Raw genomic sequence first — 223,599 nt, 5'->3', positions numbered from 1 at the left:
GTTCGGCCACGTGCCGGGCATCATGAGAAAGTACTGATGGCGGATTTTGTAGCAGTCATTCGACGGGCCGTGGACGGCTTGGCCGATAATACTCCCGAGATGCGGGTCAAGGTTTACGAGCGGGCTCGTGGTGCCGTTCAGCGGCAGCTTGAGAGCATGAAGCCGCGCCCGCCGGAGGAGATGCTGCGCCGTCAGCTCGACAAGCTTGAAGCTGCGATCGTCGAGGTGGAAGCCGAGCATGCCGAGGCGCTGCCGCTGGCTGAAGAGCCAGTCGCGGAAACGCCTTTGGTGCAGGAGGAGCCGCAGCAGGAGCCTGCTGAAGAGCATCATGTTGCGCAAGAACACCATGTCGAGGAACCGGAGCCGGCCCATCCGGAGGTCGCTGCGCACGAGGAGCCCGCCGCTCACGAGCCGGTGCACGAAGAGCCGACCCATGAAGAGCCGGCTTATGAAGAGCCGGCCCATGAAGAGCCAGTTTACCATGAGCCAGCTCACCAAGAGCCTGCTTACGAGGAGCCTGTCTATGAGGAGCCCGCGCATGCTCAGCATCAGTCCGCTGAGCACCATGAGCCGGTAGAGGAATGGGCCGAGGCGCCGCAGGAGCAGGCGCCCGCGGCTGTTCACCACGTCGAGGCCTATGCGGAGCCGGTCCAAGAGCAGGTGCATGAGGAAGCGCCGGAGCACTATGCGGAGGAGGTGCCGGCCGTTGCCGCCGAGCCCGCGCATGCCGCTCCGCAGACGCATACTGCTCATCAGGCGCCTGCCGATGATGTCATGAGCCAAGTCGAGGAAATTTGGGCCGAGGTGGATGCGCCTGCGAAGCGGGCCGAATCCGAGCCGGTGGCGGTACCCGTCATGCCCGCCGCCGCCTTTGCGCCTGCCGTCTTCGGCCATCCCGTGGAGCCGCCCGCCCCGACGAAAGCGCCGGCGAGCGACAAGGCTTTTGCCTGGGATGCGGATGTTTTCGAAGAGCTGCAGTCGGTGCCGGCGCCAGCCGCCAAGTCGGCACAGCCCGCCCGGCAGCAAATGCCGGATAATGCCTTTGACGATGTCGATCTCTTCGCCGATGTGCATTCTCCGTCCAAGTCAGCGCCGAAGAACGATGCAGGCGAGGATGGCTGGCGCGAGCTCAAGGAGCTTGCCGGCTTTGACAAAATCGCCGAGGGGGACCGCGGCGGCGGCTCTTCCATCCCGCCGGATCTCAACCGGGCCATGGCGGCGAAGCTGCAGGGCAAGAGCTTCCGTATGGAGCCGAAGCGCCGCCGCTTCAGCGTGACCAGTATTATCGTGGCCCTCGTTGGCCTCGCGATCGTCGCCGGCGGTGGCTATGCCGCCTGGCTGAACCGTGAAGCGCTCAACAAGATGGTCGCCGACCTCATCAGCTCGGCGCCGAAGACTGCGACCACTCCGACTACCGAGACGGCCAAGAATAACAATACGGCCGCTCCAGCCACAAATGCGCCTGCCGCTTCGACACCGGGCGCGACCGCTCCGGCGCAAAACAATAATGCCGCCACGCAGCCGCCGGCAGCGGGCAACACCAATGTCGCCTCGCTCGACAACGACGCCAACACGGTCAACAGCAAGTTCACGCAGCGCCTGTTGGCGAATGGCACGGAAGAGGATCAAGGTCCGGCAGCGGGCGCTCAGCCGGGTGTCGCTGAAGGCAAGTCCGTGGCCGAGCAGAATGTAGCCTCCGCTGCCCCGGCAAGAGCGGCAACGCCGCCCGCCAACAATGCGAATGGCGCGCAGGCGCCCGCCGCGACCGCGCCGACCACGACGCAGCCTTCAGCCGATCAGCAATCCTCCGCTCCCACCCAGCAATCGCCTGCCGCTCAGCAGCAGCCACAAGCTAATCAACAGCAGACGGCGCCGGCCACGGATGGGCAGAAGGTGTTCCTCTATGAGGAGCGTCTCGGCCAGACATCGCCCACGGCTTTCGAAGGCACCGTCACCTGGTCTCTGCAGGAGGGTAAGGGTGAGGATGGCCGTCCGGAACCTTCCGTCCAGGGCCTCATTAACGTGCCCGAGCGCGGCCTGACGGCGACGATCACCGTGTCGCGCAATACCGATGCCTCGTTGCCGGCAAGCCATCTGGTAGAGCTCGCCTTCCAGGTTCCGCCGAATTTCGAAGGCGGCGCCATCGACAACGTGCAGCGGATCGCGCTCAAGTCGACTGAACAGGATCGCGGCGACGCCCTGATCGCCGTACCGGCCAAGGTTACCGACGACGTCTACATGGTCGCGCTCAACGATTTTCCGGATGCGCGTAAGACCAATCTCGATCTCCTGAAAACCCGCAACTGGATGGACATTCCCGTGGTCTACCGCAATGGCCGTCGTGCATTGCTGACCATGGAGAAGGGGCCGGCCGGCACCGACGCCTTCAACAAGGCGATTACCGAGTGGCAGGCGCTTGGCGGTGTCGCTTCGAGCGGCCAATAAGCGGTCTCAAATCACTGCAATCAAAAAAGGCGGGCCTTGCGGTCCGCCTTTTTGTTTGAATTCAGTCGATGACGTCCAAAATCGGAAGCGTTAAGCGGTGGCTTCGACCACCCGCAGAGCCTTGGCGCGTTCCAGCGCATCCTTCTGCACGGCTTCCTGTACCTTCTCGAAGGCGCGGACTTCGATCTGGCGGACGCGTTCGCGGCTGATATCGAACTCGGCCGAGAGGTCCTCCAGCGTCACCGGCTCTTCCGCAAGGCGGCGAGCCTCGAAGATGCGGCGCTCGCGATCGTTCAAGACGCTCATGGCGCGAGCCAACATGCGGCGGCGCGTATCAAGTTCGTCCTGCTCGATCAGCACGTCTTCCTGGCTGTCATGATCGTCCACCAGCCAGTCCTGCCACTGACCCGAATCGCCCTCGGCAGCCTTGATCGGCGCGTTCAGCGAAGCGTCGCCCGAGAGGCGGCGGTTCATCGAAACGACCTCTTCCTCGGAGACGTTCAGCTTGGTGGCGATCTCGGTGACATGCTCCGGCTTCAGGTCGCCGTCATCGATGGCCTGGATGCGGCCCTTCAGACGACGCAGATTGAAGAACAGACGCTTCTGATTGGCGGTCGTGCCCATCTTCACCAGCGACCACGAGCGCAGAATATATTCCTGGATCGAGGCCTTGATCCACCACATGGCATAGGTTGCCAGGCGGAAGCCACGTTCCGGGTCAAACTTCTTGACGGCCTGCATCAGGCCGACATTGCCTTCCGACACCACTTCGCCGATCGGCAGGCCATAACCGCGATAGCCCATGGCAATCTTCGCCACGAGGCGCAGATGGCTGGTGACGAGCTTATGGGCAGCCTGACGGTCGGCATGTTCCGCGTAGCGCTTGGCGAGCATGTACTCTTCCTGCGGCTCCAACATCGGGAACTTGCGAATCTCGTCGAGATAGCGGTTGAGGCCGGCTTCACCGGCGGTAATGGACGGCAAGGTATTACGGGTCATGAATGCACCCTCCTATTCGAGATCTGGCCCCTTCTGGAGACGTATTGCGCGCCCTTTGCGAAGCAGACCAAGGCGTGCAGGTCGTGAAGACCCCGCACTAAACCAATGTGTAGATAAGTACGGCAAAACAGTGATTCAAGAACGTAGTCACGCAAGAGTTACCCCGGCGCGACAGCTATGCCCGCCGTAACGTTTGTCTCTGAGACTATCTTCCCGAATACTCCGGTCCTGTGAGATTTGGCGACTTCAGCATCAAAACGCTTCGCGTTTTGGATAACTGCGTGACGCACGCCGGAGATCGGTTCCCCCCAATTATAGGCGGCGAAGGGGCCGGCGTCCAGTCGCGCATTTGTGGAGCTCGGTAGCAGTCTTTTCTTTCGATCCATCAGGGCGAGCCATGCATATGAATAAAAATACTTGAATATAAGAGCATATGCTCCTATATCGACCTAATTAAGAGCATATGCTCTCATTTGACAACGGAGAAACGATCATGAGCGAAGCTGAGATACTTGTAAGCGGTGCGACGGGACGGACTGGAGGCGCCGCCATCGGCGAACTCTTGAAGATGGGCAAGAGCGTGCGTGCCTATATGCGCTCGTACGACGAGCGGGCAGCGGCGCTGAGGCAGCGCGGTGTCGATATAGCCGTCGGAGATTTCACCGACATCGATCACATTCGGGCGGCCATGGAAGGCATCCGGTCGGCGTATTTTCTTCACCCGATCGCACCAGGCATCCTTGGCGCTGCGACCTATTTCGCACAGGCTGCAAAGGAAGCGGGTGTTAGCGCGATCGTCAACATGTCGCAGATTTCGGCGCGCCGAGAGTCGGCAAGCCATGCGGCGCAGGACCATTGGATCTCGGAGCGGGTCTTCGACTGGTCAGGCGTTTCGACGACGCATCTTCGCCCTACGTTTTTTGCGGACTGGCTCGCTTATCCCCATTTCGCAAAGGAAATCTGGGCGACGAAGAAGATCTCGTTCCCCTTCGAGAACGGGCGGCATGCGCCTATCGCTTCCGATGATCAGGGCCGGGTGATCGCCCATGTCCTGGCTAATCCGAAGGGCCACGAAGGCAAGATCTATCCGCTCCATGGTCCAGTCGAGATGGACTACACAGAAATGGCTGCCGTGGTGAGCGACGTGCTTGGCGCGAAGATCGAATATGCGCCGTCCTCGATAGAGGCGTTCAAGGATAGGATGGAAAATCTCTACAAGTTCCCGCCGTTCCTTGTGCAGCACCTCGTCGAAGTCGCCCAGAACTATCGTGACGGCATCTTCTCGGGCACCAACGATTTGGTCGAGGCGATCACCGGAACGCCGGCGCTCTCGGTCCAGCAGTTCGTCTCCAACAATCGCGCCGCCTTCGCGTGAATGCCGCGAAGACAAATCGGGGATTTTAAAATGTCACATGCTCAAGAAGAACGTCATCCCTTTCTGGACGACCTGACCGCCGACGCGGAGCTTACCAGCTCCCTGTTGCGAGGTTCCGTCATCGGACGCGACGAAATCAGGCTCGCCGTGAACGCCGTCGGAACTTTCTATGCATCACAGACGCCGACGTTCCTTCAGACCGTCGGCTCCCGGCTCTTCCTTGAATATGAGGCCGTTCTGACGAACGGGGAGAAGCTGACCGCCGTCGTGGTCGTCGATCGCGCCTCCGACGGTTCGGTACCGCGGGTCAGCGTGCGGATGAGTCCGCTCGGCGCTGTTCTGTCGCTCGGCGCCCATTTGCGCGGGGCGCTCTGCGGGCAGTTGCCCGAAGAGCTTTTTCTTTGAACCCAACCGACCGCCGGGCCAGCGACAGAGATCGTTTGCCCCGAGCTGCTGCCCCAGAAAGGAAATTCGTTATGGACGTCGCCAACAACACAGTCTTCATCACCGGTGCCAATCGAGGTCTGGGCCTAGCATTCGCACGCGAGGCACTCCGCCGCGGAGCATCGAAGGTTTACGCAGGCATGCGCAACACGAGCGGCTTCGACGAGCCGGGCATCGTTCCGGTCAGGATCGATGTCACGGATAAGGCATCGATTGCCGCAGCCGCAGAACTGGCAGCGGATACACGCTATTGATCAACAATGCGGGATCGCCGCCCTGATCGACGGGCCTCTGGCAGACGATGTCGAAGCGCAGTCGCAACGTCTTTTCGATACCAACTATTATGGCGTGGTGCGCGTCTCGCAGGCCTTCGAGCAGATCCTTTCAGCCAAGCCTCATGCCGCCATCATCAACGTGCTGTCCGACATCGTCTGGCTTCCGCGGCCCTATCTGACACCTTATGCCGCTTCCAAGGCGGCGGCATGGAGCTATACGAACCAGCTTCGCTTCCATCTTCGCGATAGCGGCATCGAGGTCCTTGGCTTGCATGTCGGATTCGTGGATACCGATCTGACCAACGGCATCGACGTGCCGAAGGCGAGCCCAGAGGACGTGGTGCGCCAAACCTATGACGCGCTCGCCGCTGGCAAGAGCGAGATCATGGCCGATCAGGGCACTGCGTTACTGAAGAGCACGCTTGCGGCCGACGTGCCCGGCTATATCGCTCCGCCGGAAGGGGTATTCTAACTTCGGCGGTGGCGGAAGTTGCTGTGGAGCGCGGAGATTCTTCGGCTTCGCGCCTGCGGCGCTTTGGTTAGGAATGGGATTCGAAAGGAACATAGAATGCTGTCGGCCAACCAACCACTCGGAATCGATCAGTGCAACTGCTCCGCCATGAGAAAGGCGAGCCGACAGATCACGCGGTTTTATGATGATCATCTTGAGCCAGTCGGGCTGCGCATCACGCAGTTTCTGATTCTGGCGGCTCTCGGGGAGGCTGGCGGCGCCACGGTCAACGTTCTCGCCGAACGGCTCGATATCGAGCGGACGGCGATGGGGAAGATGGTCGGCTTCCTGGAGCGAGATGGGTTTGTTACCATCAAGCCGTCTCCGGCGGACGGAAGGGTTCGTGTCGTTGAACTCACCAAGGAGGGTCGCCTCCTGCACAAGAGGGCCGAGCCTCTCTGGGAGAGGGCCCAGCAAGAATTCGAGCAATTGAACGGGGCCGCAAACGTCGCAACTCTGCGCCGGGGACTGAGAGAAATCGCCGTCGGCGATTCTGCGAAGGTTTCACCCGAAGACTAAAGCTTCGGACTGATTGCTGGGCAGGGGCCAATCACCAATCCGCTGTTGGCCCCTTCAAGCAATTTGGAGACGCTTCTCAAGCACGCAACGCTGCCACCAGATCCTCCATATCATCCGGCAGCGGCGCTTCGAAGTGCATGACTTCGCCGGTGCGAGGGTGTTCGAATTGCAGGAGGTAGGCGTGGAGTGCCTGGCGGGGGAAGCGGTTGACCACCTGCTTGGCGGCATCCGGCAGCAGGTTGGCCTTGGTCTTGAAGCCGCCGCCATAGACGGCGTCGCCGAGCAGGGGATGGCCGATATGGGCCATGTGAACGCGGATCTGGTGGGTGCGGCCGGTTTCGAGGTGGCAGTCGACCAAGGAGGCGAGGGCGGTGGCGTCCGGAGCCTCGTGAAAACGTTCAATCACTTCATAATGCGTGATCGCCTCGTCGGCATCCTGATTGTTCGGGCGCTTGACAGCGCGGCGGGTACGGTCGCCGGTGGAGCGGCCAAGCGGCGCGTCGATGGTGCCGATCAGTTGCCGGGGGCGGCCCCAGACGATCGCCTGATAGGCGCGTTCCAGCGACCGCGTGCGGCCGTGGTCGGCGAATTGCAGCGACAGGTGGCGGTGGGCAATATCGTTCTTGGCGACGACCATGACGCCGGTGGTGTCCTTGTCCAGCCGATGGACGATGCCCGGCCGGCGCACACCGCCAATGCCGGAGAGGCTTTCGCCGCAATGATGGATCAGCGCGTTGACCAGCGTGCCCGTCCAGTTGCCGGCGGCGGGGTGAACGACGAGGCCGGCGGGCTTGGAGATGACAATGACGTCGTCATCCTCGTAAAGCACATCAAGCGGGATGTCTTCGCCGAGCGGCGTCGGGTCTTCGGGCTCGGGCAGGGTGATCTCGTAGGTATCGCCAGGGCGCACCTTGCGTTTGGCATCGGTAACCGGGGTCCCGTTGAGCAGGACGGCGCTATCCTTGATCAAGGCCTGGATGCGGCTGCGGGAAAATTCCTCGCCGACCTGCGCAGTCAGCCATGCATCGAGGCGGCCTTCGGCTGTTTCATCGGCGGTTAGGACTTTTCTAATGCCCGCGGCTTCTTTAAAGGGGTCGCTCAAACGCATTCTCCGGCGCACTGGGCGCTCTCTAGGAAATAGGACGCATCGATGACGAATCTCGAGCCAGACGATCAAGAGGAAAAGCCCCTCGATCCGGCCCTGGAAAATGTCCGACGCAAGATGGTTCGCCTGCAGATCGTCTCGGTCGCCATCATGGTGGTGAGCCTTATGGCGGTGTTCGGCGCCGTTGTCTACAAGACGATGCGGCCTGCACCGAAGGCAGCGGGTCAAGCCGCCTCGAATATTCCCGCCGACGCACCCGTTGCGGTGAGCGCAGCGCTGCCGCAGGGCTTTACCGTGCTGTCCACGGCACTCTCCGGAAACCAGGTGCTGTTTTATGGCACGCTCGCCAGCGGCCAGCGCCAGGCCGTTGTTTTCGACTACGGTATCGGCCGCATCGTCGCGACCATATCGCTTTCCAACTGACGGTTTCGCGATGACGGGCGACCGGTTGATCGAGATCACCCATCCCGACGATCCGCGCATCGCCGAATTCCGTAATATCCGCGAGCGTGATCTCGTGGGCCGCGAGAACCGCTTCATTGCCGAGGGCACGGTGGTGCTGCGGCTTCTTGTCGAGGCGCATGCGGCTCAAGAAGCCTTTGTCTGTGAAAAAGTGCTGCTGTTGCGCAACCGCGCCGCGGGATTGGAAGAAATCATCGCCGCCTTTCCGTCTAACGTGCCGGTCTATGTTGCGGAGGCCTCGGTGCTGGACGGCATTGTCGGTTTCCACCTGCATCGCGGCGTTCTGGCGCTCGGCCGGCGCAAGGCGGAGCCGGATATCGGCGCCTTTTTAGACCGCTTGCCGGAGCGGGCGCTCGTTCTTGCGGGCTGCGGCATTTCCAATCATGATAATGTCGGTTCAATGTTCCGCAATGCTGCCGCCTTCGGGGCCGATGCGGTGCTGCTCGACGAAACTTGCTGCGATCCGTTGTATCGCAAGGCGCTGCGCGTCTCGGTGGGCTCGGCGCTGAAGGTGCCCTATTGCCGTCAATTGAGCGATGTGGATCTGCTGACCGCGCTGGCGGAGCGCGGCTTTGCCATCTGGAGCCTTTCTCCGCGCGGCAACACCGATATCCGCGCCGTTCCGCCGGCCGATAGGATGGCGCTGGTGGTCGGCACCGAAGGGGCAGGGTTGCCGCAGAAGATTCTGTCGACCTTTGGCAGCCTGCGGATACCGCAGGCGCCGAGCCTCGACAGCCTGAACGTGGCAACGGCGAGCGGCATCGCACTCTTCGCCATGGCGTCGTTGACTAAACGCGTCTGAAATTTCCGTCTTTGTAGAGAGCACTTATTGCTGCTTGGGCAGCAGGGCCGCGGCGCGGTCGGCAAGGCTGATACGCGCGCTTTGCTCGGCGGCGCTCGTCTCCTTCGGCAGGAGATCGAAGATCGGCGATTTTTCGCCCTCTTTGAGGGCGGTCATTGCCACCATGTTGGCGGCGATGTTGGCGATCTCTTCCCGCATGGCCTGATCATGCGAGGGCGAGCGCGATTTGAGCAGGCGGTCGGAAAGGGCCGCAGCACGGTTGCGCACTTCCTCCGTCATTTGAGCGATATCGTCTTCCACGTTGCGCTCCGGTTCTGCTGCGTTGGTATCATGATCGGCAATATCCACGATCCTCGGTTTGGTCGAGGGCTTCGAGCCGTTCATCGGCTTGGCTTGAGGGGCAAGACCCGCGGCCTGCAGCGCGCGGCCGGCTTCCTCCGCCTCGGCATGGGCCGTTTCCAGTTTTTCCTTCAAGCGGGCCACGTCCTGAACGTGGCGTTCGATAGCGGTTTCCTTGTCGGCATTGCCCGCGATCTCGCGATCCAGCCGCTCCTCGAGGTGCTGGGCTTTGTCGCTTTCCTGACCCAGGCGCAATTCTGCATCCTTAGCGCGGAGGCTTGCAAGATTCAGATCCTGGCGCAGCGTGTCGCGCTCGTCCCGCAGCGTTTTGATGCGAAACTTCAGGCTCTCGATCTCGGTCTCGCGGGTTGCCAGATCGATCTTCAGATTGTCCGCGTCGGCGGCCATTTTCGTCATCCGCTTGCGCAAGCCGTCGATATCGGCATCCTTCTCCGCGCCGACTTGTTCAGCCGCATGAATACCGGATTTGAGCTGGCTGATATAGCTTTCCTCGCGGCGCAGGCGAGAGCGCAGTTCACCGGCTTCGACTTCGAGATCGTCGATTCGGGTTCGCAATTCGCTATTTTCAGAGGCGAAGCGGCCGGCCTCCTGCTGGAGCTTGCCGTTGTGAATCTGCAGGGCGACGCTCTTATCGCGCTCCTGCGTCAGCGCCTGCTCGGTCCTGGCGTTTTCGGCCGCGAAAAGGGCGCGCGCCATGTCCTTCTGCGCGCGTACTTCTTGCGGGCTCAGCGGCATGGTCGCTTTCAGCCGCTTTTCCGTGAACCAGACGATGCGGCGGTGCACTGCGGGCGCGATAAGGAAGACCAGAAAGGCGGCGGTCAGAAAGCCCAATCCAAACAGTAGAGCGAATTCAATCACGGCGCAGCCAGCATCTAAGAGGTGTTTTCAATCTCAATAAAGTGATTAAGCAAATGATTAAGCATGAGGCCGGCGCGCGGGCAAGCATTTAAATCGGATATGGTTTACCGGCGTATCGGGAGTTCGCGACAAGAAAAGGCCCGCGAACTGCGCGGGCCAGGCGGCGAAATATGGGGGAATATCGCCAAAAGATCAGAAGGGATTCCAGGTCGGGTTCGGCGTGACCTTGAGGTAGCCGAGGTTGACGCCGAGACGAGCGCCGAGGCCGGTGCGGATCGGCACCAGCACGATGTCGTTGTTCTTCAGCACGGTCATTCCGACGCCGGCGACAACGAAGGCCTGCCCGCTGACGCCGCCAAAGCGGGTGTAGACGCTGTTAATGTTCGGCAGGTCATAGACCAGCATCATGACGCGGGTGCCCTGGCCGCCGTAGTCGAGGCCAAGCGACGGGCCCTGCCAATAGAGCGGGTGCTCGCCGGCGTTCTTGGTGTTGAGCTGGCCTTCGCCATAGGTCAGCCCGGCGATGAAGGCGCCGGAGCCTTCCTGGCCGAGGATATAGCCGTTCGGCAGGCCGTATTGCTGAAAGGCCCGCTCGACTACCTTTGCGAGGCCGCCGCTGGTCGAGCCGAAGAAGGAATGGCCGGCGTCGACGATTTCCTGCATCGAATATTGGTTGTTGGCCGCAGCCGCCGCCTGACGAACCGGCAGCGCGAAGCTTACGAACGCAACGATGGCTAAGATCAAGCCGAGGCCGACCGTTCTCGAGCCGAGGCTGGGCATTCTCTTCAGGAGTTGATAGCGCATGACATTCATCCGTTCATCATGGTCGGTGCAATCGGGAACGGATGCGCCGCGCATTCGCACGAACGCGCCAAGTACACCTCGCTCCTCAGTCCAGACCGTTCCGCCCATGTTCGGCATCGCGAATCGCACGCGAAAGGGTCTGGTGGTGATGAATGCATTTTGCGGCGATCATCTTAACAATTGGTTTACCAAATATGGTGTCTTTATGGCGTGCGGTACGCCCGCCTGCGGCAATCCTCGGGCAATCTTGCCGTGGCAACGTAGAATCATACTGCGTTCCGCCTTGTCAGCATTCAGGAGACAATGAATGTCGAAGAATCCGAACCTCACCTTGACCGGACCGGATCTGGCCGCGCTGCTATGCAGCCGCGTTTGCCATGATGTGATCTCTCCGGTCGGTGCGATCAATAACGGCCTGGAGCTGCTCGATGAGGGCGGTGCCGATGCCGATGCGATGGAGTTGATCCGCACCAGCGCTCTCAACGCGTCTGTTCGCCTCAAATTCGCACGCCTCGCCTTCGGTGCGTCCGGCTCGGTCGGCGCCTCGATCGATACGGGCGAAGCCGAGCGTGCCGCCAAGGATTTCGCCGCTGCCGAAAAGAAGACAGAGGTCAGTTGGATCGGCCCGCGCGCCATTGTTGCCAAGAACCGCGTGAAGCTGCTGCTCAATCTCTTCCTGGTCGCTTACGGCTCGATTCCGCGCGGCGGCAATATCGAGGTGACGCTGGAAAATCCAGATCTCGACGCCAAGTTCACGATTACTGCCAAGGGCCGGATGATGCGCGTGTCGCCGAAATTCGCGGAGATTTGCTCGGGTGCATTGGAAGAAGCGGTCGATGCCCATTCCATCCAGCCCTACTACACCGTGCTTCTGGCGGACGAGAGCGGCATGGAACTCTCCTACAACGCCACGCCGGAGGAGCTTACTTTCAGCGCTTCCATGCGCAGCGAATAAACGCCGGTCGCACGATTTATACCGATAATCCCGCCACCGGACGTCCGGCGGCGGGATTATCTTTAGGTGTATCGCAGTTCCTGCGCATTCTTTTGGTTGTCGGCGCAATTATGAACACAACGGTAACGATTCCTTAGCCTCGTGCGCCTATCGTCCCAATTTGATGATGGCGCCAGACAGATGGCGACCGGGCGCGAAGGAGTTGGTGATGCAGCGATTCATGATTACGGACGCGTCGGATGTCGTGCGTAAGGTCGGCAAGCGGATTCTCTCCGAACTCGATTTTCTCGTCAGTGAAGCCGCCGATGCCCGTGAAGCGCTGACGCGGTGCCAGGCTGAACTCCCGGACTACCTGATCGTCGATGCCGGCATGGAAGGCGCTCTCGATCTCATCGCCAGTATCCGCGGCATGCCGAACGGCAAAGAGGTCAAGATCTATTACTGCGTCGTCGAGGCGGATTTGCGCAAGCTAATGGCCGGCAAACGCGCCGGCGCCACCGATTTCCTGCTGAAGCCCTTCGATCGCAAGATACTGACGGCGGTTTTCGGTAATCGAGCCATCGCAGCCTGATCACATCCGCCGACTGTTGAATGCGTCTGGGCCGCCTGTTTGGGCGGCCTTTGTTTTTGATGTTTGAAAATGCAACACAAAAAATCCCGCCTGAAGAGGCGGGATTTTATGTATCGGCGGTGATCGGGGAGGGCGTCTTAGGCGCTTTCGGCGAAATCGCTGCTGTCGGGCTCGCGCAGCACATAGCCACGGCCCCAGACGGTTTCGATATAGTTGGCGCCGCCGGCGGCGTTGGCGAGCTTTTTGCGCAGCTTGCAGATGAAGACGTCGATGATCTTCAGTTCCGGCTCGTCCATGCCGCCATAGAGGTGGTTGAGGAACATTTCCTTGGTCAGCGTGGTGCCCTTGCGGAGCGAAAGCAGCTCCAGCATCTGGTATTCCTTGCCGGTCAGATGCACGCGCTGGCCGCCGACTTCGACGGTCTTGGCGTCGAGATTGACGATCAGTTCGCCAGTCATGATCACCGACTGGGCGTGGCCCTTGGAACGGCGGACGATGGCGTGGATGCGGGCGACCAGCTCGTCCTTGTGGAAAGGCTTGGTCATGTAGTCGTCGGCACCGAAGCCGAGACCGCGAACCTTGTCTTCAATGCCGGCCATGCCGGAGAGGATAAGGATCGGTGTCTTGACCTTGGACAGTCGCAGCGTGCGAAGCACTTCGTAGCCGGACATGTCAGGAAGGTTAAGATCGAGAAGAATGATGTCGTAGTCGTAGAGCTTGCCGAGATCGACGCCTTCTTCACCGAGATCGGTGGTGTAAACGTTGAAACTTTCGGATTTGAGCATCAGTTCGATGCTCTGCGCTGTCGCGCTGTCGTCTTCAATAAGTAGAACCCGCATAATTATCCCCTTTACCGCCGCCGAAAGGTCGTCAGCCCCCTTACGCGATACCGATCAAATCACTGCCTGATTTGGAAGCTGCCACGGAATGGTTAACAAATTCTGATTCACTCTGGCAAGACGTATCGAATTTATTAAATAATTTTTCCATTGCACTGTTTTCCAATGACAATCAGCAAATATCTTTCCTAAAGTGTTGCATTAAGAAGACATGCCAAGTGATTCATTCGACTCGCCAATGTCAACATCTCGAATTCTGAGCGCGACATTTACTGACCCTTAAATGATCGTCCCTATCATTAACGATGCCCGTAAACGAAAGGTTACCAGCGGTAGGTTTTTATTAAGATCGCTGGAAATTTTTTTAACCAAGCCGTTTCAAAGCGGTGCGGCGGGTCAAAATATCGAGAGCCGGGGTCTCGCATCACGGGAGTAATGCGTATGAAGTCACGTGAGAGCCTAACGCGCCTGAAGGAGTTTCAGGTGAACGAAAAACGCCGTCAACTGCAGCAACTGCAGATGATGATGGCGGAATTCGACCGTATGACAAAGGATCTGGAGAGCCAGATCGTGCTGGAAGAGAAAAAGTCCGGCATTTCCGATCCGAACCACTTTGCCTACCCGACCTTTGCCAAAGCCGCACGGCAGCGCGCGGACAATCTGCAGGTGTCGATCCGGGAATTGCAGGTGCAGGAAGAGGCGCTGGAAACATCGCTGGAAGAAATGCAGGCCGAATATGCCAAGGCCGCAGCGCTGGAAGAGCGCGACGGTTCGGGGCCGGTGAGGGCACGCGCCTAATTAACTATTCCGTCGCCATTTCTTGATCTTCGCATCGGACCGATGTTCGGGATTATGCGAGAAGCGGCGGAAACGGCTCGAAAGCCGTGCATGACTGGCCATGGTGGGTGGCCGGCCATGCACGGATTTTGGTGTTTTGTCAGCAGTGTGGGGCGTTGGTCGATTGGCGCTACAATTCAAGCCGAATAATGCTGCGACTCGGAACGATAGCTTGAATGATCACGCCATCGTCCGTGCGTTCATAGAGAATAATATGACTCTTATGTTCATGGCGCCGTGCACTTGGCGCAATTTTTTCCGCCTTGCGACCCATAAAAGGATTGTCGGCCAATAACTCAAAGCAATGGATCAATTCGTCCAGATATCGATCAGCCTGCCGCAAGCCAAATTTCTCGATGCCATCCAAATATAGTTCTTTAATTTCTCTATTCGCGCGGGCGGACAGCTCGTATTTAGTCACGTATCAAACCCCGAGCGCGAGCAATCTGTAACGCTTCGGCGCGGATTTCCTCTATCGTCTGGGTACTGATGCCACTGGCTTTGGCGTCTGCAAAAATTTCTCGCAATTCTCCGATCGTATATTCCTCACCGCGACGTGCGCGGTCCTTGCGAACCAGATCGCGAACATAATCACTGGTACTTGCATATTCGCCCTTGCGAATTTGGGCCTCGATCCAATCCTTCATCTGATCGGGAAGGGATACGGTCATGGTCGCCATCTCGGGTCTCCTTTTACGGAGCCCATGTTAGCCGAGATAAGCAAAATTCACAAATTTTCTTATCCGCTGCCTACATATTCACCACATCGCGCCATTCCTCATGACGCTGGGCTTGCGCTTTGAAAAATGGGCAAAGTGGAATGATCTTCCAGCCGCCATTGCGGGCCTCGTCGACGGCATGAAGGGCGAGCGCCTGGCCGACGCCCTTGCCGCGAAGTGCATCCGGGACGGCGGTATGGTCGATGATGATCAGCTTGGGAGAGGCGCGGGAAAAGGTCATCTCGGCCTCATGGCCTTCGATCGTTGCAGCGTAGCGTCCACCCGATGCGTTGTCTTCGTTGCGGATGTCCATGATTGTCCTCGGATTTCCAATATTTTTGGATCGACGTCGGTTAACGTCTCTTGTCTCAGATCGATGCTAACAAACCTGTCGCCGGTGGCAAGCAGCGCTCGCGGACAGCGTCCACCGATCGAAAAACGGTTTGGATTTCCGATCTTCTGCGCTATGCGGCTGTGATAAGGGTGATGCAGCCATTTGGGAGGTTTCCGGCACCGATGCGCAATCTGCAAGCCGTGCTTCTGGTCACTGTCCCGTTCCTGCTGGCCTTTGGCCTCGTATTGCCGCTGGTTCGTTTCGAAAAGCTTTATTTCTTCAGCGACACGCCGTCCCTGCTCGGCATCATCGCTTCTCTTTGGGGAGCGGAAAACTATCTTCTCGCCACTATCGTGGCGCTCGTCTCGGTGGCGCTGCCAATCTTGAAGACCGTGAGCCTGGCAATTGAAGCGATGGGGACGCGAAGAAAAAGCAAACGCGGGTTTTTCTTTGAGCATATGGTGCCGCAACTGGCGCGCTGGTCGATGGCGGACGTGCTGCTGGTGGCGATCGTCATCGCCGCCGCCAAAACCAGCGGGCTTGCGACTGCATTTACGCAGCCGGGCCTCTGGTTCTATGCGGGTTCTACCATGATTTCGGGCCTTCTTCATATCCTGTTGAGGAAGGAAAAAGGCCCGAACTGAAGATCAAACGAATGTCGCGTCTGTATGGCAGCCGTCAGTGACGATACTGCTGTATGCGGGTCGTCCGGAGGCCGGCGAGGCCATGGGTATTGATGGACGACTGCCAGGAGAGGAATTCTTCCACAGTGAGCGTATAACGCTCGCAAGCTTCTTCCAAGCTCAGCAAACCACCACGGACCGCGGCGACAACCTCGGCCTTACGACGGATAACCCAGCGGCGCGTGTTCGGCGGCGGCAGGTCGGCAATCGTAAGCGGGCTGCCATCGGGGCCGATGACATACTTCACTCGGGGACGTATCATTTCGGTCATTGGACTCTCTACACATACTCAAGACCACGGGAGCCACTCTAACTTGCCACATTTAAAAATTGCCTAAGCGCTTGGTAACACTTTGATAATAATTTTAGGGAAAGCCGGAGCGAGCTGATTTGCGCGATGATGGCGACGCAGAAAATCCGGCAATCCGCTGTTATCGCAGCGGAAAAGCCGGTTGTTGTATGAGTTTTCGTCAGTGAAAACTTACGCTTTTGATATGATGTTAGGCGTGGGCGAGGCTTTTCCCGCCGCCCCAGCAGATGAAATTGGGGTTGGCGAAATCGCTGTCATCGCTCTGATCGGTCTTGCCGTAAGAAAGCGGGCGGCCATCGAGCGTAAGGGTTGAGCCGCCTGCGGCGCGCAATACTGCATCACCGGCCGCGGTGTCCCATTCCATCGTGCGCGTGAAGCGCGGATAGACGTCGGCCTTGCCTTCGGCGAGGAGGCAGAATTTCAGTGAAGAGCCGATCGACGTGCAGGCGGTGACGGCATTTTCTGCCAGGAAACTATCCGTCTTCGGGCTGCTGTTGCAGCGGCTGGCAAGCGCCAGCAAATGCTCGGGGCGTGCGCGCACCGCGATTGCGGAACGGTCGGCAACGGTGAACTGGTCGGTGATGGCGAGCTTGCGCGCCTTGCCGGCCTCGCCGGTGAAGGCTATGCCGAGCGCCGGCGCAAAGACGATACCGGTGACCGGGACGCCGTTCTGAATATAGGCGATATTGACGGTGAACTCGTCGCGATGCTCGATGAATTCGCGCGTGCCGTCCAGCGGATCGACCAGGAAGAAGGGGCGGCCGCGGACGTCGGGAATATTGCCGGCAGCGACCGATTCCTCGGCAATTGCGGGAATGTCCGGAAAGTCGCGCGTCAGATGTTCGAGAATAATGTGCTCGGCGCGTTCATCGGCAATCGTGACGGGACTCATATCCTGCTTCAAAGCGACGGCATAACCGGCACGGTAGACCTCCAATATGGCCTTACCCGCCTCAAGGGCCGCTTTTTCAAATGTCGCGAGCATTCGCCTGCCGTCTTTCCGCAGCTTGTCCGTGGTTCGAGCTTAGAGATACAATAATTAAGAAGCCTTCACCGTAAAGTTTAGACCCCGCGCCAATCACGTTTTCACCGCCTAGCGCTTGGATCGTTATTCCGCAACGGAACTTCGCATCCATGCGCCGTTGTCAGCAACATCTCCGCTACCCCCGTGTTCTTTGAGATACAGTGCCTCGCTTTGCTGCGCATTCGGGAAAGAACATGTTCTGTTTGCGAAGGTTTTCCGCCCTTTCCGGACTTGTCGTTTTTATTGCTTATGCGAATGTGTGGCCGCGTAGAGACCGGGATTCATACATGCGTTATTCGGCATATCAGGTTCTGAAGCAGGCGCTTTCAGGAAACCGTCATTGGAAGCCTGTCTGGCGAACTCCGGAGCCGAAACCGCATTATGACGTCATCATCGTCGGCGGTGGCGGGCATGGGCTGGCGACGGCCTACTATCTCGCCAAGGAGTTCGGCATCACCAATATCGCGGTGCTGGAAAAGAACTATCTCGGTTCCGGCAATGTGGGCCGCAACACCACGATCATCCGCTCCAATTATCTCCTGCCCGGCAACGAGCCGTTCTACGAATTCTCGATGCGGCTTTGGGAAGGGCTGGAGCAGGATTTCAATTACAATGCCATGGTATCCCAACGCGGCATCATCAATCTCTTCCACTCCGATGGGCAACGCGACGCCTATGCCCGGCGCGGAAATGCCATGCGCATGCACGGGGTCGATGCGGAACTGCTGAACCGCGATCAGGTCCGCAAGATGATGCCTTATCTCAATTTCGACCATGCGCGCTTTCCGATCCTTGGCGGGCTGCTGCAGGCGCGCGGCGGTACGGCGCGGCACGATGCCGTCGCCTGGGGTTATGCGCGTGGTGCCGACAGTCGTGGTGTCGATCTCATCCAGCAATGCGAGGTGATCGGCATCCGCCGCGAAGGTGGTGCCGTGACCGGTGTCGAAACGACGCGCGGCTTCATCGGCTGCAACAAGCTGGCGCTGGCGGCGGCCGGCCATACCTCGATCCTTGGGCGCATGGCGGATCTGGAACTGCCGATCGAAACCCATGTGCTGCAGGCGTTCGTCACGGAGGGGCTGAAGCCGGTGATCGATCACGTCATCACCTACGGCGCCGGCCATTTCTATATATCGCAGTCGGACAAGGGCGGTTTGGTCTTCGGAGCCGATCTCGATTATTACAGCTCCTATGCCCAGCGCGGCAATCTCGCCACCGTCGAACATACGATGGAGGAGGGGGTGTCGCTGATCCCAGGCCTGTCGCGTGTCCGTGTGCTGCGGAGCTGGGGTGGGGTGATGGATATGAGCATGGACGGCTCACCGATCATCGACCGCACGCCGATCGACAATCTCTATCTGAACTGCGGCTGGAACTATGGCGGCTTCAAAGCGACGCCGGCCTCCGGCTTCTGCTTCGCGCACCTGATCGCCAAGGGCGAAAGCCATGAGGTCAGCCGCCTCCTGCGCCTCGATCGCTTCGAGCGCGGTTTTGCGATCGACGAAGGCGGCAAGGGTCCGCAGCCGAATCTGCATTGAGGGCACGAAACCAATGGCAAGCTTGATCACCTGCCCGCATTGCGGCACGCGCCCGAAAGAAGAGTTCACCATTCGGGGGTCTGCATCCGCCACCCGTCCGGCTCCATCCGCGCCGGATGAAGATTGGAATCGCTATGTCTATATCCGCGACAACGAGCGCGGGCGCATTCTCGAATATTGGCACCATGCGGCCGGTTGCCGCCGCTGGCTAGTCGTCGACCGCAGCAATGTCACCCATGAGGTCTTCTCCGTCACCGATGCTGCGGACAAGGCGCGGGAGGCGGCGCAATGACGGCCTATCGTCTTTCCTCCGGCGGGCTCGTCAATCGCAGCCGACCGCTTTCGTTCAAGTTCGATGGCAGGGATATGAAAGGGATGGAGGGTGATACGCTCGCCGCCGCCCTGCTTGCCAATGACCAATTGCTTGTCGGCCGCAGCTTCAAATATCACCGTCCGCGCGGCATCCTGACGGCTGGCTCCGCCGAGCCAAACGCGCTGGTGACGATCGGCAGGGACGGACGCACGGAGCCGAATACGCGCGCCACCGTCGTCGAGCTCTATCAGGGCATGACCGCTGTCAGCCAGAACCGCTGGCCGTCGCTGAAATATGACATTGCCTCGATCAACCGCCTGTTCTCGCCTTTCCTCAGCGCGGGCTTCTACTACAAGACCTTCATGTGGCCGGCGGCTTTTTGGGAGAAGCTCTATGAGCCGCTGATCCGCCGCGCCGCCGGTCTCGGCAAGGCGGCGATGCGGGCCGATCCCGATCGCTATGAGAAGGCCTGGGCGCATTGTGATCTGCTGGTGATCGGCTCCGGCCCGGCCGGGCTGATGGCGGCGCTAACGGCGGCGCGCGCGGGGCTCCGCATCATTCTTGCAGACGAAGGATTTCGTCTGGGCGGATCGCTGCTGTCGGAGAGATTGTCGATCGGCGGCGCCTCCGCGGATGCCTTCGTGCATACGGCGCTCGACGAACTCCAGAGCTTCGAGAATGTCACTTTGATGCCGCGCACCACGGTGTTCGGCTGGTATGACGACAATGTCTTTGGCGCGGTCGAAAAAGTGCAGAAGCATGTGGCGATGCCTTCGCCCGATCTGCCGGCCGAGCGTCTTTGGCGTATCGCCGCCAAACGCGCCATCCTCGCCACCGGCGCGGAAGAGCGACCGCTGGTATTCGGCGGCAATGACAGGCCAGGCGTCATGATGGCTGGCGCGATGCGCAGCTATCTCAATCGATATGGCGTCGTGGCGGGGCAGAAGGTGGCGGTGTTCACCAGTGGTGGGTCCGGCTATCGCACGGCGCTGGATCTCGCGGCGGAAGGCGTCGAGATAGCGGCCATCATCGATACGCGCAGTACTTCTTCCGATCCTGCGCCTCTGGGCGTTCGCATCATTCACGCCGGCACCGTGCAGGCCACGAAGGGCCGGCATCGTATCAGCGGGGTGATTGCCGATCGTGGCGGCCTGGACGAGGTTATTGCGTGTGACGCGCTTGCCATGTCCGGCGGTTGGTCGCCGATCATTCATCTTGCCTGTCAGCGCGGCGCAAAGCCTGTGTGGTCGGAGGAAAAACAGGGCTTCATAGCGCCGACGGTCGGCGGCGAAATGGAGATTGCCGGATCGGCTGCAGGCATCGACAGTGTTTCGGGCTGTCTTGCCGATGGCGCGGAAAAGGCGCGGTTGATTATTGAAAGCCTGGGGCGCACCGCACATGAGGCGGAGATACCGGAGGTCGAAGGCGATTACGATCCGTCCTTTGCAGCCATCTGGCATGTGCCGGGCGCCAAGGACAAGGCCTTCGTCGACTTCCAGAACGACGTCCATGCGAAAGACCTGGGCCTGGCCCTGCGCGAAGGCTATGGTCATGCGGAGCATGCCAAGCGCTATACGACGAGCGGCATGGCGACGGATCAGGGTAAGCTCGGCAATGTCAACGCCGCCGGCCTCATCGCCGGAATGCGCGGCGTCAGCCCGGCTGCTGTCGGCACGACGACCTTCCGGCCTTTCTATACGCCCGTCTCCTTCGGCGCCCTGGCGGGTACGGCGCGCGACAAGCATGCGCAGCCGGTGCGGGAATCGCCGCTTCATGGCTGGGCGAAGAAGAATGGCGCGACATTCGTCGAAGCCGGCCTTTGGTTTCGCTCGGCCTGGTTTGCACGCGCGGGCGAGAAAACCTGGCGCGACAGCGTCGACCGGGAGGTGCTGAACGTCCGCAACAATGTCGGTCTTTGCGACGTCTCGACGCTCGGCAAGATCGAAGTGTTCGGCAAGGATGCGGCGGAGTTTCTCAACCGGATCTATTCCAACGCGTTCTTGAAACTGCCGATCGGCAAGGCACGCTATGGGCTGATGCTGCGCGAGGACGGCGTGGTGTTCGACGACGGGACGACGAGCCGACTGTCGCCGAATCATTTCTTCCTCACCACGACGACCGCGATGGCCGGCGAGGTGATGGCGCATATGGAATTCTGCGCCCAGACCCTATGGCCACAGCTCGACGTCCGTTTCGTCTCCTCGTCGGATCAATGGGCGCAGATGGCAATTGCCGGTCCGAGGGCGCGTGAGGTTCTGGAACAGATTGTCGAGGACGATATTTCCGACGCGTTCTTCCCATTCCTCGCCGCCGCAGAGGTGATGTTGAAAGGCGGTCTGAAGGCCAGACTGTTCCGCATCTCCTTTTCCGGCGAACTGGCCTATGAGCTCGCCGTTCCCGCCGGCTATGGCGAGGCGGTGGCGGATGCGATCATGGAGGCGGGCAAGGCGCACGGTATCTGCGCTTACGGGGTCGAGGCGCTGAATGTGCTCCGCATCGAGAAAGGACATGTCACCCATAACGAGCTGGATGGCCGCACCACGCCGGATGATGCCGGGCTCGGCCGGATGATGGCGACGCAGAAGCCGGATTTCATCGGCAAGCGGCTTTCGACCCGCTTCGGCCTGACCGCCGCCGATCGTGTTCAGCTTGTCGGGCTGAAGCCGGTCGATGCCACCAAGGAAATCCGGGCGGGTGCGCACCTGCTGAGGGAAGGTGCCAAGCCTTCGACGGCGAATGATCAGGGCCATGTTTCTTCCGCCTGCTTCTCCCCGGTTCTCGGCCATTTTATCGCATTGGCCTTCCTGAAATCCGGGCGCGAGCGGATCGGTGAACATGTGATCGTCTGGGATGGGTTGCGTGGCGAGGAAGTGGTTGCCGAGGTCTGCAATCCGGTCTTCGTCGATCCCGCCAACAAGAAACTTCTGGGGTGAGGGATCGATGAGCGTCGCATATCTAAACCGGCACGTGCTGGAAGATCACATCTCCGGCTTCGAGGCGGAGCCCAATCCGAACCATCTCGCCGTCATCCGCCGCCCCGCCATATTCTCTGTGCTCGCCCATGCCAGCCAGGAAGCCTGGACGTTGGCGGCGTTGAAGGCGATGTCGGATATTTCCGTGCGCCATGCGGGGCCGGGCGAGTGGCTGTTGGTATCGGAAGTGTTGGGGGCCGAGAGCCTGGCGCGTGACCTCGCCATGTTGGATGCCGGCCGCATCTCCTTCTTCGAACAGAGCGACGGCCGTGTAGTGCTGCGCCTTTCGGGGCCGAGTGTCCGGCGCATTCTGGCAAAATGCGTCGCCGTCGACTTGCATTCGCAGGTATTTGCCGAAGGGCAATCGGCCAACATGCTCATCTGCCACGTCAGCGCCAACCTCGCCCGCACCGGTCCTGACCATTTCGAGATCATCGTTCCCCGCTCCTATGCCGGGAGCGTGTTCGAGGAGTTGATGGAGATGGGACGGGAATTCGCGCTGACGGCGGGATTTGGCGATTGAGCACATGAGCCGGAAAAGCGCAAAGCGATTTCCGGTTTGTGCTAGGAAGAAATGGCGCGATCCGAACAATTGCGATGGCGCAAACAGACAGATCGGTTTCGCAGTTCGGGCTATTTGGCCTTCTGGATAGTCTCTAGGCTGCCCTGCAAATACGGCCGGTCGGCTGGGAAAATTCCCGCCGACTTCGCGCCGAACACAGGGGATTTTTAGATGAAAAGCCATGCCAGGGTCGTCGTCATCGGCGGCGGTGTCGTCGGATGTTCGGTGCTTTATCACCTGACGAAATTCGGCTGGACCGACGTCGTGCTGCTCGAGCGCTCGGAGCTGACATCGGGTTCGACCTGGCATGCAGCCGGCGGCATGCACACGATCAATGGCGACCCCAACGTTGCCAAGCTGCAGAAATACACGGTCGAGCTCTACAAGGAGATCCAGGATTATTCCGGCCAGGATATCGGCCTGCACATGACATCAGGCCTGATGCTGGCGGCAACGCCGCAGCGCTTCGACTGGCTGAAATCGATCCTCGCCAAGGGCCGGTATAACGGCCTGGAGGCGACGTTGCTGACGCCGAAGGAAGCGCATGCAATGATGCCGCTCCTCGATCCCGACCAATTCGTCGGCGCACTCTACGATCCTGTCGAAGGTCACCTCGACCCCTATGGCACCACCCATGCCTATGCCCGCTCGGCAAAGAAGAACGGTGCTGAGATTTACCTGCACACCAAGGTCGAGGAGCTGGTGCAGCGCGAGGACGGCTCGTGGCGGGTGATTACCAATCAGGGCGAGATCGTTGCCGAGCATGTCGTCAATGCCGCCGGTCTCTGGGCACGCGAGGTCGGACGCATGGTTGGGTTGGAGCTGCCGGTGCTCGCCATGGAGCACATGTACTTGATCACCGAAGACATGCCGGAAGTCGCGGACTTCAACAAGGCGACTGGCAAGGAGCTGATGCACTGCGTCGATTTCGACGGCGAGATCTATCTGCGCCAGGAGCGGCAGGGCATGCTGATGGGCACATACGAAAAGGCCTGCCGCCCCTGGTCGCCGGTGACGACGCCCTGGGATTTCGGCCATGAGTTGCTGGCCGAGGATATCGAGCGCATCACGCCGGAGCTGGAAGTCGGCTTCCGCCATTTCCCCGCCTTCAACAATGCCGGCATCAAGAAGATCATCAACGGCCCGTTCACCTTCTCGCCCGACGGAAATCCGCTGGTCGGACCGGTGCGGGGGCTGATGAACTACTGGTCGGCTTGCGCGGTCATGGCCGGTTTCAGCCAGGGCGGCGGCGTGGGGCTGGCACTCGCCAACTGGATGATCCATGGCGACCCCGGCTTCGACGTCTTCGCCATGGACGTCTCACGCTACGGCGACTACGCGACGCTTGCCTACACCAACGCCAAGGTGCGCGAGAACTACGCGCGGCGCTTCTCCATTCGCTATCCCAACGAGGAGCTGCCGGCGGCGCGGCCGCTGCTGACGACGCCGATCTATGACAAGCTCAAGGCTGCGGGTGGCGTCTTCGGCGCGTCCTACGGGCTGGAGCAGGCGCTGTGGTTCGCGCCCGCGGGCGAAGTGGACGAGTTCTCCTGGCGGCGCTCCAACGATTTCGATGTGGTGGCGAAGGAAGCGAAGGCGGTGCGCGACAGCGTCGGCCTGATGGAAACCTCCGGCTTTGCCAAATATTCGGTTAGGGGACCGGGCGCGGAAGCCTTTCTCGACGGGCTGCTCGCCTGCCGTATTCCAGCCGTCGGCCGCATGACGCTGGCGCCGATGCTGAAGCATGACGGCAAGCTGATCGGGGACTTCACACTCGCCAAACTGGGCGAGGGGGATTTCCTCGTCATAGGCTCCGGCGTTGCCGAAGCCTATCATATGCGCTGGTTCGAAAGCCATCTGCCGAAGGATGGATCGGTGGAGCTGAAAGCGCTCGGCCTGTCGCTGCTTGGACTTTCGATCGCCGGGCCGAATGCGCGCAAGCTCCTGGAAAAGCTGACGCATCAGGATGTTTCCGCCGCTGCTTTCCCCTTCATGTCCATTCGCCGCATGGATCTCGGCATGGCGCCTGCCATCGTCGGCCGCGTCTCCTACACCGGCGATCTCGGTTATGAGATCTGGATGAAGCCGGAATATCAGCGCTACCTCTTCGATCTCCTGATGGAGGCCGGCGCCGAATTCGGCATTACGCTTTTCGGCCTCAGGGCATTGAACGCCCTGCGCCTCGACAAGTCCTACGGCAGTTGGGCGCGCGAATACCGTCCGCTCTATGGGCCGCTGGAAGCCGGGCTCGGCCGGTTCGTTGCGCTCTTCAAGGAGGCTGATTTCATCGGCAAATCGGCGGCCGCCAAGGAGAAGGTGGAGGGCGGAGCCTTGCGGCTACGCACCTTTATTCTCGCGGCTGACGATGCCGATGTCATTGGTGATGAGCCGATCTATCACAACGGCGCCGTCTGTGGCTGGGTGACTTCGGGCGGTTATGCGCATGCCTCCGGTGTCTCGGTCGCCGTCGGTTATGTGCCGAAAGAGATTGCCGACGAAACGCAGGGATGGTCGATCGAACTGCTCGGCGACATATTGCCAGCGACATTGCAGCCGCAACCTTTGTTTGATGCCGATGGTGCGCGCATGCGCTCGTAAGCGTCGGGCTCGGAAGGAACGGAACGGGCTTTTCGGGAGCCCGTTTCTGAAGAGATTTTTTTGAGCGAACCAAGTATGCGGATTGTCTGGCTATTTTTGAGCCAGAGAATGCCGTTTTTCTATTTTTTGTGGCTCGAATTGCGTCATTGCGCGAAGATTTGAAAAGATTTTGTCAATTTCCTGCCTTTTTGGCTTCACATTTCCTTCGAAAACAGTATGGAATCGCCCTCACGGGCCCTCTCAAAGGAAAACCCTAACCAATAAGAGATGCGGTCGACGAACTGCGCATCCAGGGGAAATGACATATGGATTATTTTATCCAGCAGCTCCTTAACGGGCTGACTCTCGGGTCTATCTACGGCCTGATCGCCATTGGCTATACCATGGTTTACGGCATCATCGGCATGATCAACTTTGCCCATGGCGACGTGTTTATGCTTGGTGGCTTCGCCGCTCTTATCACCTACCTGGTTCTCGTATCGCTCGTCGCCGGCCTGCCGGTGGCGATCATGCTCCTGGTGATGCTCATCGTCGCCATGTTGATGACGAGCCTGTGGAATTGGGTGATCGAGCGTATCGCTTACCGGCCTCTGCGCGGTTCGTTCCGCCTAGCGCCGCTGATCACCGCAATCGGCATGTCGATCGTGCTGTCGAACTTCATCCAGGTTGCACAGGGCCCGCGCAATAAGCCGATCCCGACGCTGGTGGGTGATGTCTACAATATCGGTGGCGTATCGCTGTCGCTGAAGCAGATCATCATCTTCATCTGCACGGTCGTTCTCCTCGCCGCATTCTGGTATCTGGTCAACAAGACCGCGCTTGGCCGCGCCCAGCGCGCCACCGAGCAGGATCGCAAGATGGCGGCGCTGCTCGGTATCAATGTCGACCGCACCATTTCCGTCACCTTCATCATGGGCGCGGCGCTCGCCGCCGTCGCCGGCACGATGTACCTGATGTATTATGGCGTCGCCAACTTTACCGATGGCTTCGTCCCCGGTGTCAAGGCGTTCACCGCTGCCGTTCTCGGAGGCATCGGCTCGTTGCCGGGTGCCGTTCTCGGCGGACTGATGATTGGTTTCATCGAGTCGTTCTGGTCGGGCAATTTCGCTATCGCGTACAAGGATGTCGCGACCTACGGCATCTTGGCCTACGTGTTGATCTTCAAGCCGACGGGTATTCTCGGACGGCCGGAAGTCGAGAAGGTATAACGCCATGGCAAGTTCAAATTTCGTTCCAGGCAAGACCGCGCCCGGCCTTGTCCAGAAAGGCATTACCGACGCCCTTTGGACAGCGGTCATCGCATTCGGCATGTTCGTGCTCTATATCGGCCTTAAGACCGATCAGAACATCGACAACCAGCTCATCATCGTTCAACGCTGGGGCCTCTTGGCATCCATCGTCGCGATTGCCGCCGCAGGGCGGTTCGTCATGACGGTGTTCGTGCAGCCCAGGCTGGCGGCCATGAAGGCGGCCAAGGCGAAGGCTCCGCCCGTCGAAGCCGAACCCGGCTTCATTTCGAAGAATTTCAACGCGATAGCGCTGGGTTTCCTGCTCATCTATCCGCTATTGGCGCTGGCGATTTTCGGTGCTCAGGGATCGCTGACCTATGTCGACAATTTCGGCATCCAGATCCTGATCTACGTGATGCTTGCCTGGGGTCTGAACATCGTCGTCGGCCTGGCCGGCCTGCTCGACCTCGGTTACGTCGCCTTCTATGCCGTCGGAGCCTATTCCTACGCGCTGCTGTCGACGCATTTCGGCCTGTCCTTCTGGATCCTGCTGCCCTTGTCCGGCATCTTCGCCGGGTTGTGGGGCATGATCCTTGGCTTCCCGGTGCTGCGTCTGCGCGGCGACTATCTGGCCATCGTGACGCTGGCTTTCGGCGAAATCATCCGCATCGTCATCACCAACTGGACGGATGTCACACGCGGTAGTTTCGGCATTTCCAACATCACGAAGGCCTCGCTGTTCGGCCTTTATACGTTCGATATGAAGGATCCGCACAATTTCGTTCGGACCTTCGGCCTGTCGATCTCGTCGGCTTGGTACAAGATCTTCCTTTTCTACGTCATCCTGGCGCTCTGCATGCTGACCGCCTATGTGACGATCCGGTTGCGCCGGATGCCGATCGGCCGTGCGTGGGAAGCCTTGCGCGAAGATGAAATCGCCTGCCGCTCGCTCGGCATCAACACGGTGACGACCAAGCTGACGGCATTCGCGACCGGCGCGATGTTCGGCGGCTTCGCCGGCTCGTTCTTTGCAGCCCGTCAGGGCTTCGTCTCGCCGGAATCCTTCGTCTTCCTCGAGTCCGCGGTCATCCTCGCGATCGTCGTTCTCGGCGGCATGGGCTCGTTGAAGGGCATCGCCATTGCCGCGATCGCCATGGTCGGCGGCACGGAATTGCTGCGCGACATGGGCTTCCTGAAGATAATTTTCGGTGCCGATTTCACCCCAGAACTCTATCGCATGCTGATTTTCGGCCTGGCCATGGTCGTCGTCATGATCGTGAAACCGCGCGGCTTCGTCGGCACTCGTGAGCCCACCGCCTTCCTCAAGGAGCGGAAAGCGGTCTCCGGCAGCTTTACAAAGGAGGGCCACGGCTGATGAACGCTGTGACCGCAACCCCCGACGACATCCTGCTGAAAGTCGATCACCTGTCGATGAAGTTCGGCGGCCTGATGGCGATCAACGACTTCTCCTTCGAGGCCAAGCGCGGCGATATCACCGCGCTGATCGGCCCGAACGGCGCCGGCAAGACCACCGTCTTCAATTGCATCACCGGTTTCTATAAGCCGACGATGGGCATGATCACGCTCAACCAGAAAAGCGGCAAGCAATTCCTCCTGGAGCGGCTGCCGGATTTCCGGATCACGCGTGAAGCCAAGGTGGCGCGCACATTCCAGAACATCCGCCTGTTCTCGGGCCTGACCGTGCTTGAAAACCTGCTGGTTGCTCAACACAATAAGCTCATGCGCGCGTCTGGCTTTACCGTGCTTGGTCTGCTCGGCATCGGCAAATATCGCGCCGAGGCCAAGAATGCCATTGAGCTGGCGCGCTTCTGGCTGGAGAAGGCCGATCTCGTCGATCGCGCCGACGACCCGGCCGGCGATCTTCCTTACGGCGCGCAACGCCGTCTCGAAATCGCCCGCGCCATGTGCACCGGGCCTGAGCTTCTGTGCCTGGACGAGCCGGCCGCCGGTCTCAACCCGCGCGAGTCGCTGGTGCTCAACGAATTCCTGCGCAGCATCCGCAAGGATGCCGACACGTCGATCCTTCTGATCGAACACGACATGTCGGTGGTCATGGAAATCTCCGACCACGTCGTCGTGCTCGAATACGGGCAGAAGATTGCCGATGGTACGCCGGACGAGGTCAAGAACGATCCGAGGGTGATCGCGGCCTATCTGGGTGTGGAAGATGAAGAAGTGGAAGAGGTGATTGCCGAAGTCGAGCACCTCCAAGAGGGCGAACAGCGATGACGGGGCAACCGCTTCTGAAAGTTGAAGGCGTCGAAACCTATTACGGCAATATCCGCGCCCTTGCCGGCGTCAATGTCGAAGTCAACAGCGGCGAAATCGTCAGTCTGATCGGCGCCAACGGTGCCGGCAAGTCGACATTGATGATGACGATCTGCGGCAGCCCGCAGGCCCGCAATGGTTCGGTAACCTTCGATGGCCGCGACATTACCCATATGCCGACCCACGAGATCGCCCGGCTGCGTATTGCGCAGTCGCCCGAAGGGCGGCGCATCTTCCCGCGCATGACGGTCTACGAGAATCTGCAGATGGGCGCGAGCCTCGACAAACTCAAATATTTCAATGAGGACGTCGAGAAGATTTTCACCCTGTTTCCGCGCCTGAAGGAACGTCAGTCGCAGCGCGGCGGTACGCTGTCGGGCGGCGAACAGCAGATGCTGTCGATCGGCCGCGCGTTGATGGCGCGCCCGAAGCTGCTTCTGCTCGATGAGCCCTCGCTTGGCCTTGCGCCGCTGATCGTCAAGGGGATTTTCGAAGCCATCAAGGTTCTGAACAAGAGCCAGGGGCTCACCGTCTTCCTGGTCGAGCAGAACGCGTTTGCGGCCCTGAAGCTCTCCGACCGCGCCTATGTCATGGTCAACGGCCGGGTGACGATGAGCGGCTCCGGCAAGGAACTGCTTGCCAATCCGGAAGTGCGCTCCGCCTATCTCGAAGGCGGCCACCATTGAGCCTCGTTTTGCGGAGAATTTGATATGCAGGGACTTTTCTTCGAAAGCGATACCGGCGGGCGCCTCGTCATTCGTGTGGTTATCGTTCTTTTGGGTTTCTGGACGGCGTGGCGCGCCGGCCGCGCCGTGGCGAGCAACTGGAACTCCTACCCGCTGGCGGTCATCTATACTTTCCTGATCGGCCTCGGGCTGCAATTCCTGCATCACGCGCTGTTCAACGGCCCGGTATTCGACCTCGGCAACTATATTCTCGACGTGGTTCTTCTCCTCATCTTCTCGACGGCCAGCTATCGCTACCGCCGCACCTACCAGATGGTGAACAACTACTACTGGCTCTACGAAAAGACCTCGGCCTTTTCGTGGAAGAAGAAGAATTGACAGTGCGCCGAAACTAGGCTCAGTCTGAATACAAGGTGGGCTTGATCCTATCCGAAAACCGCTCGACATTTTTCGGGATCCTGTCCTCCCTACTTCGAAATACAAGCTTACCGGCGCGATGATTGGTGGGTATTGCGCAGGGCAACTCAAACGGAACCCGCTCAAAAAATTGGGAGTAACAATATGAAGAAGTATCTTCTGTCGGCCGTGGCTCTGTCGGCGATGATCGCGCTCAGCGGCGTTGCGAAGGCTGACATCATCGTTGGCGTTGCAGGCCCGCTGACGGGTGCAAATGCTGCGTTCGGCTCTCAGCTCCAAAAGGGTGCCGAGCAGGCCGTAGCGGACATCAACGCTGCCGGTGGCATCAACGGTGAAAAGATCAAGCTCGAACTCGGCGACGACGTTTCCGACGCCAAGCAGGGCGTTTCGGTCGCCAACAAGTTCGTCGCTGACGGCGTCAAGTTCGTTGTCGGCCACTTCAACTCGGGCGTTTCCATCCCGGCTTCGGAAGTTTATGCCGAAAACGGCATCCTTCAGATCACCCCGGCTTCCACCAACCCGGTATTCACCGAACGTGGCCTGTGGAACACCTTCCGTACCTGCGGTCGTGATGACCAGCAGGGTGCCGTTGCCGGCAAGTACATCGCCGACAACTTCAAGGGTGCCAAGGTTGCCGTCGTTCACGACAAGACCCCCTATGGCCAGGGCCTTGCCGACGAAACCAAGAAGAACCTCAACGCTGCCGGCGTGAAGGAAGTTCTCTACGAAGGCATCACCCCCGGCGACAAGGACTATTCGGCCCTCATCGCCAAGATGAAGCAAGCTGGTGTCGACTTCGTCTACTACGGCGGTCTGCACACCGAAGCCGGCCTGATCATGCGCCAGATGGCCGACCAGGGCGTCAAGGCTCACTTCATGTCCGGTGACGGTATCGTCTCGAACGAGCTGGCTTCGATCGCCGGCGACGCCGTTGACGGCACGCTGATGACCTTCGCGCCGGATCCGCGTAAGAACCCGGCTTCCAAGGATCTGGTCGCCAAGTTCCGCGCTGCAGGCTATGAGCCGGAAGGCTACACGCTCTATGCGTATGCCGCCATGCAGGTCATCGCCGACGCCGCAAAGGCTGCCGGCTCCAACGACCCGATGGCCGTTGCCGACGCGTTGAAGGCAAAGGGTCCGTACAAGACCGCCATCGGCGAACTCGGCTTCAACGAAAAGGGCGACATCACTCGTCCGGACTACGTGATGTACAAGTGGTCCAAGGGTTCCGACGGCAAGTACAACTACGCCGAAATGGAAAAGTAAGCATCTGCATCGCCGGCTTTCCGGTGATGCGTTCGATCTGGAAGCCCGGTCATTGGCCGGGCTTCTTTGCATTCAGGCTGTGATAACGGCATTTCCTTTGCGGCGATCGTGCTCTAAGTCTGAGCCCATCCTGGCAGGAGGAAGATGCAGCATGACCAGACCCCGTATTCTCGTCACCCGGCGCTGGCCGGCCGCGGTGGAGGCCGTACTTTCCGAGCGCTTCGAAGCGACGTTCAATTCGGATGATATAGCGCTCGATGCCCGGCAGTTGCGCGAGGCCCTGCTGTCTTATGATGCGGTGCTGCCGACCGTTTCCGATAGATTGCCGGCCGCGCTTTTCGAAGGCGATGCCATCAGGACAAAAATCCTCGGCAATTTCGGCGTGGGCTTCAATCATATCGACGTCGCTTCCGCCAAGGCCAAGGGCATCGTCGTCACCAACACGCCGGGGGTGCTGACCGATTGTACCGCCGATATCGCCATGCTGCTGCTGCTGTCCGTGGCGCGCCGCGCCGGGGAAGGGGAACGTGAGCTGCGTGCCGGCGAATGGAGCGGCTGGCGGCCGACGCATTTGATCGGCACGAAGGTCACCGGCAAAACCGTCGGCATCATCGGTTTCGGCCGTATCGGCAGGGCTTTCGCGCAGCGCTGTCATTTCGGTTTCGGCATGGAGGTCGTCTTCTATAATCGCTCTGCGGTCGATCCGATGGAAGCAACGCGGTACGGCGCGGTGCAATTGCCGACGATCGAGGATGTGCTTGCAGCCTCCGATTTCGTGTCGTTGCATTGCCCTGGCGGCGCCGAGAACCGTCACCTGATGAATGCTGCCCGTTTCGCCGCCATGAAGCCTGGCGCCTTCCTGATCAACACCGCCCGCGGCGATGTCGTCGACGAGGCAGCGCTGATTTCCGCCCTGGAGCAAGGCACCATCCGTGGCGCCGGCCTCGACGTCTATGAAGCGGAGCCGAATGTGCCGGAGAAATTGAAGGCGATGGAGAATGTCGTGCTGTTGCCGCATCTCGGCAGCGCGACCGAAGAGACGCGCACGGCCATGGGAATGAAGGTGGTGGACAATATCACCGCCTTTTTCGAAGGACGCGAGCCGCCGGATCGGGTGGCTTGATTCTGTCTGCGCTGCCTTTACTGCCGTAGAAGCGCAGCCACTGCCACTCTTTTCATCGTCTGGCGAAAAATGCAGCGGATGCCAGCCGCAGCAGACCGGTGTTCTAGGGCGTTGCATAAGGCACAGAAATTGCTTGCCTTTACTGCTTGACGGGTTTCAAAGACCGGCGATGGCATGATGTGAGGAGCGCAGAGGCAGGATGGCGATGGCAGCGGCGAGCACAAGACCGCAGAGGGCGCGCGGGCGCGGCCATCTGGCGGCCAAGGCGCTTGATGGGCGCACGCGCCTTGCCGAACTTTTCCAGGAGGGTGCGGCGAAGATTCGCCTGCCTGACACGTTCGACAATTCTATGGAAGCCGTCATCATCAACACCGCCGGCGGGCTGACCGGCGGCGACCGGATGGATTGGAGCATAGTCGCGGGACCCGGCACACGCATCGATGTGACCACCCAGGCCTGCGAGAAAATCTATAAAGCATCCGCAGGCACCGCTGAAGTCGTGACTTCGATCAAGGTCGATACTGACGCGCGTGTCGATTGGTTGCCGCAGGAAACCATTCTGTTCGATCGCGCCTCGCTGTCGCGCAGGCTCGATGTCGATCTTGACGAGACCGCCGAATTTCTGGCCGTCGAGGCAATTTTGCTGGGCCGCAAGGCGATGGGCGAGGCGATGGCGCGGGGGCTGTTTCGCGACCGCTGGCGCATCCGCCGCGCTGGGCAGTTGATCCATGCTGAGGAGCTGAGGCTCGATGGCGATGTCGCAGCGTTGACAGCCGAACATGCCGTTTTGAGCGGCCAGGTTGCCTTTGCGACTCTGCTCTATGCCGGGCCGCTGGCGGAAACCTATCTCGCCAAGGTGCGGCCGCTCGTTGGGGAGCATATGGGCGGTGCCAGCCAATGGCGCGACAAGCTGGTGGTACGGCTGGCGGCGTCCGACGGCTTTGCACTTAGAAAAATCCTGATCTCGGTCATTTCCGCCTTGCGTAACGGAACGCCAGTGCCGAAAGTCTGGAATCTGTAGTTCGAGCAAATAGCAATTACATAGGTAGGCGATGAACCTCACTCCGAGAGAAAAAGATAAGCTGTTGATTTCCATGGCGGCAATGGTGGCGCGGCGGCGGCTGGAGCGCGGCGTCAAGCTCAACCATCCGGAAGCCATCGCGCTGATCACCGACTTCGTCGTCGAAGGTGCCCGCGACGGCCGCCCGGTCGCCGAACTGATGGAAGCAGGCGCCCATGTCATCACCCGCGAGCAGGTGATGGAGGGAATTGCCGAGATGATCCATGACGTACAGGTCGAGGCGACGTTTCCGGATGGAACGAAGCTCGTGACCGTGCACGAGCCGATCCGCTGAACGACGGCAGAGGAAAAACCATGATTCCAGGTGAAATTCTTGCCGCAAGCGGCGACATCGAACTGAACGCTGGCGCGCCGACGATAACGCTGGAGGTCTCCAATACGGGCGACCGGCCGGTGCAGGTGGGCAGCCACTATCATTTTGCCGAAACGAACGGTGGTCTTGCCTTTGACCGCGATAAAGCTAAGGGCATGCGTCTCGATATCCCCGCAGGGACCGCAGTGCGTTTCGAGCCGGGCCAGACGCGCTCGGTGACGCTAATCCCCCTCTCCGGCAAGCGCGAGGTCTACGGCTTCCGCCAGCAGATAATGGGTAAACTCTGAGGCTTCTAGGGAGAGGTGGTATGTCTTTGAGAGTGCTTGCGTCCGGTGCATGTGTTGCGATGGTTTTGATGTGCGGCTCGGCCCATGCGCAAAACGATCCGGACCAGCCGAAGGTCGATTGCAATAATGCAGAGACGCAGATGGACATGAACATCTGCTCGCAGCGCGACTACGACAGGGCCGACAAGGCTTTGAATGAGCAATACAAAAAGACACGTGCGGCCATGGTTGCCACCGATGCCGATCTCGATGCCGACCAAAAGGGCGCCGAAAAGGCATTGGTCAAGGCGCAACGCGCCTGGGTCGACTATCGCGATGGCCAATGCGAAGCGGAGGGCTTCGAGGCGAGAGGCGGTTCGATGGAGCCCATGCTCGTTTCCGGATGCAAGGCGACCTTGACGAAGCAGCGGACCAAAGAGCTAAAGGCACTGGCCGATGGGCCGGAGGGTGCGCAGTGAGCGCAAAACGCAGGATCATGATCGTCGGCAACGGCGAGATTGCAGAAGCGGCGGCGAAAGAGATCGCCATCGCCGATCTGGTCGTGCGTTTCAACGATTGCCGTTCGGTTGCGGCCAGTGGCAGCCGCACGGATATCGTCGCGGTCTGCAATACCGGCCGGCCGGCACGCGCGATGCTCGGTTCCGCCGAATGGCGCAACAGTCCGCCGATCGCGGCCGCGTCGGAAATCTGGAGCGTCCGCGACCCCCGCAAGTTTGCTGCGCTGCGCGCGCCACTGGCGTTGTCGCATCCGGAACTCAACGATTTCTGCGATGACTACACGGATCAATTCACCGCTTTCTGCAATGCCACACGCAAACGTCATGTGGTCATCGACCAATCGGTTCATGAGAGCGTCGATGAAGCGCTCGCGGCGCACGAACCGGGTGCCTATATCGTGCCGAGCAGCGGCATGGTCGTCATTGCCGATCTGCTTTTGCGCTATCCAGATGATGACATCGCCATCACCGGCTTCAGCCATACCGGATGGGATGGTCATCCGTTTGCGGCGGAGAAACGGCTGGTCGACTTTTATATTTCCCTCGGTCGCCTGAGGCGCATCGCCAACAAGACTCCCATTCTTTCCTCCCAAGGAGCCTGATTTATGCCCTATAAGATTTCCCGCGCGGCCTATGCCAACATGTTCGGGCCGACCACCGGCGATAAGGTGCGGCTTGCCGATACGGAACTTTTCATCGAGGTGGAGAAGGATTTCACCACCTATGGCGAGGAGGTGAAGTTCGGCGGCGGCAAGGTCATTCGTGACGGCATGGGGCAGAGCCAGGTGACGCGGGCGAACGGTGCTGTCGACACCGTCATCACCAACGCGCTGATCGTCGATACCTGGGGGATCGTTAAGGCCGATATCGGCCTCAAGGATGGCCGTATCGTCGCGATCGGCAAGGCCGGCAATCCGGACATGCAGCCGGGCGTCAACATCATCGTGGGTCCGGGCACGGAGGCGATCGCAGGTGAGGGCAAGATCGTCACGGCTGGCGGTATGGACAGCCATATCCACTTCATCTGCCCGCAGCAGATCGAAGAGGCGCTGATGAGCGGGCTGACGACCATGCTGGGCGGCGGCACGGGACCGGCGCACGGAACGCTCGCCACCACCTGCACGCCCGGCCCATGGCATATTGCCCGCATGATCGAGGCTGCCGACGCCTTTCCGATGAACCTCGCCTTTGCCGGCAAGGGCAATGCCTCGCTGCCCGGCGCGCTCGAGGAGATGGTGCTTGCCGGCGCCACCTCGTTGAAGCTGCACGAGGATTGGGGGACGACGCCCGGCGCGATCGACTGCTGCCTCACGGTCGCCGATGCATATGATGTGCAGGTGATGATCCACACGGATACGTTGAACGAAAGTGGCTTCGTCGAAGACACGATCGGCGCCATCAAGGGCCGTACCATCCATGCCTTTCATACCGAAGGGGCAGGCGGCGGCCATGCGCCAGACATCATCAAAATCTGCGGCCAGTCGAATGTCATACCGTCGTCGACCAATCCGACGCGTCCCTATACGGTTAACACGATTGCCGAGCATCTCGACATGTTGATGGTCTGCCATCACCTGTCGCCGTCGATCCCGGAAGACATTGCTTTCGCCGAAAGCCGCATCCGCAAGGAGACGATTGCGGCGGAAGACATTCTTCACGATATCGGCGCCTTCTCGATCATTTCGTCCGACAGCCAGGCCATGGGCCGCGTCGGCGAAGTGGCGATCCGCACCTGGCAGACTGCCGACAAGATGAAGCGCCAGCGCGGCCGCCTTGCCCAGGAAACCGGCGACAACGACAATTTCCGCGTCAAACGCTATATCGCCAAATACACGATCAATCCGGCGATCGCCCATGGCCTCAGCCATGAGATCGGCTCGATCGAAGTCGGCAAACGCGCCGATCTGGTGATCTGGAACCCGGCTTTCTTCGGAGTGAAGCCGGATATGGTCCTGCTCGGCGGCTCGATTGCAGCCGCCCCCATGGGCGATCCGAACGCCTCCATCCCGACGCCGCAGCCGGTGCATTACCGCCCGATGTTTGCCTCTTTTGGCAAGAGCCTGACGAACTCCTCGGTTACTTTCGTGTCGCAGGCTTCGCTCGACGCCGGTCTTGCTGGAAGGCTCGGCGTCGCCAAGAGCCTTGTTGCCGTCAAGAATACCCGCGGCGGGATTTCCAAGGCGTCGATGGTTCACAACAGCCTGACCCCGCATATCGAAGTGGACCCGGAGACCTATGAGGTGCGCGCCGATGGCGAGCTTCTGACCTGCGAGCCGGCGACGGTGCTGCCGATGGCGCAACGTTATTTCCTGTTTTAACGGGAACTGCGACGTTTCATCGCCTGTGGATTACGAGAGCCCCTGGATTTCAGGGGTTTTTCGTGAAGACCCCAAACTATTGCAGCATAATCAGAGACTTGTATCGGCGCTCGTTCGCGTCGCAACCTCACGTAAGGGCACGCGTGATTTTGATGCCAAATCCCAGCAGTTCATAAGTTGAGAAATGCCTGGCATTTTAACGATCGCGTTAAAGACCTGGAAGAGCGTTCACCTCTATCTCAAATCATCGAATTGATGGGCTGAGGAAGGTGATTCGCATGAAACGGTGGATTTCGCTGCAGGCCGAACTCGGTAATTTCCAGCAGCGTCGCACGATATATATTTTCGCGCTAAAGATGAGTTTTCTAGCGGTCATCCTGTCCGTCGCCATCATTCTCGTGATGCTGCCAGTCGTCGAATGGCTTGGCCTGTTGCCGTTGCCGATGCTGGAGGCGATCCGCCTCTGCCTCCTGCTCGCCTGGCTCATCGGCGGAACGGTCTCCGGCGTATTGGCGCTGCTGGCCGGCTATGCCATTCACAAGCTCGCGGTCTCACGCGCCGAATTCGAACGGCTGAGCCGAACCGATATGTTGTCGGGATTGCTGAACCGTCGCGCCTTTACCGATGCGCTGGAGGAGGCGAAAGACGATGCCTCGCTGGTGATCTTCGATGTCGATCGATTCAAGACGATCAATGACCGCTACGGGCATGCTTCGGGGGATGCCGTCATCATCGCCGTGTCGCAAATCTTTTCCGGTATTTTCAAGGGCAGGGATGTGATTGCCCGCCTCGGCGGCGAGGAGTTTGGCGCCATCGTCCATGGCCGCGACATGGCCGAACGTATCGCCCGCATCGAGGGCGTGAAAACGCGGATTGCCGATCACGCCATCGCCGTCGAAGGCGGCGCAGTGAAGATCACTATTTCCGCAGGGATTGCGGATATGTGGGGCGAGCGCAAGAAGGAACTCGTCTATGCCGCCGCGGACAAGGCGCTGTATCTCGCCAAGGCGCTTGGCCGCAATCGTGTCGTTCATGAAAGCGAATGGCTGAACCATGTCTGGCAACGCCGGTCGGTCGAGGAGGGACAAGAAACGGCGCCCGACCATGTGGAGCCGCATCGATACGGCCATGGAATATAGATCTGCGAAACCGGCACTGGTCCTTGCGCGGAAAGCGGCTATTTTGCATGGTCTGATAAAGTTTTGAACTGGACAGGTCATGCTACGCGTCACTTCCTATCTGCCGGCCGGCACCCCATCCTCCAATCCGATCGATCGTGTCGTGCTGCCGCATGATCTCCGGCATCTGCGCCGCAAACTGCTGCATCTCGAAAATGGCGAGATGGTCATGCTCGATCTGAAGGAGCCGGTTCTGTTTGCCAACGGTGATCTTTTGGTGCGCGAAGACGGCGAATTGATCGAAATCGTCGCCGCGGCGGAAAAGCTGTTCGAGATCAAGCCGCGCGATCGCCGGCATCTGATCGAGCTCGCGTGGCATCTCGGCAATCGGCATCTTTCGGCACAGATCGAGGAAGACCGCATCCTCATCCTGCGCGATCATGTCATTCGCTCCATGCTCGAAGGCCTCGGCGCAACGGTGACGGAGGTCAGCGAAGCCTTCCAGCCGGCGCGTGGCGCCTATCATGCGCATGGCGGCCATTCGCACGGTCACGATCACGGGCATCATGATCATGCCCATAATCATGATCACGGGCATGACCATCACGATCATTCGCACGATTGAACGTGATGGGTGGGATTTCAGCGGCGGAGAATGGCGATCTGCAGGCGCTTTTGCGGCTGATGGCCTGGCTGTCGCCGGCTTTCCCCGTCGGCTCCTTTGCCTATTCGGGCGGGCTGGAACGCGCTGTGCATGATGGCCTCGTGCGGGACTCGGCGAGCCTTGGGGATTGGATCGCGGCGTTGATCCGCCATGGCTCGGTCTGGAACGATGCTGTCTTGCTTGCTGAGGCGCATGACGCGGCCGAGGATGCGGCGCGACTGGCCGAGGCGGCCGAGCTTGCCGAAGCGTTGGCCGGCTCGAAGGAGCGTCATCAGGAAACCATGCTGCTCGGCGAAGCCTTTCTCTCCGCCGCCAATGCCTGGCCGCATCCGGTCTTTTCCATGCTGCCCGCGAAGACGGCTTATCCGGTGGCGGTCGGTGCTGTGGCTGGCGCGCATGACATCGCAAGGGAAAAGGCACTCGCGGCTTTCCTGCATGCGCTGGCGTCGCAGATGCTGTCGGCCGGTATTCGCCTCGGGGTGACTGGACAGAAGGACGGCGTCGCGATCCTGGCGGCGCTGGAAGACATCATCGCCGAGGTGGCAAAGCGGGCCGCGCAATCGAGCCTCGACGATCTCGGTGCCGCGACCGTGCAGGCCGATATTGCCAGCCTTCGTCATGAGACGCAGGGCACCCGGCTCTTTCGATCCTGAGGGAAGCGCGCAGGCAAATGTTGCAGGCGAAGCAGAGCCTACGTCATTCGCCGCTGTGCGAGACGCGTTTGCCTCGCTATTCTATGTTTTTATCGGAGTTTCGAGCATGAAATCGAGAAATGGACCCTTGCGCGTCGGCATTGGCGGGCCTGTCGGCTCGGGCAAGACGGCGCTGACCGAAAAGCTTTGTAAGGCAATGCGCGACGATTATTCCGTCGCAGTGGTGACCAACGATATCTACACGACGGAGGATGCCGAGGCCCTGGTGCGCATGCAGGCGCTGACCTCGGATCGGATCGTCGGCGTCGAAACCGGCGGTTGCCCGCACACCGCCATTCGCGAAGACGCGACGATCAACCTGCAGGCCATCGCCGGCCTCAACGAGCGGCTTCCCGATCTCGACGTCGTCTTCATCGAATCCGGCGGCGATAATCTGGCGGCGACCTTTTCGCCGGATCTCGCCGATATCACCATTTATGTGATCTCGGTTTGCCAGGGCGAGGAAATTCCGCGCAAGGGCGGTCCCGGCATTACCAAATCCGATCTTCTCGTCATCAACAAGAAGGACCTTGCGCCCTTCGTCGACGTCAATCTCGACGTCATGGACCGCGATGCGACCCGCATGCGCCAGGCCCGTCCCTTCGTGTTCTCCGATATGAAACGCGGCGATGGCGTCGGAACGATCGTCGACTTCCTAAAGGAACAGGGCGGCCTGTAAGCCGCCCCGCCATTGTCTTCCGTTTCCCGATTTGCCGCTCTATTCGGCGGCGAACGGTGGCAGCTTCAGGATATTCGTCTTGGCGGACGCACCGCGCTGTGGGACGTCTTTGTTTTCCATGGCGTCGAAACGTTCTTCCAACGCTGTGAGCGACTTGCGGTTTTCGTCGACGGCTGCTGCCAGTTTTTCCTTGGTCAGAACCTCGTCGTTCACATCCTTCTTGCCGACGAGGCGGCCGAAAAGCCAGGCAAGCAGGCGCGACAGGTCGTCCATGATCAGGAAGAAGGACGGCACGACCACCAGGCTGAGGACGGTCGAGACGATGATGCCGCCGATCACCGCGATCGCCATCGGCGCGCGGAACGTGCCGCCTTCGCCGACGCCGAGCGCCGACGGCAACATGCCGGCGGACATGGCGATCGAGGTCATGATGATCGGCCGTGCGCGCTTGCGGCCGGCCTCGACCACGGCCTCCAGTCGCGGCATGCCATGGTGCATCATTTCGATGGCGAAATCGACGAGCAGAATGGCGTTCTTGGTGACGATGCCCATCAGCATCAGGATGCCGATCATGACGGGCATGGAGAGAGCATTGCCGGTCACGATCAGCGCCAGCGCCACGCCACCGATCGCCAGAGGCAGCGACAGCAGGATGGTGAAAGGCTGGATCACGTCCTTGAACAGCAGCACCAGCACGGTCAGAACGAGCAGAAGGCCGAGCAGCATGGCGTTGCCGAAGCTCTGCTGCATTTCCTTCTGGACCTTGGTGTCACCGCTTTCGGCCAGATGGACGCTGGCCGGGATCTTGGCGCTGTTGACGGTGGCGAGGAAATGGCTTGAAGCCGTGTCTAGCGCCACGCCCTGCGGCAGGTCGGCGCCGATCGCGACGACGCGATAGCGGTTGTTGCGCTTGATCGAAGAGAGGCCTTCCGAATAGTCGATATCGGCCACGCTCGACATCGGCACAGACGCGCCGGTGGCGGTCTTGATGCGCAATGCCCGGATCGCGGCAAGATCGCGGCGCATGCCGATTGCAGCCTGCACGCGGATGGGGATCTGGCGGTCATCGAGCGAAATCTTGGCAAGCGACGCGTCGATATCGCCGATGGTCGCAACGCGCACCGTGTCGGAAATCATCTGCGGCGTAATGCCAAGACGGGCAGCCTCGTCCTTGCGCGGATAGACTTGCAGCTCCGGCCGGGGCAGGGCGCCGTCGGCGCTGACATTGGCAAGCGCCGGATCGGTGCGCAACTTGGCTTCGAGGATGCCGACCGCTTCGTTCAGATCCTTCTCGTTGCGGGAGAGGAAGTTGTAGGTCAGGTCACGGTCGCCGCGGTCATTAAGCTTGGTGATGCGGACGTCGGGGATCGAGCGCAGCTTGGCGAAGACTTCCTTCTCGACCTCCCACTGCGGCTTCACGCGCCCATGGACGGCAACCTTCGGCAGGTAGGGGCCGATCACGGGCAGCGAACCCGCCACATCGTTGACCAGCTTCTTGACGAGCGATTGGTCGAGCTTGCCGAGCGTCAGCGTTACCGTGGCGCGGCGCAGCTCCAGATCGCCCTTCGGCGAGGCGCCGCCAAGGACGAACACATTCTCGACGCCATCGATATCCTTGACGCGCCTGTAAATCTCGTTGGTTGCCTGCTCTGTGTCGTCGAGCCGGGCATTCGGCGGCAGTTCGGCCGACAGCACGATGCGGGAGGAATCATCCGGCGGGATGAAGCTGCCGGGCACGAACATGATCAGAGCGAAGACGGAGGCAACGGAGAATGCAAAGGCCGCAAGCAATGTCGGATAGCGCGTATACCATCTCTTGGTCGTTATCCGAACCAGCCAGCTATAGCCGCGCATGAACCGGCCGTCATTGTCGTGATGGTCCTCGACGGCATCTTCGGCGCGCATGAAATAGGCGGCCATCATCGGCGTGATGAGGCGCGCGACCAGCAGCGAGAAGAATACCGAGAAGGCGACCGTCAGGCCGAACTGGATGAAATATTGGCCGGGAATGCCCGGCATGAAGGAGACGGGCACGAAGACGGCGATGATGGTAAAGGTCGTCGCAATGACCGCGAGGCCGATTTCATCAGCGGCGTCGATCGCAGCGCGATAGGGCGTCTTGCCCATCTTGATATGGCGGGCAATGTTCTCGATCTCGACGATGGCGTCGTCGACGAGAATACCGGTCGCCAGCGTCAGCGCCAGGAAGCTGACCAGGTTCAGCGAGAAGCCGATCTGGTTCATGACCCAGAAGGTGGGGATCGCCGAAAGCGGCAGGGCAACGGCCGAAATCAGCGTCGCTCGCCAATTCTTGAGGAACAGGAAGACGACGATGACCGCCAGCAACGCGCCTTCGAGCAGCGTGTGCATCGCCGCTTCGTAGTTGCCGTAGGTGTAATAGACCGCGTCGTCGATCATCTCGATCGAGACATTCGGATTTTCGGCACGCACCTTGGTCAGGGTGTCGTCCACGGTCTTGGCGACGGATACTTCGCTGGCACCCTTGGCGCGGAACACGCCGAAGGTCACGACGGGCGCGCTGTTGAAGCGCGAGAAGGACTTCGGCTCCTGATAGGTATCCTTGATGACGCCGAGATCGGAGAGCTTGACGAAACGGCCGTTGGTCAAGGCTATGGTGGTGTCGGCGAGCTGGGCGACATCGCGGGCATCGCCAAGGACGCGGATTGCCTGCTCGCTGCCGGCCACCTGGCCGCGACCGGAGCCGAGATCGATGTTGGTGCCGCGCAACTGCTGGCTCACCGAAAGCGCGGTGATGCCATAGGCATTCAGCTTGTTCGGATCGAGTTCGATGCGCACTTCGCGGTCGGCGCCGCCATAGCGGTCGACGCGGCCGATACCGGTCTGACCTTGCAGCGCGCGCTTGACCGTATCGTCAACAAACCAGGACAGTTCTTCGAGCGACATATTCGGCGAGGAAACGGCAAAGCTCTGGATCGCCTGGCCTTCGACATCCACCTTGGAGACAATCGGCTCGTCGATGGTCGACGGCAGATTACCGCGAATGCGGTCGATCGCGTCCTTGGTATCCTGAACGGCCTGCTGCGTCGGCACTTCCAGGCGGAAGATGACCACGGTCTGCGACTGTCCGTCGGTCACCGTCGATTGGATCTCGTCGATACCGTTAATGCTGGCGACGGCGTCTTCGACTTCCTTCGTCACCTGCATTTCGAGTTCGGCAGGCGAGGCACCGCTCTGCGTCACGGTCACGTTGACGACTGGCACGTCGATATTCGGAAAACGGGTGATCGGCAGATTGAAGAAGGCGTGCGCGCCCACCACCATCAGCAGGAAAAAGGCCAGAAGCGACGCGATCGGATTTCGGATGGACCAGGCGGAAAAGTTCATCTTGCCGTTCTCGTTCAGTTGGATGCTTGCGGAGCTTCTTTGACAGGCGTGATGTGATCACCGTCGCGGACATAGGCGCCGGCTTTGGCGACGACTTCGTCACCATCCTTCAAGCCCTTGACGATCTCGACGTAAGCGCCATCCTGAATGCCGGTCTGGACATTGACGAATTTGACGACGCCACTCTCTACCTTGCGGGCAGAAGAGCCGTTTTCGTCGCTGTTGACCGCCGTCAGCGGCAGGGAGACGCCCTGTGTCTCGCGGATGATGATCTCGGCGCTGCCATACATGCCCGCGCGCGCCTTTTCGTCGTCATCGATGGAGATGTGGACGGCGCCGAGGCGGGTAACGGCATCGACGATCGGCGCTACCAGGCGGACGGAGCCGGTGAGTTTTTCGCGGCTGCCGGAAAGCGAAATCAACGCCTTCTGGCCAAGGGTAATTTTGGTGATGTCGCTTTCGGAGACATCGACCACCAGCTCCAGATCGCTGTCGCGGATGATGGTAAACAGCGGGTCCCCACTGCCGTTGGCGATGGCTCCCATGCGGGCGTTACGCGAGGCGACCGTGCCGGCGACCGGGGTTTTGACGCCCGTGCGGGCGAGCTTCAGATCGGTATCGGCGATCTGGCTGTCGATGACCTTGAGATCGGCTTCGGCAACTGCGATCGCCTGTTCGGCGGAGGCCACGCGCGCCTTGTTGGCGGCGGCCGTCGCATTCGCCTGCTCGACCGAGGACGTCGAGACGGTGCCCTTGGCACCCATGGCGACCGCGCGGACGCGCTGCAATTCCGCCTCCTCGGCATTGGCATGGGCCTCGGTGAGCTGCGCGCGAAGTTGGGCGAGCGTTGCTTCGCCCTTGGCCTTCGTTGCTTCCATCTGGCTCTTCTGCAGGACCAGCGCATCGTCGTTCAGCGTGGCGAGCGTGCTGTTCGCCTCGACCTTGTCGCCGACATCGGCATTGAGCGAACGGATCGACAGGCCGTCCACCTGCGGCTGGATATAGACCTCGTCCACGGCTTTCACCGTGCCGGTTGCGACGACCTTGTCGGTCAATTTGCGCGTCACAGCCTGTGTAACGACGATTGCAGGCAGGTTCTGCTTCGGCGTGGTGACGGTGGGCTCTTCGGCAAAGGCCGCCGGCGCCGTCAGGAGAACAAGCAACATCGCAGTCGTGCTCAGAAATCTATGCGGCTTAAAGGCCATGCGTCCAATTCCAGTTCGGTACTTCGTGTAAAAGGGATCTCGCTGTTTTCCGTCGCGAGCACGGGGGATTAATGCGTGCGGGCCGGCTCTTTCCGGCGGATCAATATCCGTCTGTCATGCCTGCAAGTCCCTCATCCTCAATTTGCCCCATTAGGTGGGAACGATTTCCAAATCTTGCAAGATCACGAGAAAATGATTTCTGGCGCGCGCGTAATTCTAATGGGCGTTGCATCGCGAATCAATCACGCGCTCGTGATATTTGCATTCAGATGCTTGATCGACGCATGGCTTTTCAGGCAAATGCGGCGACAAAGCCAGCCTTTTATCATCCCTGTTACAAAATGAAAAAAACGCGCGTGGCATAGGCCCCGCGCGTTTCTCCCGTTTTTTGAAGCCAGCCCTATTTCAGCGCGGCGTCGGTGATCTCATGCGTATAAGCACCGGTCGGCTTCTTGCTGATGATCTTCTGGTCGAGAAGGGCGGCGACCGTGCGGTCGTAGAGTTTCTCGTCGAGCTTGCCGTTGCCGATCAGCTTGGCGACTTCGCCCATCATGCGCTTCTGATGGTTTTCGTCCTGACCGCCATTGTCCATGACGATTTCGGCGGCTTCATCCGGATGTTCGACGGCGTATTTCCAGCCCTTCATCGAAGCACGAACGAACTTGACCATGTTGGCCTTGAACTTAGCGTCCTTCAGCTTGGTCTCGTTGACATAGAGGCCGTCTTCCAGAAGGTCGTTGCCGAGCTTGCTATAGTTGAAGACGATCAGATCTTCCGGCTTGAAGCCGGCATCGACCGCCTGCCAGTATTCGTTATAGGTCATGACCGAGATGCAGTCGGCCTGCTTCTGGACGAGCGGCTGAACGTCGAAGCTCTGCTTCAGGACAGTGACGCCATCCTTGCCGCCGTCGGTTTTCAGGCCGATCTTGTGCATCCAGGCGAAGAAGGGATATTCGTTGCCGAAGAACCAGACGCCGAGCGTATGGCCCTTGAAATCGGCTTCGGTCTTCACCGGACCGTCCTTCGGGCAGATCAGCTCAAGGCCGGACTTGTCGTAGGGCTGGGCGATGTTGATCAGCGGCACGCCCTTTTCGCGGGCAACCAGAGCGCCGCCCATCCAGTCGACGATGACATCGGCGCCGCCGCCGGCGATCACCTGCTCCGGCGCGATATCCGGGCCGCCCGGCTTGATGTCAACGTCGAGGCCTTCCTCCTTGTAGAAGCCCTTGTCCTTGGCGACGAAGTAGCCGCCGAACTGACCCTGCGCCACCCATTTCAACTGGAGCGTCACCTTGTCGGCAGCCATCGCCGCCTGCGCTGCGGCCAACGCCATCGCGCTTGCCATCAATGCGACCATCAGTTTTTTCATATTTTTTGTCCTTTTCCCTCTGAAGTTATGCCCTGATCCCTTGGCAGGATCCTGAACTACGTCTTTCCACCACGGATAGACGGATGCCAGAACGTCGTCATCCGTTCGAGAACGGCGACGATACCGTAGAAGACGGAACCCGCAACCGCGGCAACCGCGATCTCGGCCCAGACCATGTCGAGGTTCAACCGACCGTTTTCGGTGGAGATGCGAAAGCCCATGCCCGACATGGGTGTACCAAAGAACTCTGCCACGATGGCACCGATAAGGGCCAACGTCGAGTTGATCTTTAGCGCATTGAAAATAAAGGGAGCCGCGGCGGGCAGGCGAAGCTTGAACAGCGTCTGCCAATAGTTCGATGCATAGGTGCGCATGAGATCGCGCTCCATATGACCGGCGGCGGCGAGGCCGGCAACCGTGTTCACCAGCATCGGGAAGAAGGTCATGATGACGACGACGGCCGCTTTCGACTGCCAATCGAAGCCGAACCACATGACCATGATCGGCGCGACGCCGATGATTGGCAGAGCGGAGACCAGATTGCCGATCGGCAGCAGGCCGCGACGCAGGAAGGCGAAGCGATCGGCAAGGATGGCGACGATAAAGCCGCTGGAGCAACCGATGATGTAGCCGATCAGAACCGATCGGAAGATCGTCTGTTGAACATCCGTCCAGAGAATCGACATGGAGCCGGCAATCCGCGCGCCGATGGCGCTTGGCGGCGGCAGGAGGATGAAAGGAATACCGGCCCCGCGTGTCACCGCTTCCCAGATGACGATGATCCACACGCCGAAGATCACGGGAATCAGCAACCGTAACGTATAGCCGTCGGCAGTCGAGGGAGACTGGATGATAGAAAGGATGGAAACGCAACGCCAGGCGAGCAGCCAGGCCGCGGCCAGCAGGAAGAAAAACGATGCAAGAGCGTTGCCTTCGTTGCCCGACATTCCAGCCAGCAACAGCCAGGCGGCTGCGTGCGCGGCAAAGAAGAGGATCGCCGCGCAGAGCGTTGCTGACAGGTTCATGAAGGAACTAATGGCCGCGGCACCAATGAGAATGAAAATGACAAAAGTGGTCCCGCTACTGAAGGGCGTGGCGGTATCGGTGGTAAGCAGCGGCAGAGCTGGGAGTGCCGCAAGGCAAAGAAGAAGGGAGAGCGTGCTTTGCCACGACAAATGAAGATTTTTCATGCCGCGCGACCTCCCATGGCGTGATCGACGATACGCGCTGCGATACTGACGACGGCAATCAACGCGGCCGCTAGTATCGAGCCGGCGACAAGCGTCGCCCATATATCGATCGTCAGGCTTTGGTAGGAGCCTGCGAGCAGCTTGGCACCGATGCCGGCGACGGCGCCCGTTGGCAGTTCACCAACGATGGTACCGGTGAGGCTCGCAGCGATTGCAACTTTCATCGAGGTGAAGAGGAAGGGGACCGAGGCGGGCACGCGCAGCTTCCAAAATGTCTGCGCGGCACTGGCATTGTAGGTGCGCATGAGATCGAGGTGCATGACCTCCGGCGACCGCAATCCCTTCACCATGCCGACAGCGACGGGGAAGAAGGAGAGGTAGGTCGACACCAGCGCCTTGGGAATAAGGCCGGTAATGCCGATCGAACCCAATACAACAACGACCATTGGCGCGATGGCGAGGATCGGCACGGTTTGCGAGGCGATGATCCAGGGCATCAGGCTGCGGTCGAGCGCGACGACATGCACGATACCGACGGCGATCAGAATACCGAGAAACGTACCGAAGGCGAAACCGACCGCAGTGGAGGACAATGTCACCCAGGCATTGTAGACGAGACTGCGGTTGCTTGTCGGCGCGCGAAGGAAGGTGTTTTCAAAGACATTTTGCGCCACCTGATGCGGCGCCGGCAGGATCGGCTTCGGTTGTGACAGCGTTTTGCCGATGAATTCCATCGTCGTCGGGGTGACGTTGGCGCGCCGGTCGAGATCGCGCTGGAAGGGCGTGTTGAGAATAACGGCAAAAGCGTACCACAACAGGATGATTGCCAGTATGATGGTCGTAACCGGCACGAATTTGTGCTTGAAGAATTGCTCCTTCTCCATGGTCACGCCCCTCTTTCCGTCGGAAACAGCATCAGCGCCATCGCGACGATGCCGAGCCCAACGCCGGCAAGCTGCGGCATGCTGAGCCGCTCGCCAAAGACGACGAAGGCAACGATATTGACGACCACGAGCTGGGCGATGGCGGAGGCGGAAATCGCCAGGCCCAGTCCGCCCTCGCGCATTAGCCGGACCATCATCAGATTGCCCACACAATAGAGAATGAGGGCCAGGATGAGGATCAATATGTTGTTGTTGGCGATATAAGCCCGCGAAGCGGTCGCGCCACCGATGAAAATCGCCATGGCGCCGGTGAGCCAGAGGAGGAATTGCGGGTTCATTGTGTGATCCTATTCCCCATAGCTGTGTCCTGCCCTCAGCCCTTCGCGGACACGATGGGCGATCTCCAGGAATTCAGGGGTTTCACGAATGTCCAGCGGGCGTTCAATCGGAAGGGTGGAGTCGATGACATCGGTGACGCGGCCGGGACGGGGCGACATGACGACGATCTTCGTGGAGAGATAAACCGCCTCCGGGATCGAGTGCGTCACGAAACAGATTGTCTTGTTCGTTCGCTTCCAGAGCTTCAGCAGCTCCTCGTTGAGGTGGTCGCGGACGATTTCGTCGAGGGCGCCGAAGGGCTCGTCCATCAGCAGCAGGTCGGCGTCGAAGGCGAGCGCACGGGCGATCGAGGCGCGCTGCTGCATGCCGCCGGAGAGCTGCCAGGGATATTTGTGCGCGAAGCCGGTGAGATTGACCAGGTCCAGCGTCTGCGCGATGCGCTTGGCATGATCGTTTCTGGGATAGCCCATGATTTCCAGCGGCAGAGCGATATTCTTTTCGATCGTGCGCCAGGGATAAAGGGCGGGCGCCTGAAAGACATACCCGTAGGCGCGGTTGGTGCGCGCCTCTTCCGGCGTCATGCCATTGACGGTGATGTCGCCGGAGGTCTTGCGCTCGAGATCCGCGATGACCCGCAGAAACGTGGTCTTGCCACAGCCGGACGGGCCGATGAAGGAGACGAAATCGCCCTTGCGCACGTCGAGATCGACATTGCTCAGCGCATGCACCGGCCCGTCATTTGTCTCGTAGGTGAGGCAGAGGTTCCGCGCGGAGACGACGGAGGGAGCGGATGACGTCATTAACACCTACCAGTCATGTTTTCGCCGCGCAGTCGGGGCGGATTGCGTGTTATTCTACGTGGCATCGCGGTGGTTTTAGAACCTAAGGACGCCGAAGATCTATCGAATTTTATGGAGGAATGGCATGAGCGTTTCATCGAAGCCCACCTGCCGCATCGTGCAGCCCGGCAGTACCTATGCCGGGAAACAGGGCTTCAACTACTTCGAAGGGATCGCCGCCGAGACAGTGGGCTCGACCGGCATCTGCATGCATCTCCTGACGATCCCGCCGGGCGGACGCGCCAAGGCGCATCTGCATGCTGCGCATGAGACAGCGATCTACGCGCTGTCCGGCGAGACGCATTGCTGGTTCGGCGATGAGCTTGAAGAGCATGTTGTCGTTCACGCCGGCGAGATGTTCTATATTCCGGCCGGTGTTCCGCATCTGCCCGCCAATCTCAGCGATCAGCCGGCGACAGCCATCATCGCCCGCACCGATCCGAACGAGCAGGAAAGTGTCGTCCTGCTGCCGGATCTGGAGCGGTATGTGCCGTTGTGAGCTGATGGAGCGGAACGCCGTCGCCAAGCGTCACACTCCGCTTGCCGGAATGCCGCTGCGCTGAACTTTGCGCGGCGCCGTGACGTCTTTCCAGGTCGAGAGTGCGCGGTTGACGGCGGTGAAAGGCTCGCGCTTGACGAACTCGCCATGGCCCTGCTGCGTTTTGACCGTGCTTTCCTCGATGGCAACCACGCCGCGGGTCAGCGTATAACGCGGCAGGCCCGTCACTTGCTTGCCTTCGAAGACATTGTAGTCGATCGCCGATTGCTGCGTCTTAGCGGTGATAGTCTTTGAACGCTTCGGGTCCCAGACGACGATGTCGGCATCGGCACCGACGAGGATAGCGCCCTTCTTCGGATAGATGTTGAGGATCTTGGCGATGTTGGTCGACGTCACCGCCACGAACTCGTTCATGGTCAGGCGGCCGGTGTTGACGCCATTGGTCCAGAGCATCGGCATGCGGTCTTCGAGGCCGCCGGTGCCGTTCGGGATCTTGGTGAAATCGCCGAGGCCGAAACGCTTCTGTTCCGTCGTGAAAGCGCAATGGTCGGTGGCGACCACCTGTAGCGAGCCGGAGGCGAGGCCGGCCCAGAGGCTGTCCTGATGCTGCTTGTTACGGAAGGGCGGCGACATGACGCGGCGGGCGGCATGGTCCCAATCGGCATTGGCATATTCGCTCTCATCAAGCGTCAAGTGCTGGATCAGCGGCTCGCCATAGACGCGCATTCCCTTCTGACGGGCGCGGCGGATGGCTTCGTGCGCCTGTTCGCAGGAGGTGTGAACGATATAGACCGGGCTGCCGGCCATGTCGGCGATCATGATGGCGCGATTCGTCGCTTCGCCTTCGACCTCTGCCGGACGGGAATAGGCATGCGCTTCCGGGCCGTTATTGCCCTCGGCGAGAAGTTTTGCCTGCATCTGCGCGACCACGTCGCCGTTCTCGGCGTGAACGAGCGGCAGGGCGCCAAGTTCGGCGCAGCGTTGGAAGGAGGAGAACATCTCGTCGTCATCCACCATCAGCGCGCCCTTATAGGCCATGAAGTGCTTGAACGTGTTGATGCCCTTCTCGCGGACGACGGCTTCCATCTCGTTGAAGACCTGCTCGCTCCACCAGGTAATCGCCATGTGGAAGGAGTAATCGCAGTTTGCCCGCGTCGACTTGTTGTCCCACATGGTCAGCGCTTCGAGCAGCGACTGGCCGGGCGAGGGCAGGGCGAAATCCACCACCATCGTCGTGCCGCCGGCAAGGGCAGCCCGCGTACCGCTCTCGAAATCGTCGGAGGAATAGGTGCCCATGAATGGCATTTCGAGATGCGTATGCGGATCGATGCCGCCCGGCATGACATAACAGCCCGAAGCATCGAGCACTTCATTGCCGGACAGGTTCTGCCCGATCTCGACAATCTTGCCGCCTTCGACCTTGACGTCGGCCTTATAGGTCAAATCGGCCGTGACGATGGTTCCACCCTTGATGACTGTGCTCATGGTGTCTGCTCCCGATATGTGAAATTCTGGTGCTGCGCGAGTAGGGCTGTCACGCCACAATCTCCGCAGTCTCCAAGACCGCGTGGAACAGCACATCCGCGCCCGCGGTCGCCCATTCCTTGGAAATCTCCTCTGCCTCGTTGTGCGACAGGCCGCCGACGCAGGGGCACATGACCATGGTGGCGGGCGCTACCTTGGCGGCCCAGCAGGCGTCGTGACCGGCGCCGGAGATGAGGTTCATGTGGCTGTAGCCCAGCTTCTCCGCGGCATCGCGCACGGCGGTGACGAGCTTCGGATCGAAGGTCACGGGCTCGAAATGACCGATGGCTTCGACCGAGCAGCCGACGCCAAGGGCGTCGCAGATAACCGGCGCCTCAGCCTCGATCCTGGCGCGCATGCGGTCGAGCTTCGCCTTGTCGGGCGAGCGGATGTCGACGGTGAAGACGACCTTGCCCGGCAGCACGTTGCGCGAATTCGGCGAGAAGAAAACCTGGCCGACGCCGCCGACGGCACCCGGCTGGCTGTCCATCGCGACGCCCTGCACCATTTCGATGATCCGCGACATGGCAAGCCCGGCATTGACGCGCATGTTCATCGGCGTCGAGCCGGTATGCGCTTCCTTGCCGGTGAGCGTGAATTCCAGCCACCACAGTCCCTGACAGTGCGTGACGACACCGATGGTCTTGTCCTCGGCCTCAAGGATCGGTCCCTGCTCGATGTGGTATTCGAAATAGGCATGCATCTTGCGGCTTCCGACTTCTTCCTCGCCGAGCCAGCCGATGCGCTTCAGCTCCTCGCCGTAGGTTTTGCCCTCCGGGTCCTTGCGGCCGTAGGCGTAGTCCAGCGAATGCACTCCGGCGAAGACGCCGGAGGCGAGCATGGCGGGGGCGAAGCGCGCACCTTCTTCATTGGCCCAGTTGGTGACCACGATCGGATGCTTGGTCTTGATGCCGAGATCGTTCATCGTGCGAACAACTTCCAGCGCGCCGAGCACGCCGAGCACGCCATCATATTTGCCGCCGGTCGGCTGCGTGTCGAGATGCGAGCCGACGTAGACCGGTAGCGCATCCGGATCCGTGCCGGGGCGGGTCGCGAACATCGTGCCCATCTTGTCGACGCCCACCGTCAAGCCGGCTTCGTCGCACCACGTCTTGAAAAGGCTGCGGCCTTCGGCGTCGGCGTCGGTCAGCGTCTGGCGATTGTTGCCGCCGGCGATGCCGGGGCCGATCTTCGCCATGTCCATCAGTGCGTCCCAAAGGCGATCGCCATTGATACGCATGTTTTCCCCTGGCGCTGCCACCATGATGCAATCCTCACCTGTTTGTCCCGGGTCATGCAAGGCGCATGCCCAATTGTTCCCGATGGTCGCTTCCGGTGCGCTTGCTTGTTTTTGTCGCCCCGGAAAATCGCCGGTTGCCTTTAAAAGACATCTGGCAGATAATTTGACCGATTGGTAAACATTACAACTTCCGTGGCGGCGCTCAAGACGAAAAGCACGAAAATTCCCGACAAAATTACAGGCAATTGCCCAAAATCAGGGCATGGGCAGGGGAATGAGGGCTTGGCCGAAGGGCTTGGATTTCAAGGAGAAACAAAGCAGACATGGCCATCCCCAGAGCCGCCAAGACGCAACGCCGCACTCGCATCCAAGAAGAAAAAGAGGAAGTGATACTCGAAGCCGCGCTGGACGTATTTTCAGTACACGGCTTTCGCGGCTCTACCATCGACCAAATCGCCGAAGTCGCCGGCATGTCGAAACCCAATCTGCTTTATTATTTCCGCACGAAGGAAGCCATGCATAGGGCGCTGATCGACCGCGTGCTGTTTACCTGGCTGGAGCCCCTGCGCGCCTTCAACGCCAATGGCAATCCCGAAAGCGAGATCCGCTCCTATATCCGCCGCAAATTGGAGATGGCCCGCGATTTTCCGCGGGAAAGCCGCCTGTTCGCGAACGAGATGCTGCAGGGGGCGCCGCATGTCGAGGACGAACTCCGAGGTCCGCTGAAGAGCCTTGTCGATGAAAAGGCCGAGGTCATCCGCGCCTGGGCGAAGGCCGGAAAGATCGCCAAATGCGATCCCTATCACCTGATCTTCTCCATCTGGTCCACGACGCAGCATTACGCGGATTTCGACGTGCAGGTGCGTGCAGTGCTTGGGCAGGAACATTCGGGCGAGGGGCGTTTCGAGGACGCGGCCCGCTATCTGGAGAAGCTCTTCGTCGATGGTCTCGGCATTCGGCGGTCGTAAGCGGCGGCGCAATCCCGCGAAAAGATTGCGCCGCACTTGGGGGCTGATGGAGCTCAGCTCCGCTCTCTAAAAATAGTAATCCCGTTCGATGCCGTCATAGCGGCCTGATTTCAGGCAGCAGCTCTTGAAACCTCCTCCGGGAACCGCAGGGGCAGGGATCGTTACGGCCGAGTTTTTCGATCAGCTCGACATCACCATGGATGAATTGCGAGCCGGTCTTTACCCGAGTTTCCGATGGGAATGACTTGCGTCGTTTGGACGTGGCCTCAAAAGCTCACGTCATGGAGGATTCTGGATTTGCGTGACATGGCCGCCTCCTCTGTGTTGCTGTTGCTGCGATTGTCTGCAGCGCGCGTCCTATAGCTCGATTTTCGTGCTTCCGCGAGCCGCAAGACACATTTTCTGAGCAAGGCTATTGCGACCATGAAAAAGACGGCCGCAGCAAGCTGCGACCGCCCCTTTTTTGTTCCCGCCGATATTTGGCGCTGTTACTCCGCCGCCTGCCGAGCCATCGGATTGTTCGGATGGGTCGTCCAGTTGGCGTAGTTCGGGTCGACGACCTTACCGGTGCGCTTGTCGAGCGCGCCTGCCGGCAAGGCTTCCATGGTGATGCAGTTTTCGACCGGACAGACGCTGACGCAGAGATTGCAGCCGACGCATTCCTCGTCCATCACCTCGAAGTACCTGACGCCGTCGACCATGTTGGTGATCGCCTGGTGCGAGGTGTCTTCGCAGGCGATGTAGCAGCGGCCGCATTTGATGCAGGCGTCCTGGTCGATCTTTGCCTTGGCGATGTAGTTGAGGTTGAGATACTGCCAGTCGGAAACATTCGGCACGGCGCGGCCGATGATGTCGTCCAGATTGCGGTGACCCTTTTCGTCCATCCAGTCGGAGAGGCCCGATATCATTTCCTGGACGATCTTGAAGCCGTAGGTCATCGCGGCGGTGCAGACCTGCACGTTGCCGGCGCCGAGCGCCAGGAATTCGGCTGCGTCACGCCAGGTGGTGATGCCGCCGATGCCGGAGATCGGCAGGCCGTAGGTTTCGGGATCGCGGGCGATTTCGGCCACCATGTTGAGCGCGATCGGCTTGACTGCCGGGCCGCAATAGCCGCCGTGGCTGCCCTTGCCGCCGACCGTGGGGTTCGGCGCGAAATTGTCGAGATCGACGGAGACGATCGAGTTGATCGTGTTGATCAGCGACACGGCGTCCGTACCGCCGGCCTTGGCGGCGCGGGCGGGCTTGCGGATGTCGGTGATATTTGGCGTCAGCTTGGTGATGACGGGCATGCGGGTATATTGCTTGCACCAGCGCACGACCATTTCGATATATTCCGGCACCTGTCCGACCGCGGAGCCCATGCCGCGCTCGGACATGCCGTGCGGACAGCCGAAATTGAGCTCGATGCCATCGGCACCGGTTTCTTCCACCAGCGGCAGGATGGCCTTCCAGGCCTGCTCCTCGCAAGGCACCATGATCGAGGCAATCAGGGCGCGGTCCGGCCAGTTCATCTTCACCTGCTTCATCTCGCGCAGGTTGGTGTAGAGGTCGCGGTCGGTGATCAGCTCGATATTGTTGAGACCGAGCAGGCGGCGGTCGGCGCCCCAGATCGCGCCATAGCGTGGGCCGTTGACGTTGACGACCGGCGGACCTTCCTCGCCGAGCGTCTTCCAGACCACGCCGCCCCAGCCCGCCTTGAAGGCGCGTTCGACGTTGTAGGCCTTATCGGTCGGCGGCGCCGAGGCGAGCCAGAACGGGTTCGGTGATTTGATGCCGATGAAATTATTGCGGAGATCAGCCATTTTGGTTCTCCCTTCAGGCGACTGCAGCGGCCGGCTTGGCGGCAGCGAGCGCACGATTGATGGATTCGGCCGCGTCGCGACCCTGTGCAACGGCGGAGACCGTCAGGTCGTCGCCGCCGAGCACGCAGTCGCCGCCGGCCCAGACGCCGTCAAGCGAGGTCCGGCCTTCGCCGTCGATGGAAATGCGGCCGGATTCCATGCGCAATGCGCCGAGCCCGGAGGCCTCGAAGGTCTGGCCGATCGCCTTGAAGATCTGATCGGCGGCGATGACGCCAGTATCGCCGGTGCCGGTCAACTTGCCGTCGCGTAGTTCCGTATATTCGACTTCGATGCCGGCGACTTTGCCGTCCTTGTCGAGGATACGCTTCGGCGCCAGCCAGTGGCGGATGATGACACCCTTTGAAGCGGCAAGGTCCTGCTCGTATTCCGAGGCGTTCATATGTTCCTTGCCGCGGCGATAACAGATCGTCACCTCTTCGGCGCCGAGCAGCTTTGCCTGCACCGCAGCGTCGATTGCGGTCATGCCGCCGCCGAGGACGACGACGCGGCGGCCGATGGCGATATCGGCCTTGTCCTTGGACTGACGCAGATCGGCGATATAGGCGACGGCATCGGCGACGCCGTCGAGATCTTCGCCTTCGGCACGCAGCGCGTTGACGCCGGCGAGGCCGAGGCCGAGGAAGACGGCGTCATATTGCGACGAAAGATCGGCAAGGCTGAAATCCCGGCCGAGCGCCTGGCCGTGCTTCACTTCGATGCCGCCGATCGACAGAACATAGTCGACTTCCTTCTGGGCGAAATCGTCGACCGTCTTGTAGGTGGCGATGCCGTATTCGTTGAGGCCGCCGGCCTTTTCGCGGGCGTCGAAGATGGTGACGTCATGGCCATTCACCGCCAGGCGGTGGGCGCAGGCAAGGCCGGCCGGACCGGCGCCGACGACGGCGATCTTCTTGCCGGTCGAAGCGGCACGCGCATAGAACTGCTTGTTCTCGGCCATTGCCGTGTCGGTAGCATAGCGCTGCAGGCGGCCGATTTCGACGGGGCGCTCTTCGGCAGTATTGCGCACGCAGGCCTGCTCGCAGAGCTGTTCGGTGGGACAGACCCGCGCGCACATACCGCCCAGAATGTTCTGATCGAAGATCGTCTTGGCCGAGCCGATGGGGTTGCCGGTCGAGATCTGCCGGATGAACAGCGGAATGTCGATGGAGGTCGGACAGGCCGTCATGCACGGCGCGTCGTAGCAGAAATAACAGCGGTCGGCAGCGACCAATGCCTCGTGACGGTCAAGGCGCGGATGCAGATCGGAAAAGTTCTGATCATATTCGGCCGGCGTCAGCCTGCCTTTATGAATCCCAGTTTCCAGTCGTCCCATTGAAGTTCCCTCATTATAGTAAACGGCCAGTGGAATGAACGGTAACTCAGGTTAAAAAATTTATCAAACGGTAAAATTTTGGAGAGTTCCGGCATTGCAAGCACAGGGATAGCTGTCATGGCCGCCTAGCCTAGCGGGCGGCGGAGGGGCCTCCGCTAAACATATGTTTTAGTTTATTTTCGAGGATCGATTGCTGGCTGACTGGAGGGTAAGCCGGACGCTTCCAAGTCCAGCGTGGCTATAAACATTCGTTGGCGCCCGTTTTTGAAGTTCGCGATGGACGCGCGAGAAAAAAATCAAAATTTTTTTAGAAAGATGGAACCAAGGTTGGGCGCCGTCGTTAAGAAGGTGTCTTGGTGATGATCGCATCAACCGATGCACGCCCCCAAAACTCATCACCGGGCATCTACTCACGGTCCCCTCCCGATGAGTGAAAAGCAGCCAGTGCGCCGCCCTCGCGCTGGCTGTTTTCTTTTGCAGTCTTCGTTTCGGATTGTCAGCGGCGCTTCAGGATTTCGTATTCGGTTTCGGGTATCGTCAGGCGATAGCCGATGCTGTCATCGTCGATCGCGAACTGGGCGCGCCCGTTCATCGATGTGGGCACGACCCGCTCCAGCACGGTGCGGCTGAAGCTGTTGTCCTCGAACTCATGGTCGGCGGGGAAATAGAAGCGCTCCGACCAGGCTACTTCGATCGCCTTCTTGCCGTCGAGTTCGGACTCCTTGCAATTCAGCGTGATGCTGGTGGCGCCGGCGGAGATGGCGCCGTGGGAGGCGGAATTGACGATCAGCTCGTGCAGGGCAAGACCGAGATGGACGGCCGCATTTGGCGTGAGATGCGCGTTGATGCCATAGATCGGCATCGGCACTCCTGCATCGGGCCAGTAGGGGGCGAATTGCTTTTCGGCAAGTTCGAACAGATAGGCGCCGCGCCAGCTCGAATCGGTGATCAGATCCTGTGAATTCGACAGGGATTGCAGGCGGCCGCGGAACTTGATCAGAAAATTGTCGAGCGACAGCGTATGACGCGCCGTCTGCGTCGCGATGCCCTGGATGATCGCCAGGAGGTTCTTGGAGCGATGCGACAGCTCGCGCAGCAGCGATTTCAGCACCTTTTCGCGGTGACGGGTCTCCGTGACCTCGGTGATGACGGAAAGCAGGCCCTGCGGCTTGCGGCCACCGATGCGTTCGATCTTCAGCTCGTAGATGCGCACGCCGTCGCCGGTCACGAACTCCACTTCCGCGCTGACGGGCTTGCCGCTTTCCAGCACTCCGCGTTTCAATTGAGTGAGGTGCTCACCATCCTTGTCGCCGAAGAGATGGCGGTCCGTGCCGCCGATGATGAGGGACGGTTTCAGGTGGTCGGGCAGGTTTTCAGCATAGCGGATCGCGAGGCTTGTATCCTGAAAGAGGATCGAGACGCCGGCGCTATTGAGCGCCCGCTCCATCATAGCGGCCTTGCCTTCAAAACTCAGAGGCATGCCGGATAATGGTTCAGTCGTATTCACCGGCTTGCCTTTCACTCCAATTTCGAGAACCCCGCCGACAGGGTATTCTCAGCCGGAAGAACTCAATCCGGTTTATACAATCACTCGCTATAACAGTCGGTAAAGCGTCCCTAAGCTCCCGGAACGTCCGGTTGCTTTCTTTGTTCCGCGACAAAGTGTCGATTCGGGTCAGGCGGCCACCTTTGTGGTTTCATTAAAGAAAAGGGCCTGACTGATCAGAGCTTTCACCATATCGGGATTGAATGGTTTGGTTACGAGGAAGGTCGGCTCCGGCCGCTCGCCGGTCAACAAGCGCTCGGGGAAAGCGGTAATGAAAATGACCGGAATGCTCGACGTCTTGAGGATGTCATTGACGGCGTCGATGCCTGAGCTGCCGTCGGCAAGTTGGATGTCGGCGAGCACCATGCTGGGATTGGTGGCATTATGCAGGGCAACCGCTTCCGCATGGGTGCGGGCGATGCCGGTGACGCGATGTCCGAGGCTTTCCACCATCTGCTCGATATCCATCGCAATCAGCGGTTCGTCCTCGATGATCATGATGTCGGTGGCGACTTGGCGTGAAATCTCTTGGGATGCCTTGTCCAGCAGATTCATGGCCTCGGTCTCGGTCACCTCGAGAATGTCGGCGATCTCGCCGAGACGGAAGTTTTCGACGGAGGCGAGGAGGAAGGCCTGGCGGGCGACCGGAGAAACCTTGGCAAGATTGACCGAGGCGCGCTGTTCCCAAGCATAGGGAGAGGTTGGCTCGGGAATCTGGATCGCCGTGGAACCGAAGAGTTGAGTGAAGAGTTTATAGAGTGCAACGCGGTCGTTGGACGTGTCCGGGAATATGGAAAGATCAGCAATGATCGCTTCCAAAACCGCCGCGACATAGGCGTCACCCGATGTCTGTGTCCCGGTCAGAGCACGGGAGTAGCGGCGCAAATAAGGAAGATGCGGCGCAATGCGTGTGGAAAGTGTCATCAATGGCTCCCGCCCTTTATTAATTCCTAATTGAAACACAGCCTCCAAGACTGCAATGACAAACAAACGCAAATTCAGTAAAAAAGTTCCTCGGCACCGGAACTTTTTTTGGAGAAGTACATTACCCCTGCCGACGAACACTAGGTTCAACTTCTCCGATTCGGGCCGAAGCGGACGTGAGGACCTTCCAAACTGGGGTGCATAGAGGTACACCCCGCATCCATGAACGCAAGAAATGCGGAAGCGAGCAGGCTAAATGACCACCCAAAATCAAGAGGACGCGGACCGTAAACGGCCTGACGTGCGTGCCGCCGATATCCTCGATCCTAACAATCAAATCGGCAATCGGCTGCGCTCATTCTATGCCGCGGTGCAGGATGAGGCTATCCCGGATCGCTTGCTCGACCTGCTCGAGAAGCTGGATCAGGCCGAACGTTTGGCTTCCGCAAAAGTCTCCGATTAAGGAGGAAGCGTCATGGAACCGCAACCGAGCTTCAAGCGCGAACTCCTGGCTGCTCTGCCGAGCTTACGCGCCTTCGCCATCTCGTTGACCGGCCGCCACGACCGTGCCGATGATCTCGTGCAGGACACGATCATGAAGGCTTGGGCCAAGCAGGACCATTTCGAGATGGGCACGAATATGAAGGCCTGGCTCTTCACCATCCTGCGCAACGAACTCTATAGCCAGATGCGCAAGAGCGGCCGCGAGGTGCAGGACAGTGATGGCCTGTTCACGGAATCGATGGCAACGCATCCCTCGCAGTACGGTGCGCTCGACCTCCAGGATTTCCGCAAGGCGCTGGATCAATTGCCGCCCGATCAGCGCGAAGCCATCATCCTCGTTGGCGCGTCCGGTTTTTCCTATGAGGAAGCCGCCGAAATCTGCGGCTGCGCCGTGGGCACCATCAAGAGCCGGGTCAACCGCGCCCGGCAGCGCCTGCAGGAATTGCTGCAGATTTCCGGAGAAGCCGACTTTGGCCCGGACGCCACCTCAGCGCCTTTGACCTCCAAGGCATTTGCCTTCTAAATCATGCGATCTGTCCTCGCCTGCTGGCGCGGACGGATTCTGTTGCGCCATGAGGCTTTAGCGCGCCTGTTTGCCGTGATGTGCGGACTTGTGATGCAGCATGAGCCGATCAACTCGCTCTAATCATCTCGCCTCTTTGTGCCCATCAAGTTGCCGAATACCAGGGCGGTCGCAATGGCGGCGGTTAGCAGCGGTTGCGACTTTGCAAGGCCGAGTGCTGCGACGGCCATGGTTTCCAAGGCGGCGCGGCGTTCGCGGGCACGGCGTTCTTCCTGCTTGTTGATGATCATCATGATGACGAGAACGATCACGGCGAGCACCAGGGCGCCGGCGGCAATCAGCAGCGCCGAAACGGCTGCGCCGTAAATGGTTGCCAGCCAGATGGCGGCCGCTATGAGGGCAAAGGCATAGGCCGTCAGAAAGAGGATAGCGGCGATGCCAATGAAAACACCGCTGCGTTTCGTGCGCGCAACGGTGCGATGCAATGTGCCCGAGAGAAGCAGGCCGAGTAACGGAGCTAGCATTGCGGCTCCTTAACGGCGCGACAGAAGCAGGGCAAACGCCAATCCGAAAGCTGCAGCAGCCCCGATGGTGGCAATGGGGTGTTGGCGCACGGTCCTGCGCATTTCGCGCGTACCCTTCGCATAGCCGTGCTGCAATTCACGCAGCAGGTCTTCGCCGCGAGCTGTCAAATCCTCAAGCCCGGTTTCGGCGCGCGCGCGCATCGTCTTGCTCTGGATCGCGCTGTTTTCACCGACGATCTTGGCGAAAGCGGCAATTTCGTTGCGCAGATGTTCGATCTGCTCCTCAATGCTGGCTTCGAGGTCATGTAGGCTGCCGCCATTACGCTTAGCTCGCGCCGAATGGAGGATGGTTGCCATGGTCTTGCTCCCTTACGTCGTTAGCGTCTGTGGCCTGGCGCCGCAAAGCTGCGCCGACTTTTGCGATGAGCGAATGCTGCCAGACATATTGCTGCTGATTGCGCAGAACATTGATCTGGATCACCGATCATCAACGCGGCGATGCAACGAAAAGTTCCGGATTTGGCGAAAGGAAGGTCAGTGCGCCAGTGCGCTGTGGGCGAGAACGAATGGGACGCCGTCGATGGGAACGCGATTGACCCTCAGCGCACAGCCGAAGACATCCTGCAAATGCTGGTCGGTCAGAACGTCCCCCGCGGGGCCTGCTGCTCGCAGCCGTCCGTTCTTGAGCAGGACTATCTGGTCGGCGAAGAGAGCCGTGAGGTTCAGATCATGCATGACGGCGATGACGCCGCCGCCGCGCTGACAGAATTGCCGGGCGAGCGTCATGATGGTCAGTTGATGGCTGATATCGAGGCTGGAGACGGGTTCATCGAGAAGCAGCCAGCAGGGCTTGCCGTCGACGATGGGTTCGGAGATCTGGCATAGCACCCTGGCGAGCTGGACGCGCTGTTGCTCGCCGCCGGAAAGCTCCTGATAGAAGCGCCCTTCGAAGCCGGCGAGATCGACGGAGGAGAGCGCCTCCGCGGCGATGCGATCGGCTTGCTCGGGACGGCTGTTGCGGCCGCTCGTCAGCCCCATGCGGACGATTTCGCGAACGGTGAAGGGAAAAGAGATAGTGCTCGCCTGCGGCAGCACGCCGCGCATTTCCGCCAGTTGCCAGGCTTGAAGGCTGCCGATCTCCGATGCGTTGAGGTGCACCGAACCTTGATAGGCAAGCTCCCCTGAAATCGCCTTCATGGTCGTCGTCTTACCCGAACCGTTCGGCCCGCAGATCGCCGTCAGCGCGCCGGCTTCGGCGGTAAAGCAAACGTCCTGCACGACTGTCTTGCCGGAGAACCGGACGGAAAGGTCAGAGACGTCGATCATCAAAAACTCACAGGCTGAGGCGCGAACGCTGCCGAAGCAGCATCCACAGGAAGAAAGGCCCGCCGACACCAGCGGTGATAATGCCGATCGGCAGTTCGGCAGGCGAGACGACGGTGCGGGCCACCACGTCGGCGATCATGAGCAGCGAGCCGCCGAGCAGGGCGGAGGCCGGCAGCAGAAAGCGATGATCCGGGCCGATCGCCATGCGCAGGATGTGCGGCACGATGATGCCGACGAAGCCAATGCCGCCGCTGACCGCGACGGAGGCGCCGGTTGCGGCCGCAACGCTGACGATAGCAATATTCTTTAGCCGCTGCACGGCGACTCCCATGTGGAAGGCTGCCGCTTCGCCGAGCGTCAGTGCATTGAGACCGCGTGCCATGAAGGGCAGTGGCAGCATGGAGAGGACGATGATCGGTCCGGCGGCGGCGATCTTGGTCCAGGTCGCACCGGCAAGCGACCCCATGCTCCAGAAGGTGAGATCACGCAATTGCCGATCATCGGCCATGTAGATCAGCATGCCGGTCGCCGCCAGCGCCAGCGCGCCAAGCGCAATGCCGGCCAGCAGCATGGTTGCTATGGATGTCTGTCCGTGCCGCGTCGCGACTCTGTAGAGAAGCACAGTCGTGACGAGGCCGCCGATGAAAGCGGCGATCGGCAGGGAAAAGATGCTGAAGAGATGCGCGACGGGGGCAAGGATGCCGCCGCCGAGGACGATCATTCCCACTGCGCCGAGACTGGAACCGGCCGAAATGCCGATCAGGCCGGGATCGGCCAGCGGATTGCGGAACAGGCCCTGCATGACCGCGCCCGACACTGCGAGCCCGCCACCGATCAGGAATCCGAGAATGGCGCGGGGGAGGCGGATGTCGAAGATGATGATACGGTCGCGGCTGCTCAATGCGCTGTCCGCACCGCCGCTTATCATGCTGCCGATGACGTCGACGATCGAGGCATCGGAGGCGCCGGTCGTGATCGAAAACGAGAACGCAAGGAGGGCGGAGATCACGAGGCCAGCCAAAACGAAGAGGGAGAGCGCAGTACGGTCGCCCTCGTGATGACGGCGGTCCCTTCTGTGCGACATGCGCTTCAGCCCCGGCATGACCTCGTTGAGCGCCACCTCAGCCTCCGTAGATCGCGGCGTTCAGCTCGCGCACGGCGCTGGCGGTACGCGGCCCGAAGCCGAGCAGGTGCAGGCCGTCCATGCGGATGATCGCCTTGCGGCTCGCCGCGGGCGTCAGCGAAATCGCCGGCTGCTTCAAGAGGTCGTCCTCTTTTATCGACAGCGGACCTTCGCGATCCATGATCAGGATCACGTCGGGCTTGGCCTCGATGATCGCTTCGTCGGTCAGCGGCTTGTAGCCCGAAAAACTGTCGACGGCATTGATGGCGCCGGCAAGCTTGATGATGCCGTCGGCGGCAGTGGCGCCGCCGGAAGCGAGGATTTTGCCGTTCTGGTTGCTCAGGATGAATAGCACGCGCTTGCGTTCGGCTTCAGGGCGTTTCCCGGAGTCTATAATCGCTGCGTCGAGATCGGCGGCAACCTTGTCTTCGAGCGCCTTCGCCTTATCCGGCACGCCGAGCAGCGAGCCGACGACGTCGATCTTCTTCAAGATGCCGTCGCGGTCATAGGTCTGCGGCACGGTTTCGAAGGGCACGCTGGCATTGCGCAGCACCGTCAGAGCCTCCGGCGGGCCGGAGCCGTCCACCGCGATGATGGCAGTCGGATTGACGGCGAGGATGCCCTCTGGCGACAGCGCTCGCATATAGCCGACATCAGGCAGCTTGGCTGCCGCTTCCGGATACATGCTGGTGGAGTCGCGGGCGATCAGCCTGCCTTCCTCGCCGAGTGCGTAGACGATCTCGGTGACATCGCCGCCAATCGAGACCAGGCGAGACGTGTCGATCTTCGGCGCTTCCGCCGCATGGGCACGCTCGACTAGGCTATAGCTGCCCTTGACCGGGCTTGCAGGGACCAGCGGCAGAGCCATCACTAGCGCCGTCAGCGCGATTTCCCACGGCTTGATGCGCTGGAGGTTCTTCAACATCGTCATGGCCCGATCCTTACGCGGCAACGCTGGCGTCGGCCTTCGGCAGGTTCTCGATGATGGCGCGCCAGTCGGGACGCTCGTCGAAGCCTTCCTTCCGCTTGCCGAAGAACTGGATGATCATCTCGCCTTTGGCGTTGTAGGCTTCGAGCGAGGTGACGTGACCGTCCTTCGTCGGCTTGCGCACGGCCCAGGCCTCGGCAATGTGATCCTGGCGCAGATGCAGATGGAAGGTAGGGTCCATGATGTTGATCCAGGGCCCCATGGCCTGGACGTTGAAAATCGGCCCGGAATGGATCTGCACGATGCCGTCATTGGCGACGAAGCACATGATAGGCAGACCTTCGCGAACGGAAGCATGCATCATCTCAGCGACCGCGTTCGTCTCCAACTTCCAGGCATAATCGTCGCCGACCGTGCGGATCGCCGCCTGGCGGCCGATCTTCAGCTTTTTCAGCATGCCGAAAAATTCATGCGTGTCCGTCATGCGGCTCCAGTGGTCGCGCAGTTCGTCCCGGCTGACATCGCCGTCGATCTCGCCGTTATCGTAGCCCGAGCGATCCTCTAAAAAATCCTGCGACTGATCTTCGAGCCGCAGTTCGGCGACGATGGCGTGATAGGCCTCGACATTCGAGGCGGGGCGCAAATGCACCTTATGAACGGCGTCGCCGGCCTTATCGAAGAATTGCAGGCTGAGCCGCTGCTGGTCGCCATCCGTCTTGGTGACGGCGAAGGCATGCGCCCAGCGCTTCGGGAAGATGCGCAGATCGATGTTCTCGCCGAGCACGATGGCCGCCTGCACGCCTGATTTGATGTTTTCGTAACCCCCGATCTTTTCATGCACGGCGCTTTCGTTGCGCGACAGCGCCAGGACTTCGCCGAGGGAAGCGACATGGGCGAGGAACCGGTGGGCATCGGCATCGATGCGAATGGCGGAAATGCCGACTTCCGCGGCAACCAGCGCCGCTTCGGAAACGCCCAATCGAGCGGCGATATCGCGCTCGCGCATTTTCGAATTTTCGGCGCGGAAGGCGCGGATCTCGGCTGGGGCCAATCGGATCGTTTCTCTGGTCGTCTCAGTCATCTGCAATGCCTATTTGTTGAGAATGAGTTTGCCTTGGCGCGTGATTTTCATCCGGTAGATGATGCCCTCGTGCCTGATCATGATTTCAGTCTGGCCACGAAAAATATCCGTGCTCTCGACAATTCTAATGTGCGGTGCGGCTGTTGGCGGCACCGGCTGTATTGGTGTTTTCTCAGCAATCATCCTGCTTGGTTTGGCCTGAAAATTCATAGGAAGCCGGGTTCTGGTCCGGCCAGATTTATCTTGACTCACATACTCAAGGTTTTCTAAAGACGCAATAGAAGACTGTAAGAGTCAAGTTTAAATTTTGGGCGATGCGCGCAGGAGCATCGATGTTCGATTCGCGTCCGCCAGCAGATATTCAGGAGAGATTGCCGATGCCGACGAAAACGATTTTGGCGCTGGCTGCCGGCGGGCTGTTCACCATTGCCTCCTGCCTCCCGGCCTTCGCGCAAGATGCGACCGCGGCTTCGGCGAATGCGCCGAAGCTCAGTGTCGAACTTAATGCGCTCGTGCCGTCTCAGAAGGGCTGCATGATGACCTTCGTCGCGGAAAACGATCTGGCAACACCGATCGGCAAGATCTCCTTCGAGCTTGCCTTCTTCAACGACAAGAATGCGGTCGACCGCGTGACCGTTCTTGATTTTCGCGACCTGCCGGTCGGCAAGAAGCGGGTGCGGCAATTTGATATGCCCGGTGTGAAGTGCGAGAGTGTCAGCCGCATCATCATCAACGATACGCCGGTGTGCGATGGTCCGGCGGCGGGGCAGTGTAAGGCCGCGCTCACGACGCGTTCACAGCTTTCCGTTCCTTTCGAAGGCTGAGACTATGGCCTCGCGCTCGGTCAAGGTTTCCATCGAGCGTCGCCGCGCCGGCGGTGACATGAATGACAACAATCCGAGTGTGCTTCCCGGCCACGAGCTAGCCGGCCTTGACGGCCTGCCGAGCCCGCCGGCCGCCGAGGCGGTTGTTCATTACAGCCGCTTTGCCCAGATTGGTTCGTTTCCTGCCCATCCGAGTGAGCCCGTGGCGGATGCGTCGGGGCCGCCCAGCATGGATCTGTCGGCGGAGAGACCGGATCGCGTCCTCGCGCTGGGTAAGAGAACAGTCACCTTCGCCTGCGTAGGCTCCTTCCTCTTTCACGCTGCCATTGTCGCCGCTTTGTTGGTGACGATGGTTGCAACGCCCGAAGATGCTGTGGAAGAGGCAGGCGATACCGTCAGCGTCATCATGCTCGGCAGCTCCGATATGGACCAGATGTCGGCAGGCGAGGAAAGCAAGGACCCGCAGCCCGAAGAGATAACGGCAGATGCCGTGCAGCCGGAGACGGTGCAGCCAGCCGATGTAACGCCCGCAGAAACGGAAGCTGTTCAGCCGATGCCTCAAACCATGGAGGCCGCACAGCCGTCGCAACAGGTGTCCCCGGAAACGGTCGTCAGCCCGGAGCCGGAGGTGCTGGCGACGCAGGCGCCGGCCGAGACGACAGTGGTTCAGCCGATGACGGCATCTGTCCAGCCGACAGATGCTGAGTCTACCGAAGTCCGACCCGCGGAACCGGTTGAAGTGCAGCCGACGGAAACTGCACAAGCGGCCATACCGCCCACTGAAGTGGTGACCCCGGTCGAAAAACCGGCTCAACAAGCCAAGCCTGTCGAGAAGCCGAAAGACGTCGTCAAGAAGCCGGTGCCGAAGGCCGTAAAGAAGGCCGGCTCGGGCGGTGAGAGCGAGCAGGATTCGAAGAAGGGTTCTGCAGAAGGCACCGAAACCGCGCAGTCGAAAACCAATTCGCTAACCGATGGCCAACGCAGCGGCTCAGGCAGTGCGGCCGTTGCCAATTATCCAGGCAAAGTGCAGTCCCGCATTCGCCGCGCTGTCCGCCTGTCGTCGAAATACGAAAAGGGCATAACGGTTCGTGTGCGTCTGACGATCGGTTCGGGCGGTGAGCTCAGTTCCCTCTCCGTAGCGCGGAGTTCCGGCATTCCTGAACTGGATGAAGCCGTTACCGATGGTGTTCGCCGCGCCGCGCCGTTTCCGCCGCTGCCACCGGAATGGGGTAAGCCTAGCTGGTCCTTCACGCAAGAGGTTCAGGTGACAGGGCGATAGCCAGCAATAAAATATGACATAAATTATCAACTTTATACTTTACTGCAAAAATCAACTTTAATATGGTCCGCTTGCGCTCGCCGGAATCGAGCGCGCAAGAGCAACCAGCAAACGGGTGATGCATGGCGCGTAAGGGGAAAAAGGATTTTGGCCGCGATAGCCGCGAGGCGCAAACGCCGGCGCAGGTATCGGCAAGATCCAGTCTCGACGGGCGCAGTTTCCTTTATGTCGGCGGCCGGGATTGCCAGGTGGCGCATCTTCGCCAGATCGCCAGCAGTTTTGGCGCTGAGCTGATCCATCACGACGGCGGTTTGCGCGAGGCCGTGTCGCGCATCGATACCGTTCTGCCCTCCGTCGACTGCGTCTTCTGCCCGATCGACTGTATCAGCCACGATGCCTGCCTGCGGGTGAAGACCGGCTGCAAGAAATTCGGCAAGGCTTTTATACCGTTGCGCAACGGCAGCAAGTCGAGCCTCGAGCGGGCGCTGCAGACGATGAACGAGCGAGACAATTCCCGATGACTGACAAAGGCCCTGACGCGTTCATGATGATCGGCCTGCACAGGCTGGCCTCGCAGAAGGGCGACGGCTTGGTGCCGGAACTCTACGAGCTGCTGATGCGCCGCGCCGAAGAGCAACGGCAGGCTCCGAACGTGACGGCTTTTCCCTTTTGGCAAGCGCGGCTTCCAGGCGAAGCACCGGATGCGCCGCTCGGCATTTCTGCGCGCGACGGCACGAATGTCATTGCCTTTACACAGCAGCCGGGCAAAACTGCCGAGCGCCGCAAGAAGGTCTGACTGTCGGGAGATCCAGCCATGTATATTGCGATGAACCGCTTCAAGGTCGTCATCGGTTCCGAGAGCGCTTTTGAAGCCGTCTGGAAAGGTCGCGATTCACGGTTGGAAGACGTTCCGGGTTTCGTAGAATTCCGCCTGCTGCGCGGCGGCACAAATGTGGAAGAGGGCTTTACGCTCTTTTCCTCGCATACGATCTGGCGCAGCGAAGAGGATTTCCTCAACTGGACCAAATCCGAGAATTTCCGCATGGCGCACCGCAATGCCGGAGATAACAAGGCGCTCTATTGGGGACCGCCTCGCTTCGAGGGATTCAATGTGGTTGCTGGGGTTTGACGGCGTCGCTACATATCAGTCAAGCGAGATAAGTCGCCGGTTCTTCAAGCTTCCGTCACTGCTCTTTTAAAGAACGCGCCCAGAGCCACCACGGCCCATCCTGCTATCATGCCGAGCCCACCGGTCGGCGCGGCCAATGGGAAAAGCGAGTCACCGCCGAAATGGCGGCTGACGAGATCGCCGGCAAAGATCAGTGTTCCCAACCCAAGCAGCACCGCCGCCACCGGCGCGGTGCGGATGCGATCGTATCCGACATAGAGGGCAAGCAGGGCAGGGGCATGGGCCAGGCACATGGTTGCGGCAGAGCCGAGAAAATGCGCATCGCCGCCATGGGATGCTGCCGCCGCAAGCGCGACACCGGCGCCGCCGAGAATGCCGGCGACAAACAGGGTGAGCGGACGGATTGTGCCACTGAAGCTCATGTCTTTTCTCATTCCCGGTTCTGCATATGAAAGGCGAGGCGCTCGATCGGCTCCCAGATAATGGCCCGAAGTTTCCCGTTCTCGATAGTTTCGTCCATGGCGCGGCGGAAGCAGAGGAGCCATTCGTCGCGTTCGCTAGGCCCAATAGCGGCAACGAAATGGCGGCTGCGCAGGCGCGGATGACCGCGCTTTTCGATATAAAGCTGCGGTCCGCCGAGATAGCCGGTCAGATATTCGTAAAGTTTTTCGATGGAGCCTTCGAGGCTAGGCGGATGCACGGCGCGGCAGTTTGCTGCTTCCGGCAGCGTATCCATCAGTTCGTAGAAGCGCGCCGTCAGCGCCCGCACGGTCCGATCGCCGCCGATTGCCTGGTAAAGTGTGATGGTCTCTTCGCTCAAATGCCAGCCCCCATTCGCTGCGCTCTACATGGCAACTCGTGAGGCTGGCTGCAACTGTCGATAGCCTGCATGCGGCGTTTCGGCGCTGCGGTGGCATGATCTTGTTTAAAAGCTGCTCCGCATCTTCCGAGATCGTGCGTTATTCGGCCGCCATCAGATGGAAACTGTCGCTTTCCCCGGGGATGAGTTCGAGCGGCCAGATCGTCTGGCGCGTCTTCCTGGGATATTCCTGGCTGTAGGCGGGCATGCCGGAAAGCAGGATTTCGGCCAGTTCGACGCCAAGGTCGTGCAGTGAGGTGCGAAAGCAGGTCAGCGCCGGCTGCAGGAATTTGGCGCGCGGCGCCTCGCGGAAGCTGACGACAGCAATGTCGCGCCCCGGAATGATGCCGGCTTCCATCATGCGCCGATAGAGGCCGATGGCCATCAGCTCGTAGATCAGGATCACGGCCGTTGGCCTTTGTTCGAGCCGCAACAGCTCGTCGGCGACCTGATAGCCACCCTGTTCGCTCGATTTGGCGCGAATGACGAGGGCCGGGTCATAGGCGATGCCATGCCGCTCGAGCGCGTGGCGATAACCTTCCACGAAAACGAAGCCGAGGTTGATGTCGCTGGAGGGAGCGCTGATGGCGATGCGGCGATGTCCATGCGCCACGAGCCGGTCGACTGCGCAGTTGACGACGCCGTCGAAATCGAGGTCTGCCCATGGATGCTGCGTGCCCGAAAGGCTGCGCCCGAGTGCTACGAAAGGGATCTTCGCCTTGGCGAGCAAGTCGAAACGCTTGTCGACGCGATGCGTCTCCGAAATGATGAGCGCATCGGCGATGCGTCTCGCCACCATGCGCTTCAGATATTCATAGGGGTCTTCGTCATGCGGACAGGGCAACATGATCAGATCGAGCTTGTGGCGCGACAATACGCTCTGCAGCCCGCCTGTTACGGTCAGAAAGAAATTGTCGCTGTTTTCAACAGTTTCTCTGCTGGATTGGATCATCAGCCCAATGACGTTCGTCGTGCCTTGCCGCAGGCTGCGCCCTGATTGGTTCGCCACATAGCCAAGCTGTTCTGCGGCGGCGAGTACGCGCTTGCGGGTCTCCTCGTTGACATCAGGCTTGCCGTTCAACGCGCGCGATACTGTGCCGATCGAGATATCGAGATGCTCGGCAAGCTGACGAATTCCCTTCATCGGCCGCGGTCTTCCTCCATGCGCCATTTTCCGTAGTCCTCCTCTATTGACACAGGAAAATCTTTTCGCATAGTATCGTAAACGTTTACGGAGCGCGTGTCATGAGGGGTTACGCACCGCCCGCTGGAGGACATCGTGAAATTTAATGCCATTTTGTGCGGGTGCGGAGCTATGTCCAAGGGCTGGCTCAGGGCCGTCACCTCGACGCCGGCGCTTGCCGAATCCATTCAGATCGTTGGCCTCGTCGACCTCAACCGGGCGACGGCGGAAGGTCTTGCGAAGGAATTCGGTCTCGAAGAGGCCGTCATCGGCTCGGACCTTGCCGAAGTCATCGCCGCGACGAAGGCCGATCTGGTGTTCGACGTCGTCATCCCCGCCGCCCGTTTCGGTGTCGTATCGACGGCCCTGAAGGCTGGTTGCCATGTCCTTAGCGAAAAACCGATGGCAACCTCGCTCGCCGAGGGCGCCGCCCTTATCGATCTCGCCGCCGAGACCGGCAGGGTGCATGCCATCATCCAGAACCGCCGCTTCATCTCCGGCGTGCGCCGCATGCGACGCTTTGTGGAGGAGGGGGCGATCGGCGAACTTACGGGCGTCCATTGCGATTTCTTCCTCGGCCCCCATTTCGGCGGGTTTCGTGAGGAGATGGACAATGTGCTTCTGCTCGACATGGCGATCCATACTTTCGATGCCGCCCGCTTTGTTTCGGGCAAGGTGCCTCTCTCGGTCTACTGCGTCGAAAAGAACCCGGTGGGGTCCTGGTACAAGCATGGCGCATCGGCCCATGCACTCTTCGATTTTTCCGACGATGTCGTCTTCAGCTATCGCGGCTCCTGGTGTGCCGAAGGTAAGCATACGAGCTGGGAGAGCCAATGGCGCCTCACCGGCAGCAAGGGCATGCTGACCTGGGACGGCGAGGGGCATTTCGAGGCCAGTGTCGCCGGCAACGAGCCGGGCCTGTTGCATGGCTTCACCCCGATCGAGGTTCCCGGCCCGAAGCATGAGGAAGAGACGCATGGCCATGCCAGCGTTATCGCCTCCTTCATCGAAGCGATCAAAACCGGCAAGCCGCCCGAGACCGTAAGCAGTGACAACATTCGCAGCCTCGCCATGGTTCTCGGCGCGATCGAGAGCGCCCAGACGGGCCGGCGCGTCGATATTTCAGCACAAGGACAGTGACATCATGACAAATCCGGCAAAGGCCATCCGCATCGGCACGATGATCAGGGCGACGAACGAGGATGCCGCCAAGGGCATCGCCAAGATCGCCGATCTGGGCTTCGAAAGCTTTGAACCCTTCTTCTGGCAGACGACCAACGGCCAGAACCTTGCGGAACTCGGCAAACGCTGCATCGCCGCCATCGGCGACCGCGACATCACCATTTCGACGATCGGCATGTTCGGCAATCCGCTCGAAAGCACCGAGCTCGACCAGCAGACGCTGCAGGGCTGGAAGGATTGCATCGACAACGCCCATCATTTCGGCGCCACCTGCGTTGCAGGTTTTACCGGCCGCATCCGCAACAAGCCGCTCACCGACAGCCTGCCGCGCTACAAGCAGGTGTGGAGCGAACTTGCCAAGCGCGCCGCTGACAAAGGCATCAAGATCGCCTTTGAAAATTGCGCCATGGATGGCAACTGGGCCACCGGCGACTGGAACATCGCGCATAACCCCGATGCCTGGGAATTGATGTTCAACGAGACGCCCGACGACAATCTCGGCCTGGAGTGGGAGCCGTGCCATCAGATGGTCTATCTGATCGAGCCGCTGCCGCAGATCCGTAAATGGGCAAAGAAGATCTTCCACGTCCATGGCAAGGATGCGACGATCCGCTGGGACGTCATCCGCGAACACGGCATTTTCGGCAAGGAGAAGTTCGTCTTCATGCGCACGCCGGGCTTTGGCGACAGCAATTGGACGGACATCATCTCCGAGCTGCGCCTGGCCGGCTGGTCCGGTTCGATCGACATCGAAGGCTGGCATGATCCGGTTTATCGCGATGCGCTGGAAATGACTGGCCAGATCCACGGTCTGAACTATCTGAAGAAGAGTCGCGGTGGCGAATTCGTCGAATAGGACGCGACCGTTTGGATCGGGATCGATTTAGGAAAAGAGTTGTGCGTTAATCGAGGGGCTGGAGCGGCGCTTTGTAACGCTCCAGACCGGCCCGGACATCGAAACGGAGGAGCGTTGAGAGGTCTGAAGACTGTTTGCCGGGTTAGGTTGGCGGACAGACGTAAAGTCGAGAGGAACGCGCCGACAGGCATCGCGAGCCATGCCGTCGGACGGGTACCGTCAGGTTCGCGAAGTGGAGGAGAATATATGAACATGTTTTCGAAGCTGGCGCTCACCGCCGGCATGTCGCTCCTGTTGGCTGCCGGTGTGGCGCAAGCCCAGAGCAAGACATTTAACGTCTGGTGGTACGAGCTGCCGGATACTGCCCAGGCCAAGGCATGGACGCAGGCGCTGGGCGAACTGAAAGCCAAGCATCCCGACATCACTATCAATTTCGAACAGAAGACCTTCGAGCAGCTACAGAAGGCTGGCAGCCTCATCCTTAATTCGGATCAGGCGCCGGACGTGCTCGAATATAACAAGGGTAACGCCACGGCCGGCCTCGTCGCTTCGCAGGGGCTGCTGACGCCGCTCGACGATGAATTCAAGTCGCGCGGTTGGGACAAGATCCTCAACGAAACCAATACGCAGCTCAGCAAATATGATGAGAACGGCATCTATGGCTCCGGCCCGATGATCGGCATTCCTGCCTACGCCGAATTCGTCTCGGTATTCTATAATATCGACATGTTCCAGGCCAATGGCGTGAAGGTGCCCACCACCCTGGACGAGTTCGAGGCCGCTCTCGATACTTTCAAGAAGAAGGGCATTACGCCGCTCGCCTATGGCACGGTCGATTCCAACGCGCAGCATCTGCTTTACACGCTGGCGCTGACGCAGGCGGATGACACCTGGGTCAAGAACTACCAGGGCCTCAAGGCGCCGCTCGACACCAAGCCTTTCCTGTTTGCTGCTCAGAAGATCGTCGACTGGGTCAGCAAGGGTTACATCTCCAAGGATTCGACCGGTCTCAAGGGCACCGGCGGTGCCGATAACCTGTTCTCGTCCGGCAAATCGCCGATGTTTGTCAGCGGCACCTGGAACAACGGCAATTTCGCGACCAATATCAAGAACTTCAAGTGGAGCCAGTTCATCTTCCCGACGCCGAAATACAGCACCGGCTCCACGGGCAGCATGTTCATGGTGCCGAAGAGTGCCAAGAACAAGGATCTTTCCTATGAGTTCATCGATCTGGTGTTGAGCAAGACAAACCAGAACGCGCAGGCAAATCTTGGCGGTGTCGCCATTGCCGCCGATCCGGCCGCCATCACCGATGAAGTCGGCAAGCGCAACGTGGAGCTTTTCAACCAGATTTCCAGCAAGGGTGGCCTCGGCTTCTATCCGGACTGGCCGGTGCCTGGCTATTACGAGCTTCTCATCCAGGCAACCACCGGTCTGGTGAATGGCTCGGCGACGCCCGATCAGTTCGTCGCGCGCCTGAAGAAGGCCTACGACGACGTGCAGGCGGCTCAATAAAACCATCGGCGGCAATTCATGGCGGCGGGACGGCTTCAATGCCGCCTCGCCGTATCGAACTGGAGGAATTCGATGGAGAAGTCGCAGAACGCGGGGAGAGCAGGATACTACCTTTATATGATCCCGGGCATGCTGGGATTTATCCTGGTGGTGCTCGTGCCGCTGATTGCCAATTTCGCGATCAGCTTTACCACCTGGAAAGGCGGAAACATTGCACCACGCTATGTCGGAGTCGAGAATTACCAACGGCTGCTCGCCGATGCGGTGTTCTGGGGTTCGATTCAGCACACGCTTCTGTTCATCATTTCGATGACGATCGTGCCCATTCTTCTTGGATTGGTTCTGGCGGCGGTCCTGTTCGACTATATCAGCGCCCAATTCAGCGAGGCTTGGTCGAGTTTCTTCCGCGCCGGCTTCTATCTGCCGCAGATTTTGCCGCTGACGGCCGCGGGCGTCCTCTGGGCGTGGATCCTCAATCCGATCGGCATCATCAATGCGGTACTGAAAGGGATAGGCCTCGATTTCATGGCGCAGAACTGGCTAGGGGATGCAAGCTATGCGCTCTGGGCCGTTTCCGCCGTCATCGTTTGGGTGCAGGTCGGCTATTGCCTGGTGGTGTTCATGTCAGGATTGGCGCGCGTGGACCCTTCGCTTTATGAAGCTGCCGAACTCGACAATGCGAGCTGGTTCGGGCGTTTCCGTTACATCACGATCCCTATGCTCATGCCGGAGATTTTTGTCGTCGCGCTTACGACGCTGATTGCGGCACTGAAGGTCTTCGCGCCGATCTACGTTCTGACGTCCGGCGGCCCGGACAATGCGACGACGGTGCCTTCCTACCTGTCTTACTATCATTTCTTCACGACAAACCGCGTCGGCTATGCAGCGGCGATCGCGACCTTGCAGACTGCAATGACGATCGTCCTCGGCATCGTCTTCCTGCGCATGCAGTCGAAACAAGAGGGAGGACGCTGACATGACGACCACGGCTTCGCTTTCGACCGAGGTTGCATCGGAAATGCATGTGCATCACGGCCAGAAGAAGGGCCTTGCCCGCTGGATCGTCCTCGCTATCCTGCTCGTCTTCCTAGCTGCTACGCTCTTTCCGTTCCTGCTGGCGGCTTTGAACGCGATCAAGACGCCGACGGACTATGCAGCCAATGGTCCGCTTGCCTTGCCGCATAGTTTCGACCTGACGGCGCTCAAGAACTTCTGGACGACGGTCGATTTCACCCGCAAGCTCTTCAACAGCATTCTGATCAGCGGGTGCACGGCCATACTGGCTGTCGTCCTCAGCCTGCTCAATGCCTATGCCATCGGCATCGGGCGCGTGCGGGGCGGAAAGGCATTGCTGGTGGTCCTGCTGATTTCCATCATGGCCCCGCAGGAAGCACTGGTTTATCCGCTTTACTACATGGCCAAGCAGGTCGGTCTGTTCGACTCGATGCTTTCCGTGATCCTGATCATCGGCGTCTTGCACACCGCATTCGGCACTTATCTTCTGTCATCGGTCCTGACGACGTTCCCGCGGGAGATCATCGAGGCGGCGCAGATCGACAATGCCAGCCGCTGGCAAATCCTTTGGATGGTGATCGTACCGGTTCTGCGGCCGACGCTTGCCGTGCTGGCAACCTTCTTCTTCATCTGGACCTGGAACGAGTTCCTGATCCCCCTGGTTTTCCTGGTCTCCAACAATAACCAAACGGTCTCCGTCGCTATGGGCGTGTTGTCCGGCGCCAATACGCAGGATCCGACAGCGATCGCGGCGGCGTCTTTGCTCGGCGTCACACCGACGGTGATCTTCTTCCTGATTTTCCAACGCACGCTGACGCGTGGTGTAGCGGTCGGCGCTGTCAAATAGGCCGAGGGACAAGGCAGGTCTGACGAAGTTCAATTCTCCTGGAGGAGGAAAAAGTGGCTGGTATCAACATCAAATCCCTCACCAAGCATTTCGGTGCGGTGCAGGTTCTCAACGACATAGACCTGACCATTCAGCGCGGAGAGTTTGTCGTGTTTCTGGGCGGGTCCGGCTGTGGCAAGTCGACTTTGCTGCGGATGATTGCCGGGCTTGAATCGATCACGAGCGGCGAAATCTGGATCGGGGGCAAGCGCGTCGACCAGCTCCCGCCTGGCGAGCGCGGCGTATCGATGGTGTTCCAGTCCTATGCGCTTTATCCACATATGACTGTTCGCGACAACATGTCGTTCGGCCTCCGGAACATCAAGACGCCGAAGGCGGAGATCGCAAAGCGCATCGATGCCGCCGCCAAGATATTGGAGATGCCGCATCTGCTGGATCGCAAGCCGTCCGAACTCTCCGGCGGCCAGCGCCAACGTGTCGCCATCGGTCGTGCCATCGTGCGCGAGCCTGAGGTTTTCCTGTTCGACGAGCCGCTGTCCAACCTCGATGCCGGCCTGCGCACCCGCACCCGTGTCGAGCTCGCTCAATTGCATGAACGACTGGGCGCAACGATGGTCTTCGTCACCCACGACCAGGTGGAGGCGATGACGCTTGCCGACCGGATCGTGTTGCTGAACAACAAGAAGATCGAACAGGTGGCGACGCCGGTGGAGATCTATACGCGGCCCGCGACGCGCTATGTCGCTCAATTCGTCGGCTCTCCGGGCATGAACTTCGTCAATGTAGCCAATGTCGGCGAAGCCGGCGGCTTTGCGACGGCGACCTTGCCCGATGGATCTGTTATCAAGACGTCGGTTCCGCTGAACGGTATAACGCGGTCCGAACTGACGCTCGGCATCCGGCCCGAATATCTGGTGGTCGCGACGGCGGAGAAGGGCGACATTGCCGGCACTGTCGAGACGGTGGAGCGATTGGGCGACCGCTCACTCGTCCATGTCAGGCTGAAGGACGGCTCGAAGATCATCGGGACCGACCCGGGCATGACGACCATCGCCACGGGGGCGCCGATCGCCTTTACGGTCAACAGTGCGAAGTTGACGATCTTCGACCAGAACGATGTTGCCCATCATTCCGCGATCGAGAGTACGCACTAGCAGCCGAGAATAATTGCTGCCGCCGGCGCAGAGTGTCAAACCTGCCATTGACGAAACCGTCTATTTGGTATGTTATGTTGGCATGTCTGACGCGCACCACAGAAAGAAGCAGCCTTTGCTCGTCCGCCAGCAGTTGCTGGAGGTGGCGGCGCGGCTTGCATCGGAGAAGGGGATGACGGCGGTGACGCTGGATGCCGTTTCCGGTGCCTCCGGTGTGAGCAAGGGCGGGCTGCTGCATCATTTTCCCAACAAGAATACCCTCTTGGAGGCGTTATTCGACAGCCTGCTCGAGCGCCTGGACCGGGCCATCGAAGAGGCGATGCGGGCCGATCCGTTGCCGCATGGGCGTTTTACCCGCGGCTACCTCCGCGCCTGCCTCGCGCTTCGCGACCAGCCACAGGAAACAAAGGACTGGGCGCAGGTGACGATGGTGCTGCTCAGCGAACCGCAGTTGCGGCAACGCTGGCGGAACTGGGTGCGCGAGCGCAGCGAGGAATATGTCGGCACGGACTCCTCGGCGGATGCCGCGATCGTGCGGCTTGCGACCGATGGGCTCTGGCTCGCCGACCTTCTCGGCAGCCATGAGATGGATGAGAGCGCCCGTGAAAAACTGATCGACCGGCTGATCGAACTCACGCAGCTTTAGAAATCAAGGGAAGACCGTAATGGCGAATGCATCTGTCTATGCGATGCTGCTGGTGGCGATTGTACTGGAAGTGATCGGTACGACGGCTCTGCAGATGTCGCAGCAGTTCACCCGCCTCGGTCCCTCGATCGTGCTTGTGCTGTGTTACGTTGCCGCCTTCTATTTCCTGTCGCTGACCCTGCGTGTCATTCCGGTCGGCATTGCCTATGCCATCTGGAGCGCGCTCGGCATCGTGCTGATCTCTGTTGTCGGCCTGGTATTTTTCCGCCAGAAACTCGATCTGGCTGCCATTATCGGCCTGGGGCTGATCATCGCCGGCGTGCTCGTGGTCAATCTTTTTTCGAAATCCGTGTCGCATTAGAGCGCGTTACACACCTTACATTCACGGTTTATATCATATGACCGAAAACGTTTTCGGTTGCGGCGATTTTGCCTTTGTCAAATCGCTAATGAGCGGCTATGTCTTTGGCTCAGGAGGCCGAGAGGAGAGTTGAGCGGCTATTTCTCAAAGCGCTTTGGATCGGCTAACCTATTCCATTAAGTGTGTTTTTAGAGGAGCACCGAAATGACCATTCGCACCGTCGTTTGGGGGGAGAATATCCATGAGCAAACCAACAAGGTCGTCGCTGAGATCTATCCGGAAGGCATGCATACGACGATTGCCAAGGCGCTGAATAGGGATGCCGGCATAGAGGCGACGACTGCGACGCTGCAGGAGCCAGAGCATGGTCTGAGCGAGGCACGGTTGAAGGACACGGATGTCCTCGTCTGGTGGGGTCATAAGGACCACGGCGCCGTAAAGGACGAAATCGTCGAGCGCGTCGCCAAACGCGTCTGGGAAGGCATGGGCCTTCTCGTGCTGCATTCCGGCCATTTCTCGAAAATCTTCAAGCGGCTAATGGGCACGCCCTGCGCATTGAAGTGGCGCGAGGCCGGCGAGCGCGAGCGTCTTTGGGTCATTAATCCGCGCCATCCGATCGCCGCCGGCCTTGGCGAGCATTTCGAGCTGGAAAACGAGGAAATGTATGGCGAACAGTTCTCCGTTCCGGAGCCGCTGGAAACGGTGTTCATTTCCTGGTTCCAGGGCGGCGAAGTTTTCCGTTCCGGCATGACCTGGCGTCGCGGCGCGGGCAATATCTTCTATTTCCGCCCCGGCCACGAGACCTATCCGACCTATCACAATGAGACCGTGCAGAAGGTGCTGATCAACGGCGTCAAGTGGGCGCACAATCCGCTCGGCACGCAGGCGAGCATCCATGATGCGCCGAATGTCCCGGTCGAAAAGGCGCTGGAGCCGATCGTCGAACGTGGCCCGAAACTCCACCAGGCCGGCGAAGCCGGTTATCGCTGAGGTACAATATGCGTCTCATAGTTGTTGGCACGGGCGGCATGGCGAAGAACCATGTGGAGCATTTCGCCCGTATTCCAGGTGTCGAGGTCGTTGGTGCCGTGGATACGGATGCGACGAGGCTCACGGCCTTCACCGATATGTTCGATATCAAGAAGCGCTTTTCGTCGCTGGACGAAGCGCTCGCCTGGGGCGAGTTCGACGCGGCGACCAACGTCACGCCGGATCGGGCGCATAATCCGACCACCTTGCCGCTGCTTGCCGCCGGCAAGCATGTGCTCTGCGAGAAACCGCTTGCGGAGAATTACGACAAGGCGCTGGAAATGACGGAGGCGGCCGAACGCGCCGGCGTCGTCAATATGGTGAACCTTACCTATCGCAATGTCGCGCCGCTGCAGAGGGCACGCGAGATGGTGATATCGGGTGAGATCGGCACGGTGAAGCATGTGGAGGCGTCCTACCTGCAAAGCTGGCTGGTCTCGAGGGCCTGGGGCGATTGGCGCAGCGAATCCAAGTGGCTGTGGCGGTTGTCGACCGGTCATGGTTCGAACGGCGTGCTTGGCGATATCGGCATCCATATCCTCGATTTCGCCGCCTATGGCGCGGCGACGGATATCGACCATGTCTTTGCCCGGCTGAAGACCTTCAACAAGGCGCCGGACGAGCGCATCGGCGAATACACGCTCGACGCGAACGACAGCTTTTCGATGACAGTCGATTTCGCCAATGGTGCGCTCGGTGTCGTGCATGCCAGCCGCTGGGCAACGGGGCATCTCAACGAGCTGAAGTTACGTATCTATGGCGAGAGGGGCGGGCTGGAAATTTCCCATAGTCCGGCTGGCTCCGAGCTGCGTGCCTGCCTCGGCGATGATACCGAAACGGCGACATGGAAGGTTATCGAGGTTCCGCCGGTGCCGACCAATTATCAGCGCTTCGCCGATGCCGTCATGACCGGCAGCCATCAGGACCCGAGCTTCCGCCATGCCGCCAATCTGCAGCGGGTGCTGGATCTTGCGATGGTCACGGAAGTGGAGAGACGCGAACTAAAGGTTTGACGGCACCTCTTTTTTTCCTTCGACGTTCACGCGGTCGCCTTCGGGCGGCCGTTTCTTTTGAAGACAGTACAATTCCAAGGTATATTTTGTTTTTATTATTAAAACGATGATATCGTTGATTATTTTTTATATATTAGACATATCGTATATTGGGAATATTCTATAAAATATCGCTAATACCAAAAATGTTTCTTGAATTATTTAGAATTTATATCAATAAACTGATTCGCACATAATACTTATGGGTATGGTGGGTGAAGTGCTTGGATCGGCCGATCAGGCCGAGGTGAGGGGACAATGCGGTTTGATCTCCATGCGCTAGACCGGGCAACGGACGGATTCTTCGGCGCTGCGCTGGATCCGACGCTGTGGCCGGTCGTGCTGGAGAAGGTCTCGGCCGCGACCGGATCCTACGGCGTCAACATCGCGCCGATCGAAGGTCGGTTGCTGAATACATTCATCGTCACCGAAAGTCTTATTCCCGCGATGGAGAATTATTTCGCGGAAGAGTGGTACAAGCAGGACTTTCGCAGACAGAACGTGCCGATCATGAGACGTGCGGGAGTGATGGTCGAGCAGGATTTTGCGGGGGAGGACGAGTTCAAAACACTCGACTTCTACCATTCCCAAGAACGTTTCGGCCTGCGTTGGTCGGCAATAATAGGTTTTTCGTCAGGTGACGATCTCCTGGCTTTTGCCTTGCAGCGGCGGATCAAGGACGGTCCCTACAGCCGAGAAGAAGCAAGAAATTTATATCGCATTCGTCAGAAACTTATGATCACGGCGAGAATTATGCGCGACATATCCGCAAGTGAAGTGAAGGGCATGGCGGCCGCCTTCGAAATGGCCAACGTCGCCTGCGTGTTTTTCGATCGGATGGGCCTTGTGACCACCGTCAACGAGAAGATGCGCCGATTGCTCGGCCCCGATCTGCAGATCACCCAGGGGCAAATGCGTCCGACCCGCAAGGATGACGCAAACGCATTCGACCGGCAGCTCAAGGTCGTATTGGGCGAAGACAACCTGCTGACAACGGGGGAGCCCGATATCCTGCTGCTCAGCCGCAAAGGCAGGCGGCCGCTTATCGTGCGCATGCAGCGTCTCGATGGCGGCATGCAGGATATTTTCTGTCATTCCTGTGCCTTTGCGACCATTGAGGACCCTGAGGAGAAAGTCCACCAGCGCCCGGCAACCCTGACCAAGCTTTTTGGATTGACCCGCGCCGAGGCGGAAATTGCCCTGCTGCTTGCCCAGGGTATGACGCTGCACGATATCGCCGCCCAGCGTACCGTCAGCTATCAGACTGCCCGCGCCCATTTGAAATCGATCTATCGCAAGACGGACACAAACCGGCAACCGGAACTCTCCCTACTGCTTGCAGGGATCAGGATGGCGTGAGGAGCAGTCGGCATAGCCGACGAACGCCCTGAGCCTTAACGAAGGGCCGGGTGGCGCGGTCAATGTCGTGTCTGAAGGCGATGGGATTTCTGCCCAGTTACATCGAACTGCGCAAACCCTTGCTCGATCCCGATCTTGCCCTATGCACCATTTGCCGGGCCACAAGATACGTCGTGTCGCTGCAACCGCTTGACGGAGCGGGGGCGGGGGCGCAGCATTCTTCCATGATCGTGTGAATGCGGGTCATGGGAGAAGGGGTCATGTCCACCGAAGAACAGGTTGCAAGCCACTATACGCGTGGATCACTGGAGGCGACGATTCTCGGCGGGCTCACGGCCAGCGGCAAGGATATCGAGCATCTCAGCATCGACGATCTCGCCGGTGTCGATGAATTCCATCTCGGGCGGCGCGAGGCTACGGTGGAATTCGCCAAAGATCTCGATTTGCTCGATGGCATGCGGCTTATCGACATCGGATCAGGGATTGGCGGTTCGGCGCGCTATATAGCCAGCGAGTATGGTTGTATCGTCACCGGTGTCGATCTGACCGAGGAATTCGTCAACGTCGCCAATGCCCTGACCGCGCGATGCGGCATGACCATGCAGGTGTCGTTCCACCAGGCGAGCGCGCTGGCGTTGCCTTTTGCCGATGAAAGCTTCGAGCGCGCAACGCTGATCCATGTCGGCATGAACATCGAAGACAAGGCGTCGTTGTTTGCTGAAATACGGCGGGTGCTGAAGCGTGGCGGCCGGTTCGGCCTTTACGAGATCATGCAGGTTCGCGACGGCGCGGTGCCTTATCCTATGCCCTGGGCAATGACGCCGGAAACAAGTTTCGTGTGCAGTCCCATGACCTATCGTCAATTGCTCAAAGGGGCCGGCTTCACGGTGGAGTTCGAACAGGATCGCAGCGCATTGGCAATCCGGATGGCGCAGGAGATGCGCGCCAGCGCCGCAAACGGCGGGCAGGGGCTGAGCCTCGGCGCGCTGATGGGGCCGAGGGCGGCGGAGCGGATGGGCAATGTCAGCACATCGGTCGGAGGCGGCTTGCTCGCTCCTATCGAAATGGTTGCCAAAGCCGATTGATGAAGACCGTGCTTGCGACGCCGGATTGACAGGGGCATTCGCCTATCTGTATGGAAAATCCAACGGTAATGGATTCTGCCGGGCCATGGTGGCCGAACCGCTGCTCTGAATTTTCAGGGTCGCTAATGACTCCTACTCAATACGCCTGACGGGCGATGGAGTAGAGTCATGTCCGCAATCCTGCTGTCACCGCTTTCTTGTTCAATGATCATTGTCCCCGACAGGCCCACCGCCGGTCTTCCGGGAGAGGCGAACTGATGTCCGCATTCTCATTTTTTCATTATCGCTTTCAGCAACTGCGCAGCATATTCAAATGGATCATCCTGGTAGTGCCGATGGCTGCCGTGGTCGGGTCGCTCTGTGCATTGTTTCTGTGGAGCCTCGACCGGGCGACGGCTGCGCGTTTCGATCATCCCTGGTTGATCTTTCTGATGCCGGTCGCGGGCTTTCTGATGGTGTTGGTCTACCAGCGTTTCGGCCGGGGCGCGGAGGGCGGCAATAATCTGATCGTCGAGCAGATCCATGAGCCCGGCGGCGGCGTGCCGCTGCGTATGGTGCCGTTTATCCTCGTCTCGACCGTATTGACGCATCTGGTCGGCGGTTCGGCGGGGCGCGAGGGAACGGCAGTACAGCTCGGCGGCAGTATTGCCAGCGCCTTTGCCAAGCTTTTCCGATTAAGCCACGCCGAGGTTCGTATCCTGCTGATGGCCGGCATTGCCGCCGGTTTCGGTGCGGTGTTCGGTACGCCGATTGCCGGCGCGGTCTTTGCGTTGGAAGTGCTGACGATCGGGCGCATGCAGTATGAAGCTTTGATCCCTTCTCTTATGGCGGCGATTGCGGCCGACTGGACATGCCATGCCTGGGGTATCGAACATGTTCAGTATCATATCGTCTATCTTGCCGGCACTCCGGCGAGCACGTTTCATCTCGACACGCTGTTACTGGCGAAAGTCGGCATCGCCGGCGTGCTCTTCGGGCTGATGGCGCGCTGCTTCAGCGAACTTTCCCACGGGATGTCGGCTGCCTTCAAGAGCATCTGCGCCTACGCGCCGCTCAGGCCCGTCATCGCCAGCGCAATCCTGATCGGCCTCGTCTATGTGCTCGGCACCCGCGAATATTTGGGCCTCGGTGTCTGGTCGCCCAATGCCAACGATGCAACCATTCTCGGCTTCTTCGATCCGGCGCGCATCGACTATTGGAGCTGGTTTTGGAAGGCGGTCTTCACGATTGTGACGCTCAGCTCCGGTTTCAAGGGCGGGGAGGTGACGCCGCTGTTCTTCATCGGTGCTGCGCTCGGCAACGCCGTTGCCGCCGTTCTCGGTGCGCCGGTCGATCTCTTCGCGGCTCTCGGCTTTATTGCGGTTTTCGCAGGCGCTACGAATACGCCGCTTGCCTGCATGATCATGGGCATCGAGCTCTTCGGCGCGACGCATACGGTCTATTTCGCCGTCGCCTGCTTTCTTGCCTATATCTGCAGCGGTCACACCAGTATCTACCTGTCGCAGCGTATCGGTATCGCGAAGAGTGCCGCCGCCAATCCCATTCCCCCCGACGTCAGCCTTCGCCATCTTCGCGATCTCGGCGTCAATTCACTCGGCGACATGATCGGCAAAGTTCGCCAGACGTCATTGCAATCCCAAGGGAAAGGTTCGGAGCCATGATCAGCGACAAGCTTGCCGTTCTAATTTTTACCAGGGGAGTTTCATGAACTATCTGATCGTCTTCCTTGGCGCTGGATTGGGCGGCGCCTTTCGTCTCGGTGTCAATCAGGCGACCATCCGTTTGTTTGGCCTTGGCTTTCCATTCGGAACTCTCGCGGTCAATGTTGTCGGCTCGTTGATCATGGGCCTGCTGACCGAATATTTCATTCTCCGCAGCGGCCTGTCGCAGGAGTTTCGGCTCTTTCTGACCACAGGTATCCTTGGCGGCTTCACGACATTCTCGACCTTTTCATTGGATGCGGTCGCGCTCTGGGACCGGGGCCAATGGGCGACGTCATTGATCTATGTCACGCTTTCGGTCGCCTTGTCATTGGGCGCATTGGTGGCCGGGCTCATGATTATTCGGCTGCTCGCGCAAAGCCAGACGGCATAAACTATTCGCTTAGGGGTGAACGCTCGATAAGGCGCGGCTATCGAAAATGTGAAGTTACCTGCGGCAAAAGGCGTCGCTGCCGGCCGCATTTTTGCCGATTCCGCAGCGCAGCATTTCGGAGAATTCGTTGGGATTTCATCGCACGACAAGACGCCGCTCTCACGAACGGTTTCCCTTGCGAAATTCGACTAACGAACTCATATAATCGCCTATTATGATCGTTGCATAACAAAGGAGTCGCGCGCCGATCAAGGATGGGCCAGACAAAGGCTGCAATTGTCGGACCTATCGCCCTCCCAAGATTTCCACGCAACTTCCTCTGAGACAAGATTCCCTCCCTCCCAATATAGCCCCTATTAGACAGACATGACGGAGAGCACTTTGAGCGTACCAGCTCCCACAACCACTGAGCCGCGTGCTCCGGAGCAAACCTTCGGCACGGCCGGCATCGCGCCGATGGATCGCCCCAGCGCAATGACGCGCTTTTTCATGAGCATCGTCGCCTGGGCCGAAAGCCTCAATCTAAAATACGCCAAACTCGGCAATCCGCCGGTCTATGACAATGCGACCTTTCCCTGGGCGGCCGAGATCGAGAAGGATTTTCCCGCGATCCGCGCCGAGCTGGAAAAAGTGCTGCAGCGACAGAGCGAACTGCCGACCTTTCAGGACATCTCCACCGATGTGAAGACCATTTCGACGGATAGCCGCTGGAAGACTTTCTTCCTTCTTGGTTTCGGCGTGAAATCCGAGCAGAACATCAAGGCCTGCCCGAATACCTGGGCGGCCGTGCAGAAAATTCCGGGCCTGAAAACGGCGATGTTCTCGATCTTCGAGCCAGGCAAGCATCTTCCAGCTCATCGCGGCCCTTACAATGGTGTGCTGCGCCTGCATGTCGGCCTCATCGTGCCGGAGCCGAACGACAAACTTGCCATCCGTGTCGACAAGCAGGTTTGCCACTGGCAGGAAGGCAAGGCGCTGATCTTCGACGATGCCTATGAGCACGAGGCCTGGAACCACACCGACAAGACCCGCGTGGTGCTCTTCGTCGATTTCGTCAAGCCGCTGAAATTCCCGGCCCGCATTGTCAACTGGGCGCTGATGAACCTGGCGATCTTCACGCCCTTCATCCGCGAAGGCCTCGACAATCACAAAGAATGGGAAAAGAAGTTCTATGCCGAAGCCGAGGCGCTGAGAAATCGCCCGAAGGCATAGGTTACAGCGCGTATAGATCTTACAGAAAACCCCGGATCCTAAGAGGATTCCGGGGGGTTGTTTTGGTCGGTCTGAAGCCGGTTACAGTTATTTTATCGTGCGCACGATGGCTGCGCCCGACGTCATGCCGCCGCCGAAGGCGACGAGGCCGAGGTTGAGTGGCTCAGAGCGTTCATTGGCCACATGCATCATGGCGAGCGGGATGCTCGACGAGCTGGTGTTGCCGTAGGTCTCGATGACGCTGAGTGCCGGCCGGCCACTGCGCTTGGCAATGGTGTCGATGATGCGTTGGTTCGCCTGATGCGGCACCAGAAGATCGAGATTGGCGAGCTCAAGCCCGGCATCGACGCAAGCGTCCTCGATCGAGCGCGACATGGAATGCACGGCCTCGGTGAAGACCGAGCGACCGTTCATCGAAATGACGCCTTCGTCCGGCAACGGCACGTAGAGAAGGTCACCCGGCTCCGGACGGCCGCTGATGACCGGACGGCTCGCGGCAAACAGCGGATTGCGCGCCATGTCGCGGCTGGTGACGAGACAAGCCGTGGCGGCATCACCGAACAGGATGGCGGTGGAAAAATCGTTCATGTCGAGCAGCGGCGACAGCACTTCCGAGGTGACGATCAGCACCTTGGCATCGTTCTGCTGGGCGATGAAATCGTAGGCCTGCTGCAAAGCGTAGAGATAGCCGGAGCAGGCGGCTCCCATGTCATAAGCGGCAAGCGACGGCCGCACGCCGTCTTCGGCAACGGCAACCGCAACGCGGCTTGCGAGCGACGGCGTGGCGATATCGGGTGTGCCGGTGGCGGCAATGACGAGATCCATATCGTGGATCGTCATATTGGTCTGGCGCAGGAGATCGCGGACAGCCTTGGTCGCGAGGCTCAACGTGCCTTCGTCGGGGCCGACCCAGAAGCGGCTCTTGATGCCGGTCAGGGCAAAGATTTCCTCGGCGCGCCGGTTCGGCCAATTGTGGATGATATCTTCATTGCTGACGCGGCGAGCGCCGGTCGCAAAGCCCATGCCGCTGACGGCGATTTCGGTGAAGTTGCCGGAATGGCGGCGCAGCGCGGGGATCGAATGCGACTTCAGCCGGCGCAGAACGAATTTATTATGCGTCTCAGAGGCGAGCGCGAAGTTGCGCTCGCTCAGGTCACGGTTGGCATCAACGGTCAAAAGCGCGCTGTCGGTGGCGATCTGATCGCCGATCTTGGCGAAAACCTCCTGAACAACGCCGCCGATATTGGCGCAGATTTCAACCGAAGCCTTGGTTGCCTCGACCACGGCGACGAGCTGGCCAACCTCGATCGTATCGCCGGGCTTGACCAGGAGATCGGTCACCAGCACGCTTTCATCGGCCGGGCCGGAGCCGATAGCCTTGATGGCTGCGGTCGGGCCGGACTTGTCCTCTTCATGCCAGGTGACCTCGCATTCGAGAACCTCGGCCATCAGATCGACCAGCTTGCTGTAGGACGGCAGCGTTTCCAACTGATTGCGGAAATTGAAGGGTACATGCGCATCCGAGCGGGCAAGCCGACGGACGATGACGGGCACGTCGGTTTTCTCGGTGACGGTCGCGACGACTTCGGCGCCCATGCCGACCGTGCGATTGTCTTCGTGCACCACGATCAGGCGACGGGTGCGCTTGGCGCTGGCGAGCACTTCCTTCTCGTCCCAGGGTGAGATCGAGCGAAGGTCGATGACTTCCACCGAAAAACCCTGGGCTTCAAAGGCGCTTGCCGCCTTGGCACAGAGCGAAACCGTGTTGCCGTAAGTGACCAGCGTCAGGTCGCGGCCGCGGGCGACATAGCGCGACAGGCCGGGGCGGACGAAATGCGTGTCGAGATCGGTGGATGTGCGGCCGTCGGAATTGTTGAGCACCGCCTTGGGGTAAAGGAAGACGGTCGGGCGGCGTGACTCGAAGGCGGCGTTGAGCAGGCCAGCGGCATCGCCGGCGCTGGAGGGCATGACGACGTCGATGCCCGGCGTATGCGCCAGCATGCTTTCGAAGCTCTGCGCATGAAACGGGCCGAGGCCCGGCTTATAGCCGCCGCAGCTCACCATCAGGATGACGGGCGATTCCCAGGCGCCTTGGGTGCGCCAGTACATGCTGCCCATCTCCGAGACGATCTGGTTATAGGCGAGCGGCAGGAAATCGGCGAATTGGAGGAAGGCAACCGGCCGCTCGCCGGCAAGCGCACGGCCGACAGCAGTGCCGACAATGGTGGATTCGCTGAGCGCCGCATTGCGCACCCGCTCGGGATATTTCGTGCTGAGGCCGCGGGTGACGCCAAAAACATCGCCCTTGGGATCTTCGATGTCCTGGCCGAAGAGGACGACATCGGGATTGTCGGCAAGCTGCTTGTCGAGCACGCCGTTCAGCGCTTCGCGCATGGTTAGGGTGACCGCGCTCTTGCCGCCGCGGTATTCGGGGGTTTTGTCGAACGAAGCCGGGTAGGGCGCTTTCGCCTCCGGCTCGACATGCGGCGCATCTTCCTTGCGGGCAAGGGCTGCTTCGGCCTGCACCTCGGCAGTCAGGTCCCTCTCGATCTTTTCCAGCGCATCGGCATCGACACCTGCCTTCAGCAGGGCGGCACGCAGATTGACCAGCGGATCGCGGACGGAGCCGGTCTCGATCTCATCCTGGGTGCGATAGGTTTTCTGGTCGTCGGCGTTGGTATGGTCGGATAGGCGCTCGACGTTGAGGATCACCAGGCTCGGCGTGCGGTTGTTGCGGCTGTGGCGGACGGCTTTGCGGAAAGCTTCGCGCGATGCCTGCAGATCGTCGCCATCGGCACGGATGATATCGAGGCCGTAGAAAGAAGAGGCGGGCCCGGTCGGTAGGTCGAAGAAGGTTTGCTTGGTCGTGCGTGTCGAGATGGAAAAACTATTGTCTTCGACAATGAAGACGACGGGATATTGGCTGCGGACGGCTTCGGCCACGGCTTCGACGAATTCGCCCTGCTGCGTGGTGCCGTCACCGACGCAACAAACGGCAATCGGCATGCCGGACTTGTGTTTCAGCGCGGCGCCAACGCCGACGGCATGCAATGCATTATTGCCGACGGGGCCGACGATGGAGGTGATGTTGAGAGCGCGGGAGGAAAGATGCGCGCTCATCTGCCGGCCGGCGGAATGGGAATTGGCCGTGGCGAGAAGGCTGGAGAAAAACTCACGAATGGGCATGCCGCGCGCCAGCATCAAGGCTTTGTCGCGATAATGCAGATGCAACCAATCGTCATCATGGAGGAATTCATTGAGCAGCGCCGTCGACTCATGTCCGGCACCAGAAACGTGAAAATGTGCTATGCCTTGCTTGATGAATTCTCGTTCAAGCCGGTCTATTTCACGCGATGTGAAAAATATTCTATGAAGTTGCTTGAGATGATCTGGGGTAAATCTCCCTTCCATTTCAATGATTTTCCTAATCTGTCATGACCATCAATTTGCGTCGGATAGGTAACGCCCTGGGGTATCTTTTTCAATACACGTTAGATGACAATATCTTCTCGGTTTGAAATAGGTTTCCGAGCACTGGTTGCATCCTGGCATTTGGCGGGGCCGGTTTCGATGAAAAAAGTCTATGCCTTCCGGCCATTGCCAGCGCGCTTCGACACCAACCGACGGATGCCGTTCATCATCATCCTTCAGCCCGTTTTCGGATCGGCTCGTCGGCTTGCTTACGAACGGAGGCCTTCCTTGCTGCCAGCTTTTCCTTGGCCACCAGCTCCTTCGGCTTTTTCCCGATGATCTGCCTACGTCCCTTGGTGGAGAAGGGCTGCACGAGCTGGGCAAGGAAGCCCTTGGCAACCTTGCCGCTGATGCCGATGTCGGTGGAGGAGGGGCGCGGCGGATTGTAGTAGGTGCCGAGAATCTGGTCCCAGATCACGAGGTTTTCGCCGTAATTGGTGTTGCCCTCGGAAAGCAGTTTCGAGTGATGCCAGCGGTGCAGGCGCGGCGTCGAGAGGAACCAGTCGAGCGGGCCGGTGCGCACGTCGATGTTGCAATGGGTGAGGAGGCCGATAAACGCCGTCACCGCGCCAATCCACAGGAAAACCGGCAGCGGCGCACCCAAGAGATAGAGCGGGATCTGGCCGAGCGCGATCTTGAACAGCGAATCAATGATGTGGAAACGCCCGGTATTGATGACCCACAACCGCTCGACGCTGTGATGCAGGGCATGGAACCGCCAAAGGGACAGGTACTCATGCGCAAGGCGATGGGCGGCATAGAGGCCGAATTCGGCGATGATCAACCCCAGCACGACCTGCAGGGCCAGCGGCCATTGCTCCGGCCAGATATGGGCCTGATGGCTCAGGAGAGGTTGCGCCACCGTCGCCACCGCCATTGGAAATGACGTGCCAATGGCTGCTGCGATCTGCACGCTGCCTTTGCTCAAAAGCGTGTGCGCGATATTGCTGATCGTCTCGCCGTCGCGTTCCAGCCAGGTCTCCTCATAGGGCATAAGCCGCTCGAAAAGCGCAATCGTCGCGACGATGGAGAGGTAGACGACATTGAACCAAAGGAGCCGCATCGGCGACTGAAACGCAAAATAGGAGCCTGTCAGTCCGGCGCAAAAGATCGCCGGCCACAACAAGGATGAAACAGCAGCGTAGAGACGCGAACTGTTTTGAAATGTCATGCCATTATCCTCGGATTCTAATCGATCGGGGTGGGGTGGCGCTTAAAATATGCGCGATATGTACCGCGATGATTGTGGGCGAGGAAGCGAAATCTTGAGTTCGTCGGAAGCGTTTGCGTTTCTCTCATGTTGCAGAACGCGTTCCGGGCGGTCTGACAAGGCCGATGTGGCCGGCGGTCATCTCTCGAATCGGAGCGACCGCCGGGTGCGCGATCAGCGGTCGAACGTCAGCCTGCTCTTCTGCTGCCCGGCCTCGTCGAAATTCTCAGGAGACAGCCATCTCTCGTAGCCGGCCTTCAGGCGCGGCCAATCGGCGTCGATCATCGCGAACCAGGCGGTGTCCCGGTTCGTGCCCTTGGCGACCATATGCTGGCGGAAGATGCCTTCGAAGGTGAAGCCGAAACGCTCCGCAGCGCGCTTCGATGGCTCGTTGAGATTGTTGCATTTCCACTCGAAACGGCGATAGCCGAGCGTATCGAAGACGTAGGAAGCGAAGAGATAGAGCGTTTCGGTGGTGACGCGGCTGCGCGCGATCGCCGGCCCCCAGAGGATGCTGCCGATTTCGATGACGCCATGTACGGGATCGATGCGCATCAGCGCCTGGCGGCCTTCGGCCTTGCCGGTCCGCTTATCGATGGTGGCGAAAAACAGCGGGTCGGTGCCGGAAGCGGCCTTTTCGAGCCATGGCGTGAAGGTGGCGAGATCGGCCGGTGCATTCTCGAAGAGATAGCGGAAGCGATCTTCGGCACCGGGCGCTTGCGCCGAGGCGCAGAGATCAGCGCCATGGCGCGCCGGGTCGAGCGGCTCCAGCCGGACATAGCGGCCTTCCAAAGTGATCCGTTCCGGGCGCGGCACGCCATTCCAATTCGCAAGGTCCATGTCGAAGTCCTTTGGTATCAAGTCTGAAAATAACTTATCGAATCCGGCCCGATTGTATCAGTGCCGCCAGCGGTTCGGGTAGCTCTATCCCATGCGGCAATCCCGGTGCCGCTTCCGCCGGAGCCAGATGGCTTCGCACCGGCAGGACGCCCGCCCAGACGGGGAAATCCGCCTCGTCAATATCGCCTGGCGGGCCGTTACGGACCTTGGCCGTCGCCTCGTCTATTTCCATCCTCAGGACCGATGTCGCTTTCACCTCCTGGCGGGTCATCGGTCGCAGGCCGTCCCAGCGGCCGGGGAACAGATTTTCGATGAAGCGGCGGAGCGCATCGGCCTTCTCCTCGACATCCTCGAGAAGGCGGGCCGTGCCGAAAACCATGGCGGAACGGTAGTTGACCGAGTGGTTGAAGGCGGAACGGGCAAGCACATAACCATCCATGAGGCTGCAGGTGAGGCAGACAGGCATATCCTCAGCCGCGCGCAGAAAGCGGCTTGCCGCCGAACCGTGCCAATAGACATGGTCGCCCTCGCGCCAATGCAGCGTCGGCGTCACATAGGGCGCACCATTGATGACATAGCCGACGTGACAGAGGGGTGATGCATCCAGAATGGCATGGACATCCGTGCGGGCATGGCTGCCGCGATGATGTTCGCGCCGCACGCGCGAGCGTTCGGTGGTCGGATAGTCGTCAGCTTGGGGCGGGTAAAGGTCAGCCATCGTTTCCTCACTGGTATCATCTTTAATCTATGCTGCCAAAGAGGTAGGTTATAAATAGCCAGTTTTTGTATTTCTCGCAGACCAGTTGGAGATGTCATGGCAGCGATTGCACAATGGCCGGCGCTCGATCGGGTGGCGGGCGACCTGGAAGGCCAGGTATATCGTGTGATGCGCGATCGCATTCTCCAGGGGCAGATGCCGCCGGGACAGCGGCTGCCGTCGACGCGAATGCTGGCGATTTCGCTCGGTGTTGCGCGCTCCACCGTGGTCAACGCCTATGAGCGGCTGAAAGCGGAGGGCTATCTGCAATCGGCGACGGGTGCCGCGACCCGCGTCGCCGCATTCACGACACCGCCTCTGCAAGGGCAAGCTGCGTCGACGCCGCTCAGTCCGATGCCGATGACCGAGAGTGCCGCGGGCGGCCTGTTCGAGCCGGGTGTGCCGGATGTCTCAGCTTTTCCGCACGCCGCCTGGGCGCGATGCCTCGGCGCTCGCGGTCGCTCGCTGCGGGTGCATGATCTCGGCTACGGCGCTCACAGCGGCATTCGCGAGCTGCGTGAGGCCATCCTCGATCATATCTCCGCCACGCGCGGTGTGACTGCCCGCCCCGAACAACTCCTCATCGTTCCCTCTACCGGAGCTGCCATCGATCTGCTGGCACGTGTCCTGCTGCAGCCCGATCGCCGGCTTGGAACCGTCGCCTGGATGGAGGAACCGGGTTATGAGACGGCGCAGGCATTGCTGCGAATGGCGGGCGCGGACCTTGTGCCGGTGCCATGCGACCAGGCGGGCATCGATGTCGCGAGAGCCGCCGGTCCGCCGCCACGGCTGATCTATGTCACGCCCTCGCATCAATATCCGACCGGTGTGACGATGAGCCTGCCGCGCCGCTTGGCGCTGTTGGAATTCGCCCGCGCCAATGGTTCAGTGGTGCTGGAGGACGATTATGACAGCGAATTCCAATATGCCTCCCGTCCGATCGCCGCGCTGCAGGGCATCGATCGCGGCGAAGTGGTAGCCTATCTCGGCACTTTCTCGAAGACGCTCGTTCCCGGCCTGCGCGTCGCCTACGCAGTCGTGCCGTCCTGGCTTGTCTCCAAGACCGCGGCGGCGCAGCGGCTGAGAGGGGCCGTCGTGCCGATCCACATCCAGGCGGCGCTTGCCGATTTTATCCGCGAAGGCCGTTTTCGCGCGCATCTGAGGCACATGAACGCGATCTATGCCGCGCGTATGGCAGCGGCTGTTTCCGCGTTGCGCCGTCATTGCGGAGATTGGCTCGATGTCGGCGAGGGCACCGGCGGGCTGCAACTGGCGACATGGTTCCGCAACGCCAGCACGGATGACCGGGCGACCTTACAGAGGATCAACGCTCAGGGCTTTGCGCTTCGCTCCATGTCCGCGCTGCATCTTGGCCCTCCGCGATCGGGACTGCTGTTCGGCATAGCACGCATGGCGCCCGAGGCTGCGGACGCCGCGGCGGCAAGGATTGCCGCGCTGCTTCGAGTTCCCTGAGTCACCGTCTGACGAACAATCTTCTGTACTCCCGTGGCGTCATGCCTTTCAGGGTTTTGAACTGCCTGTTGAAATTGGCGATTGAATTATAGCCGACGGCATCGCTGATATGATGGACCGCTTGATTGGTGGAGGAGAGGCGAGCACAGGCGTCGCCAATGCGCATACGCATGAGGTAGTCGGAAATGGCGGTGCCGGTGTGGCGGCGAAACATCCGATGTAGACCGGAAACGCTGAGCGCGGCGATATCGGCCAATTCGTCCAGGCTGATGGCGCGCGCATAGTTGAGATGCATGTGTGTCAGAACACGGTCGATGCGTTCCCGGCTCTCCCTCAGTTCCTGCGATTGGCCTGGTGCGCTCGCAAGCGGCATCGCCTGCCTGTCGCCGGCAATGGTGACAAGGATGCTCAACAGCGACAGCAGCCGTTCGACAGGCGGTTTTTCAAAGACTGCTTCGAATTCCAGCCGTACCGCCGCGGCGATCTCTTTCGAAAATTGCAAGCCGTTATCGGCTCGCATTGCCAGCGCCTCGATCGGCCGAAATTCGACGGCACCGCCTGATATCTGCAACAGCCATTCGCGATGGAACCAAAAGACAAGGGCGACATGCGGCTTATGCTCATCGATCTTTGCGCGTGAGGCCCATGTATGCGGAAGGTTGGGTCCGACGAGCACGAGATCGCCGTCGCCATAGTCGCCGCTATGGTCACCGATGAAACGCTGACCGATCGAGTTCAGCGTGAGCGTGAGTTCGAATTCGGGATGATGATGCCATTGAAAGGGAATGACATCGTCGAGCCGCCGGTTGAGCATGCTCCACGACGTTTCCGGCGACTGCGGCAATATCTCAAGATAGGGTCTCATCGGGCGTCAACTAGAGTACAGAAGCCAGAATAGTATCAGAAAAAGCCAGGACCAAGCAACACGGACTGCCGACATCCCATTATTGCTCGAGCATCGCCTGATGTGACAGGGATAACCAGATGGGAGACGTATATGCAGCAAGGTTTGAAACGCGACGCGCATCCAACCGCTTCTTCGGCCACGACGCAATTGAAGGACATAAGGAAGACATTGCCGCTGCGGGTTCTCTCGCAACAAGACTGGCAGCATTGGATCACCAAGGGTTATGTGATTGTGCGGCAGGCTGTCCCCCCGGCAAATGTCGAGCGGCTTGCAGAGGTGCTTTGGACCTTCGACGAGAAGGACCCGAATGATCCATCGACCTGGTATGCGCCGCAGCGCCGCGAGCACAAGATGAAGGAGCTCAACAACACCGGCATGCTGGAGATCTACAATCACCAGTACCTTTGGGACAATCGCATGGAGCCGCGCATCTATGGCGCCTTCGTCGATATTTGGGACCGCGAAGACCTGTGGGTGACGATCGATCGCGCCAATCTCAATCCGCCGAAGAAGATCAAAGGCAATCCGAACGGCTTCATTCACTGGGACGTCGACACGTCCCTTCGCCCTCTGCCAATAGGGGTTCAGGGCGTCTTGAGCCTGAAGAAGCAGGACGGTGATGTCGGGGGTTTTCAGTGCGTGCCGGAACTGTTCGAGCACTTTGAGGAATGGGAAAAAACCCAGCCTGCGGATCGGGACCCCATGCACCCCGACATGGCCGGCCTTTCGGTCGTCAACATCGACATGGAGCCGGGTGATCTGATGATCTTCAATTCATTGCTTGCTCACGGAGTCCGCCCAAACCACGCGGAAAACCGCGTCCGCATGGCGCAGTATATTTCGATGCATCCGGCCGAGTTCGGCAATGTTGCCGAGCGTGAAGAACGCATCCGCTTGTGGCGCGAGCGCGATCATCCGATGCGTGACGCGTTTCCCGGTGATCCCCGGGAGTGGGAAAAACACAATGCCGAGACAGCCGTTTTGACGCCGTTGGGCGAAAAGCTGCTGGGGCTGACTGCCTGGTAAGGGTGGTCGCGGAGCTTTGATCGAGCGGCCCTATTGCCGCTCGATGTCTATCGATCGACGTCCCGTTAAACCTGGTTCCAGCGGCGGATGACCGGTTCGCTCAGATCGTGTTCATAGCCGAGAATGCTGATGCTGGCGGTGTCGAGCACGAAATGTGCGCCGCCTTGCGGCTGAAGGCCGAGCCAGCGGGCGGCGAAGACCCTCAGGAAATGTGCGCTGGAGAAGATCAGGACGTTGCCGTTCAACTGCCGCAGCTCGCTGATAATCCGGTCGGCTCTTGCGCCGACATCGGCTGCCGTTTCGCCATCGGGGCATCCGTCGCGAAAGAGCTGCCAGCCGGGGCGCTGAGCCAGAATTTCCTTGGTGGTGACGCCTTCATAGGCGCCATAATTCCACTCCGCCAGATCGTCCTTGACGACACGGGCATCGCCGAAGCCGGCGAGCGTGCTGGTGCTTTTGGCACGCTCAGACGGGCTCGACCAAACGGCAGCGAAATCGATGGCGGGCAGGCGGCCAGCCACCTTGCGGGCGGCTTCTTCACCGGCGGGGGTGAGGGGGATATCGGTTCGCCCCGTGTGCCGGCCGGAGAGGCTCCATTCCGTCTGTCCATGCCGAACCAGATAGATTTCCGGATACGCGCTGCTCATCTGAACGCCTCTCGATCGCGCTGAAATTCCCGTAATTCTTCGCATCTGCGAGACCCTCTGTCGAGGGAGCATGCCGGTACCCGCAGAGGAATAGTCATGTCATCGTTTCACGGCGCGGCGAACGCTGTATAGGAGGATGGCAAGGCAGCCCAGCAGCAGAAGCAGGCCGCCGATGAGCGGCGGCAATGCGAGAAGCTTGACCGCGCCGGCGACCACGATCACCAGGATCAAGGAAAAGGCCGCGAGGCTGCCGTCGTCGATGAACATGCCGATAAGTTCGGATAGGGCGATGCGGATAATGTTCATTGGACTGCCTTTGCTGTGGTTTTGCCGATAGAGCCGCGCAGGCTGCGGATGATGGCGAAGGACGCCAGGGCAACAATTGCGAAGATGGCGATAAGTGCAAGGTCTTCGCCCGGCCAATCCGCGCCGATGCCTTCGCCGGTCCAGAAAATGCCGAAGCTGGTCAGCATCAGCCCGACGATGAATTTGAGCGTGTTTTCCGGCACTGTCGCGAGCGGGCGATGGACCAGCAGACCGATCAGCATCACCAGGATGAACGCGGCCAGAGCGCCGAGGCCGGCAAAGAGCGTCAGGCCATGGGCACCGCCGACGGCGATGACGATGAAGACCACCTCGACGCCTTCCAACAGCACCGCCTTGAACGAAGCAAGGCCGGCGAGATAATCGGCGCGCAGGTCCTCGGATTGTTGCCGGAGCGCCGCTGTTTCCTTGGAGAAGGCTGCTTCCTCATCATGCAGGGCTATTACGCCGAGTGAGCGCAGAATGGCTTTGCGCAGCCAGCGCATGCCGAACAGGATCAGGAGAACGCCGACAACGAATTGCAGTGTGGTAATCGGCACCAGCGCCAACAGCGGCCCGAAGATGAGGACGAGGGCTGCAAGCACCGCAAGCGCGAGAGCTGCACCCGTCAGCGCCGGACGCCAGCTCCGTGTGACGCCGACGGCAAGGACGATGGTGAAAGCTTCCACGACCTCGACGAAAGAGCCGAGGAAGGACGCCGTTATGGTGGAAAGGATCGGTGTGAGACTGTTCATGCAGTGAATCCTGGGCAACGGATAGCTGTCGATTTTGCATGATCTTATCCGATAGCCGCTCGAATTTTTCGGATAAGACGATGCCGAAAGTCACATTCATGATCACGTTTCGGTGCTTCACGCGCAGATATGTAACAAAATCCGCGCCAGCGCCGTATATTTTGCGGGACAGGTGATCGTCCCTTCGATGGGAGTTCCAGACATGTTGAACAGACGACTTCTCCTCATCGCCGCTGGCCTCGGGGCGGTTGCGGCCCGTCTTGGCTTGGCATCAGGCCCGGCCGTTGCGGGCGAGAAATTTCCCGTTACCCACACTGACGAAGAATGGCACAAGCTGCTGACGCCGGACCAATATGCCGTGCTGCGCGAGGAGGGGACGGAATATCCTTTTTCCAGCCCGCTGCTGCATGAGGAGCGCAAGGGCAATTTCGCCTGTGCCGGCTGCCAGCAGGATGTTTTCTCTTCAAGCACGAAGTTTGACAGCGGCACCGGCTGGCCGAGCTTTTGGGCGCCGATCGACGGTGCAGTCGGAACGACTGAGGACCATTCCTTCGGCATGGCGCGTACGGCTGTGCATTGCAGCCGCTGCGGCGGCCATCTCGGCCATGTCTTTCCGGACGGGCCAAAGCCGACAGGCTTGCGCTACTGCATGAACGGCGTTGCCATGACATTCCACGAGATTTCGGCCTGATCGCCGAAGGGCGAGCCTTCCGCTGAAAAAGCTGGATCTCAGCTCTCGTTGCTTATCGCCGCTCGCACCGCGGGGATAACTTTCTGGCCATAAAGTTCGATGCAATGCATCAGTTTGCTGTGGCTGAGCATGCCGGCGCTGTATTTCAACTGGAAGCGGCTGATGCCGAGCGTCTTGATGACCGGTGCGAGCTTGGCGGCGACCGTTTCGGGCGAGCCGACATAGAGCGAACCGCTTTCGATCTCGCTATCGAATTCGTTGCGCGTCATCGGCGGCCAGCCGCGCTCGCGGCCGATGCGATCGCGCATCGCCTTGTAGCTCGGCCAGAGTTCTTCGCGGGCCTGATCATCCGTATCGGCAATATAACCCGGCGAATGGATGCCGATCCGCTGAACCGTGCCGCCCAATTGCGCGAACGCCCTGTGATAAAGATCGATATAGGGTTGGAAGCGGTAGGGGCTGCCGCCGATGATCGCCAGCATCAGCGGCAGATTATATTGCGCGGCGCGGACGACCGAAGCCGGGCTGCCGCCGACGCCGATCCATGTCCTCAGATGACCCTTCTCGATCGTCGGGAAGACGCCTTGATTGCTGAGCGGCGGGCGGGTCGTTCCCTTCCAGGTGACCGGTTCATTGGAGAGGAGGGCGGCGAAAAGATCGAGCTTTTCCTCGAACAGTTTTTCATATTGCGACAGCTCGAAACCGAAGAGCGGGAAGGATTCGGTGAACGAACCGCGGCCGAGGATCACCTCGGCGCGCCCGCTCGAGGCCGCATCCAGGCTGGAAAAACGCTGGAAGACGCGGATAGGATCGTCTGAGCTCAAAACCGTGACTGCGGAGCCAAGGCGGATACGCGATGTACGGCCGGCAATCGCGGCAAGCACCGTTTCCGGCGAGGAGACGGCGAAATCCTGACGATGATGCTCGCCGATGCCGAAGAAATCGACCCCGAGCTGGTCCGCGAACACGCCTTCCTCAATCACATTACGGATGACCTGTGCGTGGGATTCCAGTGTTCCACCTTCGTCTTGGGTCACGTCGCCGAAAGTATCGAGCCCGAATTCGACAGTGTTTGCCGTCATGATTTTTTCCGTCGCCTATAGCAATTCCATTAGGGGAGGCCTTTACCCCCGTTCCCCCGCGCGAACCATCTGCAAAGTTTCGGCGATTCCGTTCGAAGAATTCGATATGGTCCCGGTGGTAGTGTGGTGGCGTTGCGTTTGGCCGGGCCGCCGTCGATAGTGTCCCGGCCGGCATTCGATCGTTGGAGGGAAAAGGAGGAGGCGCATGTCAGAGCTGAAGAAAATCAATCTCACGAAAGCCTTTGCGGCGTTCAACGAGCCCTGGATCCCGCGGATCGGTGGCGACATCAACGACTTTCAGATCAAACTCGTCAAACTCGAAGGCGCCTTTCATTGGCATCATCACGAGGAGGAGGACGAGTTGTTCCTCGTTATCAAGGGCACGCTTCGCATGAAGCTGCGCGAGGAGAATGGCGGCGATATTATCCTCGGCCCCGGCGAATACATCATCGTGCCGCACGGCGTCGAACATTGCCCCACGGCGGAGCCGACATGCGAGGTTCTGCTGCTGGAGCGGAACACGACGCTCAATACCGGCAATGTGGAGAATGAGCGCACAGTGCGGCAGCCGGCGCGGCTTTGAACGGTGCGGGAGGACTTGCGATCGCGGCTTAGCGGGACCGCAAGTCGGGTTCGAGGCTGCTCGCCGTCAATTCAATTGCGCCAGCTTGTTCGGCGAACGGCGGCATTCGGCGAAGACATCCAGGCTGCGGTCGTAGACCTTCGTCGCGACATCCATCAGGCCGAGGACGCTGTGGAAGATGTTGTCGTGAGAATAGGTGCCGTCAGCGGCGCGTTTTCCGAGGCAGGCCATGTCATAGCCACCGGTCTTCGCCAGATCGTCGGCCACCCAGACCAGGAACGGCACATGGGTCTGTTCCGAAGGGGCGATGATATAGGGCGTACCGTGCAGGTAGATCCCGTTTTCGCCAAGCGACTCGCCGTGATCGGAGAAATACACGACTGCGCCGGACAGCGAATTTGAGCGCTGCTTCAATTTATCGATCACCGTCGAAACGATATGGTCCGTATAGAGGATCGTATTGTCGTAGGCGTTGGTGATCTCTTCCGGCGTGCAACTGCCGAAATCATTGGCGCGGCAGTCGGGCTGGAAGCGGCGGAACTCTTCGGGATAGCGCTGGTAGTAGGCAGGGCCGTGGCTGCCGAGTTGATGCAGCACGAGGACGCTGTCTCCTTTGACATGGTCCAGCCAGTTATCGACCTTGTCCACCAGGATTGCATCCAGGCATTCGCCATCCTTGCAGAAGCGGGGATCGGCCGATGTCGGCAGATAGGTGTAGGGAACGCGGTCGGTGACGTGATAGCTGCCTGTATCGTTGTCCAGCCAGCTCACGTCGACCTTCGCATGGGTCAGCACGTCAAGAAGGTTCTGCGTCTCTAGGCCCTTCAGGTGGGTATATTGCTCCCGCGTATAAACGGAGAACAGACAAGGGATCGAGGTTGCCGTCGCCGTCCCGCAACTGCTGGTCTTGGGGAAGTAGACGACATTCTGTTTCGCCAGTTCCGGATTGGTCATCTTGCCATAGCCGCTGAGTGAAAAGTTTTTGGCACGCGCGGTTTCGCCGGCGACGATGATCGTCACGCGCGGCTTGCCGTTATCTGTCGTGCCAACCCTGTGGGCATCCGTCCCCAGAGGCTGTGCGACGATGCTTGAATCCTTCCGCGAGTTGATGGCGTAGCGCACGGCGCTGGTGATCGGCATTACTGGATTGAGCATATCCACGAGATCGGGGTGCGCACGGCCGACACCTGCGAACGTCTTGTAGAAGCTGGTGCCTACGATCACGAAGACGGTGAGGCAGGAGAGGATGACAGCGGTATTATAGGCAAGCTTCTTGAGAAGGGGGCGATGCGCGATGCGTACCCATGCAATCACCAGAGATGGCAAAACGCCCGTCAGCAGCACATGCATCGCAAAGCGCAGCGTGATCAGGTGGCCGGCCTCGGCGCCAGTCGATACCGCGGCATTGCGGATCATCTCTTTGTCGATGATGACCCCGAACTGATCGTTGAACCAGGAGGACACCGCCGCCACGAGAACGAAGAAAATCAGGATCGGCTTCGTGAGGTATTTGGCGGAGAAAGACGTGAAGAGCGCCATGATGGCCGCGGAGATGCCAACGGCGAAGGCGGCAAACGCAACAGGCTCCGCAATAAAATAACCGTAAGCCTTGGTCCAAAACGCCTGGTTCGTCACAAGAAGGATATAAATCGTGGTTAAAAGACAAAGTGTAACGCTGCCGATTGCTGGCCGGATGCTTCGTCGGCCAGGCCGGATGTTTTTATCGTTCAATGTTTTTCTCCAAGGCGTTTCCTGCGAAGCGAGTCGGAAACCGCAGACCGCAGCGCATAGGGCGCAACTTTGACTATTTTAAAGCGCGCGACCGTGCCCACCGTTCCTGACATTTACCTGAACGGCATTCGTTTGTGCACAACTGATTGACGATCGTTGCCGTTTTTCCGCCCTTTTCGGCGCTTGGGCACGCCAATTTCAGGTCGCCGTCAGCAATCCCGATCATAGCTTCACTTCTCGAACAAGGGAGAAGTCGTGCGGATTTTGCTGGTCGAAGACAATGCCATTATCGGCAATGCGGTGCAGGATCATTTGCTTGCAGAGGGCTGGACAGTCGATTGGTCGACGGACCTTAAGTCCGCGATGACGGCGGCCGCCGCCGGAGCTTATAGCGTCATTCTCCTCGACCTTCGCCTGCCGGACGGAAGCGGCCTGGAACTGCTGAGATATATGGGGACGAAGGTCGATTCGACGCCGGTGATCATCATGTCCGCTTATGATCAGCTCTCGGACCAAATGACTGGAATGAGCATTGGTGCGGTGGACTATCTTATAAAGCCGTTCGGGCTTGGCGAGCTCACCGCTCGCATCCGCAGAGCTACAGCATCTTCAAGCGCCGGAAAATCGGGACATCACCGGTCGAGCGTTCTTCCGAAAGCCGGCTGAACGCGGCAACATTGCGCTCAAGGCCGCTGCGATCTGGGGCCGAAAATCTCGAAAACGGTCAACATGGCTGCGAAGATGACCAGCGACAAAAGCCAACCGAGGACTGCATCGGAGAGATAGTGGGCACCGGTCAGAACACGCATCGTCGGCATTATGATCGACGCGACGGCGAGCGGCACTCCGAGAGGAAGACGCCAGCGCGGCGGCAGCAGCAGGACGAGACAGAGAAGCCATCCGGCCGATGATGACTCTCCGGAAATGAAAGAACAATTCTTCAGGCATTGGCCGGCAAACGAGCCCGCCTCAACGAAATTGAACACTCCACCGAAGAGATCGGTATCGCGGGGGCGCGGCCGGCCGGAGAACGCTTTCAGGATCAGATTGACGATGACGCCGCAGCCGAGGGCAAGTGACAGGAGTGCCGCTACGCACTGGTTGACTTTTGGTGTGCGCCAATGGGGTCCGAGTTTCCTCCAGGACAAGTAAATGACGGCGAGCAGCACGACCACTGCGATATAGGGCAAAACGAGCGTGATGGAGCGCAGATTGACGAAGAGCCGATCCCTGTCATAGCCAAACATGCCGCAGACATCGCCGACCGGGTCTGCCGAAGCGCAAGGCCCATTCGTAAAGACGCTACCGGCGACGGAAAGATCGATCTGGGGAAATCTGTTGAAGAGAAGAAGCAGCAAACACCAAAGTGCGGATAGTGCTAGGAACGAGGCGAGCGGCCTTCCGAACGACGCCGCACGTTTGGGGTAGGCAACATAATCTTCATACATCAGGAAACGCCGTCTTCCGTCATCGCATACAGGAATGGGACGAGGGTCCGTCGGCCTCGAAACGCACTGATGATCTTCGCCCATCATTCCCTACGGCAGAAGCCTGACAGTAGCCTGAAACATCAAATGCTTACGACCCACGGTTTCTCCTTTTGGTGAATGAACAGTAGATTTCCGCGATTGCGGCGATTACCGAGCGCGATCATTTGCGGAGCGAGCGGAGAGGGCCTCGGTTTCGTCGTTGACGATTCCCAGCCTTGCCTCGATGACAGCAATCTTTTCGGGCGTATCCGCGCCTGTCGCTTCGATGTCTATGAAAAGTTGTTCACATCCGCCGGGTGTAACAGTGACGAACATCTGGCCGGTTTCGTCGCTGATGTTGCGCCAGCTATGGCGCACATGTGGGGGCAGCGCGACGACGGTGCCGGGAGCGGCATCGAACTCCTCTTCGCCGCACTGGAAGCGGTATGTGCCACGAATGATGCGAAATACCTCCATCTCGCGCGTATGGGTGTGCGGCGCGGGTCCTTGGCCAGGCGGGGTGAATGTTTCCCACATGCCGATGGCGCCATTTGTATCCGCGGCGGTTGCATGAATGACGACGGGGGCGCCGAAGGGCGTGCGGGCGATCCGTTCAGTGCCCGGCCGAGAGATAGCTGCCTTGCTGAATATCGTCATGTCTGCCTCCAAGGTGAAGGTTACAATAGGATAGCACTGATATTCTCGGATGAAGGCGAGGAGACTAGCACGGGACAGCTCAGGATTGAAGGCGGGTTTGTTTTGTATCCGGCGGAAAATCCTAGCCGAGGCCCGCCTGACCGGCGCTTCTATTGTATTTCTATCCGCAGATTATTCGCCGGTCTGGAAGTAAGCTTCGAGGCGATAACCGTCGGGATCGATGATGAAGGCTGCGTAATAGAATTGGCTGTAGTCAGGCCGGATGCCCGGCTTGCCGTTGTCCTCGCCGCCATTAGCAAGCGCGGCGGCGTAGAAGGCGTCGACCGCCGCCTGGCTCGGCGCGACGAAGCAGAAATGCAGGCCGGAGCCGCGATCAGCCGGAACCGGCCGCTCCACCTCCATGACCCAGAACTGCGCCCGCTCCGCGCCATATCCGATCGTGCCTTCGAAATTCGACAGCCGCTCGTAGCCGAGCGGCGCCAGTGCCGTGTCGTAGAATTGCCGCGCTCTGTCCAGGCTTTTGACACCAATCGAGATGTGATCGAACATAAAAACAGGCTCCTGTTGTCGGCTTCCGCGGCTTCATGCTTGCCAAGGCTGAACGGTATATCATCCCTTCAAATCCAATGGCTTCGGCGTTGGTTCCAACCATCTTTCAACGACCGTTCGAAGTCAATGAGGAGTGCGGGGAAGAGCGCGGCGCCTGTTTGGGATCTTGAGCCAGAGGCGCCTTCGATGCATTTTTTTTCAAATCGTCTGTCGATTTTCGAAGGACTGCTTCGTCGTTGTATTGAGCGAGACAATTCAGCGGCACTGGCGCCAGCAGCTCGCCTCGAAAGGAATGGTCAAATGCGTTTCATGTCTATCATCACCTCCGCTCAAATCGGCATGCCGACGCCGGAGCTCATGGAAGCCATTAGCAAGCTCGCCGATCGCGAGACCAAGGCCGGCCGCATGATCGACACCGCCGGGCTTATGCCGATGGAAACCGGGGCTCGCGTCAGCATCAAGGACGGGAAACTCGTCATCGTCGACGGCCCGTTCGTCGAGGCAAAGGAAGTGGTTGGCGGCTATGCGATCTTCGAATTTCAGAACAAGGAGGAAGCGTTGGCGCTGACGGTCGAATTCATGCAGCTCCACATAGATCACATGCCGGGCTGGGAGGGCACGTGCGAGGTTCGTCCGTTTTTCACGCCGGATATGTACCCATGCAGCGCGCACTCGGTCGCGGCCGAGGTCGCGTGAGGCGAGCGGCCGAAAGAGGGAATAGGCGGCCATGACGGCCGCCAACGCCCATCGCACGATCCTCGCCGTCTGGCGGATCGAGCAGCCCCGGCTGATCACCAGCCTGGCAAGGATGTTGCGCGACGTGCCTTTGGCCGAAGACCTGACGCAGGAAGCGCTGTTGGCGGCTCTGGAACGGTGGCCGGAGACGGGTGTTCCGGAAAGACCCGGTGCATGGCTGATGGCGACCGCCAAGCGCCGGGCGCTGGATCATATGCGCCGCCGCGAGATGCTTGGGCGCAAGCACGACATGATCGCCCGGGATATGGACGAGGAGCAGCAGGCCATGCCCGATTTAGACGCTGCCCTTGATGACGACATAGGCGACGAACTGCTCCGTCTCGTTTTCACCGCCTGCCATCCATTGATATCGCGGGAGGCCCGGGTCGCCTTGGCGTTGCGGATGATCTGCGGCTTGACGACAGAGGAGATCGCGCGGGCTTTTCTGTTGCCGGAGGCGACGATCGCACAGCGTATCGTCCGCGCCAAACGAACCCTTTCGGAATCAGGTCTCGCCTATGAGACGCCCCGCGGCGAGGAGCTCGCGCAGCGGCTCGCCTCCGTGCTGGAGGTCGTCTATCTCATTTTTAACGAAGGCTATACGGCGGCGCGCGGCGAGGACTGGCTGCGGCCTCAGCTCTGCAACGAAGCACTGCGCATGGGCCGCGTGCTCACCTCGGTCTCTCCAAACGAACCCGAGGCACATGGGCTGCTGGCGCTGATGGAGCTGAACGCCTCGCGCGCTGCGGCGCGCACCGACGCAGCGGGCGAGCCGATCCTTCTGCTGGAACAGAACCGCGCCCTTTGGGATCAGCTCCAGATCCGGCGAGGGCTGCGAGCACTTGCGCGGGCACGGGATCTCGGCGGTGCAAGCGGTGCTTACGCTCTGCAGGCGGCCATTGTCGCCTGCCACGCGGAGGCCAGGACAGCCGAGGCGACCGATTGGGCGCGCATAGCCGGGCTCTATGCGAAACTGGCGGCGGTTGTGCCTTCGCCGATCATCGAACTCAATCGCGCCGTCGCGGTTGGCATGGCGGAAGGGCCGGAGGCTGGGCTGGCGATCGTGGATCAGCTTGCAGACGAGCCGGCGCTCAGGGGATATCATCTGCTGCCGAGCGTTCGCGGCGATCTGCTGCAGAAGCTTGCCCGTCACGAGGAGGCCAAAGCCGCCTTCGAGGCGGCTGCTGCCCTTGCCGGAAACCAGCGGGAACGCGACCTGCTGATGCGGCGGGCCGCCGAGGCGGCGGCACTGTCGTCATCATGATATTTGCCGGGGCAACGGCCATTTCCTTCGACAATCAGCCTCGGGATAGTCGGCGCTGGCTGATTGCAAATACCCGCACCCAAGATGGCGCGGGTATTTACGACACCAACTATTCCGCCGCCTGATAGACATTCGAACGCGACGTCGATGTCCTCGGGCCGACCGCCGCCAGCAATGTCACCGTAGCGGCCAATATCGCGACGAAGGCGGTGCCGGCGATATAGGGATTCCAGCCGAAGCTTGGTGCCGCGCCGAAGGTGGCGGATGCGGCTGCCAATACGATGCCGCCGCCGATCTGGAAGGAGGCGAACAGCAGCCCGGAGGCCAGGCCCGACTTATCGTCTTCGACATCGGAGAGGGCGGCCACCTGCACCGACGGATAGGTCATGGCATAGCCGACGCCGAGCAATAGCTGAGAGACGGCGACGAGCAGGATCGGATTGATGTTTCCGACCGAGAGGACCCAGAAGACATAGCTGATGGCTTGCAGCCCGACGCCAAGCGTCATCAGGCCGGTCGTGCCGCGATTTTGCCCGATCGCCGCAAATCGTGGTGCTAGGAACATGACACAGACGCCGCCGAAGGCGAAGGAAAAGCCAGTAGCGAAGGCCGACCAGCCGACGACGTCCTGGTAGTAGAGCGTCGCGATGAACTGGAAGCCGACATAGGAGCCCTGGAAAAGAGCGGCAATGGCGTTGGCATGGCTGAGCTTTGCCCGCCGGAAGATGGCAAGCGGCACCATCGGATCCCTATGCCGGGCCTCGACCAGCAGGAAGAGCAGGATGAGGACCACCGCCGCGACCAATGCTCCCCAGGTCGGAAATGCCTGCCAGCCCGCGGCTGCGGCGTTGGTAATGCCGAAGACGAAGAGCAGCAATCCGGGCGTGATCGTCAACGCGCCGGCCCAGTCGAAGCGCGGCCGCGGCCCAGTGCGCCGATGATCGGTAGGCAGGACGAAGGGCGCAAGCACCAGTGCGAGGATGGCAACGGGCGCGCCCATGACCAGCGTCGCCCGCCAGCTAATGATGGTTGCGGCGCCGCCCAGCACCATGCCGAGCACAAATCCGGCAGCGCCGGTGGAGGAGAATACGCCGAGCGCCTTGGCGCGGGCGCTTCCTTCCCCAAATACGGACAGCAGCAGAGCGAGTGCCGCCGGCGCGGTGAAGGCTGCGGCTATGCCCTTGACCAGACGTGCGGCGATCAAGGTCGGCGCGCTGTCGACGAAACCGCCGGCGATGCTGGCGGCGGCGAAGACGCCGAGCGACCAGAGGAAGACGCGGCGATGGCCGAAAAGATCGGCGACGCGGCCGCCGAGCAGCAGAAAGCCGCCATAGCCGAGCACATAGGCACTGACGGCCCATTGCAGCGATGTCGCCGGAATGCCGAGCTCTGTCTGGATTGCGGGCAGGGCTACGCCGATGGTGGAGACATCCATGGCGTCCAGGAAGTTGGCGGCGCAAAGCAGCAGCAATGCCAGCCCGGCTCCGCTTCGTGGTTTGGAATAAGTCATCGGGATCGTTCCTTCCTATGCTGCCGCCTCTCGGGAGGTTGGCGGGCGGCAGGGAACGAGAAAATGTACAGCTTCCAACCCTATTGCAAATTGATAGTAACCATGTCAGGTATTACTGGCGATGATGAACGACGCCACGCTTCGAAAGATCGACCTCAATCTGCTGCTCGCCTTTTCCGTGCTCATGCAGGAACGGAATGTGAGCCGTGCCGCCGAGCGCCTGCTGCTTGGCCAGCCCGGCCTGTCCGCTGCTCTGCGCCGGCTGCGCGAGACGCTCGATGACGAATTGTTCGTGCGCGTCGGACGCGGCTTGCAGCCGACGCCTCGCGCTCTTTCCATTGCCCCGGCCATCGAGGATGCGCTTTCGGGCATCGAGCGCGCCATCCGCCCGCCGGCGGCCTTCGATCCCGGGAGCTGGGAGGGTGAGTTCCGCATCGGGCTATGCGACAATTTGGAATCGGCTTTCTTCGGGCCACTAGCGGCGCGGTTGCGGAAGCTGGCGCCCGGCGTTCGGTTGGTCAGCGTGGCGTTCGACAGGCGCGATGCCGCGCGCCTGCTGGACGAAGGAGCCTATGAGTTCAGCATCTCCGTGCATGACGAACCCGCCTCCTGGCATATTCGTGCGCCTCTGTTCGAACAGGCCTCGTTGTGCATCTACGATGCCCGGCATTTGAAATGCGCAATGCCGCTGAGCCTGAAGCAGTTCGCGAATGCGCCGCATGTGACGGTGTCACTCGAGGGCACCATATCGACCAATGTCGATGTCGCTCTTGCACGCCTCGGCCATCGCCGCCAGGTGGTGGCGACAGTGCCGCGTTTTTCCGCTTTGCCGCCGACATTGCGCGCCATTCCGGCCATTGCGACCGTTCCGGAGTCCATTGCCCGCTGCATGGCGCAGCTTCACGATCTGACGATTTCAGCGCCGCCGTTCGAATTGCCGGCTGACCCGGTGACGATGCTCTATCGCCGCGTCGATCAGGCCGACAGCCGGTCGGTCTGGCTGCGTCGCTTGTTCGTGGAAGTCGTGGCGGAAGCGCTGAAGGCGAGTGGCTGCAGCATGGGCGTTTCCACGGCTGCCTGCTGCTTCGATAAGGTTCCTTTGGACGAGGCGGTGTGAACTTCGAGAGAGGGATCCCATGCCATTACCTTTGGTTCGACGCACGAAGCGCCTGCTGTTGCGCTCGCCCGTGGAAGCGGACCTCGACTTCGTGACTGCCCTCTTTGCCCGGCCGGAACTCGTCGCGCATCGGCCCGATCCGACGCCGGATATGCCGGATGCAAGTGCGCGACGACTCTCTCGTGACATAGATCACTGGTGTCACCACGGGTTCGGCCGCTGGGCTGTGGAGGCGGATGGCAGGCTGATCGGCTTCGGCGGCGTGACCGTGTCGAAGGAATTCGATGGTCTCAACCTGTCCTATCATTTACATCCGGATAGCTGGGGACATGGCTATGCGACCGAATTGGTGAGCGATGTTTTATCCTTCGCGTTCAATAGCTTACATGCAGAACAGGTGATCGGCCTCGTCCGCTCGGCAAATGCCGCTTCCAGACGCGTCCTGGAAAAATCCGGCTTCGCCTTCGAGCGGGAAGTCATGCTGCACGGTGCGCCGACCAATCTCTTCGTACTCTCCGCCTACGGCCAAAGAGTATGACCGCCAAATGGCTGTTATCCTGCCCATATGGGCGTAGACGAATTGCAGGCTCTTCTTTTTGTCCGTCCCACTCCACAATGGGGCTCGACAATCCGCGCCATGCGCGAGACTGCAAGGGGGAGACCGCGATGACGGAAACTCGTCTGACAGGGGAAGACGCGTCCAACGCGAGCATGAGTCAAAACGTGCTCTCCGGTTCCGGTGCAGGACATTTGGCGCTGGTTCCCACATGGATGCCGTTGGATCTTGCATCGAACCAAAACGTCAATTCCGCAGGAAGCGGCGGCGACGGAATCGCGACCGGCATTATCAGCAGCAATCCCCTCGCTATCTTCACCCCATCCAACATGGCGATAGCCGGCCCTCATTCGACAGCGGACGCCTTTCAGGGCAATGGTGCGCTTATCAATCAACACTCCACCGAAATGGCCGGCCTTGGCGGCGATGGCGGCAGCGGCAATATCGCGCTCGGCGGTATCGGCAGCACCTCCGTCAACCATGCCGGAACCGGCGGCAACGGCCTGTTTTTCGGCGGTATCGTGAGCTCCGATGTTGCCGTCTTCGCGCCGGTGAATACCGCCGTTGCTGGCGGTGAGGGATCCGTGGCGCATTCGGAACAGACGAACAACGCAGCGTTTCTGCAAGGCGCAACCCAGATCGGCGGCGTCGGCGGCTCGGGCGGCGACCATAATCTGGCCGCTGGTGGCGGAGGGACGGAGAGTGCCGCTTCAAGTGCTGCAAACACCCTCATTTTCAATGGTGACAACTATGCTGGCCATGGTGGCGACGGCCACTTCATCGGCAGCATGATCGATGTGAACGTCGCCATCTTTTCGCCAATCAACATCGCGGTCGGCGCTGCTGGCGGCTCGGCGGAAGCCCATCAGACGAACGATGTGATTTTTGACCAGGGCGGTATCCAGATGGCGGGTATCGGCGGCAACGGCGGCGGTTTCAACCTGTCGTCGGACACGATCTTCACCGGAAACAGTATGGGCGGCGGTGGCGGAGCGGGTTCTGCGAACGGAAGTTTCGTCGATGTCAGCATCGGGTACTTCCATCCCATCAACATTGCCGTTCCCGCCGGCGGCACGGCCGACGCCCAGCAGATCGACCATATCCTCACCGATCAGCATACGCTGCAACTGGCGGGCATTGGCGGTCATGGCGGTGAGGGTAACCTGACGGATGCCCATTCGGCTCTCGTCGATGACATCCTCAATTTCATGCATAGCTAGGTCGGCTGAGCCGTTCAGAGACTGCTTTATCTTTTGTTTTTTCGCAGTTGCGGATGGAAAAGCCGCTCAGCATTTTTGTCGAAATTGCGTCAGAAGCGCGTGTTCGCTGGAACACGCGCAGATCATTTCAGTTCCGCGTTCCAACTCTCAACGGAAGTGTTCGTGGAGAGCATCGCCCCCTTTTGCGAGCCCCGTGCCTGCTGTTATTTCGGCATAACCATTTGGGATACATCCTCTTTCCCGGCCATACCCCACCCAAAGGGACATCTCCGAATATCCGGCTGGTTCACCGGTTGAATTGCGAGCACTGTCTGCAAGCGGTTTTCTTGCCTGGTAATGACGTACCGGCATCGGGCCGTGGGAGACTTTCGGACCGAATAGGAGAGGAGTTAAACTATGCCTATTCCACAGATAACTGATACGATCAATTTCACCGATCCGACTGCAGGCAACGCCAATGCCGGCAATGGCGGCGATGGAAACGGCAATGGAAATATCCATTACGATCCCAGTGCCTATGTCAATAACTACCAGTATGTGTATGGCGCCGACACTGATCTCCATAATGGCGATCACGTTCACCAGATGGCTGACTGGGATGCCGGCGGCGGCGGAGCTGGCGGATTGGCCCAAGCTTATAACGCCACGCTTGCCGCACTCACCGCAACCGGTGGAGCTGGCGGGAGCGCCACTTCGAACGGTAGCCAAGGCTCTGTGAGCGGCGGCGACGTAGCAGCGGTTTCTGCAGCCACGACAGCCACGCAAGACACGACATCGTTCCTTGACCAGCATGCCACCATCATATCCGGTATGGGCGGCAATGGCGGTAACGGCAACACGGCCTTAGGCGGCAGCATCTCGGCTGCATTGGTTCATACGGATACCATCAGCACGGCCGTATCGAACGCTTTCGATCATTTCAATAATACCGACGGCAGCATCGACGTGCACCACCTCGGTACGTGATCGATTATGCCAACCGGCCCGTGAATTCGGGTCCTGAGGATCGCAGGTTACGGCCAGCGATCCTCGTATTTATGACAGTTCGACCAAGCATTCGCCTTGTCATAATCCGGAGCTGCGAGATCTGATGACGCCAACAAATCTTGCACAACCCCAGCGCCAGCAAACTCAACTGGTCACGGCACTTCGGGCCTGCGCCGGAGCCTTCGGCTTGGTTTTTCTCTATAGCAGCGGCTACAATCTCTTTCTTCTCGCCCCTTCCATCTATCTTTTGCAAATATACGACCGGGTAATGTCGAGCCGCAGTGTCGATACGCTGGTGATGCTGACGCTCATCGTCGCCGTTGCGGTGGTGGTCGGCTCCACCCTGGATATCGTGCGCAGGGCAGCGCTTTCGCGCATCGGCAGTTGGCTGGACCATCGTTTGCGTCCGGACGTCCTGAACGCCTCATTCGAATATGCGTCCCGTGCGGATACCAGTGTTGCGGCCGATTGTTACCGCGACCTTGCCACGTTGCGCCAGTTCCTTGATTCACCGGCAAGTGCGCTTCTCTTCGATATTCCCTGGGCGCCGGTATTCCTGCTGCTGCTCTTTCTCGTTCATCCCTTGCTGGGTGCGATCGGTCTTCTAAGCGCAGTCGCTCTCCTGTCGCTTGCCCTCCTGACGGAGTTGGCGACACAGCAGCCGATCGCACAGGCCAATCTCGCGCTATCGCGAAGCTATGGGCGGCTTGCGACGGCTCTTCGATATATTCAGGTGATCCGCGCCATGGGGATGCAGGACGGCGCGGCGCAAATCGTCTATCGCGATGCCGAGGCGGCCAGAAAAGCGCAGGACACCGCCATGCACCGCACCGAAATCATTCTGGGATTCTCGAAGTCCATCAGGACATTAACGCAGATTCTCGTCATGGGAGCGGCCACATGGCTGGTGCTCGAGGATAACAGCAGCCCCGGCATCATCTTTGTCGCGAGCCTTTTGCTCGGCCGGGGCCTTGCACCCGTCGAGGGCGCGATCGGTGCATGGCGTTCGTTTGCGTTTGCGCGCAATTCCTTCAATCGTCTCAATAAGATGCTGATCGTGGTTTCTTCGCAGGACGATCTTCGCACGATACCTGTCCCCGATCCCAGCGGTCTCATCCTCGACAATGTTGGCTACGCCCTGCCGTTTGCCGACCGACCCATATTGAAAGGCGTCACGCTGCACCTGATGCCAGGGGATTGTGTTGCGCTCATCGGCCCGTCAGGATCCGGCAAGTCGACGCTCGGCCGCATCATGGCCGGCGTCCTGCATCCGACAAGCGGATGCACGCTCCTGGGCGGCGTCGATATTTCCGCGCTGCGCCTCTGCGCCAACACGCGTCATGTCGGCTATTTGCCGCAGGATATCGAACTTTTCGGCGGAGCCATCAAGGACGTGATCGGGCGCCTGGACGGCGCGGATCCCACCAGGGCCATCGAAGCGGCAAAGCTTGTCGGACTGCACGAAACCATCATGCGGCTGCCGCAGGGCTATGAGACCGACATTGGCGAAGGGGGAAACTTGTTGCTGCGCGCTCAGCGGCAGCAGCTCGGATTGGCGCGCGCCGCCTACGGTAATCCCTCGCTGGTGGTGCTCGACGATCCGAATTCCAGCCTGGACTATGAAGGCGAACGCATCCTGTTCAACGCGATCGAACGCATGAGATCCAGGCGAATGATCGTGGTCATCATTACCCACCGAATGGGAGTTCTTCCCGTCACCAACAAGATCGCGATCATGCGCAATGGCATGGTCAATGCGTTTGGAGAAAGCGAGCACATCTACGACACCTATCTTCGCCCGCCATCGCCGACGCAGACACTGGAAGGAAAGGCCGCGTCATGACCACCATCCTTCCTTCCGGCGCCCCAGCTAAATTCATAAACGCGTCAAACCCAAGCAGCCGGTCTGCCCAGAGATTGGAAGCCGCCAAGAAGTTCCTGAGCTATGCCCCGGTTCTCGATGCGGATTTCATGAGGCTGGCGCCGCCGTCGCCGATGCCGGTGCTGCGGTCGGTGAAGCGGACGGGCAACCTGCTGATCTGCATCTTCATCCTCGGTTTCGGGATATGGTCGCTCCTGGCTCCGCTGAAGAGCGCAGCCGTCGCGTCCGGTGTCGTGGAGCCGGAGTTCAGCCGCAAGACCATCCAGCATCTGGAAGGCGGAATCATCAGGCAGATTCTCGTCAAGAACGGCGACGCCGTCACCTCGGGACAGGTGCTCATCCAACTCGACGATACGAAGTCGCGGTCGGAGCGCGACAGTGTTCAGGGGCAGCTATGGGACACCGAGGGCATGCATGCGCGCCTGGTTGCCGAAGAGAGCGGTACCGACCAGATCACCTTTCCTCCAGACCTTGTCGCGTTGATGAACGACACTCCGTCGGTCAGAGCTATCATGGTTGGGCAGCAAAGGATATTCGAGACACGCCGCCAGGTGATGCTGTCCGAGATTGGGATCACGCAGGAGAAGATGAGGCAGGTCCAGCAGGAGATCATCGGGCTCGGCGCGCAGAAGGCATCGCTCGCCGACAGGGCCGAAATCTCGCGGCAGGAGATGGAGTCGGCTACCAGCCTCGTTTCCAAAGGAGCTGAGAGAAAGAGCAGGATTTTCAACCTCGGACGCGAGAAGGCAGATATCGACGGTCAAACCGGCGAGGTGGACGCCCAGATATCGCGCGCCTATCAGGTGATCAGCGAGGCACAGGCCAATTTGGTGAAACTGCAGAGCGATCGGCTGAATGAAGTCGCCCAGGGTCTGCGAGATAGCGAAAGCCAGATCCTGCAGTTGAGCGAACGTTTGCGGGCGATCGACGATCAGCTTGCCAGAACCGAAGTCCGGGCGCCTGAGGACGGGGTAGTCATGGACCTGCGTTTCCATACGGCAGGCGGCGTGGTCGGCGCGGGCGAACCGCTCGTCGATCTGGTGCCGCGCGAAGCCCATCTCGTGATATCGGCACATGTACGGCCGGAGGATATTAATTTGGTGCATCCGGGGTTGGAAGCACAAGTTCATCTTCTACCTTATAATCAGAGGCGTGTTCCGCTGCTGAAAGGTATAGTGGATTATGTCTCGGCAGATCGCCTTGTCGATAAGCAGACCGGTCAGGCCTACTATGCGGCGACGATCCGCGTAACAGACGAACGATTAGCGAAGATGCACGATGTCGCGATGGTTCCGGGCATGCCCGCCCAGACATTGATTGAAACGGGCAAGAGCAGTGTCGCATTTTATGCAATCAGACCGCTTCTGGATAGCTTCAACAGAGCGTTTCGTGAGGACTGAAGCGAAACCCGGAGCAGGGCTCGGAAATGCGACGCGAATATGGATTGGTACTCCCACCATTCCTTCCTGGCGCCTCTGAATTTCTAGCATGTCGCCGTCGAAGGGACGCAGTGATGGGTAAACGAAAATTCAATGATGACAGGATCATGGACATTCTGAAGGAGCATCAGGGTGGCATGACGGTGACGGACGTGTGCAGCAAATACGGGATCAGCGAACCGACCTTCTATCGCTGGCAATCCCTGCAGCTCAAGAATGTCGGCTTCGACGTCAAGAGGTTGAAGGCTTTGGAGGAGGAAAACCGGAAGCTCAAGAAGCTCTTGGCTGAAACCATGCTCGCAGCGGCAACGTTAAGCGAAATGCTTGAAAAGACATCCAAGGAAAGCGCTTAGTTTACGATGCCGCCGCATCATGTCCGTTGGTTAGCCTGTAGCCCAAACGGGCGACGACTTCGGTCCGATTCTGGACCTGCAGCTTGCGCATGATGTGCTGCACGTGCATTTTTACCGTGTGGCCCGAAAGGTTGAGCTTTCCTGCAATCACCTTATTCGAACAGCCACGCTGCAGTTCGGCGAGCACATCCGCTTCGCGCGGCGTGAAGTCGGCAAGATCGGGACTATGCGCCCGCGCCTCTATCATCCTTTGACTATCATCATGAGAGTCGGCGTGCCTGGCTAAACCGTTCGTCAGCGCATCCAACGGCTGCGGGTAGAATATGCCGCCCGCGAGAACCAGCCGCAGCCCGGCAAGCGCGATCTCTATGGGAATGGAGGTGGTGAAAAAGCCACGAATGCCCATTTTCAGCGCCTGGGACGCGATAGAGGCGTCATCCGTACTCGACAACAGTGCGACCGGCGCTTCGGAAAAGCGTTCTGCGATAGCCGTGAGATCGTCCAGCAGTCCCGCGCTTTCTACGCTCCTGCCCTCCAAGCCCAAAGCAATCAGACGGACATCCATTCCGAGAGCCCTATCAAGACTCTCAGTAGAGACCATATCAACAAACTCCCAGCCGACGAGTTCGTGCTCGAGAAGCTTCACGATGGTCGTACGGGCAAGTGTATGGTGGTCTATGATGATGACCGTCGGCGCATTGCGCCCGATCCGGCGTTTCATTCCTGAACTGATGGACACGTGTTGCCCCCCAAGGATAAATGCGTTCCATCTAGGCCCGCGAATATTATACCGCTTGTTGTGTCATGTCATGATAAAATGGGGATTAATCCGCCTGCAACCCAGCGTGACGCAATATAAGCATCTTCTAATCACAACCTTTAGACGTATTTCTATGACCCTGGGGGACGCTCTCGCAAGGCCGTTTTCAGGTGCTGTTTTTTGAATATCCGCCGCCCGAAAAGCTTGACTACAGTAGCGCGACAATAGTCACCATCATTTGATAGAGAGGCGAGAGCTATTGAAAAATAAGGAACGTTAGGGTCGTTCGGCGCTATCCCAGCGAACGGGCAAGGCGGGATCACCCAATCCCGTATCTGCGTCCGGCCCGAATGTCGATGCTTGCGGAGGCTGCGATTCAACGTTGGATGGAAGGTTATCAGAGTTCGCTATCTTGCTCCTGTTACCGGCCGTCTTCTGCGGACGGTTCGGGGTGTGCAACGCAATGTAAGATTCCGCACATATCCTATCAACAAACTTGCTAGACTTTGATCGGTATCCGATAAATTTGTAGGTCGAGACTTCAAAGGTCTTTCGAATACGAAACTATCGCCGATCGAGCGCGGTGCTTATGATCTGGATCGCTCGCCCGCAAAAATCGACAGGGCCTCATCGGCAATGATCTGCTCTTCATCCGTCGGAATGACGAAAGCTGTAATAGAACTTGATGATGTGCTGACGATAGGCGCGTTGGCGGCGTTCGCGTCCTCGTCGATCTCAAGGCCCAGCCATCGCAGGCGGTCGCAGATATCAGTGCGAATTTCCGGCTGGTGCTCGCCGATGCCGGCGGTGAAGACAAGACTGTCCAGGCCGCCGAGCGTCGCCGCCATTCGCGCGACCTCGCCGGCAATGCGCAGACAAAACAGATCGATCGCCTCTCGCGCTTCCAGCTTCGAGCTTTTCAATAGGTCGCGCGTGTCGGCGCTGATGCCGGAGACACCGAGCAGACCGGATTTGTGATAGAGCATGTCTTCCACATCTTTCGGCGTCCTGCCTTCCGGCCCAAGAAGATGCAGCAGCACGCCGGGATCGAGATTGCCGCAGCGCGTCGCCATGGGAATGCCGTCCAGCGTCGAGAACCCCATGCTGCAGTCCCGGCTTTCGCCCTTGTCGAGGGCGCAGAGGCTGGCTCCGCTGCCAAGATGGGCGACGATGACCCTGCCGGCCGCGGCCTGGGGTGCCCGCCGCCGCAGTTCGGCGGCGATGAAGGCATAGGAAAGGCCGTGAAAGCCGTAACGTTTGATCCGTTGATCGTGCAGCGTGCGCGGAAGGGCGAAACGGCGAACGAGATCGTTCTGCGTAGCGTGGAAGGCAGTGTCGAAGGAGGCAGTCTGTGCGAGCGCCGGTCGCAAATGCTTGACGGCGCGGATCAGGCGCAGCGCCTGTGGCTGGTGCAGGGGCGCGAGCACGGTCAGATCCTCGATGTCGCGGATGCGGGCTTCGTCGAGGCGCACCGGGCCGGTGAACATATCGCCCCCATGGACCACGCGATGGCCGATGGCGTTTATCGCGGACATGTCGAAATGCTCGCCGAGGATGCCGAAAGTTTCCTCCACGACTTCGTGTAAGTGCTCGACCGCATCCGTTTGCAGAGAGCGATCGAAGGTGGCCCGGCCTGCCGTCAAATGGAAGGCGAGGGGTTGAAGGCGAAAGTCGATCTGGCCCTTGCCGACGCGGCAGGCTTTGTCTTCCCGGACCTCGAACACGCCGATTTTGACGGTCGAGGAGCCGGCATTGAAAGTCAGAAGCAGGTTTCCGCTCGTCATGGGCCGGTCTCGTCGTGAGAGTGAGAGACTTAAATTTGCCGCCATATGCAAAGCGAAGACTGGAACGCCACCAAACCGCAGGATTCATAGCGGCAAAAGATAATTTCGGCTGCTGTTTGTTCCATTGGAACCGAAATGTCGGGCCAGGCGCGACGAACCCGCGCCTGGCAAATCGGCAAAATCTTCAGGGAGCCTTCTTCGGCCCCCCTTGCGTCTTTGCATTGTCGTCGACGAGTTCATACCACATTGCATTGAGGACGGCGAAGGCAGCGGCTAGGGGGAAGCCGAGGAGCCAGGCGAAATACCACATGTTCTTTCTCCTTCTTTGAGATCAGTAGGCGTGGCCGCCCTTGTCGTTGACCGTCTCGGCGTCGATCTTGCCCCAGAGCACCCGGTAGACCCAGGCCGTATAGAGAAAGATGATTGGCAGGAAGATCAGCGACACGACCAGCATGATGAACAGTGTCATATGGCTGGACGACGCATCCCAGACCGTGAGGCTGGAGCGCGGGTCGAGCGAGGAAGGCAGGATGAAGGGAAACATCGAGACGCCGACCGTCGAAATGATGCCGAAGATGGCGAGTTTGCTGAAGAGCAGCGGTGTCACTTCACGGCGGGCAAGCATCGACAGAAGGGCTGCGATCGCGCCGAGGAAGCCGATGATTGGAGCGACCAGCATCCAGGGATGGCTGGCATAATTGCCGAGCCAGGCACCGGCCGTATGATCGACGGTTTTCAAAAGCGGATTGGACGGCCCGATCGGGCTGATCTCGCTGGTGATGCGGTAGCCATCGACGCCGTACCACAGGGCGAGGCCGCCGAGGGCAAAGAGCACGATCGTCGCGAGCGCCGCCAGACTGCCATAGCTGCGGGCCCGCTCTGCTACGATGCCATTCGTCTTCAACTGCAGCCATGCCGCGCCATGCATGACGAGCATGGCGACGGAAAGCAGGCCGCAAAGCAGGGCGTAAGGATTGAGCAGGCCGAAGAAGGAGCCTTCGTAATAGATCCTCATATCGTCGGCGAAGCGGAACGGCACACCCTGCAGCACATTGCCGACAGCGACACCGAAGATCAGCGAGGGGACGAAACCGCCGATGAACAGCGCCCAGTCCCAACCGGCCTTCCAGCGGGCGCTGTCCCGCTTAGCGCGATATTTGAAAGCCACCGGCCTGAGGATTAGTGCGAAGAGGATCGCGAACATCGCCAGATAAAAGCCGGAGAAGGAGACCGCATAAAGCGGCGGCCAGGCGGCGAAGATGGCGCCGCCGCCGAGGATCAGCCAGACCTGATTGCCTTCCCAGGTCGCGCCGATCGAATTGATGGCGATGCGCCGTTCGGTATCTGTCCTGGCAACGAAGGGCAGGAGCGTGCCGACGCCGAGGTCGAAGCCGTCGGTCACCGCAAAGGCGATCAGCAGAACGCCGAGCAGCAGCCACCAGATGACACGCAGGGTTTCGTAGTCGATCAATTCATGAAGGATCATGGTGGTTACTCCGCAGCGGGAACGAGGGTTTCGGAAATGAGGTCGGCTTCCGGCTCGTCATCCGGTTCCGGGCCCTTGCGAATGGCCTTCACCATCAGCGTCATCTCGATGACGATCAGCACGGTGTAGAGCGCAGCGAAGCCGAGCAGGGTGAGAAGCACGCTACCGGCTCCGAGATTGGAGACGGCGGCGGCGGTTGGCAGCACGCCTTCGATAACCCAGGGCTGGCGGCCGAACTCGGCGACGACCCAGCCGACTTCGATGGCAACCCAAGGCAGCGGAATGGCAAGAACGGCGATCCTCAGCAACAGGGGGTATCGGTCGAGCTGGCGGCGGGCCGAGAGCCAGAAGAAGGTTACCGTCAGCAGGATGAAGAACATGCCGAGGCCGACCATGATGCGGAAGGACCAGAAAAGAGTCGGCACGTTCGGAATGGTATCGCGGGCGGCCTGATCGATCTGGGCGTCGGTCGCCTGGCGGGGATCGTCGACATAGCGCTTCAAAAGCAGGGCGTAGCCGAGCTCATGGCCGATATCCTCGAAGGAGGCGCGCGCCTGCTCAGTGGAGGTGTCCTGCGCAGTCGTACCGGCGGCGGCCGGTTGGGCGGCGCGGATCTTCATCAGTGCGTCATAGGCCTTGATGCCATCGCGGATACGGATCTTCGCCTGCTCCTCAAGCTGGGTGATGCCGGGGATTTCGGTGGTCAGCGAGCGGGTGCCGATCAGGCCCATGACCCACGGAATGTGCACGGCATAATGGGTCTCGCGCGCCTGCTGGTCCGGAAAGCCGAAAGCCGTAAAGGCGGCGGGCGCCGGCTCGGTTTCCCACATGGCTTCGATCGCAGCGAGCTTCATCTTCTGATGCTCGGTGGACAAATAGCCGCTTTCGTCGCCGAGGACGACGACCGAAAGAGCCGAAGCCAGGCCGAAGGAGGCGGCAACCGTCATCGAGCGCTTGGCGATCTCGATGTGGCGTCCCTTCAGCATATACCAGGCCGAAACGCCGAGCACGAAGATGGAGGCGCAGACATAGCCGGCCGATACGGTGTGAACGAACTTCGCCTGAGCGACGGGGTTGAAGACGACATCGAAGAAGCTGGTGATCTCCATACGCATCGTCTGCGGATTGAGTGCCGAACCGACGGGATTCTGCATCCAGCCATTGGCGATGAGGATCCAGAGGGCGGAGAAGTTGGAGCCGAGCGCGACCGCCCAGGTGGCTACGAGATGCCCGACCTTGGAGAGCTTCTCCCAACCGAAGAAGAACAGGCCGACGAAAGTCGCCTCTAGGAAAAAGGCCATCAGCCCTTCGATCGCCAGCGGCGCGCCGAAGATATCGCCCACATAGTAGCTGTAATAACTCCAGTTCATGCCGAACTGGAATTCCATGACGATGCCGGTGGCGACGCCGAGGACGAAGTTGATGCCGAATAGCGTGCCCCAGAATTTGGTCATCTGGCGCCAGATCTGCCGCCCGGTCATGACATAGGTCGTCTCCATGATGGCAAGCAACACGGAGAGGCCGAGCGTCAGCGGCACAAACAGGAAGTGATAGAGCGCCGTCATGGCGAACTGCAGGCGCGATAGCGCCACGATGTCGAGTTCCATAATTTTTCTCCCACGGTCCCACGGGGTTTGGTCGATACGGCGCTTTTCGATACGCCGTATTTATACGTTCAGTTTGCGCCTCAGTCCGGCCGCAGCCGGTTCAGGATGGCGTCGAATTCTGGTTCGCCGCGCCGCGCCGTTGCCGTGACTCGGCCGCGTTCGAGCATGACGATGCGGTCGGCGATCGCGGCTTCGCGGCGTATGTGAGTGGCGATGACGAGGCTGCGGCCAGTGGCATTGCCGGCGATCTCACGCAAAACGGCGCGCGCGGTGTCGCCATCGAGCCCTTCCGTCGGTTCGTCGAACAGCCAGAGCGGCGTGTCGCGCAGGAAAAGCCGGGCAAGTGCCAGCCGGCGCGATTGACCGCCCGAGAGGCCGATGCCGCCTTCGCCGAGGCGGGCCGAAAGCCCTTTTGGCAAAGCCTTGATGTCGGCAAGCAGGCCTGCGGCCTCCAGCACCTGAAGAAGCCGTTCGTCGCTTGCATGCGGGTCGGCGAGCAGCAGGTTGCCGCGGATCGTATCGTCGAAGAGCTCGGTGCGTTGCGTCAGCGTCGTCGCCTTGACGCCGGTAATCGTGCCGGATGCCGGAGCGATCTCGCCAGCAAGCAGAGCCAATATCGTGGATTTTCCGGCGCCGCTGGCACCGACAAGAGCAATCCGCTCGCCGGCGGCCAGCGACAGGGAAAGGCTCTCGATTGCCGGATGCCGGGCGCTTTCGTACCTGGCGCTAACGGCCTCTAGCTGGAATGCATAACCTTCGTGCGGCCGTGCGATCTGAGCGGCTGCCTTTTCCGGGGCGAGGCGCGGGGCAATACGCTTGACGGCAAGCAGCGTGCGGCCGAGCTCCAACGCGCCACGACGCAATGCCGCGAAAGGTTCCGTGGCGGCAAAGGCGACAAGCAAACCGAAGGCGGCGGCCGGAGCGCCGATGACTCCCTGTTTTGCCAGAATGGCGACAGTCAGAAGTGTGGCTGTCAGCAGAAGCGTCGAGGCAAGCGAGAAGCCGACGCCCACGGCGTTTTCGATCCTGTTCAACGCATGGTCTGCTTCCGCGAGCCGCCGGTCGGCATTGCCGATGGCGATGCGTTGCGCCTGCAGGCGGCCAGTCATGGCGAGATCCGTCTGGCCGGCGATCAGATCGATGATACGCGCGCGGAGCGCTTCCATCGTGTGGGCACGGCGGCGTCCGGGCTTCATTGCCATCCGACCGGCGATCAGGGGGATGCCGAGGCCGGTGGCGACGAGCCAAAGGCCGACCAAGGTCCCGAAGAGCGGCTGCATTAGACCCAGCGCAATGCCAACGGCGAGCGCCGACAGCAGAGCGACGCCTGCCGGCAGCAGCACCCGCAGGTAAAGCGAATCCAGCGCATCGATGTCGGCCGTGAGCCGGAACAGCAGCTTGGCCGGACGGCGCATCATGGCCGCGGCGCTGCCGGGCGTTGCCCAGCCGCGAAAGAGCCTTTCGCGCAATGCCGCGAGAACGCGCAGGGTTACGTCATGGGTCACCAGCCGCTCCCCATAGCGCGCCGCCGTGCGGCTGATTGCAAGCAGGCGGATGCCGGCCGATGGCGCGAAGACGTCGAAGACGATGGCAGTTGCGGCGGAAGCGCCGGCGAGCGCAGTCGCGGTGATGAACCAGCCGGAAAGGCCGAGCAATCCGACGCCAGCCAATACGGCGAGTGCCGATAGCGCCGCGCCAAGACAAAGACCGCGTCCGCGTTCGGCATGGAACAGGCGGATGACCGGGAGAAGCATTGAGAGGCTCCGTCTCATGCGGCAATCTCCTTGTGATGGGTTTCAAGCCGGATGGTGCGGTCGAGGCGTGATGCAAGCAGCGGATCGTGTGTCGCGACGATCAGTGTCCGGCCCTTCGCCAGGGCCAACAAAGCTTCGGTCACCTCGGCGGCGGTGGCGGCGTCGAGATGGGCGGTCGGTTCGTCCGCGAGAATGATGCCGGCCGCACGGTTGGCGGCCACGCGGGCCAGTGCCAGTCGCAGCGCTTCGCCGCCGGAAAGGCCAAGGCCGCTTTCGCCGACCGCGGCGATCTCGTTCGCAGCAATCACGGTGTCCAGGCGCACGGCACGGACCGCATTGTCGATGGCGCCGTCGTCAATATCGGCGCGTCCAAGGCCGATATTTCTCTTCAGGCTGCCGGAGAAAATATGCGGCCGTTGTCCGATCCAGGCCATGCGCTGGCGAAGGGGAGCGGCACTGTTCTTCGTCAGCGGGACGCCGCCGATCCTGATCACACCGGCTTCCTGTGGCGCAAGTCCCGCGATCAAGGAGAGGATAGTGGTCTTGCCGGAGCCACTCGCACCCCAAAGGGCAACATGTTCTCCGGCCGCAACGTTGAGACCGAGTTTGTCGATCACGGCCGGAAGATCCGGCGCATAGCGGAAGATGAGCCTGTCGATCTGCACGGAGGGAGCAGCAAGCACCATCCGGTCGTCGCTGGCGTCTCGTTCATCGGTGTCGAGAATGGCAGCTCCCTGCGAGGACAGGGCATCGAGTGCTGCAAGCGCCGCTTCGCCATTGGCGCGATCGTGCCAAACGGCTGAAAGTTCGCGCAAGGGTTCGAAAAAGGCCGGGGCGAGCAGAAGGATGAAAAGCCCTTGCGCCAGGCTCAGCCGGCCATGCCACGTACCTATATCGATCGAGCCGAGCAGGCTGAAGCCGATGTAAACGGCTGTTGCCGCAACACCCAGGGCAGCGAAAAGCTCGAGAACGGCGGAGGACAGAAAGGCGATCTTCAATACTGCCATCGTGCGCTTTCGCAGAGAGTCCGCATCGGCGCGCAACCGTGTGGCCGTAATATCGACGGCACCGAGCGCCCGGATCGTCGCAAGCCCACGCAGGCGATCGAGCAGAAAGGCGTTGAGGCCACCGGTTTCGGCCAGTTGCTTTTCACTGGCAGCCTTGGCGCGCCAGCCGATCAACGCCATGAAAATCGGAATGAGCGGTGCTGTGACAAGCAAAATGAGCCCCGCGATCCAGGAAACGGGAAAGACGCAGGCGAGGATGACGAGGGGTACCGCGCTCGCCTTTATGCGCGCCGGCCGGAAACGGGCGAGATAGGGAACGATCGCCTCGGCCTGTTCGCCGACGACGCTCGCGGCGAGACCGGAGGCCGGCTTGCCGATATCAAGGGGCGAGCGGGCAACGAGTGCCGCAACGGCGCGATTACGCCGCGATGTCAGCTCGTCTCTCGCCGTGCGGAAGGCGACACGTGCGCCGGCGGCATCAAGAGCGGCGCGAACAAAGCCAAACGCCAGTACCGCCAGCGCTGCCCACACCACGTCCATCGTGCTGCCGCCATCGCTTATGACGCCGATGCTGAAGGCGAGGAGGGTTGCCTGCGGAATCCAGATCAGCGCCGCCGCGGTTTGCAGGCCTGCGGCAAGCAAAAGCCCCGCGGGCTTTCGGCTCCGGGCGGTCTGACTTCGTCTCGCAGCCGGCGTCGCATCGGGCACCGCCTTCTGGGTTTCTTCCGGAGTGAGATCAGGATCGAAGAAAGCCGCAGTCATCGTTCAATCCTCTTTTGTCGTTTTGGAACGGCGGCGGCCGAGCGAGACGACGCGGTCCTTGGCCTCCAGCAGCTTCGTTACCTTCGAGCCGAGCAGCAGGAGTGTCGCGAGCCGCTCGGTCTCCAACTGCTTGACGTCCTCGTACCAGTTGGTCAGGCGCTCGATCAGGCCGTACATCTCGTTCATCCGCCCCTGCGCATAGCGTTCGGTATCGCTTGCCGGTTGCTGCATCAGGATTTCGCGCAGCATCGAGAGCGTCGGATCGACCTCGCGCTTCTTGCGCTCTTCAGCGAGCGTGCGCAGGATCTGCCAGACATCATCCGGCGTCGTGAAGAAGTCGCGGCGGTCGTCGGGCTTGTGCTTGAGGAGCACGAGGTTCCAAGTCTGCAATTCGCGCAAGCTCATGGAGACGTTCGAACGGGAAATGCCGAGGGCTTCGACGATTTCCTCCGCGCAAAGCGGTGCCGGGGAGACGAAGAGCAGGGCATAGATCTGTCCGACCGTGCGGTTGATGCCCCAGCGCGAACCCATTTCCCCAAAATGAAGCACAAAGGATTGTACGAGAGGCGGAAGATTCATGGTGATACCTCGTTGTCAGTGATTTCAGAAATTTCTGAAATCACTGTAACTATAAGCCGGCCTGCTTTTCAATCAGTGTGTCACCCATGCGTCAATCTGCGCGAGCAAACCGATTGCCGGTTTCATTGCTTCCAGACGAATTCTTTGCTCGTCGCTGACCCATGCCGCTGCCCGCTTCCGGAGCCGCGGCTCGCCGGTCTGCAATTGATCTATGTCAAGGGCACACATAAGTCTGCGATACATGTAACCTCCTGGTGCAGAGCCAAGCTCACCGGATTTTTCATGCCTCGGTTATGCAGGTTTGGAACGCGACAGCTTTGACCGAAGTCAAAGCCTTCGCTCGTCAACTACCCCGTCTGCGCAACGTGATCATGCGCAGCAAAATATCGTGCCGTTTAGGCCCGCAACGATGTCGAGCCTTCCATCTGGCCGATCTCCTGTAGATGCGCTGCCACCGCCAGCCGGTCGATCGTTGCAATCGGCAGGTTGACCAGAAGCATGATCCGATTTTTAAGGTAGCGAGCGGCCTGCGCAAAGGCGCGGCCTTTGTCCAATTCGGAGCCTTCCACCTTGGAGGGATCCTCGATGCCCCAATGCGCGGAAGCGGGATGGCCGGGCCATATCGGGCAGACTTCGCCTGCTGCGTCATCGCAGACGGTGATGATGAAATCCATGTGTGGCGCGCCCGGCCCGGCAAAGACATCCCAGCTCTTCGAACTGAAGCCGGAAGAGGGATAGCCCAAGGCTTCGAGTGTTTTTACGGCCCAAGGATTTATCTGGCCTTTGGGAAAGCTGCCGGCCGAAAAGGCTCGAAAGCGACCCTTGCCTTCAGTGTTCAAGATCGATTCAGCAAGGATTGAACGGGCCGAATTGCCCGTGCAAAGAAATAGAACATTATAGACGTGATCATTGCTCATTGCGCTTTCTCCCCCCAGGTCCCGAGTAAAGCAGATGATAGTCACAGCAGCCGATATGCGGATTTTCCGATGGCAGGCGCCCCTCATTCAGGAAGCGCGCCAACCTTCGGAAGCATCGCGGCAACTATACACTATAAGGCGAGAGATGCGTCACTCTTGAAGAAAACGGTTGCGATCAGATGCCGGTCTCAGACCGCAATATGCCGACGCGAACGGCCAATTTTTCTCCGGGACCGTGAACTGCCGCAAAGAGCAGGCCGGCGAGAAAGGTGAAATGATCGATGAAGAAGCCAAATTCCGCTTGAGCGCCGGTCCAGCGGTTTGGCCCGTGGAAGCTGAAGGCAAGGAAGACGACGTAGATGCCGGCAAGCAGCGCGGCTTCGGAGAAGAAGGCTCCCGTCAGCAGGCAGATCGCCAGCGCACTTTCGAAGAAGGCGGCGATCCAGGCGAGGAACAGCGGCAGCGGAAAACCGGCCGATGCGATATAATCCGCCGTCGATTGCATGCCCGCGAATTTGAAGGCGGCCGCCATCACGAAGACGGCTCCGAAGATCAATCTGGCTAGGCAGATTGCGATTGTCTTGCCCATGTCTATATCCTCCGTTGTTCGACTCTTCGGCGATCCATATTACGGTATCGCCGATCTCATCCCAGGACGGAAGACAGGCCGTGTTTCCGACACGCTGCGGGAAATGTTTTTGCGTTGGCGGTTGGATCGCGTGATCCGAACATCTCATGATGCCCGGTTGGCGTTGCGTAACCAAAATTACTTTGACGATGAACGGATGAAGGTTCCGGTATAGGGGTTCGGGTCATATTGCTTTATGTCGCCAAACGTGTAGCCCCTTTGCTTCAATTGCCGGATGAGGGCTTTAAGCTTTTCCTTGCCGTCGAACCGATCCTGAAACATCTCATCATGCATCAAGAGGATCATCTCATTGCGTTTCATGAACCGGCCATAGGCGAAGAGGTGATCGATTTCGCTGAGCAGGAGATCGACGGATTGCACAGGTTTTCCGTCTCCCGAATGCGCCCATTCGAAGTCCCAGCCATAGATCAGGAATTTCATTGCGGCCACATAGTCGTAATCGACCACCTCGCGCTCGTAGCGGGCGGGATCCATTGAAAGATCGTCCTTGGAATAGTCGATCAGGCGAAAGACATCGCGTCCGGGCAGGCGGGCATAGACCCAGGGCGTCAGGCCAAGCACGGTATTGGCCTTGAGCATATCCGCGACGACGGCGTCGGTGTTGGAATAATAGTTTCTGTAGTGATTGTTGGCGTGGCTGTAGCTGTGGTTTCCAACTGTGACCAAAGGCAGGGTCTTGGCGCGCATCAGCAGCGCCCTTTGTTCGGCGCTGGATTCGACATGAAGCCCGACCATGAACATCGCCGCCGGCACCTGCTCTTCGGCGAGGACATCCAGAACATTCGCCGTCCCCGACAAAGGCCCGTCATCGAAGGTCAGATAGACAACCCGCCCTGCCGCATTGGCCGACAAGGGGCTACAAAGCAAGGCGAGCGCGGACAGCATCGTGCGAAGGTAATTCCCAATGGACATGGATAGCGCCCCTCGTTTCCCGGCTCGTTATCGCATGTCTACGGCGGCAGTTCCATTGGGACTGCTTTATCGTCTCCTCATCGGGGGAGGCGCCGGCGCGAAGATATCGAAGTTCGAACCGGCGAAGCTGATGGATGCGGGGTCCAGTTACGACTTCCGATTGGCTGAAGCTGGATGAGGAGCGTTCGCCTGCGCGGCGTCCATGCTGTTGAAGAGTTCCTGAACGAGCTGCGTTATCCGCTCCGGGGGTGTCCCCTTGGCGCGTTCTTCTTCGATCCGGCGTCTGACGAGCATTTCCAAATTCGACATATCTATCATCTCCGTTATCCGGCGCGACAGAAGTGTCATCCTCAACGGGCGGAGAGGCAAGTTACGGTTTGTTCATGGATGTTGGGGGATTACGCTTGCCACGCTGGCTGGCCCACCAAGAGGCCTGAACGTGATATCGGAATGCGCCACATTCAAGAGAAACGTCGCCGCCTGTGCTATCCTCAACTCTGGATGTACCACTGTGAAGAAGCCAGCCAACCGCCGGCATTTCGAGGACGAGGACAAGAGATGAAGCTGTATCACTACACGACGTTTCCTGGTGCTCTTGGGATACTCGGGTCGAGGTCGATGTGGGCGTCCTGCATTCATTTTCTGAACGACAAGGAAGAGTTCCGGCACGGAATTATTCTTGCTTCAGGGATTGCGGAAAGCCTGATCGAGACGCAAGGACCAAATGGAAAGCGATTGCTGGAGAAGATTATTCAAATTCTTCCAGCACTTGCGCGAAACTTCGTCTGCGTCGCGTCCTTTGCCGAGGATGGCGACTTGCTTAGCCAATGGAGGGGATATGCCGTGCCGGGTGGTGTTTCCCTGGGCTTTCAAAAGTCCGCACTGGAAGCAGCTGCGGAACTGCACGGCTTCAAACTCCTGAAATGCATTTACGGCGATCGTGACAAAGTCGATCTCATCACTGACTACCTGAACATGTTCCTGCAGAACATCGAGACCCTCGAAAACGCAGAGAGTAAAGACATTTGGAACCTTGCCGAGGGCTGGGTCGCGGCTTTCCATGTCTATGCCTCAAGCTTCAAAGATCAGAGCTTCGCGGAGGAGAATGAATGGCGGCTGATCTCAGATCCCATTCCGATAGACCATTCTCAGGTCGCCGTCCGGCCGGGACCTGGCCTTCCTATCCCCTATTTCGATCTCCCGCTGCAACAAGCGACTGTCGATCGGCAAATCGACCTGGGTTTGGACTCAATTGTGATCGGGCCTCATCGCGAACAGGAATTGGCGGAGAATGCCCTTCGTATCGCTGCCGCAACCAAAAATATCCGCGTCGAGAAATTCACGCGTTCGGCTATTCCATATCGGAGTGTTTAGGTGGGGCGTGAGAAACCTATCCACCATTTCGCCGTGCCAAAGTTAGCGCCGATCATCGCAACGCGTCGATCACCTTCGCCTCTGGTTTGGCAGTGCAGGCTTTGTCGAGAGTATCCCCGAACTTGCTTTCTTTGAGCGCGCCAAGCTTTGGGTTGGTTCTCGTGGCATCGTACAAAGCCGAGATTATATCGAGCATGCCCTGGTGACTGCTCGAATTATACTCTTTGCAGGTCACAGTGGCTGGATCGACAGCAGCCGCGCGAAGGGGCGACAGCGCGAGCGTGACGAAGACGAACGATAATGCAAGGATGCGAACCATCTGCCTCTCCATCGTAAGGTGACCGATCCAGGCGACAAACGCTACCCTACCAGATTTCGCGGCAGATGTCCGTGGGGGCGAACCGACATATCCGCGAGATATGCAGGCACCCGAAGCGTTGCGAGCCACCGCCGTCCGCCTCGCTTTCTGCTGCAGATCGACCTGCCAGGACCCATGTCCATCACACGGAAATCCGAACAGCCTCTAGTTTTCACTCGATGCGAAATCGAATAACATTCTCTCTACTACAGATGGTCAAAGAGAGCATAAGGGATGTCTATGCAGCCGATCTACAACGGGCTCACGAGGGCAGTTGCCCTGGGCATTCTGATTATTTTTCCCGCTGTTTTCCTTGTTTCCTGCTCGACGGTCGGCGGAACCGGCGGCTCATCTCGTCCGGTAACCGCGAGCAAATCGGCAGATCCCGCCAACGCCAAAGACAGAGCGGCCGAACGTCGGCGATGGGAAGAGAGAGTCCAAAGAGATAATCAGCTAGATCCAAGCGGGTCAACACCGGGCTCCTATGGCTCTTTCGGTCCTCGTCTCACTTGGTGAGGGATGGATTTTCAAACTGCTCGGTTGATGTCCGAACCCGATTGAACGGATTTTCATTCAACAATGAGTGGCTACTGGTGCCGTGGCGGATAGATTTCGAGCAGCACGGCGAAGAACCGTAAGCTGACTACCGCAAAATATTGCAGATGAATCAATACGTTAGAAATGGCGCACCCGACAGGATTCGAACCTGTGACCTTTGGAATCGGAATCCAACACTCTATCCAGCTGAGCTACGGGTGCATGCCTTAGGCGGTTTGACTCGCCTGTCCGATGAGGTGGTTCTTAGCCCAGGAAGCGTTTGGCTTCAATGCGGAAAATGCGGGAAACCACATATCGGTTTGTGTGAATGAAACAAGGCCGCGATTGTTAGGGCTCGCGGCCTTGTTGTTTGCTTAGGATATCGGGCTCAGCTCTTCATCGCGCCGGGGCCGGGGATGGCTTTGGGGGGGACCTTGCCGAGGATGATCATGCCGAGGACTTCGTCCTTGGTGACATCCTCTGTGCGGGCGTGGCCGACGACCTGGCCGTTCTTCATCACCGAGACGCGGTCGGCTAGGTCGAAGACATCGTGGATGTCGTGGCTGATGAGGAAGATGCCGATGCCGTCCTTCTTCAGTTGCTTGATCAGGTCGCCCACCTGCGCGGTTTCCTGAGGGCCGAGCGCAGCCGTCGGCTCGTCCATGATCAGGATGCGGGCGTTGAAGAGGATGGCGCGGGCGATCGCCACCGACTGGCGCTGGCCGCCGGAGAGCGCCTTCACCGGCTCCTTGAAGCGCTTGAAGTTGGGATTCAGGCGACCCATCACCTTGCGGGCCGAAGCCTCCATGGCGACGTCGTCGAGCGTGCCCCAGCGCGTCTGCAGCTCGCGGCCAAGATAAAGATTGGCGGCGGCGTCGACATTGTCGGCGACGGCGAGCGTCTGGTAGATCGTCTCGATGCCGTATTTCTTGGCGTCGCGGGGCGTGCGGATATCGGCCGGTTCGCCGTTGATCAGAATATCGCCGCTGTCGCGCTTGTAGGCGCCGGACAGAATCTTGATCAGCGTCGACTTGCCGGCGCCATTATGGCCGAGCAGCGCCACGACTTCGCCGGGGTAGAGATCCACCGAGGCATTGTCGACGGCGTGAATACCGCCGAAGGAGATGGAAATGTTCCTCATTTCCACAAGCGGAGTGGTTTGATCCGTCATGGTTCAGAATTCCTTTTACTTGGCGCGCGAGCGGTAGACGATGTCAAGCCAAACGGCGACCACCAGGACAATGCCCACGACGACGTTCTGAATTGGCGTATCGACATTGGCGAGACCCATGCCCGATTGCAGCGATTGCATGACCAGGGCGCCGATCATGGCGCCGGCGACGGTGCCGCTGCCGCCGGCAAGCGAGGTGCCGCCGATAACGGCCGCGGCGATGGTGAAGAGCTCGTAGGTCGTGCCCTGCGAGTTGACGGCCGAGTTGAGGCGCGCCGTGGAAATCGCGGCCGAGACGGCGGCGAGGAAGCCCATCAGCGCGAAGATCTTCACGATGACCCAGCGGGTCTTGATGCCGGCGAGTTCGGCGGCTTCCGGATTGCCGCCGATCGCGAAGACATAGCGGCCGAAGCGCAGGCGCGTGGCGATGAAGGTCATCACGATGCCGATGGAGACGGCGATGAGGACGGGGACGGCGATGCCGTAGGGAATGTTCAATCCCGTTTCCGGCCAGGCAATATTATGGTCCGTGGCGTAGCGCTTGGCGATGCCGATCGGCCAATAATAGCTGTTGAAGAGATAGACCGTGCCGAGGACGAGCAGGGAGCCGAGGGCAGCAAGGAAATATTCCGCCCAAAGCGGACGGCGCGGAAAGTGAAAGCGCTTTCTTTGCTGGCGCGAGCTGATGATGCCGACGATGATCAGCAGGCAGGAGATCACACCCACCACCCAGCTCCAGGTCGCGCCGATCGAACCGGTGGCGCCGCCGCCGCCCATGACGACGAAGGTGGAGTCCATCGGTGCCACGGTCTGGCCGCTGGTGACATACCAGGCAAGGCCGCGCCAGACGAGAAGCCCGCCGAGCGTGACGATGAAGGAGGGGACATTCATGAAGGCGGTGATCGCGCCCTGGAAGGCGCCGATGGCCGTGCCGATCGCCAGGCCGCAGATCAGCGTGATGATCCAGGTCCAGGAACTGTCGAAGCCGAGATATTGCGGCAGCCACTTGGCCTGGATGACGCCCATGATCATGGCGACGAAGCCAAGCAGCGAGCCGACCGAAAGATCGATGTTGCGCGTGACGATGACCAGCACCATGCCGGTTGCGAGGACCGCGATTTCGCAGGTCTGCACCGAAAGGTTCCAAAGGTTTCTGGCGGTGAGGAATTCCCGGCCGTCGAATATCCGAAGATAAAGATCGAAGCCGATCCAGATGATCAGCAGCGCTCCGATCATGCCGAGCAGGCGGGTATCGATTTCGGTGGCACGCAGGAACCGGGTGATTGCTCCGGCTTCTGCATTGCGGGGACCGCTCGATGTTGTGGACTGTGTCATGTCGGCCATCGCTTTGCCGTTCTCCCACTGTTGGGCGCGGCCAGCGATGCATTCTAGGCTATCGCCGGCAGGACTGCGCCAATCTCAAAAATGCGTCATCGCCTCTGTGGCCGGTCTTCACCCGGTCCCGATGACCGCCATCCGGCAGGTCAATGGGATATGCGATGGCGCAGCACGATGCGGGAAGCCTGGTCTCCGACTGCAAGGGAGAGTTGTCCGCTCCTGATCCGCATTCGACGCCGCAACGGAGTGTGCCGCTGCGGCGTCGCTATTATGATCGGGTCAACCGTTCACGGGCAGCTTATTTGCAGGCTGCAACGGTGCCGGCCTTGACGCCCTGGCAAGCTTCAGCCTTGCTGATCCAGCCGGCGTCGATGACGACGTTCAGATTGTCCCTGGTGATTGGCTGCGGGGTCAGGAATACCGACTTCATGGCAACGTGCTTCGAGCCGCCGCTGAAGGTCTGGACGCCGTTGATCTGGTCCATGGACTTGCCGTTGGCGAGATCGATGGCGATTTCGGCAGCGCGCTTGCCGAGCTCACGGGAGTCCTTCCAGATGGAGACGGTCTGCGTGCCGAGCGCGATGCGGTTCAGAGCTGCCTTGTCGGCGTCCTGGCCGGAAACCGGAACGGAACCTGCGAGGCCCTGTGCGTCGAGAGCAGCAACGGCGCCGCCGGCGGTGCCGTCGTTGGAGGCGACGACTGCATCAACCTTGTTGTTGTTTGCGGTCAGGAACTGCTCCATGTTGCGCTGCGCATTCTGCGGCAGCCAGCCGTCCGTGTAGGCTTCACCGACGTTCTTGATCTTGCCGGCGTCGATGGCGGGCTTCAGCACTTCCATCTGGCCGGAGAACAGGAAGTCAGCGTTCGGGTCGGACGACGAGCCCTTGATGAAGACGTAGTTGCCTTCCGGCTTGGCCTTGAGGATTTCGCGAGCCTGCATGCGGCCCACTTCCTTGTTGTCGAAGGTGATGTAGAAGGCGGCCGGATTTTCGATCAGGCGGTCGTAGCCGACAACCGGAATGCCTTCGTCGGCGGCCTTTTCAACGGCCGGGCCGATGGCGTCGGAATCTTGAGCGAGAATGATGAGTGCGTTGGCGCCCTGGGAAATCAGGGATTCAACGTCGGTCAACTGCTTGGAAGCGGACGACTGAGCGTCAGCGGAAATGTACTTGGCGCCAACCGCAGCAAGGGCCTTCTTGATGGCCGCTTCGTCGGTCTTCCAACGCTCTTCCTGAAAGTTCGACCAGGAAACGCCGACGACGAGATCCTTCGCGAAGGCCGCTGTCTGCATGGTCAAAACGATGGCCGCACCGGCAGCCAGCTTAATAAAAGCTCTCATATTATCCTCCCGAGTGAATGCGACCGCACGTGCCCTGAGCTCCCGCCGGCCGCCGCGATAACGCTGACGAGAAAGGTTCGGATTTTTTTCTCGACAGTCGAGAAATTTAGTGTCAGAGATTTTTTCACCTGTCAACACCCGCATCCCCAGGTTTAATCGACCGTTGAAAGGGCCGGGTGGAGATGGGGAGAGGAGGGTGGAATGAGCGGGAGGCTTGATAATGCTGGCCAAATCGAGCACCGAATTGGTCCGCCAGAAAAACAGTGTTCTGGTGCTGACGGCGCTGCGCCGTCACGGTCCGCTCGCCCATACGGAACTTTCTGATTTCACCAAGCTTTCCTCGGCGACGATATCGGTCATCACCACCGATCTGGAGCGGGCGCAGATCATCGAGAAGGCGGAGCAACAGGCCGCCGGAGGCCGCGGCCGGCCGCGCGTGCTTTTTTCGCAGCGGCGCGATTGCGGCTATCTCATCGTCGTCATCATTTCATCGGATGCGGTGCAATATTCGCTTGTGGATTATGCCGGCCGGCTGATCGACCGCTTCACGGAGGCGAGACAGCAGAACGTCTCGGGTGCCGGCTCTTTCGTCATCGGTCTGCGCGATGCCTTGAACCGGATCGTCGCCCGCTCGCGATTGCCGCGCGACAAGGTCCTGATGATTTCGATCAGCAGCAAGGGTCTCGTCGAGAGCTCGGAGCCGGTGCTGCGCTGGTCGCCGATCTTCGGGCGCGAGCAGATCGATTTTGCCGCAGTGCTGCGCGACGAATGGTCAGCGAAAATCATCCTCGGCAACGAGACTCAGCTCGTCGCCGCTGCCGTCGGCCGCCAGGAGGAGAATAAAAAAGGGCGCGACTTCCGGGCGCTTGCCGCGCTCTCGCTCGGCCACAGCATCGGTCTCGGCATCGTGCGCCGCGGCGAGGAAGGAAAGCACGAAATATCGGCGCCGAATTTCGGCCATATGCTGCATATGTCGGGCGGCGGCCTCTGTCGCTGCGGCTCGCGCGGCTGCATCGAAGCCTATGCCGGCTTCTATGCCATTCTGCGCGCGGCTTTCGATGTGCCGCTGGATACCATCCCGGCGAAATTCGTGCCGATCGCCGAACTCGACAAGATCGCAGCCAGCGCCCGGCAAGGCAGCCGCCGCAACATCCACGCCTTCCGGCAGGCGGGATTGGCGCTCGGCAACGGCTTGTCGCGCGTGCTCAGCCTGCATGAAAGCATGCCGATCGCGATCACCGGGCCGGGGACGCGCTATTATGACCTATTGTTGGAGGGCATTTCCGAGGGGCTGGCGGAATCGCATGTCGTGCGAATGGAGGGCATGCCGGAGCTGCGGGTGGTGGCGGACGAGCCGACGCTGGTGTTCGAAGGGCATCTCAACCGCGCGCTGGCGATGATGGACGACGACATCGTCAGATCTGGGGTTGCCGTTACGGAATTGCATGGCCAAACTGGTTGAGGAGGGGACTATGAAACGAATGGCACTCGTGTGCCTCTGTCTTGCCGCGACGGGATTGCCGGCGATCGCGTCGCAGCCTTGGGAGGAAAAAACGGAGGCGCTGGGCCAGGCCGGCGCCGAGGTTTCCGGCCACCAGACGGTCGAGCAACTCAAAAATCTCATCAAGATCGGCGAAGCGCTGTTTACGGCACGCTTCACAGTCGAGGACGGGGCAGGGCGTCCCGGCGCTACGCAGGCGATCGTGCCGACCAAGCGCAAGCATCCGGTGATGAACGAATTCAGCCGCACGGCCGGTGTCGACGCCAATGCCTGTTCCTCCTGCCATAACATGCCGTTTCCCGGTGGCGCCGGCGATTTCACCACCAATGTTTTCGTGTCCGAAGGTTTCGAGAGCGCGGATTTTGACACGACCGATCCGCAATTCTCCAATGAGCGCGGCACCAACAGCCTGTTCGGTGACGGTCTGATCGAGCTTCTGGCGCGGGAGATGACTGTCGATCTGCAGCGCCAGCGCGCTGAGGCGATTACGATTGCGGCGAAAACCGGCCAGCCGCAGCGCATCGCGCTCGAGACCAAGGGCGTGAAGTTCGGCTGGCTGACCGCGCAGCCCAATGGCTTGGTCGATATGCAGGAGCTGGAGGGCATCGACATGGACCTTGTCATCCGCCCGTTCAGCCAGAAAGGCGTGATGACCTCGCTGCGGCAGTTCACCGTCAACGCCTTGAACCAGCATCACGGCATGGAGCCGGTGGAGCGCTTCGGCGGCCGATGGACGGGGACCCGGGATTTCGATGGCGACGGACATGCCGATGAGATCAGCAACGGCGATGTTTCGGCGATGGTTGCCTGGCAGGCGACCTTGCCGGCGCCGGTGCGGAAGGTGCCGGATAGTGCCCAATGGCGCGATATGGCGGCGGCGGGCGAAAAGCTGTTCGACGGCATGGGCTGCACGGCCTGCCACAGAACAAGCCTGCCGCTCGACAGTCTCTCCTTCTCCGATCCCGGGCCGAACGATGTTGCCGGCACGCTGAACATGTTGCAGGTGAAAGACCCGGCTATTTACGATCTGTCGCAGCTCGACTGGACGAAGAAGCTGAAGCGCAATGACAAGGGGCAGGTGCTGGTGCCGCTGTTTGGCGATCTCAAGCGCCACACCATGACCGACAGCAGCGTCGACCAGCTCGGCAACGAGCTTTTGGCGCAGCGCTTTGTCGATCGCAATATCTTCATGACGGCGGAGCTTTGGGGCGTGGCCTCGACGCCGCCCTATGGCCATCGCAACGACATCACCACGCTCGACGGCGTGATCCGCGCCCATGGCGGCGACGGTCGCACCGCCCGCGACACCTATGTCGGCGCGTCCGACGAGGATCGCGCCCGCATCATCGCTTTCCTCAAGACGCTGGTCATCGAGCAGGCAGGGGTGAACCAATGAAGAAGATTGCAACCTTGCTGGCCATAGCCAGCTTGATTTCCTTCTCGTTCGCGCCCGGCAGCTTTGCCGAGGACACGGCCGCGCCGGCACCCTTCCTGATGGATGTCCCGCATTTCCAGGAGGAAGCGGTCGCCGCCGGCATTGACCATCAATATACCGGTGGCTGGGAGTATTTCGGCGGCGGCGGCGTCGCCAGCTTCGATTGCAACGGCGATCGCAAGCCCGACCTGATGATGGCCGGCGGCACCAGTCCGCTGGCGCTTTATGTCAATGAAAGCGAGACGGGCGGCGCACTGAAATTCAAAGCGAAGCCGATCAATCTTTCCGACAAGGATATCCGGTCCGTTCTCGGCGTCTATCCGATCGATATCGACAATGACGGCTATACGGACATCGTGCGGTTGCGGCTCGGTGAAAATATCATCCTCAAGGGCGGTCCGGACTGTACCTTCGAAAAGGCCAATCGCACCTTCGCCTTCGACGGCGGCAAGGACTGGACGGTCGCGTTTGCGGCCACCTGGGAAGCCGGCAATAAATATCCGACGCTTGCCTTCGGCAATTATGTCGATCGCTACGCGCCAGGGACGCCCTTCGGCACCTGCAGCGACAATGTTTTCGATCGTCCTACCAGCAACGACAAGGTCGACTATTCCAATCCGTTGCCGCTGAAGCCGAGCTATTGCACGTTGTCGATGCTGTTTACCGATTGGAATCATTCGGGCCAGGATTCGCTGCGCGTTGCCAATGACCGGCAATATTATCGCGGCGGACAGGAGCAGCTCTGGGACATCGCGCCCGGACGGCCGCCGCGGCAATATACGACCGCAGAAGGCTGGGCCTCATTGAAGATCTGGGGCATGGGCCTTGCGGAAGCCGATCCGAAGGCAGACGGCAGGCCGGAATATTTCATCACCTCGATGGGCGATAACAAGCTGCAGGAGCTTGATGACGAGGCGGATAACGACAGCCCGACCTATCGCGACACCGCCTATGAAAAGGGGGTAGCCGCCTATCGGCCCTATACCGGCAAGGACCACAGGCCTTCGACGGCCTGGCACGCGCAGTTTGCCGATATCAACAACGATACCAACATGGATCTATTCCTGACCAAGGGCAATGTCGAGGCCATGCCGGATTTTGCCAGCAGCGATCCGGACAATCTCCTGCTCGGCGGCTTCGATGGCAAGTTCACCGAAAAGGGGGACGAGGCCGGCATTGCACTTCCCGGCAAGGGGCGCGGGGCGGTGGTCGAGGATTTCAATAATGACGGCATGCTCGACATCCTCGTCGTCAACCGCATGCAGCGGGCCTTCCTGTTCCGCAATCTCGGTGCAAAGACAGAGTGGGGCTATCGCCCGCTCGGCAATTGGACGGAAATCGAATTGGACAACGGCCCGATCAACCATGTGGGCATCGGCGCCACCATCAATGTCCGGGCGGGCACACAAACGCAGGTGCAGCGCGTGCAGATTGGCGGCGGTCATGCGTCGGGCCATGTCGGCTTCACGCATTTCGGTCTTGGCACCAATGAACGCGCCGTGGTGCGTGTGCAGTGGCCGGACGGGGAGTGGAGCCAGCCTTATCGCATCTTCGCCAACCAGCATGTCGTTATCAAGCGGGGCGCCACATCGGCCAAATACTGGTTTGCGCCGCCGGGAAACGGGAATGAGGCTGCCGCGGCTGAGCCAGCTATTGCAGCGCCGATACCTGCTGGGCAACAGGTAGGCGATCAACCGGTGACGAAGTAGACAATCAGAAGAGAAGGCCGGGCAATCGGCCTTCAATCAAATGTGCAACCTCATTCATTAGGGGTCGTAGCGCCGTTTTTAAATCAATCCGCCAAACCCATATGCTGATCCTCTTTGCGAACATGGAGAATGCGGTCGATCAATCCCCATTCCAAAGCTTCTTCCGCCGTCATGAAGTGGTCGCGGTCCATGCCGCGTTCAAATTCGTCATAGGAACGGCCGCAATGCTCGGCGTAGAGCCGCGTCATGCGATGCTTGGTACGTTTGATTTCCTCGGCGTGGATGAGCATGTCGGAGGCCTGACCCTGGAAGCCGCCCAAAGGTTGGTGGATATGGATGCTAGCATTGGGCAGGGCGACGCGCTGGCCGGGCTCTCCCGCCATCAGCAGGAACGATCCCATCGAACGAGCCGTCCCCATGCAAAGGGTCTGCACTGGCGCGCGGATGTAGCGCATCGTGTCGTACATGGCGAGGCCGCTGGTCACGACGCCACCCGGCGAATTGATGTAGAGGCTGATCGGCTTCTTCGGATTTTCCGCCTCGAGAAACAGTAGTTGCGCGCAGACCAGGGCCGAAACGGCATCGTTCACCTCACCATTCAGGAAGATGATCCTCTCGCGCAGCAGACGGGAATAGATGTCGAAAGACCGCTCTCCCATGCTGGATTGTTCAACGACCATAGGGACGAGTTGCATCGCTTCGCGCATCGGCGATCTCCAATATCACTGAAATTGTTGGTGGATTTGGCGTGTCAGGCGGCGCGCATAACGGAGAAGCCGTTGTTGTTTGCCGCAGCTTTTGCAGTCCTTCGAAGCCTCACATCATCAAGTTCGTGGATGATCCGCAGACTCGTACCGCCGCTTGCGTTCGGGGTTATCCTGAACGTCACGGTGCTTTCGAGGAATGGTGGCGCGTCATCGCGCAGCCTGTAGCGGACTTCTTCGCCCGGTGTGACGGAAATCGCGTCGGGATTGGCCAAAGCTTCCCTCGGCAGCCAGTTTTCACGAAGTTCAGGGGTGCTGACCGCGCGCCAGACCTTTTGCGGTGGCTCGTTGAGGTCGTATTCGAGTTCGATGCCGTTTTCCCGCACGAGGGGCTTCAGGTCGTTCATTGGTCCATATCCTTCAGCAAGACCTTGAGAGCTTCGATCCGGGCAGGCCAGTAGGCGCGGTATTTCGCCAGCCATTGGGCGATGAGGGCCAGCCCTTCCGGATCGACTTCGTAGTTCACGAAACGCCCCTGGCGCTCTTCTCTGACCAACCCGGCGCTCCGCAGGACCGCAAGGTGCTGGGACATCGCCGGCTGGCTGATTTCCATGCCTTCGCGCAGACCGCTGGCGTTCATGCTGCCGACAGCAAGCTTTTCAAAAATGGCGCGACGGGTCGGATCGGCCAAAGCCCGGAATATCTCGTTCTCTATCATGGCAACAGATAAGCATGGACTTATGTGATTCGCAAGGGCTTTCGGTGGCGGCTCATGGCTGATGAGTTTCCGTTGCCGATTGCCGGCGACAGACTGTCGAGCGCTTGCGACAAATCATGATCATGCGCTGCGGCGGGGCGGGCCAAAGAAAAATCCGCCGCGAAGTGCTTCGCGGCGGACTTATTGGAAGAGCCTTAGCCCTTGGGGAATCGGGCGGCTGCTCAGTCGACCTTAACCAACTTCCCGTCCTTCACGGATTGAACCGCGGCGTCAGCAAGCTTCAGCGCCGCAAGGCCGTCAGCGCCGGATGGCGTGATCGCGGCGCCCTTTTCTACGGCGGCGATGAAGCTCGCGATCTCGTTGGCATAGGCTTCGGTATAGCGGGTCATGAAGAAGTCGTGCAGGGGCGGGCGGGTATAGCCGTCGCCGTTGGCGACTTCGATGGAGAAGGGGCGCTGGTTTTCGGCCGCGACCATGCCCTTCGAGCCATGGATCTCGATGCGCTGATCGTAGCCATAGGTGGCGCGGCGGGAATTGGAGATGATCGCCTGCTTGCCCGAAGCCGTCTGCAGGATGACGGAGACGCTGTCGTAATCGCCGGCTTCGCCGATCGCCTTGTCGACGAGGACTGCAGCGGTTGCGGTGACGGCGACCGGCTCTTCGCCGAGCAGGAAGCGGGCCATGTCGAAATCATGGATGGTCATGTCGCGGAAAATGCCGCCGGAGCGCTTGATATAGTCGACCGGCGGGGCGCCGGGATCGCGCGAGGTGATCGTCACCATCTCGACCGCGCCGATGCGGCCGTCATCGATGGCCTTCTTGACCGCCATGAAATGCGGGTCGAAGCGACGATTGAAGCCGACCATCAGCTTGCCCTTCGCCTCTTCAACCACCTTGATACAGGCCTTTACGCGGGCAACATCGAGATCGATAGGCTTTTCGCAGAAAATTGCCTTGCCGGCACGGGCGAAGCGCTCGATAAGATCGGCGTGCGTGTCGGTCGGCGTGCAGATCACGACGGCGTCTATGTCCTTGGCGGCTTCGATCGCTTCGATGGTGCGGACTTCGCAGCCATAGGCGGAGGAAATTGCTTCGGCAGCGGCTGGAAACGCATCCGCCACTGCAACGAGCTTGGCGTTTGCATCGCCACTCACGGCCTTTGCGTGCACTTTACCGATGCGCCCGGCGCCGAGCAGACCAAATCTGACAGTCATCTTCACCTCCCTAATTCGGAACAAATAAACCGAATAATGATCCGTATGGAATTTTCATTCCATTTTCCAATGGCGGCGTCAAGCCGCCGTCATTTCACAATTCCGAAATTCATGTCGCGAAAATGGCTTTTCCTCAAATCGCCGCCTCGTGCCAATTTGATCAACAGGCTCTCTCGCAAAACCACTTCGCACTTTTCGGGATCATGCGCTAAAGACAGGATCTCTCCAACAGGCGAACGTGACTCATGAAACTGATCGATCCCAACCATCCCGCCTATAAGCCGCTTTGGGTGCGGGTTCTGATCGTTGCCGTCTGCTTCGGCTGGGCGATCGTCGAGGCTTTGGGGCCGCAGCCCTTTTGGGCCGTCCTCGCGGGCGGCCTTGGTGTCTACGCCGCCTGGATGCTGCTTTTCAGCTTCAATCCGCAGCCGCCCAAGGCCGAGGCTGAAAGCGCTGCTGCGAGTGATGAGGCGGATGATGACGAGCCGACGGACGAGAAGAAGTAGCTAGCGCGCGAGACGCCGGATGGCCTCGTCGATCAATTGATTGGCAATCATCATGCGTGTCGTTGCCTGCTCTCGAAAGGCTGGAGCGACGCTGTCCGGATGATTGGACTTGGCGAAAGCGCGGCGTTTTTCGTGGAGAGACTGAAGGGTGGTCTGCGAAGAGATCGCCAGTTCGGCCGCTACCTCCTCCCGCGAGGTTCGTGCGAGATAGTCCGGCATTGCCGGCGGCTCTGGCTCCTTCGCTTCGGGCTCCGGTGGCATTGGCTCCTGCGAAGGGATGTCGTTGCCGAGATTATCGACATAGGCATCGTCCGGACGGGAGGACGCCGCTGGCTCGCCACCGAAAACGGTTGCGGCAAAGCTCACGTTGAGGCCGCGGATGCGATGCGCCGCCTCATCCTTCTCAGTGTTTTCTTCTTCCGCATCGAGACGATCGAGGACGGATTGAAACAGCGATTGCCCGAACAACATGTCTGCCTCCAACGATGTCCGGGATAGCCGCGCAAGTTGGCGTGGAGCTTATGACAGTGAGCTGATCGCGAGCCAGAGGGCTATCAGACGGAAACCGTTACGCAGTTTTCAGGCTGAATCGAGGGTCCTGCTTTCCTCTAGGATCATGTCGTGCAGCAGCCGGGCGCTCGGCGGCATGGCGCGTTCTCGGGCGGTAATTAGGCTGTAGGGTTTCACGTCGATCTCGAAATCGATCGGCAGGATGCAGGATTCGCCGGCTTGCGATGACTGCCCGCACATGAACTGCGCCATATCGAGCGCGACGGGGGTGATGGCGTCCGTCTTGCAGACGATGGCAAGCGTCAGCAGCAGCGAAGAGGTGTTGATGATGTTTTCCGGCAAGGGCACGCCAGCCCGGATGAAGATGTCTTCCACCTTGCGCCGCAACAATGTACCCGGCGGCTGGAAGACCCAGTCATAGGCCGGCAGGTCCTCGAGGCTGGCAACGCCCTTCTCCAGCAGCGGATGGCCGTTGCGGACCACGAGACAGGCTTTCTCCACGCCGATCTCATGGGCGGCAAACAGGCGCGGATCGAGCTCGTCGGGAATGCGGCTGATGATGAAGTCATGGCGGGCGGCGAGCAGTTCACGCGCCAGCACGTTGCTGGTCTCCACCTCGATATTGATCTCGATGCCGGGATAGGCGCGCGTCACACGCTGGATCGCCGGCACGACGAGGCTGATCGCAGGTGCGGTGACGGCGCCGAGAAAGACCGAGCCGCCTTTGCCGGTTCTAAGCTCGCCGATCTCGCGGTTCACCTCGCGCAGTTCAAGCAGGATCTTGCGCGCCCGCTTCGCCAGCGCCAAGCCGAAAGGTGTCAGCACGACGCCGCGAGCGACGCGTTCGTAGAGCGGACTTTTGACGATCGACTCCATTTCTGACAGCATGCGCGAAGCCGCAGGTTGCGAGATATTCATCGACTCAGCGGCGGCCGAAATCTGTCCATGATCCTCGATTGTGACGATCATGCGCAGGTGATTGAGCTTCAAACCCGCTTTGAGCAGCGTATCGTCGCGAAAACTGTCGGAATGAATCTCGATGCTTTCGCTCGGATAATCGCTATATATTTTCTCCATCATGGCCAAATTTCCCATTCGTCGGCAAAAAAGTACTATTTTTTAACATTATACCAAATTAGGTATATGTTGTGCCAGTTATTCTATTTGACAGTTATACGAAATCGTACGAGTTTGCCGGTCGTGCGCTGGGTGCAGCTCATGCACGTGAGAGCGTGGAGGAGACCTACTTCGTTTCTCACAATTAGAAGTAACCATTCCTTCTACGGAACCTGCCGCAGTTTCGGGCGGGCGTTTTTTCGTCCGCCGCATTATTAACAAGGGAGAGAGTAATGAAATCCATTATCTCATTGATGGCGGCCGCTGCGTTCAGCGTCGCTACTCTGGTGGCGCCTGCCTTCGCGGCGGACAAGGGCACCGTCGGTATTTCCATGCCGACCAAGGCTTCGGCTCGCTGGATCGATGATGGCAACAACATCGTCAAGCAGCTCCAGGCTGCCGGCTACGGCACCGACCTGCAGTATGGCGACGACGACATTCCGAACCAGCTCTCGCAGATCGAGAACATGGTCACCAAGGGCGTCAAGGTTCTGGTCATCGCCGCAATCGACGGCACGACCCTGTCCGACGTTCTGCAGAAGGCTCATGACGCCGGCATCAAGGTCATCGCCTATGACCGCCTGATCCGCGACAGCGGCAACGTCGACTACTACGCCACCTTCGACAACTTCAAGGTCGGTGTTCTCCAGGCTAACTCGATCGTCGACGGCCTCGGCCTCAAGGACGGCAAGGGCCCGTTCAACATCGAGCTCTTCGGCGGTTCGCCGGACGACAACAACGCCTTCTTCTTCTATGACGGCGCAATGTCCGTCCTGAAGCCGTACATCGACAGCGGCAAGCTGGTCGTTAAGTCCGGTCAGATGGGCATGGACAAGGTTGGCACGCTGCGTTGGGATCCGGCAACGGCTCAGGCTCGCATGGACAACCTGCTGTCGGCCAACTACACCGACGCTCACGTCAACGCCGTTCTGTCTCCGTACGACGGTCTGTCCATCGGCATCATCTCCTCGCTCAAGGGCGTAGGCTATGGCACTGCCGACCTGCCGCTGCCGATCGTTACCGGTCAGGACTCCGAAATTCCGTCGGTTAAGTCCATCATCGCTGGCCAGCAGCACTCCACGATCTTCAAGGACACCCGTGACCTCGCAAAGGTCACCGTCAACATGGTCAACGCTCTGATGGAAGGCAAGACGCCGGAAGTCAACGACACGAAGACCTACGACAACGGTGTCAAGGTCGTTCCGTCCTACCTGCTGACCCCGGTTGCTGTTGACAAGACCAACTACGAGAAGGTTCTCGTCGAGAGCGGCTATTACAAGGCCGATCAGCTGAAGTAATCTTCCGACATACCGGCCAGGGCTCGCCGAAAGGTGGGCCCTGGCTCTGATATTTATGACGATCGCCCGGTCTGCTATGTTCGGGCGTGGCGTTGGATACGGACAATGGACAATACCATCCTCGAAATGCGGAGCATCACCAAGTCGTTCCCCGGTGTGAACGCTTTGGAAAATGTCAATCTGAAAGTCCGGCAGGGCGAAATCCACGCTTTGGTGGGCGAAAACGGGGCCGGCAAGTCCACCCTGATGAAGGTACTCTCGGGTGTTTATCCGGCCGGCAGCTATGACGGCGACATCTTCTATGATGGCGCGGTCCGCCAGTTCAAGACCATCAAGGACTCCGAAGAAGTCGGCATCATCATCATCCATCAGGAGCTGGCGCTTGTGCCGCTTCTGTCGATTGCGGAAAACATCTTCCTGGGCAACGAAGTCGGCGCCAAGGGCGTGATCAACTGGCAGGAAACGTTCAACCGCACCAAGCAGCTCCTCGCCAAGGTTGGCCTGAAGGAATCTCCGAACACGCTCGTGACCGACATCGGTGTCGGCAAGCAGCAGCTCGTCGAGATCGCCAAGGCCCTGTCGAAGAGCGTGAAGCTTCTTATTCTCGACGAGCCGACCGCATCGCTCAACGAAAACGATTCGGATGCGCTCCTCAATCTCCTCATGGAATTCCGCAACCAGGGAATCACCTCGATCATCATCACGCACAAGCTCAACGAAGTGCGTAAGGTGGCCGATCAGATCACGGTGTTGCGCGACGGCATGACGGTAAAGGCACTGAACTGTCATGAGGAAGAGATCAGCGAAGACATCATCATTCGCAACATGGTCGGACGCGAGCTCGCAGACCGCTATCCGCCGCGCTCGGTGCCGATCGGCGAGACCATCTTCGAAGTCAAGAACTGGAACGCCTTCCACCAGCAGCATCGCGACCGCCAGGTTCTGCACAATATCAACATCAATGTGCGCAAGGGCGAAGTGGTCGGCATTGCCGGCCTGATGGGCGCCGGCCGCACTGAATTCGCCATGAGCGTCTTCGGCAAGTCCTATGGCCACAAGGTCAGCGGCGAGGTGTTGGTCGAAGGCAAGCCGGTGGATGTCAGCACGGTGCGCAGGGCGATCGACGCGGGTCTTGCCTATGTCACCGAGGACCGCAAGCAGCTCGGCCTCGTCCTCAACGAAAGCATCCTGCATAACACGACGCTCGCCAACCTCTTCGGCATCTCCAAGGCGACCGTGATCGACGATATTCGCGAACTGCAGGTCGCGACCAACTACCGTTCCAAGCTGCGTATCCGCAGCTCCGGTGTGTTCCAGGAAGCGGTCAATCTTTCCGGCGGCAACCAGCAGAAGGTGGTGCTGTCGAAGTGGCTGTTCTCCGATCCCGAGGTGCTCATCCTCGACGAGCCGACGCGAGGCATCGACGTCGGCGCCAAATACGAAATCTATTCCATCATCAACCAGCTTGCCGCCGACGGGAAGGGCGTTCTGATGATCTCATCGGAAATGCCTGAACTTCTCGGCACTTGCGACCGCATCTACGTCATGAACGAAGGACGGATCGTCGCCGAACTGCCGAAGGGAGAGGCGAGCCAGGAAACTATCATGCGCGCTATCATGCGCTCAGGGGAGAAGCACTAATGACTACGGCCAGCCCAGCCACAGAAGATACCAGCCACGTGGTTTCCATTGGCGAATACATCCGCAACAACATCCGGGAATACGGCATGTTGATCGCACTGATCGCGATCATGCTGTTTTTCCAGATTTCGACCGGCGGCGTTCTCTTCAGACCCCTGAACCTGACCAACCTTATCCTGCAGAATTCGTTTATCGTCATCGTGGCGCTCGGCATGCTGCTGGTGATCGTCGCGGGGCATATCGACCTGTCGGTCGGCTCGATCGTCGGCTTCATCGGCGCCGTTGCGGCCATTCTCATTGCCGAGTGGCACATGAATTACGTGCTGGCGACGGTGATCTGCCTTGCGCTCGGCGGCGCGGTTGGTGCTGCCCAGGGCTATTTCATCGCCTATCACCGCATCCCGTCTTTCATCGTGACGCTTGCGGGCATGCTGATCTTTCGCGGCTTGACCCTTTCGGTCATGACGGCCGCGGGCAGCGGTACCAGCATCGGTCCGTTCCCGCCGGACTATCAGTTGATCAGCACCGGCTTCATTCCCGACTTCATCGACATGGGGACGGTTCACTCCACCTCGCTGCTGCTGTCGGTCATTATCCCGGTCGTTCTCTTCGTTCTCGCCTGGCGTCGCCGTCAGGTCAATGAAAGCCACGGCATCGATGTCGAGCCTTTCAGCTTCTTCATCGTGCAGAACCTGCTCGTCAGCGTCGCGATCCTGGTCCTCGGCTACCTCCTTTCGTCTTATAAGGGCCTGCCGAACGTCTTGATCCTCATGCTGGTGCTGATTGCGGGCTACGCCTTCGTCACGCGCCGCACGACCATCGGCCGCCGCATCTACGCCATGGGCGGCAATGAAAAAGCGACCAAGCTGTCGGGTATCAATACTCAGCGCCTGAGCTTCTACACCTTCGTCAACATCGGCGTGCTTGCCGGTCTGGCCGGTATTATCGTTGCCACGCGTCTGAACTCAGCAACCGCCAAGGGCGGCACGGGTCTCGAACTCGACGTCATCGCGGCCTGCTTCATCGGCGGCGCCTCCGCCTCCGGCGGCGTTGGCAAGATCACTGGTGCCGTCATCGGCGCCTTCATCATGGGCGTCATGAACAACGGCATGTCGCTGCACGGTCTGGGTACGGACTACCAGCAGATGGTCAAGGGTGCGGTGCTCCTCGCTGCCGTCTTCCTCGACGTCTACAATAAGAACCGGGGCTGATCGCGGCTCACGCGACCAGCCAACGATCTAAAATCAAATCCACGACAGAGTCCGGCTCTCGCTGAGAGCCGGAGCGGTAGACTGCATCCGGCCTCTGTCTATTAGGAAAGGATGAAAAACATGCTCATTTCCCAGATCAAGGGTTCGAACGGCGGGATCGTCGTCGCCTTGCGCAATGGGCCGGGCACTCCCGCCAAGGCTGTTGTGAATGCCGAAAGCGTCTATGCGCTCGCCATGGAAGCCGCTGATAACGACAAATCTCTCGTCTCCGTCATCGAGGCGCATGGGCTTGGCGAAGCGATCGATCTGGAAAAAGCATATGCCGAAGGCCGTTTCCTGCCGCCGATCACCCATCCCGATGCCGCCCACTTGCATCTGACCGGTACCGGCCTGACGCATCTCGGCTCCGCTGCGACCCGCGATTCCATGCACAAGAAGACCGCGGAAGCTGCTGAGGAGACGCTGACCGATTCCATGAAGATGTTCAAGATGGGCATCGAAGGTGGCAAGCCGAAGGACGGCGAAAAGGGTGTGCAGCCGGAATGGTTTTATAAGGGCAACGGCTATGGCGCGGCGGCACCGGGCTCGGCACTCATCTCTCCGTCTTTCGCGCTCGACGGCGGCGAGGAGCCGGAAATGGCGGGCATTTATGTCATCGCCAAGGACGGTACGCCGTTCCGCATCGGCTTTGCGCTCTCGAACGAATTTTCCGATCACGTCACCGAGCGGATCAACTATCTCTATCTCGCCCATTCCAAGCTGCGCCCGGCAAGCTTCGGTCCGGAAATCCGCATCGGCGCCGCACCGGAAGACATCAGGGGCACCTCGCGCATCAAGCGCGGCGACAAAGTGATCTTCGAAAAGCCCTTCCTCTCGGGCGAGGCGAACATGTCGCATACTTTCGCCAATCTCGAATACCATCATTTCAAGTATGGCCTGTTCCGCATTCCCGGCGACGTCCATGTCCATATGTTCGGCACGGCGACGCTCTCCTTCGCGGAAGGCATCAAAACGGAAGTGGGCGATGTCTTCGAAATCGAAGTGGCCGAATTCGGCCTGCCGCTGCGCAATCGACTTGCCATTGCCGCCGAGGACAAGGTGGCGATCCGCCAGCTCTAACACGTCGAAGCCGGCTGCCTCCGTGTGGCCGGCCGTTTCCGAGAAGATCCAGAGAGGCATGAAGCCATGACCATTCATCAGAATCTGATCGCCGGCGAATGGACCGGTACGACCGGCGCCGAGAATATCAATCCGTCTGATACCAACGAAGTCGTCGGCCTCTATGCCAGCGCCAGCGTGCAGGACGTTGCCGACGCCATTGCTGCGGCCAAAGCCGCTTTTCCGGCCTGGTCGCGTTCGGGCATTCTCGAGCGCCATACCATCCTGAAGAAGGCCGGCGAAGAGATCCTGGCGCGCAAGGATGAGCTCGGCGCGCTGCTCGCCCGCGAGGAAGGCAAGACGCTTCCAGAGGCGATCGGCGAAACGATCCGTGCCGCGCAGATCTTCGAATTCTTCGCCGGCGAGGCCCTGCGCCTTGCAGGGGAAGTGGTTCCTTCGGTGCGCCCGAACATCGGTGTCGAAATCACCCGCGAGCCGCTCGGCGTTATCGGCATCATCACGCCTTGGAACTTCCCGATCGCCATTCCAGCCTGGAAGATTGCCCCGGCGCTCTGCTACGGCAATACCGTCGTCTTCAAGCCGGCTGATCTCGTGCCTGGCTGTTCCTGGGCGATCGTCGATATTCTCCACCGCGCCGGCCTGCCGAAGGGTGTCTTGAACCTCGTTATGGGCAAGGGCTCGGTCGTCGGTCAGGCGATGCTCGACAGCCCGGTTCTTTCCGGCATCACCTTCACCGGTTCGGTCGGCACGGGCAAGCGCGTGGCGCTTTCCTCCGTCGAGCATGGCCGCAAGTATCAGCTCGAAATGGGCGGCAAGAACCCGATGATCGTGCTTGACGATGCCGATCTGACGGTTGCCGTCGAAGCGGCGGCAAATTCCGCCTTCTTCTCGACCGGCCAGCGCTGCACGGCTTCTTCGCGCCTGATCGTCACCGAAGGCATTCACGACCGGTTCGTGGCGGCGCTGACGGAGAAGCTGAAGACGCTGAATGTCGACAATGCCATCAAGGCCGGCACGCATATCGGTCCTGTGGTCGATGCCAAGCAGTTGAAGACCGACACGGATTATATCGAGATCGGCAAGCAGGAAGGCGCCAAGCTCGCCTTTGGCGGCGAACTCGTCAGTCGCGACACACCCGGCTTCTACCTGCAGCCGACGCTGTTTACCGAAGCGACGAACCAGATGCGCATCAGCCGCGAAGAGATCTTCGGGCCGGTCGCCTCGGTCATCCGGGTGAAGGACTACGACGAGGCGCTGGCAACGGCCAACGATACGCCGTTCGGCCTGTCCTCCGGCATTGCCACGACCAGCCTGAAGTATGCGACGCATTTCAAGCGCAATGCGGAAGCCGGCATGGTGATGGTGAACCTGCCGACCGCTGGCGTCGATTTCCACGTGCCGTTCGGCGGCCGCAAGGGCTCGTCCTTCGGTCCGCGCGAACAGGGCAAATATGCCGCCGAATTCTTCACAACCGTCAAAACCGCTTACACGCTCGCCTGACGATCGAATCCAAAGCCCGGGCGCGAACGAGGCGGCCTGGGCGACGCAAAGGGTACTGAGACAATGAAAAAGAAAGCTGAATGGCCGCGCAAGCTGCGCTCCTATGATTGGTTCGGCGGCACCGGCAAGAACGCGATCATGCATCGCTCCTGGATGAAGAACCAGGGCCTGCCTGCCGATACGTTCGACGGCCGTCCGATCATCGGCATCTGTAATACCTGGTCGGAGCTGACGCCCTGCAACGCGCATCTGCGCGATCTTGCAGAGCGCGTGAAGCGCGGTGTTTACGAAGCGGGCGGTTTCCCGGTCGAATTCCCGGTCTTCTCCGTCGGCGAAAGCACGCTGCGCCCGACGGCGATGATGTTCCGCAACCTGGCGGCCATGGACGTGGAAGAAGCGATCCGCGGCAATCCGGTCGATGGCGTCGTGCTGCTCGGCGGCTGCGACAAGACCACGCCGAGCCTGCTGATGGGTGCTGCATCGGTCGACATCCCGGTCATCCTCGTGTCCGGCGGCCCGATGCTGAACGGCAAATGGCGCGGCAAGGATGTCGGTTCCGGCACGGCGATCTGGCAGTTCTCGGAAATGGTGAAATCCGGCGAGATGTCGCTGGACGAATTCATGGATGCGGAGCAGGGCATGGCCCGCTCGGCCGGTAGCTGCATGACCATGGGCACGGCCTCGACCATGGCGTCGATGGCCGAAGCGCTGGGCATGACGCTGCCCGGCAATGCCGCCATCCCGGCTGTCGATGCGCGCCGCCGCGTCATCTCGCAGCTTTCCGGCCGTCGCATCGTCGACATGGTCAAGGAAGATCTGAAGCCTTCCGACATTCTGACCAAGGAAGCCTTCGAAAACGCGATCCGCGTCAATGGCGCCGTCGGCGGTTCGACGAATGCCGTTCTGCATCTGCTGGCGCTTGCCGGCCGCGTCGGCGTCGATCTGTCGCTGGACGATTGGGATCGCCTCGGCCGCGAAGTGCCGACGATCGTCAACCTGCAGCCGTCGGGCAAGCACCTGATGGAAGAGTTCTACTATGCCGGCGGCCTGCCCGTCGTCATCAAGGCGGTTGGCGAGATGGGCCTGCTGCACAAGGACGCCATCACCGTGACCGGCGACACGATCTGGGCGGGCGTCAAGGATGTGGTCAACTACAATGACGACGTCATTGTTCCGCGGGAGAAGGCGCTGACGCAGTCGGGCGGCATCGCCGTTCTGCGCGGCAACCTCGCGCCGAAGGGCGCTGTTCTGAAGCCTTCGGCCGCGTCACCGCACCTGATGCAGCACAAGGGCCGCGCCGTCGTCTTCGAAAGCATCGAAGACTATCACGCCCGCATCAACCGCGACGATCTCGATATCGACGAGAACTGCGTCATGGTGCTGAAGTATTGCGGCCCGAAGGGTTATCCGGGCATGGCCGAAGTCGGCAACATGGGCTTGCCGCCGAAGGTGCTGAAGAAGGGCATCACCGACATGATCCGCATCTCCGATGCGCGCATGTCCGGTACGGCCTACGGCACCGTCATCCTGCACACTGCTCCGGAAGCTGCCGATGGTGGCCCGCTGGCGCTTGTTCAGAACGGCGACATCATCGCCGTCGATGTTCCGGCCCGCACCATCCAGCTTGAGGTGTCGGACGAGGAACTGGCGAAGCGCCGCGCCGCCTGGGTATCCCCGGTCAAGCCGCTCGCCGGCGGCTACGGCGGCCTCTATGTGAAGTCGGTCATGCAGGCCGATACGGGCGCCGACCTCGACTTCCTCGTCGGTCCGCGCGGCTCGGAAATCCCGAACAATCGCGACAGCCACTAAGATTGATACTGGAATTGGAAAGGGGCGGGACGAAAGTTCCGCCCCTTTCCTATGCTGCGCCTACGGCAAGTGCGCGGGGCATGTCTCCGGCCACACTGCTTTGATCAGCAGTCCATGATATAGTGCCCTCTTGATTGCTTCTTTGGGGGATCATTATGACAACCCTGCAGACCGATACCTATTATCTCTTTGGCAATCTTCTTCGCTTTCATGCTCACAGCCCCGATACTGGGGGAGCCTATTGCCTTGTCGAGACGCTGACGGCACCAGGGGCGGGTGCGCCGCCAAACAGGCATCCCGATGACGACGAGGCGTTTTATATTCTCGAGGGCCTGTTCGAAATCATGGTCGACGGCGAGACCGTCCAGGCGCAGGTTGGTAGTTTCGTCAAGATACCGACGGGCGCCATTCACGCGTTCCGCAATATCGGTCCGGCGCCGGGACGGCTTCTGATCATCAATTCACCCGGCCGGGTTCACGATGGTTTTTTCACCGAAGCAGGCGAGCCGATGCCGGTGGGCACACGCGACCTGCCGCCGCCGAACGGAGAACCGCTGGATATTCAGCGCGTGATTGAGATCGGACGGCGCAACGGGCTGGAGTTTTTGCCCGTGGACCATCCTCACTAATTAAATCCTCGGTCCGGCATTGATCCATTGCTAAATATGACCATCTCCGCAAGTTAGAGCGAGTCAGCTTTTCACGGAACGCTCCAAATTCGCATCGACTAGCTTTGGCTTTGGCTCTGGCTTTGCCCCTGGCTCGCCACCGTCACCTTGACCGTAAGGGTTTCGCCCGGTGTGCCGACCCGCATGCCGGAGACGGGAGCAGCGTCGCGATAGCAGAGGCCAGTCGCGATCCGGACGTAGCGGGCGTCCGGGCAGACGTCGTTGGCAGGATCGAAGCCGACCCAGCCGAGGCCTGGAATATGCACCTCCGCCCAAGCATGTGTGGCCGCCTGCTCGTTCTTGCCTTCCATCATCAGGTAGCCGGAGACGTAGCGCGCGGGGATGCGCAGCGCGCGGGCGCCAGCGATGAAGATATGCGCATGATCCTGGCAGACGCCGCTCTTTGCCTCAAGCGCTTGCTCGGCCGTTGTCTCGGTGTCGCTAGTTCCGGGCTTATATTCCACCGTCTGATGGATTGCGCCCATCAGTGCATGCATCTTGCCGAGTTCGTTGTCGCCGGAAAGGTTGCGCAACAATTCCTTCGTCAGCTTGCCGGGCTTGGTGCGCGGCGTTTCCCGCAGGAAGAGCCAGAGCGGGCTGAAGCCGCTATGCTGGCCGATCACGCCATTCAGGTCCCGGGTTTCGACCTCGCCGGTGGCGACGATCCGGGTTGTGTCCTGTGCGCCGTCGAGCGAGACGAGCGTGACGCGATTGGCGAACTGGTCCTCATATTCCACTTCCGGATGGGCGCCCTCGACCGTCAACTTCCAATCGAGGACGGTCTGGCCGGGACCGGTGAGCGGCGTGAGCCTCAGGCGCTGCAAGGAAAATTGCGCCGGTTCGTCGTAGCGGTATTCGGTGGTATGGCTGATCGTCAGTCTCATAGTGTGATCCGCTTACTGATAGAACCGGTAGCCGTCGGAGATTTCCGCGCTGAGCTTGTTGTTGCGCGAAACGAAATCCTCCAAGAATTCATGCAGTCCCTGATCCATGATGTTCTTGATGCTAAGCGTCTGCAGCATCTTGCGGATGGCATCGGCCGTCTCATGTGCCGGCAGCCGCTCCTCGTACTCAGCGCCGAGATAGCCGATATTGCTGACGATCTTTTCGTAGCAATAGGCGAGCGACCGCGGCATCTGGCCATTGAGGATCAGGAAGTCGGCAATATTTGCCGGCTTGTACTCCGGATCGTAGGCCCATTTATAGGCGCGATGGGCGGAGACCGAACGCAGGATCGATTCCCATTGCGCGTTGTCGAGCGACGAGCCGACATGCGAGATCGATGGCAGCAGGACGTAATATTTTACGTCGAGAATGCGCGCCGTGTTGTCGGCGCGCTCGATGAAAGTGCCGATGCGGGCGAAATTGTAGAGCTCGTTGCGCAGCATCGAACCGTGGAACGCGCCACGGATCAATCCGGCCCGGCGCTTGATGACCTCGATCATCTCCGGCACTTCGGCGGTCTTCAGGCGCTTGCCGAGCAATGTCTTCAGCTCGATCCAGCATTCATTGGTTGCTTCCCAGGTGTCCCGGGTCAGCGCCGTGCGGACCATGCGGGCATTGTTGCGGCCATAATCGATGCAGGACATTACACTCGACGGATTGGAGCGGTCGCGTATCAGATAGTCGATCGCGTCGGCGCCAGTCAGCTTGCCATGCACCTCGTTATAGGCTTCGCGCACGCCTGCGCTCTGCAGGACCCCATCCCAATCATCTTCCGCCGCACCGCTGCGGGTCAGCGACATGCGCTGGCCGGCATCGACCAGACGGGCTATGTTTTCGGCACGCTCGATGTAACGGAACATCCAGTAGAGGCCATTCGCGGTTCTTCCAAGCATGTCCGTCTCAGTCCTCCAGAACCCAGGTATCTTTGGTGCCGCCGCCCTGGCTGGAATTGACCACCAGCGAGCCTTCTTTCAGCGCCACGCGGGTGAGCCCGCCGGGGATGATCTGTACCTTGTCAGAAACGAGGACATAGGGGCGCAGGTCGACGTGGCGCGGCGCGATGCCTTTGTTGACCAGGATCGGCACGGTCGACAGCGAGAGGGTCGGCTGGGCAATATAATTGTTCGGCTTGGCCTTCAGCTTCTCGGCAAACTCCGTCCGCTCTTTCTTCGAGGCGGTCGGGCCGACGAGCATGCCGTAGCCGCCCGAACCATGCACTTCCTTGACGACGAGGTCGGCGAGGTTCTCCAGCACGTATTTCAGGCTGTCGGGCTCCGAACAGCGCCAGGTCGGCACGTTTTCGAGGATCGGCTTGCGACCGGTGTAGAATTCGACGATCTCCGGCATGTAGGAATAGATCGCCTTGTCGTCGGAGATGCCGGTGCCGGGCGCATTGGCGATGGTGATATGGCCGGCGCGATAGACATCCATGATGCCGGGAATGCCGAGGGCCGAATCCGCGCGGAAGGTGAGAGGGTCGAGGAAGTCGTCGTCCACGCGGCGATAGAGAACGTCGATCGCCTCATAGCCGCGCGTGGTGCGCATTTTCACCTTGCCGTCGATGACACGCAGATCCGAGCCTTCGACCAGCTCCACGCCCATCATGTCGGCCAGGAAGGAATGCTCGTAATAGGCGGAATTATAGATGCCGGGGGTCAGAACGGCGACGCGCGGCTTGCCGTTGCAGCCGCGAGGGGCGAGCGAGGCGAGGCTCTGGCGCAGCAGCAGCGGATAGTCCTCGACGCGCTGCACTTTGTTCTGGTGAAACAGCTCCGGGAACATCTGCATCATGGTTTCCCGGTTTTCCAGCATGTAGCTGACGCCGGAGGGGGTGCGGGCATTGTCTTCCAGCACGTAGAACTGGTCTTCGGCCGTCCGCACGATGTCGGTGCCGACGATGTGAGTATAGACACCGCCAGGCGGACGGAAGCCGATCATCTCCGGCAGGAAGGCGTCGTTCTTCTCGATCAGCTCACGCGGGATGCGACCGGCGCGGATGATCTCTTGCTTGTGGTAGATATCGTCGAGGAAAGCGTTGAGCGCGATGACCCGCTGTTCGATGCCCTGGGCGAGCTTGCGCCATTCTCGGCCGGAAATGATGCGGGGGATGATATCGAAGGGGATGAGCTTTTCGGCGGAGTCCGCGTGCCCGTAGACTGCGAAGGTGATACCCGTTTTCCGGAAGATGTTTTCCGCATCGCGGGATTTGGCAATTAGATGGCCTCTGTCCTGGCCGGAGTACCACTCGAAATATTTTTCGTAAGGCGTGCGCGGACTTTCATCCGCAGTAATCATTTCATCAAATGCCAAAGGCGCGGTCCCCGTGTTTTTTCCCATTTGAATACAACAGTTTTGACAATGCAAGAAGTATGCGCATTTGCACGTACGAATTTCGAAACCGGCGAAAACGCCGGGATTCCGGGCGTTTCGGGTCAACGCACCCGTAAATGAAAGTTTACGGCTGTGGCGCTGCGATCAAAATCTAAGCACGTGCTTATTTTGTCGTCGGTGCATAGAGCGGCGTGAAATCCCTCAAGCAAGGGTAGAGAAGCGGACGTGAAGAAAAATTGATGATTGGTTTCAGCGGTTCGATTTTGACGCCTTGACTGTCTTCGGCTATCAGCGGCTACCTTGTATAGCGACGATCCGGTTTCAGTTCGGGCCCGATTCGAGTCTGCAACATCAATTTCAGTCTGAGCCTCCATGTCCCTCGACACATTCGCGCCGGCGATCTTCGTCTTTCTTTGGTCCACAGGCTGGATCGTTGCGAAATATGCGGCGATGCACTCGGGTCCATTCACTTTTCTTATGATCCGGTACAGCCTCTCGGCGCTCGCCTTCGTTTTGTTTTGCGCTTTTACGGGCGCGAAGTGGCCGCGTGATTGGTCGAGCGTCTTCCGCGCCATTTATTCCGGCATCTTTCTACATGGGTTTTATCTCGGCGGTCTTTGGTGGGCGATCGCCAGTGGCGTGCCTGCGGGAATTTCGGGCATTATCGCTGCCCTGCAGCCGCTCATGACGGCGATGGCTGCGCCCTATCTGGTCGGGGAGCGCCTGCAGCCGGCGCAGCGGCTTGGCTTGCTGCTTGGTTTCGCGGGCATCGCGATCGCCATCTCGCCGAAGCTTCTATCATCGGATACCGCCAATCTCTGGAATTCGGCTATCCCGCTCGGCGTCAATCTGCTCGCGATGGTCTCCGTGACGTATGGGACGCTTTATCAAAAGCGGCATCTGCAGACCGGCGACCTTAGGACCATCGCGACGCTGCAATATGTCGGTGCACTCATCGTTGCCGCGCCTTTGGCGCTGACGTTCGAAAATTTGCATTTCGACGGCACGCACGAGGCGTTCCTTGCTCTTGCTTGGTCTGTTTTCGGCCTGTCGATGGGTGCCGTCGGTCTGCTGCTCTACCTCATCCGTCGCGGGCAAGTGTCGCGCGCCGCTTCGCTGATCTATCTGATGCCGCCCGCCGTCGCCATCGAGGCGGCGATCGCCTTCGGCGAACCGCTGACTTTGCCGATCATTATCGGCACGGTGATAGTGGTGATTGGCGTTTATTTGACCAATCGGCGCACCGCTGACGTAGTGCCGGAATAGGGCAGGCGGGATTCCGCCTGCTTTGATGGCACGGTCCCACGAGATGCCTATGGGGTGTCCTTAATATCAAAGCGCACGATCTTACCACTCTCCATGCGAAAGATGTGCATCACTGTCTTGTCCTTCAGCCCATGGGTCTGCCCCGTCAGCGGCCGGCCGTCGAGATCGAACACGGACTGAATCACCTCGACAGCGGCGACACCGTCATCGGTTGTCTGGATTGCCACCGGCTCGACATGTGGACTGACGACCGCCCATTGCCGTGTCCAATAATCGCGCACAGCCTCACGTCCATGGACGTGGCCTCCATCCATACCGTTTGCCCAAACAACATCATCGGCAAGCTCGGTAAGTACACCGTCGATGTCTCTCGCGTTGAAGCGGTCGTAGATGCGCTTGATAAGTTGCTTATGAGTGTCCGACATATCGTTTCCTCACAGTGGATTAAGGGGAGCGTGGGGCGGTTCGAGCCGAACTTGCCAGCTCGCTCGTCGATATATATACGTACATATGTAGTTTGCGGTCAACCGTAGAGAGAGGATAAGCGAGAGATGGAAAACGACGTGCTTTCTACGCCGGGGCATCTCATCAGTCTTGCTGCGCGTGGGTTCGCGCGTCTAAGCGAGGCACGTCTGAAGCCGCTTGGGTTCGGCGTCGGTCACTTGCCAGTGCTGGTCGCGTTGCAGAATGGGAAAGCAAGCACGCAACGCGATCTAGCCCGCTTTGCCAAGATCGAGCAGCCGCCGATGGCCCAGATGCTCGCTCGCATGGAGCGAGATGGTTTGATCCAGCGAACACCCGACCCGGAAGACGGACGAAGTAGCCGCATCGTTCTCACGAAGGCCGCGCAGGCCCGTATGCCGGCCGCGATTGAAACCCTGTTCAAAGGAAATCGCGATGCATTGGATGGGTTTACAGAAGGAGAAGCGGTGCAACTTGTCGCGTTACTTACCCGGTTGATCGCAAATCTGGATCAAATCACGAGCGCGGAGCCATCGTCACACACGTCCTGAGCTTGAGGCGGAGCTAGCGATGATTTGGCGACCAAGTTTTAAGACGTCGCAAAACGAGCATTCCGCGGCAACTGACTACGCAGGATGCTTGATCGATATTTCCGGCGAGAAAAACCGCTTGCAGTGTCTGTGCTGCAAGCGGTCCGATATCAGTATCTACTTTAGTTGGAGATTTCGAGAGGGGGCTTGGCCATTCAGCCCCCTCTGTTCATTCATCAAGCGCGTTCGCGGCGCTGGCCGTTGCCATTGCGTGGCCCGCGGCGCTTCATGCCGCCGTTGCCGCCTTCGCGGTGTTCGCCGTGAGCGTGGCCTTGGCCGCGCTCCTCGTTATGACGGCCTGAGGGCCGACCATGGGCGTGGCGCTGGTTGCGATGGGCGCCGGCTTCGTGGGCGGCGTTGGCGTTTGCCGGGCCGTTATGATGCGGCTTCTTGGCCGGGCGGAAATCGGACGTCGAAACAAGATCATTGTCCGCTTCCGGGCGCGGCGTGCGCTCATCGCGGCGCTGGCCGCGGAAGTCGGCATTGCGATGGTTCTCGCGCTGCGGACGATCGTCGCGCGGCCGACGCTCCTGGCGTTCGCCTGTGCGGGCGCGGGCCTCACCGTTTTCACCGTCACGTTGCGGACGGCCACCGGGGCGACCCGAACGGCCTTCCGGACGTCCCTGACCTGCGCCGCCGCGGCCCTGGTTGCCACGACCACCACGGTTGTTGTTGCCGCGAGCCGGACGGGCGCGGTCGGCAGGGGCTTCGCCGCTGGCAACGGCGATTTCGATGCCCATGAGGCGCTCGATGTCGCGCAGCAGGCGAATCTCGTCCGGTGAGCAGAAAGCGATGGCGATGCCGTCACGGCCGGCGCGCGCTGTGCGGCCGATGCGGTGGACGTAGGCGTCCGGCACTTCCGGCAGGTCGTAATTGTAGACATGCGAAACACCAGGGATATCGATGCCGCGAGCGGCAACGTCGGTTGCGACGAGCACGCGAACTTCACCATCTCGGAAGCCCTTGAGCGCGCGCTCGCGCTGACCCTGGCTCTTGTTGCCGTGAATGGAGGCGGCGGCATAGCCGACATGGTCGAGATGCTTCGTCAGCTTTTCGGCACCGTGCTTGGTGCGCAGGAAGACGATCGAGCGGCCATCCGGGTTGGCGTTCAGCGTTTCCTTCAGGATCTCGGTCTTGTGGTTCTGACCGGCGACGAAGTGGACATACTGTTCCACCTTGTCGGCTGCCTTGCCCGGAGGCGAGACTTCGACCTTCAACGGATTGGTTAGATAGTCGGAAGCGAGATCGGCAATCGCCTTCGGCATGGTCGCCGAGAACAACAGGGTCTGGCGCTTGGCCGGGACGAGCTTGGCGATCTTGCGCAGATCGTGGATGAAGCCGAGGTCGAGCATCTGGTCTGCCTCGTCGAGGACGAGATAGCTGACATGGCCGAGCGACAGGGCGCGGCGGTTGATGAGGTCGAGCAGGCGCCCAGGGGTGGCGACGAGAATGTCGGTGCCGCGCTCAAGCTGAAGCTGCTGCTTGTTGATGGAGGCGCCGCCGACCACGACGTTGATCCGCAGCGGCGTCTTGCGGACGAACAGCTTAAGATTGTCGGCGATCTGGTTCACCAGTTCGCGGGTGGGGGCGAGGATCAGCGTGCGGACGGTGCGGTTGTCGGGACGCTTGGCGTCCTTCAGCAGCATTTCGATGATCGGCAGGCCGAAAGCGGCCGTTTTGCCGGTGCCGGTCTGGGCGAGGCCGATGAGATCGCGGCCCTGGAGAACAAGCGGGATAGCCTGTGCCTGAATGGGCGTCGGAGTCGCGAAGTTGTTCTGCGACAGCGTATCGACGATCTGCTTGGAAAGACCAAGCGAGTGAAAATCGGTCAATTCAATACCTTTCGGGGCGCCAAAGCGAATAGGCCGGGTCGCACCATGCGGTCCGGTCTGTCTCTGGCGTCAAGAACCCCGCGTGAAGTGGGAACTTGTAAGTTGGAAAAAGCTTTCCAGCGCGTTCGACCGCCTTGGGTGCGGTCTCATTTCAAAAGCGCTTTTGTCCTTCTCTTGCGTACGTCTAGTCCCGCAGGGCACGCTCACGCGGCGGCCGGAAGGTGAAAGCTGACGCGCATTTGGTCTTATTCGCTGCCGAAGTCAAGAGGTGAGGTCAAAAGCTTTTCGGAAGGCAGGCGAAAGTGCCGCCGGAAGTCCGGCGGCATGGGGCGCTCGATCTTCATAGGTCAGCGGCAAACCTCGACGCGGTAAGGCCTGCCCCAACCGTCGTGACGCCATGCCCAGTAGCAGTCGGGATAGGCGCGTACATAGGCCGGAGCATAATAGGTTCGATAGGCAGGATAATAAGCCGGATAGACCGGGTAGGCCGATCGCACGGCTTCGCCAGCTAGGGCGCCGCCGACGACACCGGCGGCAAGACCGCCGAAAAAGGCGCCGCGCTCGGAGGCGCCGGCGGTCGTTGTGGTTACGGCGGCGGCGCTGCCAAGCGTCAGCGCGATCAAACCGGCCGTCGTTAAAGTGCGAAGCACAGGCATTGACATCCCTTTCCCAAAAACCAGAGGCCTCCGAGCCGAAGCCGAGTTTGAAGGTGCGTAGAAAAGGGGGCGAAGTCGCGGCTAAAAAGAGGGCCACGACATTAAATTTTGTTCATGATGAATGGGTGAAAACCTTTGATTTTCAACTAGAAATCGGTGGGTACGCCACCTTCCGCCTTACGCTTGGCGACGAAGGCGTCAAGCTCCTCTTCGGTGGCCGGATCGAGCGGGGGGCGCTCGTAATGGGCGAGCGTTTCCTTGAACGCGCGGTTGGCGTGATCGTAGGTCGTCGGTCGGCCGGCTTCCGTCCAGGTCTCGTAATTTCGCCAGTCCGAGAGGATTGGTGAATAGAAAGCGGTTTCGTAGCGCGCCAGTGTGTGGGCAGTTCCGAAATAATGCCCGCCGGGGCCGACATCGCGCACGGCATCCAGCGCCAGCGCGTCACTGCTGACATCCAGCGGGGTCAGGAATTCGGCGACCATCTGCAGCATGTCGACATCGAGGATGAATTTCTCAAAGGAGGCGGTCAGCCCACCCTCGCTCCAGCCGGCCGCATGCAGCACGAAATTGCCACCGCCTTGGGTCAGCGCCCAGAGCGACAGCGCCGATTCATAGGCTGCCTGAGCGTCCAGCGTGTTGGAGGCATTGGTGTTGGAGGTGCGGTAGGGGATGCCATAGCGGCGGGCGAGCTGGCCGCCGGCAATCACGGCCTTCATATATTCCGGCGTGCCGAAAGCCGGCGCCCCGGTCTTCATGTCGACATTCGAGGTGAAGCCGCCATACATGACCGGCGCGCCCTTGCGCACCATCTGGCTGAAGGCGATGCCGCAGAGCGCCTCGGCATTCTGCTGCACCAGCGCACCGGCAATGGTCACCGGCGCCATGGCGCCCGCCAGCGTGAAGGGCGTCACGATCACCACCTGACCCCGCGACGACATCTCGATGATGCCCTGCAGCATGGGCCCATCGAGGCGCAGCGGAGAGGAGGAGTTGATGACGGTGAAGAGCGACGGCTCCCGCTCCATCTGTTCCATGCTGATGCCGCGGCCGATGCGGGCGATCTCGATAGCATCAAGATTGCGCTGCTTGCCGAGCGAGTAGCAATGAAACGCCTTATCGGTGAGCTTGACGATGTCGGAGAGGCAATCGAGATGGCGGACTGAAGCGTGGATATCGATGGGCTCGACCGGATAGCCGCCAGTCATGTGGATGACGTCGTAGGATTGGGCGAGCTTGATCAGCTTGCGGAAATCCTCCTGATTGCCGGCCCGTCTGCCACCCTCGCGGTCCGCGACGAAAGGTGCGGAGGCGACCTGGGCGAAGACGAGATTCTTCCCGCCGATCTGAACGTTTCGGAGCGGATTGCGGGCGTGCAGGGTGAAGGTCGAGGGGACGGAGGCGATCAGCTCCGTGATCATGCCACGGTCGAATCGGACACGCTCTGTGCCGGGCGTGACGTCGGCGCCAGCGGCTTTCATGCGCTCGCGCGCTTCCGGCAAAATGATGTCCATGCCGATCTCTTCGAGAACGGTCAGCGACGCCTCGTGAATATCGTCGAGCGCTTCGGGCGACAGAAGCTCGGTGCGGGCCAGATTGTTGACGAGGTTGAGGTATTTCGCGCCGCTTGGCTTGCGGCTGCGCTCGGCCCCGCGCCCTCCGGCCCGGCGGCGACGCTCCACCGGCATGGTATCAGTCTCGTGCAAGGCCGGGTTTCTATCGTCGCTCATGCTCTCGCTCCACCATTGTGCTGATAGGATTCTTGGCAGAGTTCGGCGTCCGATGCCGCCGTCGTTTGCGACCTGGCGATGACTGTTCTGGGATAGTCAGTGGTCTGAACGCGACGTTCAGTGGATTGGTAAATATGGTTAACGGCTTGTTAAAGCGATTTGTGATAAAGCGTTTGTTGAGTAACTATTGTAAGCGTTGGGAAGAGGGGTCCTGTTGAACTCGGACGGTGAACTGCTGGAGATGGCCTGCCGCCGGATCGCAGATCTGGATCAGCCGGCCTATGTCAAGAACAGCGATCTGCGTTATGTCGCCGTCAATGAAGCCTATGCGCGGTTTTTTCGGCGCGATACCGCCGATTTCATCGGCAATCGCAGCCGTGATCTCTTCGACAGCGGCGAGGAAGTTGATCGCGAAGACAAGGAGCGCCGGGCGCTGGTTTTCGGCTCGGAAGAGATGGCGCTATGCTTCGACCCCACGGGCCGTGAGCCTTCTCGCGTGCAGATCGAAAGTTTCTCGCCGTCCGAAGACCGCGTCTATGTCTTCGGCATGTTCCTAGATGCGCCGGCTACACCTTCGCGTTCGTCTTCCGATCGCGAAAGCGGCCATATTGCGAGTGACGTCGATGAGATCGGGCTTTACCGCACGATTCTCGAGGACCTGCCGGTCGCCGTCTTCGCGCGCGATGCCAGCCATCGGCTGATTTATTCCAACGAGGCTTATGGGGCCATCACGGGGCTCAGCCGCGCCGAGGCACTGGGCAAGACCGAACATGAGATGTTCGAAACCGGCGCCGACGAGTACTTTGCGGAAAACGAGCAGGTGCTGAACGAGGGCCACGCATTCGAATTCGAAGGCACGGTGGTTGATCGGGAGCGTGTGACACACCCGCTCATGACGCGCGTCAACCGGGTCGTCACTGCCGACGGCAGGCGCTATGCCGTCGGCTCGATGACCGATATTTCCGTGTTGAAGCTGCGCGAGACTGAGCTGATCGAGGCACAGGCGCGCGCCGAGGCCTTGCATCAGGATCTGGGGAACATCCTGCGCTCGATGCCGATCGGTGTCATGATCCATGACAGCAATTACGTCGTGGAATATACCAATGATGCCTTCTACGACATCTGGGATTTCCCGAAGAACGAACATTTCGAAGGCCTGTCTTATCGCGATCTCGTCGCCAAGCATTTCGAACTCGGCCGCTATGATGCCGATGCTGGCAGTATCGACGATATCTATCAGGCGCGCCTGGAGTCCTTCCGCAATGCCGGGCCGCATTTCCAGACCGAGATGAATTTTGCCGACGGCAAATCCGTCATCATGGATGCTCGCCGCATTTCGAACGGCCGCACGCTGATTGCCTATGCGGATATCTCTTCCGTGCGCCAGCAAGCCCGCGAGATCACCGAGGCGCGCCTTGCCCTAGAGCGTCTCGGCGAACTGATGACCGACGCGACGCATGCCATGTCGCAGGGCCTGCTCATCGTGGAAGACGGCATCATCATGCTGGCAAACGATGCATTGACGGACATGCTGCGCATTCCCGCCGATCATCTGGAGATCGGCAAGCATTGGTCCATCGCGTATAACTATTGCGCCGCGCGGGGCGATTTCGGCGACGATCCGAAGGCGGTTCTGCGTGGATGGGGCAGGAGCATGGCGGCGAACAGGCCGGTTTCCGCGGTGTTCCAGATTGCGGGCGATCGCTGGATGCAGCTCGAAGCCACGATCAGCGAAAGCCGCCGTTGGACCGTGGTGCTGACCGATGTCACCGAGATGAAAGACCGCGAGGCCGAGCTGCAACTGCTGCTTTCGCGCAGCGAAGCCGCCGATCGCGCCAAATCCGAATTCCTCGCCAATATGAGCCATGAAATCCGCACGCCGATGAACGGCGTTCTCGGCATGGCGGAGCTCCTGGCTAAGACCGATCTCGATGCCCGGCAGAAGACTTTCATCGACATCATCGTCAAGTCGGGCAATGCACTGTTGACGATCATCAACGACATCCTGGACTTCTCGAAGATCGATGCCGGGCAGATGCGTCTGCGCAAGGCCGCCTTCGATCCCGCCGAGGCGGTGGAGGATGTCGCGACGCTGCTGTCGTCGCCGGCGGCGGAAAAAGATATCGAGCTGCTGGTGCGCACGGCGCCTGATGTGCCGGCCATGGTGCTCGGAGACGCAGGCCGCTTTCGCCAGATCGTCACCAATCTCGTCGGCAATGCGGTTAAATTCACCGAGCGCGGTCACGTGTTGGTCGAGGTGGAGAGCCGGCCGATCGACAACGGCGAGATCATGTTGACGCTCCGCATCGAGGACACCGGCATCGGTATTTCCGAGGAGAAGCTGGATTCCATTTTCGAGAAGTTCTCGCAGGTGGACGCTTCCTCGACGCGCCGTCATGAAGGCACGGGTCTTGGCCTTGCCATTACCGCGGGGCTCGTCGACCTCTTCGGTGGCTATCTCGAAGTCGAGAGCGAATGGGGCAAGGGTTCGGTCTTCACCGTGCATCTGCCCGTGCCGCCGGCCGCCACGCGCAGCGAACCGCGTCCGGTGCCGGTCAATGTCAAGGGCGCCGGCATCCTGGTCATCGACGACAACGAGATCAACAGGCGGATATTGACCGAGCAGTTGGAGCAATGGAGCTTTGACGGCTACGCTGCCGAAGACGGCAAGACGGGGCTAGCCATCCTCCATGCCGCTTTCGATATGGGCGTGCAGGTCGATGCCGTGATCCTCGACTACCACATGCCGGACATGAACGGCGATGAAGTCGCGCGTGCCATTCGCGCCGATTCGCGCTTCGACGGCGTTTCGCTGATCTTCCTGACCTCCATGGATGTCGCCGGCAGCGACAAGGAATTCGCGGCGCTGAACGGTCAGGCGCATCTGATGAAGCCCGTGCGCGCCAATGTGCTGCGCAGCACCATCATCGATGTCGTGCGCACGGCGCGCCGGCAGCGGATGAGCAGCGATGAAACGGCTGTCGCTTCGCAGTCGATCGAAGCCGAAGCAGTTGCTGCGATCGATACCGTCGAACGCGAAGTGGCGGCGAAACCGGTTAGCGCCATCGATGTTCTCGTTGCGGAGGACAACGAGGTCAACCAGATTGTCTTCACGCAGATCCTGCAGGTCACCGGCCTGCGCTTCCTCGTGGTCCAGAACGGCCAGGAGGCCGTGGAGGCCTGGCGCAAGCTTCGGCCATCGCTGATCATGATGGATGTCTCCATGCCGATCATGAACGGCCATCAGGCGACACGCATGATCCGGCAACTGGAAACGGAGGCAGGGCAGGGCTGGCATGTGCCGATCGTCGGCGTCACCGCGCATGCGCTCGATGTCGACCGCGATATGTGCCTGGAGGCGGGCATGGACGACTATATGTCGAAGCCGATCAGCCCCGAACTCCTGGAAGCCAAGGCCCGCCGCTGGCTCGGCGATGCTGCGCTCCAGATCGGGCGTTCCAGCAACTAAGCCTGTTTGGTTCCGCAGAGCATTTCGCGTTTTCCCGCAAATCCCTTGCGTCGCTCGACCGAGAAGCCTGCTGCCTGCAGATTGCGACGCACGAAACCGGCGGCGGCGTAGGTGGCGAAGGTGCCGCCGGCGACGGTCTTGTCGTGGAGATGCTGCATCAGTTCCGGCGACCACATATCGGCGTTTCGGGAAGGGGCAAAGCCATCGAGATACCAGGCGTCGAAGCCAGTTGCTGCTCGGCGCACGCCGTCGATCGCCGACCCGCAGACGACGCTAAGGCGCGTCTGGGCGTCGAGGGTGAGCGCAACGATGCCGCGCGGTTCCTTCGGCCAGGCAGCGACGAGCGCCTGACGCTCAGCATCGATTTCCGGCCAGTGCGATAACGCGCGATCGATCTCCTCGGCCTTCATCGGATAGAGCTCGAAGGACATGAAATGAAGTTCCGAATCCGGTTTGCGGTGCTGGCGCCATTGCCGCCAGGTTTCGCAGAAATTCAGGCCGGTGCCGAAGCCAAGCTCGCCGATCAGGAAGTTTCCTTGCTCATTCCAGCGGGCGGGCAGGCCGTTGCCGGCGAGGAAGACATGGCCGCATTCCAGCCGGCCGTCGGTCTGGCAATAAAAATGGTCGCCAAAAGCGGTCGAATAGGGCATATCGCCGTCGCGCCATTCGAGCGCCTGGCTTGCCACATTGGTCTTCGCCTCGGGCGTTTGATCGGAAACTGGATCTGTCATGGGAAGAGCCGATAATCCTCCGGGGCTTGCCGGTCAATCATCCGCCGAACTGTTGATCGTCGGCGGCGGCATCATGGGCCTTTGGGCGGCGGTGCATGCGGAGCGGCAAGGCGTCGAGACGCTGCTCGTCGATGCCGGCCGATTGGGGCAGGGGGCAAGCGGCGGCCTGCTCGGCGCGCTGATGCCGCATATGCCGGACAAGTGGTCCGAGAAGAAGCAATTCCAGTTCGATGCGCTCGTGTTACTGGAGAATGAGATTGCGCAACTGGAAGCGGCAACCGGGCTTTCCGCCGGATACCGCCGTTCCGGCCGGCTGATCCCGTTGCCGAAGCCGCATCTGCGCAAGATCGCGCTGGGCCACTCGCAGGATGCCGAAACGCATTGGCATCACGGCGAACGAAGGTTTCATTGGCATGTGCTCCATGCCGCGCCGGTGGAAGGCTGGATCGATCCGGCGGCCGGCGAAAGCGGATTTGTTTTCGACACGCTTGCCGCCCGCGTTGCGCCCCGAGCCTTCCTGAAGGTTCTGGCCAGCTTTCTTGATAAGGCGAAACATGTTCGGCTTGCCGAAGGTCTGGAAATCCAGAGCATCGATCCGGATCGCGGCACCGCAGCGACCCAAGAAGGCACGATCCGTTTCCGCCGTTGCATCCTTTCTGCCGGGCATCGCTCCTTTCCGATGCTGGACGGATTGACGCCCGGACGTCATTCTCCCCTTGGCCAGCCGGTCAAGGGACAGGCTGCTTTGCTGAAAGCGGATGTCGAGGCCGGCCTGCCGGTGATTTTCCGCGACGGGCTCTATATCGTTCCGCATGAGGGCGGATTGGTCGCGGTCGGCAGTACGAGCGAGAACCGCTTCGACAATCCGATGTCGACAGATGGTCAGTTGGACGACCTGCTGACTGCTGCGCGGACAATGGCGCCGGTGCTTGCGGGTGCCGAAGTGGTCGAACGCTGGGCCGGCTTGCGGCCGAAAGCGATCGATCGGGATCCCATGGTGGGAGCACATCCGGATCATCCACGGCTGATCGCGTTGACCGGCGGTTTCAAGGTGAGCTTCGGCCTGGCGCACCGTCTGGCCAAAGCGGCGGTCCGCGAGGCCCTGGAAATTTCCTGTTCTTTCAAGCTGCCCGAAGGTTTTACCCTTTCGAACCACGTTACGGTAGCATCCCATAAAACGTGAATATAAAGGCCGTTCAGGTCGTCAATCTGTCACGCAAATCACTTATCTCCTTGCGCATCGGCAGCTGGTTGGTCAGCCGGTTTTTCGCCTTCTAGAGGAGATTTTATGCGCTACGCCATTTGCTTCACGCCGTCTGCGAGCGATCCGCTGACGCTCGTGGCCGCAAATTGGCTCGGCCGCAACGTCTATTCCGGCGAGATGGTCGATCCGCCCGCCATTCGTGGGCTCGGCATTCATGAAGTCGCCTTCCACACCGCCGTGCCGCGCCGCTACGGTTTCAACGGCATCCTGAAAGCGCCATTTCGCCTGGCCGAGGACATGACGGAGGCGTCGCTGCTGCGCGATCTCATGCGCTTTTCCGGTACGGTGACGCCGTTCGAGATTCCGAAGATGGAAGTCGCGCGCCTCGGCGGCGCGTTCGGCCTGGTGTCGTCCGAGCCCTCCCAGCAAATGCAGTTCCTTGCGGCGTCGCTGGTCCAGGCCTTCGACCACTATCGCGCGCCGCTGACGGAAGCGGAGATCGAGCGTAGCGATCCGGACAGCCTGTCGGCAGCGCAATTCGCCAATCTGCATCGCTGGGGCCATCCGCATGTCATGGACGAATTCCGCTTCCAGATGATGTTGACCGGCACGGTCAGTCCCGCCGATCTGCCGCGGATGGAGCGCGTATTGCGCGATTTCTTCGAGCCGGTGCTTGCCGAGCCAGTGCCGGTGTCGAACATCGCGCTGATGATGGAAGAGGGCGCAGGCGGGCCATTCCGGGTGCACTCCCTGCATCCCATGGGCAAGGTCAGCGCCCGAAAGATCGCCTAACCGCTTACAGGTGAAAGGAAAGTGCGTTTCGCACTTTCCGTCTCGACATTCCGGCCGTGAATGCTACCGTCTTCGCATATTCGAGAAGGTGCTTTGATGTCCGATACATATCCCCGCAATCTCATCGGCTATGGCCGCCATACGCCCGATCCAAAATGGCCGGGCGATGCCCGCGTCGCGGTGCAGTTTGTGATCAATTACGAAGAGGGTGGAGAAAGCTGCATTCTGGATGGCGATCCAGCATCGGAGAACCTGCTGTCGGAAATCGTTGGTGCGGCGCCATGGCCGAACCAGCGCAGTCTCAACATGGAATCGATCTATGAATATGGTTCGCGCGCCGGTTTCTGGCGGCTATGGCGCATGTTCACCGAACTCAAGGTTCAGGCCACCGTCTATGGCGTGACGCTCGCCATGGCGCGCAATCCGGAAGCGGTTGCCGCCATGAAGGAGGCCGGTTGGGAAATTGCGAGTCACGGCTATCGCTGGCTGGAATATAAGGATTTTTCGGAGGATCTGGAGCGCAAGCACATCCTCGAAGCCGTGCGCCTGCATACCGAACTGACCGGTGAGCGGCCCTACGGCATGTATCAGGGTAAGCCTTCCGACAATACGCTGCGGCTGGTGATGGAAGAAGGAGGCTTCCTCTATTCGTCGGATTCCTATGCCGACGATCTGCCCTATTGGGTCGATGGCATTCAGGGCAAGCCGTTCCTGATCATACCTTATACGCTCGAAACCAATGATATGCGCTTCGCCACGCCGCAGGGCTTCAATTCCGGCGATCAGTTCTTCACCTATCTCAAGGATGCCTTCGATACGCTCTATGAAGAGGGCAAGCAGGGCAGCCCGAAGATGATGTCGGTCGGCCTGCACTGCCGCCTGGTTGGCAGGCCAGGTCGCGCGGCGGCGCTCCGGCGCTTCATCGAATATGTGCTGAAGCACGACAAGGTCTGGATACCCAAGCGCATCGAGATCGCCAATCATTGGCACCAGCATCACCTTCCTGCGGGCGCGCCTTGAGATGATATCGCGTGACGACTTCGTGAGCCGTTTCGGCGGTGTCTTCGAGCACTCTCCCTTCATTGCCGAGCGCGCCTTTGACGCGGGTGCCATTGCTGAGCCGCTGACTTCAGGTGGTGTCCACGCCGCATTGGTGCGATTCTTCCGTGCCGCCGGCGAGGAGGAGCGGCTTGGCGTGTTGCGGGCCCATCCGGACCTGGCGGGTCGGCTGGCGATTGCCGGAGAGTTGACCGAGGACAGCCGCAAAGAACAGGCCGGCGCCGGGCTCGATCGGCTGAGCCCTGGGGAGCATGCCCGGTTCACCGAACTCAATGCCGCTTATGTGACGAAATTCGGCTTTCCCTTCATTATCGCGGTCAAGGGACTTGGCAAGGAGGATATCCTGGCCGCCTTCGAAACGCGGATCGACAATGACAGGGATGCGGAGTTCGCGACTGCAACGGCACAGGTGGAGAAGATTGCCTTGCTGCGTCTGCAATCCATGCTTCCGGAGAGCTGATAGGGGCTTCTGGTATCTGGCTGAAGGGGCCGCGCGACATGAGCTTGGATCGGCTGATCTCTCATCTTAATCGCATGCAGCGGGCTATGTCTGAAATTGCGCGGTTTCTTCAAGGGACTGATAGAGATGTCTTTTTCGGTGATATCGAGAAGCAGCGGGCCGTCGGCATGAATCTCATGATGATCGGCGAGGCAGCGGCACGTATTGCGGAAGAGCATCCGGAGTTTGTCGTTGACCATCCGGAGCTGCCTTGGCATGAAATGCGCGACTTCAGAGACAGAATTGCTGAGGGCTATTTCGACATCGAGCTGGCGACCCTGTGGGACATCGCGCAAAAATCTCTTCCGGAGTCGCTCTCACAACTGGATTCCATTCGCCATTGGCGAGCGGAAGGCGAATGATCATAGAATGACACAGCATCTTGAAATTCACCCACTGACGAAGGCTGCATTCGCGCCGTTCGGCGATGTGATCGAGGCCGATCCGGCAACGATGCGATACATCAATGGCGGCACGACGGAGCGCTTCCATGCACTGTCCAGCGCCGAGGCCATTGGCGATGGGGCGCGGGTTATTCTGAATCTCTTTCGCGGCCAGCCGCGTGCCTTTCCCTTTACGATCGAGATGATGGAGCGTCATCCTTTCGGCAGCCAGAGTTTCATGCCGCTCAACGGCCGACCATTCCTCGTCGTCGTCGCGCAGGATGAGGGCGGCAAGCCCGGCAGGCCGCAGGTCTTTCTGGCGCGAGGTGACCAGGGTGTGAACTATCGGATCAATGCCTGGCATTATCCGCTGATGGCGCTCGGCGAGCAGAGCGATTTCCTCATCGTGGATCGTGATGGGCCGGGAAACAATCTGGAAGAATATTTCTTCGACGCGCCCTTCATCATCGGAGCACCGACGCTATGACCGGACTGACTACCCATGCGCTCGATACGGCACTCGGCAAGCCGGCCGAAGGCCTGGTGATCGATCTCTTCAGGATTGAGGGCGATGCCCGCACGCATCTGAAGACGGTTACGACCAATGCCGACGGGCGCGTGGACGGCGGTCCCATCCTGATCGGCGACAGTTTTGTCGCCGGCACCTATGAATTGCTGTTCCGGGCCGGAGATTATCTTCGCGCAAGCGGCGCCAAGCTGCCGGAGCCGGCCTTCCTCGATCTCGTGCCCATCCGTTTCGGCATCGCCGATACGACAGCGCACTACCATGTGCCGTTGCTGATCTCGCCCTACGGCTATTCCACCTATCGCGGGAGCTGAGACTTGCGTTTTGCTGCCATCGCGGACATCCACGGCAATCATCTAGCGCTTGAAGCGGTGCTTGAGGATATCTGGAAGCAGGGCATTACCGATATCGTCAATCTGGGCGATTGCTTCAGCGGGCCGCTGACGGCTGGTAAGACGGCCGATATGCTGCTGGAACTGAATGCGGTGACGGTGCGTGGCAATCACGACCGGTACCTGATCGACCAGGCGCCGGAGGCGATGCATGTGTCTGACAGGGCCGCGCATTTGGAACTGAGCGAGCATCATCTCAATTGGCTGCGCGGCTTGCCCTTTAGCGCCGTCTATCAAGACGCGGTGTATCTTTGCCACGCAACCCCAGCGGACGATAACGTCTACTGGCTGGAATCGGTCTCGGCAGACGGCAACGTCTATTTGAAGCCGCTCGAAGAAATCGAGGCACTGGCCGCCGGCATCGATTTTCCGCTGATCCTGTGCGGGCATACCCACATTCCGCGTGTCGTCAGGCTTTCCGGCGGTCGGCTGATCGTCAATCCCGGCAGCGTCGGCTGCCCCGCCTATGACGACGATCTGCCCTATTTTCATAAGGTAGAAGCCGGCCACCCCTTCGCCTCCTACGCCATTCTGGAAAGGACAGGCGATCATTGGCTGCCGGTCTTCCGGCAGGTCGCCTATGATCACATGGCGATGGCGAAGCTGGCGGCGCAGAATGGCCGCGCGGAATGGGCGAGTGGCCTGGCGACCGGCTGGTTGCGCTAGAGATCGGCCAGGATCGACCGATCCACGGCTTTGATATCCCGCCTGCCGCAGAGCGCTATGGAAATATCCAGCTCTTTGCGGATGATCTCAAGCGCGAGCGTCACGCCCTCCTTGCCCATGGCGCCGAGGCCATAAAGGAAGGGACGGCCGATGTAGGTGCCCTTGGCGCCGAGCGCGATGGCCTTGAGCACGTCCTGGCCGGAGCGGATGCCGCCATCCATATGCACCTCGATCTTGTCGCCGACGGCATCGACGATCCGCGGCAGTATGCTGATGGAGGAGTGGGCGCCGTCGAGCTGCCGGCCGCCATGGTTGGAGACGATGATGGCGTCGGCGCCGGTGTCGATGGCCGCCTTCGCGTCCTCGACGTCGAGAATGCCCTTGATGATCAGCGGGCCGCCCCATTGCTCCTTGATCCAGGCGACATCGCTCCAGGAGAGCTTGGGATCGAACTGCGAATGGGTCCAGTGCGACAGCGTCGTCATGTCGGAAATATCCTTGGCATGACCGATGATATTGCCGAAGAAATGGCGCTTGGTCTTCAGCATGCCCATGCACCAGCCCGGTCGCATCGCCATCTGCCAGATGTTCTTTGCCGTCATTTTCGGCGGCACCGAAAGCCCGTTACGAATGTCGTTATGGCGCTGGCCGAGGATCTGCAGGTCGGCGGTCAGCACCAGCGCCGAGCATTTCGCCACCTTGGCACGATGGATCAGGTTCAGGACGAAATCGCGGTCCTTCATCACGTAGAGCTGGAACCAGAAGGGCTGCTTCGTCACCGAAGCGATGTCCTCGATCGAGCAGATGCTCATGGTCGAGAGCGTGAAGGGAATGCCGAATTCCTCCGCCGCGCGTGCCGCCAGCATCTCGCCATCGGCGTACTGCATGCCGGTGAGGCCTGTCGGCGCCAGTGCCACCGGCATGGAGGCTTTCTGGCCGACCATGGTGGTTGCGAGCGACCTGTTCGCCATGTCGACAAGAACGCGCTGACGCAGTTTGATTTTGGCGAAGTCTGCCTCGTTCGCCTGATAGGTCGACTCCGTCCACGAACCGGAATCGGCATATTGGTAGAACATTTTCGGGACGCGCCGCTGAGCGAGCTTCTTCAGTTCTGCGATGGTAAGCGGCGCGGTCATGGCTGTCTGCCCTCTGGAAGGTTATCGTGCGGCGGGGTCGGATTGCCTCATTGCAGGATCGATTTCATCGGCTTTCCGGCGACATAGGTTTCGACGACGGCGCGGTCGTCGCCCATGGTCTGCAGCAGGAACAGCTCTTCGGTAAGCCTCTTCGTCACTTCCATCTTCAGCGCCATGGCCGGCGTAGCGGCGGCATCGAGGACGATTAGGTCGGCTTCGGTGCCGGTGTCGAGCGTGCCGATCTTGTCGACGAGAGAGAGCGCTTCGGCGTTGCCGCGCGTCATGTAGTAATAGCTTTCCAGCGGGTTCAGCCGTTCGCCGAGAAGCTGCTGGATCTTGTAGGCCTCGTCCATGGTGCGCAGCATGGAATAGCTGGAGCCGCCGCCGATATCGGTGGCGACGCCGATGCGGACGGGCTTTTCGCGTCGCGCCAGTGCTTTCAGCGGGAAGAGGCCGGAGCCGAGGAAGAGGTTGGAGGTCGGGCAGTGGACGGCGATAGCGCCGGCTTCGCTCATGGCGTCGGCTTCGCGCTCCGAAAGGTGGATCGCGTGGCCGAACAGGCTTTTGGGACCGAGTAACCCATAGTGGGCGTAAATGTCCGTGTAGTCGATCGCGTCGGGATAGAGCTCGCAGGTGAACTTGATCTCGTCGTGGTTCTCGGAGAGGTGCGTCTGAATGTGCAGATCGGGAAATTCGCGTGCGAGCGCAGCCGTCGCCTCCATCTGCTCAGGCGTTGACGTGATGGCGAAGCGCGGGGTGATGGCGACATGATTGCGGCCTTTGCCGTGCCAGTCTGATATCACCTGGCGGGTCTCGTCGTAGCCCATCTGCGGTGTGTCAAGCAGGCCTTGCGGGGCGTTGCGGTCCATCATCACCTTGCCGCCGACCATGCGCATGTTGCGTCGCATGGCTTCGGCAAAATAGGCATCCGCAGAGGTCTTGTGCACGGAGCAATAGGCAACTGCCGTCGTCGTCCCATGGCGGATCAACTCGTCATAGAAATGGGTGGCGATACGCTCCGCATGCGCGCTTTCGACGAAGCGGCATTCCTCGGGGAAGGTATAGGTGTTCAGCCATTCCAGAAGATTTGCGGCATAGGAGGCGATCACCTGCATCTGCGGAAAATGCAGGTGCATGTCGATGAAGCCCGGCAGGATCAGATGCGGGCGGTGGTCGACTTCGGCAACGTGTGCCGGCGCTTTCGCCTTGACCTCCGCATAGGGACCGACGTCGGCAATGATGCCATTTTCGATCAGCAGGCCGCCATCGCTTTCATACGAGTAGCTGTCCGTGTCATCAAGGCTCTGCGGCGCGCGCTTGAAGGAGAGCAGGCGGCCGCGCAAAAGGGTAGTCATTGGTCTTTTTCTCCGACGGAGCTTTCGAACCAGGCAACCAGCAGCTTGCGTTCCTCCGACGTCACATCGGTGACGTTGCCGGGCGGCATGGCGTGGCTGCGGCCTGCCTGAATATAGATCTCGCGGGCATGCATAGCGATTTCCGCGTCGTTTTCCAGCATCACTTCCTTCGGTGCGCGGGCAATGCCTTCAAAAGCCGGCTCGGCGGCGTGGCACATCGAACAGCGCGTCGAGATCATCTGCTTCACCGCCGGGAAGTGCGCATCCGATGCGAATTGCTGGAATGCGGGTGCGACGACGTTGGCATCCTTCTCGCCGGTGAGCATCTTCGGCACCGTCGAAAGCCATATGATGACAATGAAGAGGACGACGGTGACGATCCAGGTCCAGGTCGGCCGGCCCTTGCGGGCATGGATCGTGTTGAACCAATGGCGGATGGTGACGCCCATCAGGAACACCAGAGCGGCGATGATCCAATTATAGGCGGTGCCGAAGGCCAGCGGATAGTGGTTCGACAGCATGAAGAAGATGACGGGCAGCGTCAGGTAGTTGTTGTGTAGCGAGCGCTGCTTGGCGATGCGGCCGTATTTCGGATCCGGCGTGCGGCCTGCGATCAGGTCGGCGACGACGATCTTCTGGTTGGGAATGATGATCATGAAGACATTGGCCGACATGATCGTCGCCGTGAAGGCGCCGAGATGGAGGAAGGCGGCGCGGCCGGTGAACAGATGCGTATAGCCCCAGGCCATGAAGACGAGGACGGCATAGAGCACGACCATCAGCCCCCAGGTATTATTGCCGAGCGGCGACTTGCAGAGCAGGTCGTAGACGATCCAGCCGCCGGTCAGCGAAGCCAGCGAGATCAGGATCGCGACGGGAACGCTGACGTCGAGCACGTGCCTGTCGATGAGGAAGAGATTGGCGCCGCCGTAATAGACGATGCAGAGCATCAGGAAACCGGAGAGCCAGGTGAAATAGCTCTCATATTTGAACCAGGTCAGATGCTCCGGCATCTGCGCGGGAGCCACGAGATACTTCTGGATATGGTAGAAACCGCCGCCATGCACCTGCCATTCCTCGCCATAGGCGCCGGGCGGAAGATGCGGACGCTTCACCAGCCCGAGATCGAGCGCGATGAAGTAGAAAGACGAACCGATCCAGGCAATGGCGGTTATGACGTGGAACCAGCGGGCAGCAAAGGCCAGCCATTCCCACGCGATGGCGTATTCATACATTCAGGTCCCCTTTTCTTCCTCCGACTCGATACCTTGCAAAATGTTGGGCGCAGAGGGAAGGGGAGTTTGGTCGAGGGACCGCTTTTCGTGCTAGGATCACACACTTCCGTGACCGACACGCCGTCGCTCTTGCCGAGCGCCGACTTCGCGATAGATCAAAATTGGACGCTTTTTTCAGCGTCGTCGGCGATCGGTGGGCAGCGGAGCCCCTGGTTCGCCGCATCGTCGGAGATTTGCCCATGCGTGGTATACTGGCGTTTGCACTATTCCTTCTTGCAACTTCCGCCATGGCGCATGATGCGCCCTCCGGCTGGTCCTACGATCCTTATTGTTGCAACGGCGACAGCAAGACCGGTGATTGCGAGATGATCCCCTCGCGCACGGTTACCGTTATCCCGGGCGGCTATCGGATCACGCTCTATCCCGGCGATCATCGCTATGTGACGCATGCGCATATCTTCACGCTGCCACAGCGCAAGACGATGCGTTCGCCGGATGGGGCCTACCACCTCTGCCTTTTCCCAGACGAGAACACGCCGCGCTGCTTCTATGCGCCAGATATGGCCTATTGAGCAGCACTCACTCCAACGGCATGCCGAACTCGCCGAGTATCCAATTCCGGAAAACCCGGATTCTTGGCGTATGACGTCTGTTTTCGGGATAGGCAAGCCAGTAGTTTGAGCCGTCATTGCAGAGGATATCGAAGGGCTGGACAAGCCGGCCGGCTGCTAGGTCGTCGGCATAGAATTCAGGGGTCAGCACGGCGACGCCTTGTCCCGCAATGGCGGCGCTTGCCTCGAAGGATTGCGCCCCAAGCCTGCTTCTCGGTCGGCCTTGCAGGCCGGGATCTGGAACTCCAGCCGCTTCGAACCATTGTGCCCACCAGGGATCACCGGCATCGATAATCCGAAGTTTGAGAAGATCGGCCGGCGTGTGGACGCCGCCGATGCTGGCTGCCAGCGCTGGGCTCAGCATCGGCGTGAAGTTCATTTTCATCAACAAATGCGCCCGCAGCCCCGGCCAAGTTCCCCGCCCGTTGCGAATGGCGATGTCGGAAGGCTCACGGGAAAAATCGATGAGCGCGTCCGATGTGGCGAGCCGTACCGCGACATTTGGATGTTGCAGTTGAAATGAGCCGATATGGCGTGCAAGCCATTGCGAGGCGAAGGTCGGTGTCGAATGAATGAGGAGAGTGGTTTCGGCATCGCCGCTGACCGAAGCCATGGCCTCCTGCAGCATGCTGAAGGCTTCGGTCACCTTCGGCGCCAATCGCCCGCCGGCTTCAGTCAACTCGATCTGGCGCGTCCGCCGCAGGAACAGCGGCTCGCCGACATTCTCTTCCAGAAGCTTGATCTGATAACTGACGGCCGTCTGCGTCATGCCGAGTTCAGCGCCGGCGCGCGTGAAACTGCCGTGCCGGGCGGCGGCCTCGAAGACGCGCAGTGCATTCAGCGGAAACCGTTTCGACAGTTTCATGGATAAGTTCTCTTGATGCATACAGACGGTTGTTCGATTGGAATTTCAGCATTTTCGGCGGCAAACTGCAATCCACATCATCGATTGATTTGAGGTATCGTCATGGATTGCTATGCCGTCGAAGAGATGAATGCCCGGCCGTCAGCCTTGGCCCGTATGTTGGAAACATTGGCGCAGGTCTTCACAGGGGGCATGGAGCCTTCGTCCCGGCTGGATCTGGACGAGATGCCCGATCGGCTCAAGCGCGACCTCGGGTTTCTCGACGGGCGCGAGCCGCGTTACGAAGATGATCGGATGGCGTAGGCCGCGAAGGCCGTCAGCAGCTCGGCGGCCGTCATGGCGGCGATAACCTCCGGGCGCTTGTCCTTCACGGCAGCGCCGCCGATCGGCAGCGTCAGCCGATCGAGCAAGGCCTTGTCGCCGCCCTCGCGAGTCAGCCAGTGGGAGAAGGTCGCGCGCTTGGTCGCCGAGCCGATCATGCCGACATAGGCGAGATCGGTGCGGGCGAGCGCTTCCTTGGCGATCAGGAAATCGAGAGCGTGATCATGGGTCAGGATGACGATGGCTGAGCCTGCGGGAATCTCCTGCACCAGCGCTTCCGGCATTGGTGAAAGCACGGTCTTCGTCTCCGCCGGCAGGTTTGTCAGTTCCTCCTTACGGGTCTCGATCACCGTTACGGAAAGGGGCAGGGGGGCGAGCGCGGCGGCCAGAGCGTGCCCAACATGGCCTGCACCAAACAAATAGGTCTCCGGTCGGTGTTCCGCTTCGGTCGCCCGCTTGGCTTCAAGCTCTTCGAGCAATCGCGTCGTCATCTTCTGAAAGCGCAGTTGCGTGCGACCGCCGCAGCATTGGCCGATTTCCGGCCCGAGCGGTATGTCCATCACCTCCGCGCCATTGCCGGCCAGTAAATCCCGGGCGTTCTGGATCGCCAGAAATTCGAACTGCCCGCCACCGATCGTGCCCCAGATGGCGTTTTCGGAAACGAGCATGAAGGTTCCGGCCTCGCGTGGCGTTGAGCCCTGCGTTCCGATGATCTCGATGAGTATGGAGGAGGGGCGTGTCGCGAGAAATGCGCGGAAGTCGCTCCTGGGTATGACACCGGAAAGCACTTCGCGGACAGCCATCGTCACATCCCTTTCAGCCGCTCGACCGCCATCAGCACCCGTTCCGGCGTTGCCGGCGCGTCGAGCCGCGGGCAGACGCGGTAGTCCGCGACGCTTGCGACGGCCATGGACAGGGCCTCGAGTACCGAGATGCTGAGCATGAAGGGCGGCTCGCCGACCGCCTTGGAGCGGCCGATGGTTGCCTCGGCATTTTCGGACCATTCGGCAAGGTGGACGTTGAAGATCTTCGGCCGGTCGGAGGCGAGCGGGATCTTGTAGGTCGAAGGCGCATGCGTGCGCAGCCGTCCCTTGTTATCCCACCAGAGTTCTTCGGTCGTCAGCCAGCCCATGCCCTGCACGAAGGCGCCTTCGACCTGACCGATATCGATCGCCGGGTTCAGCGACCGGCCGACATCATGGAGGATATCGGTGCGGTCGATCAGATATTCGCCAGTCAGCGTGTCGATTGAGACTTCCGAGCAGGCGGCGCCATAGGAGAAGTAATAGAATGGCGTGCCGCGTCCTGCCTTGCGGTCCCAATGGATTTTCGGCGTCTTGTAGAAGCCGGCGGCGGAAAGCTGCACCCGAGCGAAATAGGCTTGTTTGATGAAATCCGGGAAAGGAATTTCCATGTCGCCGACCCGCACCCGGTTCGGCAGGAACTGTATTTCTTCGGCAGCGACGCCCCATTTCTCGGCAGCGAAGGCAACAAGCCGATCCTTGATCTGGCGAGCGGCGTCGAAGGCTGCCATGCCGTTGAGGTCGGAGCCGGAGGAGGCCGCGGTCGCCGACGTATTCGGTACCTTACCCGTGGTCGTGGCAGTGATCTTCACCCGGTCGATATCGACCTGAAAACTGTCGGCCAGCACCTGCGCCACCTTGGTGTAGAGGCCCTGGCCCATCTCGGTGCCGCCATGGTTCAGGTGGATCGAGCCGTCCTGATAGATGTGCACCAGCGCGCCGGCCTGGTTGAAGGCGGTCATGGTGAAGGAGATGCCGAATTTCACCGGTGTCAGCGCAATGCCCTTGCGGATAAAGCGGCTGGAGCGGTTGAACTCGATGATGGCGTTGCGTCGCGCCTGGTAGTCGGAGGATTCTTCCAACTCGTCGACGATGCGGTGGATGATGTTGTCCTCCACCTCCTGATGATAGGGCGTCAACGTCCGGCCGGAGCCCGGCTGGCCATAGAAATTCTGACGGCGGATTTCCAGCGGGTCCTTGCCCAGCGCATAGGCGATCTCTTCGATGAAGCGCTCGCCGCCGACCATACCCTGCGGGCCGCCGAAGCCGCGGAAGGCGGTATTGGAAACAGTGTGCGTCTTCAGCGGTTTCGATACGAGATGCACATGCGGGTAGAAATAGCTCGAATCCGCATGGAACAACGCGCGGTCGGTGACCGGCCCGGAGAGGTCGGAGGAGAAGCCACAGCGGGCGGCATAGGTCGCGTCGACAGCGTGGATGCGGCCGTCATCGTCGAAGCCGATTTCGTAATCGACCAGGAAGTCATGGCGCTTGCCGGTGGCGGCCATGTCTTCGTCGCGGTCGGGGCGGAATTTGATGGCGCGGCCAAGCTTTTTGGCGGCGACGGCGGCGAGCGCGGCAAATTGGTTGCCCTGTGTCTCCTTGCCGCCAAAGCCGCCGCCCATGCGACGCACGTTGACGGTGACGGCATTGGACGGAATGTTGAGCACATGGCCGACGATGTGCTGGATCTCGCTCGGGTGCTGGGTGGACGACCAGACGGCGACTTCGTCGTCTTCGCCGGGGATCGCCATGGCGATGTGGCTTTCGAGATAGAAATGCTCCTGGCCGCCGATGCGCATCTGCGCCTTGATGCGGTGCTTGGCATTGGCCATCTCGGTTTCCGGCTCGCCGCGCTTCAGTGTCATCGGCTCGTAGACCAACGGCGCGCCATTGGCGAGCGCACCGTCGATGTCACTCCAATGGGGCAGATCGCGATAGTCGATCTTGGCAAGGCGCGCGGCGCGGCGGGCCGCATCGCGGGTTTCGGCGATGACAGCGAAGATCGGCTGGCCGTGGAACTCGACCTTGGTCTCGGCGAGCAGCGGCTCGTCATGCATGCCATTGGAGCTTGTGTCGTTCACGCCGGGAATATCCTTGGCGGTGAATACCCAGACGACGCCCGGATAGGCTTTCACGGCGGAGAGATCAATGCCGGCGATCTCCGCATGGGCGCGGTCGGAAAGGCCGAGTGCGCCATGCAGCAGACCCGCAGGTTCCGGCAGGTCGTCGATATAGTCGGCGGCGCCCGTCACGTGCTTGTGCGCCGAGTCGTGCTTCAGGGAAGCATGCATCGAGCCGCTGATGATCTTGCGTTCTTCGAAGGTGGATTTGTCCATGTTTTAAGCCTCCACCGTTACGAAACGCTTCAATTCCTGCGGCGCACCGGCCGTTTCGAGATAGAAGCGGATGAGCAGGTTCTTGGCGGTCAACTGCCGGTATTCGGCTGAGGCGCGCCAGTCGGTGAGCGGCGTGTAGTCGGCGTCGAAGGCAGCGCGGGCGGATTCGACCGTCGTCTCCGTCCAAGGCTTGCCAATCAGTTCGGCTTCGACCGTGCGGGCGCGCTTCGGTGTGCCGGCCATGCCGCCGAAGGCAATGCGGATATCGGCGACGTTGCCGCCCGCATCCAACGCCAAATGGAAAGCGCCACAGAGGGCAGAAATATCCTCATCGCGGCGTTTGGTGATCTTGTAGACGGCGAAATAAGTGCCTTCGGCCGGGTAAGGCACGAAGACGCTTTCGACGAATTCACCGGGATTGCGGTCCTGCTTACCGTAATCGATGAAAAAGTCTTCCAGCGGCAAGGTGCGGGCGCCGGTAATGGAACGCAGTTTCACGGTCGCGCCGAGCGCGATCAGCGGTGGTGGCGTGTCGCCGATGGGAGAGCCGTTGGCGATGTTACCGCCGATCGTGCCCATGTTGCGTACCTGCTCGCCGCCGATGCGGTCGATCAGGCTCGCGACTGCCGGGATCTTTTCGGCCATGGCTGCAAACGCCTGGCTGTAGGTGACGCCGGCACCGATAGTCAGGCCGGTGTCTTCCACGATAATCTTCTGCAAGTCGGTCAGATGGTTGATGAAGACGACGGGGTCGAGCTTGCGCATCTGCTTGGTGACCCAGAGGCCGACATCGGTAGAGCCGGCAACGACGGTCGCTTTCGGCTCGTCGGCCAACACTTGCGCAAGCGCTGCGACTGAGCCCGGCACGATCAGGCGATCCTCGCCCGAGGTAACGGTGATGGTATCGCCGCCCTGCATGGCCCAGAGACGGGCGATGATGTCGGCTCTGGTCTTTTCAAGAGGATCGAAGAGAGCGCTCGGGCGCGCCTGGCTTACCTGTTCGGCCGCCTTGACTATCGGCTCGTAACCGGTGCAGCGACAGAGATTGCCCTGCAGGGCTTTTTCGATCTGTGCCCGGCTCGGATTTTCGGTTGAAAGCCACAGGCCGTAAAGCGACATGACGAAACCCGGCGTGCAGAAACCGCATTGTGAGCCATGACAGTCGACCATGGCCTGTTGCACCGGATGCAGCGTGCCATCCTTGGCGGCCAGATGTTCGACAGTGACCACATGGGTGGCATGCAGCGATCCGACGAAACGGATGCAGGCATTAACTGACTCGTAGCGCAATCCGCCATCGATCAGCCGGCCGACCAGTACGGTGCAGGCGCCGCAATCGCCTTCCGCGCATCCCTCTTTCGTGCCCGTCAAGTGCCGGTTGAGACGCAGGAAGTCGAGGAGCGTCTCAGTCGGGCGCAGGCTGGAAACTGAAATATCCTCGCCGTTGAGGATAAAGCGGATGCTGTCGTTCATGTCGTTCCCAATTATTTTGGTCTTCTAGAGCCGGACACGCCCCAGCGCATCCGGCCCTAACCTTGTATGGTTATTCCGCAGTCCAGCCACCGTCAATCGAGACGTGCGTGCCGGTGACCTGACGTGCATCGTCGCTGGCAAGATAGATCGACAATGACGCGATCTCTTCGGCCTTGACGAATTCATGCGTGGGCTGCGCCTTGAGGATGACCTCGTTCTTGACCTGCTCTTCAGTCATGCCGCGCGCCTTGGCCGTATCCGGGATCTGCTTTTCGACAAGAGGGGTCAGGACATAGCCGGGGCAGATGGCGTTGACGGTGACGCCGAATTCGGCAAGCTCGAGTGCCGCAGTCTTGGTCAAACCCATAATACCATGTTTTGCCGCGACATAGGCGGACTTGAAGGGTGAGGCGACGAGGGCGTGGGCCGAGGCGATGTTGATGATGCGGCCGTATTTCTTTCCCTTCATCAGCGGAATGGCGGCGCGCATCGTGTGGAACGAGCTCGACAGGTTGATTGCAATGATCTGGTCCCACTTCTCGAGCGGAAAGTCCTCGATCTTTTCTACATGCTGGATGCCGGCATTGTTGACGAGGACGTCGACGCTGCCGAAGGTCGAATTGGCGGTCGCGATTAGGTCGGCGATTTCGGCGGGCTTGGTCATGTCGGCCGGATGATAGATTACCTTACCGCCGCCCGAGGCTTCGAGCCTGTTTCTGATCGCATCGATCTCTTCGGGCTTTCCGAAGCCGTTGAGGACGATGTTTTCACCTTTCGCAGCGAAAGCGGTCGCGATGGCGAGGCCGATACCGCTTGTAGAACCGGTGACAACGACTGTTCTTGCCATGATTTTCTCCTTGGACGGCGCGGCTGTTGTTGCAGCGCAATAGCGGCTTTGAGGTTAGTCCCAAATCGCCGGACATGGCAATCGCACCGCAGCAAGACTCTTTTGCGACAGTTCGCTTCATATATTCGCGAGCTGGAATAAAGAATTTTCGGCAAAAATTTCGTTTTGCTTTCTTTTCACATTCGTTTTGCTGCCGTATCTGTTGTTTCGAGATGGGAACAATCCGGGAGGAATGCATGAGCGGTTATGTCTTGGCGATCGACCAGGGGACAACGTCGACGCGGGCTATCGTTTTTGACGGTGACATGAAGATTGCCGGTGTCGACCAGAAGGAGTTCACGCAGCACTATCCGCAACCGGGTTGGGTCGAGCATGATCCGGAGGAAATCTGGGCTTCCGTCGTTTCGACTGTCAAGAAGGCGATCGAGGCTGCCGGCATCACCGCGAAGGACATCGCCGCTCTCGGCATCACCAACCAGCGCGAAACCGTCGTGGTGTGGGACCGTGCGACCGGCAAGCCGATCCACAATGCCATCGTCTGGCAGGACCGCCGTACCGCGAGCTATTGCGAGAAGCTGAAGCGGCAGGATCTGGAAAAGCTCTTCACCCGCCATACCGGACTGCTGCTCGATCCCTATTTCTCCGGCACGAAGCTTTCGTGGATGCTTGCCAATGTGAAAGGCGCCCGCGCGCGTGCCGCCAAGGGCGAACTCTGCTTCGGCACCATCGACACCTTCCTGATCTGGCGCCTGACCGGCGGCAAGAGTTTCGTCACCGATGCGACCAACGCCTCGCGGACGCTGATGTACAATATCGGCAAAAATGAATGGGACGAGGACCTGCTTGAGATCCTGCGCGTTCCCGCGGCGATGCTGCCGGAGGTGAAAGACTGCGCGGCCGATTTCGGCGTCACCGATCAAGCGCTCTTCGGAGCGGCAATCCCCATTCTCGGCGTCGCCGGCGATCAGCAGGCGGCGACCATCGGCCAGGCCTGCTTCGAGCGCGGCATGATGAAATCCACTTACGGCACAGGCTGCTTCGCGCTCCTCAATACCGGCACGGACATGGTGCGTTCGAAAAACCGCCTGCTGACCACCATCGCCTATCGCTTGAACGGTGAAACGACCTATGCACTGGAAGGCTCGATCTTCATCGCGGGAGCGGCCGTGCAATGGCTGCGCGACGGACTGAAGGCGATCAAGCACGCCGCCGATTCCGATGGTTGGGCGGAAAAGGCCGATCCGATGCAGGAGGTCTATCTCGTGCCGGCCTTCACCGGTCTCGGCGCGCCGCATTGGGATCCGGATGCTCGCGGCGCGATCTTTGGGTTGACGCGCAATACCGGCCCGGCGGAAATCGTCCGCGCCGCGCTGGAGGCGGTCTGCTACCAGTCGCGCGACCTGCTGGACGCCATGCACAAGGATTGGCGCAATGGCAGTGGCCGGGAGACGGTGCTGCGAGTCGACGGTGGCATGGTCGCTTCTAACTGGACGATGCAACGGCTCGCCGACCTGCTCGACGCGCCGGTCGACCGTCCCATCATCCTGGAAACCACCGCACTTGGCGCCGCCTGGCTTGCCGGCAGCCGCGCCGGCGTCTGGCCGGACCGTCAGAGCTTTGCCAAGGCCTGGGCCCGCGACCGTCGCTTCGAGCCGGATATGGACGAGAAAACGCGAAGCGCAAAGCTCAAGGGATGGAAAGACGCGGTGGCGCGCACATTGAGTACGAGGTGAGCGCTGTAAAAGCGGCCGATGGATCACCTAAGGTTTGATTATGTAAGATATTTTTATTTTCCTAATGTAAGTCGAAGCAGCGATAGTGCACCGCGCGAATGGGTCGGCAGTCCGCTGCCGAATGGGGTTGGATTCGACTGTTTTTCGATGAAAGCCCTTTGGGAACATCAAGGCGAGGCATGACTGTTAATCCTACGGAATTGAAGCGACATTTTTATCGAAGCGTCAAATACTGGCTTTGCCGGCCGAAACCTCCGACGCTTATCGAGCCGTTTTCCGGACCCGTTCTCGTGGTCGGATCGGCGCCGGTGTCGCATAAGCCCGCGGATTTCGACGGGACCTTCAAGGTCATCACCATCAATGGCTCGCAGGTCGTCACAAAGGCATGGGGCATCGACGTGCCAGACGTTACCTTCGTTCAATTCAACCAGATCGAGGGAACGAATACGAATGCCGTCGAAGTCCGCCGCGTCCTCAATGGCCAGCGGACAAAGAAGCTTTACATTCTGCTTTGGCGAAAAGGCCTCGAGCGGCTGGAGAAAGGGCTGAAGGCCTTCGACTATCGCTACGACAGTCTTGAAATCGTCGATCGCTACAAGCGCATGGCGCTTCTCGACCGCGTCGGCGGGGTCAAATGCAGCGAACTGGGTGCGGACGATAAATGTTCGAACGGCATCAATGCGGTACTTTTCGCCCTCTATAACGGCGCTACTGCGGTGATCATTACCGGCATCAATCCGGATTCCGGCGGGCACATCTACAACCAGGCAAATCTGGCCCGGCTGCACATTCAAAGGGATCGGGAAATTTTGCTGCGGTTGATGGAGCGGGGTTATCCGGTCTTTACCGCCGATCCAACCGTATCGGCATCCCTCGGATTGCCATTATGGGAAGGCAAGGCGTCGGCCCGGCAACAGGCGCAGGCATCCGCAAATGCCGCGGAGCAGGCCTCCAAAGGGGCTACTCTCTTGACTCCATCGCTGCGTTAATCGCGCAATCATTCGTCTTACTGACGAATGAGGAGATCGGCCATGGTGTCCGTGACCGTTGAATTGCGCAATGTGGAGGATACGCAGGCGGCATTGGGCTGGGCCGGCGGCCATACCGTTGTCGTCGACCGTCCGCCAGGCCGTGCCGGCGGGCAGGGGCTCGGCTTCAATGGCGCCCAATTATTGGGATTGGCGATCGGCGGGTGTTTCTACAACGACCTGCAGTACATCGCCGCCGATATGGGTGTCGAGTTGAGAAAAATCGCGATCTCCGTGCGTGTCGACTTGGAAAGCGATCTGTCATTTACCAAAGCTGCGACACTGACGGTGTCATGCGAGATGCTTGACGGTTCCAATCCGCAGCCGGTCATCGACGAGGCCAAGGCCCGGTGCATGGTCAGCAATTCGCTGAAGAGGGGAATTCCGGTCGCAATCGAGGCGGCTGCGTAAACGCGGGACCGAAGGCTGACGCCGGGCATCGTTCCGTGGCAAAATCCAGGCATGGAATCACCTGATCGCGCCGAAATCGATCACGTTCTGACGCCGCCGCTGCTCCGGCCCGGCGATAAAATCCGTTTTGTTTCGCCCGCAAGCCCGCCCGACAGGGATCTCGTTTTGAGGCAGGCCGAGACGCTGAGGGGCTGGGGGCTCGAAGTCGATTTCGGCGAGCATGCATTTTGTAAGCGCGACTATCTTGCCGGAACGGATGAGGAGCGGCTCACGGATTTCAATGCGGCGCTCCGTGATCCCGAGGTCCGGGCGATCTTTACCACGCGCGGCGGCAAGGGCTCTTACCGCATCGCCGACCGCCTGGATTTCGACGCAGCGCGGCGTGATCCGAAGTTTCTCGTCGGTTTCAGCGATATCACCATACTGCATCTGAGCCTGTGGAAGCACTGCCGGCAGGTTGGTGTGCATGGTGCGCTTTTCATTCATGGCGACGAGCAGGATGTCAGCGTCGAAACCAGCGATTCCCTTCGCCTGTTGGTGATGACTTCAGAGGATATCGTCATCCGCTCGCGCCCGCACGAACCCACGTCGGCCTTGACGACCGAAGGCACGGTTGCCGGACGATTGATCGGCGGCAATCTCGATATGGTCGCAACTGCGGCCGGCTGGGCCTTGCCGGATTTGCACGGCGCCATCCTGTTGCTCGAAGCTGTCAACATGCACCGCGGACAGGTGGACCGACAACTGACGATGTTGCGCAAGGCAGGGCATTTGAACGACCTGGCAGGCATCGCGATCGGTCAGTTCACCGGCTTCGAATTCGATCGCCGCTTCTCCGTCATCGATATCCTGCGCGAGCATCTCGATACGCTCGGCGTGCCGGTCCTCGGCGGCCTGCCGCTTGGGCATGGGCACAGCCCGCTGAACGTACCGATCGGCGCGACCGCCGTTCTCGATGCAAAAGCGGGGACGCTGACGATCCGGCGCGGCGATACATAGTTTTTGCCGCGATAATTTTTTGACGCGGCTTGTCGGCGCGGGCGATACTCCCTCGTCTTAGATGAGAAGGAGGTCCTCATGCTCTATGCGATCCTATGCTACAACGACGAAGACGCCGTGTTTTCCTGGTCCAAGGAGGAGGAGCAGGCGACGATGGACCGGCTGCGGGCGGTGCAGGCGCCGCTTGGCGAAGCCGGCAAGCTCGGTCCGGTAGCCCGCCTGATGCCGACGACGGCGGCAACGACGCTGCGCAAGGGCAAGAACGAGCCGCTCGTCATCGATGGGCCCTTCGCGGAAACGAAGGAACAATTGCTCGGCTTTTATGTCATCGACTTTGAGACACTCGACGAGGCGATTGAATTTTCAAAGAAACTCGCCATCGCCAACCCGGGCGCCGGCTCTTATGAAATTCGTCCGCTTTATGTCTTTAAACCGGGGACGATCGCAACATGACGGACCTCGCCTGGATCGATATCGCATTCACCAACGCCCGGCCGCAGGTGCTCGGTGCGCTGCTGCGATACTTCCGCAATCTCGATATTGCCGAAGAGGCGTTTCAGGAAGCTTGCCTCAGAGCATTGAAGACATGGCCGGATAAGGGGCCGCCGCGTGATCCCGTCGCCTGGCTGATCTTCGTCGGCCGCAATAGCGGCATCGATGCTGTGCGCAAACAGTCGAAGACGCAAGGCTTGCCGGACGAGGAGGTGATCTCTGATACCGGTGACGCCGAAAGCGATCTCGCTGAGCGGCTAGACGGCTCCAACTATCGTGACGATATTCTGCGGTTGCTGTTCATCTGCTGTCATCCGGATCTGCCGGCGACGCAGCAGATCGCTCTGGCGCTGCGCGTCGTCTCCGGTCTTACGGTGGCCCAGATCGCCCGTGCCTTCCTTGTCAGCGAAAGTGCGATGGAGCAGCGCATTACCCGCGCCAAGGCGCGTGTTGCGGCCGCCGGTGTACCTTTCGAGACGCCGGGTGCGGTCGAGCGGGCCGAGCGCGTGGCGCTCGTCAGCGCCATGATCTATCTCATCTACAACGAGGGTTACTCCGCCGGTGGGCCGGGCCGCGAAGCGTCTGCCTTTGCCGATGAGGCGATCCGGTTGGGGCGGCTGTTGCTGCGCATCTTTCCGGCGGAACCCGAGATCATGGGTCTGCTGGCGCTGATGCTGCTGCAACAATCGCGGAATGCCGCCCGTTTCGATGCAGACGGCCAGATCATCCTGCTGGAGGATCAGGACCGGTCGCTCTGGAGCCGCACATTGATCGACGAGGCGCTTGCCTTGCTCGACAAGGCAATCCGCCATCGCCGACCCGGCCCCTATCAGGTTCAGGCCGCCATTGCCGCGCTGCATTCGCGCGCCAAGCGGGCCGAGGATACGGATTGGGCGGAGATCGATCTGCTCTATCAGACTCTGGAGCGGCTGAATCCGTCGCCAGTTGTTTCGCTAAACCGCGCCGTCGCCATCGCCAAGCTTAAAGGGCCAGAGGAGGCGTTGGCACTGGTCGAGGCACTGGCGGATAAACTCGATTGCTATTTTTACTTTCATGGGCTTCGGGGCGGTCTGCTTGCGCAGTTGGGCCGGTCGCACGAGGCGCATTTGGCCTTCGACCGTGCAATCGCGCTTGCCCGCTCGCCTGCCGAAGCGGCCCATATCCGTCATCAGCTCGACCGCCTGGCCGTGCCTGCTCCGGCAACTGCAAAATAATCAGAAAAATCCGCTCTTCCATGTCGGAAGGAGGCTGCTGTCAGCGTCCTTGAGGCACAGGCCGATCAGGCTGTTTCAAACGGGCTAGTGCACCGATCAACAGACGGCGCTGGCGGCGAAGATCTGAATTCCTGATTCAATTCCGGGGGATAGAGCAATGTTCTATGCGACAGAATCACCATCCAGCTCGCGGGTGCAGCGTGTGGCCGGCATGATCCTCAGCGGCTTGGTTATCGCCTTTCTTGTTTTCGACGGCGCGATCAAGCTCATTCCTTTGTCTGTGGTTACGGAGACCATGGCGGCGCTCGGCTATTCCGCCGATCCGGCTTTGGCGCGGCTGCTTGGCGCCATCACGCTCCTCTGCGCTCTGCTCTATGCCATTCCGGCGACATCTGTCCTCGGGGTGATCCTCCTCACCGGCCTGTCTGGCGGGGCGATGGCGACGCATCTGAGAGTGGGCAGCCCCGTGTTCACGCACCTGCTGTTCGGCCTTTATCTCGGCATCATCGCCTGGGGTGGGCTTTATCTTCGTTATGAAGCGGTTCGGAAAATGATTCCGTTCATGCGTTGAAGCTGTTGAATTTAGAATAGATTTGATATGCCTCGCTGCCTTATCCGTTCGGGGAGCGAGCCATGCCGCAAGTCACCATCGCACCAGTCAGGCAGTCCGACGCCGGCGAACTGATCGCGGCGAATGTCGAGAGCCGCGCTTACCATGCGCCATGGGCCTATCCCTTTGTGGATCGCGATGGCTTCGATGCCTGGTTCGGGCAGACCGTTACGGGATCCAACATCGGCCTCGTCGCGCGCGATGCCGGTTCGGGCGGTATCGTCGGCGTGGTCAATATCAGCCAGATGGTATGGGGCGGTTTCCGCAGCGCCTTTCTCGGCTATCACGGCATGGTGGCCTTTGCCGGCCAGGGTTTCATGACCGAGGCATTGCGGCTGGCGGTCGCCCATGGTTTCGACGATATCGGCTTGCATCGGCTGGAGGCCAATATTCAGCCCGCGAACCATGCCTCTATTGCGTTGGTGCAAAGGCTTGGCTTCCGTAAGGAAGGATTCTCACCCAAATATCTGAGGATCGGCGGCGTCTGGTGCGATCATGAACGCTGGGCTTTGCTGGCCGACGATCCGCGCCTTTGATGTTCAACATCAAAGGCTTTCGAGGTCGATTCCGAAGCGACAGGCAAGCTGTTGAATTCAGATTCGAATTAGAGGTTGGTATCAACATTCTCGAACAAACCGTTCGACAATTCATATTTGCGGTATCAGCCTCGTCTTCCTATTTCGTCCGTCAACGACAGATGGGATTTTTATCATGGAACTTGGTCTCTATACCTTCGCGGACGTCGATACCAATCCTGCTCTCAACAAGGGTGCGGACGCGGCGCGTCGCCTGAAGAATTTGATCGAGGAGATCGAGCTGGCCGATCAGGTCGGTCTCGATGTCTTCGGGCTTGGCGAGCATCATCGGCCGGATTATGCGGCATCGGCTCCGGCCGTCGCCCTTGCGGCGGCTGCGGTAAAGACGAACAATATCCGGTTGACCAGCGCCGTGACGGTGCTGAGTTCGGACGATCCGGTGCGCGTATTCCAGCAGTTCTCGACGCTCGACCTCATTTCGAACGGTCGTGCCGAGATCATGGCGGGGCGGGGCTCGTTCATCGAGTCATTTCCGCTCTTTGGTTATAATCTCGAAGATTACGACCAGCTTTTCGAGGAAAAGCTCGATCTGCTGTTGGCGATCCGCGAGAGCGAGCAGGTGAACTGGACGGGCGAACTCCGCGCGCCGATTCACGGGCGAGGGGTCTATCCCCGACCGCTGCAGGATCCGTTGCCAATCTGGGTGGCGGTCGGCGGCACGCCGCAGTCTGTCGCGCGCACCGGGGCTCTTGGCCTGCCGATGGCGCTCGCCATCATCGGCGGTGAGCCGCGCCGGTTTGCGCCGCTCATCGATCTCTACCACGAGGCTGCCCGCCGCGCTGGGCAGGATGCAGCCAAGCTCAAAACCAGCATCAATGTTCACGGTTTCGTAGCCGATACGACCGAGGCCGCCGCCGATCAGTTCTATGGCCCGCAGGCCGAGGTGATGAACCGGATTGGCCGCGAGCGCGGCTGGGGACCGACAAGCCGGGCGCATTTCGACCAATCGCGCGGGCCGCATGGTGCGCTCTTCGTCGGCGATCCCGAAGTCGTTGCCGAGAAGATCATCGCTCATCACAAGCTGTTCAAGAATGATCGCTTCCTGCTGCAGATGGCGATCGGCACGATGCCGCATGAGCAGATCATGCGCGGCATCGAACTTTACGGCACGAAAGTCGCACCGCTGGTCAGAAAGGCATTGACTGCAGAAAGCGAAGAGGCGAAAGCGACGGCTTGAGTGCTTGTCTCAACGGACGCATGCCAGCCGGAAGCTTTGAATGATCATCTCGAACGACGACGAACTGACCAAGCTGAAAGAGATCGGCCGCATCTGCGCCAACGCCATACAGGCGATGGCGGCGGCGCTGGAGCCGGGCATCACCACGCTGGAACTCGATAATATTGGCCGCAAGGTGCTGGACGATGCCGGCGCCCGCTCGGCGCCGGAACTTGTTTACAAATTTCCCGGCTCCACCTGCATCAGCGTCAATGAGGAAGTGGCGCACGGCATTCCTGGTCCGCGGGTAATCCAGGCCGGTGATCTCGTCAATCTCGACGTTTCCGCGGAGAAGGATGGTTTCTTCTCCGATACCGGCTCGTCCTTTGCTGTGCCGCCTGTCAAGCCGAAGATCGAGCGTCTTTGCCGCGATGGCAAACGGGCGCTTTGGGTCGGGCTGAACCAGGTGCGCAGCGGCGCGCCGTTCTCGAAGATCGGCCACGCCGTCGGCGCTTTCGCCCAGAAGAACCGCTATACGCTGGTCGCCAATCTCGCCAGCCACGGCATCGGCCGTTCGCTGCATGAGGAACCGGCGGAGGTGTCTACCTGGGCCGATCCCGACGAGACCCGCATCATGCAGGACGGTCTCGTCTTCACCGTCGAGCCATTCCTGTCGCTCGGCGCAAGTTGGGCGGAGGGCGGCGACGATGCCTGGACGCTCTATGCCGATCCGCGCGCGCCCACGGTTCAGTTCGAGCACACCGTCGTCGCCACCCGCAACGGACCGATGATCCTGACCTTGGCGGACAACTGAGGGATTAGACCTCAGTCTTCCGACTTCGTCTCGCCGCGGATGATATCGGCGGCGGCGCGTTCGAGAATGGCCGCGATGCGCGCGCCTTCAGCCTTGCTCCATGGATATTTCGAGCGAAGTGCCGAGCGCAGAAGCTGACGTGCGAGGTGAACATCACCGGCATCCCGACCGAACGGGCCTTCACGACCTTCATCGTCGCCGGGTTCCTCGCCGCCAAAGACGCGCCGGACATGCGCCATCTTCTCGCCGATCGCGCTGAGCTTGGCGAGCGTCGCCTCGACCAGCGCCTGGTTTTCCTCGACGCGCTTCTGACCGCTTTCGGTGATGCGGTAAAGCTTCTTCGTGCCGGTCGCTTCCACTTCGGCGAGGCCCGTCTCTTCCAGATAGGTAAGGGCGGGGTAGATGACGCCGGGGCTCGGCACATAGAAGCCGCCGGAGCGTTCTTCCAGGGTCTTGATCAGTTCATAGCCATGGCGTGGCTGCTCGGAAAGCAGGGCGAGAATGATGAGCTGCAGATCAGCGGCATCGAATTTCCGGCCGGTGCGAAAACCGCCGCCGAACATGCCGCCCTTGAAGCCTCTCATGAAGTCTCTCCTGTGCCTCCCGTGTGAATCACGGCTCTCGCCATGTCGTAGGATATATGCCTCGATGCTGTCAAAGCTATCGCCGCACATGCGATCTCTAAAGCCTCTCATTATGTTTCTCCTTCGATGATGAGGGTTTATATCGTTCGTCATGTCGTAAGACATATATCGTAAGATATAATTCTGCAAGAGGGCGCGGGATTTTTGCTGTGAAGGGGTTGCCGGATCTCTGAACGGCGACAGGTTGGCCTTCCTAAAATGGGAAACCGCGGCTGAACAATCGCATCACGATCATGGGATAAGCGATTACATCTATGTAAGAATAGCCAAGGCCGGTTGCCGCCTCTAGCGAAGTGCCTTAGGTTCGCCGCGAATAAACGTCATTGCGGTCGCTGACCCAATCAAGAAAGCTTGCCTCCCGTGTTTCACTCTTTCTTCCCCCAGCCAAAGCTGTTCTTCACCTCGATGGTGGTCTGGACGATCCTCTGCATAGCAGTCTGGTATGCGTCTCTTTCCGATTTGGGGACACATCTGGGTTTCGTCATGCCCCCAGAAGGGCAGGAGCCCTATGACCTCAGCTATTTCGTGTTGTGGGGGAATCTCTGGTTCTACGGGTTTTTCTTTTTATGCACCGCGATTTTCTGTGGGGCATGGCACATCAAAGCCTGGGATCATCCCTGGAAGCTCTGGTCGATCTGGGGCTCGGCGCTGATTATTCTGGTCACCTATTTCGGTGTCCAAGTGTCCGTCGTCGTCAATAACTTCCGCCGTCCGTTCGGGGACCTCTTGCAGGCTGCGCTTACGAAGCAGCCTGGGGTGACGGTGGAGAGTTTCTACACGTTGATGATAATCTTCGCACAGATCGCCTTCCTCAGCATGTTTGTTTCCATCCTGACGGACTTCTACACCAGCCATTATATCTTCCGCTGGCGTACGGCGATGAACAGCTTCTACATGTCGAAATGGGAAAAGCTGCGCCACATCGAAGGTGCTTCCCAGCGCGTGCAGGAAGATACGATGCGCTTTTCCAGCACCCTGGAAGGATTGGGCATCAGCCTGATCAACTCGGTGATGACGCTGATCGTCTTTCTGCCGATCTTGCTTGCGCTTTCGAGCTATGTCACCGAACTGCCGATCATCGGCAAGATTTCCCATTCGCTCTTCTGGTTGGCGCTCTTCTGGTCGGCTTTCGGCACGGTGTTGCTGGCGGTTGCCGGCATCAAGCTGCCCGGCCTGAATTTTAAGAACCAGCGTGTGGAAGCAGCTTACCGCAAGGAGCTCGTCTACGGCGAAGATAACGGCGAGCGTGCGCAGCCGGCGACCGTCGGAGAGCTCTTCGCGAACGTCAGGCGGAACTATTACCGCATTTACTTCCACTACGTCTATTTCAACGTCGCCCGCTATTTCTATCTGCAGGCCGACTCGATGTTCGTATTGTTCATGCTGGTTCCGACTTTTGTCGCCGGCGCGATCACCTACGGCATATACCAACAGATCGCGACCGCCTTCGGTCAGGTCAGCAACTCGTTCCAGTATCTCGTCAATTCCTGGACGACGATCATCGAGCTCCTGTCAATCCACAAGCGCCTCAAGGCCTTCGAAGCGGCGATCGATGACGAGCCGCTGCCGAAGATCGACCAGAGCTATCTGGAGCGCGAAGCTGGCGTCATCCACGCGGACGGCTGACGAATAAAAAAAGGCTCCGGAAACGGGGCCTTTTCAATAATGACAGTGGCAGGGAAGTGGAGCGCCAGGTTGGAAGGATAATCGAGGAGCTTCCGTTTGCCGCGCCGCCGGCCCTTCGCTTCGCTCGGGCCTCGCCCAATCGCTCCTCACCCCTGCTGCTGCTTGCCGCGCGCCGCAATCAATGGGATCGCCTCGGAATAGCTGACGCAGGCGACGCCGTCCTTATGGCAGACGTCGCTGACGAAGCGGTCAAGCGCCCGCCAATAGGCGCCGTCGTTCATTTCCACGAAATGGAAGCCGAACTGCACCGGAATGCGGTCGCCTTCATATTGTTTGGCGAAGGCGGCTTCGAAAGCATCGAAAGTGCGGTCTTCGAACGCCTTGGAATCTGCCTTGTCTTCCACGCCCTTGGAATGGTGGACATAGAGATTATAGTCCATGCCGATCACCAGATGGTGGTCGGAACCTTCGGGGATCAGCGGCAGGCCGAAGCGGTAGATGCCGTCGACCACTTGCGGCAAAGACGGCCCCTTTGTCACCAGGCTGGCGTCGTACTGGAAGCCCATGGCTTTTTCGGCCGGCACCAGGCCGTCGCTGGTCGAAAGATAGGGCGCGCGGAAGCCTTTGACGTCTTTCGTCGCAAATTCCTGCCAGCCCGGCGGCTCCTTATCCGCTTCGCCGACGTTCTTCCAGGCGTCGCGCAGCGCTATGCGCGCGTTCATAAATTCCTGCTGCCAGTCCGCCGATGTCCACTTCTTGCCATCGAAGTGGCCGCAGGCGTGGCTGGAAATATCATGACCTTCGAGATGCGCGCCCCAGATATTGGCGATGCGCGTGCGCACGTCGTCGTCGCTCTTGGCGAAGCCGACGTTCGATTTGCCGGCTTTCTGTCCCGGCGCCTGATAAGCCTTGGCCTGATCGTGGTTCATCAGGAAGGTGCAGGAGAGGAAGTAGGTGAAATGCGCGCCGTTGCGCGACGCGATCTCGCGGCTCTTCGTCCACAGCGCATTGTCATGTGCGCCGTCGAAAGAGATCATCACCAATTGCTTCGGCTTTTCCTGGGCCTCGGCGATCGCGGGCAGGGCAAGGGCAAGGGAAAGGGCGAGGGAGGCGAAAGAGACAAAACGAAACATGGGCACCGCGAAAATTGTTGAAGTGGGCACGAGTTCATCCGCAATCCATTTCACGCTTTTCACTGCGCAAACCTGCGGTTCGGAGGTCATGCCGGGCTTTCTCGTCTCCGTGCCGATCAAATGCGGCAAAGCTGCGGTCCCGCTGGCAATTTTTCGCCATAGTCGATACTGGTGTCTTTATAAGACACGAACGGGATTTCACTCATGTCACTGCTGATCCTTGGCATCATTCTTTTCCTTGGCATTCATCTGATCCGCGTCGTGATACCCGGTTTCCGTCGCTCGATGATCGCGAGCATCGGCGAGGGCGGCTGGAAGATCAGCTATTCGATTGCCAGCATCGTCACGCTGATTCTGTTGATCTACGGCTTCGGGCAAGCGCGCGACTCGACCCCGATCTGGTCTCCGCCATTCTGGATGAGCCATATCACTATTTTGCTAATGCTTTTTGCACTGATCTGTCTCGTCGCTTCGCTGCTGCCAGCCGGCCATATCGCCGTCAGGACGAAGCATCCGATGGTGCTTTCGGTAAAGATCTGGGCCTTTGCGCATCTGCTTTCCAATGGCGATGGCGCAGCCATGCTGTTGTTTGCCGCCTTCCTGGCTTGGGGCGTCATCATGCGGATCTCGCTGAAGCGGCGCGAACGTGCGGGCGAGATCTCGCTGCGGCCCTTCGTTTCGGCGAAATATGATCTTTATGCCGTCGTCATCGGTATCGTGGTCTGGGGATTGATCATTTGGAAGCTGCACGAGTGGATTATCGGGGTTTCGCCGCTCGTTATGTGACGATTTCTGCCATTCCCCCTTACAACGGCCGCAAAATGGAGTAGAAGGCCCCACTACCCATAAGCTCTTTGCAATATTTTGGCCTGGGCCGGAGACGAGAATGGCATTCAACGACGATAGCTTCATCCGCGAGGTGAACGAAGAACTGCGTTCGGACCAGTTGCGGTTCGTATGGCGCCGTTTTGGCCGGCTTATCATCGGTGGCGCCGTGCTTATCGTTCTCGGCACGGCCGCCTTTAGCGGCTATCGCTACTGGTCAGGACGCCAGGCCGGCAGCAGCGGTGATCAGTTCATTTCCGCGCTGACGCTGGCGGATCAGAACAAGACGGACGAAGCGCTGGCCGCGTTGGCGACCATCGAGAAGAGCGGCAGCGGTTCCTATCCGCTGCTGGCGCGCATGCGCGCTGCCACACTGCAGGCGCAGAAGGGCGATACGGCCGGTGCGATTGCTGCCTTCTCGGCGATCGGCAAGGAGTCCGGTGTTCCGGCCGTAATCCGGGATGCGGCTCGCCTGCGTGCGGCCTATCTGCTTGTCGATACGGGCACGTATGACCAGGTTGCCGCCGAGGCCCAGGAGTTGGCCGTGCCGGCAAACGCTTTCCGGCATTCCGCACGTGACGTGTTGGGTCTTGCCGCCTACAAGGCCGGCGATTTCGCCAAGGCGCGTCAATGGTTCCAGGCGATCGTCGACGATCCCCAGAGCCCGCGCAATGTCGGCAACCGCGCCCAGATGCTGCTCGATCTCATCACCGCATCCGGCAAGGCACCGGTCGCTAAAGGCTGAAGGGTAAATCACTAAATGAGTTTCACGGTCGCGATCGTCGGTCGCCCGAATGTCGGCAAGTCCACTCTTTTCAACCGTTTGGTTGGCAAGAAGCTGGCGCTCGTCGATGACACGCCGGGTGTAACGCGCGACCGCCGTCCTGGCGATGCGCGCCTCGTCGATCTTCGTTTTCGCATTGTCGATACCGCTGGTCTCGAAGAAGCCGACGAAGAGACGCTGGAAGGCCGCATGCGTGCCCAGACGGAGGCTGCGATCGATGAAGCAGACCTGACGCTGTTCGTCGTCGACGCCAAGATGGGTTTGACCCATGTCGACAAGACGCTCGCAGAAATGCTGCGCAAGCGCGGACGTCCGGTGGTTCTCGTCGCCAACAAATCGGAAGCGCGAGGCTCTGACAGCGGCTTCTATGACGCTTTCACGCTCGGCCTTGGCGAGCCTTGCCCGATCTCTGCCGAACATGGCCAGGGTATGATGGATCTGCGCGACGCTATCGTCGAGGCGCTCGGCCATGAGCGTGCCTTTCCGCCGAGAGAGGATGAGGCGGAGACGAATGTCAGCATTCCGCGCCCTGCCATGGGTGAGGACGGTGAAGAGATCGACGAAGAGCCGGCCTATGACGACACGCGGCCGTTGCGTGTCGCCATCGTCGGCCGCCCGAATGCCGGCAAGTCGACGCTGATCAATCGTTTCCTCGGCGAGGACAGGCTGCTGACCGGTCCGGAAGCCGGAATTACCCGCGACTCGATCTCGGTCGATTGGAGCTGGCGCGGCCGTACCGTGAAAATGTTCGATACCGCCGGCATGCGCCGCAAGGCCAAGGTGATTGAAAAGCTCGAAAAGCTCTCCGTCGCCGATGCGCTGCGCGCCATTCGTTTCGCCGAGACCGTAGTCATCGTCTTCGACGCCACCATTCCCTTCGAGAAGCAGGATCTTCAGATCGTCGATCTCGTCGTCCGCGAGGGCCGGGCCGCCGTGCTTGCCTTCAACAAGTGGGACATGATCGAGGATCGCCAGGCAGTGCTTGCCGACCTGCGCGAAAAGACCGACCGGCTGCTGCCGCAGGCGCGCGGTATTCGCGCCGTTCCGATTTCCGGTCAGACGGGCGAGGGATTGGACCGGTTGATGCAAGCGGTCGTCGATACCGACAAGGTCTGGAACAAGCGCGTGTCCACCGCCAAGCTCAATCGCTGGCTGGAGACACAGCAGGTTCAGCATCCGCCACCGGCGGTTTCCGGCCGGCGTATCAAGCTGAAATACATGACCCAGGTGAAGGCGCGCCCGCCGGCCTTCATGATTTCCTGCACCCGCTCGGATGCGCTGCCGGAATCCTATGTGCGCTACCTGATCAACGGCCTGCGGGAAGATTTCGCCATGCCGGGCGTGCCGATCCGCATCCATTTCCGCTCGTCGGACAATCCTTACGAGACCAAAAAGAAGCGATGACGGCCTGAGGGATCAGGCCGCGTTCTTACTGAGCGCTTCGCGCAGCTTGATGATTTCCGCTTTCAACCGTGTCAGCTCGTTCGCCGTGGTATCCGATGCATCCAGGATACAAGCGGGGATGCCGGTGGCCTTCTTCTTCAAACCGACGCCTTCGCTGGTCAGGCTGATCAGCACCTGACGCTCATCTTCCTTGCTGCGGGTGCGCTGAATGAAGCCGGCGGCTTCCAGGCGCTTCAGCAGCGGCGTTAGCGTACTTGATTCCAGGAAAAGCTTTTCGCCGATACCGCCGACGGTCTGGCCATCCTCCTCCCACAACGTCACCATGACGAGATATTGCGGATAGGTGAGGTTCAACTCATCGAGCATGGGCTTGTATAGCCGGTTCATCGCATGGTTCGCCGAATAGAGGGCGAAGCATATGAAGGTGTCCAGTTTCAGTGGGTCGTCTGTCATTTCCAGCACTCCGTAAGCGACCTTACTTAAATCGTGCAATAAATAATCGTATACATAAAAGCGCATGGGAGCCATGCATTTCTTGGTATTGCAATGCAAAGCCCCATCTGAGAACCGCGGCTGGGTATTTAGCGCCAATACGCCAAGCCCGGCCCGTTCGCGGATGGCCAATAGCACCTGCGCCGCTCCCAGGTATGTGGCGGAACATCCAAGGAATTCAATTTTGACGTTTGCTGCTGGTCATATCGACTAGAACATGAAGGCAGAGCGTCGCTGTGCGTGCCAGTGAACGCGGTGGACCGGCCAACTGTTCCCGCATGCCATAGTGCGCAGACAATATCGCCGCTGCGCCGGCGAGAGCCGGTCGTGATGTGACGCTCGTTCTTTGTCGTCTACGGGATGGAAGAGAATATTGAACGCATGCGTGCTTCGCACGAAACGGCGGCCGTCGGCGGCCGGCGAATAGCCCGCACTTTAGTGGTTTTGCGTCAACATCCGGCCGCGATGATTGGCGAGGCGGACGTTGCCGATGAATTGCGTGGTGGCAGCTTCCCAGGAATAGTTGAGCGCCAGAGCACGAGCCGCCTCGCGGGAAGAGGAGAATGCGGCAAAGCAGGCTTTCGCCAGATCTTCGTCGACGACGCCGGCCGCATCATTGCCGCCAAGGATATCGGCAGGGCCGGTGACGGGATAAGCGGCGACGGGAACGCCGCTCGCCAGCGCCTCCAAGATGGTATTGCCGAATGTATCGGTCTTTGACGGGAAGACAAAAACGTCAGCTTGCGAATAGGCATGCGCCAGCGCTTCGCCGAACTTCGAGCCGAGGAAGAGTACTTTTGGATAAAGTTTCTGCAACTCGGCCCGCGCCGGTCCGTCGCCGACGACGACCTTCGAGCCAGGCAGGTCCAGATCGAGGAAGGCCGGCAGGTTCTTTTCGAGCGCCACCCGGCCGACGGTCATGAAGATAGGGCGGGGCAGGCCGAAGGGGTTGTCTTCCAGCGGCTGCGGGCGGAAAAGCGTCGAGTCGATGCCGCGGCTCCAGGGCAGCAGATTGTGAATGCCCTTCTGCTTGAGCTCATTGGCAAGGCTCGGTGTCGCCACCATGCAGCCGGAACCGGCATTGTGAAACCATTTGACGAAGGCGTAGAGCCAGCTTTGCGGGATCGGCAGCCTGGCCGCGACATATTCGGGAAAGCGAGTGTGATAGCTCGTCGAAAACGGCATGCCGTTTTTCAGGCACCAGCGCCGCGCCGTCAGCCCGAGCGGGCCTTCTGTCGCGATATGCACATAGGTCGGCCGGACTGCTTCGATCCTGGCGGCGACCTTGCGGTAACTTGCGATCGACAGGCGGATTTCCGGGTAGGTCGGGCAAGGGACGTTGCGAAAACCTTCCGGCGTGATCATGGCGACATCGACGCCGATGCGCGCCAGTTCGCGGTTGGTATTTTCGATGGAGCGGACGACGCCATTCACCTGCGGATGCCAGGCATCGCTGACGATGAGCAGGCGCTCCGGGTTTGCGACCGGGGTTGCCCCTTCAGCCCATGCTCTGTGATCGATGTCCGACAAGCGCTGCAACATATCCAAAAACGTTCCATCCGCACCGCACCCTCATGGTGTCGGTACAACCCAATCCGGTGCAGCAAAGATGATTCCCGCGCCTGTCCTATTGTGCGGGGTGTCCATGATGGAAATATTACAGCCTTAGCCGGCGGCTTGCAGCTTTTCCGGCGGCACCAAGGCACCGTGTTCCTGAATGACCCTTGCGGCGATTTCTGCGGCAAAATGGGCGGCGGCGACGGGGTCGTCATGTTCCAGATAATGGGCAAGGAACGCGCCATTGAAGCTGTCGCCGGCGCTGGTGGTGTCGATGACCTTCGCGACCTTGACGGCTGGAACGAGCGTTTCGCCGGCATCGGTTCCGACGGTCGCGCCATCGGCACCGTTCTTGACGACGACCATATTGGCGCCGTGCAGCCGGTAACGGCGGATGGTGCCGGCGATCGAATCGTCGCCGAAATGCGAGACCTCGTCGTCGAAGCTCGGCATCACCAGCGTCGAGGCGCGCGCGCCTTCACCGATCATGGTGTGCATGGCGTCGAAGCTCGACCAGAGGCGCGGGCGCAGGTTGGGGTCGAAGACCACCAGCTTGCCGACGGCCTTTGCGCGGCGGAGCTCGGCGAGCAATGTCTCGGCGTCTTCATGCGAGAGGATCGCCAAGGTGATGCCGGAAAAATAGAGGACGTTGGCCCCCTCGATCGCGGTGCGAAGCTGATCGCCATCGGCGGCAAGCTGGCGGGCGGCCGAACTGTCGCGCCAATAGCTGAAAGAGCGCTCGCCATCCTTCAGGTTAATCATGTAGAGGCCGGGCGTCTTGCCACGGAGGCGGCGAACATTCGACGTGCCGATGTCATGCGCCTTCATGAAATTCAGCATCTCGTCCGACATCACATCATCGCCGAGGGTGGTGAAATAATCGACGGACCAATCGGCCGGCAGGCAGGCGCGGGCGTACCAGGCCGTGTTGAAGGTGTCGCCGGCAAAGCCCTTGCGCAGATATCCGTCCTCGGCCTGCGACAGCTCCACCATGCATTCGCCGATCGATAGAAAATGCCCGCCCAAGACGTCCTCCTGCGTTTTCCTTCGCTGCTGCATACGCGGATGCGGCTGCTTGAGCAAGGTGGACGGCAGGCTGCACCGTCCACCTTTTGAGCCCTATGGCCTGTCCATATGATAGCACGCCGCGGTCTGGCCGGGGCGAACTTGCTCGGTCGGCGGCATCTTGGTCCTGCAAATATCCGTCGCCTTCCAGCAGCGTGGCGAGAAGACGCAGCCGGCCGGTGGATTGAGCGGCGAGGGCGGGTCGCCCTGCAGGCGGATACGCTCGCGCCCGCGCGCCCGCTTCGGGTCGGGGATGGGTGCGGCGGAGAACAAGGCCTGTGTATAGGGATGGGCTGGATGGTCGAAGACGGTGGCGGCGTCGCCCGCTTCCACCACCTTGCCAAGGTAAAGCACCAGCACGTCGTCTGAGATCAGCCGCACGACGGAGAGGTCATGGCTGATGAAGATCAGCGTCAGGCCGAACTCCTTGCGCAGCTTGCGCAACAGCGTAATCACCTGACCCTGGATCGATACGTCGAGGGCCGAGACCGGTTCATCGCAGACGATCAGCTTCGGCCGCGTCACGACTGCGCGGGCAATGCCGATGCGCTGCGCTTGGCCGCCGGAGAACTCATGCGGGTAGCGATTGATCATTTCCGGCACGAGCCCGACCGCCGCCATGATCTCGCGGACGCGCTCCTGCCGCTGCGCCTTTGTCAGCTTCGGCTCGAATACGGTCAGCGGCTCGGCGATGATGTCGCCGACCGTCATGCGCGGGTCGAGGGAGGCGATCGGATCCTGGAAGATGATTTGCATGTCGCGGCGGGCGGCACGCATTTCCTCTTCGGAAAGATTCAGCAGGTTTCCGCCTTGCCACATGATGCGGCCCTTCTGCGCCTTGATCAGCCGCAGGATGGAACGGCCGAGTGTCGACTTGCCGCACCCGGATTCGCCGACGATGCCAAGCGTGCGCCCGGTCTTCAGCTCGAAGCTGACATCATTGACCGCCGTCAGGACCAACGGCGGTTTGAAGAGAGATTTCGATGGCAGCTCGAATTCGGTGGTCAGGTGCTCGACCTTCAGAAGCGTGTGTTCAGCCATGGATGAGGCTCCGTTCCTGCTGGGCAGAGAGGGGATGGAAGCAGGCGGCGCAGCGTTGCGGCGCAAGCCGGTCGAGCGGCGGCGGCGCGTCCAGGCAGTCGTCCTGCACATGGGCGCAGCGCGGCGAGAAAGAACAGCCGCGCGGCAGATGCATCAGGTTCGGCGGCCGGCCGGGTATGACGGCGAGATCGTCGACATCCTGATCCGGCCGCGGGATGGAGGCGTGCAGCGCCGCGGTATAGGGATGGGCTGGATTTTCGAAGAGCTCTTCGACCGGTGCCTCCTCGACAATGCGGCCGGCATACATGACGGCGACGCGATCGGCGAGACCGGCAACGACGCCGAGGTCATGGGTGATCATGACGAGCGCCGTGTTCATTTCCGCCGTCAGCTCGTTGAAGAGATCGAGGATCTGCGCCTGGATGGTGACGTCGAGCGCCGTCGTCGGCTCGTCGGCGATCAGGAGCTTCGGCTTGGTGAGCAGCGCCATGGCGATGACGATGCGCTGGCGCATGCCGCCCGAGAGTTCGTGCGGATAGAGATTGAAACGTCGCGTCGGGTCAGGGATGCCGACGCGCTTCAGCATGTCGAGTGCTGCGGCAGACGCCGCGCGCGCCGAAAGCCCGCCATGGACTTCGAGCTGCTCGGTCAACTGCCGCGAAATGCGCAATGACGGATTAAGCGCCGTCATGGGGTCCTGGAAGACCATGGCCATGTCCTTGCCGCGCACATGGTCGAGTTCGCGCGGCTTCAGCGTCAGGAGGTCCTTGCCGTCCAAAAGCGCTTGGCCGCTGGTGCGGCCGTTCTTGGCGAGCAGGCCCATCAGGCCGAGGAAGGTCTGGCTCTTGCCGGAACCGGATTCGCCGACGATGGCGACGCGCTCGCCACGGCCGATCGTCAGGTTCATCTTCGAGACGGCGGCCACTTCGCCTTCCGGTGTACGGAAGGTGATGGAGTAGTCTTTGAGTTCGAGAAGCGTATCTGTCATGTCAGCGATCCTTCGGATCGAAAGCGTCGCGTAGGCCATCGCCGATGAAGAGCAGGCTCATCAGCAGGGCGACAAGAAAGCCGGCGGGGAAGAACAATAGCCAGGGCGTGGTCTCCATGCCGGCGGAGCCCTCGGCGATCAGCGTGCCGAGCGAGGTCAGCGGTTCCTGCACGCCGAAGCCCAGATAGGACAGGAAGCTCTCCGTCGCGATGATCTCGGGAATGGTGAGCGTCGCGTAGATGACGACCGGCCCGACGAGGTTCGGAACGATGTGCTTGAGGATGATCTTGAACGATCGCTGGCCGGAGGCCCGCGCCGCTTCGATGAATTCCCGCTGCTTGATGGAGAGCGTCTGACCACGCACGATGCGAGCCATAGTGAGCCATTCGAGCGCCCCGATCGCCGCAAACAGCAGATAGACGTTACGGCCGAAGATCACCATCAGCAGGATGACGAAGAGGACGTAGGGGAGGGCGTACATGATATCGACGAAGCGCATCATGATCGCATCGACACGACCGCCGAAATAGCCGGCGACGGCGCCATAAAGCACGCCGATAACAACCGAGACGAGGGTTGCCACCAGGGCGACGGTCAGCGAGACGCGCGTGCCGTAGAGCGTGCGGGCAAGCAGGTCGCGGCCGTTTCCGTCGGTGCCGAAATAATGGCCGGCGACGAAGTCCGGTGGGCCGCGGAAGGAGGTCCAATCCGGATCTTCATAGTTGAAGGGCAGGAAATACGGGCCGAATATGGCAACCAGAATCAGCACTGCCAGCACGATCAGCGACAGCGCGGCAGCCTTGTTGCGGAGCAGGCGACGCATCGCATCGCCGGTGAGGGAGCGCCCCTTGGGTGCAAGCCCCTCTGCCGAAAGCAATTCCGCTTCCAGCAATTCTCTCTTGGCGGAATTGAGGATCATCGCATTCTCACTTTCGGGTCGAGCCAGGCATAGGCGATATCGACCAGCAGATTGAGGACCACGATCAGGACCATGTAGAAAATGACCGTGCCAAGAACCATGCCGTAGTCGCGGTTCAGCGCCGCGCCGACGAAGTAGCGGCCGACGCCGGGAAGGCCGAAAATGCTTTCTACCACCAGCGAGCCGGTAAGCAGATAGCTTGCTGCGGGTCCGAGATAGGACACGACGGGCATCAAGGCGGGCTTCAAGGCGTGCCGCATAACGGTGAGCCGTGGGCCTATGCCCTTAGCCTTGGCGGTACGGATAAAGTTCTGGCTCATCACCTCGATCATCGAGCCGCGCATTAGGCGCGAAATGCGTGCCGCATGCGGCAATGTCAGAACGATGACCGGAAGGATCAGGAACCTGATCGAGCCATTGCCCCAACCGCCGACCGGCAGCCAGCCAAGCGTATTGCCGAAGACGAGCTGCAGGATCGGGGCGATGAGGAAGCTTGGCATCACAAGGCCGATGAGCAGTCCTCCGCCCAGCCAGTAGTCGGCGCTCCGGTTCTGATAGAGCGCCCCAAGACAGCCGACAACCACGCCGATGATCGTTGCAAGAACGAAGGCGGCGCCGCCGATTGTCAGCGTATAGGGAAAGCCGGACATGATCTGCTGGGTGACGGTGAAGTCCTGGTTAGCGAAAGAGGGGCCTAGATCGCCCTTCATGACGTCGCCGACATAGATCAGATATTGCTCAACCAGAGGCTTGTCGAGGTTGTAGTGAGCCGCGAGGTTGGCTTTGACTTCCGGCGGCAATGGCCTTTCGCCATCGAAGGGGCCGCCGGGAGCGAGGCGCAGAATGAAAAAACACACTGTCACGGCAATCCACAGGACGGGGATTGTCGACAGCAAACGACGGAGAGCGTAGCCAAACATGGTCTTAGACGGCCCCCTCCCGGTTTATCTGGGAAGGGGCCTGTTCCCAATTATTCTTTGATCGACAGCCAGCGAGTGCGATGGATGTCCTGGATATTATCGACGAAGCCCTGGACCTTCGGGGCGACGATGTTTTGGGAGACGTAGTAGTAGATCGGGATGGCAGCGCTGTCGTCGAGCGCGAGCTGCTCGGCCTTCTTGTAGATTTCGGCGCGCTTCTTCAGGTCGGTCTGTTCGTTGCCCCGCTTGATCAGCGCATCGTAATCCGGATTGCTCCAGCGGCCATAGTTCATTTCGACACCGGTTGAGAGCAGGTTCAGGAAGTTGATGGGATCGTTGTAGTCGGCGAGCCAGCCGGCGCGGCCGATTTCCACCTGACCGCGCTGCATTTCATCATAATGCACCTTGGTTTCGGTGTTGTAGAGCTCGATATCGACGCCGAGCGGCTTCCACATGGCGGCGATCGCAACGGCGATGCGCTTGTGGTTATCATTGGTGTTGTAGCGAAGCTGCGCTTTCAGCGGATGGTCAGGGCCGAAGCCGGCGTCCTTGAGCAGCTTCTTGGCCTCTTCGACCTTCTGCTTGTAAGGCTCATCCTTCCAGCTCACATAGGCCGGCTCGCCGTAATTGGCCGTGCCCGGCGGTACCCAGGAATACATCGGCAGCTCGCCGGTGCCGAGAATCTTCGGGCCGATGACTTCGCGGTTGACGGCCATGGAGAGGGCCTGGCGGACGCGCTTGTCGTTGAAAGGCGGCTTGGTGGCGTTCAGCACGTAATAGTAGGTGCCGAGGAACGGAACCACATGCGCCTGGCCAGGAAGGTTCTTCTGGATCCAATCAAACTGGTCGGCGGGGAAAGAGGTGAGGATATCGAATTCGCCGGCGCGATAGCGCTTCAGGGCAGCGGCCTGATCTTCCAGCGTGTAATAGTTGACGTTGTCGATCTTGATGTCCTTGGCGTCGTAATACTGGTCACTCTTGACCATGCTGACATGCGAACCGGGCACCCATTCGGTGGGCTTGTAGGGGCCGTTGGTGACGATGTTGCCGATCTTGACCCATTCGTCGCCCTTGGATTCCACGACATGCTTCGGCAGCGGATAGGCCGTGTAGTGCATCAACGCGTTGAGGAAGTAAGGCGTCGGATTTTCAAGAGTGATTTCCAGTGTCTTGTCATCGATTGCCTTGACGCCGAGCTGGCTGAGATCCTTGATTTCACCCTTGTTGATCTTTTCCGCATTCAGGATCGTATATTGCAGGTAGGCATATTGGGCGGCGGTTTTCGGGTCCATCAGGCGCTGGAAGGCAAAGACGAAGTCCTGAGCCGTTACCGGCTGGCCATCGGACCATTTGATGCCGTCACGCAGCTTGAAGGTATAGACCTTCTGATCGGGGGAAATGGTCCAGCTTGCTGCCTGGCCGGGGATCGGGTTGTCCTTAGGATCTTCCGTCACCAGGCCTTCGAAAATATCGCCATCGATACGGTTTTCCCAGTCGCCGGAAATTTTTTGCGGGTCGAGCGACGTCGGGTCGCCGCCGTTGTGGATATTTAGGGTCGCCGCATGTGCAGAGACGCTTAACAACGTGCCGACGAACGCCGACACGATGAACTTCTTGCTGAAATGAGTCATATCTTTCCCCACCTTTCTGGAGCTATGGGCCTTGTTTTTAAGGCTATTTTTATCCCGCAGGTGACCTGTACGTGCAGGTCAATGTCGCAAGTTATCCGATGCAACGTCGCTTTCAAGTCCTAAAGCGAGCGGCCGCTTGAGGCTGTGAATATCTACACTGGCAATTTTCCGAAATCACTTCACGAATTTTTGCGCGTTCAATCCCCGGTTCATCCTTCATCTGGTTTGCCGCTTGCCGCCCAAGGCTTAGTGTGCAATCTGAAGGGTGAGAGGAAATCGAGGCGGATTGTTTCATGAAATCAACGGACAAAGCGGCGGGAGCCGATTGGTGGCGTGGTGCGGTGATCTATCAGGTCTATCCGCGGTCGTTTCAGGATACCGACGCCAATGGGCTCGGCGATATCAAGGGTATCACTCGCCGCCTGCCGCATATTGCCTCACTCGGCGTCGATGCCATTTGGCTGGCTCCCTTCTTCACCTCGCCGATGGCCGATATGGGTTATGACGTCGCCGACTATTGCGACGTCGATCCGATCTTCGGCACGCTCGCCGACTTCGACGAGATGATGACATCAGCGCATGCGCTCGGCCTCAAGGTCATCATCGATCAGGTGATTTCGCATACGTCGGATCGCCATCCCTGGTTCGTCGAGAGCCGGGCAAGCCGCAATAATCCCAAAGCCGACTGGTATGTCTGGGCCGATCCGAAGCCGGATGGCACGGCGCCGAACAACTGGCTGTCGATCTTCGGCGGGCCTGGCTGGGAATGGGATGGCGTGCGCCGGCAATATTACCAGCACAATTTTCTGACCTCGCAGCCGGACTTGAATTTCCACAATAGCGAAGTCCAGGATGCCGTGCTTGCGGCGGTCAAGTTCTGGCTCGATCGCGGTGTTGACGGCTTCCGGTTGGATACGGTGAACTACTATTTCTGCGACAAGAAGCTGCGGGACAACCCGCCGGCCGCGGTTGCCATTGGCGGACTGGATGCGCCGGAAAGCAACCCCTATGGCATGCAGAACCACCTCCATGACAAGACGCAGCCGGAAAACATCGGCTTCCTGAAGCGCTTCCGCAAGCTGCTTGATCAGTATGAAGGGCGCACGACCGTCGGTGAAGTCGGCGACGGCGCCCGCTCGCTGCAGACGGTCGCCGCCTATACCAGCGGCGGCGACAAGCTGCACATGTGCTATACCTTCGATCTGCTAGGCCCGGACTTCACACCGGAACATTTCCGCCGCTGCGTCGGCGATTTCCAGGAAAACGTCGCCGACGGCTGGGTTTGCTGGGCTTTTTCCAACCACGACGTAAACCGTCATGTCAGCCGGTTTGCCGAAACGGAGGCCGAGCAACCGCGTGTCGCCAAATTGGCGATTTCCTTGCTGTCTACCTTGCGTGGTTCGATCTGCCTCTATCAGGGTGAGGAATTGGGCCTGCCCGAGGCGGAACTCGCGTTCGAGGATCTTCGGGACCCCTACGGCATTCGCTTCTGGCCGGCCTTCAAGGGCCGCGACGGATGCCGCACGCCGATGCCCTGGGAGGCGGGCCGGGCGCACACAGGCTTTACCACGGCAGACAAATCATGGCTGCCGGTGCCTTATCAGCACGCAGCACTTGCCGTCGACAAGCAGGAGGCGGATGCGCAGTCCGTTCTTCACCACTATCGCGAGACCCTGGCCTTCCGAAAGCGGCATGCAGCGCTGGTCGATGGCGACATGGTCTTCCTCGATACCAAGGAGGACGTCTTCGCCTTTACGCGCAAGAAGGGCGACGAAACACTGCTTTTTGTCTTCAACCTGTCTCGTAAGCCCGTAAAGGTTGCTCTGCCAAAGGGGATCAAGGTGGCGAAAGCTGTGCCGATGCCGGGCTTTGCGACCGCCAACGCCAGCGAGGTGGTGACACTCGCGGCGTTGGATGTGTTCTGCTGCCAGGTGGGGTGATCACCCAATCAGCATAAACTTGTCGACATCGACAAGGCCCCGGTCCGAGATCTTCAGATGCGGGATGACCGGCAGCGGCAGAAAGGCGAGCTGTAGGAAGGGCTCTTCCAGCGTCGCGCCGAGGGCGTAAGCTGCCTGACGCAAGTGATGCAAGGTGTCGCGAACGCTTTCATAGGGTTCAAGGCTCATCAGGCCGGCGACGGGCAGGGCGATTTCGCCGGTGACGACGCCATTTTCGACGACGACGAAGCCGCCGTTGATCTCGCTAAGACGATTAGCGGCGCGGGCCATATCGTCTTCATTGACGCCGACGACACAAATATTGTGGCTGTCGTGACCGACCGTCGAGGCGATGGCACCCTTCTTCAGGCCGAAGCCCTGAACGAAACCATTGGCATGATTGCCGTTCTTGCCGTGCCGCTCGATGACGGCGACCTTGATCACATCATTGCCGAGGTCGAGGTCGGTCTGGTTGCCTTTGACTGGCAGGCGATACCGGCGATGCTGCGTGATGATCTTTCCTGGGGTGACGCCGATCACGGAACTTTCGCCCTCGGTCACCGGCACGCCGAAATCGGCGGCGTTGATCGGGCGCGCCCTGACGCTATCGAGGCCGACCGGGGCGATGGGCTTGCGGTGGGCGAAAAGCTCCGCAGTGACGCGCCGGCCCGCGGAGAAGACGATCTCCGCCTTGCAGTTCTCCAGACTGTCGATGATGACAAGATCGGCGCGCCAACCGGGCGCCACCAGGCCGCGGTCGCGCAGGCCGAAGGCGCGGGCAGCCGAGATGGAGGCTGCGCGATAAATCGCCAGCGGCTCGACGCCGTGGGCAATGGCGGTGCGGATCATATAATCGAGATGGCCCTGTTCGGCGATGTCGAGCGGATTGCGGTCATCGGTGCAAAGCGCAAGGTAAGGCGACAGGCGTTCGGTCAGGATCGGCATCAGGGCATGCAGGTCCTTGGAGACCGAACCCTCGCGCACGAGGATATGCATGCCTTTGCGGATCTTTTCGAGCGCTTCCTCGGCGGTGGTGCATTCATGCTCGGTGCGGATGCCGGCGGCGAGATAGCCATTGAGGTCGTTGCCGCGCAGCAGCGGCGCATGGCCGTCGATATGGCCGCCCTGGAAAGCCTCGAGCTTGGCCATGCAGACGGGGTCCTTGTGCACGACGCCCGGGAAGTTCATGAATTCCGCTAGGCCGATGACCTTCGGATGGTCGCGGAAGGGCAGGAGCTTCTCGATCGGCAGGTCGGCGCCTGACGTTTCCAGATGCGTCGCCGGCACGCAGGAGGAGAGCTGGACGCGGATGTCCATGATGGTCTCCAGCGAGGACTCCAGAAAATACTGGATGCCTTCCGTGCCGAGCACATTGGCGATCTCATGCGGATCGCAGATGGCGGTAGTCACGCCATAGGGCAGGACACAGCGATCGAACTCATGCGGCGTCACCAGCGAGGATTCGATATGCAGATGCGTATCGATGAAGCCCGGAACGACGATCCGGCCGGAGATGTCGATCTCCTCGCGGCCCTGATAGCCGCCGCAGGTGCCGACGATACGATCGCCGCAGATGGCGATGTCCGAGGCAACCAGCTCGCCCGTCACCAAGTCGAAGAACCGGCCGTTTTTTAGCACGATGTCGGCAGGCTGCCGGCCGACGCCCTGGTCGATATAGCGTTCGAGTTTGGTGGTCATGGTCATCCCTCGCATATGGATCGCCCCTCATGCCGGCTCTTCTGCTGAAGCAAAAGGAGGCGTGAGGGGCGCAGTTTTGTTCGAGCTTATGCCTCAGATATTATTCTGCAAGATATCCCTGAGCTTGCCGAAGAGTTCGTCGATATGGTGCTTTTCGATGATCAGCGGCGGGGAGAGTGCGATGATGTCGCCAGTGGTGCGGATCAGCAGGCCTTTTTCGTAGGCTTTCAGGAAGGCGGTAAAGGCGCGCTTGGTGGGTTCGCCGGCGATGGGGTCGAGCTCGATGGCGCCGATGAGGCCGGTGTTTCTGATGTCGATGACGTTTGGGCAGTCCTTCAGGGAGTGCAGCGCGTCGGCCCAGTAGTCCGAAAGCTCGGCGGCGCGTGTCAGCAGGCCTTCTTCCTTGTAGGTATCGAGCGTCGCCAGAGCTGCGGCAGAGGCGATCGGGTTGCCGGAATAGGTATAGCCATGGAAGAACTCGATCATGTGCTCGGGTCCCTGCATGAAGGCGTCGTGGATTTCCGAGGTCACGAAGACTGCGCCCATCGGGATGACGCCATTCGTCAGGCCCTTTGCGGTCGTGATCATGTCCGGCTTCACGTCGTAATATTGCGCGGCGAAGGGGGTGCCGAGGCGGCCAAAACCGGTGATGACTTCGTCGAAGATCAGCAGGATGCCGTGCTTGGTGCAGATTTCACGCAGCTTCTGCAGATAACCCTTCGGCGGGATCAGCACGCCTGTGGAGCCGGCGACCGGCTCAACGATGACGGCGGCGATCGTGGAGGCGTCGTGCAGGGTGACGATGCGCTCCAGCTCGCTGGCGATATCGCCGCCATGCTCGGGCTCACCGCGCGTGAAGGCATTCTTGCCGGGAAGATGCGTGTGGGGCATGTGGTCGACGCCGGTTAGCAGCGTGCCAAACATCTTGCGGTTGGAGACGATGCCGCCCACGGAGATGCCACCGAAATTGACGCCATGATAGCCGCGCTCGCGGCCGATGAGGCGGAAACGCGAGCCGTTGCCCTTCACGCGATGATAGGCAAGCGCCACCTTGAGCGCGGTTTCGACGGATTCAGAACCTGAGTTGGTATAGAGAACATGGTTCATGCCCTCCGGCGCGATGTCCACCAGCCGGTTTGCCAGCTCGAACGCCTTGGGATGGCCGAGCTGGAAGGCCGGCGCATAGTCGAGTTCGCCCGCCTGCTGGCGAATGGCTTCGGTGATCTTCGGCCGGCAGTGGCCGGCATTCACGCACCACAGACCCGCAGTTCCGTCCAGCACCTGCCGACCGTCATGGGTCGTATAGTACATATCCCTGGCGCTGACGAAGAGGCGCGGCTCCTTCTTGAACTGACGATTGGCCGTAAACGGCATCCAGAAGGCGCGCAAATCGTTGGGGGTGGCATTCAAACGGTCGGACATGCTGTTCTCCAATGGCCATTCGGGGGCCATTTCCCGATCGCGGTGCGGAACCGCGTGATTATTTACTGCCCGGTCAAATTATCAGTCGGCCCCCTGACGTCAAGACAAAGGTAGGGGACAGGGGATGACGAGGGGCGGTTTCGCTTTGGCCGGTCTCCTCCACTGCGTCGCGAACCGCCGAGGACAAGCCGCTAAACGCGAAAAGGCTGGCAAATTGGGAAATTTGCCAGCCAAATCAGTTATATACGTGGTGATGAAAGGGGGCTTGATCTTAAGGGTCGGAAATTATCTTTTCCTTAGAGATCTTGCCTCGACATACCTAGAGCCAGTTTTGGCTATTAAGCAGCCGATCTACTTTTTTCCGGTTCACAATAAATGTCTTCCAGCGTTTCCAGAACCCGAATGACCGAGTCTGAAGTACTGGAGTAGTAAATCGTTTGAGCATCGCGGCGGGTCTTCACCAGCTTCTGGGCGCGCAGCTTCGAAAGATGCTGGGAGAGTGCAGATTGGCTGAGCCCCACCTGATTGGCCAATACGCCAACCGGAACTTCCCCTTTGACCAGGCTGCAAAGAATCATAAGGCGCTTCGGGTTCGCCATAGCAGATAATAATGCTGCCGCCACGTTGGAGTGTTCGGCCAAATTTCTTGTCTTCATCTTTTAATCTTCCTAATGCGGAGCGTACATCAGAAATTGCGGGGGTATTTTTCTAATCGGGGAATTAATCCGATAAGTAACAATACCAATATAGGCCAAAGATTGTATATACCTAAATTTAAGGTATCGAGTATGCTATTTTAGATATGTATGTATGAGTGCCCTGCAACTCCGACAATGGTGCGTCAAATTCCCATCTTAGCGTCTCATCTCCCCGAATTAGGTCGATTCCTGCCATATCTAAGCCACAAATACGCCAATTTTTACCGCCCGATCCTCTCAACCTCTCCACTATAGTTGTAATGATACAAGGGTAGTGGGCTAGTAATTCTCGCACTATCGCATCTGCCTGTTCAGCAATCATCTCGCTAGCCGTCGAGAGAATCATCAGATCGTTCCCGGGCAGGACATATGCTTTTCCAAAACCGCCATTAAGACTGGCGGTAAGCGGTATAAGGCGGAAAAAGCAGAAATCGGCAAAATCGGCATAAAGCTTTGCCTTGGGGTACCGGGCGAGAAAGCGCGAACGAATGCGTCCGTACAGACGGTTTTCGCGACCGACGCGTTCGGCGTTGCATTGAACGCTGAGGCGCGGATGGGCGAGCGGGTCGCCTTTGCCTGGTTCCCCGAAGAGAAGCGAGGCGCGGGGATCTCTCGCCAGCGCCTTGGTATGGGCTGAAAGGCCGGAGACGAGAATGACGGGCACGCCGTCGATATCCGTGCCGGTCAGTACGCGGCTGACGGAAGGGAAGCCTGTTTCCGGATCGATGACGGCCATGGCCGCATAACGAGCGGCGCGCAGCAGGATACGTGCCTGCTTGCGCGCCTCGTCATCGGTTTCCCGCAATACGGACGGTTTATCGTTCATAGTCGCTCTCTCGCAGGGCAGGAGAGAGCATGAGGATAGACTACTCTCTCCGCCGGTGGCTGGTGAGGCCAGCCACGACATCCTGGGCGGAAATCGTCCCGATAATCACGCCGTTGTCAACGACGCCGATATTGCCGGGCTGATGCGTCAGCGCGTCGAGAATATCGACGAGCGGCGTTGTGGCCGTTGCGGTGGCAGTGACCGAGCCGCCTGCTGCGGAGTGGCCGAGACCCTGTTGCATGACGTCGCGGGCGGTCAACATGCTGATCGGGTTCATGTGCTGCACGAAGTCAGCGACATATTGATCGGCGGGGTTTTTGACGATTTCCTGCGGCGTGCCGCACTGGATGATCCGTCCGCTCTCCATGATGGCGATGCGGTTGCCGATGCGGAAGGCCTCGTCGAGATCGTGACTGACGAAGAGGATCGTCCGCTTCAGACGGCGCTGGAATTCCAGAAGTTCGTCCTGCAGGCGGGTGCGGATCAGCGGATCGAGCGCAGAGAACGGCTCATCCATGAGCAGGATCGGCGCGCCGGTCGCAAAAGCGCGGGCGAGGCCGACGCGCTGCTGCATGCCGCCAGAGAGCTCGTTGACCTTGCGGTTTGCCCATTGCGTCAGGTTGACGAGCTGCAACTGCTCGTCGACGCGCTTCTTGCGCTCAGCCTCGGGCACGCCGGCCAGCTCCAGTCCGAAGCCGACATTGTCGGCGACGGTACGCCAGGGCAGCAACGCGAACTGCTGGAACACCATCGAAACGGTATGCATGCGCAGGTCGCGCAGCGCCTTGGGGTTACAGCTATACGGATTGACCGGTCCGGCCTTGCTATTGACAATGACATCGCCGCGCACGACCGGCGCCAGGCCGTTGACCGCGCGCAGCAGCGTCGACTTGCCTGAGCCGGAGAGGCCCATGAGCACGAGGATTTCGCCTTCCTCGATCTCGAGCGAGGCGTTGGCGACGCCGAGCACAAGGCCGGTCGCCTTGCCGATCTCGTCGCGCGACTTGCCGGCATCGGCAAGTTTCAGCGCTGTCTCGGGACGATCGCCAAAGATGATGCTGACATTTTTGAAGCCGACGGCGGTGGTCATGATTTTTCTCCTTCGCCGGGGGCACGGAACATGCGGTCGAGAATGATCGCCAGGATGACGATGCAGGAGCCGGAATCAAAGCTCTTGGCGACGTTGACGCTGTTCAATGCGCGCAGTACCGGCACGCCGAGGCCAGGCGCGCCGACGAGGGCGGCGATGGAGACCATCGAGAGCGAGAGCATGATCGTCTGCGTCAAACCGGCCATGATCTGTGGCGTGGCAAAGGGCACCTCGACCTTGCGCAGCACCTGTCGCGGTGTCGCGCCGAAGGCTTCGGCTGCTTCGACGAGAGAGGGCGGCGTCGAGATGATGCCGAGGCGGGTCATACGGATCGATGCGGGAATGGCGAAGACGACGGTGGCGATCAGGCCCGGTACCATGCCGAGGCCGAGCAGAATCATCGCCGGCACCAGATAGACGAAGGTCGGGATAGTCTGCATCAGGTCGAGGACCGGTCGCATGAAGGCATAGAGCCATGGACGGCGAGCGGCGGCGATGCCGAGGGGGACGCCCACGAGCATACAGACGAAAGTGGAGGCCAGCACCAGCGCAAGCGTCTCGGTCGTCTCCTTCCAGTAACCCTGGTTGATGGTGATCAACAGGCCGACCAGGGTCAGGATCGTGACCGGAATGCTCCGGCGCAGCCAGTAGGCAACGGCCGCGAAAATGATCACAACGACCAGCGGATGCGGTGCCTGCAAGAGGAACAAAAGTCCTTTGATCCCATGCGAGGCAACGAAGGAAAGGCCGTCGAAGAACCATATGAAATTGCTCGTCAGCCAATCCACGAAGGCCTTGGCCCATGGACCGATAGGGATGCGGTAATCGTTTAACCAGTTCACGTCTTTGCCCACCATTGGGGCGGCGATTCCGGGCGTCTCAAATAATTCCGGATAGGGCCGCCGGAGAATAACGGCCTATGGCGCCATGCGGGTCGCTGCCCGATGTGTGACGCAATAGGAGGGAAGCAGTCTCGTTCACGGAAGAGAAAGGGGCGGTTGAGCCGCCCCTTGTCCCCGGATGTCAAAGGCCGAGCTTGGACTTGATTGCCGCCTGCCCATCACTGCCGTCCTTGGCGGTGACGCCAGCGAGCCAGGGAGTAACCGCGGTCGGATTAGCCTTCAGCCATTCCGTGGCAGCCGCCTCCGGCTCCTTGCCGTCATTCAGGATCTTGCCCATGATCTCGTTTTCCATCGGCAGCGAGAAGACGAGGTTTTTAACGAAGGTGCCGACATTCGGGCATTCCTGCAGATAGCCTGCGCGGACGTTGGTATAGACGGTTGCGCCGCCGAAGTTCGGTCCGAAGATGTCGTCACCGCCCGTGAGGTAGGTCATTTTGTAGGTCGTGTTCATCGGGTGGGGAGCCCAGCCGAGGAAGACGATCGGCTTGCCTTCCTTGTCGGCCCGCGAAACCTGGGCAAGCATGCCCTGTTCGGAGGACTCGACCACTTCGAAGCCCTTGAGGCCGAAGGTGTTCTTGTCGACCATGTCGATAACCAGGCGATTGCCGTCATTGCCCGGCTCGATGCCGTAGATCTTGCCGTCGAGATCATCCTTGTGCGTGGCGATATCCTTGAAATCCTTGATACCGAGCTCCGCGCCCTTTGCGTTCGTCGCAAGCGTGTATTTCGCACCTTCGAGATTGGGGCGAACGGTTTCGACCGACTTGTCGGCGGCAAACGGTTTGATGTTCTCGGCCATGGAGGGCATCCAGTTGCCGAGGAACACGTCGATGTCCTTGTTCTTCAACGACTGATAGGTCACCGGCACGGCGAGCACTTTGACGTCGGTGTCGTAGCCGAGCGCCTTCAGGAGGACGGAGGCCGTCGCCGTGGTGGAGGTGATGTCGGTCCAGCCCACATCGGCGAAATGTACGGTGCCACAGCTTGCCGGCTCAGCGGCGGATGCGGTGGTTGCACCCAGCGTCAGCGCGGAAAGAGCTGAGGCGAAGGCAAATGCGGTTAAAGTCATTTTTATCATTGTGTGACTCCCAGTCTAACGTTCCCAAGCAACCACCAATAACTGACATTTTCAAGCGACCTCATTGTATTTGCGCCGGTTTGCGGGGGCTGATTGCGACTCCCTTACGTTTTTTTCAGCCGTGTGTTGCCGAGGCGATCTTGTTCCACCTAAGCCCGCAATTCCTGTGGTTTTCGCCAAAGGCGTCTTTCCTTCCGGCGATGGAAAACCCATGAGACGCTCAAGGAGAATATCATGGCCAAGCTTTACTTCCACTATTCAACGATGAACGCCGGCAAGTCGACCATGCTGCTGCAGGCGGCCTATAATTATCAAGAACGCGGCATGCGGACCGTTGCCTTTATCGCCGCCCTGGATGACCGCGCCGGTCGCGGCAAGATCGCCTCACGCATCGGCCTGGAGATGGCCGCCACACCTTTCGATCAAACGGACGATCTCTTTGCGATGGCGGACAATCTGCACGCCGAGGAAGCGCTTGCCTGCGTCTTCGTCGACGAGGCGCAATTCCTTTCGCGCGAGCAGGTTTGGCAGCTTGCCCACATCGTCGATCGCCTCGGCGTGCCAGTCATGGCTTACGGGCTGCGCACGGATTTCCAAGGCAAGCTGTTTCCGGGCTCGCAGGAACTTTTGACGATTGCCGACGAGATGCGCGAGGTGCGGACGATCTGCCACTGCGGCCGCAAGGCGACGATGCTGGTGCGCCTCGACGGACAGGGCAGGGTGGTGCATGAGGGCGCGCAGATCGAGATCGGCGGCAGCGACAAGTATGTTTCCCTCTGCCGCCGTCACTGGGAGGAGGCGATGGCCGGGGAGTGAAGCGCCCCGCGGCATTGCGTCATCCGGCACGCGGCGGCGAATTTCTCTATGGTCGCGGCTGTCGGGAATACGTCCAGACATCCGATGGTGGAGGAATCATGAAGTTGCGCTGTCTAACGGCCGTGGCCGCCGTTCTTTTTTCCGCTTCGGCCGCGCTTGCCGATGGGGATGCAGTTGCCGGTGCGGCAGTCTTCAAGAAGTGCGCCGTCTGCCACACGGCAACCGAACATGAGAACCATGTCGGGCCGTCGCTGATGGGCGTCGTCGGTCGTCCCGTCGCCACCATCCCCGATTACAGCTATTCGCCGGCGATGAAGGCGTTCGGTGCCGACGGCAAGGTCTGGGACGAGGCGCTGCTCAGAAAATATCTGCCCAGTCCGCAATTCCTGGTGAAGGGCACGAAGATGACTTTCCCCGGTTTGAAGAGTGACAAGGATCTGGATAATCTGATCGCCTATTTGAAGAGCCCGGCTGTCGCACACTGAGGCTGGTTTGCACGCTCGGGGCATTTTCTTTGCGCATATAAGCGGTTAGTCTCGCTGGCAACGGCAATTGAGAGACGCTTTCATGGTCAAGGCCCACTCCTTCGACGGCGAAATCGACAAGGCCCGCGCGATGCTTGAGGACGCGATCAAGGGCATGGATGCGGCCAATGCCGGGCTCGGCCGCAATGCCAAGGGCAATGGACGTTTCGATGCCATCAATTTCCCGGTGGAAGAGGCGCTGGTACGCGAGACGATCGAGTTGCTCGATCGCTGGAAAACCCTGGCGCTGTCGCTGGTGAAGCAACTCGATTTATTGACCGCGGCCGCGGATTTGCAACACCGGCGGCTGTTCGATGAGAAGGCCGGGATCGATACGTCGGGGCTGCTCGGGCGCCGGATGGGCCAGGGCCGTGCCGAGCCGGCGTCGATTGCGGCCGATCTCGATGCGGCCCTTGCAGCGTCAGCATCGCTCGATACGCAGTTCAAGACCGCCCGACCGGCGCTGGTTCGGTCCTTCCGCGATTGCGAGGCGCATCTCGTGCGGATCATCGAGCGGCGGCAGCATATTGATTTCGAGATAGAAGAAGTGCAGCGCCAAGCGGATGCTTTTATTCCAAGAATTTTCGACCGGCGCAGCAGCATTTCCAGCGCTCGCGATGTCGCTTCACGATCGGAATTGGAGGCGGAGTATAGCAGGTTGGTCGCCGAGCAGGATGCTCTTCATGAGCAGGAGCGGGCATTGCAGCCGGGGCGGACAGCGCTACAGCGGCTGATCGATATCTACGAGGAACTGGCGAATGTCCTCAACGTAAAAATCGCCGCCGTCAATGCGATGGCGGGCAAGCTTGCCATCGACATCGAGCAGCGGATTGCCTTGCTGAACGCGGTGATATCGGAAGCTGTGCCGCCGTTGCCGGCCACCGAAAGGCCAGCCAGGGTTGCCGCTCTGATCGCGGCCTTCGAGGCGAACGTGCTTGCGGGGCATGATCTCGCTGCGCGCAAGGCTCGCGCCGATGACGTCTTTACGCGGCGGCTGGAGCCGCATCTGCTGGCCGCCCCTGCGGCTGTCGTCGAGTCGTCGGCTGAGACCGAGCCGGAGACCTGATCATTGATTGAAAAATGACAACAGCCGGTTGCTGTCTCCCTTGGGAACACATATCTGCTTGAGCGAGAATAGCGACATGCCTCCACATGCATGAAAATCCAGAGCGATTTTCATGCACGTGCAGGCTCAAGGTGTCCTGCGTCCCATGCTTGTCCAAGGGACGCGCGGCGCAGCAAAGGAGAGGTTCATGCTTGATTCGATCGCCGCGTTCTTCAAGCGGATCGGCCGCGCCATTGCACGCGGCCTGGGGCTTCTCGTCGTTTGGATACTCTGGCCTTTCCTCGCCGCTCACGGCTGGTACCGGCAGCGCAATTGGCTGATCAAGCTGCCGATTGCCGTCTTCCTGGCGCTGATCGGGACGCTCTACATCTATTTTATCTGGCAGACGCAGGCCTGGAGCGGCTTCGATGCCAATTATCCTGACGTCTACAAGTTTTCAGACCGCAAGGTCGGGGCAGGGCAGGAACTGCCGGCCGTGAATGGACAGCAGGCAGTCGCGAATACGCCGAAGACCTGCCAGACCTCCGCGATCGTCGACGTTACCGCTGACCTCACCGATTTCAACGTCAACCAGAATGCCTGGATCTCCTCGATGCTGCTCTACAAGCTGGGGTTCTTCGGCATGAGCTGGGATGACACGCCCTTCCTCGACAACAAGGCGGCGTTTCAGCGCGGCGTGAACCAGGCGGTGCGGCGCACTTCGGTAGAACTGGTCGATACGCTCGGCCGCGTGCGCGGCACATCCGGCATCAACAGCGATCTGCAGAGCGCGCGTGGCAATCTGCAATTCGACGAAACGAGCTGGTATTTCGGCATGCGCCCCTTTGGTCCGAAGACGCCCACACCGAGCTATTATCGCGCGGCAATCGGCAGCCTGCGCAAGTTCAACAACGATCTCGGCACCTGTAATGCCGTGTTCGACAGCCGCGCCGACAACCTCCTGCAATTCATCGATCGCGTCGCCAACGATCTCGGCAGTACCTCGGACATTCTGGCGGAGCGATCGGAGAACCATAATTACGGCTGGTTTGACATGCGCGCCGATGACCGTTTCTGGTTCGCCTATGGTCAGCTCTATGGCTATTACGGCATCCTGAGCGCCGTTGGCGCCGATTTCCAGCAGGTCATCGCCGAGCGCAATCTTGGTACGCTCTGGACCGGCACCATGAAGCAGTTGCAAGCAGCCTTGCGGATCCAGCCGGCGATCATTTCGAACGGGCGCGAAGACGGCTGGATCATGCCGAGCCATCTCGCGACCATGGGATTCTACATCCTACGTGTGCGCTCGAATCTGGTGGAGATGCGCACCGTTCTCGGCGGCCGTTAAAAGGCAAGGCGGTCGTTAGTGGAATTTGGTAAAACGACTAGCTAATGAGCTTTAATCGGATGGCCTTGGCGACCAGCTGCGTGCGATTAACGCAATCGAGCTTCCGGATCGCGTTGGTCATATAGGCGTTGACCGTGTGATCGGAGAGGGAAAGAATTTGGCCGATCTCGACTGAAGTTTTGCCCTGCGCCGTCCAGCGAACCACTTCCAGCTCCCGGGCGGAAAGCATATGCGGCACGGAACCGTCGTTGCGCTTGATGCAATTGTAGGTGTCGAGCCCTTGCAGCATGATCATGGTGAGCTCATTGAGCTCGCTCTGCCCAAGACTGCTGCGATTGCCCATGAACCAGAAGACCAGGCGCTGTCCGTCAGAGGAATTGATGGGAATGACGATGCCCATCGTACAATTGTGGTTGGTGAAGAGTGTGCGCAGCTCGCGCGGCAGGTCCATGTCCTGGACGGCGCCCTTTTCCAGCAGGTGCCACGGGCGCGGCATGACAGAGTCCCGCGCACGCATCAACATGGAGCAGCGGCGGAGCAACTGGTAACGATCGAAATCACGCAGAAACTGCGGCGGCAGCGAGCCTTCGACGACAAGCGGCGCCAGCATGGAATCTTCCGAAGCCGGAGCGTTCATGAGGGCTACGTGGCTGAAACCGAAAGCGGAACTCGCACGCTCCAAAGCCTGTGCAAAAGCCGTCTGTGTGCGGGCCGTTGCCAACTCGGCGGAAAGCAATAATTGTCTCTCGGCGGTGATGATATAGGACATTTGGATATAGGCGCCCATAGCGTGTTATCGGTATCAAATACCGGATTTCCGGGCGAATGCTAGAGACAAATTTGCGACACCATTCAGAAATAATTCCATTTTCATATGTCTTAATATGGTAAAGTTCTGATTTGTATTACTTTTCCGAAAAGTGACATTTTCGAGCAAAAATCTTGCTGCCTTGACTTCTCCACTGCTGCACAGGTGTGAGCGTCGCTCACGTCCGGAAATGACAGGCGGCAATGTCGGCCGATCGGCCATGGGCGAGGGCCGACGGACGGCCATCAAGGCTTGCCTTGCGAAGGTCAAAAGCGATTGCTATCGGTCTTTCATAGCAATCGCTTCCAGGCTTCTAGTTTATGATCTTCCGTTTGTTCCCGCAGCATGTCGCTCGGCGTTGCCAAAGGGCCTTGTGGCTCCTGGCAACCGTTTTGCTTCTGTTGCCTTCCTTCACGCCTGCTGAGGCTGCCGGCGCTGGCGCCGGGCAATCCATGGACTTCATTCTGGTGCATGGTGACATGGCCTGGTGCCGCGCCAATAATAACTGCCCGGACTGGATCTCCGCCGAAGGGCAGATCATGGCGGATTCGCCGAAGAAATTGCAAAGGCTGCTGAAACGCCTCGGCGGCAGGAAATTGCCGATCATCGTCAGCTCGCCGGGCGGCGATGTCCGGGCGGCCATGGAGATGGCCTACGTCATTCGTAAGCAGAAACTTGCGATCGCTGTCGGCAGGACGCGCTCGCGCGATTGCTCCTATGCCGAGCCGATCTGCTCGGCTGCCCGCGCAAAGGATGGCTCCATCAGGGGCGAAACATTTTCTCTCAGTGCCATCTGTTTTTCGGCGTGTCCGCTGTTTTTTGCCGGCGGCACCGAGCGTGTCTCCAGCCCCTTCGCGCTCCTTGGCGTTCATCAGATCACCACCACCTACAGCGAGGTGCGCGTCCAATACCGCACCGAATATGAATTGGTGAATGGCAAGCGAAAGGTCCTGTCCACACGGGAGGTGGGGCGCAAATTCGTCGGCAAGCACGATACGACCAAGCTCGATCGGAAACAGACGGCGAGGCTCGTCGGTTTTCTGAATGAGATGGGCGTTGATAAATCGCTTGTCGGCCTGATGCTCGGCACCCGGCCGAGTTCGATCCATCTCATCGCGCAGATGGATGCACTGAAGCTGCGATTGACGACGGAGCTTGCCGCTGCCGACCAACTCGTTGCCGCAAGGGACTGTAAGAGCAACCAATCGATTGCGGAGTGTGCTGCCCCGCCCGCCGCCTCGAGTGCCCCGGCAGCCGTCGGCGAATAACCGCGCTTTTAGGCCTCAGGCGTCCTTGCCTTTGGCCTTTGCCATGATCTTTTCGAGATAGCCGAGCAGAAGCGCAGAGACGACGAAGGCGAGGTGCATGATCGTCAGCCACATCAGTTTGCCGTTCTCATATTGGGTGGCATTGAGAAATATCTGCAGCAAGTGGATCGACGAAATGGCGACGATGGAAGAAGCGACCTTGATCTTCAGGCTGCCGGAATCGAGCTTGCCGAGGAAAGAGACTTCGTCGTCGGCCTCGTCGAAGCGGCTGACGAAATTTTCGTAGCCGGAAATCATCACCATGACGATGAGGCTGGCCACCAGTGCGGCATCGATCAGGCCGAGAATGGCGAGAATCATATCCGCCTCGTCATACTCAAAGACGCCGGCGGCGACCTTCAGGAATTTGTAGCCGAACGAGACGCCATAGATGGCGAGCGCAGCCGCAAGGCCGAGATAGAAGACCACCAGAATCCAACGGCTGGAGAGAATGATGCGCTCGACCAGTAGTTCCAGGGACTTCATGCCTTATCCTTTTCCATTCGCTTTACAGCTCGTCCGCGAAAATAGGTCTGTCAGTGCTTTGCTGCAAGGCAGCATGGTTTCGGAAAGGACTGCAATCTGCGGCTATTCACAGTCGATATTTATTGGGCTATCCCGGCAGGGTGAATGCCTCCATGTTCAGGGCGGGAACGGGTGTTATGACAGCGGTGAAATCCGATATAGAAATCGCGCGCGCCGCGAAGAAATTGCCGATCGTCGAGATCGGCGCCAAGCTCGGCATTCCCGCCGAAGATCTCGCGCCTTACGGGCATGACAAGGCGAAGATCGGAGCGAAGTTCATTGCCTCGAAGGCGGGCAACAAGGACGGCAAGCTGATCCTCGTCACCGCCATCAATCCGACGCCGGCCGGCGAGGGGAAGACAACGACGACCGTTGGCCTCGGCGACGGCCTCAACCGCATCGGCAAGAAGGCGATCGTCTGCGTGCGTGAGGCCTCGCTCGGACCTTGCTTCGGCGTGAAGGGCGGCGCGGCGGGCGGCGGCTATGCGCAGGTCATCCCTATGGAAGACATCAACCTGCATTTTACCGGCGATTTCCACGCCGTCACTGCGGCGCACAATCTTTTGGCCGCGCTGATCGACAATCATATCTATTGGGGCAACGAACAGAATATCGATGTTCGCCGCATCACCTGGCGCCGCGCCATGGACATGAACGACCGGGCGCTGCGCGATGTCGTCACCTCGCTCGGTGGCGTGGCTAATGGTTTCCCGCGCGAGAGCGGTTTCGATATCACCGTCGCCTCCGAAGTCATGGCGATCCTCTGCCTGGCTTCCGATCTGACGGATCTGGAAAAGCGGCTCGGCAACATCATCATCGGTTACCGCCGCGACCGTACGCCGGTCTATGCCCGCGACCTCAAGGCGGATGGGGCAATGTCGGTACTGCTCAAGGACGCGATGCAGCCGAACCTGGTACAGACGCTGGAGAACAATCCGGCCTTGGTGCATGGCGGCCCCTTCGCCAACATCGCCCATGGCTGCAATTCGGTAATCGCCACGCGCACGGCGCTGAAGCTCGGTGACTATGTCGTGACCGAAGCGGGCTTCGGCGCCGATCTCGGCGCGGAAAAATTCTTCGATATCAAGTGCCGCAAGGCCGGCCTTTTTCCGGATGCTGCCGTTATCGTCGCAACGGTG

The 223,599-nt window shown here is 59.9% G+C and carries 222 protein-coding genes and 1 tRNA gene (1 of these 223 only partly in view); 118 read left to right on the top strand and 105 right to left on the bottom strand.

Features of this window, described 5'->3' with window-relative positions:
* Positions 1-36: 36 nt before the first annotated feature.
* The gene (locus tag ACXHXG_RS10785; protein WP_457899256.1) at positions 37-2,445 is read left to right on the top strand and encodes a hypothetical protein; all 2,409 of its coding nucleotides are present in this window, start codon (positions 37-39) and stop codon (positions 2,443-2,445) included.
* 90 nt (positions 2,446-2,535) lie between these two features.
* Here ACXHXG_RS10785 and rpoH read toward each other — a convergent pair whose 3' ends face one another.
* The gene (gene rpoH, locus ACXHXG_RS10780) at positions 2,536-3,444 is read right to left on the bottom strand and encodes an RNA polymerase sigma factor RpoH (RefSeq protein WP_283047051.1); all 909 of its coding nucleotides are present in this window, start codon (positions 3,442-3,444) and stop codon (positions 2,536-2,538) included.
* Positions 3,445-3,937: 493 nt separating this feature from the next.
* On the opposite strand from rpoH, the gene ACXHXG_RS10775 reads away from it, so the two are divergent.
* From ACXHXG_RS10775 to ACXHXG_RS10755, 5 genes are all read left to right on the top strand, one after another.
* Entirely contained in the window at positions 3,938-4,819 is an 882-nt protein-coding gene (locus ACXHXG_RS10775; RefSeq protein ID WP_457899255.1) for an NmrA family NAD(P)-binding protein, read from the top strand.
* 30 nt (positions 4,820-4,849) lie between these two features.
* Complete coding sequence (locus ACXHXG_RS10770; protein WP_457899254.1) at positions 4,850-5,224, top strand: hypothetical protein; 375 nt, start codon at positions 4,850-4,852, stop codon at positions 5,222-5,224.
* A gap of 71 nt (positions 5,225-5,295) precedes the next feature.
* Complete coding sequence (locus tag ACXHXG_RS10765) at positions 5,296-5,517, top strand: SDR family NAD(P)-dependent oxidoreductase (RefSeq protein ID WP_457899253.1); 222 nt, start codon at positions 5,296-5,298, stop codon at positions 5,515-5,517.
* Entirely contained in the window at positions 5,477-6,010 is a 534-nt protein-coding gene (locus ACXHXG_RS10760; protein ID WP_457899252.1) for an SDR family NAD(P)-dependent oxidoreductase, read from the top strand. The genes ACXHXG_RS10765 and ACXHXG_RS10760 overlap by 41 nt, the downstream gene beginning before the upstream one ends.
* Before the next feature lie 96 nt (positions 6,011-6,106).
* Positions 6,107-6,568 carry a MarR family winged helix-turn-helix transcriptional regulator gene (locus tag ACXHXG_RS10755; protein ID WP_104824022.1) on the top strand — a complete coding sequence of 154 codons (462 nt, stop codon included), beginning with the start codon at positions 6,107-6,109 and terminating at the stop codon, positions 6,566-6,568.
* 76 nt (positions 6,569-6,644) lie between these two features.
* Here the strand turns inward: ACXHXG_RS10755 and ACXHXG_RS10750 are convergent, their stop codons facing one another.
* Positions 6,645-7,670, bottom strand: coding sequence for an RluA family pseudouridine synthase (locus ACXHXG_RS10750; RefSeq protein ID WP_457899251.1), 1,026 nt, complete (start codon positions 7,668-7,670; stop codon positions 6,645-6,647).
* Between the two features lie 48 nt (positions 7,671-7,718).
* Here ACXHXG_RS10750 and ACXHXG_RS10745 point away from each other — a divergent pair, with 48 nt between their 5' ends.
* Both ACXHXG_RS10745 and ACXHXG_RS10740 read left to right on the top strand, forming a co-directional pair.
* Positions 7,719-8,096 (top strand): hypothetical protein, encoded by a 378-nt coding sequence (locus ACXHXG_RS10745; protein WP_104824020.1) that lies wholly within the window; start codon positions 7,719-7,721, stop codon positions 8,094-8,096.
* Between the two features lie 10 nt (positions 8,097-8,106).
* Entirely contained in the window at positions 8,107-8,937 is an 831-nt protein-coding gene (locus ACXHXG_RS10740) for a TrmH family RNA methyltransferase (protein WP_457899250.1), read from the top strand.
* A gap of 24 nt (positions 8,938-8,961) precedes the next feature.
* On the opposite strand, the gene ACXHXG_RS10735 is transcribed toward ACXHXG_RS10740, so the two are convergent.
* Together ACXHXG_RS10735 and ACXHXG_RS10730 are read right to left on the bottom strand one after the other, a co-directional pair.
* On the bottom strand, positions 8,962-10,155 hold the full coding sequence (locus ACXHXG_RS10735; RefSeq protein ID WP_457899249.1) for a hypothetical protein: 1,194 nt from the start codon (positions 10,153-10,155) through the stop codon (positions 8,962-8,964).
* A 192-nt stretch (positions 10,156-10,347) separates the two neighbouring features.
* The gene (locus tag ACXHXG_RS10730) at positions 10,348-10,959 is read right to left on the bottom strand and encodes a DUF1134 domain-containing protein (RefSeq protein ID WP_245463885.1); all 612 of its coding nucleotides are present in this window, start codon (positions 10,957-10,959) and stop codon (positions 10,348-10,350) included.
* A gap of 307 nt (positions 10,960-11,266) precedes the next feature.
* Between ACXHXG_RS10730 and chpT the strand changes: the two genes are divergently transcribed.
* A complete protein-coding gene (gene chpT, locus ACXHXG_RS10725; protein ID WP_457899248.1) occupies positions 11,267-11,914 on the top strand; it encodes a histidine phosphotransferase ChpT in 648 nt (215 codons plus the stop codon).
* A 208-nt stretch (positions 11,915-12,122) separates the two neighbouring features.
* Entirely contained in the window at positions 12,123-12,485 is a 363-nt protein-coding gene (locus ACXHXG_RS10720; protein ID WP_283047039.1) for a response regulator, read from the top strand.
* 137 nt (positions 12,486-12,622) lie between these two features.
* Here ACXHXG_RS10720 and ctrA read toward each other — a convergent pair whose 3' ends face one another.
* Positions 12,623-13,324 (bottom strand): response regulator transcription factor CtrA, encoded by a 702-nt coding sequence (gene ctrA, locus ACXHXG_RS10715; protein ID WP_069611718.1) that lies wholly within the window; start codon positions 13,322-13,324, stop codon positions 12,623-12,625.
* Positions 13,325-13,765: 441 nt separating this feature from the next.
* Between ctrA and ACXHXG_RS10710 the strand changes: the two genes are divergently transcribed.
* Positions 13,766-14,122 carry a flagellar export protein FliJ gene (locus tag ACXHXG_RS10710; protein WP_104824014.1) on the top strand — a complete coding sequence of 119 codons (357 nt, stop codon included), beginning with the start codon at positions 13,766-13,768 and terminating at the stop codon, positions 14,120-14,122.
* A 169-nt stretch (positions 14,123-14,291) separates the two neighbouring features.
* Here ACXHXG_RS10710 and ACXHXG_RS10705 read toward each other — a convergent pair whose 3' ends face one another.
* The 3 genes from ACXHXG_RS10705 to ACXHXG_RS10695 all read right to left on the bottom strand — a co-directional run bounded on the left by ACXHXG_RS10705 (position 14,292) and on the right by ACXHXG_RS10695 (position 15,193).
* A complete protein-coding gene (locus tag ACXHXG_RS10705; RefSeq protein WP_283047034.1) occupies positions 14,292-14,582 on the bottom strand; it encodes a type II toxin-antitoxin system RelE/ParE family toxin in 291 nt (96 codons plus the stop codon).
* Positions 14,575-14,841, bottom strand: a complete 267-nt coding sequence (locus tag ACXHXG_RS10700; RefSeq protein WP_283047033.1) for a ribbon-helix-helix domain-containing protein — start codon at positions 14,839-14,841, stop codon at positions 14,575-14,577. Before ACXHXG_RS10700 ends, ACXHXG_RS10705 begins: the two co-directional genes overlap by 8 nt.
* A gap of 70 nt (positions 14,842-14,911) precedes the next feature.
* A complete protein-coding gene (locus ACXHXG_RS10695) occupies positions 14,912-15,193 on the bottom strand; it encodes a GNAT family N-acetyltransferase (RefSeq protein WP_283047032.1) in 282 nt (93 codons plus the stop codon).
* Between the two features lie 203 nt (positions 15,194-15,396).
* Here ACXHXG_RS10695 and ACXHXG_RS10690 point away from each other — a divergent pair, with 203 nt between their 5' ends.
* Complete coding sequence (locus ACXHXG_RS10690) at positions 15,397-15,858, top strand: paraquat-inducible protein A (RefSeq protein WP_457899247.1); 462 nt, start codon at positions 15,397-15,399, stop codon at positions 15,856-15,858.
* A gap of 34 nt (positions 15,859-15,892) precedes the next feature.
* On the opposite strand, the gene sciP is transcribed toward ACXHXG_RS10690, so the two are convergent.
* Positions 15,893-16,168 (bottom strand): CtrA inhibitor SciP, encoded by a 276-nt coding sequence (sciP, locus tag ACXHXG_RS10685; protein ID WP_004107124.1) that lies wholly within the window; start codon positions 16,166-16,168, stop codon positions 15,893-15,895.
* A 229-nt stretch (positions 16,169-16,397) separates the two neighbouring features.
* Entirely contained in the window at positions 16,398-17,192 is a 795-nt protein-coding gene (gene cysQ, locus ACXHXG_RS10680) for a 3'(2'),5'-bisphosphate nucleotidase CysQ (RefSeq protein WP_283047021.1), read from the bottom strand.
* A 326-nt stretch (positions 17,193-17,518) separates the two neighbouring features.
* Here cysQ and ACXHXG_RS10675 point away from each other — a divergent pair, with 326 nt between their 5' ends.
* The 22 genes from ACXHXG_RS10675 (at position 17,519) to ureG (ending at position 39,873) form a co-directional block, all read left to right on the top strand.
* Positions 17,519-18,769 carry a sarcosine oxidase subunit beta family protein gene (locus tag ACXHXG_RS10675; protein ID WP_457899246.1) on the top strand — a complete coding sequence of 417 codons (1,251 nt, stop codon included), beginning with the start codon at positions 17,519-17,521 and terminating at the stop codon, positions 18,767-18,769.
* Between the two features lie 13 nt (positions 18,770-18,782).
* The gene (locus tag ACXHXG_RS10670) at positions 18,783-19,061 is read left to right on the top strand and encodes a sarcosine oxidase subunit delta (protein WP_104824009.1); all 279 of its coding nucleotides are present in this window, start codon (positions 18,783-18,785) and stop codon (positions 19,059-19,061) included.
* Positions 19,058-22,015 (top strand): sarcosine oxidase subunit alpha family protein, encoded by a 2,958-nt coding sequence (locus ACXHXG_RS10665; protein ID WP_457899245.1) that lies wholly within the window; start codon positions 19,058-19,060, stop codon positions 22,013-22,015. The genes ACXHXG_RS10670 and ACXHXG_RS10665 overlap by 4 nt, the downstream gene beginning before the upstream one ends.
* 7 nt (positions 22,016-22,022) lie before the next feature.
* Positions 22,023-22,577, top strand: coding sequence for a sarcosine oxidase subunit gamma (locus ACXHXG_RS10660; RefSeq protein ID WP_457899244.1), 555 nt, complete (start codon positions 22,023-22,025; stop codon positions 22,575-22,577).
* A 210-nt stretch (positions 22,578-22,787) separates the two neighbouring features.
* On the top strand, positions 22,788-25,214 hold the full coding sequence (locus ACXHXG_RS10655) for a GcvT family protein (protein WP_457899243.1): 2,427 nt from the start codon (positions 22,788-22,790) through the stop codon (positions 25,212-25,214).
* A 305-nt stretch (positions 25,215-25,519) separates the two neighbouring features.
* The gene (locus ACXHXG_RS10650) at positions 25,520-26,422 is read left to right on the top strand and encodes a branched-chain amino acid ABC transporter permease (protein ID WP_104824005.1); all 903 of its coding nucleotides are present in this window, start codon (positions 25,520-25,522) and stop codon (positions 26,420-26,422) included.
* A gap of 4 nt (positions 26,423-26,426) precedes the next feature.
* Complete coding sequence (gene livM / locus ACXHXG_RS10645; protein ID WP_104824004.1) at positions 26,427-27,818, top strand: high-affinity branched-chain amino acid ABC transporter permease LivM; 1,392 nt, start codon at positions 26,427-26,429, stop codon at positions 27,816-27,818.
* Complete coding sequence (locus ACXHXG_RS10640; protein ID WP_283047009.1) at positions 27,818-28,693, top strand: ABC transporter ATP-binding protein; 876 nt, start codon at positions 27,818-27,820, stop codon at positions 28,691-28,693. The genes livM and ACXHXG_RS10640 overlap by 1 nt, the downstream gene beginning before the upstream one ends.
* Positions 28,690-29,418 carry an ABC transporter ATP-binding protein gene (locus ACXHXG_RS10635; protein ID WP_028751911.1) on the top strand — a complete coding sequence of 243 codons (729 nt, stop codon included), beginning with the start codon at positions 28,690-28,692 and terminating at the stop codon, positions 29,416-29,418. Before ACXHXG_RS10640 ends, ACXHXG_RS10635 begins: the two co-directional genes overlap by 4 nt.
* Before the next feature lie 24 nt (positions 29,419-29,442).
* Positions 29,443-29,796: a DUF6867 family protein gene (locus ACXHXG_RS10630; protein ID WP_104824002.1), complete on the top strand. Its 354-nt coding sequence runs from the start codon at positions 29,443-29,445 to the stop codon at positions 29,794-29,796.
* A gap of 183 nt (positions 29,797-29,979) precedes the next feature.
* Positions 29,980-31,101 (top strand): branched-chain amino acid ABC transporter substrate-binding protein, encoded by a 1,122-nt coding sequence (locus ACXHXG_RS10625; protein ID WP_104824001.1) that lies wholly within the window; start codon positions 29,980-29,982, stop codon positions 31,099-31,101.
* Between the two features lie 151 nt (positions 31,102-31,252).
* Positions 31,253-32,224, top strand: a complete 972-nt coding sequence (locus tag ACXHXG_RS10620) for a 2-hydroxyacid dehydrogenase (RefSeq protein WP_457899242.1) — start codon at positions 31,253-31,255, stop codon at positions 32,222-32,224.
* A gap of 199 nt (positions 32,225-32,423) precedes the next feature.
* Entirely contained in the window at positions 32,424-33,245 is an 822-nt protein-coding gene (locus ACXHXG_RS10615) for an urease accessory protein UreD (RefSeq protein ID WP_457899241.1), read from the top strand.
* Between the two features lie 31 nt (positions 33,246-33,276).
* A complete protein-coding gene (locus ACXHXG_RS10610) occupies positions 33,277-33,579 on the top strand; it encodes an urease subunit gamma (protein WP_104823998.1) in 303 nt (100 codons plus the stop codon).
* A gap of 20 nt (positions 33,580-33,599) precedes the next feature.
* Complete coding sequence (locus ACXHXG_RS10605; RefSeq protein ID WP_104823997.1) at positions 33,600-33,905, top strand: urease subunit beta; 306 nt, start codon at positions 33,600-33,602, stop codon at positions 33,903-33,905.
* A gap of 20 nt (positions 33,906-33,925) precedes the next feature.
* On the top strand, positions 33,926-34,363 hold the full coding sequence (locus ACXHXG_RS10600) for a lysozyme inhibitor LprI family protein (RefSeq protein WP_457899240.1): 438 nt from the start codon (positions 33,926-33,928) through the stop codon (positions 34,361-34,363).
* A gap of 17 nt (positions 34,364-34,380) precedes the next feature.
* On the top strand, positions 34,381-35,004 hold the full coding sequence (locus ACXHXG_RS10595) for a Urease operon accessory protein (protein ID WP_457899506.1): 624 nt from the start codon (positions 34,381-34,383) through the stop codon (positions 35,002-35,004).
* A gap of 3 nt (positions 35,005-35,007) precedes the next feature.
* Positions 35,008-36,720 (top strand): urease subunit alpha, encoded by a 1,713-nt coding sequence (gene ureC, locus ACXHXG_RS10590; RefSeq protein ID WP_283046998.1) that lies wholly within the window; start codon positions 35,008-35,010, stop codon positions 36,718-36,720.
* A 278-nt stretch (positions 36,721-36,998) separates the two neighbouring features.
* The gene (locus tag ACXHXG_RS10585; RefSeq protein ID WP_457899239.1) at positions 36,999-37,859 is read left to right on the top strand and encodes a GGDEF domain-containing protein; all 861 of its coding nucleotides are present in this window, start codon (positions 36,999-37,001) and stop codon (positions 37,857-37,859) included.
* A gap of 79 nt (positions 37,860-37,938) precedes the next feature.
* A complete protein-coding gene (ureE, locus tag ACXHXG_RS10580) occupies positions 37,939-38,463 on the top strand; it encodes an urease accessory protein UreE (RefSeq protein ID WP_283046997.1) in 525 nt (174 codons plus the stop codon).
* A gap of 5 nt (positions 38,464-38,468) precedes the next feature.
* Positions 38,469-39,155 (top strand): urease accessory protein UreF, encoded by a 687-nt coding sequence (locus ACXHXG_RS10575; RefSeq protein ID WP_457899238.1) that lies wholly within the window; start codon positions 38,469-38,471, stop codon positions 39,153-39,155.
* Positions 39,156-39,261: 106 nt separating this feature from the next.
* Positions 39,262-39,873 (top strand): urease accessory protein UreG, encoded by a 612-nt coding sequence (gene ureG, locus ACXHXG_RS10570; protein WP_104823992.1) that lies wholly within the window; start codon positions 39,262-39,264, stop codon positions 39,871-39,873.
* Positions 39,874-39,912: 39 nt separating this feature from the next.
* On the opposite strand, the gene ACXHXG_RS10565 is transcribed toward ureG, so the two are convergent.
* The 7 genes from ACXHXG_RS10565 to ACXHXG_RS10535 form a co-directional block, all read right to left on the bottom strand.
* Positions 39,913-43,239 (bottom strand): efflux RND transporter permease subunit, encoded by a 3,327-nt coding sequence (locus tag ACXHXG_RS10565; RefSeq protein ID WP_260303092.1) that lies wholly within the window; start codon positions 43,237-43,239, stop codon positions 39,913-39,915.
* 14 nt (positions 43,240-43,253) lie between these two features.
* Complete coding sequence (locus ACXHXG_RS10560; RefSeq protein WP_104823990.1) at positions 43,254-44,444, bottom strand: efflux RND transporter periplasmic adaptor subunit; 1,191 nt, start codon at positions 44,442-44,444, stop codon at positions 43,254-43,256.
* 400 nt (positions 44,445-44,844) lie between these two features.
* The gene (locus ACXHXG_RS10555) at positions 44,845-45,813 is read right to left on the bottom strand and encodes an ABC transporter substrate-binding protein (RefSeq protein ID WP_104823989.1); all 969 of its coding nucleotides are present in this window, start codon (positions 45,811-45,813) and stop codon (positions 44,845-44,847) included.
* Between the two features lie 56 nt (positions 45,814-45,869).
* Positions 45,870-47,003, bottom strand: a complete 1,134-nt coding sequence (locus ACXHXG_RS10550) for an ABC transporter permease (RefSeq protein ID WP_283046994.1) — start codon at positions 47,001-47,003, stop codon at positions 45,870-45,872.
* A complete protein-coding gene (locus ACXHXG_RS10545; RefSeq protein WP_104823987.1) occupies positions 47,000-47,887 on the bottom strand; it encodes an ABC transporter permease in 888 nt (295 codons plus the stop codon). Before ACXHXG_RS10545 ends, ACXHXG_RS10550 begins: the two co-directional genes overlap by 4 nt.
* A 2-nt stretch (positions 47,888-47,889) precedes the next feature.
* Positions 47,890-48,225: a hypothetical protein gene (locus ACXHXG_RS10540; RefSeq protein ID WP_104823986.1), complete on the bottom strand. Its 336-nt coding sequence runs from the start codon at positions 48,223-48,225 to the stop codon at positions 47,890-47,892.
* 9 nt (positions 48,226-48,234) lie between these two features.
* Positions 48,235-49,026 carry an ABC transporter ATP-binding protein gene (locus tag ACXHXG_RS10535; protein ID WP_457899237.1) on the bottom strand — a complete coding sequence of 264 codons (792 nt, stop codon included), beginning with the start codon at positions 49,024-49,026 and terminating at the stop codon, positions 48,235-48,237.
* Positions 49,027-49,150: 124 nt separating this feature from the next.
* Here ACXHXG_RS10535 and ACXHXG_RS10530 point away from each other — a divergent pair, with 124 nt between their 5' ends.
* A complete protein-coding gene (locus tag ACXHXG_RS10530; protein WP_283046992.1) occupies positions 49,151-49,564 on the top strand; it encodes a cupin domain-containing protein in 414 nt (137 codons plus the stop codon).
* Positions 49,565-49,594: 30 nt separating this feature from the next.
* On the opposite strand, the gene hydA is transcribed toward ACXHXG_RS10530, so the two are convergent.
* Complete coding sequence (hydA, locus tag ACXHXG_RS10525) at positions 49,595-51,049, bottom strand: dihydropyrimidinase (RefSeq protein WP_283046990.1); 1,455 nt, start codon at positions 51,047-51,049, stop codon at positions 49,595-49,597.
* 49 nt (positions 51,050-51,098) lie between these two features.
* Complete coding sequence (locus ACXHXG_RS10520; protein ID WP_457899236.1) at positions 51,099-52,352, bottom strand: Zn-dependent hydrolase; 1,254 nt, start codon at positions 52,350-52,352, stop codon at positions 51,099-51,101.
* A gap of 299 nt (positions 52,353-52,651) precedes the next feature.
* Here ACXHXG_RS10520 and ACXHXG_RS10515 point away from each other — a divergent pair, with 299 nt between their 5' ends.
* The gene (locus tag ACXHXG_RS10515; protein WP_104823981.1) at positions 52,652-53,296 is read left to right on the top strand and encodes a TetR family transcriptional regulator C-terminal domain-containing protein; all 645 of its coding nucleotides are present in this window, start codon (positions 52,652-52,654) and stop codon (positions 53,294-53,296) included.
* 94 nt (positions 53,297-53,390) lie between these two features.
* Here ACXHXG_RS10515 and ACXHXG_RS10510 read toward each other — a convergent pair whose 3' ends face one another.
* The 5 genes from ACXHXG_RS10510 to ACXHXG_RS10490 form a co-directional block, all read right to left on the bottom strand.
* Positions 53,391-53,477: an SEC-C metal-binding domain-containing protein gene (locus ACXHXG_RS10510; protein WP_245276515.1), complete on the bottom strand. Its 87-nt coding sequence runs from the start codon at positions 53,475-53,477 to the stop codon at positions 53,391-53,393.
* A 307-nt stretch (positions 53,478-53,784) separates the two neighbouring features.
* Positions 53,785-55,098, bottom strand: coding sequence for an NAD-dependent dihydropyrimidine dehydrogenase subunit PreA (preA, locus tag ACXHXG_RS10505; protein WP_457899235.1), 1,314 nt, complete (start codon positions 55,096-55,098; stop codon positions 53,785-53,787).
* 13 nt (positions 55,099-55,111) lie between these two features.
* On the bottom strand, positions 55,112-56,470 hold the full coding sequence (locus ACXHXG_RS10500) for an NAD(P)-dependent oxidoreductase (protein ID WP_457899234.1): 1,359 nt from the start codon (positions 56,468-56,470) through the stop codon (positions 55,112-55,114).
* A gap of 496 nt (positions 56,471-56,966) precedes the next feature.
* Entirely contained in the window at positions 56,967-57,950 is a 984-nt protein-coding gene (locus tag ACXHXG_RS10495) for a sensor histidine kinase (protein WP_457899233.1), read from the bottom strand.
* A 195-nt stretch (positions 57,951-58,145) separates the two neighbouring features.
* Entirely contained in the window at positions 58,146-58,940 is a 795-nt protein-coding gene (locus tag ACXHXG_RS10490) for a response regulator (RefSeq protein WP_104823977.1), read from the bottom strand.
* A 256-nt stretch (positions 58,941-59,196) separates the two neighbouring features.
* Between ACXHXG_RS10490 and ACXHXG_RS10485 the strand changes: the two genes are divergently transcribed.
* Positions 59,197-59,403: a NepR family anti-sigma factor gene (locus ACXHXG_RS10485; RefSeq protein WP_028751877.1), complete on the top strand. Its 207-nt coding sequence runs from the start codon at positions 59,197-59,199 to the stop codon at positions 59,401-59,403.
* A gap of 12 nt (positions 59,404-59,415) precedes the next feature.
* Entirely contained in the window at positions 59,416-59,967 is a 552-nt protein-coding gene (locus ACXHXG_RS10480) for an RNA polymerase sigma factor (RefSeq protein WP_104823976.1), read from the top strand.
* A gap of 119 nt (positions 59,968-60,086) precedes the next feature.
* Here the strand turns inward: ACXHXG_RS10480 and ACXHXG_RS10475 are convergent, their stop codons facing one another.
* The 7 genes from ACXHXG_RS10475 to hemP all read right to left on the bottom strand — a co-directional run bounded on the left by ACXHXG_RS10475 (position 60,087) and on the right by hemP (position 65,132).
* Positions 60,087-60,491 (bottom strand): hypothetical protein, encoded by a 405-nt coding sequence (locus ACXHXG_RS10475; RefSeq protein WP_457899232.1) that lies wholly within the window; start codon positions 60,489-60,491, stop codon positions 60,087-60,089.
* A 9-nt stretch (positions 60,492-60,500) separates the two neighbouring features.
* Positions 60,501-60,848 carry a DUF883 family protein gene (locus ACXHXG_RS10470; protein WP_104823974.1) on the bottom strand — a complete coding sequence of 116 codons (348 nt, stop codon included), beginning with the start codon at positions 60,846-60,848 and terminating at the stop codon, positions 60,501-60,503.
* A gap of 177 nt (positions 60,849-61,025) precedes the next feature.
* Complete coding sequence (locus tag ACXHXG_RS10465) at positions 61,026-61,817, bottom strand: heme ABC transporter ATP-binding protein (RefSeq protein ID WP_457899231.1); 792 nt, start codon at positions 61,815-61,817, stop codon at positions 61,026-61,028.
* 7 nt (positions 61,818-61,824) lie between these two features.
* On the bottom strand, positions 61,825-62,919 hold the full coding sequence (locus tag ACXHXG_RS10460) for a FecCD family ABC transporter permease (protein WP_457899505.1): 1,095 nt from the start codon (positions 62,917-62,919) through the stop codon (positions 61,825-61,827).
* A gap of 19 nt (positions 62,920-62,938) precedes the next feature.
* Complete coding sequence (locus ACXHXG_RS10455; protein WP_457899230.1) at positions 62,939-63,871, bottom strand: heme/hemin ABC transporter substrate-binding protein; 933 nt, start codon at positions 63,869-63,871, stop codon at positions 62,939-62,941.
* A 10-nt stretch (positions 63,872-63,881) separates the two neighbouring features.
* On the bottom strand, positions 63,882-64,949 hold the full coding sequence (locus tag ACXHXG_RS10450; RefSeq protein WP_457899229.1) for a hemin-degrading factor: 1,068 nt from the start codon (positions 64,947-64,949) through the stop codon (positions 63,882-63,884).
* A 9-nt stretch (positions 64,950-64,958) separates the two neighbouring features.
* The gene (gene hemP / locus ACXHXG_RS10445; protein ID WP_104823970.1) at positions 64,959-65,132 is read right to left on the bottom strand and encodes a hemin uptake protein HemP; all 174 of its coding nucleotides are present in this window, start codon (positions 65,130-65,132) and stop codon (positions 64,959-64,961) included.
* A gap of 194 nt (positions 65,133-65,326) precedes the next feature.
* On the opposite strand from hemP, the gene ACXHXG_RS10440 reads away from it, so the two are divergent.
* The 5 genes from ACXHXG_RS10440 (at position 65,327) to hmuQ (ending at position 68,181) form a co-directional block, all read left to right on the top strand.
* Positions 65,327-65,773 carry a hypothetical protein gene (locus ACXHXG_RS10440; protein ID WP_104825177.1) on the top strand — a complete coding sequence of 149 codons (447 nt, stop codon included), beginning with the start codon at positions 65,327-65,329 and terminating at the stop codon, positions 65,771-65,773.
* 4 nt (positions 65,774-65,777) lie between these two features.
* Positions 65,778-67,052 carry a cell envelope integrity protein TolA gene (gene tolA / locus ACXHXG_RS10435; protein WP_457899228.1) on the top strand — a complete coding sequence of 425 codons (1,275 nt, stop codon included), beginning with the start codon at positions 65,778-65,780 and terminating at the stop codon, positions 67,050-67,052.
* Between the two features lie 122 nt (positions 67,053-67,174).
* A complete protein-coding gene (locus tag ACXHXG_RS10430; protein ID WP_457899227.1) occupies positions 67,175-67,573 on the top strand; it encodes a DUF2325 domain-containing protein in 399 nt (132 codons plus the stop codon).
* Positions 67,570-67,848: a hypothetical protein gene (locus ACXHXG_RS10425; protein WP_457899226.1), complete on the top strand. Its 279-nt coding sequence runs from the start codon at positions 67,570-67,572 to the stop codon at positions 67,846-67,848. The genes ACXHXG_RS10430 and ACXHXG_RS10425 overlap by 4 nt, the downstream gene beginning before the upstream one ends.
* 18 nt (positions 67,849-67,866) lie before the next feature.
* On the top strand, positions 67,867-68,181 hold the full coding sequence (gene hmuQ / locus ACXHXG_RS10420; RefSeq protein ID WP_283046967.1) for a heme-degrading protein HmuQ: 315 nt from the start codon (positions 67,867-67,869) through the stop codon (positions 68,179-68,181).
* Between the two features lie 44 nt (positions 68,182-68,225).
* Here hmuQ and ACXHXG_RS10415 read toward each other — a convergent pair whose 3' ends face one another.
* From ACXHXG_RS10415 to ACXHXG_RS10405, 3 genes are all read right to left on the bottom strand, one after another.
* Entirely contained in the window at positions 68,226-68,603 is a 378-nt protein-coding gene (locus ACXHXG_RS10415; protein ID WP_457899225.1) for a DUF423 domain-containing protein, read from the bottom strand.
* 8 nt (positions 68,604-68,611) lie between these two features.
* Positions 68,612-69,001, bottom strand: a complete 390-nt coding sequence (locus ACXHXG_RS10410) for a group II truncated hemoglobin (RefSeq protein ID WP_457899224.1) — start codon at positions 68,999-69,001, stop codon at positions 68,612-68,614.
* A gap of 139 nt (positions 69,002-69,140) precedes the next feature.
* On the bottom strand, positions 69,141-70,184 hold the full coding sequence (locus tag ACXHXG_RS10405; RefSeq protein ID WP_457899223.1) for a substrate-binding domain-containing protein: 1,044 nt from the start codon (positions 70,182-70,184) through the stop codon (positions 69,141-69,143).
* 135 nt (positions 70,185-70,319) lie between these two features.
* On the opposite strand from ACXHXG_RS10405, the gene ACXHXG_RS10400 reads away from it, so the two are divergent.
* The 15 genes from ACXHXG_RS10400 (at position 70,320) to olsC (ending at position 85,629) form a co-directional block, all read left to right on the top strand.
* Positions 70,320-71,363, top strand: coding sequence for a Gfo/Idh/MocA family protein (locus tag ACXHXG_RS10400; protein ID WP_457899222.1), 1,044 nt, complete (start codon positions 70,320-70,322; stop codon positions 71,361-71,363).
* A 4-nt stretch (positions 71,364-71,367) separates the two neighbouring features.
* Positions 71,368-72,261, top strand: a complete 894-nt coding sequence (locus tag ACXHXG_RS10395) for a sugar phosphate isomerase/epimerase family protein (RefSeq protein ID WP_104823961.1) — start codon at positions 71,368-71,370, stop codon at positions 72,259-72,261.
* A gap of 246 nt (positions 72,262-72,507) precedes the next feature.
* A complete protein-coding gene (locus ACXHXG_RS10390; protein WP_283046958.1) occupies positions 72,508-73,776 on the top strand; it encodes an ABC transporter substrate-binding protein in 1,269 nt (422 codons plus the stop codon).
* Between the two features lie 72 nt (positions 73,777-73,848).
* The gene (locus ACXHXG_RS10385; protein ID WP_283046956.1) at positions 73,849-74,751 is read left to right on the top strand and encodes a carbohydrate ABC transporter permease; all 903 of its coding nucleotides are present in this window, start codon (positions 73,849-73,851) and stop codon (positions 74,749-74,751) included.
* A gap of 1 nt (position 74,752) precedes the next feature.
* Complete coding sequence (locus ACXHXG_RS10380; RefSeq protein WP_104823958.1) at positions 74,753-75,637, top strand: carbohydrate ABC transporter permease; 885 nt, start codon at positions 74,753-74,755, stop codon at positions 75,635-75,637.
* A 53-nt stretch (positions 75,638-75,690) separates the two neighbouring features.
* Positions 75,691-76,791, top strand: coding sequence for an ABC transporter ATP-binding protein (locus ACXHXG_RS10375; RefSeq protein WP_104823957.1), 1,101 nt, complete (start codon positions 75,691-75,693; stop codon positions 76,789-76,791).
* Positions 76,792-76,873: 82 nt separating this feature from the next.
* Positions 76,874-77,437 carry a TetR/AcrR family transcriptional regulator gene (locus tag ACXHXG_RS10370; protein WP_104825176.1) on the top strand — a complete coding sequence of 188 codons (564 nt, stop codon included), beginning with the start codon at positions 76,874-76,876 and terminating at the stop codon, positions 77,435-77,437.
* A 19-nt stretch (positions 77,438-77,456) separates the two neighbouring features.
* Positions 77,457-77,798, top strand: coding sequence for an SMR family transporter (locus ACXHXG_RS10365; RefSeq protein ID WP_104823956.1), 342 nt, complete (start codon positions 77,457-77,459; stop codon positions 77,796-77,798).
* Between the two features lie 204 nt (positions 77,799-78,002).
* Positions 78,003-78,788 carry a ThuA domain-containing protein gene (locus ACXHXG_RS10360; protein WP_104823955.1) on the top strand — a complete coding sequence of 262 codons (786 nt, stop codon included), beginning with the start codon at positions 78,003-78,005 and terminating at the stop codon, positions 78,786-78,788.
* An 8-nt stretch (positions 78,789-78,796) separates the two neighbouring features.
* Positions 78,797-79,840 carry a Gfo/Idh/MocA family protein gene (locus tag ACXHXG_RS10355; RefSeq protein WP_457899221.1) on the top strand — a complete coding sequence of 348 codons (1,044 nt, stop codon included), beginning with the start codon at positions 78,797-78,799 and terminating at the stop codon, positions 79,838-79,840.
* 297 nt (positions 79,841-80,137) lie between these two features.
* On the top strand, positions 80,138-81,238 hold the full coding sequence (locus tag ACXHXG_RS10350; RefSeq protein WP_104823953.1) for a helix-turn-helix transcriptional regulator: 1,101 nt from the start codon (positions 80,138-80,140) through the stop codon (positions 81,236-81,238).
* Positions 81,239-81,498: 260 nt separating this feature from the next.
* A complete protein-coding gene (locus ACXHXG_RS10345; RefSeq protein WP_104823952.1) occupies positions 81,499-82,323 on the top strand; it encodes a class I SAM-dependent methyltransferase in 825 nt (274 codons plus the stop codon).
* A 257-nt stretch (positions 82,324-82,580) separates the two neighbouring features.
* Positions 82,581-83,984 carry a voltage-gated chloride channel family protein gene (locus tag ACXHXG_RS10340; RefSeq protein ID WP_457899220.1) on the top strand — a complete coding sequence of 468 codons (1,404 nt, stop codon included), beginning with the start codon at positions 82,581-82,583 and terminating at the stop codon, positions 83,982-83,984.
* A 43-nt stretch (positions 83,985-84,027) separates the two neighbouring features.
* On the top strand, positions 84,028-84,417 hold the full coding sequence (gene crcB, locus ACXHXG_RS10335) for a fluoride efflux transporter CrcB (RefSeq protein WP_457899219.1): 390 nt from the start codon (positions 84,028-84,030) through the stop codon (positions 84,415-84,417).
* Positions 84,418-84,783: 366 nt separating this feature from the next.
* Entirely contained in the window at positions 84,784-85,629 is an 846-nt protein-coding gene (gene olsC / locus ACXHXG_RS10330) for an ornithine lipid ester-linked acyl 2-hydroxylase OlsC (protein ID WP_457899218.1), read from the top strand.
* Positions 85,630-85,716: 87 nt separating this feature from the next.
* Here olsC and ACXHXG_RS10325 read toward each other — a convergent pair whose 3' ends face one another.
* The 4 genes from ACXHXG_RS10325 to ACXHXG_RS10310 form a co-directional block, all read right to left on the bottom strand.
* Positions 85,717-89,040 (bottom strand): thiamine pyrophosphate-dependent enzyme, encoded by a 3,324-nt coding sequence (locus tag ACXHXG_RS10325; RefSeq protein WP_457899217.1) that lies wholly within the window; start codon positions 89,038-89,040, stop codon positions 85,717-85,719.
* A 229-nt stretch (positions 89,041-89,269) separates the two neighbouring features.
* Entirely contained in the window at positions 89,270-90,271 is a 1,002-nt protein-coding gene (gene olsE, locus ACXHXG_RS10320; protein WP_457899216.1) for an ornithine lipid hydroxylase OlsE, read from the bottom strand.
* Between the two features lie 213 nt (positions 90,272-90,484).
* Positions 90,485-91,150, bottom strand: a complete 666-nt coding sequence (locus ACXHXG_RS10315) for a GNAT family N-acetyltransferase (protein ID WP_457899215.1) — start codon at positions 91,148-91,150, stop codon at positions 90,485-90,487.
* A 34-nt stretch (positions 91,151-91,184) separates the two neighbouring features.
* Entirely contained in the window at positions 91,185-91,868 is a 684-nt protein-coding gene (locus ACXHXG_RS10310; RefSeq protein ID WP_457899214.1) for a pyridoxamine 5'-phosphate oxidase family protein, read from the bottom strand.
* A 96-nt stretch (positions 91,869-91,964) separates the two neighbouring features.
* Here ACXHXG_RS10310 and pdxR point away from each other — a divergent pair, with 96 nt between their 5' ends.
* Complete coding sequence (gene pdxR / locus ACXHXG_RS10305) at positions 91,965-93,380, top strand: MocR-like pyridoxine biosynthesis transcription factor PdxR (protein WP_457899213.1); 1,416 nt, start codon at positions 91,965-91,967, stop codon at positions 93,378-93,380.
* A 1-nt stretch (position 93,381) separates the two neighbouring features.
* On the opposite strand, the gene ACXHXG_RS10300 is transcribed toward pdxR, so the two are convergent.
* Positions 93,382-94,245 carry a helix-turn-helix domain-containing protein gene (locus ACXHXG_RS10300; protein ID WP_457899212.1) on the bottom strand — a complete coding sequence of 288 codons (864 nt, stop codon included), beginning with the start codon at positions 94,243-94,245 and terminating at the stop codon, positions 93,382-93,384.
* A 132-nt stretch (positions 94,246-94,377) separates the two neighbouring features.
* Between ACXHXG_RS10300 and ACXHXG_RS10295 the strand changes: the two genes are divergently transcribed.
* Positions 94,378-95,313 carry a phytanoyl-CoA dioxygenase family protein gene (locus ACXHXG_RS10295; protein WP_457899211.1) on the top strand — a complete coding sequence of 312 codons (936 nt, stop codon included), beginning with the start codon at positions 94,378-94,380 and terminating at the stop codon, positions 95,311-95,313.
* A gap of 65 nt (positions 95,314-95,378) precedes the next feature.
* Here the strand turns inward: ACXHXG_RS10295 and ACXHXG_RS10290 are convergent, their stop codons facing one another.
* The 3 genes from ACXHXG_RS10290 to ACXHXG_RS10280 form a co-directional block, all read right to left on the bottom strand.
* The gene (locus ACXHXG_RS10290) at positions 95,379-95,960 is read right to left on the bottom strand and encodes a histidine phosphatase family protein (RefSeq protein WP_457899210.1); all 582 of its coding nucleotides are present in this window, start codon (positions 95,958-95,960) and stop codon (positions 95,379-95,381) included.
* A gap of 99 nt (positions 95,961-96,059) precedes the next feature.
* Entirely contained in the window at positions 96,060-96,266 is a 207-nt protein-coding gene (locus ACXHXG_RS10285; protein ID WP_457899209.1) for a hypothetical protein, read from the bottom strand.
* On the bottom strand, positions 96,263-97,018 hold the full coding sequence (locus tag ACXHXG_RS10280; RefSeq protein WP_283046929.1) for a COG4280 domain-containing protein: 756 nt from the start codon (positions 97,016-97,018) through the stop codon (positions 96,263-96,265). The genes ACXHXG_RS10285 and ACXHXG_RS10280 overlap by 4 nt, the downstream gene beginning before the upstream one ends.
* Positions 97,019-97,220: 202 nt before the next feature.
* Between ACXHXG_RS10280 and msrB the strand changes: the two genes are divergently transcribed.
* A complete protein-coding gene (gene msrB, locus ACXHXG_RS10275; protein WP_283046927.1) occupies positions 97,221-97,709 on the top strand; it encodes a peptide-methionine (R)-S-oxide reductase MsrB in 489 nt (162 codons plus the stop codon).
* A 38-nt stretch (positions 97,710-97,747) separates the two neighbouring features.
* Here the strand turns inward: msrB and ACXHXG_RS10270 are convergent, their stop codons facing one another.
* Positions 97,748-98,791, bottom strand: a complete 1,044-nt coding sequence (locus tag ACXHXG_RS10270) for an LLM class flavin-dependent oxidoreductase (protein WP_457899208.1) — start codon at positions 98,789-98,791, stop codon at positions 97,748-97,750.
* 205 nt (positions 98,792-98,996) lie between these two features.
* Here ACXHXG_RS10270 and ACXHXG_RS10265 point away from each other — a divergent pair, with 205 nt between their 5' ends.
* Positions 98,997-99,374: a cupin domain-containing protein gene (locus ACXHXG_RS10265; RefSeq protein WP_283046923.1), complete on the top strand. Its 378-nt coding sequence runs from the start codon at positions 98,997-98,999 to the stop codon at positions 99,372-99,374.
* Positions 99,375-99,440: 66 nt separating this feature from the next.
* Here the strand turns inward: ACXHXG_RS10265 and ACXHXG_RS10260 are convergent, their stop codons facing one another.
* Entirely contained in the window at positions 99,441-101,105 is a 1,665-nt protein-coding gene (locus tag ACXHXG_RS10260; RefSeq protein WP_457899207.1) for a phosphoethanolamine transferase, read from the bottom strand.
* A 255-nt stretch (positions 101,106-101,360) separates the two neighbouring features.
* Between ACXHXG_RS10260 and ACXHXG_RS10255 the strand changes: the two genes are divergently transcribed.
* Complete coding sequence (locus tag ACXHXG_RS10255) at positions 101,361-101,771, top strand: response regulator (RefSeq protein WP_457899206.1); 411 nt, start codon at positions 101,361-101,363, stop codon at positions 101,769-101,771.
* Positions 101,772-101,788: 17 nt separating this feature from the next.
* Here the strand turns inward: ACXHXG_RS10255 and ACXHXG_RS10250 are convergent, their stop codons facing one another.
* The 3 genes from ACXHXG_RS10250 to ACXHXG_RS10240 all read right to left on the bottom strand — a co-directional run bounded on the left by ACXHXG_RS10250 (position 101,789) and on the right by ACXHXG_RS10240 (position 103,780).
* Positions 101,789-102,553 carry a phosphatase PAP2 family protein gene (locus ACXHXG_RS10250; protein ID WP_104823934.1) on the bottom strand — a complete coding sequence of 255 codons (765 nt, stop codon included), beginning with the start codon at positions 102,551-102,553 and terminating at the stop codon, positions 101,789-101,791.
* Between the two features lie 189 nt (positions 102,554-102,742).
* Complete coding sequence (locus ACXHXG_RS10245) at positions 102,743-103,231, bottom strand: cupin domain-containing protein (protein WP_457899205.1); 489 nt, start codon at positions 103,229-103,231, stop codon at positions 102,743-102,745.
* 171 nt (positions 103,232-103,402) lie between these two features.
* Complete coding sequence (locus ACXHXG_RS10240) at positions 103,403-103,780, bottom strand: VOC family protein (RefSeq protein WP_457899204.1); 378 nt, start codon at positions 103,778-103,780, stop codon at positions 103,403-103,405.
* Positions 103,781-104,080: 300 nt separating this feature from the next.
* Here ACXHXG_RS10240 and ACXHXG_RS10235 point away from each other — a divergent pair, with 300 nt between their 5' ends.
* Both ACXHXG_RS10235 and ACXHXG_RS10230 read left to right on the top strand, forming a co-directional pair.
* On the top strand, positions 104,081-104,476 hold the full coding sequence (locus tag ACXHXG_RS10235; RefSeq protein ID WP_104823931.1) for a YciI family protein: 396 nt from the start codon (positions 104,081-104,083) through the stop codon (positions 104,474-104,476).
* Positions 104,477-104,507: 31 nt separating this feature from the next.
* On the top strand, positions 104,508-105,779 hold the full coding sequence (locus ACXHXG_RS10230) for an RNA polymerase sigma factor (protein WP_104823930.1): 1,272 nt from the start codon (positions 104,508-104,510) through the stop codon (positions 105,777-105,779).
* 109 nt (positions 105,780-105,888) lie between these two features.
* Here ACXHXG_RS10230 and ACXHXG_RS10225 read toward each other — a convergent pair whose 3' ends face one another.
* On the bottom strand, positions 105,889-107,289 hold the full coding sequence (locus ACXHXG_RS10225) for an MFS transporter (RefSeq protein WP_457899203.1): 1,401 nt from the start codon (positions 107,287-107,289) through the stop codon (positions 105,889-105,891).
* 121 nt (positions 107,290-107,410) lie between these two features.
* Between ACXHXG_RS10225 and ACXHXG_RS10220 the strand changes: the two genes are divergently transcribed.
* The 7 genes from ACXHXG_RS10220 (at position 107,411) to ACXHXG_RS10190 (ending at position 114,843) form a co-directional block, all read left to right on the top strand.
* Positions 107,411-108,406, top strand: a complete 996-nt coding sequence (locus tag ACXHXG_RS10220) for a LysR family transcriptional regulator (protein ID WP_457899202.1) — start codon at positions 107,411-107,413, stop codon at positions 108,404-108,406.
* A gap of 19 nt (positions 108,407-108,425) precedes the next feature.
* On the top strand, positions 108,426-108,944 hold the full coding sequence (locus ACXHXG_RS10215) for a GNAT family N-acetyltransferase (RefSeq protein WP_457899201.1): 519 nt from the start codon (positions 108,426-108,428) through the stop codon (positions 108,942-108,944).
* Positions 108,945-109,072: 128 nt separating this feature from the next.
* Entirely contained in the window at positions 109,073-110,182 is a 1,110-nt protein-coding gene (locus tag ACXHXG_RS10210) for a hypothetical protein (protein ID WP_104823926.1), read from the top strand.
* Positions 110,183-110,578: 396 nt separating this feature from the next.
* Positions 110,579-111,148: a PE-PGRS family protein gene (locus tag ACXHXG_RS10205; RefSeq protein ID WP_457899200.1), complete on the top strand. Its 570-nt coding sequence runs from the start codon at positions 110,579-110,581 to the stop codon at positions 111,146-111,148.
* 124 nt (positions 111,149-111,272) lie between these two features.
* A complete protein-coding gene (locus ACXHXG_RS10200; protein ID WP_457899199.1) occupies positions 111,273-113,012 on the top strand; it encodes a type I secretion system permease/ATPase in 1,740 nt (579 codons plus the stop codon).
* A complete protein-coding gene (locus ACXHXG_RS10195; protein ID WP_283046908.1) occupies positions 113,009-114,451 on the top strand; it encodes an HlyD family type I secretion periplasmic adaptor subunit in 1,443 nt (480 codons plus the stop codon). The genes ACXHXG_RS10200 and ACXHXG_RS10195 overlap by 4 nt, the downstream gene beginning before the upstream one ends.
* Before the next feature lie 113 nt (positions 114,452-114,564).
* Positions 114,565-114,843, top strand: coding sequence for a transposase (locus ACXHXG_RS10190; protein WP_028751823.1), 279 nt, complete (start codon positions 114,565-114,567; stop codon positions 114,841-114,843).
* Position 114,844: 1 nt separating this feature from the next.
* On the opposite strand, the gene ACXHXG_RS10185 is transcribed toward ACXHXG_RS10190, so the two are convergent.
* The 11 genes from ACXHXG_RS10185 to ACXHXG_RS10135 form a co-directional block, all read right to left on the bottom strand.
* Positions 114,845-115,564: a LuxR C-terminal-related transcriptional regulator gene (locus tag ACXHXG_RS10185; protein ID WP_104823921.1), complete on the bottom strand. Its 720-nt coding sequence runs from the start codon at positions 115,562-115,564 to the stop codon at positions 114,845-114,847.
* Positions 115,565-116,190: 626 nt separating this feature from the next.
* A complete protein-coding gene (locus ACXHXG_RS10180) occupies positions 116,191-117,387 on the bottom strand; it encodes an acetate/propionate family kinase (protein ID WP_457899198.1) in 1,197 nt (398 codons plus the stop codon).
* Positions 117,388-117,571: 184 nt separating this feature from the next.
* A complete protein-coding gene (cydX, locus tag ACXHXG_RS10175; protein ID WP_104823919.1) occupies positions 117,572-117,697 on the bottom strand; it encodes a cytochrome bd-I oxidase subunit CydX in 126 nt (41 codons plus the stop codon).
* Between the two features lie 21 nt (positions 117,698-117,718).
* A complete protein-coding gene (cydB, locus tag ACXHXG_RS10170; RefSeq protein ID WP_457899197.1) occupies positions 117,719-118,873 on the bottom strand; it encodes a cytochrome d ubiquinol oxidase subunit II in 1,155 nt (384 codons plus the stop codon).
* 5 nt (positions 118,874-118,878) lie between these two features.
* Entirely contained in the window at positions 118,879-120,480 is a 1,602-nt protein-coding gene (locus tag ACXHXG_RS10165; RefSeq protein WP_285167796.1) for a cytochrome ubiquinol oxidase subunit I, read from the bottom strand.
* Positions 120,481-120,560: 80 nt separating this feature from the next.
* Positions 120,561-122,252, bottom strand: a complete 1,692-nt coding sequence (gene cydC / locus ACXHXG_RS10160) for a thiol reductant ABC exporter subunit CydC (RefSeq protein ID WP_457899196.1) — start codon at positions 122,250-122,252, stop codon at positions 120,561-120,563.
* Positions 122,249-124,003 carry a thiol reductant ABC exporter subunit CydD gene (cydD, locus tag ACXHXG_RS10155; RefSeq protein ID WP_457899195.1) on the bottom strand — a complete coding sequence of 585 codons (1,755 nt, stop codon included), beginning with the start codon at positions 124,001-124,003 and terminating at the stop codon, positions 122,249-122,251. Before cydD ends, cydC begins: the two co-directional genes overlap by 4 nt.
* A gap of 3 nt (positions 124,004-124,006) precedes the next feature.
* Complete coding sequence (locus tag ACXHXG_RS10150) at positions 124,007-124,582, bottom strand: GbsR/MarR family transcriptional regulator (RefSeq protein WP_457899194.1); 576 nt, start codon at positions 124,580-124,582, stop codon at positions 124,007-124,009.
* A 395-nt stretch (positions 124,583-124,977) separates the two neighbouring features.
* Positions 124,978-125,499, bottom strand: a complete 522-nt coding sequence (locus tag ACXHXG_RS10145; RefSeq protein ID WP_104823914.1) for an arsenate reductase ArsC — start codon at positions 125,497-125,499, stop codon at positions 124,978-124,980.
* A 175-nt stretch (positions 125,500-125,674) separates the two neighbouring features.
* Positions 125,675-126,088 carry a DoxX family protein gene (locus tag ACXHXG_RS10140; RefSeq protein WP_457899193.1) on the bottom strand — a complete coding sequence of 138 codons (414 nt, stop codon included), beginning with the start codon at positions 126,086-126,088 and terminating at the stop codon, positions 125,675-125,677.
* A 177-nt stretch (positions 126,089-126,265) separates the two neighbouring features.
* Positions 126,266-127,060 carry a polysaccharide deacetylase family protein gene (locus tag ACXHXG_RS10135; protein ID WP_457899192.1) on the bottom strand — a complete coding sequence of 265 codons (795 nt, stop codon included), beginning with the start codon at positions 127,058-127,060 and terminating at the stop codon, positions 126,266-126,268.
* 174 nt (positions 127,061-127,234) lie between these two features.
* On the opposite strand from ACXHXG_RS10135, the gene ACXHXG_RS10130 reads away from it, so the two are divergent.
* Entirely contained in the window at positions 127,235-128,434 is a 1,200-nt protein-coding gene (locus ACXHXG_RS10130) for a DUF2971 domain-containing protein (protein ID WP_457899191.1), read from the top strand.
* A 52-nt stretch (positions 128,435-128,486) separates the two neighbouring features.
* Here ACXHXG_RS10130 and ACXHXG_RS10125 read toward each other — a convergent pair whose 3' ends face one another.
* From ACXHXG_RS10125 to xylF, 5 genes are all read right to left on the bottom strand, one after another.
* Positions 128,487-128,753: a hypothetical protein gene (locus ACXHXG_RS10125; protein WP_457899190.1), complete on the bottom strand. Its 267-nt coding sequence runs from the start codon at positions 128,751-128,753 to the stop codon at positions 128,487-128,489.
* 721 nt (positions 128,754-129,474) lie between these two features.
* A tRNA-Arg gene (locus ACXHXG_RS10120) sits at positions 129,475-129,551 on the bottom strand.
* A gap of 166 nt (positions 129,552-129,717) precedes the next feature.
* The gene (locus ACXHXG_RS10115) at positions 129,718-130,500 is read right to left on the bottom strand and encodes an ATP-binding cassette domain-containing protein (RefSeq protein ID WP_104823870.1); all 783 of its coding nucleotides are present in this window, start codon (positions 130,498-130,500) and stop codon (positions 129,718-129,720) included.
* Between the two features lie 15 nt (positions 130,501-130,515).
* Positions 130,516-131,844, bottom strand: coding sequence for a sugar ABC transporter permease (locus ACXHXG_RS10110; RefSeq protein WP_104823869.1), 1,329 nt, complete (start codon positions 131,842-131,844; stop codon positions 130,516-130,518).
* A gap of 292 nt (positions 131,845-132,136) precedes the next feature.
* Positions 132,137-133,177: a D-xylose ABC transporter substrate-binding protein gene (xylF, locus tag ACXHXG_RS10105; RefSeq protein ID WP_457899189.1), complete on the bottom strand. Its 1,041-nt coding sequence runs from the start codon at positions 133,175-133,177 to the stop codon at positions 132,137-132,139.
* 220 nt (positions 133,178-133,397) lie between these two features.
* On the opposite strand from xylF, the gene ACXHXG_RS10100 reads away from it, so the two are divergent.
* From ACXHXG_RS10100 to ACXHXG_RS10090, 3 genes are read left to right on the top strand one after another with little or no spacing between them, the layout of a single operon-like run.
* Entirely contained in the window at positions 133,398-134,639 is a 1,242-nt protein-coding gene (locus tag ACXHXG_RS10100; protein WP_104823867.1) for an ROK family transcriptional regulator, read from the top strand.
* Between the two features lie 10 nt (positions 134,640-134,649).
* Positions 134,650-136,074 (top strand): cytochrome c family protein, encoded by a 1,425-nt coding sequence (locus ACXHXG_RS10095; RefSeq protein ID WP_457899188.1) that lies wholly within the window; start codon positions 134,650-134,652, stop codon positions 136,072-136,074.
* Entirely contained in the window at positions 136,071-137,822 is a 1,752-nt protein-coding gene (locus tag ACXHXG_RS10090) for a CRTAC1 family protein (protein WP_457899187.1), read from the top strand. The genes ACXHXG_RS10095 and ACXHXG_RS10090 overlap by 4 nt, the downstream gene beginning before the upstream one ends.
* Before the next feature lie 83 nt (positions 137,823-137,905).
* Here ACXHXG_RS10090 and ACXHXG_RS10085 read toward each other — a convergent pair whose 3' ends face one another.
* The 4 genes from ACXHXG_RS10085 to iolG all read right to left on the bottom strand — a co-directional run bounded on the left by ACXHXG_RS10085 (position 137,906) and on the right by iolG (position 140,458).
* Entirely contained in the window at positions 137,906-138,529 is a 624-nt protein-coding gene (locus ACXHXG_RS10085; RefSeq protein WP_283046822.1) for an ATP-dependent Clp protease proteolytic subunit, read from the bottom strand.
* Between the two features lie 44 nt (positions 138,530-138,573).
* Positions 138,574-138,933: an SRPBCC family protein gene (locus ACXHXG_RS10080; RefSeq protein WP_104823863.1), complete on the bottom strand. Its 360-nt coding sequence runs from the start codon at positions 138,931-138,933 to the stop codon at positions 138,574-138,576.
* Positions 138,930-139,244 (bottom strand): ArsR/SmtB family transcription factor, encoded by a 315-nt coding sequence (locus ACXHXG_RS10075; protein WP_104823862.1) that lies wholly within the window; start codon positions 139,242-139,244, stop codon positions 138,930-138,932. Before ACXHXG_RS10075 ends, ACXHXG_RS10080 begins: the two co-directional genes overlap by 4 nt.
* Positions 139,245-139,465: 221 nt before the next feature.
* Positions 139,466-140,458 carry an inositol 2-dehydrogenase gene (gene iolG, locus ACXHXG_RS10070; protein ID WP_104823861.1) on the bottom strand — a complete coding sequence of 331 codons (993 nt, stop codon included), beginning with the start codon at positions 140,456-140,458 and terminating at the stop codon, positions 139,466-139,468.
* Positions 140,459-140,703: 245 nt separating this feature from the next.
* Between iolG and ACXHXG_RS10065 the strand changes: the two genes are divergently transcribed.
* A complete protein-coding gene (locus ACXHXG_RS10065; protein WP_104823860.1) occupies positions 140,704-140,964 on the top strand; it encodes a hypothetical protein in 261 nt (86 codons plus the stop codon).
* Here the strand turns inward: ACXHXG_RS10065 and ACXHXG_RS10060 are convergent, their stop codons facing one another.
* Both ACXHXG_RS10060 and ACXHXG_RS10055 read right to left on the bottom strand, forming a co-directional pair.
* The gene (locus ACXHXG_RS10060) at positions 140,965-141,435 is read right to left on the bottom strand and encodes a hypothetical protein (protein ID WP_104823859.1); all 471 of its coding nucleotides are present in this window, start codon (positions 141,433-141,435) and stop codon (positions 140,965-140,967) included.
* 108 nt (positions 141,436-141,543) lie between these two features.
* Complete coding sequence (locus tag ACXHXG_RS10055; RefSeq protein ID WP_457899504.1) at positions 141,544-142,551, bottom strand: LysR family transcriptional regulator; 1,008 nt, start codon at positions 142,549-142,551, stop codon at positions 141,544-141,546.
* Between the two features lie 272 nt (positions 142,552-142,823).
* Here ACXHXG_RS10055 and chvE point away from each other — a divergent pair, with 272 nt between their 5' ends.
* From chvE to ACXHXG_RS10020, 7 genes are all read left to right on the top strand, one after another.
* Positions 142,824-143,888, top strand: a complete 1,065-nt coding sequence (gene chvE / locus ACXHXG_RS10050) for a multiple monosaccharide ABC transporter substrate-binding protein (protein ID WP_028751801.1) — start codon at positions 142,824-142,826, stop codon at positions 143,886-143,888.
* 105 nt (positions 143,889-143,993) lie between these two features.
* Positions 143,994-145,529, top strand: a complete 1,536-nt coding sequence (gene mmsA, locus ACXHXG_RS10045; protein WP_104823858.1) for a multiple monosaccharide ABC transporter ATP-binding protein — start codon at positions 143,994-143,996, stop codon at positions 145,527-145,529.
* Positions 145,529-146,740, top strand: a complete 1,212-nt coding sequence (mmsB, locus tag ACXHXG_RS10040; protein ID WP_104823857.1) for a multiple monosaccharide ABC transporter permease — start codon at positions 145,529-145,531, stop codon at positions 146,738-146,740. Before mmsA ends, mmsB begins: the two co-directional genes overlap by 1 nt.
* Before the next feature lie 120 nt (positions 146,741-146,860).
* Entirely contained in the window at positions 146,861-147,859 is a 999-nt protein-coding gene (araD1, locus tag ACXHXG_RS10035) for an AraD1 family protein (RefSeq protein WP_457899186.1), read from the top strand.
* Positions 147,860-147,925: 66 nt separating this feature from the next.
* Positions 147,926-149,359, top strand: a complete 1,434-nt coding sequence (locus ACXHXG_RS10030; RefSeq protein ID WP_457899185.1) for an aldehyde dehydrogenase family protein — start codon at positions 147,926-147,928, stop codon at positions 149,357-149,359.
* 63 nt (positions 149,360-149,422) lie between these two features.
* On the top strand, positions 149,423-151,168 hold the full coding sequence (gene araD, locus ACXHXG_RS10025) for an L-arabinonate dehydratase (RefSeq protein WP_104823855.1): 1,746 nt from the start codon (positions 149,423-149,425) through the stop codon (positions 151,166-151,168).
* A 155-nt stretch (positions 151,169-151,323) separates the two neighbouring features.
* Entirely contained in the window at positions 151,324-151,797 is a 474-nt protein-coding gene (locus ACXHXG_RS10020; protein WP_457899184.1) for a cupin domain-containing protein, read from the top strand.
* Between the two features lie 98 nt (positions 151,798-151,895).
* Here ACXHXG_RS10020 and ACXHXG_RS10015 read toward each other — a convergent pair whose 3' ends face one another.
* From ACXHXG_RS10015 to ACXHXG_RS10005, 3 genes are read right to left on the bottom strand one after another with little or no spacing between them, the layout of a single operon-like run.
* Complete coding sequence (locus ACXHXG_RS10015) at positions 151,896-152,720, bottom strand: transglutaminase family protein (protein WP_457899183.1); 825 nt, start codon at positions 152,718-152,720, stop codon at positions 151,896-151,898.
* A 12-nt stretch (positions 152,721-152,732) separates the two neighbouring features.
* Positions 152,733-153,674, bottom strand: coding sequence for an alpha-E domain-containing protein (locus tag ACXHXG_RS10010; protein ID WP_457899182.1), 942 nt, complete (start codon positions 153,672-153,674; stop codon positions 152,733-152,735).
* 7 nt (positions 153,675-153,681) lie between these two features.
* Positions 153,682-155,091, bottom strand: coding sequence for a circularly permuted type 2 ATP-grasp protein (locus tag ACXHXG_RS10005; protein ID WP_104823851.1), 1,410 nt, complete (start codon positions 155,089-155,091; stop codon positions 153,682-153,684).
* Positions 155,092-155,484: 393 nt separating this feature from the next.
* On the opposite strand from ACXHXG_RS10005, the gene ACXHXG_RS10000 reads away from it, so the two are divergent.
* On the top strand, positions 155,485-156,378 hold the full coding sequence (locus ACXHXG_RS10000; protein ID WP_104823850.1) for a DMT family transporter: 894 nt from the start codon (positions 155,485-155,487) through the stop codon (positions 156,376-156,378).
* A 47-nt stretch (positions 156,379-156,425) separates the two neighbouring features.
* On the opposite strand, the gene ACXHXG_RS09995 is transcribed toward ACXHXG_RS10000, so the two are convergent.
* On the bottom strand, positions 156,426-156,803 hold the full coding sequence (locus tag ACXHXG_RS09995) for a nuclear transport factor 2 family protein (RefSeq protein ID WP_457899181.1): 378 nt from the start codon (positions 156,801-156,803) through the stop codon (positions 156,426-156,428).
* Between the two features lie 126 nt (positions 156,804-156,929).
* Here ACXHXG_RS09995 and ACXHXG_RS09990 point away from each other — a divergent pair, with 126 nt between their 5' ends.
* Positions 156,930-157,391 carry a MarR family winged helix-turn-helix transcriptional regulator gene (locus ACXHXG_RS09990; protein WP_457899180.1) on the top strand — a complete coding sequence of 154 codons (462 nt, stop codon included), beginning with the start codon at positions 156,930-156,932 and terminating at the stop codon, positions 157,389-157,391.
* A 215-nt stretch (positions 157,392-157,606) separates the two neighbouring features.
* Here the strand turns inward: ACXHXG_RS09990 and ACXHXG_RS09985 are convergent, their stop codons facing one another.
* The 3 genes from ACXHXG_RS09985 to ACXHXG_RS09975 all read right to left on the bottom strand — a co-directional run bounded on the left by ACXHXG_RS09985 (position 157,607) and on the right by ACXHXG_RS09975 (position 161,645).
* Complete coding sequence (locus ACXHXG_RS09985) at positions 157,607-159,262, bottom strand: DEAD/DEAH box helicase (protein WP_457899179.1); 1,656 nt, start codon at positions 159,260-159,262, stop codon at positions 157,607-157,609.
* Between the two features lie 347 nt (positions 159,263-159,609).
* A complete protein-coding gene (locus ACXHXG_RS09980; RefSeq protein ID WP_457899178.1) occupies positions 159,610-159,918 on the bottom strand; it encodes a hypothetical protein in 309 nt (102 codons plus the stop codon).
* Between the two features lie 146 nt (positions 159,919-160,064).
* Positions 160,065-161,645 carry a trimethylamine methyltransferase family protein gene (locus tag ACXHXG_RS09975; RefSeq protein ID WP_457899177.1) on the bottom strand — a complete coding sequence of 527 codons (1,581 nt, stop codon included), beginning with the start codon at positions 161,643-161,645 and terminating at the stop codon, positions 160,065-160,067.
* Between the two features lie 214 nt (positions 161,646-161,859).
* Between ACXHXG_RS09975 and ACXHXG_RS09970 the strand changes: the two genes are divergently transcribed.
* Entirely contained in the window at positions 161,860-165,114 is a 3,255-nt protein-coding gene (locus ACXHXG_RS09970; protein WP_457899176.1) for a PAS domain-containing hybrid sensor histidine kinase/response regulator, read from the top strand.
* On the opposite strand, the gene mnmC2 is transcribed toward ACXHXG_RS09970, so the two are convergent.
* On the bottom strand, positions 165,111-165,845 hold the full coding sequence (gene mnmC2, locus ACXHXG_RS09965; RefSeq protein WP_283046793.1) for a tRNA (5-methylaminomethyl-2-thiouridine)(34)-methyltransferase MnmC2: 735 nt from the start codon (positions 165,843-165,845) through the stop codon (positions 165,111-165,113). The two genes, ACXHXG_RS09970 and mnmC2, sit on opposite strands and share 4 nt — an antisense overlap.
* Between mnmC2 and ACXHXG_RS09960 the strand changes: the two genes are divergently transcribed.
* From ACXHXG_RS09960 to ACXHXG_RS09925, 8 genes are all read left to right on the top strand, one after another.
* Entirely contained in the window at positions 165,844-167,028 is a 1,185-nt protein-coding gene (locus ACXHXG_RS09960; RefSeq protein WP_457899175.1) for an NAD(P)/FAD-dependent oxidoreductase, read from the top strand. The two genes, mnmC2 and ACXHXG_RS09960, sit on opposite strands and share 2 nt — an antisense overlap.
* Positions 167,029-167,133: 105 nt before the next feature.
* Complete coding sequence (locus ACXHXG_RS09955) at positions 167,134-167,841, top strand: DUF1045 domain-containing protein (protein WP_104823842.1); 708 nt, start codon at positions 167,134-167,136, stop codon at positions 167,839-167,841.
* Positions 167,842-167,934: 93 nt separating this feature from the next.
* Positions 167,935-168,861, top strand: a complete 927-nt coding sequence (gene puuE, locus ACXHXG_RS09950) for an allantoinase PuuE (protein WP_104823841.1) — start codon at positions 167,935-167,937, stop codon at positions 168,859-168,861.
* A gap of 1 nt (position 168,862) precedes the next feature.
* Positions 168,863-169,360: a 2-oxo-4-hydroxy-4-carboxy-5-ureidoimidazoline decarboxylase gene (gene uraD / locus ACXHXG_RS09945; protein WP_457899174.1), complete on the top strand. Its 498-nt coding sequence runs from the start codon at positions 168,863-168,865 to the stop codon at positions 169,358-169,360.
* A gap of 38 nt (positions 169,361-169,398) precedes the next feature.
* Entirely contained in the window at positions 169,399-169,761 is a 363-nt protein-coding gene (locus tag ACXHXG_RS09940; protein ID WP_457899173.1) for a HepT-like ribonuclease domain-containing protein, read from the top strand.
* A gap of 7 nt (positions 169,762-169,768) precedes the next feature.
* Positions 169,769-170,269 carry an ureidoglycolate lyase gene (locus tag ACXHXG_RS09935; protein WP_457899172.1) on the top strand — a complete coding sequence of 167 codons (501 nt, stop codon included), beginning with the start codon at positions 169,769-169,771 and terminating at the stop codon, positions 170,267-170,269.
* Positions 170,266-170,622, top strand: coding sequence for a hydroxyisourate hydrolase (gene uraH / locus ACXHXG_RS09930; RefSeq protein ID WP_457899171.1), 357 nt, complete (start codon positions 170,266-170,268; stop codon positions 170,620-170,622). Before ACXHXG_RS09935 ends, uraH begins: the two co-directional genes overlap by 4 nt.
* A gap of 3 nt (positions 170,623-170,625) precedes the next feature.
* Entirely contained in the window at positions 170,626-171,366 is a 741-nt protein-coding gene (locus ACXHXG_RS09925) for a metallophosphoesterase family protein (RefSeq protein ID WP_457899170.1), read from the top strand.
* Here the strand turns inward: ACXHXG_RS09925 and ACXHXG_RS09920 are convergent.
* Genes ACXHXG_RS09920 through ACXHXG_RS09910 form a run of 3 tightly spaced genes read right to left on the bottom strand, consistent with a single transcriptional unit; the run spans position 171,363 to position 175,092 of the window.
* Complete coding sequence (locus ACXHXG_RS09920) at positions 171,363-172,502, bottom strand: alpha-hydroxy acid oxidase (RefSeq protein ID WP_457899169.1); 1,140 nt, start codon at positions 172,500-172,502, stop codon at positions 171,363-171,365. The two genes, ACXHXG_RS09925 and ACXHXG_RS09920, sit on opposite strands and share 4 nt — an antisense overlap.
* A 47-nt stretch (positions 172,503-172,549) precedes the next feature.
* The gene (gene guaD / locus ACXHXG_RS09915) at positions 172,550-173,857 is read right to left on the bottom strand and encodes a guanine deaminase (RefSeq protein WP_457899168.1); all 1,308 of its coding nucleotides are present in this window, start codon (positions 173,855-173,857) and stop codon (positions 172,550-172,552) included.
* Entirely contained in the window at positions 173,854-175,092 is a 1,239-nt protein-coding gene (locus ACXHXG_RS09910; RefSeq protein ID WP_457899167.1) for a urate hydroxylase PuuD, read from the bottom strand. The genes guaD and ACXHXG_RS09910 overlap by 4 nt, the downstream gene beginning before the upstream one ends.
* A 239-nt stretch (positions 175,093-175,331) precedes the next feature.
* On the opposite strand from ACXHXG_RS09910, the gene ACXHXG_RS09905 reads away from it, so the two are divergent.
* Entirely contained in the window at positions 175,332-175,664 is a 333-nt protein-coding gene (locus tag ACXHXG_RS09905) for a hypothetical protein (RefSeq protein WP_104825168.1), read from the top strand.
* Between the two features lie 7 nt (positions 175,665-175,671).
* Here ACXHXG_RS09905 and ACXHXG_RS09900 read toward each other — a convergent pair whose 3' ends face one another.
* Positions 175,672-176,589: a LysR substrate-binding domain-containing protein gene (locus tag ACXHXG_RS09900; protein WP_104823832.1), complete on the bottom strand. Its 918-nt coding sequence runs from the start codon at positions 176,587-176,589 to the stop codon at positions 175,672-175,674.
* Between the two features lie 81 nt (positions 176,590-176,670).
* Here ACXHXG_RS09900 and ACXHXG_RS09895 point away from each other — a divergent pair, with 81 nt between their 5' ends.
* Entirely contained in the window at positions 176,671-176,871 is a 201-nt protein-coding gene (locus tag ACXHXG_RS09895) for a hypothetical protein (protein WP_104823831.1), read from the top strand.
* On the opposite strand, the gene xdhC is transcribed toward ACXHXG_RS09895, so the two are convergent.
* The 4 genes from xdhC to ACXHXG_RS09875 form a co-directional block, all read right to left on the bottom strand.
* Positions 176,847-177,692: a xanthine dehydrogenase accessory protein XdhC gene (xdhC, locus tag ACXHXG_RS09890; protein ID WP_104823830.1), complete on the bottom strand. Its 846-nt coding sequence runs from the start codon at positions 177,690-177,692 to the stop codon at positions 176,847-176,849. The two genes, ACXHXG_RS09895 and xdhC, sit on opposite strands and share 25 nt — an antisense overlap.
* A 2-nt stretch (positions 177,693-177,694) precedes the next feature.
* On the bottom strand, positions 177,695-180,031 hold the full coding sequence (gene xdhB, locus ACXHXG_RS09885) for a xanthine dehydrogenase molybdopterin binding subunit (RefSeq protein ID WP_457899166.1): 2,337 nt from the start codon (positions 180,029-180,031) through the stop codon (positions 177,695-177,697).
* 3 nt (positions 180,032-180,034) lie between these two features.
* The gene (xdhA, locus tag ACXHXG_RS09880) at positions 180,035-181,504 is read right to left on the bottom strand and encodes a xanthine dehydrogenase small subunit (protein WP_457899165.1); all 1,470 of its coding nucleotides are present in this window, start codon (positions 181,502-181,504) and stop codon (positions 180,035-180,037) included.
* Positions 181,505-181,574: 70 nt separating this feature from the next.
* On the bottom strand, positions 181,575-182,351 hold the full coding sequence (locus tag ACXHXG_RS09875; RefSeq protein ID WP_283046771.1) for a 3-hydroxybutyrate dehydrogenase: 777 nt from the start codon (positions 182,349-182,351) through the stop codon (positions 181,575-181,577).
* Positions 182,352-182,587: 236 nt separating this feature from the next.
* Between ACXHXG_RS09875 and glpK the strand changes: the two genes are divergently transcribed.
* From glpK to map, 10 genes are all read left to right on the top strand, one after another.
* Positions 182,588-184,084, top strand: a complete 1,497-nt coding sequence (gene glpK, locus ACXHXG_RS09870) for a glycerol kinase GlpK (RefSeq protein ID WP_104823826.1) — start codon at positions 182,588-182,590, stop codon at positions 184,082-184,084.
* Positions 184,085-184,263: 179 nt separating this feature from the next.
* The gene (locus tag ACXHXG_RS09865) at positions 184,264-185,073 is read left to right on the top strand and encodes a membrane-anchored protein (RefSeq protein ID WP_457899164.1); all 810 of its coding nucleotides are present in this window, start codon (positions 184,264-184,266) and stop codon (positions 185,071-185,073) included.
* A gap of 42 nt (positions 185,074-185,115) precedes the next feature.
* A complete protein-coding gene (locus ACXHXG_RS09860) occupies positions 185,116-185,523 on the top strand; it encodes an OsmC family protein (protein ID WP_104823824.1) in 408 nt (135 codons plus the stop codon).
* A gap of 51 nt (positions 185,524-185,574) precedes the next feature.
* Positions 185,575-186,522 (top strand): S66 peptidase family protein, encoded by a 948-nt coding sequence (locus ACXHXG_RS09855; protein WP_457899163.1) that lies wholly within the window; start codon positions 185,575-185,577, stop codon positions 186,520-186,522.
* Between the two features lie 78 nt (positions 186,523-186,600).
* Positions 186,601-186,975 carry a YciI family protein gene (locus tag ACXHXG_RS09850; RefSeq protein WP_283046764.1) on the top strand — a complete coding sequence of 125 codons (375 nt, stop codon included), beginning with the start codon at positions 186,601-186,603 and terminating at the stop codon, positions 186,973-186,975.
* Positions 186,972-188,228: an RNA polymerase sigma factor gene (locus tag ACXHXG_RS09845; RefSeq protein ID WP_104823821.1), complete on the top strand. Its 1,257-nt coding sequence runs from the start codon at positions 186,972-186,974 to the stop codon at positions 188,226-188,228. The genes ACXHXG_RS09850 and ACXHXG_RS09845 overlap by 4 nt, the downstream gene beginning before the upstream one ends.
* A gap of 157 nt (positions 188,229-188,385) precedes the next feature.
* Positions 188,386-188,799, top strand: coding sequence for a DoxX family protein (locus ACXHXG_RS09840; RefSeq protein ID WP_283046761.1), 414 nt, complete (start codon positions 188,386-188,388; stop codon positions 188,797-188,799).
* A 62-nt stretch (positions 188,800-188,861) separates the two neighbouring features.
* Positions 188,862-189,374: a GNAT family N-acetyltransferase gene (locus ACXHXG_RS09835; RefSeq protein ID WP_457899162.1), complete on the top strand. Its 513-nt coding sequence runs from the start codon at positions 188,862-188,864 to the stop codon at positions 189,372-189,374.
* Between the two features lie 175 nt (positions 189,375-189,549).
* A complete protein-coding gene (locus ACXHXG_RS09830; protein WP_457899161.1) occupies positions 189,550-190,611 on the top strand; it encodes an LLM class flavin-dependent oxidoreductase in 1,062 nt (353 codons plus the stop codon).
* 40 nt (positions 190,612-190,651) lie between these two features.
* Entirely contained in the window at positions 190,652-191,404 is a 753-nt protein-coding gene (map, locus tag ACXHXG_RS09825; RefSeq protein ID WP_457899160.1) for a type I methionyl aminopeptidase, read from the top strand.
* A gap of 11 nt (positions 191,405-191,415) precedes the next feature.
* Here the strand turns inward: map and ACXHXG_RS09820 are convergent, their stop codons facing one another.
* Complete coding sequence (locus tag ACXHXG_RS09820) at positions 191,416-191,988, bottom strand: PadR family transcriptional regulator (RefSeq protein ID WP_104823816.1); 573 nt, start codon at positions 191,986-191,988, stop codon at positions 191,416-191,418.
* Positions 191,989-192,408: 420 nt separating this feature from the next.
* On the opposite strand from ACXHXG_RS09820, the gene sbmA reads away from it, so the two are divergent.
* Positions 192,409-193,674, top strand: coding sequence for a peptide antibiotic transporter SbmA (gene sbmA / locus ACXHXG_RS09815; RefSeq protein ID WP_457899159.1), 1,266 nt, complete (start codon positions 192,409-192,411; stop codon positions 193,672-193,674).
* Between the two features lie 146 nt (positions 193,675-193,820).
* On the opposite strand, the gene ACXHXG_RS09810 is transcribed toward sbmA, so the two are convergent.
* Positions 193,821-194,807 carry a polysaccharide deacetylase family protein gene (locus tag ACXHXG_RS09810; protein ID WP_457899158.1) on the bottom strand — a complete coding sequence of 329 codons (987 nt, stop codon included), beginning with the start codon at positions 194,805-194,807 and terminating at the stop codon, positions 193,821-193,823.
* A 204-nt stretch (positions 194,808-195,011) separates the two neighbouring features.
* Between ACXHXG_RS09810 and ACXHXG_RS09805 the strand changes: the two genes are divergently transcribed.
* From ACXHXG_RS09805 to der, 3 genes are all read left to right on the top strand, one after another.
* Positions 195,012-195,593: an NnrU family protein gene (locus ACXHXG_RS09805; protein ID WP_457899157.1), complete on the top strand. Its 582-nt coding sequence runs from the start codon at positions 195,012-195,014 to the stop codon at positions 195,591-195,593.
* A 100-nt stretch (positions 195,594-195,693) separates the two neighbouring features.
* On the top strand, positions 195,694-196,377 hold the full coding sequence (locus ACXHXG_RS09800) for a tetratricopeptide repeat protein (protein WP_104823813.1): 684 nt from the start codon (positions 195,694-195,696) through the stop codon (positions 196,375-196,377).
* Positions 196,378-196,392: 15 nt separating this feature from the next.
* Positions 196,393-197,820 (top strand): ribosome biogenesis GTPase Der, encoded by a 1,428-nt coding sequence (der, locus tag ACXHXG_RS09795; protein WP_104823812.1) that lies wholly within the window; start codon positions 196,393-196,395, stop codon positions 197,818-197,820.
* A 12-nt stretch (positions 197,821-197,832) separates the two neighbouring features.
* Here der and ACXHXG_RS09790 read toward each other — a convergent pair whose 3' ends face one another.
* The 8 genes from ACXHXG_RS09790 to ACXHXG_RS09755 all read right to left on the bottom strand — a co-directional run bounded on the left by ACXHXG_RS09790 (position 197,833) and on the right by ACXHXG_RS09755 (position 206,433).
* The gene (locus ACXHXG_RS09790) at positions 197,833-198,273 is read right to left on the bottom strand and encodes a MarR family winged helix-turn-helix transcriptional regulator (RefSeq protein ID WP_104823811.1); all 441 of its coding nucleotides are present in this window, start codon (positions 198,271-198,273) and stop codon (positions 197,833-197,835) included.
* A gap of 474 nt (positions 198,274-198,747) precedes the next feature.
* Positions 198,748-199,854, bottom strand: coding sequence for a glycosyltransferase family 4 protein (locus ACXHXG_RS09785; RefSeq protein WP_104823810.1), 1,107 nt, complete (start codon positions 199,852-199,854; stop codon positions 198,748-198,750).
* Between the two features lie 123 nt (positions 199,855-199,977).
* Complete coding sequence (locus ACXHXG_RS09780) at positions 199,978-200,895, bottom strand: sugar kinase (RefSeq protein WP_457899156.1); 918 nt, start codon at positions 200,893-200,895, stop codon at positions 199,978-199,980.
* Positions 200,896-200,988: 93 nt separating this feature from the next.
* Positions 200,989-201,975: an ABC transporter ATP-binding protein gene (locus ACXHXG_RS09775; RefSeq protein ID WP_457899155.1), complete on the bottom strand. Its 987-nt coding sequence runs from the start codon at positions 201,973-201,975 to the stop codon at positions 200,989-200,991.
* Positions 201,968-202,963 carry an ABC transporter ATP-binding protein gene (locus ACXHXG_RS09770; protein ID WP_457899154.1) on the bottom strand — a complete coding sequence of 332 codons (996 nt, stop codon included), beginning with the start codon at positions 202,961-202,963 and terminating at the stop codon, positions 201,968-201,970. The genes ACXHXG_RS09775 and ACXHXG_RS09770 overlap by 8 nt, the downstream gene beginning before the upstream one ends.
* A 1-nt stretch (position 202,964) precedes the next feature.
* A complete protein-coding gene (locus ACXHXG_RS09765) occupies positions 202,965-203,882 on the bottom strand; it encodes an ABC transporter permease (RefSeq protein WP_457899153.1) in 918 nt (305 codons plus the stop codon).
* Positions 203,879-204,802, bottom strand: a complete 924-nt coding sequence (locus ACXHXG_RS09760; protein ID WP_104823805.1) for an ABC transporter permease subunit — start codon at positions 204,800-204,802, stop codon at positions 203,879-203,881. The genes ACXHXG_RS09765 and ACXHXG_RS09760 overlap by 4 nt, the downstream gene beginning before the upstream one ends.
* 50 nt (positions 204,803-204,852) lie before the next feature.
* Entirely contained in the window at positions 204,853-206,433 is a 1,581-nt protein-coding gene (locus ACXHXG_RS09755) for a peptide ABC transporter substrate-binding protein (protein WP_104823804.1), read from the bottom strand.
* A 293-nt stretch (positions 206,434-206,726) separates the two neighbouring features.
* Here ACXHXG_RS09755 and bglA point away from each other — a divergent pair, with 293 nt between their 5' ends.
* Entirely contained in the window at positions 206,727-208,373 is a 1,647-nt protein-coding gene (gene bglA, locus ACXHXG_RS09750) for a beta-galactosidase BglA (protein WP_104823803.1), read from the top strand.
* On the opposite strand, the gene ade is transcribed toward bglA, so the two are convergent.
* The 7 genes from ade to ACXHXG_RS09715 form a co-directional block, all read right to left on the bottom strand.
* Positions 208,374-210,071 (bottom strand): adenine deaminase, encoded by a 1,698-nt coding sequence (gene ade, locus ACXHXG_RS09745; protein WP_285167842.1) that lies wholly within the window; start codon positions 210,069-210,071, stop codon positions 208,374-208,376. It abuts the gene before it with no gap.
* Between the two features lie 93 nt (positions 210,072-210,164).
* The gene (gene aptA / locus ACXHXG_RS09740) at positions 210,165-211,493 is read right to left on the bottom strand and encodes an omega-aminotransferase AptA (protein WP_285167843.1); all 1,329 of its coding nucleotides are present in this window, start codon (positions 211,491-211,493) and stop codon (positions 210,165-210,167) included.
* Between the two features lie 338 nt (positions 211,494-211,831).
* Positions 211,832-212,149 (bottom strand): ArsR/SmtB family transcription factor, encoded by a 318-nt coding sequence (locus ACXHXG_RS09735; protein ID WP_028751732.1) that lies wholly within the window; start codon positions 212,147-212,149, stop codon positions 211,832-211,834.
* Positions 212,150-212,267: 118 nt separating this feature from the next.
* Positions 212,268-213,017 (bottom strand): HugZ family pyridoxamine 5'-phosphate oxidase, encoded by a 750-nt coding sequence (locus ACXHXG_RS09730; protein ID WP_457899152.1) that lies wholly within the window; start codon positions 213,015-213,017, stop codon positions 212,268-212,270.
* Between the two features lie 40 nt (positions 213,018-213,057).
* Positions 213,058-214,107, bottom strand: a complete 1,050-nt coding sequence (choV, locus tag ACXHXG_RS09725; RefSeq protein ID WP_285167845.1) for a choline ABC transporter ATP-binding protein — start codon at positions 214,105-214,107, stop codon at positions 213,058-213,060.
* Positions 214,104-214,964, bottom strand: coding sequence for a choline ABC transporter permease subunit (gene choW, locus ACXHXG_RS09720; RefSeq protein ID WP_245463873.1), 861 nt, complete (start codon positions 214,962-214,964; stop codon positions 214,104-214,106). Before choW ends, choV begins: the two co-directional genes overlap by 4 nt.
* Positions 214,965-215,130: 166 nt before the next feature.
* The gene (locus ACXHXG_RS09715; RefSeq protein ID WP_104823799.1) at positions 215,131-216,087 is read right to left on the bottom strand and encodes a choline ABC transporter substrate-binding protein; all 957 of its coding nucleotides are present in this window, start codon (positions 216,085-216,087) and stop codon (positions 215,131-215,133) included.
* A 234-nt stretch (positions 216,088-216,321) separates the two neighbouring features.
* Here ACXHXG_RS09715 and ACXHXG_RS09710 point away from each other — a divergent pair, with 234 nt between their 5' ends.
* From ACXHXG_RS09710 to ACXHXG_RS09695, 4 genes are all read left to right on the top strand, one after another.
* Positions 216,322-216,903: a thymidine kinase gene (locus ACXHXG_RS09710; RefSeq protein ID WP_457899151.1), complete on the top strand. Its 582-nt coding sequence runs from the start codon at positions 216,322-216,324 to the stop codon at positions 216,901-216,903.
* Between the two features lie 98 nt (positions 216,904-217,001).
* Positions 217,002-217,388 (top strand): c-type cytochrome, encoded by a 387-nt coding sequence (locus tag ACXHXG_RS09705; protein WP_104825164.1) that lies wholly within the window; start codon positions 217,002-217,004, stop codon positions 217,386-217,388.
* Between the two features lie 82 nt (positions 217,389-217,470).
* The gene (locus ACXHXG_RS09700; protein ID WP_104823797.1) at positions 217,471-218,493 is read left to right on the top strand and encodes a hypothetical protein; all 1,023 of its coding nucleotides are present in this window, start codon (positions 217,471-217,473) and stop codon (positions 218,491-218,493) included.
* A 187-nt stretch (positions 218,494-218,680) separates the two neighbouring features.
* Positions 218,681-219,820, top strand: a complete 1,140-nt coding sequence (locus ACXHXG_RS09695) for a DUF2333 family protein (RefSeq protein ID WP_104823796.1) — start codon at positions 218,681-218,683, stop codon at positions 219,818-219,820.
* A 37-nt stretch (positions 219,821-219,857) separates the two neighbouring features.
* On the opposite strand, the gene ACXHXG_RS09690 is transcribed toward ACXHXG_RS09695, so the two are convergent.
* Positions 219,858-220,589: a helix-turn-helix transcriptional regulator gene (locus tag ACXHXG_RS09690; RefSeq protein ID WP_104825163.1), complete on the bottom strand. Its 732-nt coding sequence runs from the start codon at positions 220,587-220,589 to the stop codon at positions 219,858-219,860.
* A gap of 431 nt (positions 220,590-221,020) precedes the next feature.
* Between ACXHXG_RS09690 and ACXHXG_RS09685 the strand changes: the two genes are divergently transcribed.
* A complete protein-coding gene (locus ACXHXG_RS09685) occupies positions 221,021-221,896 on the top strand; it encodes a COG3904 family protein (RefSeq protein ID WP_457899150.1) in 876 nt (291 codons plus the stop codon).
* 15 nt (positions 221,897-221,911) lie between these two features.
* On the opposite strand, the gene ACXHXG_RS09680 is transcribed toward ACXHXG_RS09685, so the two are convergent.
* A complete protein-coding gene (locus ACXHXG_RS09680; protein WP_104823794.1) occupies positions 221,912-222,421 on the bottom strand; it encodes a TIGR00645 family protein in 510 nt (169 codons plus the stop codon).
* A gap of 176 nt (positions 222,422-222,597) precedes the next feature.
* Between ACXHXG_RS09680 and ACXHXG_RS09675 the strand changes: the two genes are divergently transcribed.
* Positions 222,598-223,599 carry the 5' portion of a formate--tetrahydrofolate ligase gene (locus tag ACXHXG_RS09675; RefSeq protein WP_104823793.1) on the top strand. The gene runs 678 nt beyond the window's last position, so only the first 1,002 of its 1,680 coding nucleotides appear in the window; its start codon is at positions 222,598-222,600; its stop codon lies off the right edge, out of view.

Source organism: Rhizobium sp. LEGMi-198b (assembly GCF_054114205.1).
The sequence above is the reverse complement of the archived record's forward strand: the minus strand, read 5'-3'. Positions and strand labels throughout refer to the sequence as shown.

What these genes read in the sequence shown, in the direction of transcription:
- ACXHXG_RS10785 (WP_457899256.1), top strand. Translation starts at nt 37, where the DNA reads ATGGCGGATTTTGTAGCAGTCATTCGACGGGCCGTGGACGGCTTGGCC.
- rpoH (WP_283047051.1), bottom strand. Translation starts at nt 3,444, where the DNA reads ATGACCCGTAATACCTTGCCGTCCATTACCGCCGGTGAAGCCGGCCTC.
- ACXHXG_RS10775 (WP_457899255.1), top strand. Translation starts at nt 3,938, where the DNA reads ATGAGCGAAGCTGAGATACTTGTAAGCGGTGCGACGGGACGGACTGGA.
- ACXHXG_RS10770 (WP_457899254.1), top strand. Translation starts at nt 4,850, where the DNA reads ATGTCACATGCTCAAGAAGAACGTCATCCCTTTCTGGACGACCTGACC.
- ACXHXG_RS10765 (WP_457899253.1), top strand. Translation starts at nt 5,296, where the DNA reads ATGGACGTCGCCAACAACACAGTCTTCATCACCGGTGCCAATCGAGGT.
- ACXHXG_RS10755 (WP_104824022.1), top strand. Translation starts at nt 6,107, where the DNA reads ATGCTGTCGGCCAACCAACCACTCGGAATCGATCAGTGCAACTGCTCC.
- ACXHXG_RS10745 (WP_104824020.1), top strand. Translation starts at nt 7,719, where the DNA reads ATGACGAATCTCGAGCCAGACGATCAAGAGGAAAAGCCCCTCGATCCG.
- ACXHXG_RS10740 (WP_457899250.1), top strand. Translation starts at nt 8,107, where the DNA reads ATGACGGGCGACCGGTTGATCGAGATCACCCATCCCGACGATCCGCGC.
- ACXHXG_RS10730 (WP_245463885.1), bottom strand. Translation starts at nt 10,959, where the DNA reads ATGCGCTATCAACTCCTGAAGAGAATGCCCAGCCTCGGCTCGAGAACG.
- chpT (WP_457899248.1), top strand. Translation starts at nt 11,267, where the DNA reads ATGTCGAAGAATCCGAACCTCACCTTGACCGGACCGGATCTGGCCGCG.
- ACXHXG_RS10720 (WP_283047039.1), top strand. Translation starts at nt 12,123, where the DNA reads ATGCAGCGATTCATGATTACGGACGCGTCGGATGTCGTGCGTAAGGTC.
- ctrA (WP_069611718.1), bottom strand. Translation starts at nt 13,324, where the DNA reads ATGCGGGTTCTACTTATTGAAGACGACAGCGCGACAGCGCAGAGCATC.
- ACXHXG_RS10710 (WP_104824014.1), top strand. Translation starts at nt 13,766, where the DNA reads ATGAAGTCACGTGAGAGCCTAACGCGCCTGAAGGAGTTTCAGGTGAAC.
- ACXHXG_RS10700 (WP_283047033.1), bottom strand. Translation starts at nt 14,841, where the DNA reads ATGGCGACCATGACCGTATCCCTTCCCGATCAGATGAAGGATTGGATC.
- ACXHXG_RS10695 (WP_283047032.1), bottom strand. Translation starts at nt 15,193, where the DNA reads ATGGACATCCGCAACGAAGACAACGCATCGGGTGGACGCTACGCTGCA.
- ACXHXG_RS10690 (WP_457899247.1), top strand. Translation starts at nt 15,397, where the DNA reads ATGCGCAATCTGCAAGCCGTGCTTCTGGTCACTGTCCCGTTCCTGCTG.
- sciP (WP_004107124.1), bottom strand. Translation starts at nt 16,168, where the DNA reads ATGACCGAAATGATACGTCCCCGAGTGAAGTATGTCATCGGCCCCGAT.
- cysQ (WP_283047021.1), bottom strand. Translation starts at nt 17,192, where the DNA reads ATGCTCGCGACATTTGAAAAAGCGGCCCTTGAGGCGGGTAAGGCCATA.
- ACXHXG_RS10675 (WP_457899246.1), top strand. Translation starts at nt 17,519, where the DNA reads ATGCGTTATTCGGCATATCAGGTTCTGAAGCAGGCGCTTTCAGGAAAC.
- ACXHXG_RS10670 (WP_104824009.1), top strand. Translation starts at nt 18,783, where the DNA reads ATGGCAAGCTTGATCACCTGCCCGCATTGCGGCACGCGCCCGAAAGAA.
- ACXHXG_RS10665 (WP_457899245.1), top strand. Translation starts at nt 19,058, where the DNA reads ATGACGGCCTATCGTCTTTCCTCCGGCGGGCTCGTCAATCGCAGCCGA.
- ACXHXG_RS10660 (WP_457899244.1), top strand. Translation starts at nt 22,023, where the DNA reads ATGAGCGTCGCATATCTAAACCGGCACGTGCTGGAAGATCACATCTCC.
- ACXHXG_RS10655 (WP_457899243.1), top strand. Translation starts at nt 22,788, where the DNA reads ATGAAAAGCCATGCCAGGGTCGTCGTCATCGGCGGCGGTGTCGTCGGA.
- ACXHXG_RS10650 (WP_104824005.1), top strand. Translation starts at nt 25,520, where the DNA reads ATGGATTATTTTATCCAGCAGCTCCTTAACGGGCTGACTCTCGGGTCT.
- livM (WP_104824004.1), top strand. Translation starts at nt 26,427, where the DNA reads ATGGCAAGTTCAAATTTCGTTCCAGGCAAGACCGCGCCCGGCCTTGTC.
- ACXHXG_RS10640 (WP_283047009.1), top strand. Translation starts at nt 27,818, where the DNA reads ATGAACGCTGTGACCGCAACCCCCGACGACATCCTGCTGAAAGTCGAT.
- ACXHXG_RS10635 (WP_028751911.1), top strand. Translation starts at nt 28,690, where the DNA reads ATGACGGGGCAACCGCTTCTGAAAGTTGAAGGCGTCGAAACCTATTAC.
- ACXHXG_RS10630 (WP_104824002.1), top strand. Translation starts at nt 29,443, where the DNA reads ATGCAGGGACTTTTCTTCGAAAGCGATACCGGCGGGCGCCTCGTCATT.
- ACXHXG_RS10625 (WP_104824001.1), top strand. Translation starts at nt 29,980, where the DNA reads ATGAAGAAGTATCTTCTGTCGGCCGTGGCTCTGTCGGCGATGATCGCG.
- ACXHXG_RS10620 (WP_457899242.1), top strand. Translation starts at nt 31,253, where the DNA reads ATGACCAGACCCCGTATTCTCGTCACCCGGCGCTGGCCGGCCGCGGTG.
- ACXHXG_RS10615 (WP_457899241.1), top strand. Translation starts at nt 32,424, where the DNA reads ATGGCGATGGCAGCGGCGAGCACAAGACCGCAGAGGGCGCGCGGGCGC.
- ACXHXG_RS10610 (WP_104823998.1), top strand. Translation starts at nt 33,277, where the DNA reads ATGAACCTCACTCCGAGAGAAAAAGATAAGCTGTTGATTTCCATGGCG.
- ACXHXG_RS10605 (WP_104823997.1), top strand. Translation starts at nt 33,600, where the DNA reads ATGATTCCAGGTGAAATTCTTGCCGCAAGCGGCGACATCGAACTGAAC.
- ACXHXG_RS10600 (WP_457899240.1), top strand. Translation starts at nt 33,926, where the DNA reads ATGTCTTTGAGAGTGCTTGCGTCCGGTGCATGTGTTGCGATGGTTTTG.
- ACXHXG_RS10595 (WP_457899506.1), top strand. Translation starts at nt 34,381, where the DNA reads ATGATCGTCGGCAACGGCGAGATTGCAGAAGCGGCGGCGAAAGAGATC.
- ureC (WP_283046998.1), top strand. Translation starts at nt 35,008, where the DNA reads ATGCCCTATAAGATTTCCCGCGCGGCCTATGCCAACATGTTCGGGCCG.
- ACXHXG_RS10585 (WP_457899239.1), top strand. Translation starts at nt 36,999, where the DNA reads ATGAAACGGTGGATTTCGCTGCAGGCCGAACTCGGTAATTTCCAGCAG.
- ureE (WP_283046997.1), top strand. Translation starts at nt 37,939, where the DNA reads ATGCTACGCGTCACTTCCTATCTGCCGGCCGGCACCCCATCCTCCAAT.
- ACXHXG_RS10575 (WP_457899238.1), top strand. Translation starts at nt 38,469, where the DNA reads ATGGGTGGGATTTCAGCGGCGGAGAATGGCGATCTGCAGGCGCTTTTG.
- ureG (WP_104823992.1), top strand. Translation starts at nt 39,262, where the DNA reads ATGAAATCGAGAAATGGACCCTTGCGCGTCGGCATTGGCGGGCCTGTC.
- ACXHXG_RS10565 (WP_260303092.1), bottom strand. Translation starts at nt 43,239, where the DNA reads ATGAACTTTTCCGCCTGGTCCATCCGAAATCCGATCGCGTCGCTTCTG.
- ACXHXG_RS10560 (WP_104823990.1), bottom strand. Translation starts at nt 44,444, where the DNA reads ATGGCCTTTAAGCCGCATAGATTTCTGAGCACGACTGCGATGTTGCTT.
- ACXHXG_RS10555 (WP_104823989.1), bottom strand. Translation starts at nt 45,813, where the DNA reads ATGAAAAAACTGATGGTCGCATTGATGGCAAGCGCGATGGCGTTGGCC.
- ACXHXG_RS10550 (WP_283046994.1), bottom strand. Translation starts at nt 47,003, where the DNA reads ATGAAAAATCTTCATTTGTCGTGGCAAAGCACGCTCTCCCTTCTTCTT.
- ACXHXG_RS10545 (WP_104823987.1), bottom strand. Translation starts at nt 47,887, where the DNA reads ATGGAGAAGGAGCAATTCTTCAAGCACAAATTCGTGCCGGTTACGACC.
- ACXHXG_RS10540 (WP_104823986.1), bottom strand. Translation starts at nt 48,225, where the DNA reads ATGAACCCGCAATTCCTCCTCTGGCTCACCGGCGCCATGGCGATTTTC.
- ACXHXG_RS10535 (WP_457899237.1), bottom strand. Translation starts at nt 49,026, where the DNA reads ATGACGTCATCCGCTCCCTCCGTCGTCTCCGCGCGGAACCTCTGCCTC.
- ACXHXG_RS10530 (WP_283046992.1), top strand. Translation starts at nt 49,151, where the DNA reads ATGAGCGTTTCATCGAAGCCCACCTGCCGCATCGTGCAGCCCGGCAGT.
- hydA (WP_283046990.1), bottom strand. Translation starts at nt 51,049, where the DNA reads ATGAGCACAGTCATCAAGGGTGGAACCATCGTCACGGCCGATTTGACC.
- ACXHXG_RS10520 (WP_457899236.1), bottom strand. Translation starts at nt 52,352, where the DNA reads ATGGTGGCAGCGCCAGGGGAAAACATGCGTATCAATGGCGATCGCCTT.
- ACXHXG_RS10515 (WP_104823981.1), top strand. Translation starts at nt 52,652, where the DNA reads ATGGCCATCCCCAGAGCCGCCAAGACGCAACGCCGCACTCGCATCCAA.
- preA (WP_457899235.1), bottom strand. Translation starts at nt 55,098, where the DNA reads ATGGCTGATCTCCGCAATAATTTCATCGGCATCAAATCACCGAACCCG.
- ACXHXG_RS10500 (WP_457899234.1), bottom strand. Translation starts at nt 56,470, where the DNA reads ATGGGACGACTGGAAACTGGGATTCATAAAGGCAGGCTGACGCCGGCC.
- ACXHXG_RS10495 (WP_457899233.1), bottom strand. Translation starts at nt 57,950, where the DNA reads ATGCCTCTGAGTTTTGAAGGCAAGGCCGCTATGATGGAGCGGGCGCTC.
- ACXHXG_RS10490 (WP_104823977.1), bottom strand. Translation starts at nt 58,940, where the DNA reads ATGACACTTTCCACACGCATTGCGCCGCATCTTCCTTATTTGCGCCGC.
- ACXHXG_RS10485 (WP_028751877.1), top strand. Translation starts at nt 59,197, where the DNA reads ATGACCACCCAAAATCAAGAGGACGCGGACCGTAAACGGCCTGACGTG.
- ACXHXG_RS10480 (WP_104823976.1), top strand. Translation starts at nt 59,416, where the DNA reads ATGGAACCGCAACCGAGCTTCAAGCGCGAACTCCTGGCTGCTCTGCCG.
- ACXHXG_RS10475 (WP_457899232.1), bottom strand. Translation starts at nt 60,491, where the DNA reads ATGCTAGCTCCGTTACTCGGCCTGCTTCTCTCGGGCACATTGCATCGC.
- ACXHXG_RS10470 (WP_104823974.1), bottom strand. Translation starts at nt 60,848, where the DNA reads ATGGCAACCATCCTCCATTCGGCGCGAGCTAAGCGTAATGGCGGCAGC.
- ACXHXG_RS10465 (WP_457899231.1), bottom strand. Translation starts at nt 61,817, where the DNA reads ATGATCGACGTCTCTGACCTTTCCGTCCGGTTCTCCGGCAAGACAGTC.
- ACXHXG_RS10460 (WP_457899505.1), bottom strand. Translation starts at nt 62,919, where the DNA reads ATGCCGGGGCTGAAGCGCATGTCGCACAGAAGGGACCGCCGTCATCAC.
- ACXHXG_RS10455 (WP_457899230.1), bottom strand. Translation starts at nt 63,871, where the DNA reads ATGACGATGTTGAAGAACCTCCAGCGCATCAAGCCGTGGGAAATCGCG.
- ACXHXG_RS10450 (WP_457899229.1), bottom strand. Translation starts at nt 64,949, where the DNA reads ATGACTGAGACGACCAGAGAAACGATCCGATTGGCCCCAGCCGAGATC.
- hemP (WP_104823970.1), bottom strand. Translation starts at nt 65,132, where the DNA reads ATGATTGCTGAGAAAACACCAATACAGCCGGTGCCGCCAACAGCCGCA.
- ACXHXG_RS10440 (WP_104825177.1), top strand. Translation starts at nt 65,327, where the DNA reads ATGCCGACGAAAACGATTTTGGCGCTGGCTGCCGGCGGGCTGTTCACC.
- tolA (WP_457899228.1), top strand. Translation starts at nt 65,778, where the DNA reads ATGGCCTCGCGCTCGGTCAAGGTTTCCATCGAGCGTCGCCGCGCCGGC.
- ACXHXG_RS10430 (WP_457899227.1), top strand. Translation starts at nt 67,175, where the DNA reads ATGGCGCGTAAGGGGAAAAAGGATTTTGGCCGCGATAGCCGCGAGGCG.
- ACXHXG_RS10425 (WP_457899226.1), top strand. Translation starts at nt 67,570, where the DNA reads ATGACTGACAAAGGCCCTGACGCGTTCATGATGATCGGCCTGCACAGG.
- hmuQ (WP_283046967.1), top strand. Translation starts at nt 67,867, where the DNA reads ATGTATATTGCGATGAACCGCTTCAAGGTCGTCATCGGTTCCGAGAGC.
- ACXHXG_RS10415 (WP_457899225.1), bottom strand. Translation starts at nt 68,603, where the DNA reads ATGAGCTTCAGTGGCACAATCCGTCCGCTCACCCTGTTTGTCGCCGGC.
- ACXHXG_RS10405 (WP_457899223.1), bottom strand. Translation starts at nt 70,184, where the DNA reads ATGAAGGGAATTCGTCAGCTTGCCGAGCATCTCGATATCTCGATCGGC.
- ACXHXG_RS10395 (WP_104823961.1), top strand. Translation starts at nt 71,368, where the DNA reads ATGACAAATCCGGCAAAGGCCATCCGCATCGGCACGATGATCAGGGCG.
- ACXHXG_RS10390 (WP_283046958.1), top strand. Translation starts at nt 72,508, where the DNA reads ATGAACATGTTTTCGAAGCTGGCGCTCACCGCCGGCATGTCGCTCCTG.
- ACXHXG_RS10385 (WP_283046956.1), top strand. Translation starts at nt 73,849, where the DNA reads ATGGAGAAGTCGCAGAACGCGGGGAGAGCAGGATACTACCTTTATATG.
- ACXHXG_RS10380 (WP_104823958.1), top strand. Translation starts at nt 74,753, where the DNA reads ATGACGACCACGGCTTCGCTTTCGACCGAGGTTGCATCGGAAATGCAT.
- ACXHXG_RS10370 (WP_104825176.1), top strand. Translation starts at nt 76,874, where the DNA reads ATGTCTGACGCGCACCACAGAAAGAAGCAGCCTTTGCTCGTCCGCCAG.
- ACXHXG_RS10365 (WP_104823956.1), top strand. Translation starts at nt 77,457, where the DNA reads ATGGCGAATGCATCTGTCTATGCGATGCTGCTGGTGGCGATTGTACTG.
- ACXHXG_RS10360 (WP_104823955.1), top strand. Translation starts at nt 78,003, where the DNA reads ATGACCATTCGCACCGTCGTTTGGGGGGAGAATATCCATGAGCAAACC.
- ACXHXG_RS10355 (WP_457899221.1), top strand. Translation starts at nt 78,797, where the DNA reads ATGCGTCTCATAGTTGTTGGCACGGGCGGCATGGCGAAGAACCATGTG.
- ACXHXG_RS10350 (WP_104823953.1), top strand. Translation starts at nt 80,138, where the DNA reads ATGCGGTTTGATCTCCATGCGCTAGACCGGGCAACGGACGGATTCTTC.
- ACXHXG_RS10345 (WP_104823952.1), top strand. Translation starts at nt 81,499, where the DNA reads ATGTCCACCGAAGAACAGGTTGCAAGCCACTATACGCGTGGATCACTG.
- ACXHXG_RS10340 (WP_457899220.1), top strand. Translation starts at nt 82,581, where the DNA reads ATGTCCGCATTCTCATTTTTTCATTATCGCTTTCAGCAACTGCGCAGC.
- crcB (WP_457899219.1), top strand. Translation starts at nt 84,028, where the DNA reads ATGAACTATCTGATCGTCTTCCTTGGCGCTGGATTGGGCGGCGCCTTT.
- olsC (WP_457899218.1), top strand. Translation starts at nt 84,784, where the DNA reads ATGACGGAGAGCACTTTGAGCGTACCAGCTCCCACAACCACTGAGCCG.
- ACXHXG_RS10325 (WP_457899217.1), bottom strand. Translation starts at nt 89,040, where the DNA reads ATGGAAGGGAGATTTACCCCAGATCATCTCAAGCAACTTCATAGAATA.
- olsE (WP_457899216.1), bottom strand. Translation starts at nt 90,271, where the DNA reads ATGACATTTCAAAACAGTTCGCGTCTCTACGCTGCTGTTTCATCCTTG.
- ACXHXG_RS10315 (WP_457899215.1), bottom strand. Translation starts at nt 91,150, where the DNA reads ATGGACCTTGCGAATTGGAATGGCGTGCCGCGCCCGGAACGGATCACT.
- ACXHXG_RS10310 (WP_457899214.1), bottom strand. Translation starts at nt 91,868, where the DNA reads ATGGCTGACCTTTACCCGCCCCAAGCTGACGACTATCCGACCACCGAA.
- pdxR (WP_457899213.1), top strand. Translation starts at nt 91,965, where the DNA reads ATGGCAGCGATTGCACAATGGCCGGCGCTCGATCGGGTGGCGGGCGAC.
- ACXHXG_RS10300 (WP_457899212.1), bottom strand. Translation starts at nt 94,245, where the DNA reads ATGAGACCCTATCTTGAGATATTGCCGCAGTCGCCGGAAACGTCGTGG.
- ACXHXG_RS10295 (WP_457899211.1), top strand. Translation starts at nt 94,378, where the DNA reads ATGCAGCAAGGTTTGAAACGCGACGCGCATCCAACCGCTTCTTCGGCC.
- ACXHXG_RS10290 (WP_457899210.1), bottom strand. Translation starts at nt 95,960, where the DNA reads ATGAGCAGCGCGTATCCGGAAATCTATCTGGTTCGGCATGGACAGACG.
- ACXHXG_RS10285 (WP_457899209.1), bottom strand. Translation starts at nt 96,266, where the DNA reads ATGAACATTATCCGCATCGCCCTATCCGAACTTATCGGCATGTTCATC.
- ACXHXG_RS10280 (WP_283046929.1), bottom strand. Translation starts at nt 97,018, where the DNA reads ATGAACAGTCTCACACCGATCCTTTCCACCATAACGGCGTCCTTCCTC.
- msrB (WP_283046927.1), top strand. Translation starts at nt 97,221, where the DNA reads ATGTTGAACAGACGACTTCTCCTCATCGCCGCTGGCCTCGGGGCGGTT.
- ACXHXG_RS10270 (WP_457899208.1), bottom strand. Translation starts at nt 98,791, where the DNA reads ATGACGGCAAACACTGTCGAATTCGGGCTCGATACTTTCGGCGACGTG.
- ACXHXG_RS10265 (WP_283046923.1), top strand. Translation starts at nt 98,997, where the DNA reads ATGTCAGAGCTGAAGAAAATCAATCTCACGAAAGCCTTTGCGGCGTTC.
- ACXHXG_RS10250 (WP_104823934.1), bottom strand. Translation starts at nt 102,553, where the DNA reads ATGTATGAAGATTATGTTGCCTACCCCAAACGTGCGGCGTCGTTCGGA.
- ACXHXG_RS10245 (WP_457899205.1), bottom strand. Translation starts at nt 103,231, where the DNA reads ATGACGATATTCAGCAAGGCAGCTATCTCTCGGCCGGGCACTGAACGG.
- ACXHXG_RS10240 (WP_457899204.1), bottom strand. Translation starts at nt 103,780, where the DNA reads ATGTTCGATCACATCTCGATTGGTGTCAAAAGCCTGGACAGAGCGCGG.
- ACXHXG_RS10235 (WP_104823931.1), top strand. Translation starts at nt 104,081, where the DNA reads ATGCGTTTCATGTCTATCATCACCTCCGCTCAAATCGGCATGCCGACG.
- ACXHXG_RS10230 (WP_104823930.1), top strand. Translation starts at nt 104,508, where the DNA reads ATGACGGCCGCCAACGCCCATCGCACGATCCTCGCCGTCTGGCGGATC.
- ACXHXG_RS10225 (WP_457899203.1), bottom strand. Translation starts at nt 107,289, where the DNA reads ATGACTTATTCCAAACCACGAAGCGGAGCCGGGCTGGCATTGCTGCTG.
- ACXHXG_RS10220 (WP_457899202.1), top strand. Translation starts at nt 107,411, where the DNA reads ATGATGAACGACGCCACGCTTCGAAAGATCGACCTCAATCTGCTGCTC.
- ACXHXG_RS10215 (WP_457899201.1), top strand. Translation starts at nt 108,426, where the DNA reads ATGCCATTACCTTTGGTTCGACGCACGAAGCGCCTGCTGTTGCGCTCG.
- ACXHXG_RS10210 (WP_104823926.1), top strand. Translation starts at nt 109,073, where the DNA reads ATGACGGAAACTCGTCTGACAGGGGAAGACGCGTCCAACGCGAGCATG.
- ACXHXG_RS10205 (WP_457899200.1), top strand. Translation starts at nt 110,579, where the DNA reads ATGCCTATTCCACAGATAACTGATACGATCAATTTCACCGATCCGACT.
- ACXHXG_RS10200 (WP_457899199.1), top strand. Translation starts at nt 111,273, where the DNA reads ATGACGCCAACAAATCTTGCACAACCCCAGCGCCAGCAAACTCAACTG.
- ACXHXG_RS10195 (WP_283046908.1), top strand. Translation starts at nt 113,009, where the DNA reads ATGACCACCATCCTTCCTTCCGGCGCCCCAGCTAAATTCATAAACGCG.
- ACXHXG_RS10190 (WP_028751823.1), top strand. Translation starts at nt 114,565, where the DNA reads ATGGGTAAACGAAAATTCAATGATGACAGGATCATGGACATTCTGAAG.
- ACXHXG_RS10185 (WP_104823921.1), bottom strand. Translation starts at nt 115,564, where the DNA reads ATGAAACGCCGGATCGGGCGCAATGCGCCGACGGTCATCATCATAGAC.
- ACXHXG_RS10180 (WP_457899198.1), bottom strand. Translation starts at nt 117,387, where the DNA reads ATGACGAGCGGAAACCTGCTTCTGACTTTCAATGCCGGCTCCTCGACC.
- cydX (WP_104823919.1), bottom strand. Translation starts at nt 117,697, where the DNA reads ATGTGGTATTTCGCCTGGCTCCTCGGCTTCCCCCTAGCCGCTGCCTTC.
- cydB (WP_457899197.1), bottom strand. Translation starts at nt 118,873, where the DNA reads ATGATCCTTCATGAATTGATCGACTACGAAACCCTGCGTGTCATCTGG.
- ACXHXG_RS10165 (WP_285167796.1), bottom strand. Translation starts at nt 120,480, where the DNA reads ATGGAACTCGACATCGTGGCGCTATCGCGCCTGCAGTTCGCCATGACG.
- cydC (WP_457899196.1), bottom strand. Translation starts at nt 122,252, where the DNA reads ATGAGACGGAGCCTCTCAATGCTTCTCCCGGTCATCCGCCTGTTCCAT.
- cydD (WP_457899195.1), bottom strand. Translation starts at nt 124,003, where the DNA reads ATGACTGCGGCTTTCTTCGATCCTGATCTCACTCCGGAAGAAACCCAG.
- ACXHXG_RS10150 (WP_457899194.1), bottom strand. Translation starts at nt 124,582, where the DNA reads ATGAATCTTCCGCCTCTCGTACAATCCTTTGTGCTTCATTTTGGGGAA.
- ACXHXG_RS10145 (WP_104823914.1), bottom strand. Translation starts at nt 125,499, where the DNA reads ATGAGCAATGATCACGTCTATAATGTTCTATTTCTTTGCACGGGCAAT.
- ACXHXG_RS10140 (WP_457899193.1), bottom strand. Translation starts at nt 126,088, where the DNA reads ATGGGCAAGACAATCGCAATCTGCCTAGCCAGATTGATCTTCGGAGCC.
- ACXHXG_RS10135 (WP_457899192.1), bottom strand. Translation starts at nt 127,060, where the DNA reads ATGTCCATTGGGAATTACCTTCGCACGATGCTGTCCGCGCTCGCCTTG.
- ACXHXG_RS10130 (WP_457899191.1), top strand. Translation starts at nt 127,235, where the DNA reads ATGAGGAGCGTTCGCCTGCGCGGCGTCCATGCTGTTGAAGAGTTCCTG.
- ACXHXG_RS10125 (WP_457899190.1), bottom strand. Translation starts at nt 128,753, where the DNA reads ATGGTTCGCATCCTTGCATTATCGTTCGTCTTCGTCACGCTCGCGCTG.
- ACXHXG_RS10115 (WP_104823870.1), bottom strand. Translation starts at nt 130,500, where the DNA reads ATGACGGATCAAACCACTCCGCTTGTGGAAATGAGGAACATTTCCATC.
- ACXHXG_RS10110 (WP_104823869.1), bottom strand. Translation starts at nt 131,844, where the DNA reads ATGGCCGACATGACACAGTCCACAACATCGAGCGGTCCCCGCAATGCA.
- xylF (WP_457899189.1), bottom strand. Translation starts at nt 133,177, where the DNA reads ATGAGAGCTTTTATTAAGCTGGCTGCCGGTGCGGCCATCGTTTTGACC.
- ACXHXG_RS10100 (WP_104823867.1), top strand. Translation starts at nt 133,398, where the DNA reads ATGCTGGCCAAATCGAGCACCGAATTGGTCCGCCAGAAAAACAGTGTT.
- ACXHXG_RS10095 (WP_457899188.1), top strand. Translation starts at nt 134,650, where the DNA reads ATGAAACGAATGGCACTCGTGTGCCTCTGTCTTGCCGCGACGGGATTG.
- ACXHXG_RS10090 (WP_457899187.1), top strand. Translation starts at nt 136,071, where the DNA reads ATGAAGAAGATTGCAACCTTGCTGGCCATAGCCAGCTTGATTTCCTTC.
- ACXHXG_RS10085 (WP_283046822.1), bottom strand. Translation starts at nt 138,529, where the DNA reads ATGCGCGAAGCGATGCAACTCGTCCCTATGGTCGTTGAACAATCCAGC.
- ACXHXG_RS10080 (WP_104823863.1), bottom strand. Translation starts at nt 138,933, where the DNA reads ATGAACGACCTGAAGCCCCTCGTGCGGGAAAACGGCATCGAACTCGAA.
- ACXHXG_RS10075 (WP_104823862.1), bottom strand. Translation starts at nt 139,244, where the DNA reads ATGATAGAGAACGAGATATTCCGGGCTTTGGCCGATCCGACCCGTCGC.
- iolG (WP_104823861.1), bottom strand. Translation starts at nt 140,458, where the DNA reads ATGACTGTCAGATTTGGTCTGCTCGGCGCCGGGCGCATCGGTAAAGTG.
- ACXHXG_RS10065 (WP_104823860.1), top strand. Translation starts at nt 140,704, where the DNA reads ATGAAACTGATCGATCCCAACCATCCCGCCTATAAGCCGCTTTGGGTG.
- ACXHXG_RS10060 (WP_104823859.1), bottom strand. Translation starts at nt 141,435, where the DNA reads ATGTTGTTCGGGCAATCGCTGTTTCAATCCGTCCTCGATCGTCTCGAT.
- ACXHXG_RS10055 (WP_457899504.1), bottom strand. Translation starts at nt 142,551, where the DNA reads ATGGAGAAAATATATAGCGATTATCCGAGCGAAAGCATCGAGATTCAT.
- chvE (WP_028751801.1), top strand. Translation starts at nt 142,824, where the DNA reads ATGAAATCCATTATCTCATTGATGGCGGCCGCTGCGTTCAGCGTCGCT.
- mmsA (WP_104823858.1), top strand. Translation starts at nt 143,994, where the DNA reads ATGGACAATACCATCCTCGAAATGCGGAGCATCACCAAGTCGTTCCCC.
- mmsB (WP_104823857.1), top strand. Translation starts at nt 145,529, where the DNA reads ATGACTACGGCCAGCCCAGCCACAGAAGATACCAGCCACGTGGTTTCC.
- araD1 (WP_457899186.1), top strand. Translation starts at nt 146,861, where the DNA reads ATGCTCATTTCCCAGATCAAGGGTTCGAACGGCGGGATCGTCGTCGCC.
- ACXHXG_RS10030 (WP_457899185.1), top strand. Translation starts at nt 147,926, where the DNA reads ATGACCATTCATCAGAATCTGATCGCCGGCGAATGGACCGGTACGACC.
- araD (WP_104823855.1), top strand. Translation starts at nt 149,423, where the DNA reads ATGAAAAAGAAAGCTGAATGGCCGCGCAAGCTGCGCTCCTATGATTGG.
- ACXHXG_RS10020 (WP_457899184.1), top strand. Translation starts at nt 151,324, where the DNA reads ATGACAACCCTGCAGACCGATACCTATTATCTCTTTGGCAATCTTCTT.
- ACXHXG_RS10015 (WP_457899183.1), bottom strand. Translation starts at nt 152,720, where the DNA reads ATGAGACTGACGATCAGCCATACCACCGAATACCGCTACGACGAACCG.
- ACXHXG_RS10010 (WP_457899182.1), bottom strand. Translation starts at nt 153,674, where the DNA reads ATGCTTGGAAGAACCGCGAATGGCCTCTACTGGATGTTCCGTTACATC.
- ACXHXG_RS10000 (WP_104823850.1), top strand. Translation starts at nt 155,485, where the DNA reads ATGTCCCTCGACACATTCGCGCCGGCGATCTTCGTCTTTCTTTGGTCC.
- ACXHXG_RS09995 (WP_457899181.1), bottom strand. Translation starts at nt 156,803, where the DNA reads ATGTCGGACACTCATAAGCAACTTATCAAGCGCATCTACGACCGCTTC.
- ACXHXG_RS09990 (WP_457899180.1), top strand. Translation starts at nt 156,930, where the DNA reads ATGGAAAACGACGTGCTTTCTACGCCGGGGCATCTCATCAGTCTTGCT.
- ACXHXG_RS09980 (WP_457899178.1), bottom strand. Translation starts at nt 159,918, where the DNA reads ATGCCTGTGCTTCGCACTTTAACGACGGCCGGTTTGATCGCGCTGACG.
- ACXHXG_RS09975 (WP_457899177.1), bottom strand. Translation starts at nt 161,645, where the DNA reads ATGAGCGACGATAGAAACCCGGCCTTGCACGAGACTGATACCATGCCG.
- ACXHXG_RS09960 (WP_457899175.1), top strand. Translation starts at nt 165,844, where the DNA reads ATGGGAAGAGCCGATAATCCTCCGGGGCTTGCCGGTCAATCATCCGCC.
- mnmC2 (WP_283046793.1), bottom strand. Translation starts at nt 165,845, where the DNA reads ATGACAGATCCAGTTTCCGATCAAACGCCCGAGGCGAAGACCAATGTG.
- ACXHXG_RS09955 (WP_104823842.1), top strand. Translation starts at nt 167,134, where the DNA reads ATGCGCTACGCCATTTGCTTCACGCCGTCTGCGAGCGATCCGCTGACG.
- uraD (WP_457899174.1), top strand. Translation starts at nt 168,863, where the DNA reads ATGATATCGCGTGACGACTTCGTGAGCCGTTTCGGCGGTGTCTTCGAG.
- ACXHXG_RS09940 (WP_457899173.1), top strand. Translation starts at nt 169,399, where the DNA reads ATGAGCTTGGATCGGCTGATCTCTCATCTTAATCGCATGCAGCGGGCT.
- ACXHXG_RS09935 (WP_457899172.1), top strand. Translation starts at nt 169,769, where the DNA reads ATGACACAGCATCTTGAAATTCACCCACTGACGAAGGCTGCATTCGCG.
- uraH (WP_457899171.1), top strand. Translation starts at nt 170,266, where the DNA reads ATGACCGGACTGACTACCCATGCGCTCGATACGGCACTCGGCAAGCCG.
- ACXHXG_RS09920 (WP_457899169.1), bottom strand. Translation starts at nt 172,502, where the DNA reads ATGACCGCGCCGCTTACCATCGCAGAACTGAAGAAGCTCGCTCAGCGG.
- guaD (WP_457899168.1), bottom strand. Translation starts at nt 173,857, where the DNA reads ATGACTACCCTTTTGCGCGGCCGCCTGCTCTCCTTCAAGCGCGCGCCG.
- ACXHXG_RS09910 (WP_457899167.1), bottom strand. Translation starts at nt 175,092, where the DNA reads ATGTATGAATACGCCATCGCGTGGGAATGGCTGGCCTTTGCTGCCCGC.
- ACXHXG_RS09905 (WP_104825168.1), top strand. Translation starts at nt 175,332, where the DNA reads ATGCGTGGTATACTGGCGTTTGCACTATTCCTTCTTGCAACTTCCGCC.
- ACXHXG_RS09900 (WP_104823832.1), bottom strand. Translation starts at nt 176,589, where the DNA reads ATGCATCAAGAGAACTTATCCATGAAACTGTCGAAACGGTTTCCGCTG.
- ACXHXG_RS09895 (WP_104823831.1), top strand. Translation starts at nt 176,671, where the DNA reads ATGGATTGCTATGCCGTCGAAGAGATGAATGCCCGGCCGTCAGCCTTG.
- xdhC (WP_104823830.1), bottom strand. Translation starts at nt 177,692, where the DNA reads ATGGCTGTCCGCGAAGTGCTTTCCGGTGTCATACCCAGGAGCGACTTC.
- xdhB (WP_457899166.1), bottom strand. Translation starts at nt 180,031, where the DNA reads ATGGACAAATCCACCTTCGAAGAACGCAAGATCATCAGCGGCTCGATG.
- xdhA (WP_457899165.1), bottom strand. Translation starts at nt 181,504, where the DNA reads ATGAACGACAGCATCCGCTTTATCCTCAACGGCGAGGATATTTCAGTT.
- ACXHXG_RS09875 (WP_283046771.1), bottom strand. Translation starts at nt 182,351, where the DNA reads ATGGCAAGAACAGTCGTTGTCACCGGTTCTACAAGCGGTATCGGCCTC.
- glpK (WP_104823826.1), top strand. Translation starts at nt 182,588, where the DNA reads ATGAGCGGTTATGTCTTGGCGATCGACCAGGGGACAACGTCGACGCGG.
- ACXHXG_RS09865 (WP_457899164.1), top strand. Translation starts at nt 184,264, where the DNA reads ATGACTGTTAATCCTACGGAATTGAAGCGACATTTTTATCGAAGCGTC.
- ACXHXG_RS09860 (WP_104823824.1), top strand. Translation starts at nt 185,116, where the DNA reads ATGGTGTCCGTGACCGTTGAATTGCGCAATGTGGAGGATACGCAGGCG.
- ACXHXG_RS09855 (WP_457899163.1), top strand. Translation starts at nt 185,575, where the DNA reads ATGGAATCACCTGATCGCGCCGAAATCGATCACGTTCTGACGCCGCCG.
- ACXHXG_RS09850 (WP_283046764.1), top strand. Translation starts at nt 186,601, where the DNA reads ATGCTCTATGCGATCCTATGCTACAACGACGAAGACGCCGTGTTTTCC.
- ACXHXG_RS09845 (WP_104823821.1), top strand. Translation starts at nt 186,972, where the DNA reads ATGACGGACCTCGCCTGGATCGATATCGCATTCACCAACGCCCGGCCG.
- ACXHXG_RS09840 (WP_283046761.1), top strand. Translation starts at nt 188,386, where the DNA reads ATGTTCTATGCGACAGAATCACCATCCAGCTCGCGGGTGCAGCGTGTG.
- ACXHXG_RS09835 (WP_457899162.1), top strand. Translation starts at nt 188,862, where the DNA reads ATGCCGCAAGTCACCATCGCACCAGTCAGGCAGTCCGACGCCGGCGAA.
- ACXHXG_RS09830 (WP_457899161.1), top strand. Translation starts at nt 189,550, where the DNA reads ATGGAACTTGGTCTCTATACCTTCGCGGACGTCGATACCAATCCTGCT.
- map (WP_457899160.1), top strand. Translation starts at nt 190,652, where the DNA reads ATGATCATCTCGAACGACGACGAACTGACCAAGCTGAAAGAGATCGGC.
- ACXHXG_RS09820 (WP_104823816.1), bottom strand. Translation starts at nt 191,988, where the DNA reads ATGAGAGGCTTCAAGGGCGGCATGTTCGGCGGCGGTTTTCGCACCGGC.
- ACXHXG_RS09810 (WP_457899158.1), bottom strand. Translation starts at nt 194,807, where the DNA reads ATGTTTCGTTTTGTCTCTTTCGCCTCCCTCGCCCTTTCCCTTGCCCTT.
- ACXHXG_RS09805 (WP_457899157.1), top strand. Translation starts at nt 195,012, where the DNA reads ATGTCACTGCTGATCCTTGGCATCATTCTTTTCCTTGGCATTCATCTG.
- ACXHXG_RS09800 (WP_104823813.1), top strand. Translation starts at nt 195,694, where the DNA reads ATGGCATTCAACGACGATAGCTTCATCCGCGAGGTGAACGAAGAACTG.
- der (WP_104823812.1), top strand. Translation starts at nt 196,393, where the DNA reads ATGAGTTTCACGGTCGCGATCGTCGGTCGCCCGAATGTCGGCAAGTCC.
- ACXHXG_RS09790 (WP_104823811.1), bottom strand. Translation starts at nt 198,273, where the DNA reads ATGACAGACGACCCACTGAAACTGGACACCTTCATATGCTTCGCCCTC.
- ACXHXG_RS09785 (WP_104823810.1), bottom strand. Translation starts at nt 199,854, where the DNA reads ATGTTGCAGCGCTTGTCGGACATCGATCACAGAGCATGGGCTGAAGGG.
- ACXHXG_RS09775 (WP_457899155.1), bottom strand. Translation starts at nt 201,975, where the DNA reads ATGGCTGAACACACGCTTCTGAAGGTCGAGCACCTGACCACCGAATTC.
- ACXHXG_RS09770 (WP_457899154.1), bottom strand. Translation starts at nt 202,963, where the DNA reads ATGACAGATACGCTTCTCGAACTCAAAGACTACTCCATCACCTTCCGT.
- ACXHXG_RS09765 (WP_457899153.1), bottom strand. Translation starts at nt 203,882, where the DNA reads ATGATCCTCAATTCCGCCAAGAGAGAATTGCTGGAAGCGGAATTGCTT.
- ACXHXG_RS09760 (WP_104823805.1), bottom strand. Translation starts at nt 204,802, where the DNA reads ATGTTTGGCTACGCTCTCCGTCGTTTGCTGTCGACAATCCCCGTCCTG.
- ACXHXG_RS09755 (WP_104823804.1), bottom strand. Translation starts at nt 206,433, where the DNA reads ATGACTCATTTCAGCAAGAAGTTCATCGTGTCGGCGTTCGTCGGCACG.
- bglA (WP_104823803.1), top strand. Translation starts at nt 206,727, where the DNA reads ATGAAATCAACGGACAAAGCGGCGGGAGCCGATTGGTGGCGTGGTGCG.
- ade (WP_285167842.1), bottom strand. Translation starts at nt 210,071, where the DNA reads ATGACCACCAAACTCGAACGCTATATCGACCAGGGCGTCGGCCGGCAG.
- aptA (WP_285167843.1), bottom strand. Translation starts at nt 211,493, where the DNA reads ATGTCCGACCGTTTGAATGCCACCCCCAACGATTTGCGCGCCTTCTGG.
- ACXHXG_RS09735 (WP_028751732.1), bottom strand. Translation starts at nt 212,149, where the DNA reads ATGAAGACAAGAAATTTGGCCGAACACTCCAACGTGGCGGCAGCATTA.
- ACXHXG_RS09730 (WP_457899152.1), bottom strand. Translation starts at nt 213,017, where the DNA reads ATGAACGATAAACCGTCCGTATTGCGGGAAACCGATGACGAGGCGCGC.
- choV (WP_285167845.1), bottom strand. Translation starts at nt 214,107, where the DNA reads ATGACCACCGCCGTCGGCTTCAAAAATGTCAGCATCATCTTTGGCGAT.
- choW (WP_245463873.1), bottom strand. Translation starts at nt 214,964, where the DNA reads ATGGTGGGCAAAGACGTGAACTGGTTAAACGATTACCGCATCCCTATC.
- ACXHXG_RS09715 (WP_104823799.1), bottom strand. Translation starts at nt 216,087, where the DNA reads ATGATAAAAATGACTTTAACCGCATTTGCCTTCGCCTCAGCTCTTTCC.
- ACXHXG_RS09710 (WP_457899151.1), top strand. Translation starts at nt 216,322, where the DNA reads ATGGCCAAGCTTTACTTCCACTATTCAACGATGAACGCCGGCAAGTCG.
- ACXHXG_RS09705 (WP_104825164.1), top strand. Translation starts at nt 217,002, where the DNA reads ATGAAGTTGCGCTGTCTAACGGCCGTGGCCGCCGTTCTTTTTTCCGCT.
- ACXHXG_RS09700 (WP_104823797.1), top strand. Translation starts at nt 217,471, where the DNA reads ATGGTCAAGGCCCACTCCTTCGACGGCGAAATCGACAAGGCCCGCGCG.
- ACXHXG_RS09695 (WP_104823796.1), top strand. Translation starts at nt 218,681, where the DNA reads ATGCTTGATTCGATCGCCGCGTTCTTCAAGCGGATCGGCCGCGCCATT.
- ACXHXG_RS09690 (WP_104825163.1), bottom strand. Translation starts at nt 220,589, where the DNA reads ATGTCCTATATCATCACCGCCGAGAGACAATTATTGCTTTCCGCCGAG.
- ACXHXG_RS09680 (WP_104823794.1), bottom strand. Translation starts at nt 222,421, where the DNA reads ATGAAGTCCCTGGAACTACTGGTCGAGCGCATCATTCTCTCCAGCCGT.